This window comes from Brevundimonas sp., assembly GCF_035998205.1.
In the GTDB taxonomy this organism is placed as follows: Bacteria; Pseudomonadota; Alphaproteobacteria; order Caulobacterales; family Caulobacteraceae; genus Brevundimonas.
The window spans coordinates 1-177,323 of record NZ_DASYHT010000003.1 but is presented as its reverse complement, the minus strand read 5'-3'; the positions used below and the strand labels follow the sequence as shown (position 1 = coordinate 177,323).

Genomic DNA, 177,323 nt, shown 5'->3' with positions numbered 1-177,323 from the left:
AGCTGATCACCCCGATCGCCATGGAAGAGAAGCTCCGCTTCGCCATCCGTGAAGGCGGCCGCACGGTTGGCGCCGGCGTCGTGGCCAAGATCATCGCCTGATCGCGCTGATCTGACCGCAAACGATCAGGGCCTCCCGGGATACCCCGGGAGGCCCTTTTGCTGTTCAGGGACAAGCCCCGCCTCAGCGCAGCGCGGCGGCCAGCCCCTCGGCGGTGACGGCGGCCCAGCAGGCGTAGCCGGCGTCGTTCAGGTGCAGCTCGTCCGGGCCCACCCCGCCGCCGGGCAGGGCGCTCCAGCCCTGCATCGCGTCAAAGCGGCGGAAGGCGGCGTAGCCGACCCGGCCGGCTTCCAGCGCGATCAGGCGGGACACCTCGGCCAGGGCCGGATTGCGGCCGGCGAAGTTGGGATTGCGCGCGCCCTCCGGCAGCCGTTGGGGATCGATCACCATCACATCCACGCCGGCGGAGTCGAGGATCGCCTGCCCTCGCCGGTAGTCGTCGAAGAGCGCGTCGAGGCTGCGGTCGCGCAGGACGTCGTTGGTGCCGAGCTGCCAGAGGACGAGATCCGGTCGCGCCGCGGTGATCTCCTGCGCCAGCCGGTTCGCCGTGTCGGCCGCCGTCTCGCCGCCGATGCCGCGGTTGATCACGGTGACCTCGACGCCCGGGAGACGGGCGCGCAGGTCGGCCTCGAGGCGCGGCACGAACCCCAGCTCGGGCCGGCTGGCGCCGATGCCCTCGATCGAGGAGGAGCCGACGGCGAGAACGCGTACGGCGCCGCTGCGCACCGCGGCCCGCGAACGCTCGAGTCCGCCGTTGTTATCGAGCCATTCGGCGCTGACCGGGCAGGCGGCCGTCCGGGCGGAGGCCTGGCCGGCGGTCAGGGTCGGCAGCCCCAGCATGAGGGCGGCGGCGATGGCGACGGAGCGTCTGATCAAGGGTTGGGTTCTCCGGTGGCAGGGTCGGTCAGGGTCTCGCCGCTGTTGCTGCTGCCGTCGTCCGGCCGGGGTTGCTGGGCCGGATGGGGCGGTTCGCCGTCGCGGACGGGCTGTTCCTCTTCGTACTCGTTCTGACGGCCGGGGGCGCGGGGCGTGGACATGACATTTCCTTTCAGGGCGGCCGCGGTCGAACGCGGTCGGCGCGCTACCGCAACGCCGGCCGGACGGGCAGGTTTCGTTCACCATGCCGCTAAACCGCGTCGCAAGCGGCGGTGCGGCAGGATGGCTGCATGCCCGCCGCCCTGACCGTCGACATCCTGGCCCCCGATGCGCTTGATGCGGGCCTCGTCGCGCGCTGGCGGGCGTTGCTCGCCGTCAACCCCGCGCTGACCTCGCCCTACTTCCTGCCGGAATTCACCCTGAGGGGCGGGCCGGCGGTGCCGGGCGCCGCCGTGGCGGTGTTGCAGCGCGGCGGGGACGTGGTCGGGATCTTTCCGCACCAGCGCCGTGGCGGCGCGGTGCTGCCGCTCGGCGCGCCGATGAATGACTACCACGGCGTCATCGCCGCGCCGGGGCAGGCGCCGGACCTCGGCGAACTGGCGCGCCTGCTGCGCGCGCCGCGGCTGGCCGTAGGGGGCTGGGTCGGTCCGGTGGCGACCGGTCACACCCGCACGACCGTCCAGGCCGCGCTGCCGGACGGCTATGAGGTCTGGTACGCCGAGCGGCGCGCCGCCTTCGGCAAGTATTTCAAGGACAAGGAGCGGGCCCGCCGCAGCCTTGAGACCGAGCTTGGCCCGATCCGCACCGAGGCGGGTCTGCGCGACCGGGCGCAGCTGGATCACCTCATCGGCCTGAAGCGCGAGCAGTATCGCCGGACGGGCCGTCACGACGTCTTCGCCTGTGGCTGGACCCGGGACCTGCTGCATGCCCTCATGGCCCCCGCGCCGGCGGGTCAGGATCCCCGCTTCGGCGTGTCGCTGGGCGTGCTGTGGGCCGGCGACCGGCTGGCGGCCATCGAGGCGTCGCTGCATGGCGGCGACGAGTACCACTTCTGGTTTCCGGCCTACGACCCGCGCTGGGCGCGGTGTTCGCCGGGTATCCTGTTGAGCATGGACACCATGCGCCTGGCCTCCGCGGACGGCTGGCGCGTGTTCGACTACGGCTTCGCGGGCGAGGGCTACAAGAAGTACTTCTGCAATGCGGAACGCTCCGTGGTGGAGGCTGTCGTCGCCCGCCCCGGAGTCGCGTCCGCCATGACCGCGGCCGCGGCCGGCATGCTTGATCTGACCGGCCCGGGACGCGGGGCGCGCTTCCGCGACAGCCTGCGCCACCGCTGGGCCGCCATCGAGGCCTGCGAGACCACCCCGGCCGCCCGTCTGCGCGGCGTGGCGCTCGCCGCCCGCGCCGCCGCCGCCCGCCTTCTGCCGCCCTATGTCGCGAGCGCCTGAGCATGTCCCCCACGCCCCGCCACACCGGCCCGATCCCTGGCCCCGCCGTGCACAGCCACGACCTTGTCCGGCGTGGCTTCGCCGAGGACGCCTGGCTGGCCGGGTTGCTGGAGCGGTATCCGGCGGATCTGTTCGACATCAACCTCTATGACTTCGCCGAGGACGGCAGCCATTCGCTGCGCACCGGCGCGCGCGGCGACCTGTCCGGCGCGGACCTGCTGACGGCCATCAAGGCCGGCCATCTCTGGGTCAACCTGCGCGCGGTCGAGACGGCCTGCCCGGACCTGTGGGCGGCGGCCTCGGAAGACTTCGAGCGCGTATGCGCCGCCTATCCGGGCCTGCGTCCGGTCATGCGCGCCGGGCAGCTGATCCTGTCTTCGCCCCGCTCGGGCGCGCCCTACCATTTCGACGCCGCAGGCGTGGTCCTGTTCCACCTGCGCGGCCGCAAGCGCGTGTTCGTCTATCCCGGCGACGAGGCCCATCTGCCGGAGCGGTCGATGGAGCTGGTGGTGGCGCGCCAGACGACCGAGGAAATCCCCTACACGACCGACTTCGAGGCCGACGCGACGGTAATCGACCTCGAGCCGGGTCAGGCCCTGACATGGCCGCTGTATGCGCCGCACCGGGTGCGCAACCTCGACGCCTTCTGCGTCTCCCTGTCGATGGACTTCCAGACCTGGGACAGCCGCCTGCGCAACGGCGCGCTCTACACCAACGCCGTCCTGCGCGCGCAGGGGCGGGCCCCCCGCTCGACCGACCGGATGCGCCGGCCCGAGCTGGCGGCGCGCTGGGCGGCCTCGCTGGCGCTGAAGCGGGCGGGCGTCCTGCCGGACCGGCTGACCGCCTTCCAGCGCGACTTCACCCCGGCCCCGGACGGCGTCAACGGCGTGCGGGCGCTCGACGCCGGCGCCTGAACGCCCGGAAGCTTACATCGGCGTCATGACCTCGATTTAAAGTGACCTGAGGCGGGTCGCGCCGCACCTTCCTGGCGACAGGGAGGACGCCATGCGCCACGCCAGAACCGCCGCCGCCGTTACCGCCGCCACGGCCCTCGCCGGGCTCGTCCCGGGCCTGGCCGTCGCCCAGGAGGTGAAGATCGAGGATGCGGTGGCCCGCGTCGTCGTCATCGTCGAGGATCGCGCCGACATCGGCGTGGAGATCGAGACGCCGGCGGGGACGCCGGTCCCGGTGCGGCTGGAGCGCCGCGGCCGCGACGTCATCCTGCGCGGCGATGTCCGCGACCGCGATCTCAGAAGCTGCCAGCGCGAGGGTCCGGCCGGCGTGCAGCCGGGGGAGGGGGCCTTTGTCACCCTCCGGGACCGCGGCCGGGTGGCGTTGTCCGACGCGCCGCTGATCGTCGTGCGCACGCCGCGCGAGGTGCGCGTCTCCGCCGAGGGCGGCGTCCATGGCGCGATCGGCCGGGGCGCCCGCTCCGTCCATCTTGGCAACGCCGGCTGCGGCGACTGGACCGTGGCGGACGTGGCGGGCGAGCTGAAGGTGGCGCTGGCCGGCTCCGGCGATGTCCGGGCGGGACAGGCAGGCGACGTCGATCTCGCGCTCGCCGGCTCCGGCGACGCAGTCATCGGGACCAGCACCCGGGTCCGCGTGGCCACGCCCGGCTCGGGCGGGGCCCGGCTCGGCGCGGTCACGGGGGACGCGGTGATCGCCGTGCCGGGGTCGGGCGACGTCCGTCTCGCCGCCGTCGGCGGCGACCTCGAGGCGAACATCGTCGGCAGCGGCAGCATCCTCGTCGCCGGCGGCCGCTCGGGCCGCCTGGCCGCCAACATCGTTGGCAGCGGCGACGTCCGCCACGGCGGCGAGGTCGGCAGGGTCGAGGTCAATATCGTGGGATCCGGCGACGTCGCCGTCGGCCGGGCCAGCGGCGAGGTGCGCCGCCGGGTGCTCGGGTCGGGCGAGCTGCGCATCGGCCGCTGAACACGCGCGCGGGCCGCCAGTCCCGCGCGTGCGGAAGGCCCGGGACGGGACCCCCGGGCCTTCACCATCTCCGCGCTTGACGCCGCCGGAATCGAGCGGCATAAGCGCGCCTCTTGTTGGACCGGCTGTGCGCTTTCGGGCGCAGACGCGGTCCGCAGGAACGACCTGATTACCTGTTCTTTGCAGCGCTTCAGGGATTTGCGGCCTTCGCGGGCTACCGCGTGGGCCGATCGTTTTTGCGGATGTGCGTACCTGGGGGCGATGCCCCGAGGCTTCGGTCTTTGAAATGGTTCACAGGGACGCAGGTTCCGACCTGCTTGGGAATAGCTAGAGATATGGATCAGAGCATCCGCATCAGGCTGAAGGCCTTCGATCACCGCGTCCTGGACCATTCCACGCGCGAGATCGTCAACACGGCCAAGCGTACGGGCGCGCAGGTGCGCGGCCCGATTCCGCTGCCGACCCTGATCGAAAAGTTCACCGTGAACCGCTCGCCGCACGTCGACAAGAAGTCGCGTGAGCAGTTCGAAATCCGCACGCACAAGCGCGTGCTCGACATCGTCGACCCCACCCCGCAGACCGTGGACGCGCTCATGAAGCTCGACCTGTCCGCCGGCGTGGACGTCGAGATCAAGATTTAATCGAGGAGAGGCGGGATCCGATGCGCGACACAGCGCTACGAACGGGCGTGATCGCCAAGAAGCTGGGCATGACCCGCGTGTTCGCCGAAGACGGCGCCCACGTGCCGGTCACCGTGCTCCAGCTCGACAACTGTCAGGTGGTGGGCCAGCGGACCCTGGAGCGCGACGGCTACGTTGCGCTGCAGCTGGGCGCCGGCAGCCGCAAGGCCAAGAACACCCCCAAGCCCCTGCGCGAGTCCTTCGCCAGGGCCGAGGTGTCGCCGAAGGCCTATGTGACCGAGTTCCGGGTGTCGGACGACGCCCTGCTGGACGTCGGCGCGGAACTGACCGCTGACCACTTCGTGGCCGGCCAGAAGGTCGACATCCAGGGCGAGACCATCGGCAAGGGCTTTGCCGGCGCCATGAAGCGCTGGAACTTCGGCGGCCTGCGTGCGACCCACGGCGTGTCGGTGTCGCACCGCTCGCACGGTTCGACGGGTAACCGTCAGGACCCGGGCCGCACCTTCCCCGGCAAGAAGATGGCCGGTCACCTGGGTCAGGAAGTCGTGACCCAGCAGAACCTGACGATCGTGCGCATCGACGCCGAGCGCGGCCTGATCCTGGTCAAGGGCGCTGTCCCGGGCCACGACGGCAGCTACGTCAAGGTTCGCGACTCCATCAAGAAGGCCCGTCCGGCCGAGGCCCCGTACCCGGGCGCCGTGAAGTCGGCCAAGGCCGCTGCTGCTCAACCCGCGGAAACCCCGGCCGAAGAGGCTCCGGCGGCGGAAGCGACCGAAGGCGGTGAAGCCCAATGAAACTCTCGGTGATCAAGCTCGACGGCAAGGCCGCCGGCGACGTCGAGGTGTCGGACGCCGTCTTCGGCATCGACGCCATCCGCGGCGACCTGCTGGCCCGGACCGTCAACTGGCAGCTGGCCAAGCGCCGCGCCGGTACGCACAAGGTGCAGACCCGGAACGAGAACTCTCGTACCGGCAAGAAGATGTACAAGCAGAAGGGCACCGGCGGCGCCCGTCACGGTTCGCGCCGTGCGCCGCAGTTCGTCGGCGGCTCGCGCGCCTTCGGCCCGGTCGTCCGCGACCACGGCTTCTCGCTGCCGAAGAAGATCCGCGCCCTGGCCCTGAAGCACGCCCTGTCGTCCAAGGTGAAGTCGGGCGACCTCGTCGTCGTCGACAGCCTGGCCGTCAAGGGAGCCAAGACCGCCGCCCTGCGCGAGACCTTCGGCAAGCTGGGCTGGACCAAGGCCCTGATCATCGCCGGGCCCGAGGTCGAGACCAACTTCGGTCTCGCCGCGCGCAACATCCCGCATGTGGACGTGCTGCCGAACGCCGGCCTGAACGTCTATGACATCCTGCGGGCGGACAAGCTGGTGCTGACCAAGGCCGCCGTCGAGGCGATCGAGGCGCGCTTCTCTGAGAAGGAGGCCGCGTAATGGCCGGCGCCCAACCCACCGCCAAGCACTACGACACGATCCTGGCTCCGGTGATCACCGAGAAGTCGACGATCCTGTCCGAGCAGAACAAGGTCGTCTTCCGCGTCGCCGACACGGCGACCAAGGACGAGATCGCCGCGGCGGTCGAGAGCCTGTTCAAGGTCAATGTCCTGAAGGTCAACACCCTCGTCCAGAAGGGCAAGACCAAGCGCTTCCGGGGCATCCAGGGCCGCCGGACCGACATCAAGAAAGCGATCGTGACGCTGGCCGAGGGCCAGTCGATCGACGTCACCACGGGGCTCTGATCCGATGGCTCTGAAGACTTTCAACCCGACCTCCCCGGGCCGTCGCGCCCTGGTGCTGGTCGACCGCTCCGAGCTCCACAAGGGCCGTCCGGAAAAGTCGCTCGTCGAGGGCCTGACCAAGTCGGGCGGTCGCGGGCAGGGCGGTCGCGTGGCCGTTCGCTTCCGTGGCGGCGGGGCCAAGACCCTGTACCGCAAGATCGACTTCAAGCGTCGCAAGTTCGACGCGGTCGGCACGGTCGAGCGTCTGGAGTACGACCCGAACCGGTCGGCCTTCATCGCCCTCGTCACCTACGCCGACGGCGAGAAGACCTACATCATCGCCCCGCAGCGCCTGAAGGCCGGCGACCAGGTGGTGGCCGGCGAGAAGGTCGACGTGAAGCCGGGCAACGCCATGCCGCTGCGCTCGATGCCGGTCGGGACGATCATCCACAACATCGAGATGAAGCCGGGCAAGGGCGCCCAGCTGGCCCGCGCGGCCGGCGCCTACGCCCAGCTGGTCGGCCGCGATCAGGGCTACGCCCAGATCCGTCTCGGCTCGGGTGAGCTGCGCATGGTGCTCGACACCTGCATGGCCACGGTCGGTGCGGTGTCCAACCCGGACCACATGAACCAGAACCTCGGCAAGGCGGGCCGCAAGCGTCACATGGGCTGGCGTCCGCACGTCCGCGGCGTCGCCATGAACCCGATCGACCACCCGCACGGTGGTGGTGAGGGTCGCACCTCGGGCGGCCGGACCCCGGTCACGCCGTGGGGCAAGGACACCAAGGGCACCCGCACCCGCAAGAACAAGGCCACGGACAAGTTCATCATCCGTAGCCGTCACGTGAAGAAGGCTCGCTAAGACATGGCCCGCTCCTCCTGGAAAGGCCCGTTCGTTGACGGGTACCTGCTCAAGAAGGCCGACGTGGCGCAGGCCTCGGGCCGCAAGGACGTGATCAAGACCTGGTCGCGCCGGTCCACCATCCTGCCGCAGTTCGTCGGCCTGACGTTCGGCGTCCACAATGGCCAGAAGCACGTGCCGGTGCTGGTGTCGGAAGACATGGTCGGCATGAAGTTCGGCGAGTTCGCCCCGACCCGGAACTTCCCGGGCCACGCGGCGGACAAGAAGGCCAAGAGGAAGTAATCCATGGCCCAGACCAAGAATCCCCGTCGCGTCGGTGCGACCGAGGCCCGCGCCAAGCTGGTCAACGTCCGCATCAGCCCGCAGAAGCTGAACCTGGTGGCCCAGTCCATCCGCGGCCTGCCGGTGCAGAAGGCGCTCAACGAGCTCGAGTTCAGCCGCAAGCGCATCGCCGGCGACGTCCGCAAGGTGCTGTACTCGGCCATCTCGAACGCCGAGAACAACCACAACCTCGACATCGACAACCTGGTCGTCGCTGAGGCCTTCGTGGGCAAGAACCTGGTGATGAAGCGCTTCGCGAGCCGCGCTCGCGGTCGCTCCTCGCGCATCCTGAAACCGTTCAGCGAGATCACCATCGTGGTCCGCGAAGCCGGCGAGGCCGCCTGATGGGTCAGAAAGTCAATCCGGTCGGGCTGCGGCTCGGCGTCAACCGCACCTGGGACAGCCGCTGGTTCGCCGGCGGGGCCGACTACGCCCGTCTGCTGCACCAGGACCTGAAGCTGCGCACGTGGCTGAAGGAGCGCCTGTCGGGCGCCGGCGTGTCGCGCATCATCATCGAGCGTCCGCACAAGAAGTGCCGCGTGACGATCTACGCCGCCCGTCCGGGCGTCGTGATCGGCAAGAAGGGCGCGGACATCGAGAAGCTGCGCAAGGACATCTCCGCCCGCACGGACGGCGAGGTCCACCTCAACATCGTCGAGGTGCGCAAGCCCGAGACCGACGCCCAGCTGATCGCCGAGAACATCGCGCAGCAGCTGGAGCGCCGCGTGGCCTTCCGTCGCGCCATGAAGCGTTCGATCCAGTCGGCCATGCGTCTCGGCGCCAAGGGCATCCGGATGAACGTCTCGGGCCGTCTGGGCGGTGCGGAAATCGCCCGGATGGAGTGGTACCGCGAAGGTCGCGTGCCGCTGCACACCCTGCGCGCCGACATCGACTACGGCTTCTACGAAGCCAAGACGACCTACGGCATCATCGGCATCAAGGTCTGGGTCTTCAAGGGTGAGGTGCTCGAGCACGACCCGATGGCCCAGGACAAGCGCTGGGCCCAGGAAGCCTCGGGCCCGTCGTCGAACGAAGGCCGCGAGCGTGGCGGCCCCCGCGGCGACCGCGGTCCGCGTCGCGACCGCGGACGTGAGGGCTAAGTCATGCTGCAACCGAAGAAGACCAAGTACCGCAAGGCCTTCAAGGGCCGCATCCATGGCTCGGCCAAGGGGGGCTTCTCGCTGAACTTCGGCTCCTACGGCCTGAAGTCGCTGGAGCCGGAACGCATCACGGCGCGTCAGATCGAGGCGGCCCGCCGCGCGATCACCCGCCAGATGAAGCGTCAGGGCCGGGTTTGGATCCGCATCTTCCCGGACGTGCCGGTCTCCGGCAAGCCGGCCGAAGTGCGGATGGGCTCGGGCAAGGGCGCGGTGGACCACTGGGCCGCCCGCGTGGCCCCGGGTCGCATCATGTTCGAAATCGACGGCGTGCCGGACGACATCGCCCGCGAGGCGCTGCGCCTCGGCGCCGCCAAGCTGCCGGTGCGCACCAAGGTGGTGACGCGTATCGACGCCGGTATCGCCCATTCGGAGCAAGCGGCATGACCAAGATCGCCGACTTCCGGGTCATGACCCCGGACCAGCTGTCCGATGAGCTGCTGAAGCTCAAGAAGGAGCAGTTCAACCTGCGCTTCCAGGCGGCCACCGGCCAGCTCGAGAAGACCCACCGCGTCGGGGAAGTCCGCAAGGACATCGCCCGTCTCCAGACCCTGCTGCGCCAGAAGCAGCCGGCCGCGTAAGGAACGAACATGCCGAAGCGAATTCTCGAAGGCGTCGTCGTCTCCGACAAGGGCGACAAGACCGTCGTCGTCAAGGTCGAGCGCACCCTGCTGCACCCGGTTCTGAAGAAGACCGTGCGTCTGTCCAAGAAGTACCACGCCCACGACGAGGCCAACGCGCTGAAGGTCGGCGACGTGGCCCGCATCGTCGAGTGCGCCCCGAAGTCCAAGCTGAAGCGGTGGGAAGTCCTCGCCGCTCCGGCTTCGTAATCTGAGAAGGATCGGATCCCATGATCCAGATGCAAACTAACCTGGAGGTGGCCGACAATTCGGGCGCTCGCCGGGTCATGTGCATCAAGGTGCTGGGCGGCTCGAAGCGCCGCTACGCCTCGATCGGCGACACCATTGTCGCTTCGGTGAAGGAAGCTATCCCCCGCGGCCGCGTGAAGAAGGGCGACGTCGTGCGCGCCATCGTCGTGCGCACCGCCAAGGACATCCAGCGCAAGGACGGGTCGGTGATCCGTTTCGACAAGTCGGCCGCCGTGATCGTCAACAAGCAGAACGAGCCGGTCGGCACCCGTATCTTCGGCCCGGTGCCGCGCGAGCTGCGCGCCCGGAACCACATGAAGATCATCTCGCTGGCTCCGGAGGTGCTGTAACCATGGCCGCGAAGATCAAGAAGGGTGACCGCGTCGTCGTTCTGACGGGCAAGGACAAGGGCCGCGCCGGCAAGGTGCTCCGCGTCCTGCCGACCGAGCAGCGCGTCGTGGTCGAGGGCATCAACGTGGTCCAGCGCCACACCCGCCCGAGCCAGCTCGACCCCCAGGGCGGCATCAAGAACAAGGAAGCGTCGATCCACGTCTCGAACGTCGCGATCGCGGATGCGAACGGCAAGGCCGCCCGCGTCGGCTTCCGTACGGAAGACGGCAAGAAGGTCCGCTTCGCCAAGACGACCGGAGACGTCATCTGATGGCTACCGAGAAGTACACCCCCCGGCTGAAGTCGGAATACGAGTCCCGCATCCGCGCCGTGATGAAGGACAAGTTCGGCTACACCAACGAGATGCAGGTGCCCAAGCTGGACAAGATCGTCCTGAACATGGGCGTCGGCGAGGCTGTGGCGGACTCCAAGAAGGCCCAGGCGGCCCTCAAGGACCTGACCGCCATCGCCGGTCAGAAGGCTGTGCCGACCAAGGCCCGCAACTCCATCGCCGGCTTCAAGCTGCGCGAGGGCATGGTCATTGGCGGCAAGGTCACCCTGCGCGGCGACCGCATGTACGAGTTCCTGGACCGCTTCATCACCATCGCGCTGCCGCGGGTGAAGGACTTCCGGGGCCTCAAGGGCACGTCGTTCGACGGTCGTGGCAACTACGCCACCGGTCTGAAGGAGCACATCGTGTTCCCGGAGATCAACTACGACCAGATCGACCAGATGTGGGGCATGGACATCGTCGTCTGCACCACGGCCAAGACCGACGAGGAAGCCAAGGCGCTCCTCGCCGAGTTCAAGTTCCCGTTCGTGAACTGACGGGAAGGAAAGAGCACCATGGCTAAGAAGAGCGCCGTCAATCGCAACGAGCGGGTCAAGAAGCTGGTGGCCCAGTACGCCGCCAAGCGCGCCGACCTCAAGGCGAAGGCCAACGACGAGAGCCTGCCGCTGGAGGAGCGCTTCGAAGCGCGCCTGAAGCTGGCCGCCCTGCCGCGGAACTCCGCGCCGAACCGCATCCGTAACCGCTGTGAGGTGACGGGTCGTCCGCGTGGCTACTACCGCAAGCTGAAGATGAGCCGGATCGCCCTGCGTCAGCTGGGCAACCTGGGCCAGATCCCCGGCCTGACGAAGTCGAGCTGGTAAGGGGAGCGACACGACATGATGATCAATGATCCCCTGAGCGACATGATCGCTCGCATCAAGAACGCGGCCACCCGCAAGCGTTCGAAGGTGCTGACCCCGGCGTCCCGTCTGCGCCAGCGCGTCCTCGACGTGCTGCAGGACGAGGGCTACATCCGCGGCTACAGCCTGGTGCAGAACCCGGGCGAGTTCCCGCAGTTCGAGATCGAGCTGAAGTACTTCGACGGCCAGCCCGTCATCGCCGAGATCTCGCGCGTGTCCAAGCCGGGCCGTCGGGTCTACTCCGCGATCGGCGACCTGAAGCCCGTCAAGAACGGCCTCGGCATCTCGATCCTTTCGACGTCCAAGGGCGTGATGTCCGACACGGCGGCCCGCGAGGCCAACGTGGGCGGCGAAGTCCTCTGCAGGGTCTACTAAGATGTCCCGTATCGGTAAGAAGACCATCGCCATCCCGAAGGGCGTGACCGTCACGCTCAACGGCCAGACCGTCTCGGTGAAGGGCCCCAAGGGCGAACGCACCTGGACCGTCGCCGAGGAGATCGAGGTGACCCAGGCCGGCGACGAGCTGTCGCTGACCCCGCGGTCTGACACCCAGCGCGCCCGCGCCATGTGGGGCCTGTCGCGCACCCTGGTCGCCAACATGGTGACCGGCGTGACCGAGGGCTTCGAGCGCAGCCTCGAGCTGGTCGGCGTGGGTTACCGCGCCGCCCTGAAGGGCAAGGACCTGTCGCTGCAGCTCGGCTTCAGCCACGACGTCGACATCAAGGCCCCGGAAGGCATCACCTTCGCCGTGCCGAAGCAGACCGAGATCAAGATCTCGGGCTCTGACAAGCAGGCCGTGGGTCAGATCGCGGCGGTCATCCGCAAGCTCCGTCCGCCGGAACCCTACAAGGGCAAGGGCGTGCGCTATGCCGGCGAGACCGTGCGGCGCAAGGAAGGCAAGAAGAAGTAAGCCATGGCCACGACTCTCAAGCAAAACGCCAAGCGTCGCGCCGAGCGCACGCGCCGCCGCCTGAAGGCCGTCGCCAACGGCCGTCTGCGTCTGTCGGTCTACCGCTCGGACAAGAACATCTCGGCCCAGGTCATCGACGACGCCAATGGCGTGACCGTCGCCTCGGCCTCGTCGCTGGAAGGCGGCAAGGGTTCGAAGGGTTCGGACGTCGCTGCGGCCAGCCGCATCGGCAAGCTCATCGCCGAGCGTGCGATCGAGAAGGGCGTCAAGGACGTCGTCTTCGACCGCGGCGGCTACATCTATCATGGCCGGGTCAAGGCCCTGGCGGAGGCCGCGCGCGAAGCCGGCCTGAACTTCTAAGGGACGAGAAGCATGGCGCGTGAACCCCAACGCGGCGGCGGCGGCGAGCGTCGCGACCGTCGTGACAACCGCTCGGCTCCCGAAGCTGGCGCCGACTCCGAACTGGTCGAGAAGCTGGTCCACATCAACCGCGTCGCCGCCACCGTGAAGGGCGGCCGCCGGTTCTCGTTCGCGGCCCTGATGGTCGTCGGCGACGGCAAGGGCCGGGTGGGCTTCGGTCACGGCAAGGCCCGTGAAGTGCCGGAAGCCATCCGCAAGGCGACCGAAGAAGCCAAGAAGACCATGATCCGCGTTCCGCTCCGCGAGAACCGCACCCTGCACCACGACGGCAACGGCCGTTGGGGCGCCGGCAAGATCATGATGCGTGCGGCCCCTCCGGGCACCGGCGTCATCGCCGGCGGTCCGATGCGCGCGGTCCTCGAAACCCTCGGCGTCCAGGACGTCGTCGGCAAGTCGACCGGCTCGTCGAACCCGTACAACATGATCCGCGCGACCTTCGAGGCGCTGAAGGCCCAGTCCTCGCCGCGTCAGGTCGCTTCCAAGCGCGGCAAGAAGGTCTCCGACCTGCTCGGCCGGCGTAACGACGGCGCCTCGGCGCCCGAAGCGATCGAGGGCTGATAGATGGCCGAGAAGAAGACCGTCACCGTCCGCCAGACCGGCAGCCCGATCCGCCGCAAGTCGGATCAGCGCGCCACCCTGCAAGGCCTTGGCCTGAACCGCCTCGGCCGTGAGGCGACCCTTGAAGACACTCCCGCCGTTCGCGGGATGATCGCCAAGGTCGCCCACATGGTGGAAGTGGTCGAGAAGTAATCCCGGCGACCGCCGATGGCGGTCGTCCATGGTGAAGAGTGTCAGTGCTAGTGAGCCCGGGGGACGTGTCTCTTGCGCTCACTGGCACTTTTCACTAGCACCGCCCGCTCAACAGCCGAGTCCGGCCACCGCGCCGGGCGTTAGCACCCGAAAGGATCAGGCACATGAAGCTCAATGAAATCCGCGACAACGAAGGCGCCCACAAGAAGCGGCTGCGCGTCGGCCGTGGCCCGGGCTCGGGCAAGGGCAAGACCTCGGGGCGCGGCGTCAAGGGTCAGAAGTCGCGCTCGGGCGTCGCCATCGGCGGCTTCGAGGGCGGCCAGATGCCGCTCTACATGCGCATGCCGAAGCGCGGCTTCAACAATCCGGGCGCGCTGAAGCTGGCCGAGGTGAACCTGTGGCGTCTGCAGGACGCCGTGGACGCCGGCAAGCTGGACGCCAAGGCCGAGATCAACGGCGAGGCCCTGGTGGCCGCCGGCGTGATCCGCCGCGTCAAGGACGGCGTGCGCGTCCTCGGCTCGGGCGAACTGAAGGCCAAGCTGAACCTGGTCGTCTGGTCGGCGTCGTCGGGCGCCATCAAGGCGATCGAGGCCGCCGGCGGTTCGGTCGTCCAGCAGCGCATCGCCGCCGAGGCCGCTGCGGCCGCCCGCGTCGAGAAGCGCAACGCCGCCAAGGGCAAGGCTCCGGCCCCCAAGGCGCCGAAGGGCGACGCCAACAAGATCTCCGCCCGCGCCCGCCGCACGGCCGCCAAGGCCTGACGCTGGCCGCCTGCGGATGAAACGTGAGGGCGGCTCTCGCATGAGGGCCGCTTTTCACCTATCTGACGACCTCCAGAGTCGTGGGGACGCGTAATGGCTTCGGCCGCTGAACAACTCGCCGCCAATATGAACATCGGCTCGTTCGCGCGTGCGACCGAGCTGCACAAGCGCCTGCTGTTCACGCTGGGCGCGCTGCTGGTCTACCGCATCGGGACCTACGTCCCGATCCCGGGGATCAACTCCGAGGCCTTCCTGCAGTTCTTCCAGAACCCGGACGGCCAGCGCGGCATCCTCGACATGTTCAACATGTTCTCGGGCGGCGCCGTCGAACGGATGGCCGTGTTCGCCCTGAACGTGATGCCCTACATCTCGGCGTCGATCATCGTGCAGCTCATGGGCGCGGTGTATCCGCCGTGGGAAAAGCTGCGTAAGGAAGGCGGCGAGGCTGGCCGCAAGCAGCTGAACCAGTACACCCGCTACCTCACCGTCCTGCTGGCGGTGGCGCAGTCGTTCGGCATCGCCGTCGGCCTGAACGCCAGCCAGGGGCTGGTGGACTCGCCTGGCCTGTTCTTCATCGCCACGACCGTCGTGACCCTGACCGGGGGCACCATGTTCCTGATGTGGCTGGGTGAGCAGGTCACCAGCCGCGGCGTCGGCAACGGCATCAGCCTGATCATCTTCGCCGGCATCGTGGCCGTGTTGCCGGGCACGATCGCCCGTCTGCTGGGCCTGGCGCAGGAAGGCCAGATGTCGGCCTTCGCCCTGCTGTTCATCGCCATCCTGGCGGTGGCCACGATCGTCTTCATCGTCTTCATGGAGCGCGCCCAGCGCCGGCTGCTGATCCAGTATCCGAAGCGCCAGGAAGGCAACCGCATGGCCGGCGGAGAGCGCTCGTTCCTGCCGCTGAAGGTCAACACCGCGGGCGTCATCCCGCCGATCTTCGCCTCGTCGCTGCTGCTGCTGCCGGCCACGGTGGCGCAGATGACCGCCAACGCCGACCTGCCGGCCTGGATGGGCTGGCTGCCGGCCCTGACCGGTCAGCTGAACCACGGCCAGCCGCTGTTCATGGCGCTGTATGCGGCCCTGATCATCTTCTTCTGCTTCTTCTACACGTCGATCACCTTCAATCCGGAGGACACGGCGGAGAATCTGCGGAAGTACGGCGGCTTCCTGCCGGGTATCCGTCCGGGCAAGCGCACGGCCGAGTACCTCGACTATGTGCTGACCCGCCTGACGGTGATCGGCGCGGCCTACATCACCCTGGTCTGCCTGCTGCCCGAGTTCATGGTCGCCCAGATGGGCAACAGCCTCTACTTCGGCGGCACCTCGATCCTGATCGTGGTGTCGGTGACGATGGATACGGTGGCCCAGATCCAGTCTCACCTGCTGGCGCACCAGTACGAGGGGCTGATCAAGAAGGCCAAGCTGCGCGGTCGTGGCGGTCGCGGCGCACCGACGCCCGTGCGGCGCTGACGCCCTGAGCGACGGAGGGGGACGATGAACCTGATCCTGTTCGGGCCGCCGGCGGCCGGCAAGGGCACCCAGGCCAAGCGGCTGGTCGAGCAGCGCGGCATGGTCCAGCTGTCGACCGGTGACATGCTGCGCGCGGCCATCGCCTCCGGCTCCGAGCTGGGCGAGCGGGTCAAGGGCATCATGGCCCGCGGCGATCTGGTGTCGGACGAGATCGTCATCGCCCTGATCGAGGAGCGTCTGCCGGAGGCCGAGGCCGCCGGCGGGGCCATCTTCGACGGCTTCCCCCGCACCGTGGCCCAGGCCGAGGCGCTGGACCGGATGCTGGCCGGTCGCGGCCGCCAGATCGACAAGGTCGTGCGTCTCAAGGTCGATGACGCCGCCCTGACCGAGCGCATCGCCAAGCGCTTCGCCGAGCAGGGGCGGCCCGACGACAACCCCGACAGCTTCGGCGTCCGTCTCGACGCCTACAACCGCAACACCGCGCCGCTGCTGCCCTACTACGAGGCCCAGGGGAAGCTGGTGGAGCTCGACGGCATGGGCTCGATCGAGACCGTCGCCGCGGGCATCGACGCCGCCCTCGCGGACTGATCGCGAGCTCCGGCGGGCTGCGCTGGAGCCGGATCGGTTGGCCGACGTTCATCCGCTGCGTGCTGGAATGATGTCATGCGGCCATGGCCCGGAACCCTCCGTGACCCGCCCGGCGCCCGACGCCGGGCTCTGCTGGCGACGGTCGTCGTCGGCCTCCACGCGCTCGTGCTTGCCGCCGTTTCCATTCGCGAGCCCGCCGCGCCGCTGATCCCGCCGCCGGTCATCGACCTGATCCTGACGCCCCCCGTGCCGCCGCCGCCGGTGGAGGCTGCCCCGGCGCGCGAGAGCGGCGGTGGCGCGCCCGCGGCCCCGAGCCGCCTGCGCACGCCGGAGCCGCAGCCGACGCCGGTGACGCCCGAGATCCCGCCGCCCGTGGCCCAGGCCCCGGCGCCGGCCCTGACCGTCGGCGTCGCCCCGGCGGCGGCGGCCGAGCCCGGCTTCGGCCTCGGCGGAGAAGGTCAGGGGCGAGGGGAGGGGACCGGTCCCGGTGACGGACCGGGCGCCGGCGTCCGCACGCCGCCGCGCAACCTGCGCCAGCCCGCCCTGCGTGAACTGCGCGCCTTCCATCCGCCGGAGGCGCTGCGCCGCAACGTCTCCGGCCTCGCCGTCGTCAGCTGCCGGATCCGCGCCGATACCCGGCTCGACGACTGCCGCGTGCTGGAGGAGGCGCCCGCCGGTCAGGGCTTTGGCGCCGCCGGGGTGCGGGTGGCGACCGAGCTGTACCGTTTCCGGCCGGCGCTGGAGGACGGTCGGCCGGTCGATTCGGTGCGGGCGGTGATCGAGCTGGCCTTCGGCCGCAACGCGCCCCGCCCGCGCGGTGACTGATCAATGAGCCTGTCGGGCCGCGACCCGTTGACGCCCGGTGAATCCCCTGTATAACGCCCGCTTCCGCGAAGGGCGCGTCACGCTCCAGGTCTGTCGACCGGAGCGTTTTATGCGTCTGAACACGCGCATCTGGAGACATTCGTGGCCCGTATCGCTGGCGTCAACATCCCGACCAACAAGCGCGTTGAGATCGCGCTGCAGTACATCCACGGCATCGGCCCGGCGGCCGCCAAGTCGATCACCGAGAAGGTGGGCATCGAGGCGGCGCGTCGCGTGAACCAGCTGACCGACGCCGAGATCCTGCAGATCCGTGAGACCATCGACCGCGACCACACGGTCGAGGGCGACCTGCGTCGCGAGACCTCGATGAACATCAAGCGGCTGATGGACCTGGCCTGCTACCGCGGCCTGCGTCACCGCAAGGGCCTGCCGGTGCGCGGTCAGCGCACCCACACCAACGCCCGCACCCGCAAGGGTCCGGCCAAGCCGATCGCCGGCAAGAAGAAGTAAGAGAAAGACCTGACCGATGGCCAAGGAACCGGGTCGCGTTAAGCGCCGCGAACGCAAGAACATCACCTCGGGCGTGGCGCACGTGAACGCCAGCTTCAACAACACCATGGTGACCATCACCGACGCCCAGGGGAACGCCATCTCCTGGTCCTCGGCCGGACACATGGGCTTCAAGGGCTCGCGCAAGTCGACGCCGTACGCCGCCCAGATGGCGGCCGAGGACGCCGGCCGGAAGGCCGCCGAACACGGCGTGAAGACCCTGGAAGTGAACGTCTCGGGCCCCGGTTCGGGCCGCGAGTCGGCCCTGCGCGCGCTGCAGGCCGTCGGCATGACCATCACGACGATCCGCGACGTGACGCCGATGCCGCACAATGGCTGCCGTCCGCCGAAGCGCCGTCGCGTCTAAGCGTCTCGCGTCACCCCTATTCCCGCCGGTTCCGCGCGCCTGAGCCCAGGCCCGGAGCCGGCGAAACCCGTTTCGAGGGACATCCATGATCGAACGTAACTGGCAAGAGCTGATCCGTCCCGAGAAGCCGCAGATCGACGCCGGTTCCGACCCGCTGCGCAAGGCGCGCCTGGTCGCCGAGCCGCTCGAGCGCGGCTTCGGCGTGACGCTCGGCAACGCCCTGCGTCGGGTGCTGCTGTCGTCGCTCCAGGGCGCCGCTGTCACCGCCATCCAGATCGACGGCGTGGTTCACGAGTTCTCGTCGCTGGAAGGCGTGCGCGAGGACGTCGTCGACATCGTCCTGAACATCAAGCAGCTGGCCCTGCGCATGCACGCCGAAGGGCCGAAGCGCATGACCCTGCGCGCCACGGGCCCCGGCCCGGTGACCGCCGGCCAGATCGACGTCCCGGCCGACATCGAGGTGCTGAACCCCGATCACGTCATCTGCACCCTCGACGAGGGCGCTTCGGTGCGCATGGAACTGACGGTCCAGACCGGCAAGGGCTATGTCGCCGCCGAGTTCAACCGTCCGGAAGACGCCCCGATCGGCCTGATCGCGGTCGACGCCCTCTACTCGCCGGTCAAGCGCGTCGCCTATCGCGTCGAGCCGACCCGTCAGGGCCAGTCGCTCGACTACGACAAGCTGATCATGGAAGTTGAGACCAACGGCGCCGTGTCGCCGGTGGACGCCGTGGCCTACGCCTCGCGCATCCTCCAGGACCAGCTGCAGATCTTCATCACCTTCGAGGAGCCGAAGGCCGCGGTCGAGGCGCAGGACGGCAAGCCCGACCTGCCGTTCAACCCGGCGCTGCTGAAGAAGGTCGACGAGCTGGAGCTGTCGGTCCGTTCGGCCAACTGCCTGAAGAACGACAACATCGTCTACATCGGCGACCTGATTCAGAAGACCGAGGGCGAGATGCTTCGCACCCCGAACTTCGGCCGCAAGTCGCTGAACGAGATCAAGGAAGTGCTGGCGACCATGGGCCTCAGCCTCGGCATGGACGTGCCGAACTGGCCGCCGGAGAACATCGAAGACCTCGCCAAGAAGTTCGAAGACCAGATCTGAGTTCAACCCCTCCGCCCTGCGGACCTTCGGGTTCGCGGCAGGGGCGGTTAGAATGAGATAGGCCCCAGGTCCGGCATCGCCCGGAAACCAGGGTTGAGTAGGAGAGACCCCGATGCGCCACGGCGCCGCCCATCGCAAGCTCGGCCGTACGGTCAGCCATCGCCAGGCCATGTTCGCCAACATGGCGGCCAGCCTGATCAAGCATGAGCAGATCACCACGACCCTGCCCAAGGCGAAGGAGCTGCGGCCCTTCGTCGAGAAGCTGGTGACGCTGGCCAAGCGGGGCGACCTGCATGCCCGCCGTCAGGCCATCAGCGCCGTCCGCGACGTGCCGCAGGTCGGCAAGCTGTTCGAGACGCTCGGCCCGCGTTACGCCGAGCGCAACGGCGGCTACATCCGCATCATGAAGGCCGGCTTCCGTCGCGGCGACAACGCCCCGATGGCGGTGATCGAGTTCGTCGACCGCGACGTCTCGGCCAAGGGCCAGGACTCCGGTCCGGTGCAGGACAACGGCTTCGAGGATGACGCCGCCGCCTGATCGGGTGATCGGGTTGGGATTTCGGGCCGGCTGGAGTGCTCCAGCCGGCCCTTTTTCTTGGCGATCGTTCCGAGGTCAGTCCGTCGGGGCTTCCGTGCCCGCCTGCACCTTGCCCAGCATCCGGTCGGCGATCTCGCCGGCCTGGCTCGCCGGGTTCCGCTGCCGCAGGTCCGCGTCATAGAGGGCAGCCAGATAGCTCCGGTCCCAATCGGTGAGGCCGCCCGGCGGATCGGAGACGTCGAACAGGTCCAGAATGGTCGGCACGCCGAACGGCCCCGGTTCCGGCGTGATCTGGACCAGCGCCACGAGGGCAATGTAGTCGGCCAGCTGGGGCAGGGAGACGCCAGCCGCGCGCTCGATGTCGACGATGATGTGGGCCCGGCGCAGATCGTTGCGAACATTGGTCCGCAGCAGACCTTCGCCCCTGACGTACGGGGCCTGTTCCTCTCCCGGCAGACGCACGGCGACGGCGCCGGTCTCCGCATCCACGGGCATGGCCACATGCCACCACCGCACCGGACGGTTGCTCGAAACAAAGCGGTCAAGCGCCGCCCGCGAGCCCGCGCTGCCCGCATAGTCGGGCCGGAAGGCGTTCGGGCTTTGCGCGACCAGGGCGGCCGCCAGCGCCGGGGCGTCAGAAGCGCCGATGATGGTGATGTTCGACGCACATCCCGGCTCGCCCACCCTGAGCCCGACCTCGGTCGCCACGGCGGAGACGCGGTCGATCAGGGCCTGCGCGATGTCGGACCGGAAGTTGACCGCCCCGACGCAGACCCCTGAACGCGCTTCCCAGCGCGCCGGTCCCCGGCCCGGCGGGGGCGCCGTAATGCTGTCGACAAACGTCTCGACCTGGCTCTGCGTGCGCACCCCCGTAACCACAACTTCGTCGACCTGGGTCGGCGGGGCCTGCGGCGCGGCAGTCTGCGCCGCAGTTGCGCCCGGGAGCGTCAGGAGGAGGATGGCCCAAGCTGCGGCCCTGGCCATCGCCGCTTATTCCTTCGACAGGTCCTGACGCTGGAACAGGGCCAGCGCGCCCGCCAGTGGCAGTACAGTCCAGCCGATCAGGCTGAGCCAGGCCTTGAGCGGCAGCAGGCCGGGGTCGGCGAGGGCCACGGCGGTCGGGTCCAGCAGCCCTTGCAGCGCCGCGAGGGCCGCGCCCGGGCTGGCCAGCAGCACGATCCAGCTGTCCGGGGCCTGCCCCATAGCCCCCAGCAGGTTAGGGGCGAGGAACTGGGCCACCCCCACCGCCAGCGGCACGAACAGGGCGGCCATCAGCGAGCGGGTGGCGACGGCGGCCAGCAGCCCCAGCATCAGGAACTGGCTGACCCGCAGGGCGGCCAGACCCCACAGGGCAAACAGGGTCCCGACCTCGCTCCCGTCGAGGCTGAAGCCGAGGGTGCGGTTGAAGATGACGCCGCGGATCACTTCGGAGCTCATGGTGGCGGCGGTCAGCACGACCATGGCGATCAGGCTGAGGCCGGTCACCACCAGCACCTTGCCGATGACCAGCGGGATGCGGCCGTTACGGGGGCGCAGCAGCCGCCAGGTCTCCCAGCGATAGTCGCCGGCGTAGACGGTGGCGGCCCCGATCAGGGTGAACAGCAGCAGGCCCGGCCCGGCCAGGTTGCCGGCCGACTGCAGCAGGGACTCGCCGAGGTTCATCGGGCCCGAGACCAGCATGGCCTTGAGCTCCGGCGGCGCGTCCGTGTCGGCGGCGAGGCGCTCCATGTTGGACTTCATCACCCAGGCCGCCAGCACTCCGAACACGAGGGTCAGGATCGGCAGGAAGACCACGCTCCAGAACCAGGTGGTGCGGCTGTGAATCAGGCGAAACGCCTCGGCGCGGGTTGCGTCAGCCCACATGGGACACCCCCTGGATCGGTTCGGGCGCCCGTTCGACGCCGGTTTCGCTGAAGAACACACCCTCGAGGTCGGCGCCGACCCAGCGGGCCTCGCTGATCTCGACCCCGGCCTCGACCAGGGCCCGGATCAGGGCCGGGGCCTCGTCGCGGGGGATGTCGGCCAGCACCGCGTCGCCCTCACGCGCGCCCTTCGCCCCGAGGGTGTCGAGGATGCGCGCCAGCGGCGTGGCCTGCAGCCGCAGCCGTTCGCCCACGGCGGTCAGCTCCGACACCGCCCCTTCGCGCACCAGCCGGCCCTTGTTGAGGATCGCCACCCGGTCGCACACCCGCTGCACCTCCAGCAGCTGGTGGCTGGCGAGGATCACCGTCACCCCGTCGTCGGCGGCGAGCGAGCGGATCAGGGCGCGCATCTCCTGGATGCCCGGCGGGTCCATGCCGCTGGTCGGCTCGTCGAGGATCACGAGGTCGGGGCGGTGGAGCAGGGCGGCGGCGACGCCGAGGCGCTGCATCATGCCGACCGAGAAGCCCCGCACCCGCCGGTCGGCGGCGGCGGCGAGGCCGACCCGGTCCAGCCAGCGGGCGATCTCCGCCGCGTCCGGCGACAGGCCCTGGGCCCGGGCCATCCAGCCCAGCACCTGGCGGGCGGTGAGGAAGGGGGGAAAGCGCGGCGTCTCGATCATCGAGCCGGTGCGGCGCAGGGCCCCCGGGGCGGCGATCGGCCCGCCCAGCACCTCGGCCTCGCCCGCGGTCGGCCGGATCAGCCCCAGAAGGATGCGGAACAGGGTCGACTTGCCCGCGCCGTTGGGCCCGAGCACGCCGTAGATGCCGCCCTTCGGAATGGTCAGGTCCAGCCCGTCCAGCGCCTTCACATCGCCGAAGGTCTTGGTCAGTCCGCGTGTCGCGATCACCGCTGTCATGGGCGCCCCTCCCGTTTCGCGCGTATCGGGCCCCGCTTCGACCCCGCGGGTCAAGCCGTCGCGGGGGCGTCGCAGATTAAGAATAGGCAACCTCACCTGTTCCGGAGTCGCCCTGCATGTCCCGTATCCTGTTCGCCTCGCTCCTCCCCGTGCTCGCCGTCGCCCTCGCGTGGCTGCCCGTCACAGCCGCCTCCGCCGGTGAAGCGGAACCGCGGGGGCAGGCGGTTGCGGTGTCCGATCTCCGGCCGCTGGCGCCGCTGACGATCCTGGTCTCGATCGATGGCTTCCGGCCGGACTACCTGCAGCGGGGGGCCACCCCGACCCTGTCGGCCCTGGCGGAGGGCGGGGCCCGCGCCGCCATGCGGCCGTCGTTCCCGAGCGTCACCTTCCCCAACCACTACACCCTCGTCACCGGGCTCCACCCGGACCGCCACGGCATCGTCGGCAACGCCTTCATCGATGCGGAGCTCGGTCGCTTCAGCATGGCCCGCAAGGAGACGCCATGGTGGGACCAGGCTGAACCCCTCTGGGTCACCGCCGAGAAGGCCGGGCTGACCACTGGCACCATGTTCTGGCCAGGGTCCGAGACCGAGATCCGCGGCGTGCGCCCCACGCACTGGCGCGAGTTCGATCAGGATCTGTCGGGCGAAGCGCGCGTGGACCAGATCCTCGCCTGGCTGGACGGGCCGCAGCCCCCGGCCTTCGCCACCCTCTATTTCGACATCGTCGACTCCGCCGGTCACCGTCACGGCCCCGATGCGCCGGAGACCACCGCCGCGGCGGCCGAGGTCGATGCGGCGATGGCCCGGCTGCTGCAGGGGCTGGAGGCGCGTGGCCTGGACGCGCGGACGCATCTGGTCGTTGTCGCCGACCACGGCATGGCCGCGACCGACCCGTCACGCGTGGTCTGGCTGGACCACCTCGTCGATCCGGCGGCGCTGGAGATCATCTACGCCGGCGCTGCGGCTTTCCTTGAGCCGGTCGCGGGACGCGAGGCCGAGGTTGAGGCGGCGCTGGTCCGGCGTCATTCGCACGCCGAGTGCTGGACCCGCGCCACCATCCCCGCGCGGCTGGCGCTGGGCCGCAACCCGCGCGTCTCGTCCATCGTCTGCGCGGCGGAGCCGGGCTGGCTGCTCGCCACCCGCGCCCGCCCGGTGACACGCGCCGGCGGGGCCCACGGCTATGATCCCGCCGCCCCGGAGATGGCGGCCCTGTTCATCGTCCATGGGCCCGCCATCCGGCCCGGGACGGTGCTGGAAAACCTCGATAGCGTCGACGTGCACCCTTTGCTTGGTCGCCTGCTCGGGATCGCTGTGCCGGCCGGCGACGGTCGCCCCGAAGACACCCTGCCGGCCATGATTCCGTAAGGTGCGGGCCTTGAAGACGCCGGAAAGCGGCGCAGATAGTCTGGCATGATCGCCCACCCGAGGATGATGTCCGTCATGAAGACCAGCTCCGTCGCGCTCCTGCTCGCCCTGTCGGTGGCCGCCTGCGGCCAGGCCGGGGAGACCAGCGCCCAGGACGGGGTCTTCGCCGGGGCCGAGCGCGTCGTGCCGGGCGACGCCCTGTCGATGAAGGCCAGCTTCGCCCCCGTGGTTCGCGAGGCGGCCCCGGCCGTGGTCAACATCTCGGCGCGCGGGGTGCAGCGCGTGCGCGACCCCTTCTGGGGCCTGCCCGCCGGCCAGCGCCAGACCGGCTCGGTCGGCTCCGGCGTCATCGTCCGGCCCAACGGCGTGGTGGTGACCAACAACCACGTCATCCAGGGCATGAGCGAGATCCGCGTCATCCTCAACGACCGGCGCGAGTTCCCGGCCCGGGTGGTGCTGGCCGACGAGCGCTCGGACATCGCCGTGCTGCAGCTGCAGGGGGTGGACGAAGCCCTGCCGGTGCTGCGCATCGACGATCAGGAGGAGCAGCAGGTCGGCGATCTGGTGCTGGCCATCGGCAACCCGTTCGGGGTTGGCCAGACGGTGACCAACGGCATCATCTCGGCGCTCAACCGCACCGAGACCGGCATCTCGGACTCCGGCTCCTTCATCCAGACCGACGCCGCGATCAACCCGGGCAACTCGGGCGGGGCGCTGGTCGACATGGACGGCGACCTGATCGGCATCAACACCGCCATCTTCTCGCGCACCGGCACCTCGTCGGGCGTCGGCTTCGCCGTGCCGGCCACCATGGTCAAGCGGGTGGTTGACTCCGCCGTCGGCGGGGCCAGCGCCGTGATCCGGCCGTGGCTGGGGGTGCGGGGCGAGAGCCTGTCCGCCGACGCCGCCCGCAGCCTCGGTCTCGAGCGGCCGCAGGGGCTGGTGATCACCGACGTCTACAGCGGCGGGCCCGGCGACCGGGCCGGTCTCGAGACCGGCGACATCATCACCGCCGTCGACGGCGCCGAGGTCAATGACCAGGGCGGCCTGAACTTCCGCGTCGGCACCCGCGAGCCGGGCAGTGCGGTTGAGGTCACCGTCCTGCGCGACGGCCAGCCCCGCACCCTGCGCGCCCGCGTCGAGCGCCTGCCGGGCGAGGCCGATGTCGAACGCGCTGTCACCCTCAGCCGCGGCGTCTTCGCCGGGGCGCGGGTGCTGGCGCTCAACCCGGCCCTGGCCGACAGCCTCGGCGGCAACCCCTTCGCCTCCGGCGTGATCGTCGCCGGCGTCGAGCGCGGCGGCTACGCCCAGCGCACCGGCCTGCGCGGCGGCGACATCATCCTGCTGCTGAACGGCCGCCAGGTGACCGCCGTGGACCAGCTGGCCGCCGTGCCGCCGGGCGCCGAGGTCACCATTGAGCGCCGCGGCCAGCGCCTGACCGGCGTGGTGCGGTGACCGACATTGGGGGGGCAGGGAAGGGATGAAGCCGGACGACTCCTGAGCCGCCGCGGCGTGTTCGGGCTTGCTGCTTCGGTAGCCGTTCTCGGCCTGCAGGGCCCTGCGGCGATCGCTCTGGCTTCGGACCCGGCCCGGATCCTTTGGGACGGCGGTCTCCCTGTCGCCATCGCGGCCTTTGCCGACAAGGTCGCCATCGCCGACACCTACCGGAACGAAATCCTTCTGTTCATCGACGATCGCGAGGTGTTTCGCGTCCAGGGGCAGAGCAATGGCTTTGTCTCCCCTCCCGGGGCGGGAAGCTGCTTGATGCTGTTCTCTCCGGATGGTCGAGAGCTGGCCTGGGTTGAACGGACCAATGACCGGGGCGTGCTGCGGATTCTCGACATCGCCATGCGCCAGGTCCGGGAATACGATGTTGAGTTGCCGATGCCGCCGGGGGTCGATCTGTTGGTCTGGCAGAATGGCTACGCGCTCGTCTCCCTGTTTGGCGAGCGGCGGCATGTTGATCGTATCGGGCGTCTCACCCGACCGCCGGCGCTGCCGCGTCTCGCCGTCCTCGCCGTGGTCGATGGCGCAGAGTGGCGTCTCTTCGAAGCGTCAGGCCGGGTGGCATTGCTGGGCCCCGGGGCGGAGGCCCCCGTGCTGCTCCCGTTCGGCCGGCGGCCTTCGCAGGCGGTCGGGCAGGGGGGATTGATCGCGATCGAAACGCCGCCCGCGCCGGAGGATCATGCCCGTGGGCGAACCGGACTGGTGCATGTGATCCGGCTGGCCACCCCCTGGGAACCCACTGTGGCGACGCTTGAGTTCCACCCGTCGCGTGAACGGGTGGCGCAACTGGGATGGACATCGACCCATCTGCTGGTCCGGCTGGTAGGCGGAGAGCTGAGGGGCTATCGCATCTCTGACTGGAGCCTTGACTGGACGATCGATCCGGGCGCGCCGGGCGGCGCCAACTTCGCTGTCGGTGACGGGGTCGTGTATCTGACCACGACGCACAGCGTGCTCCGCTTTCCGCTTCCGCCCGGCTGACGGGCCTGGCGCGCGAAAGTGCGTTGCGCCGGGGCGTCGGGTTCGCTATCGACACCGCCTGCCGGAGACGTGGCCGAGTGGCTGAAGGCAACGGTTTGCTAAATCGTCGTACCCTGTAAGGGGTACCGAGGGTTCGAATCCCTCCGTCTCCGCCAGATTTACGCCCTATGGCGTTGATTTTCTTTGATAAATTTTGGGCTGGCGGGCTGCGTCCCTAACGTGCCCCCCGACTTAACGGCGGACAACGGTGAAGTCCGTGCCTTTAGATCGGCCCGTCTTCAGAAAAGTGGCTCGGTGGGAGCCTCGACCGGGCGGCATACGCCATCAAACGAGGTGGTACCCGTGAGGAGGCTTGTGCCTCGAATACGAAGCTCGCCGGTGAGTCGGTCAATCACGACATGGGGGCGGTTGCCCAAGCCAAGGACGAAGGAGCCCTCCATCTGTTCCCGCGTCAGCCTGAGGTCGTTCAGCGGACGCCAGCCTTCATCGCTGCGAGAGCGCATGTAGGGGACAAGCTCCTCAGGAAGGCGAATGCGCCCGGTATCCCCGAGGATTTCGACCATCACTCGAAGGTCCTTGGTGGTCGAAGAATGCACTGTAACGCGCCCGGTGCGAAACTCGCCGTTCTGGAAACCCGTCACGTTAGCCGTGTCAGTGGTTGGGACTTCACCGACCCCATCGCAAGCAAGGAGCAGTGCGGCAGCTTGGGCTAACAGCATCATGAGGCGTTCCCTTGGTACGTCGGTGGATGAGCTACGTTAGGGTCTGGTCTGATCTCCGACAACGCACGCCATGCACGCCCATACCGGCGTCCGGATTCTGCGATACCTAGCGCGTTGGCGAAACCTCGCGTCCATCTCCGTCAATGCCTCTCAGTGTCGGTCGCGGCCGGGCGCGTTGCACGGGCCATCGCCCTTCCCGTGATTTCAGCTATCGCTCTCGTCCGCCATCTGGTGCGAGGAGGCCGTATGGCGCGTTGCAAGTGTACGTTGATTGCCGATGCCTCGTATTCAGAAGAGCAATTTGATGACCCAGCCAGAACATTCGCATCGAGGAGGCGCAAATCATGTCCCCATCTTCTCTTCTCGGAGCGGCAGGCGAACACTATGCCATGTCACAGCTCCTCCGACGTGGTTTCATCGCTGCTCTCGCTCCCGTGGGTGTGCCGACGGCCGATATTGTTGTCACCGACGATATGGGCGAGCGGGCAAGCGCCATTCAGGTGAAGACCCGGCGCGAAATCGGGGCCGATGGTGGCTGGCACATGAAGGCGAAGCACGAGCTCATTCGCGGCGAGAGTCTGTTCTACGTCTTCCTTTCGTTTCCGAATGAGGCGGACCGACTGCCCGACGCCTTTGTCGTGCCGAGCGCCACGGTTGCTGATGTGTTGCGCCTGTCGCATCAGACCTGGCTCGCGAAGCCGGGCCGGAATGGACAGGCTCATAAGGATGGAGAGATGAGGCGGTTCTTGCCGAGCTACGCTCACCTGGGTTTGGGCGACGCCTTTGGCCCGGGTTGGCTCGAGCGATACCGAGATGCTTGGGACCAGCTTCAGGCGACGTAGCCTACTGGCGTTCGGCCATTGGACGGAGGCCCGCTCGCGCTGATCCAAGCCTTGAATTTGCTCGTCGAGCTCACTGCTCGAGGGCCAATAAGTTCGGCACACATGGCCTTGTTCCGTCTCCGCCAGACCTTCCCCGCCGCCGCCGCGCGCGTCAGGTGCGCCATTTCAGGGTCTGGGCTTCCACCGGATTGACGAAGGGGACGCCGTCGCGCTCGGCGCGGGCCAGGGCGGCCTTGGCGGCGAAGTAGAAGGCCGCGGGCTTGTCCGCGTCGCCGACGAACACCAGCGGCAGGTGCGGCGAGCGCCCCTCCAGCCGCTCGAGGATGCCCACGTCCTGGCGCAGGAACACCCGCCCCGTGGCCGACAGGAAGGGGTGCAGCAGGGTCAGCCGCCGGTCGCTGCACAGGATCAGGTTGCGCAGCACCACATGGCCCTCGCGCACCGGGGTGATGGTGGTCAGGTTGATCAGCTCGAAGCCCCTGGCCGTGACCCGCTCCAGCCGGATCGAGGGCAGGCGGAACTCGATCGTGACCCGCCGCTCCTGCTTCACCAGGTCGTAGACCGCGGTGGAGGCGAAGTCGTCCGCGGCCATGGCGGTGAAGCCGAAGGGGGAGGGGGCGTAGGCCTTGGTCTTCTCGCGGCGCCGGTCGGAGCGCCACCACCACGACCGGTGGATCATCGGCACATGGGCCGGGTCGACGAGGCCGAGCACCGCCTGGTCGTAGTCGGCCGTGGCGGGCACCTCGGAATAGGCGATGGGGAAGAGGGTGTCGCCGGGCGCGGGCGGCAGGGCTGGAAGCTCCGGATCGCTGTCTGCGGGCCGGGCCCAGACCAGACCGAAACGCGCCTGCAGGCGCCAGCGGCCGCTGTGGTCGACGGCCTCGGGATGGCCGGCCGCGTCAACGGTCCAGCCCAGGTGTTCCCCATGCAGTTGGGCCTTGCGGTGACGACCGCCGCTCCGGCGCAGCAGATCCACGGGATAGGCCGCCGCGCGTGGCGCGCCAAAGCGGCGATCACGCCCTCGCGACAGGCCGCCTGCCGGCGTGCCCCGGCCGGCCATGATCTCCCCGGTTCCCTCTGGCATTGGCCCCCGCCTCACGCCTGACGTCGTCTCGCGGTCTTCGCCACGATCATCCAGTCCTAGCCGAGGCGACCGCTGGTGCAAAAGGCGAAATCCCGCACGTGCGGCCATCGGGCTGGCGGCGAGACGGGAGCCGGGGCGCGCTTTGACCGGCCGAAAGGGGATCTGCGCCGCCCGTCGGGGCCGGCTCCATTTGCCATTGTGAACGCTCTCAAGACATGCTTGTCTGCGCTCAGGAGACGCAGATCTCGTGGAGGAAACCCCGGCCCGTAAGGGACCCGGCCCGCTATCGGCCCCGCAGGCCGCGGCGCTTCCTCGTGCGCGATCGCGTCATGGTGAACCCCCGGGGAGACCCTGCATGCGCGCTTCGACCTCGACCCTCGCCCTGAGCCTGGCGGCCGCCCTCGGCATGGCGTCCGCCGCCGTCGCCCCCGTCGCTGCCGCCCAGGCCGTGCCTGAGATGCCGGCGGCGGCCCGGGCCAACCCGGCCAACTGGCCGCAGGCCAGCTCGCCGGACGCCATGAGCGATGCGGCCACGGAAGCCTTCGTCACCGAACTGATGAGCCGGATGACGGTCGAGGAGAAGGTCGGCCAGACCATCCAGGCGGACATCGGCTCGATCACGCCGCAGGACCTGCTGACCTATCCGCTCGGCTCCATTCTGGCCGGGGGCAACTCCGGGCCCGGGGGCGAGGAGCGGGGCGATCCGATGGGCTGGGTCCATCTGGCGCGCGAGTTCCGCGCCGCCGTGGCGGCCCGGCCCGGGGCGCAGGTGCCGCTGATCTTCGGCATCGACGCGGTGCACGGCCACAATAACGTGGTCGGCGCGACCATCTTTCCGCACAACATCGGCCTGGGCGCGGCGCGCAATCCCGAGCTGATCCGCCGCATCGCCGAGGTGACGGCGCTGGAAGTCGCCGCCACGGGGGCCGACTGGACCTTCGGCCCGACCCTGGCGGTGCCGCGCGACGACCGCTGGGGTCGGACCTATGAGGGCTATTCCGAGGATCCGGAGATCCAGCGCCTGTACGCCGGGCCGATCACCCTGGGGCTGCAGGGCGAACTGCCGGCGGAGGGGGCCATCGCCCCGGGCCGCATCGCCGGTTCGGCGAAACACTATCTGGCCGACGGCGGCACCGAGGGCGGCCGCGACCAGGGCGACTATGTCGGCGACGAGCAGGGACTGATCGACATTCATCTGGGTGGCTACGTCCAGTCGATCGACGCCGGGGTGCTGTCGGTCATGGCCAGTTTCTCCAGCTGGAACGGAGTCAAGCACTCGGGCAACCCGACCCTGCTGCGCGACGTGCTGCATGGGCCGCTGGGCTTCGACGGCTTCGTGGTGTCGGACTGGAACGCCCACGGCCAGTTGCCGGGCTGCACCAACGAGAGCTGTGCCCTGGCCTTCAACGCCGGCATCGACATGTTCATGGCCCCCGACAGCTGGCGGCCCCTGTACGAGAACACCCTGGCCCAGGTGCGGTCGGGCGAGATCTCCATGGCCCGGCTCGACGAGGCGGTGCGCCGCATTCTCCGGGCCAAGGTCAAGGCCGGGGTGTTCCGCACCGAGCGGCCCTACGAGGGCCGGATGGACCTGCTCGGCGCGCCGGAGCACCGCGCCCTGGCCCGCCAGGCGGTGCGCGAGTCGCTGGTGCTGCTGAAGAATGACGGGGTGCTGCCGATCCGCAGCTCGGCCCGGGTGCTGGTGGCCGGCGCGGCCGCCGACGACATCGGCCAGGCCTCCGGCGGCTGGACGCTCAGCTGGCAGGGCACCGGAAACACCAACGCCGACTTCCCCAACGGCCAGTCGATCTGGGCCGGCGTCGCCGAGGCGGTCGCCGCCGGGGGCGGGGAGGCTGTTCTGAGCCCTGACGGGACCTTCGAGACCCGCCCGGACGTCGCCATCGTCGTCTTCGGCGAGCAGCCCTACGCCGAGTTCCTCGGCGACCTGCGCACGGTCGACTTCGTGCCGGAAGAGCCGCTGGAGACCCTGCGCCGGCTTCAGGCGGCGGGGATCCCGACGGTGTCGGTGTTCCTGTCCGGGCGGCCGATGTGGACCAACCCGGAGATCAACGCCTCCAACGCCTTCGTCGCCGCCTGGCTGCCGGGCACCGAGGGGGCAGGGGTGGCCGATGTGCTGGTGGGCGCCGCCGGCGGCGCGCCGCGCCATGACTTCCGCGGAACCCTGTCGTTCAGCTGGCCGAAGGACGCCAGCGGAGCTCCCCTGAACCGCGGCGACCCGGGCTATGACCCGCTGTTCGCCTATGGCTACGGGCTGAGCTACGCCGCGCCCGGCGCGGTCGGGACGCTGAGCGAGGACAGCGGCGTGACCTCGGCCGCCGGGGGCGCCGACGCCTACCTCGTGGGCGGCCGGATCCCGTCGCCGTGGTCGCTGATCCTCGCCGACGAGGGCGGCCAGCAGCGGCTCGGCGAGGATGTCTCGCGCGGCGTCAGCCCGCGCAACGGCGTGGCGGTGGCGCCGGTCGACGACCGCGCCCAGGAGAGCGCGCGCCAGTTCACCTTCCGCAGCCCGGCGACGGTCTCGATCTGGGGGCCGGCGGTGGACCTGCGGCGCGAGGTCAACGGCGATATGGCGCTCGGCTTCCGCTACCGGATCGATGCGGCGCCCGCGGGCCGGCTGACCCTCGGCTACGGCCAGGGGCGCGTGGATGTCACCGCCGACCTGACCGCGGACGAGGCCGGGGTGTGGCGCGAGTACCGGGTGCGTCTGAGCTGCTTTGCGGCAGAGCCGTCGCAGGCTGTCGAGACGCCGTTCAGCCTCGCCGTGGACGGGCCGGTCACCGTCTCCCTGTCCGAGGTGCGGCTGTATCCGGGCGCGGGGCCGCGGGACTGTCCGGGAAGTTGAAACACAGCGTGTTCGCCGGGCGCCGCCCGGCGGGCCAAATGGGGCCAAAACATGGTTGTGAACGCTCACAAATCGTGTTTTGCTCCATGTCAGGAGGCGCAAAGACCTTCAGGGTAGGAGTCCGGGAAGCGCCTTCTCTTCAGGGGAGTCGCTTGAGCCGACCGCGATCTTTCGCGGCGTCGCAGGTGCGTCTTCGCGCCGGCGCGACCTCTCCATCCTGATCGTTCCGCGTTCGGGATACCGCCGAGCCACGGCGGAGGGGAGGAGAGCAATATGAGACCCATGAAGATCACGCGGCTGGGCGCCTTGCTGGCGACCTCGGCCCTTGCCCCGGTCGTCCTCGCGGCGCCGGCCCTGGCTCAGGACCCGGTGTCCGAGGTCGAGGAAATCGTCATCACCGGCATCCGCGCCTCGCAGGAGCAGTCGATCGACATCAAGCGCGACACGGTCGCGATCGTCGACGCCATCTCCGCCGAGGATATCGGCAAGCTGCCGGACGTGACCGTCGCCGATGCGCTGCAGCGCATCGCCGGCATCCAGGTCCAGCGCAACGCCGGCGAGGGCGCGACCGTCAACATCCGCAGCCTGCCGCAGGTCGTGACCCTGCTGAACGGCGAGCAGTACCTGAGCCCCGGCAACCTCGGCTCGGCCCAGCCGAACCTGAACGACGTGCCGTCGCAGCTGATGAGCTCGCTGGTCGTGTTCAAGTCGATGGATCCGCGCAACGCCCTGTCGGGCATCTCGGGCACCATCGACCTGCGCACACGCCGGCCGTTCGACTTCAGCCCCGGGACGACCATCGCCACCACCGCGGAGTACGCCACCGGCGAGCGCACGCGGCAGGACGACTATCTGTTCAACGGCCTGGTCAACTGGCGTGGCGACCGCTTCGGCGTGATGGCCGCCGGGGTGATCAGCGAGTCCAACCTCGGAAACAACTATTCCGGCGTCGGCGGCGGGGTGTTCGGCAACAATGACTGGGGCGGGGCGGGCCCGAACTGGATCGCGCCGCACGGCTACGAGAGCTTCAGCCGCACGGTGGAGCGCCAGCGCATCGGCCTGAACGGCGCTTTCCAGTGGGACATCGAGGACGGCCTGACCCTGACGGCCGAGGTCTTCTACACGAAGCAGGAAGAGTACAACCGGGCCGCTGGTCTCAACATTTCGAACCGCTGGAGCGCGCTGAACTGGACCACGCCGACCGCCTTCACCCCGACCGGGGTGAACGGCAGCAACGGCCAGCCCTGGTATGACGTCACCGAGTACGACCTCGACGTCTGGTGGATGAACTCCTTCACCGTCAACCGGGCCACCGAGAACGAGTCGACCAACTTCAATCTGGAGCTGGACTACGACAAGGGCGGGCCGTTCAGCTTCAGCTTCCGCGCCATCCATGCCGACGCCTCGCTGCTCAGCATGAACGGCCAGGTTCAGGGCGACCTGTCCAACTGGCAGTACTCGCCGGACCGTCAGTTCACCCTGTTCCGCGACGCCAATGACCGCACCCGCGGGCCCTTCTATCCGGCCAGCATCGCGGCCCAGTATCCGGGCCAGTTCTCCAACAGCGTGGTCGGCTCGAACGGCGGGCGCTACATCAATCCGAACCCGCTGGGCTATGCCGGTGACCCGCTGGTCGGCCTGAACATCGGCGGCTCGAAGACGGTCTGGAGCCGCTTCGACCAGCAGATCGGCGGCGGACTCGGCGCCGGCCGCACCCTGACCGACTACATGTCGAACCTCGACAGCTATGCGGTCGCGGCCTTCTCGTCCGAAGGCAACCAGGCCAACGAGTCGACCCTCGACGTGGCCCGTCTCGACGGCGCCTATGAGTTCGACACGCCGCTGCTGGGCTTCATCAACCGCATCGACGTCGGCGGCCGCTACTCGAACCGTGAAGTGGAGATCGAGAACTTCCACCTGTTCTCGGACTTCTACGGCGGCAACGGGGCGTCCGACGCCAACGGCTGCTCGGTGCAGTGGAAGGCCATCGACGTGGTGATGAACCAGAACCAGTGCCGCGCCGGCGAGTTCGTCTCCAACCCGGCCTACAATCCGGCGCTGGCTCTCGGCACGACGCCCGGCAACTGCGGCGACGGCAACGCTCCGAACACCCCGACCTGCTTCCAGGGCTATACGGTCAACCGTCCGACCAAGCTGAACACCCACAACAACGTCTTCTTCCTCGACAACTACGGCTCCATCACCCAGGGGCTGCCGGGGGTCTGGGTCGTCGATCCGCGCGACTTCGACGATGTGGTGGCCTTCCACGAGCGCGTGTTCGGCAGCGCCTACCGGGTCATCATCCCGGGCAACACCTACGGCGTCGGCCTGCAGGAGAGCAGCTTCTACCTGAACTCCAACATCGGCTTCGGCGCGCTGAGCGGCGACGTCGGCGTCAAGGTTGTCCGCACCGAGCTGGACGTGCGCCAGAACCTGACCGGGGAGACCCGCAACTACGGCGACACCAACCAGGACGTGGGCGACACCTTCGCCACCCGCGCCTACTACGACTACCTGCCGTCGGTGAACCTGGCCTATGACTTCAGCGACCGGCTGCGGCTGCGCTTCGGTTACGCCAAGACCATGATCCCGCTGGATCTCGGCAACTATGGCGGCGGCGTCACCATCCAGACGGCGGACTCGGTCGGCCCGACGCCCGACAATCCGACGGCGCCGCCGGTCGGGGTGCGCCAGGTGACCGGGGCCTCGGCCAACGGCAACCCGGACCTCGATCCTTGGCGGTCGGACAACTACGACCTCAGCCTCGAGTACTATCTGGGTCGCGGGACGCTGTTCAACATCGCCCTGTTCCGGCTCAACATCGACAGCTTCGTCACGCGCGCCACGGTGCTGGACGGCCGCTTCCCCGACCAGGACGGCGTGATCCGCCGGACCGTGCCGGTGAACCGTCCGGTGCAGGGTGACGGCGGCGAGCTGCAGGGCGTCGAGATCGGGGCCAAGCTGGCGCTGAGCGACATCCTGCCCGACGCCGGCGTGTGGTCGAACTTCGGTTTCGACGGCAGTTTCACCTACTCGGACAGCTCGCAGAATGCCCAGAGCATCTCGGGCGAGGACCTGCCGTTCCCCGACAACTCGAAGTACTCGTACAATGCGGCCGTCTGGTACCAGGACGAGCGGCTGCAGGTGCGCGCCGCCTACAACTATCGCACGCCGCGCCTGTCCGGAACGTTCGGGGCGATCCCGATATATCAGGACACCGCGCAGTACCTCGACGTGAACGTCACCTACGACGTGAACGAGGACATCGCCGTCTACTTCAACGGCTCGAACGTCCTTGGCGAGATCGAGGAATACTATCTGGAGTTCGAGCCGGGGGCGGAGCAGTTCCACTCGCGCAACCAGTTCGAGCCCCGCTACTCGCTGGGCATCCGCGCCCGGTTCTGAGACCTCTTCCTGAGCAACTGGCCGGCGGGGCAAGTCTCCGCCGGCCGACTTTTTCAGAAGGACGGAACAGGGCAGAGTGGGGTGATGACGGAGCCGGAGCGGATCGGGCGCGTGGTGATTGCCGGCGGCGGCACCGCCGGCTGGATGACCGCGGCCGCCCTGACACGCCGTCTTGGCCCGACCGGGGTCAGCGTCACCCTGATCGAGTCCTCCGACATCGGCACGATCGGCGTCGGTGAAGCCACCATTCCGACGCTGCGCCGCTTCTACGCCCGCCTCGGCCTGACCGACGCCGAGGTGATGGGGGCCACCGAGGCCACCTGCAAGCTCGGCATCCGCTTCGAGGGCTGGTCCGGCGCCGGCAGCGCCTTCCTTCACCCCTTCGGCCTCTATGGGCAGGACCTCGACGGGGTGGGCTTCCATCACTACTGGCTGGCGGACCGTGCCCGGGGCGCCGAGGCGCCGCTGGCCGCCTACAGCCTCGGGGCCAGCCTGGCCGAGGCCGGCCGCTTCACCTTGCCGTCACCGAACCCGCCCTCCAGCCTGTCAGTGTTCGACTGGGCCCTGCATCTTGACGCCAGCCGCTTCGCCGCCTTCCTGCGCGCTCATGCGGAGCGGGGCGGGTGCCAGCGCATTGACGCCCGCATCGACGGCGTGCGCCGCGACCCGGCCGGCGACCTCGCTGCCGTGGTGCTCGACGATGGCCGAGAGATCGCGGGCGACCTGTTCATCGACTGCTCCGGCTTCCGCGCCCTGCTTCTCGGCGAGGCCTTGGCCGAACCCTATGAGGACTGGGGTCGCTGGCTCCTGTGCGACTCCGCCTTCGCCGTGCCGACGGAGAATGCGCCCGACGAGGCGCCGCCGCCCTTCACTCGCGTCACCGCCCGCAGCGCCGGCTGGCAGTGGGGCATTCCCCTGCGCCATCGCGCCGGCAATGGCCTGGTCTTCTCAAGCGCCCATCAGGACGACGCCGCCGCGCGCGACGAGCTGATGGCGGCCCTGCCGGGCGCGCCGCTTGCGGAGCCGCGCCGGATCGGCTTCCGGCCCGGTCGCCGGCGTCGCGCCTGGGTCGGCAACTGCGTGGCGGTGGGGCTCTCGGCGGGCTTCCTCGAGCCGCTGGAATCGACCTCCATCGCCCTGATCGAGACGGCTATCGAGCGGCTTCTCGGGCTGTTCCCGGGCCGCGTCATCGACCCGGCGCTGCGCGACGAGTTCAATGAGCAGACCGCCGAGGAGATGGAGCGGACCCGCGACTTCATCCTGCTGCACTATCTGCTCAGCGACCGCGACACGCCCTTCTGGCGCGACGCCCGCGCCGTCACGCCGCCGGACAGCCTGGTGCGCAAGCTGGCGGTCTGGGACGCCCGCGGCGAGTTCGTCCGCTACCGTTGGGAGATGTTCCATCCCGCCAGCTGGCTGGCCATCTACGACGGCTTCGGCCGCTATCCGCGGATGCTCGACCCCGCCGTGGCCGCCGTTGACCCGAGCCGCCTGTCGCAAAGCCTCACAGCGCTGCGCGCGACCGTCGCGCGCGCCGTCGCCGCCACGCCCCCGCACGCCGACTTCCTCCGCCGCCTCGACCGCGAGATCGCTGCCTGACCATGGAACGCCGCCCTCTCAAGAAAGTCTGCATCGTCGGCGGGGGCACTGCCGGCTGGGTCGCCGCGGCGGTCATGGCCGAGCATTTCCGCGGCAAGCTGTTCGAGATCGAGCTGGTCGAGTCCGACGACATCGGCACGATCGGCGTGGGCGAATCGACCGTGCCGCCCTTCCTGCAGCTGCTGGCCAAGCTGGGGATCAACGAGCAGGACTTCGTCCGCGAGACCCAGGCCAGCTTCAAGCTCGGCATCGAGTTCCAGAACTGGTCGGAGAAGGGCGAGCGCTACTTCCATCCGTTCGGCGAGGTCGGGGCCCCGGTCGGGCTGACGGACTTCTACCAGGCCTGGCTGAAGGCCCGCGCCCACGGCTATCCGCACCCGTTCCAGGACTTCGCCCCGGCCAGCGTGATGGCGCGGGAAGGGCGGTTCACCCTGCCGCACAAGATGCCGGGCACGCCGGTGGCCACGGCCAGCTACGCCCTGCATGTGGATGCGAAGCGCGTCGCCGCATTCCTGCGCGCCTTCGCCGAAACGCGTGGGGTGACCCGCACCGAGGGGATCGTCGACGAGGTGCAGACCCGGGCGGACGGCTTCGTCGATCGTTTGCGCCTGCGCGACGGCCGCGAGGTCAGCGCCGACTTCTTCATCGACTGCTCCGGCTTCCGGGCGCTGCTGATCGGCAAGACCCTGGGCGTCGGCTACGAGGACTGGTCGCACTGGCTGCCGTGCGACCGGGCCATCGCCGTGCAGACGCAGAATGTCGGCCCGCCGCCGCCCTACACCCTCGCCCAGGCCCAGGACTTCGGCTGGCGCTGGCGCATCCCGCTGCAGCACCGGGCCGGCAATGGCTATGTCTTCTCCAGCGCCCACCTCTCGGACGACGAGGCGACGGCGGTGCTGCTTCGGCAAGTCGAGGGGGCCCCCGTCGCGCCGCCCATGGTGGTGCCGTTCCGCACCGGCATGCGCGAGCAGATCTGGCATCGCAATGTGCTGGCGATCGGTCTGGCCTCGGGCTTCATCGAGCCGCTGGAGTCGACCGCGATTCATCTGATCTACCGCGGCATGGACTTCTTCTTCCGCTACCTGCCGGACGCCGACTGCGACCCGGCGCTGGCGGCAGAGTACAACCGGCGCATGCGGGCGGATTACGAGGAGATCCGCGACTTCATCATCCTGCACTACTGCACCACCCGGCGGGAGGACACCGCCTTCTGGCGCTATGTGCGGACCATGGAGCTGCCGCCCGAGCTGCAGCGCAAGATCGACCTGTTCAAGGTCAATGGCGCGCTGGTGGAGGGGCTCGACGCCCTGTTCCGGGATGTGAACTGGCAGTCCGTTCTGGACGGCATGGGGATTGTGCCGCGCTCCTGGAATCCGCTCGTGGACCGTCTGCCGTTCGAGCGGGTGGGACCGGAGTTCGACCGCGCCCGCCAGACGCTGGAGACCTTCATTGGCGGGCTGGGCGGGCATGGGGAGTTCATCGCCCGCCATTGCGCCGCGCCGCCGCCGGAACCGCCGGCCCGCGCCGCCTGATCCGGCGGATCGGCTTGCCTGGCGCGCCCCCGGCCTGACACAATGGTCGGCCGAAGAGGGGCCCATCTGCATTGCGTCGCGCCGTCACCATCAAGCATGTCGCCGCCGAGGCGGGCGTCTCGCTGCAGACCGTCTCCCGGGTCATCAACAACGGACCGAACGTCCGGCCGGCGGTCGCCGAGCGTGTGCGCGCCGCCGTGGCCAAGCTGGGCTATGTGCCCAGCGTGGCGGCGCGTGGCATGGGGGGCTCCCGGTCCTTCCTGCTGATGGCGCTGAACGATCGGGACCGGACGATCGAGGCCTGGACCTCGGGGCAGGGCAGCGACTGGGTCGATCAGATGCTGATGGGCGGCATGCTGCGGTGCGCCGAGTCCGGCTATCACATGATCTTCGAGCTGATCGACACCCACGCCGCCCAGGTCGAACGCGAGGTGCAGTCGGCCATTTCCGCCTTGCGTCCCGACGGCGTGATCCTGACGCCGCCCCACTCCGACAATCCGCAGATCACCGAGTTGCTGGTGCGGCTGGGCCTGCCGTTCGCCCGCATGTGTTCCGACGCGGTTGGCGACGGCTACGCTATCTCCATGGACGAGGCGCTGGCCGCGCAGGTGGCCACCGAACACCTGCTCGACCTCGGACACCGCCGGATCGGCTTCATCACAGGGAGTGACGAGTACGCCGTGTCCGCGAGCCGTCTGGAAGGCTGGCGCCGGGCGCATCGCGAGCGCGGTCTTCCTGTGGATCCGGCGCTTGAGGGGGACGGGGACTTCACCTTTGCGTCGGGCGAACGCGCCGTGACGCAGATGCTCGATCTGCCGGACCCGCCGACCGGCATCGTGGCCAGCAATGACCAGATGGCGCTGGCGGCGGTTGCGGTCGCAGCTCGCCGCGGCCTGCAGACGCCAAGGGACCTGTCGGTGGTCAGCTTTGACGACACACCGGTGGTGCGCTTCAGCCATCCCCCCCTGACCGCCGTGGTCCAGCCGATCGCGGACATGACCCGCGCCGCCGCCGATCTGCTGATCCGCGCCAAAAGCGGCGTCAAGGATCTGCCGACGTCGGTGGTCGTGCCGTTTGGACTGGCGGTGCGCGGGTCCTCGGCGCCGCCGCCCCGGTGAGCGCCGGAGGCGCGCAGACGGCGGGTCGTCGGTCAGGGCTATGGCTCGTCCTGTTCGCCCTCGCCTGGGGCGGCGGGGTGATCGCCTACACCCCTCTGCTGACCTTGCTCCTGCCCCTAAAACTGGGCCTGTCCCCGGGCGACAAGGTGGCCACACTCAGTCTCGTCACCATGGCGGGCGCGCTGACCGCCAGCATCGCCAATGTCGTCGCCGGCGATCTGAGCGACCGTTGGCGGTCGCGGCGATGGGGGCGGCGGCCGTGGATCGCCGCCGGTCTTGCCGCGACGGCCCTGGGCTATGCGGCGGTCGCGATGAGCGAGGGACTGGCCGGCGTGCTCATCGCCATCGTGGCTTTCCAGATCGGCCTGAACCTGTTGCTCGCTCCGCTCGCGGCCCTCGCCGCCGATGAGGTGCCCGACGCGCAGAAGGGTGCGCTCGGCGGGCTGATGGGCGCCGCCTATCCGCTCGGGGCCTTCTCCGGCGTGGCCGTCATGGCGGTTCCTGACAGTCTCGGCCGTCTCGCGGCGGCGTTCATTCTCGCCGCGGTCGCGATCCTGCCCTTTCTCGCCCTCCGGCCTGCCCCTCAGGGATCCGCCGCCACGGAGCCGGAGCCCCGGCCGCACGGGCGGCGCAATCTCGCCGCCGTCTGGTTCGCCCGACTGCTGGTCCAGCTGGCCGGCGGCGTGATGTTCGCCTTCGCCCTCTACTATTTCGAGACCGTCCGGGTGCAGGGGCAGGCGCTCACAGCGGATGGAGCGGCCGGTCGGCTGGCCCTTTTGATGGGCGTGGCGGCCCTGCTGACGGCGCCGGTCTCCATCCTCCTCGGGCAGCTGAGCGATCGACTCTCCGCCCGGCGCGCAATCCTGCAGGCGCTGACCCTCGCGGTGGCGACGGCCCTCGTGATGCTGGCCCTCTTGCCGGTCTGGCCGCTGGCGGCCGCGGCCTATGTGCTGTTCGCCATCGCCCAGGCCGTCTTCCTGGCGCTGCAGCAGACCTACGTGATGCAGCTTCTGCCGTCGCCGCAGCATCGCGGTCGGGACCTCGGCATCCTCAACCTGACCAACACCCTGCCGTCGATTGCGGGGCCGGCCCTCGCCTTCGTCCTGATTTCGGGCGGCGGCTACCGCGGGCTGATGCTGGTGCTGGCCGCCCTGGCGGTGGTCGCCGGCGTGCTGATGGGACGGGTGCGCGAGCCGGGGTAAACCCGCCTCAGGGGAGGGTGTCAGGCGCGGGCCGCGGCCGGCGCGCCGCCGGCAGAAGGCTGGCGGCCAGTCCCGCGAGGAAGGCAAAATAGACGACGTAGAGCGACCCTATGTAGCCGCGGGCGAACAGGGTCGGGTCCAGCGCCTTGGCGATGTGCAGCAACGTAGTCAGGGCCATGGCGCCCCAGGTTATCTGGAGCCATAGGTCGCGTTCTCGCATCAGGACCCAGGTGATGAAGGCGAGCAGGGTCACATCGACCGCCAGAATGGCCCACTGGGGGCTTTCGTAGTCGACCCTGTTCTGCACCAGCGGCGTCGCCAGATAGGCCACGATGTTGGCCACGGCGACCGCGCGGGCCCCCGGCGCCGGTCGCATGAAGATCAGGATCGTCACAATCACCGTCAGGATGTGCCCGACGTTCTGGATCAGCGAATTGAACATCCGGCCTCCACCTGCGGTTGCCGTAGGGTGATCGCTGTTCAGGCGACCAGCGTCAACAGATCCTGTCCGGTCGGCGCCGTCGGCCTCGTTTCCGGCGGCTTGTTCGTTCCGTTGCCCTGGAGGTGGGTTGGACTGACGCCGAGACTGGCGGCCTCCTGAGCCAGCGAGGCGTGCGCCGCCATGGCGTGACTGCGCGCCTGTCCGAGCGCCTCGACACTGCGGCTGATGGCGGCGACGGCGTCATGGCCCAGTACGGCCGAGTAGCCGTGCTCACGGCGCAGCTGGCTGATGCGGGCGATCATCAGGGCGGCTTCCTCAAGGGCCGCATCAAGCGCGGCCTCGGTGCGGAAGAGGTGAGAGGCGACGGTCTGGGCGATGTCCTTGCGGCGCATGGGGGCTCCTTTCCGCCCGCAGGCGGAGCTCTTGGGAACGCTACAGGTGAAGGGGTCAGCGGGCGCGCAGGCGCTCGTCGATCGTCTGCACGACCTGTCCGACCTGCAGCGCCGCGGCGAGGCCGCCGGCCAGCAGCAAGCCGATCAGACAGGCCAGCGCGAGTCCGCGGATCAGCTGATCAAGGCCGGAGCGCGGGGGCGTGTCCCCCGCAGCCAGGGCCAGTCGCTCGGCGGTCGATCGTTCTCGGGCAGCAGCACGAGCGCGATGCAGATGATTTCGCGCAGCAGATCGAGCCGCGAGAGATAGGGGCTCATCGCCCGGGTGACTTCCAGCAGATGGGCTACGGCCTGGCGCTGTTCGGACGTCTCCGCCAGGGCGTCGAAGATGGTCTCGAGGTCGTCCCAGGTCGCCGGGGGGAGGGGGTCGAAGGGGGTGGGCATGATCGTCTCCGTGTTGCGGGGACGATGACGCGGCGAGGACCGTCGCTGCGACGGGGAGCGGCTCCCCTTCGTAATCCCTACGAAGGTCTTCGCGGATCAGGCGCGCGGCCTCCAGCCGGGACGACAGGCCCAGCTTTCGCAGGGCGTTCTCGATATGCTTGTCGACCGCTCGCGGGCCGATGCCGAGGCGACGGGCGATCTCCTTGGACCGCTCGAGCCGGGCGACGGCGTCGAGGCACTCCCGCTCGCGCGGGGTCAGACGGGTGAGGTCAGGCCGGGTCGGCACGACGGCGCAGCGGCGCAGCGCCCAGGCCCTCGGCCACGTCGATCAGGGTCTGCCGGCGGCGGGGATCGGCGATCCGCCCGAAGGCGTTCAGGAGGCGAGCCTGTTCGTCATCCTCGCCTTCGGGGCCGTCGCTGACGCCATCACCGGACGGCGAGGGCAGGCCGGTCAGCAGGCTGGCAGGCGAAACGCCGAGCCTGTCAGCGATCAGCCAGAGCTTGGAGGCCGAAATCCGGTTCGAGCCGCGCTCGTACTTCTGCACCTGCTGGAAGGTGACGCCGATAGCGTCCGCGAGCTGGGTCTGGGTCAGGCCGAGTTGAAGCCTCAGCTCCCGCACCCGCCGGCCCACCAGCGCGTCGATGTCTTCTTCAGATGCCGCCATAAGTCCTCCGATCCCCGGCTTAAACCCGGGAACCATTGGAATGGCAAGGCGAAGTCGTCCTCCAACCGGAGCGCGAAATGCACGATAGCGGTCACATTACGGGCTCGTAACTTTTCCCGGGCGACGGGGCTCGCCAAGGTGCTCGCCTCAGTAATCCGGGGGAGTTCGGGATGGGACGCAAGGTTCTGGCGACGGCGGGTGTGGCGGCGCTGCTCTGGGCGGGGGGGCTGACTGCGCCTGCCGCCGGCCAGGAGATCACGCCGCCGCCGCTGCAGTTCAGCCACCGGGAGCTGGCCAATGGCCTGGACGTCTACGCCATGCCGGACCCGGCAGCGGGCACGGTGACGGTGCAGCTCTGGTACGACGTCGGCGGCAAGGATGACCCGGAGGGCCGTTCGGGCTTCGCCCACCTGTTCGAGCACATCCTCAGCCGCAAGACGGTCAACATCCCCTACGGCGGCATCTCGACCATGGTCGAGGACGCCGGCGGGACGCGCAACGCCTCCACAGGGCAGGACTTCACCAACTACTACGAGACGGTGCCGCCCCAGTACCTGGAGACGATGCTGTGGACCCACGCCGAGCGCATGGCCCGGCCGGTCGTCGACGAGGCGGTGTTCAACGCCGAGCGCGACATCGTCAAGGAAGAGCTGCGCCAGCGGGTCTATGCGCCGCCCTATGGTCGCCTGCAGCGCTTCGTCATCGGCGACAACGCCTTTGATGAGTCGGTCTACCGCCGCTCGGTGATCGGCTCGATCGAGGAGCTGGACTCGGCCCGGATTGAAGACGCCCGCGCGTTCCACGAGGCCTACTATCGGCCGGCCACCGCCACCCTGATCGTGTCGGGCGCCTTCGATCCGGCCCAGCTGGACCGCTGGGTCGACCACTACTTCGGCGATATCCGCAACCCGGGCCGGCCGGTGCCGCAGTTCGAACGGCCGGCGGCCACGCCGCGCACCGAGCCGCGCCGGGTCGTCGCCTATGCGCCGAACGTGCCGCTGCCGGCGGTGGCGGCGATCTGGCCAGGGGTAGCCGCCGGCCATCCTGACAACGCCGCGCTGGACGTCATGCAGGCGATCCTGTCGCGCGGCCAGAGCAGCCGGCTGTACCAGGCGCTGGTCTATGACCGGCAGCTCGCCGCCTCCGCCAGTCTTGGCGTCGGCTCCAACGAGGAAGCCGGGACCCTGACCGCCACGGTGATCGTGGCCCAGGGGCAGGATCCGGATGCGGCCGAGGCAGCCCTCGACGCGGAGCTGGCCCGGATTCGCGACACCCTCGTCACCGAGGCGGAGCTGGCCGAGGCGAAGATCGAGATCGTCTCCGCCAACCTGCGACAGCGGGAGACGGCGTCGGGACGCGCCTTCATGGTCGGGCAGGGGCTGGTATCCGAAGGCAACCCCCGGGCGGCTGATGACGCCCTGGCCGCGGTGCAGGCGGTCACGGCGGCCGACGTGCAGCGGGTGGCCCGCCAGTATCTCGACGATCGCGCGCGGGTGTCGATCCGCTATCTCGACGAGCGTCAGCGGCCGGAAGGCACGCCGGAGGACAGCTGGCGCAATCCGGCGCCGATGCCGACCTTCCTGACCCTGCCGGCCGCGATCCTTCAGCCCAACGACCTGCGTCCCGAGGGCGAGCGCGATCCGGCGCCTGCGCCCGGCGCGCCGCGGGTCATGGCGGCCCCGGCCATCGCCGAGCGCACCTTGCCGAACGGCCTGCGCGTCATCGCCGCCACCTCGACCGACCTGCCCATCGCCAGCGTCCAGCTGGTAATCGGCGGCGGCGCCTCGGCGGACCCGGCGGACCGCGCCGGTCTGGCCGAGTTCACCGCCAACCTCGCCACCCAGGGGGCCGGGGGCCGGAGCGCGCTCGATATCGCCCGCACCCTCGAAGCGGCCGGCGCCCAGATCGGCGGCGGCGCCGGGGCGGACGGGACCGTGCTGTCGGCGGCGATGCCGCTGGTCTCTGCGGATGTCGTCGCGGACGTGTTCGGCGACGTGGTCACGGCTCCCGCCTTCGCCGAGGCCGAACTGGCCCGCAGCCGCACCCGGACGGTCAACGCCCTGCGCGTCGATTACCGCCAGCCGGGGCCGGTGGCCTCGGCCGTCCTGAACCGCATCGCCTATGGCGACGCGCCCTACGGGCGTCCGGGCGGCGGCACGCCGGAGAGTGTGTCGGCCATCACTGCTGACGACGTGGTCGCGTATCACGCCCGCTGGTGGCGGCCGGACAACGCCACCCTGGTGGTCACCGGCGGCATGACGCCGGACCAGGCCTTCGCCTTCGCCGAACAGGCGCTGGGCGACTGGCGGACGCCGGCGGCCGCGCGCCCGGAGGTGACCGGCCGCGCCGGCGCGCCCCTGCCGCCCCGCATCCTCGTCGTCGACATGCCCGGGGCCGGCCAGTCGGCGGTGACGGCCGCCGTCGCCGCGCCGGCCCGGTCTGACCCGAGCTGGTATCCGCTGTCGGTGGCGACGGCCGTGCTGGGCGCGGGGCAGAACGGCTATCTGTTCCAGGAGGTGCGGGCCAAGCGCGGCCTCAGCTACGGCGCCTCCGCCAGCCTCGCCCAGCGGCGCGAGCGGGCCCTGCTGACCGCCAGCACCCAGACCAAGCACGAGAGCGCCGCCGAGGTGGTCGACATCGTGCTGGCCCAGTTCCGCCGGGTGATCGACGAGCCCGTCACCGAGGCGGCCGTCGAGGCGCGCGAGACCTTCCTGACCGGCGGCTTCTCGCGCAACCTGGAGACCACCGCCGGCCTCGGGGGCTTCCTCGCCAACACCGTCCAGCTGGGCCTGCCGCTGTCGGAGGTGGAAGCCTATCCGCAGCGCATCCGCGCCACGACGGCGGACGGTCTGCAGGGGGCGGCGGCGTCTGTCCTGCCGCCGGAACAGGCCTGGGTGGTGGTGGTCGGCGACGCGTCGCAGTTCATCGACGCCCTGCGCGCCGCCCACCCGCAGGTGGAGGTGATCCCCGCCGACCGGCTGGACCTGAACAGCCCGACGCTCGGGCTCTGACAAGAAGGGCCCGGCCGCGCGAGCGACCGGGCCTTTCCAATGTCAGGCGGGCGTCAGAACGGACGCGGGGGTTCAACCGCCCTCCGCCTCGCCTTCGGCCTCGCCGGCTTCACCGGCCTCACCGCCGGCGATGGCGGCGATCTGGCTTTCCAGCGCCGCGCGCGCCTCGGGCGAGCAGTCGCTGGCGGCGGCCGCGGCAGGGGCTGCCCCGGTGGCGGGCGCATTGGCCACCAGCAGGTCCTCGACGAGGCTGGAGGCGGCGGCGCGGACCGGCGCCTCCTCGATGCCGCTGACCGCGGCCTGGGCCAGGCGGGTGGCGTCCACGTCCTGCCAGCCGCAGGTCAGGGCCGCCTGCTTGAGGGTCTGGGCCGCGCGGATGCCCTGGACGATCTCGGGATTGCTCGCTTCGAGGGCGGCGAGGGCGGCGTTCTGGCCGGCCTTGGCCAGGTCGACCTCGCCGCAGGCGGCCAGGGTCGTCGCGGCGAGGGCGCAGGCGGCGAACAGGGGCAGGCGTCGCATCGGGGTCGCTCCTTGATCAGATTTCGCCCGAGCTTGGCCATTCAGGGCGGCGAAAGCACGGCGGACCGTCGCGCCTGTCCTGCGCCGTTTGTCGCAGGTCAGCGCCGCTTGCCCTTGCGAACGCCTTTCAGCCCGCCCAGCGGCTTGCCGCCCTTGCGCGAGGACGGCTTGGGGCCGCCGGGACGGCCGGCGCCGCGGCCGCGCATGCCGAGGCGCGGGCCCGGGGCGTTGGGGTCGCGCGGATCCGGCTCGGACAGCATCTCGAACAGCAGGCCGCCGGTGACCGGAGTGGCCTCCCGCAGCCGCACCTCCACCGCCTTGCCCAGCGGCCAGCGGCGACCGGTGCGCTCGCCGACCAGGGCGTGGGCGCGGTCGTCGTGGGTGAAGTACTCGTCGCCGAGACTCGACACAGGCACGAGGCCGTCGGCGCCGGTCTCGGTCAGGCGGATGAACAGGCCGAAGCGGGTCACGCCGGTGATCCGTCCCGGGAAGACCCCGCCGACGCGGTCGGACAGGAAGGCGGCCATGTAGCGGTCCATGGCGTCGCGCTCGGCGGCCATGGAGCGGCGCTCGGTCTCGGTCACCTTCTCGGCGATGGCCGGCAACTCGGCGATCTCGCGGTCGGTCAGGCCGTCCGAGCCGAGCTTCAGCGCCCGTATCAGGCCGCGGTGCACGATCAGGTCGGAGTAGCGCCGGATCGGCGAGGTGAAGTGGGCGTAGCGGTCGAGGTTCAGGCCGAAGTGGCCGACGTTCTCGGGGCTGTAGATGGCCTGCATCTGGCTGCGCAGCACCACCTCGTTGACCACCTCGGCGTGGGGCGTTTCGCGCATCTCCTCGAGCAGCCGGTTGAAGCGCTTCGTCGTCGCCGGCTCGCCCTTGGTCCAAGGCTTGCCAAGGGTCTGCAGGAAGTCCGCGAGGTTGAAGATCTTCTCCTGGCTGGGCGCCTCGTGGACCCGGTAGATCAGCGGCGTGCGCGTCTGCTCCAGCGTCTCGGCGGCGGCCACATTGGCCTGGATCATCATCTCCTCGATCAGCCGGTGGGCCTCGAGGCTGACGCGCGGCTCGATGGAGGCGATGCCGCCTTCCGGGTCCATGCGCACCCGCCGCTCCATGCTCTCGATGGCCAGAGGGGCGCGGCGCTCGCGGCCCTTGAGCATGGCGGCGTAGGCGTTCCACAGCGGGTACAGGATGCGGTCCATGATCGGACCGGTGACGTCGTCCGGCTGGCCGTCGATGGCGGCCTGGGCCTGCTCGTAGGCCAGCTTGGCGTGGCTGCGCATGAGGCCGCGCACGAAGCGGTGCGACAGCTTGCGGCCGTCCTTGCTGAACACCATCCGCACCGCCAGACAGGCGCGGCTCTCGCCAGCCTTGAGGCTGCACAGGCCGTTGGACAGCACCTCGGGCAGCATCGGCTCGACCCGGTCGGGGAAGTAGGTCGAGTTGCCCTTGGCCCGCGCCTCGCGGTCCAGCGCCGTGCCGGGGCGGACGTAGGCGGCGACGTCGGCGATGGCGACCCAGACGATCCAGCCCCCCGCGTTGTCGGCGCTCTCGTCGCGCTCGGCGTAGACCGCGTCGTCGTGGTCGCGCGCGTCGGCCGGGTCGATGGTGATGAAGGGCACCTGCCGCAGGTCCTCGCGTCCCTTCAGGGTCGGCAGGGCCTGGTCCTCGGCCTCCCGCTCGACGGTCTCCGAGAAGCCGGTCGGCACGCCGTGGGTGTGGATGGCGATGAGGGAGGCGGCGCGGGGGTCGTCCTCGCGCCCGATGGTCTCCAGCACCTTGCCGCGCTGCGGGCCATAGCGGTGCTCGCCCCGCTCCGGGGTCGCCAGCACCAGATCGCCGTCGCGCAAGGTCTCGGCGAAGGCCTGCGGAATGATCAGGACGTCCTTTGACCGGCGATCGACCGGTTCGATGCGGGTTTCGCGGGCGGCCTTACGCACCACGCCCAGCACGCGGCCGGGGCCGCCGCTGTCCAGACGCTTGATCAGCCGCGCCTCCCAGTCCTCGCCCGCCCGGGTGAACTTGACCAGCAGCCGGTCGCCGATGCCGGGAGCGGGGCCGCGGTCGGCCTTGCGGTCGGGCACGAGCACCGCCTTCGGCGCATCCTCGCCGCCCTTCGCCAGCTGGACGTAGAGCTCGCCGTCGGCGTCGCGATCGACCACGTCGGCCACGCCCACCGGCGGCAGGTCGCCGGCCTTGACGAAGCCGCGGCGGCCGCGCCGGCCCAGCTGGCCCTCGCTCTCGAGCTCGGCGAGCATCTCGCGCAGCATGCGGCGCTCGACGCCCTTCAGGCCGAAGGCGCGGGCGATGTCCGCCTTGCCCTGTTCCCCCGCCTCCGCGAGGTAGCGGATCAGGGTCTCCCGGTCGGGCAGACCGGCGGCGGGACGGCGGGGCGGGCGGGACATGCCCCCTGATACCGCGAGAATCGGGCGACGGGTTGAACTTTGCGTCCCGGCCGGATTGCGGGTCCCGTCGACGCCCGGCCCTCCGCCGATCCTCACGGCAGGCCGTCCCGACGGGGTCGAATGTTGCGTCGCTTGACCTGACGCAGGCGCACGGCGAGCTTGCCGCCCGAACCAGACCTCCGGAGTGCGTCATGTCGCTGGCCCCATCGCCCGTTCTCACCGGCCCCAGCGGCTCGCTGCTGGACCTGATCGGCAAGACGCCGATGGTGGAGGTGACGCGTATCGACACCGGTCCCTGCCGACTGTTCCTGAAGCTGGAAGCGCAGAACCCGGGCGGCTCCATCAAGGATCGCATCGCCCTGTCGATGATCGACGCGGCCGAGCGCGAGGGCTGGCTCAAGCCCGGCGGCACCATCGTCGAGGCCACGGCGGGCAACACCGGGCTGGCGCTGACGCTTGTGGGGCAGGCCAAGGGCTACAAGGTGCTGCTGGTCATCCCCGACAAGATGTCCCGCGAGAAGATCCAGCACCTGCGGGCCATGGGCGCCGATGTGCGCCTGACCCGCTCGGACGTGCCGCACGGGCACCCCGAGTATTACACCGACATGGCCGAACGTCTGGCGCAGCAGATTCCGGGGGGCTTCTACGTCAACCAGTTCGCCAACGCCGCCAACTCCGAGGCGCATGTGCGCACCACCGGCCCGGAGATCTGGGAGCAGATGGACGGACAGGTCGACGCCTTCGTCGCGGGCATCGGGTCAGGCGGGACCATCACCGGCGTGGGCCGGTTCCTGAAGGACAAGGGCTCGACCGCCGAGATCATCCTCGCCGACCCGGTCGGCTCGACCCTGGCCGGCATCGTCAACGACGGCGTACCGGGCCCCGAGGGCAGCTACACGGTCGAGGGCATCGGCCAGAACTTCGTGCCGGACACCGCCGACATGAGCCTGATCGAGAAGGCCTATTCGATCCCCGACGCCGAGGCGGTGGCGACCGTGCGCGAACTGCTGCTGAAGGAGGGCATCCTCGCCGGCTCCTCGTCGGGCACGCTGATCGCGGCCGCCCTGCGCTGGTGCCGCGAGCAGACCGAGCCGAAGCGCTGCGTCACCTTCGTCTGCGATACCGGGGCCAAGTACCTGTCCAAGGTGTACAATGACGCCTGGCTGGCGGATCAGGGCCTCGCCGAGCGCGAGCTGCACGGCGACCTGTCGGACCTCATCACCCGCCGGCCGGACCGGGGCGAGGTGGTCTCGGTGGGGCCCGGCGACACCCTCGATACCGCCTTCAAGCGGATGCGCGGCGCCGACGTCAGCCAGTTGCCGGTGCTGCAGGACGGCCGACTGGTCGGCATCCTCGACGAGAGCGACATCGTGCATGTCATGAACACCGACGAGATCACCCGGGAGGCGCGCTTCAGGAAGGCCGTCGGCGAGGTCATGACCCGTGATCTCGACACGGTGCAGGTCAGCGAACCGCTCGACGCCCTGATCCCCCTGTTCGACCGCGACCGGGTGGCGATTGTGCTGGACGGGGAGCGCTTCGTCGGCCTGATCACCCGCACCGACCTGATCAACCACCTGAGCCTGAACCGGTGAGCCGGGCGGGGCTGGCGATCGCGGCGACCCTGGCGGTGGCGGGCGGCGTCGCGGCCCCGGCCGTCGCCCAGACGCCTGACGCCCCCCGCTTCGTGGTCGGCATGCCCGGCTGCGCCGACGATGTGCCGCTGCGGGCGACGCGCGAGACCGTGACGTTTGACAGCGCCGGACGCGCGATCCGCGCCCACCTGTACAGTCCCCGCGGGGCATCCAACGGTCGGGCCATCGTGCTGCTCCATGGCGGTACGGGCTGGGAGATGAACGCCATCCTGTTCGACGCCCATGCCCTGCAGCTGGCCTCGCGCGGCTACCGGGTGATCCTGCCGGCCTATTTCGACGCCGCGCGGCCCGACTCGCGTCGTCGGGCGGTGGCGGCACGGGCCTGGAGCCGCGCAGCGCTGGATGCGGCGGCTGCGGTGGCTTCGGAGCCCGGCGTCGACCCCGATCGCGTGGCCCTTTGGGGCTACTCCCGGGGCGGCGGGGTCGCCGTGCGGGCCGGCTTCGGCGAGGGGTCCCGGATCTCGGCCGTGATCGGTGTCGCCACGGGCGGCGAGGTCGAGCACGTTGGCCGGCGCGATGTGCCGGTGCTGCTGCTGCATGCCCGGCGCGACGAGGCCGTGCCGGTCGCACGGACCCGCGACCTGGCCCGGTCCCTGACCGAGGCCGGCCAGCAGGTCGAGATCGCCATGCTCGAATTCGACGGGCACCGCTTCGATCTGCCGACCTGGTGCGACGCCTTCGCCCGCACGCGAACCTTTCTCGAGGCCGGGTCTGGCCCGGCCGCTCCCTGATCCCTCACTTCTGACCCCAGACCACGGCGACCCTCATGACCGTCCGCAAGAACCGCCCGGGCTTCTCCACCCGCGCCATCCACGCCGGCCAGCGACCGGACCCGACGACGGGGGCGGTGATGACGCCGATCTACGCCACCTCGACCTACGCCCAGGAGAGCCCGGGCGTGAACAAGGGCTATGAGTACGCCCGCGGCAAGAACCCGACCCGGGAGGCGTTCGAGGCCTGCCTCGCGGACCTCGAGGGCGGGGTGCAGGGCTTCGGCTTCGCCTCCGGCATGGCAGCGACCTCGACGGCGCTGGAGCTGCTGGACGCCGGCGATCACGTGGTCACGGGCGACGACCTGTACGGCGGCTCGTGGCGGCTGTTCGAGCGGGTGCGGCGACGCTCGATGGGGCTGGACTTCGCCTATGTGGACCTCAGCAACCTCGCGGCGGTCGAGGCGGCGATCACGCCGAAGACCCGGATGCTGTGGGTGGAGACCCCGACCAATCCGCTGATGAAGCTGGCCGACATCGCCGCCCTGTCGGGGCTGGCGAAGGCGCGCGGGCTGCTGCTGGTGGTCGACAACACCTTCGCCACGCCCTTCTGCCAGCAGCCGCTGGCGCTGGGCGCGGACATCGTCATGCACTCGGCCACCAAGTATCTGAACGGCCACTCGGACATCATCGGCGGGGCGCTGGTGACCGGTGACGCGGAGCTCGCGACCCGCATCAAGTTCCTGCAGAACTCGGTCGGCGGGGTGATGGGGCCGTTCGACGCCTTCCTCGCCAACCGTGGGCTGAAGACGCTGGGCCTGCGCATGAAGGCGCACTGCGAGAACGCCCTGGCGGTGGCGCGCTGGCTGGAGGACCGGGCGGGCGTGGCCGAGGTCATCTACCCGGGCCTGATCTCCCACCCGCAGCACGACCTGGCCGCGCGCCAGATGGCGGGCGGCTTCGGCGGCATGGTCAGCCTGCGGCTTGAAGGCGATCTGGAGCGCACCAAGCGCGTGCTGGAGCGGGTCGAGGTCTTCACCCTGGCGGAGTCGCTGGGCGGCGTGGAGAGCCTGGTCAATCACCCGGCCATCATGACCCACGCCTCGGTGCCGAAAGAGGTGCGCGAGGCCGGCGGGGTCACCGATACCCTGATCCGGCTGTCGGTCGGGGTCGAGGAGGTCGACGACCTGATCGCCGATCTGGATCAGGCGCTGGGCTGACCGAAGTCGGGGAGGGGGCGTTTGTCGCCCCCTCGGGCCCGCTGCGTCAGGCGCGCGCGGGCAGGGCGGTCTGGTGGCCGGTGACCGGCGGCAGCTTCTTCTTCGCCGGGGCGCGCTTGGGCGGGGCCTTGTCAGGCTTGGGCAGGGCGGCGCGGCGCGCCAGTTCCGTATCGATCACCGGCAGGATGTCGCTGGCGGCCATGACCTGGCTGGAGGCGCCGTGTTCGACGAGGCGACGCGCATTGACGCGCAGCGAGGCCAGGTCGGCGTCGGACATGGCGGGGATCATCTCGGCGAGCGGCGTCATGGCGTATCCTTCGGTCGGGGGAGGGCGTCAGGGCCGGCGCGCGAGGCGCCAGCCCTTCAGCTGGTTCAGGGCGATCTCGACCACCACCCGGTCGCCGATCAGCGGTGCGCCCGTGGGCGGCCCCGACATCGGCAGGGAGGTGACGAGATGGCCGTTGCCAAGGCGGATCTTGCGATTGCCGCCCGGCAGCAGTTCGACGACTTCGCCGTCAAAGGCGATGTCGCTGCAGGTCGCGAAAGCGTCCTACTCCGCCGCCTGGAGGCGGCCGGCGGATTCCTTGCCCGAGCGGGCGTCGCGTTCGACCTCGTAGGAGATCTTCTGGCCTTCGTTCAGCGAGCCGAGGCTCGAGACCTCGACGGCCGAGGCATGGACGAACACGTCCTTGCCCCCGTTAGCGGGCTCGATGAAGCCGTAGCCCTTGGTCGGATTGTACCATTTCACAGTGCCGGTAGCCATTTTCAGGACCTCCGTCTGGCGTTGACCGCAGGGAGGAATCCCTGGTCGGCCTGTCGGGTCTGAACGGATCGGCTGTTGGACCTCGGTGCGTGATGCAAAGGGAGCAGCGGCGTGACGCAAAGAGATCGACAGAGGGGCAAATGGGGGGAGCACCCCTCCGGCGCAAGGTGCGGCCGTGGCGAAAGGTCGCGAGGGGGCCGCGGACGACCCCCTCGCGGACCGCCTTACTGCGGGATGGAGACGGCGTTGGTGACGTGGATCACGCCGTTCGACATGAACAGGTCGGCCTGGACCACGGTGGCCTTGCCGCCGTTCTCGTCGGTGAGGATGACGTTGCCGCCCTCCAGCGAGGCCACCAGGGTGTCGCCCGAGACGGTGGTCACCTCGGCGCGCCCGTTGCCGGCCTGGATGGCGGCCAGCACGTCCGCGGCGGCCAGACGGCCCGGCACCACGTGATAGGTCAGCACCTTGGTCAGGGTGGCGCGGTTGGCCGGCTGCAGCAGGGTCTCGACCGTGCCGGCCGGCAGGGCGGCGAAGGCGTCGTTAGTCGGGGCGAAGACCGTGAACGGGCCGGGGCTGGCCAGGGTGTCGACCAGACCGGCGGCCTGGACGGCGGCGACCAGGGTGGTGTGGGCCGGCGAGGCCACGGCGCCCTCGACGATATTGGTGCGCGGGGCGCCATAGCTCTGGGCGGACGCGGCGCCCGCGGCGGCGAGGCCGGCGGCGAGGGCGAGGGCGGCGAGGCGGCGTTGCATCGGGAAGTCTCCTTCGACGACCGTCGGATCGCGGTCGGCGTAAGGACGCACAGACAGGCCGGCCGGATGCGCCGCGCGGCGAGCCGCCGCAGCCTCAGAAGCCGGCGATCAGCGACACCACCAGCGCCGGCTCGTCATCCTCGCCCGCCCGGTCGGTGTCGATCAGGCGCAGGTCGAATTCGAGGTTGTCCGTGACCGCATAGACCGCGCCGAGGCTGGCCCCGCTGTAGTCGTCGGCGTCGTCCTCGTAGTCCCGGGTCCCCACCTGGGCGTCCAGCGTCCAGCGCGGCGCGACATCCCAGCGCAGGCGCGCCTCGTAATAGACCCAGGCCCCGGTCGAGCCGGCGCCGTCCGGGGACTGCTGCAGGCGCAGGCGGCCCTCGAACGGGCCGATGGCGCGCTCGGCGTCGGCGGTGAACTCCCAGGCCTCGGTGTCGGCGCCCGGGCGCGCGCCCAGCCGCACCTTGCGGGCGGCGGCGAGATCCAGGTCGAACCCGATCACCTGCGGCCGCCAGCCGGCGGCGAAGGTGAGCTCTGCGTCCGACCCGCTGGAGTCGCGGATCGTCTCGGCCTCGCCCTCCACGTACCAGGCGCCGTCGGGCGTCAGGGCGTAGACGCCCGCGAAGGCCGCGGGGTCGCCCCCGCTCTTGCTGGCGAACTTGGAGCGGTTGTCGGTGGTGACCCCGACCTCGCCTCCGGTGTCGCCGATCCACGACTGGGCGACGGCGGGCGCGCCGGCGACGAGCAGCGACAGGGCGGCGAGCGCCGGAATCAGGACACGCATGACAACCTCGGGGCCGGGAAGGCCGCGAGGTTTAGGCGACCAGCGAGATCTTCGCAAATCTGTCCGTCGCCTGACGGTATTCAGAGACCAGGCGGCCGACCAGCTCGCCCGCCGGCACGACGTCATGGATGGCTCCCGCGCCCTGGCCGGCGGACCAGACGGTCTTCCACGCCTTGGCCTCGTCGCCCATGTCCAGCTTGTGCTCGGGCAGGTGCTTCGGATCGATGCCGTTGGCCTCCAGCGACTTGATCATGAAGTTGGCCGGAATGCCCGACACCGCCGGGGTGTGGACGATGTCGGTGGCGCCGGAGTCGATGATCATGGCCTTGTAGGCCTCCGGGGCCATGGCCTCGGTGGTGTTGATGAAGCGGGTGCCCATGTAGGCGAAGTCCGCGCCCATCATCAGGGCCGCGGCCACGTCCTGGCCGGTCGACAGGCAGCCCGACAGGATGATGGTGCCGCTGAAGAACTGGCGCACCTCGTTGATCAGGGCGAAGGGGTTGATGATGCCGGCGTGGCCGCCGGCGCCGTTGGCCACCAGGATCAGGCCGTCGACGCCGCTCTCGGCCGCCTTGCGGGCGTGGCGGACGTTGGCGATATCGTGGAACACCACCCCGCCATAGCCGTGCACCGCATCGACCACGTCGCGCACCGCCCCCAGAGAGGTGATGATCAGCGGCACCTTCTCCTCGACCGAGACCATCATGTCGGCCATCAGCCGCGGATTGGTCGGGTGGACGATGTGGTTGACGCCGAAGGCCGCCGCGTCCGGGTTCAGCCGGCCCTTGATCTCCTGCAGCCAGTCCCGATAGCCCTCGGTGGTGCGCTGGTTCAGCGACGGGAAGGTGCCGATGACCCCGGCGTTGCAGGTCTCGACCACCAGGTCAGGGCCCGACACCAGGAACATGGGGGCGGCGATCACGGGCAGCTTCAGGCCCTTTTGCAGCGAGGCGGGAATGGCCACGGGCGTCTCCTCCGTTGTCTTTGGCTACGCTTAGCGGGCTGACGGCGCGGAAGGCAACGGGGTCTCCAGTCCTCCCCCGAAGGGAAGGGGGACCGCGAAGCGGTGGAGGGCGGCTGTCCCCGACAGTCGTGTTTCGCCCCCCTCCGTCACGGCGCTCCGCGCCGCGCCACCTCCCCCTGTGGGGGAGGACCCGTGTCACTCCGGTGCGCGGGCGGCTGCGGCATGGCGGATGCGGTCCAGCGCCGCAGGCAGGTCGTCGAGCACGTCGCGGGCCGACAGGCGCAGCACGGCGATCCGCTGCTCTTCTAGCCAAGCGGTGCGACGTGCATCGTAACGCAGTGCGTCGGGATGATCGTGCCCCTGACCGTCGATCTCCACCGCCAGCCGGCGTGCGTCACAGTAGAAGTCGAGGATCCATGGGCAGACGGGATGGTGCCGCCGGAACCGCAACCCGCCCAGCCGCCGTCCGCGAAGGCTGGTCCAGACCAGCACTTCGGGCAGGGTCAGGCGGCGGCGCAGGGCGCGGGCCCGGCTTGTGGTGATGTCGGGCGTCTCGTCCATCTCCGCCCCCGCACATCCGGGAATATACGCCTTCCTCCCCCGCAGGGGGAGGGGGACCGCGGAGCGGTGGAGGGGGGCTGTCCCCGACGGTCGTGTTTCGACCCCCTCCGTCACGGCGCTCCGCGCCGCGCCACCTCCCCCTGCGGGGAGGACCTTTCGTCGGGTTCCCCCCCGCCGCCGAAGCGACTACATCGCCGCCATGACCCACTATACCGACGGCCTGTCCCAGCTGGGGACCCAGACGGCCCAGCCGGCCGATCCCGCCAGCGCCGTGCTGGAGCGCGTGCCCAATCCGCACCCGGACACCCTCTATCTGGCCCGCTTCACCGCGCCGGAGTTCACCAGCCTGTGCCCGGTCACCGGCCAGCCGGACTTCGCCCATCTGGTCATCGACTACGCCCCCGGCGAGTGGCTGGTGGAGTCCAAGAGCCTCAAGCTCTACCTGACCAGCTTCCGCAACCACGGCGCCTTCCACGAGGACTGCACCGTGGCCATCGGCAAGCGGCTGGCCGAGCTGCTGGACCCGAGGTGGCTGCGCATCGGCGGTTACTGGTACCCGCGTGGCGGTATCCCCATCGACGTGTTCTGGCAGACCGGCCCGGCCCCCGAAGGCCTCTGGCTCCCCGACCAGGGCGTGCCGACCTACCGCGGGCGGGGGTAGACTCCCTCCGAAGCTGCGGCGTCCGGACCCGCCCGGCCGGCTGGACAACAGCGGCCCCGGCGGGTCATGACGCGCCCGCAGTCGGGCCTGTGTCCGACCGGGGGCGTGAGGACCAATCCGTGTTTTTCGCGAGTCGCATCTTCCGCGTCTGGTACGTCGGCATGATGGCTCTCTGGGTCGTGCTGTTCAGCACCCTGGCCAGCGTGCCGTTCCTGCTGGAGCACTGGTACTACCCGGCGATCATGGTGGTCGGGGCCTTCGTCGCCGGTCTGACCCCCGAGGGCGGGGGGGCCGTCGCCTTTCCGGTTCTCAGCGTCTTCTTCGAGATCGATCGCGCCGCGGCACGCGATTTCAGCCTGATGATCCAGAGCGTCGGCATGACCAGCGCCAGTCTCTGGCTGCTGACGCGCCCCGGGGCGGACCTCGCCGCCTATCGTGCGGTGCTCTGGTACATTCCGGTGGCCTTCGCCGGCTTCGTGTTCGGCATGAACCTGCTGCAGGACATCCCGGTCTTCATCATCCAGGCCCTGTTCCTCAGCCTGATCATGACCTTCGCCGTCGCCTATGTGTTCAGCAAGCACCGCGGCAACCGGTTCCGCCTGCCGGCCCTGAACCTGCGCGACCGGGGCGCCCTCGCCGTCATCCTGTTCACCGGCGGGATGTGCGGCAGCCTGTTCGGCACCGGGGCCGACATCGTGCTCTACACGCTGCTGGTGACGCGCTTCCGCATGGACGAGAAGATCGCCACCCACCAGAGCATCATGCTGATGGCCTCGATCAGCGTGCTCGGCTACGCCTACCGCCTGTTCTGGGACCAGGGTCTGACGGAGGACCAGATCGGCACGTGGCTCTGCGCCTATCCGGTGGTTTTGCTGATGGCTCCCTTCGGGGCCTATGTGCTGGGCAAGCTGCGCGTCGACTGGATGTTGCGCGGGATCGTCGCCCTCAACATCTTCCAGCTGGCCTATTTCAACATCAAGTCGCCGAGCCTCGAGAAGCTGGCCTGGTCGGCCGGATTTTCGGTCATCCTGTTCGCCATCTTCTGGCTGACCCTGGCCCACCTGTCGCGCCAGGCCCTTTCAGCCCAGGCTGACGCCGGAAGGGCGCCGGGCTAGGCGCGCGGCCGGGCAGGGGGTCACTCCGGCGGGGCTGCGGTCGCCTCGGCCTCGGCCAGGTCGCGGGCGACGACGCGGCCGATCGTGGAGAGGTTGGTGGCCGGGTTCGCGGCGCTCTGATCGGTGCGGTAAAGGGCCGAGAGGTAGGCGCGGTCCCAGGCGCTCAGGCCCGGCTCGGCGGCCGGGGCGTCGCGGAACAGGTTGAGGATCGAGGGCACCTCGGGTGCCGCCTCGGGATCGATCTGGGCCAGGGCCACCATGGCGATGTAGTCGCTGATCTGGCCGAAGCTGGCCCGGTCCAGCGCCGAGCTCTCCAGCACGATGACGACCCGGCCCAGAATGTCGCGGCTTTCGTCGCGGATCAGCGACGGGCTCACGATGTTGCCATAGGGGCCGAAATCTGAAGGGCTTTCCATCCGCCGTGGGGGCACGAACGGCGGCTGTCCGGGCAGGCGCTGGAGCGGGCGGCCTGTGCCGGCGTTCACGGCGACGCTCACATGCCACCAGCGGATGGGGCGACCGGAGCTCTGAAAGACTTCAAGGGCCGCTGCGCCGAGATCAGTCCCCGACATCCCGAGGCGGAAGTCGTCCGGCCGGCTTTGAACAAGGTCCCGCGCCATGGCGTCGCCGTCGGCGGCCGCGACGATGAAGATGTCGGGGCGGCAGCCCGGGCGACTGGCCGGAAGGCCAAGGTCCAGCGCCACAGCCGTGATGCGGTCGACCATGAGTTGCGCCAGATCGGGCCGCATGCCGATGACCCCGACGCAAAGCGGCTCGTCCCAGACGGCCGCCTTGCGGCCCGGCGGCGGGGCGGCGAGGGCGCGTACAAAGGTCTGGGCGGTGGCCTGCAGGCGCTCCCCGACGACCACCACCTCCTCGACCTGCGTGGCGGGGGGCGGCGGGTCCTGCGGCGTGGCGAGGGCGCCGAGGAGACGAAGCGCGGTCATCCCCAATGTCGGCAGGACAGACATGATCGGGACCCGTGCTAAGTGGAACTGCAGCCTCAGCATCCATCCGACCGCTGATACGCGTGGAAGTCAATCAGGGATTGTGAGGGCGCTGTGAGCGCGGTGGGGGATGGCCGGCGGCTATCGGGGAGCCGCCGCCAAGGCCGTGCAGTCAGATCGAGCTCCCGACCAGCATGACCTGCACGCCGCGCTCGTCGAGGGCGGCGGCGTCAAGGCTACGGCTGATGCATGCAAACGCCGCGCCGTCGAGGGGGCGAGAGTCCGGTGGCCACGGCTGCGCGGGCCAGATCATCAGATACCTGTTGCTCTGCACGCGAAGCAGGGAGCGCGGCTGAAGCCCGCAGTCGGTCTCAATCCCGGCCGCCAACGCCGCGAGCTGCGCCTCGTCAAGGCCGGGCCGGGGGCCGGTCGCGCAGGCAGACAGCAGCAACAGGGCGGCGACGAGGATGCGCATCGGCGCACGTTGCGCTGCGGATGGCCGGGCGGCAACCATTCCCCTTTCCCCCGCGCCGCCCGCCGCCTACTGCCTCGCGGCATGTGTCTTCGTTCGATTCTGACCGGCGCCGCGGCGCTGGCCCTGCTCGCCGCTGCGGGCCCTGCCGTCGCCCAGAGCGGCCCCCGGTCTCCCGCCCAAGGCCCTGACGCCGACCCCGTCACCGTCGACGTCCTTGTTGTCACCGGCTCGCGGCTCGCCGGGGCGGGGCGGCTGACGCCGGTGGAGGTGATCGGGCGCGAGGCGCTCGGGACGCTGGGCGGCGACGCCTCCGTGCTGCTGACGCGGCTGACCGCCAACTCGGGGTCCGAGGCGCGGGTCGACCAGCTGAATGCGCCGCAGAGCTCGGGCGTGGCGCAGGTCAATCTCAGGAACCTCGGGCTGGGGGCGACCCTGGTGCTGGTCGACGGCCAGCGCTGGACGACCAGCGCCGCCATCGCCCCGGACGGCTCGGCCTTCGTCGACCTCAATTCGCTCGTCCCGACGATCGCGCTGGAACGGGTCGAGGTGCTGAAGGACGGGGCCTCGGCGGTCTATGGCTCGGATGCGGTGGCCGGGGTGATGAACCTGATCACCCGCCGCGAGGTGACGCGGCCGGAGCTGCAGGTCGGCCATGCCGCCGGGCGCGGCTTCGGCGAGACGACGGTGCAGGGCCTGGCCGGGCTGCGCTGGCGCGACGTCACGGCGACCGTGGCGGCGGCGCACTTCCACCGCTCGGCCCTGTCCACCGACGAGCGCGACTTCCCCCAGGCGGAACGCTACGGCCGCGCCGGCTGGACCGCGGTGACCAGCTATGGCCAGCCGGGCTCATACTTCCGGCCCTCGACCGGCGGCTTCGCCCCGGACCCGGCGTGCGGCGACCCGACGTTCACCAAGGCCTTCCGCAACAGCGCGACCGACGTCTTCTGCCGGCTCGACTATTCGGACTTCTTCGATCTGGCGCCCGAGGAGACCCGGACCCAGGTCTTCGCCGAGGTGCGCGCGCCGCTGGGCGGCCTGGAGGTCTGGGGCCAGGTCGCCGCGTCCGACACCTTCACCCGCATCCGCCAGTCGCCGTCGCTGCCGATCCTCGCCCGGGCCCTGACCGTGCCGGCGACGCATCCGGACAATCCCTTCGGCGAGACCGTGACCTTCCGCGGGCGGCTGCTGGGGGCCGAGGCGGGGGCCTCGACCGCCGACTTCGCCTATGAGACCTGGCGGCTGGCCGGGGGCGTCTCGGGCGAGGCGGCCGGCTGGCGCTGGTCGGCGGCGGCGACGGTCAGCCGTCAGCATGTCGCCTATGACAAGCCCGATGTGATCGGCTCGGCGGTGCAGGCGGCGCTGAACGGCCTCGGCGGGGCCGGTTGCGATCCCGCCGCCGGCACGCCCGGCGTCGGCCCGTGCCGCTGGTTCAACCCGTTCGGCAGCGCCACGCTGGGGACGGGCACGGCCAATGCGCCGGAGCTGATCGACAGCCTGATCGGCTCCACCGGCCTGCGCGGCGCGGCGGGATTGAGCACGATCGAGATCGAGGCCGACCGACGACTGGCCGAGGGGAACCGGGGGACGCTGGATCTGGCGCTGGGCGTCGAGGCGCGCGAGAGCCGCTTCCGTCACGACTGGAGTGATCTGGTCAACGCCGGGGAACTGCTGACCGCCGGCCAGTCGCCGGACTTCGAGGGGCGGCTGCGCGCCGCGGCGGTGTTCGCCGAAGCGCGGGCGCGGTTGGGCGACGCCTGGGAGCTGCAGCTGGCGGCGCGGCACGAGCGGCAGGGGGATCAGGACGCGCTCAGCCCCAAGGTCGCGGCGCGCTGGGATCTGGCGCCCGGGCTGGCCCTGCGCGGGGCCTGGGGCCGCGCCTTCCGCGCCCCCTCGGTGTTCGTCACCGACGGGGCCCAGGCGGCCCAGCCCTCGGTGTTCGACCGGGGCGCCTTCGTCTTCGTCAATACATTGACGACCGGCAATCCCGACCTGAAGCCTGAGCGGTCAGAGCACCTCAGCCTCGGCGCGGTCTGGGCCCCCGGCGGCGGGCTGACGGTGACCCTGGACGGCTGGCGCTTCGAGACCACCGATCTGGTGGTCAAGGAGTCGGCGCAGGCCGTGATCGACCAGGCGGCGCGCGATACGGCCGCGGGCCTGACCGGCACGGCGGCGCAGGGGCAGGTCAGCCGGGGACCCGGCGGGACCCTGACCGGGGTGCGCCTGGGCTTCCTCAACGCCTCGGCGGTGACGGCGCAGGGCTGGGACCTGGCCGCCGGCTGGGGGCGCGCGGCGTGGGGCGGGACGGTCTCGGCCGACCTGCGCTGGACCTACATCGACCGCCACGACATCCGCCTGAGCCCCGGGGCGCCGGCGGTGTCGGCGGTCGGCTCGACCAATCTCAACACCCTCGCCCGGTCGATGCCGCGCAACCAGGGGCGGCTGGCGCTGGGCTGGCGCGGGGCAGGGCAGACGGTCAGCCTGACCGCCCGCTACACCCACGGCTATCGCAACGACCGGGCCGGCATCACGCGCACGGACATCGCCAGCCAGACGACGTTCGACTTCGCTTACGGGGCGGCGCTGGGCGAGGGGCTGGACCTTAGGCTGGAGGCGATCAACCTGACCGACCGCGATCCGCCGCTCGTGCAGTTCGCTTTCGCCTATGATCCGGTCGTCGCCGACCCGCGCGGCCGGCTGGTCAGCCTGACCGTGACGCAACGCTTCTGAACAAGGGAGCCCGCCGTGACCTCCAACCGTCTGCCGCTGGAGGCCCTCGGGCGGGCGTCGCTGGCCCGGGTGCAGGTCTGGGCCGACCGACGGGCATGGACCCGCTACGGGTTCGAACTGCTGATGTTCGGCCTGAAGCAGGGCTGGGCGTGCCTGTTCGGCGCTCTGCTGCTGGCGCTGATCCTCGCCACCTTCCTGTGGTGGCCGGAGAACGCGCCGCTGGCCCGCTACGACTTTCTCGCGCTCGGTGCGCTGGCCATCCAGGTCGCCATGCTCGCCTTCCGGCTGGAGAGCTGGGAGGAGGCGCGGGTGATCTTCCTGTTCCACCTCGCCGGGACGGTGATGGAGCTGTTCAAGACCCACCACGGCTCGTGGATCTATCCCGAGGCCAGCGTGCTGCGGATCGGCGATGTGCCGCTGTTTTCCGGCTTCATGTATGCGGCGGTCGGCAGCTACATCGCGCGGGTGCAGCGCATCTTCGACATCCGCGTGCGCCACTATCCGCCGCTGTGGACGACCTGGCTACTGGCGTCGGCGATCTATGTGAACTTCTTCGCCCATCACTGGCTGCCGGACGTGCGGCTGGCGCTGTTCGCGGCGACGGCGCTGCTGTTCGGGCGGGGCTGGTTCTACTTCACGCCGGACCGGCGCCGGCGGTCGATGCCGCTGCTGCTCGGCTACGGCCTGGTCGCCCTGTTCATCTGGTTCGCCGAGAACATTGGCACCTTCGCCCGGGCCTGGACCTACCCGGACCAGGCCGATGGCTGGAGCCCGGTGTCGCTGGGCAAGCTCGGGGCCTGGTTCCTGCTGATGATCATCTCGATCGTGCTGGTGTCGCTGGTCCGCAAGCCGGAGCCGGAGCCGGCGGCCGGTTGAGGGTTGTCACCCGGGCTGCTGGCGTCTGCGCTCCGGGGGCCAGCGGGGTCACAGCGAGCACAAGGGGAAAGGCGCGCCCAAGAATGCCCTCCCCCTCAAGGGGGGAGGGTTGGGAGGGGGTGAACCCGCAACGCGTGTGAGATGGCGCAGGAGGCGGTATCGCCTCGAGCGCGCCTTCGTCGTCGGCAGCGCACCCACCCCCATCCCGACCCTTCCCCCATCGAGGGGGAAGGGAGAGGCGCGTCGCCCCGCCGCCTAAGGCCGCCGTTCCACCTTCCCGGCCAGGTCGGGGCGGGGGCGTTCGAGCAGGGGCTCGGCGGCCGCGCCCATGTGGATGAAACCGGCGATGCGCTCGCCGGCGCCGACGCCGAACAGGGCCACGGCGTCGGCGTCGTAGCTGTACCAGTCGGTGATCCAGCTGGCGGCGTGGCCAAAGGCGTTGGCCGCGTGCTCCAGGTTCATGCAGACCGCCCCGGCGGACAGCTCCTGCTCCCAGACGGGCACCTTGTGGCCCTCGTCCGGGGTCGAGACGACCAGCACTGTGACCGGCGGCGCGGTCAGCTTGGCGAGGACGGCGCGCGCCTTCCTCGGGTCGGGCTGGCGGTCGGCCAGCGGCTCCAGCTGCGCGGCGATGCCGGCGCGGCTGTCGCGGCCCAGCACCACGAAGCGCCAGGGGAACAGCTTGCCGTGGTCCGGCGTGCGGGCGCCCAGGGTCAGGATCGTCTCCAGCTCGGCCGCCGAGGGGCCAGGGTCGCCGAGCGCCTGGGCCGGGGCGGAGCGGCGGGTGGCGAGGCGGGCCTGCAGCTCGGGCGAGGCGACGGGCGATGGGAGGGTGGCGTCTGTCATGCGGCCTAGCTAGGCGTCGCGGGCCGCTTGCGCCATACCGACCGCATGAGTGCGCACGACGATGATCCGCAGCCCGGCTGGGCCGGGGGGCTGGGCCCCTGGCGGCGCTGGCGTGATGGCGGCGGCGAGACGGTGTTCGAGAACCCCTGGCTGCGGCTGACCCGGCACGCGGCGACCGCCCCCACCGGCGCGCCGGCCGACTATGTGGTGATGCGGCCGCGGAACCTGGCGGCCGGGGTGCTGCCGCTGCACGACGACGGCACGGTGACGCTGGTGGGCCAGCACCGCTTCGCCACCCTGCGCTACTCGTGGGAGATGCCCGAAGGCGGGGTGCCGCCGGGCGAGGATCCGCTGGCCGGGGTGCAGCGCGAGCTGGCCGAGGAGGCCGGTCTGACCGCGGCCCACTGGCGTCAGGTGCTGGAGCTGGAGCTGTCCAACTCCATCACCGACGAACGCGCCCTGTGCTGGCTGGCGTGGGGGCTGTCGCCGGCCCCGGTCGCCCCGGACCCGACCGAGGACCTGCGGATCGTGCGCGTGCCCTTCCTGTCGCTGATCGCCGAGATCGATCGCGGCACGGTGCGCGATGTCATGACGGTGGCGACGGCGCTGAAGGCTCACCACATGGCGCGCGAGGGGCTGCTGCCGGCGTGGCTTTCCCACGGCATGCTCAGCCGGGTAGACTGAGGCGGACTGCAAGGAGCCGTCATGGCCAAACTGGAAGTGATCAGCGCGCGCCGCGGCGTCTGGGCCGAGCTCTACGCCGCCGCCGAGGACGCCGCCCGGCGCGAGCCGCAGCTGGGCTCGCTGCTGCACGCCACGGTGCTGTCGCACCGCGACCTCGCCCATGCGCTGAGCTTCCAGATCGCGCGCAAGCTGGGCGATGCCGAGGTCGGGGCCATGAGCGTACGCGAGACCTGCGAGGCCGCGTTCGCCGCCGATGCCGGCATCGTCGCCGCCGCCGAAGCGGACCTGCAGGCCGTCGCCGAGCGCGATCCGGCCATCAAGTCGCTGATCCAGCCGTTCCTCTACTTCAAGGGCTTCCAGGCGCTGCAGGCGCACCGGGTGGCGCACTGGCTTTGGGGGCAGGGGCGCGAGACCCTGGCGTTCCACTTCCAGAGCCGCATGTCGGAGCTCTTCCAGGTCGACATCCATCCGGCGGCCCGGGTCGGGTCGGGCGTCTTCCTCGACCACGGGACCGGGATCGTTATCGGCGAGACGGCGGTGGTCGGCGACGAGGTGTCGATGCTGCACGGCGTGACCCTCGGCGGCACCGGGGCCGAGCGCGGCGACCGCCACCCCAAGATCGGTCGCGGCGTGCTGCTCGGCGCGGGGGCCAAGGTGCTGGGCAACATCAGCGTCGGGGACCACGCCAAGGTGGCGTCGGGCTCGGTGGTGCTGAAGCCGGTGCCGGCCGGCTGCACCGTCGCCGGGGTGCCCGCGCGGCTGGTCAACTGCCCGACGGACGCCGCCCCGGCCCGCACGATGGACCACACGCTGGCCGACGTGGTCTACGACTTCGTGATCTGAAAGTGCGTCACAGGGTTTATTCGGCGCGTCCGCTTCTCTAGGGTCCCGGCTCGCAAACAAGGAGCCCGAGGTCCCGTGACCGAGTCCGACATTCGCCGCATCGAGAGCCATCTCAAGCGCACCTTCAACACCGGCGGCATCCAGGTGAAGGCGCGCCCGAAGCAGGGCGACTCCGCCGAGGTCTATGTCGGCGACGAGTTCATCGGCGTCGTCTTCAAGGACGAGGACGAGGACGGCTCGTTCATGTTCGAGATGGCCATCCTCGCCGAGGACCTGCCGCCGGCGTAAGCGGTGCGACCCTGCGACGGGGCCCTGCCTTCGATCGCAAACGAAAACGCCGGCCGGGGAGCCTCCCCCGGCCGGCGTCGTCATTTCGGGCCTGTGGCTGACCCTCAGCGCTGGCCGAAGATCATGTCGCCGAGCTTTGCCAGGAAGCCCTTCTTCGGCGCCGGGGCGCGCGGCGCAGGCGCGGCGGCTGGAGCGGGCGCCGGAGCCGGAGCCGGCGTCGGGGCGGGGGCCGCAGCGGCCGGCGCGGGCGCGGGCTTCGGCGCGGGGGCCGGAGCCGCGGCCTTGGGCGCTGCTGCAGCCTTCGGCGCCGCCTTGGCGGCCGGCTTCGCCGCAGCCTTGGGCGCGCTGGCCTTGGCCGGGGTCGTCTTGGCGGCGGGCTTCGGGGCCGTCTTGGCCTTCGGCGCGGCCTTGGCGGCCGGGGCCTTGGCCGGAGCCGCCTTCGCGGCCGGCTTGGCGGCGGCCTTGGGCGCCGCCGCCTTGGCCGCGGGCTTCGCCGCGGTCTTCGTCGCCGGAGCCTTGGCCGGCTTGGCGGCAGCGGCGGCCTTCGCGGCCGGGGCCTTGGCGGCGGCCGGAGCCTTCGGCGCCGTCTTCGGCTTCGCGGCGGTGGATTTCGCAGCCGGCGCCTTGGACGCGGCAGGCTTGGACGTAGTAGGTGATTTGGCCATGTATTCCCCGACCCCTTGTTCGATCCCGGCCCGTCCGCAATCCCCTGCGCGGCTCAGGCCAATGGTTGCATCGATTCGTGATGATAGCGGCGTTTGAGAAATGTCCGAGTCCGCTGTTCAAATAATCGCCCGCGGCCCCCGCGCCGCCGCCGAGGCCGCCGCCGCCCGTCTGGACGCCGACCCGCTGCTGGAGGGCGCGACCTATTCCATCCTCGAGGAGGATGAGGACCGGGGCGTCTGGCGCATCGACGCCTTCCCGACCACCGCCGACGAGGTCGAGGGCGTGGCCGCCCGCCTGCGCGAGGAGCCCGGGCTCGTGGTCACGGTCGAGGATCTGGCCGACGCCGACTGGCTGGCCATGTCCCTGTCGGGCCTGCCGCCGGTCAAGGCCGGCCGCTTCTTCGTTTATGGCGCGCACGATCAGGGGCGCGCCCCGGTCAATGCGGTGCGGCTGAAGATCGACGCGGGCGCCGCCTTCGGCACCGGTCACCACGGCACCACGGTCGGCTGCCTGATCGCCTATGACGAACTGCTCAAGCGCGAGCGCTTCGAGCGGGTGCTCGATGTCGGCTGCGGCACCGGGGTGCTGGCCATCGCGGCGGCCCTGACCGGGGCGGCGGTCGCGGTCGGCACCGACATCGACGCGCCCTCGGTGCGCATCGCCAACGAGAACGCGAAGCTGAACCGGGCGCCGGCCCGGTTCGTCCACGCCTCGGGTCTGAACGACCAGAAGGTCCGCGCCGGGGCGCCCTATGACCTGGTGTTCGCCAACATCCTGGCTCCCCCGCTGGTCGCGCTGGCCCAGGACATCAAGCTGTCGCTGCGGCTCGGCGGCGTGGCCATCCTGAGCGGCCTGCTGCGCACCCAGGAGCGCCGCGTCAGCGCCGCCTATCTGTCGCGCGGCTTCCGGCTGGAGCGCCGCATCCACCGCGACGCCTGGAGTTGCCTGGTCCTGCGCCGGGTCGGTTGAGAGACGAGACGATGCGCCAATCCTTCGACGAGACCACCTCCCGCGACTTCGGGGCGAAGCATCTGCCGCGCGTCCGGGAGCAGATGGCGGCGCAGGGGCTCGACGGCTTCCTCGTGCCGCATGAGGACGAGCATCAGAACGAGTATCTGCCCGACGCCAACGAGCGGCTGGCGTGGCTGACCGGCTTCAGCGGGTCGGCGGGGGCCGCCGTCGTGCTGAAGGATCGCGCCGCCGTGTTCGCCGACGGGCGCTATACGGTCCAGGTCCGGGCCCAGGTTGATGCGGACCAGTTCGAGATCCTCGACCTCGTCGAGGGCGGGGTGCCGGCCTATCTGGAGCGCGCGCCGAAGGGAGCGGTGATCGGTTATGATCCGCGCCTGCACAGTCCGGACGCCCTGACCCGGCTGCAGGCGGCGGCGGCCAGGGCCGGGGCGACCCTCACGCCGGTCGAGACCAACCCGCTGGACGCCGCCTGGGCCGATCGCCCGGCCCAGCCGCAGGCCCCCGTCGTGCCGCACGAGGACCGCTACACCGGCGAGGCCGCGGCGGCGAAGCGCGCCCGCATCGGCGCCGCCGTGGCGGCGGCCGGCGCGGATGTCGCCCTGATCACCGCCCCGGCCTCGATCGCCTGGCTGTTCAACATCCGCGGGGGGGACGTGATCCGCACGCCCCTGCCGCTCGCCCAGGCGCTGCTGGCCGCCGACGGAACGGCGCGACTGTTCCTCGATCCGGCCAAGGCCACCCCGGGGCTGGCCGACTGGCTGGGGACGGCGGTGACGCTGGAGACGCCCGACGCGCTGGAACCGGCGCTGGCGGGCCTCAAGGGGCGCAAGATCCTAGTCGATCCGGGCGTGTCTTCTGCGTGGTATTTCGACCGGCTGGTGGCCGCGGGGGCGGAGGTCGTGCGCGGCATGGACCCCTGCACCCTGCCGCGCGCCACCAAGAACGCGGTGGAGATCGAGGGCGCACGTCAGGCCCACATCCGCGACGGCGCGGCGCTCGCGCGCTTCCTGCACTGGATCGACACCGAGGCGCAGCAGACCCTGCCGGACGAGCGGCAGGTGGCCGAGGCGCTGGAGCGCTTCCGCGAGGCGACCGGGGCGCTGAAGGACCTCAGCTTCGACACCATCGCCGGGGCCGGTCCGAACGGGGCCCTGCCGCACTACAAGCCGGTGACGCGGACCCTGCGGCGCATGGAGCCGGGCTCGTTGCTGCTGGTCGACGGCGGCGGTCAGTATCTCGACGGCACCACGGACGTGACCCGGACCGTCGCGGTCGGGACGCCCTCGGCCGACCAGCGCCGCATGTTCACCCTCGTGCTCAAGGGCCATATCGCCATGGCGGTGGTGCGCTTCCCGGCGGGCACGACCGGGCACCAGATCGACGCCCTGGCCCGCCTGCCGCTGTGGATGCAGGGCTTCGACTACGACCACGGCACCGGACATGGGGTGGGCAGCTATCTCGGCGTCCATGAGGGGCCGCAGCGCATCGCCAAGGCGGTCAACACCCAGCCCCTGCTGCCGGGCATGATCCTGTCGAACGAGCCGGGCTACTATCGCGAGGGCCACTGGGGCATCCGCATCGAGACCCTGCAGGTGGTGACCCCGGCCGAGCCGATCGCCGGCGGCGAGCGCCCGATGCACGGCTTCGAGCAGCTGACGATGGCCCCGCTGGATCGTCGTTTGATCGACGTGGCCCTGCTGACCGCCGACGAACGCGCCTATGTCGACGCCTACCACGCCGAGGTGCTGGCCAAGGTCGGCCCCCTGCTGGACGGCGAGGTGCTGGCCTGGCTGGAGGCCCAGTGCGCGCCGCTGTGAGCTGAACCGGCGGCGTGGTAGACTGCAGGTCGCCATGCTGAACATCAGGAACCCGGAAACAGATCGGCTGGCCAGGGAGCTGGCGCGGCGTCGCGGCGAAAGCCTGACCGAGGCGGTCACTGTCGCGCTGCGCGAGCAGCTGGCGCGCGAGCCCGAGGCGACGGTGCGGAAGACGGCGTCCTTCGAGGAGATCATGGCCACGGTCGAGGAGATCCGCCGGCTGATGCCGCCTGAATTTTTCGAGCAGGAGGATCCCAGCGCCTTCCTCTATGATCCAGACACCGGACTGCCGGCTTGATCGTCGATACGTCGGCGCTGGTTGCTTTGGTCACTGGTGAGCCGGAGGCCGAGCCGTTCCTGCGGCTCCTGCATCGGGCCCGGGTCAGGATGTCGGCCGTGACGCTTTTCGAGTTTGGCATCGTGATCGATCGTCAGAGGAAGCCGGAGGTCGCGGCGGTCGCGGAGCGCCTGCTCAAACAGATCGAGGTGGAGGTCGTGCCGGTCGACATGGCCATGGCTGACGCCGCCCGCGACGGCTATCGCCGTTTCGGCAAGGGCAACCATGCGGCGCGGCTCAACTTCGGCGACTGCTTCGCCTATGCGCTGGCCACGCGGACCGGCGAGCCGCTGCTGTTCAAGGGGCGGGACTTCGCCCTGACGGACGTCCGGCCGGCGGCGTGAGGCGCATCGTCATCACGCTGCTCGCGGCCCTCGCGGCCGCGCCGGCCGAGGCTCAGGGCAGCCCGGGCGCGCGTCTGCCGCGCGAGGTGTTCGATGTCATCCCTCCCGCGGCGCGGGTGCAGGGCGCGCCCGGCCGCATGCGGGTGCTGCAGACCCTCTGTCGTCCCGGCCGGGTGGACTGGGCGCGGCGGCGCATCGTCGACATCGCCGTGCAGGAGTGGGCGGTGTTCGGTTTCCAGACGATCGACGCGACGCAGGTGCGGACCCGCCTGCTGCCGGACGGGGTTGTCGCGGACGTGGCCAATCCGCCGCTGGCGCGGCCGCAGCAGGACCGGCCCCTGATGCGGATCGGTCGGTGGGAAGGCGACCGCCGGCTGGCGGCGACGATCGCCGGCTACTGGAGCGCCACTCCGGACGGGGGCCAGGTGCTGGCCCGCCAGAATCGCCAGTGGCGGGACGGGGAGGGCGAGATCAACTGGGTTCAGCCCTGGTCGGCGGCCTTCGTCAGCTGGGTCATGTGCGAGGCGGGACTGGATCAGCCCGCGGCCTTCGCCCGGGACATCTCGCACCGGGTCTATATCGACCAGGCGATCCGGGCGCGGGACGGCCAGGCGCCGGAGGCGGCCTATGTCGCCCACGACCCCGGCGAGGTGGAGATCGTCCCCGGCGACCTGCTGTGCAACGCCCGCGGCGAAGCGCGCTACGCCACCCTGGCCGACCGGCGGCGCGAGCTGGGCCGCTACGCCCCGACCCACTGCGACATCGTCGTCTCGGTGCAGGACGACCGGCTGGCGGTGATCGGCGGCAATGTCATCAACGGGGTCAGCCTGACCTTGCTGCCGCTGGTGCGGGAGCCCGAGCGTTTCCCGCGGCCGGTCGGGGCGCAGGACCTCGAAGGGGCGCGCACCCTGTTCGCCCATCTGCAGCTGCAGGCGCCGCCCATCGACGGCGACGCCCTGGCCATGTCGCCGACGCTGAGCGCCTTGACCGCCGGCGCGGCGACGCCCACGTCGGAGCCGGAGTCGTCCCCTGACGACGCGGAGGAGGGAGACGCGCCATGAAGACCCGCAAGCTGGGGGGCCACGGCCCCGAGGTGTCCGCCATCGGCCTCGGCTGCATGGGCATGAGCGCTTTCTACGGGCCGACCGACGAGGCGCAGAACGTGGCGGTGCTCGACCGGGCGCTGGAGCTTGGCGTGACCTTCCTCGACACGGCCGAGATCTACGGGCCGCACACCAATGAGGAGCTGCTGGGTCGGGCCCTGAAGGGGCGGCGCGATCAGGTCGTGCTGGCCACCAAGTTCGGCATCAACTGGAACGCTGAGCGCACCGCCCTGTCGATCGACGGCAGCCCCGCCAATGTGCAGCGCGCGGTCGAGGGCAGCCTGAAGCGGCTGGGGACCGAGGTGATCGACCTCTACTACCTGCACCGGGTCGATCCCAACACGCCGGTCGAGGAGACGGTGGGGGCCATGAGCCGGCTGGTCGAGGCCGGCAAGGTCCGCTTCCTCGGCCTGTCGGAGGCGGCGCCCGCCACCCTGCGCCGGGCCCATGCGGTGCATCCGATCACGGCGCTGCAGACCGAATACTCCCTGTGGAGCCGCGATCCCGAGGGCGAGCTGTTCGCCACCTGCCGCGAGCTGGGCGTCGGCTTCGTGCCCTACAGCCCGCTGGGCCGGGGCTTCCTGTCCGGCGAGATCCGCTCGGTCGAGGACCTCGCCGCCGACGACTTCCGGCGCGCCAACCCGCGCTTCCAGGGCGAGAACTTCGAGAAGAACCTCGATCTGGTCGAGGCGGTGAAGGCCATCGCGGCCGACCGCGGCGTCAGCGCCGCCCAGCTGGCCCTGGCCTGGGTGCTGGCCCAGGGCGAGGACCTTGTGCCGATTCCGGGCACCCGGCGGCTGCGGACGCTGGAGGAGAATGGGGCGGCGGCCGACCTCGTCCTGTCGCCGGACGACCTCGCCCGGCTGGAAGCTGTGTTCCCGCGCGACGCCGCCGCCGGTCACCGCTACCACCCCGCCGGCATGGCGGCGCTGGACGGCTGAACGCCGTCACCCTCCGATCAGCGCCAGCCAGTCGTCCTCGCTGAGGACCGTGACGCCGTGTTTCTGGGCCTCGGCCAGCTTGGAGCCGGCCCCGGGACCGGCGACCAGATAGTCGGTCTTCTTCGACACCGAGCCGGACACCTTGGCCCCCAGCGCTTCGGCCCGCGCCTTGGCCTCGTCGCGGGTGAAGCGTTCGAGGCTGCCGGTGAAGACGACCGTCTTGCCGGCGACGGGGGTGTCGGTCTGCGGGCGGGCGGCCGGCAGCACTTCGGACAGTTCGGCGACCAGCGCCGCGACCACCGCCTGATTGTGCGGCTCGTGGAAGAACTCGGCCACGGCGCGGGCGGCGACCGGACCGACGCCGGACACGCCGGCGATGCGGCCGAGCGTCTCCGACGGCCCTTCGTCGCGGGCGACGGCGAGCAGACCGCGCAGGCCCTTCCAGTCAGCGGCAAGCCCGGCGAGGGCGCGCCGGGCCGGAGCCGCGAGCGCGGGCAGGGCGAGGGCGATCTTCTGCTCCAGCGGCGCGTCGGGCCAGGGATCAGCCTCGTGCGGCGTCGCCTCGGCCATCAGGGCCAGCACCCGGGCCGACACGCCCGGCGCGGCGGCGAGCGACGTCCAGGCTGCGGACGGCAGGCCCGCTGCGGCCTCGCGCCCGGCGGCGGCGAAGCCCTCCCAGGTCTCGAACTCGCGGGCCAGCAGCAGCGAGGTCTGCTCGCCGATCTCGCGGATGCCGAGGGCGAAGATCAGCCGCTCGAGGGCGATGGTGCGGCGGGCCTCGATGCCCGCTACGAGGTTGGCGACGCTGGTCTCGCCATAGCCGTCCTCAGCCCGGAGCTCGGCCAGTCGCACCTCGTCCCGGGCCAGCCGGAAGATGTCGGCGGGCTCGCGGAACCAGCCGCGATCGTGGAAGGCGATCAGCTGTTTCTCGCCCAGCCCCTCGATGTCGAAGGCCTTGCGGCCGACGAAATGCTTCAGCCTTTCAACGATCTGGGCCGGACAGATGAGACCGCCGGTGCAGCGGCGGCGGGCCTCGCCCTCCTCGCGCACGGCCTCGGAGCCGCAGGCCGGGCAGTGGGTCGGGAAGGCGAAGGGCAGGGCGCCGGCGGGACGGCGCTCCGGCACGACCGCCACAATCTGCGGGATCACGTCCCCGGCGCGCTGCAGCACGACCGTGTCGCCGATACGCACGTCCTTGCGCGCGATCTCGTCCTCATTGTGCAGGGTGGCGTTGCGCACCACCACGCCGCCGACGGTCACCGGCGCGAGGCGGGCTACCGGGGTCAGGGAGCCGGTGCGGCCGACCTGGATGTCGATGCCCTCCAGCACGGTGGTCGCCTGCTGGGCCGGGAACTTGTGGGCGATGGCCCAGCGGGGACTTCTGGCGACGAAGCCGAGGCGCGCCTGCCAGTCCAGCCGGTCGACCTTGTAGACCACGCCGTCGATGTCATAGCCGAGCCCGGCGCGGTCGGTCTCCAGCGCGCGGTAGACCTGCAGCAGCCCTTCCGCCCCCTCGACCCGGACCGAGCGCGGGTTGGTGGGGAAGCCCCACTCGGCGAGCTTGTCCAGCGCCCCGGCCTGGGAGTCGCTGAAGCCCTCGGCCGGCTCGCCCCAGGCGTAGGCGAAGAAGTTCAGCGGCCGCGTGGCGGTGATCGCCGGGTTCTTCTGGCGCAGCGAGCCGGCGGCGAAGTTACGCGGATTGGCGTAGGTGCGCCGGCCCTCGGCCTCGGCGGCGGCGTTGAAGGCGGCGAAGGCGTCGGTGGGCGCATAGACCTCGCCGCGCACCTCGACCCGCGCCGGCCAGCCCGAGCCCTTCAGGCGCGACGGAATCTGCGCCTCGCCCAGGGTGCGCAGGTTGGCGGTGACGTCCTCGCCGGTGCGGCCGTCGCCGCGCGTAGCGCCCACCTGCAGCACGCCGTCGACATAGAGCAGCGAGGCCGACAGGCCGTCGATCTTGGGCTCGGCCACGAAGGCGATCGGTTCATCCGCCGGCAGCTTCAGGAACCGGGCGATGCGGGCGACGAAGTCGCGCACCTCGTCGTCACTGAAGGCGTTGTCGAGCGACAGCATGGGCACGCCGTGCCGCACCTCGGCGAAGGTCTCCGAGACGCCGGCCCCGATGCGCTGCGACGGTGAGTCCGGCGTCACAAGGTCGGGAAAGCGCGCCTCGATCTCCGCGTGGCGGCGGCGCAGGGCGTCGTAGTCAGCGTCGCTGATCTCCGGCGCATCGCCCTGATAGTAGAGAGCGTCATGGCGGGCGAGGGCCTCGGCCAGGCGGGCCAGTTCGGCCTCGGCCGCCTCGCGGCTCAGGTCGGCGACGGGAGACTCGGTCATCACGTCTGATTAGCCCGGCCGATGCGGGCTTTCGACTCCGATCCGCGCGGCCTAAACAGCGCCCATGACCGCACCTGCCCCCACCGACACCTGGACCGTCGCCGGCCGCACCTTCTCGTCGCGGCTGATCGTCGGCACCGGCAAGTATCGCGACTATGCCCAGAACGCCGCCGCCGCCGAGGCTTCCGGCGCCGAGATCGTCACCGTGGCGGTTCGCCGGGTGAACCTGACCGACCCGACCCAGCCGGTGCTGACCGACTTCCTCGACCCGAAGCGTTACACTTATCTGCCGAATACGGCGGGCTGCTTCACCGGCGAGGACGCGGTGCGCACCCTGCGGCTGGCGCGCGAGGCCGGCGGCTGGACCCTGGTCAAGCTGGAGGTGCTGAGCGACCCGCGCACCCTGTTCCCCGACATGGAGGAGACGCTGCGCGCGCTTAAGCTGCTCGTCGCCGAGGGCTTCGAGGTGATGGTCTACTGCACCGACGACGTGGTCTATGCCCGCAAGCTGGAGGAGGCCGGGGCCGTGGCGGTGATGCCGCTGGGTGCGCCGATCGGCTCGGGTCTGGGGGTGCAGAACCCGGTCAACCTCCGGCTGATTATCGAGCAGGCGAAGGTGCCGGTGCTGGTCGACGCCGGGGTCGGCACGGCGTCGGACGCGGCGGTCGCCATGGAGCTGGGCTGCGACGGGGTGCTGATGAACACCGCCATCGCCGAGGCGCAGAATCCGGTGCTGATGGCCTCGGCCATGAAGCATGCGGTCATCGCCGGGCGCGAGGCCTATCTGGCCGGCCGCATGAAGAAGCGCATGTACGCCGACCCGTCATCGCCGCTGGCCGGCCTGATCTGAGCTTGACACCGGCCGTTTGAGGGCGGACGATGTTCGCCTAATGTTCCGGAGGGGCTGATGCGGGCGTTGACGCCGAGAGGCCGGCTGGCCGTTCTGTTGCTGGCCCTTGCGCTGGCTGTGGTGGTCGGCTGGACGCTGCGGGCAGGGCCGGCGCGGGCGGCGCAGGAGGAAACGGCGATGAGTCACGCGATCGGAGTCTTTCGCCCGCAGCTTACGCCGCGCGGCGAGGGGCAGACGGCCAGTGATCTGACGCTGGACCGGATGGGCCTGACCAAAACCTTCACCGGTGATCTGGAAGCGACCGGCGAAGGTCAGATGCTGACCGGCGCCGCGCCGCAGACCGGGATGCATGTCTATGTGGCGCTGGAGCGGGTCGAGGGGGTGCTGCACGGCCGCCGCGGGGCTTTCCTGCTGGCCCACCGTGGCGTCATGGACCCCAACGGCCAGAACCTGTCGATCGAGATCGTGCCGGGCTCCGGCACAGGTGAGCTTGCCGGGATCGCCGGTGCGCTCGGCCTGCGCATCGTCGACGGCGTGCACCACTATGATCTCGCCTATACCCTGCCGGGCGCCTGACCCGCGTCAGCGCGCCTTCGCGGCGGTGATGGCGGCGTCGATCTCGGATGGCTGGATGCTGCGCGTGGCGCGGCCGTTGACGATGAAGCTGGGCGTGCCCTGCAGGGCCAAGGCGCGGGCGTTGGCGTCGATTTCCGCCACCTGGTCGCGCAGCGCCGCGCTGTCCATGTCCTGACGGGCGCGGACCAGATCAACGCCCGCCTCGGCGAGAATGGCGTCGACCGCATCAGGTGACAGGGCCGGCTCGGCCAGCAGGGCCTGATGGACCGCGAGGTAGCGCCCCTGGCGATGGGCCGCCAGCGCCGCCCGCGCGGCGTAGTCCGACGTCCCGCCGGGCTCGCGGTCGAGGATGGCCCAGTCGCGGAACACGAAGCGCACGTCCGGGTGCCGCTGCATCAGGGCGAGAAACTCCGGCGCCACCGCCTTGCAGCCCGGGCACTGGAAGTCGACGTATTCGATCACGGTGACGGCGGCGTCGGCCGGGCCGAAGGCGGGGTCGCGCGGGTCCACGGCGACCAGCGAGGGATCGGCGGCGATGCGCCGGTCGGTTTCAGCGGCGCCCAGCTCGGCCTGCTGAAGCTGCCGCGCCTGCATCATCTCGTCGAGCACGCCCGGATTGGCCAGCAGCCAGCCGCGCACCCGGTCCTCGAAGCCCAGCTGACCGCCTACGGCCACGACGAGGGCCACGGCGCCGAGCACCGGGCCTGCCCAGGTCAGCAGCCGCGCCCCAAGGGCTCCCCGGGCGCCGGAGTCAGGGGCGGCAGGCGGCGTCGGGGCGTCGGTCATGGGGGGCTTTCGAAGCGAGGAGATCAGTTGCGGGCGCGGCGACGGTCGAGGTCGGCCAGATCCTCGGGGGTGGCCCCCGACGCCAGCACGATATCGACGGCGCGGCGCCATTCGGGGGTGCCGGGCTCCAGCATGGCGCGGGCGCGCAGGGCGAACTGCACCGCCTGCTCCTCCTGTCCCAGCGAGAAGGCGTACTCGGCCGAAGCCAGACGCGCCTCGCCCTCGCGGCCCTGGGCGGCGTAGGCCTGTCCCAGCAGGCGCCAGGCCAGGGGATTGTCGTTCTCGCGCGCGGCCGCGAGCTTCAGCTGGTCGATGGCGTCGTCCAGCCGGGTCGGGTCGTTGGTCTCGATCAGGGCGTGGGCCAGGTTGATGCGCAGCAGCGGCGCCTCAGGCATCAGACGCACGGCCTCGCGGTGCGCCTCGACCGCCTCCAGCGGGCGGCTTTCCTCGAACAGGATCTGGCCGCGCAGCTCGTGGAAGAAGGGGTTGTCGGGGTCGCCGGCGATCAGCTCGTCGACCGCCGTCAGGGCCCGCTCGGTGCGGCCGTCGCGGTACCAGGCGATGGCCCGGGCGTAGCGCGCCGGCAGCGAGGTGTCCGACATCGGATAGGCCCGGTAGGTGTAGGTCGGCTGGTCGAGGAAGGCGCGGATCTTGGCCAGCATCAGGGCGTGCTGGGCCATGCGCTCGGGACTGTCCCGCCGCTCGTAGTTGGAGGCGGCCATGACCGGCCGGCGCAGGGCCTCGATGCGGTCCGAGGACAGGGGGTGGCTGCGGAAATAGGGGAAGCGGCGCGCGTCGGAGAAGACTTCCTGGGCGCGGAAGTTCTCGAAGAACTCAACGAGACCCCGCCCGGATTCGCCGGCGGCCTCCAGCGCCCGGGCGCCGGTCAGGTCGGCCTCGCCCTCCTGGCTCTGCAGATATCGCAGGGCGCCGAGGGTGCCGAAGTACTGGCTGGAGCCGATCAGGGCCACGCCGGCGTCGGGCGCTCCGGCGGCGATGGCCAGGGCCCCCAGCGCCATGCTGACGAGGAAGGGCTGGCGCGCCGCGTCGGCGGCGCCGTCACGCAGGGTGTGGCGGTTCTTGATGTGCCCGCCCTCGTGGGCGATCACCCCGAGCAGCTGGTTGGGGGTGTCGGTCTCGAGGATCAGGCCGGTGTGCAGCCCCATGATCCGCCCGCGCGTGGCGAAGGCGTTGAGGCTGGGGTCATTGATCAGCAGGATCTCGACGTCGGCCGGGATCAGGCCCATGGCCGAGAGCACCGGATCGGACCATTCGCGAATGATGGCCTCGACCTCGGTGTCGCGAATGATGCTCTGGGCGGCGGCCGGGGCGGGCGCAAGCAGGGCGGCGGCGACCGCGAGGGCGACGCCGAGCGGTGCGGCGGCCCGGCGCAGGGGCGTCGTCGTTCGGGACAGCCAGGTCATGGCGATCTCCTGTTCGCGTCGATCTCCCCGCCACCGGGCGTCAGACTAGACCGAAACCCGCGGGGTTGGACACTGCCCACCTCATCGCAGATTTCGGTCCGGTTTAAGGCGATCGTCGCGATCAGCGACGCCACCAACCGCGCTTCGGCTTGGGCGGCGGGGCGGTGATCTGGGCCGGATCGGCTGCGACCAGTTCGGCCACATCGACGACCGGCTGGGCTTCAGGCTCGGGCGCAGTCTCCGGCGCCGGCGCGGGTTCCGGAGCAGCCTCGACGACCGGGACGGGAACTTCCGCTTCCGGCTCCGGCTCCGGCGCGTCGATGACAGCCTCGACGGCGGCCTCGACGGCGACGTCCTCGATCACGGTCTCCTCGGCCACCACGGGTGTGGCGGCGGCCTTGCGGCGCACGCGACGGCGTTGCGGCTCCGGCGGCAGGGCCGGAGCCCCGGCCTCGACCGGCTCGGCTGCAGCCTCGGTCACCGCGTCCGTCGCCGGGGCCTGATCGTCCCCGGTCTCTACCGCGCCGTCGCCGGCGATGGCGACGCGATCGCCGCCGCGCCCACGACCGCGACGACGGCGACGACGGCCGCCGCGCTCCTCGCGTTCGCCCTCCACAGCGGTCGCGGCGACCGCCTCGGCCGGTTCGCGCGCCGGCTGGGCTGGGGGCAGGTCGTCGAGCGCCGCCTGCGGGTTCAGCGGGTCGAACCAGATGTAAGGCTGGTCGAGCGAGGGCGTGCGGCCCCGCACCCAGGTGTAGACATCGCGGTCGCCGTCCTCGCGAATGCGACGGCCGCCACGACGGCCCCGGCGACGGCGACGGCCGGCCTCGTCATCCTCGTCGGTGTCGACGGGCGCGGCCTCGACCTCTTCCTCGTCACGACGGCCGCCACGACGGCGGCGCCGGCGACGGCGGCCCGCGTCGTCGCCGGTGCGGGCCTCGCGCGCGGCCGGACGATCGTCGTTGTCGTCGTCCTCGTCGCCGTCCTCATCCGACAGCTCTTCGTCCTCGTCCTCGGCGTCATCGTCGAAGTCGAGGTCGGGCAGGTCGGACTCGGGCAGGGCGGCGATCTCGGCGTCGAGATCGATTTCCGGCGGCACGAATTCCTCGTCGGTTTCCAGCCGGTCGATGGCGTGTTCGCCCTGGCTCAGGGCGTCGTCGATCATGACCACGACCTCGAGGCCACGGCGCTCCAGCAGGCGCTGCAGATGGCTGCGCTTGTGGTTGAGGATGTAGAGGGCGACCGCGGTCGGCACCTTCAGGTTGACCAGCCCCGCTCCGTTCTTGCCGACCTCGATGTCGATGGCGCGCAGGGCGGTGAGGGCGGCGGATTCGGCCGAGCGCACGCGCCCGGCCCCGTTGCAGTGGGAACAGACCTCGGTGGCGCCCTCGATCACGCCGAGGCGGCGACGCTGGCGGCTGATCTCCATCAGACCGAAGGACGAGATCTTGCCCATCTGGATGCGGGCGCGATCCGCCGCGAGGGCGTCCTTGAGCGCCTTCTCGACAGCGCGGTTGTTCTTCGACTCCTCCATGTCGATGAAGTCGATGACGATCAGGCCGGCCAGGTCGCGCAGGCGCAGCTGGCGCGCCGCCTCGACGGCGGCCTCGAGGTTGGTCTTGGTCGCCGTGGCCTCGACGTTGCGCTCCTTGGTGGCGCGCCCGGAGTTGACGTCGATCGCGACCAGCGCCTCGGTCTGGTTGATGACCAGATAGCCGCCCGACTTCAGCGGCACGACCGGCTGGTGGATCTGGTGCAGGATCTCCTCGATGCCATTGGCCGCGAACAGCGGCTTGGCTCCGCGGTAGAGGTGCACCTTGGAGGCCTGGGACGGCATCAGCACGCGCATGAAGTCGCGCGCCTGCTTCCAGCCCTCGACGCCCTCGACCTGGATGCCGTCGAAGTCCTTGTCGAACATGTCGCGCACGGCGCGACGGACGAGGTTCTCTTCCTCGTAGATCAGCGACGGGGCGTGGGACTTGAGGGTCGTCTCGCGGATCGTCTCCCACAGGCGCAGCAGATACTCGTAATCCCGCTTGATCTCCGCCTTGGTGCGCTTGGCCCCGGCCGTGCGGATGATCAGGCCCATGCCGGCCGGGACTTCAAGGCTGGCTGCGGCGGCCTTCAGGCGCTTGCGGTCGGCGGCGTTGGTGATCTTGCGGCTGATGCCCCCGCCCTTGCCGGTGTTGGGCATGAGCACGCAGTACCGGCCGGCCAACGACAGCCAGGTGGTCAGGGCCGCGCCCTTGGCCCCGCGCTCATCCTTGACCACCTGCACCAGCAGGATCTGCCGGCGCTTGATGACGTCCTGGATCTTGTAGCGCCGCATCAGGCGGCGCTTGAGGCGCTCTTCGTCGGCAAGCCGGCCCTCGGTGTCGGCCTCGTCGTCGAGGCTTTCGCGGCCGAGGTCGTCCTCGTCCTCGTCATCGCCGGCCTCGGCCATGATGGCTTCGCGGTCGGCGACGGGGATCTGATAGTAGTCCGGGTGGATTTCGTTGAACGCCAGGAAGCCGTGGCGATTGCCGCCATACTCCACGAAAGCCGCCTGCAGGCTGGGCTCTACGCGAGTGACCTTGGCGAGATAGATATTGCCGCGCAGCTGCCGCCGCGCGCGGGACTCAAAGTCGAATTCCTCGACCTGGCGGCCGTCCACGATGGCGACGCGCGACTCTTCCGCGTGCGCCGCATCGATCAACATGATCTTTGACATCAGAAGTCTCTCTCTGGCGCGCCTGCCCGAACCCGGTCCAGGGCTCAACGGCGGCTCGCCGAATGGGGGTGAGAGGCCAGGCGCGCGCGAACCCGTCGCCGCGGGGGGCGAGGGCGGTCTCAGGGAACCGGAAGGAGGCGCAGCCGTGAAGGCCCATGGTCGTCTTCATTCCTGGGCCCGCGGCGCGCCCCCGACGGGGGCGACGGTCCGCTCGGCCCGGCGAAACGAGGGATCAGATCGATCCGTCGCCCCGCAGAATTGGTCGGATAGCGAATGTCCGGGGTCGGGGGCGGCCGCAGTCGGGCCGCTCGAACCTGAACGGCGCGAGCATAGTGCGGACCGCTGCAGATGAAAAGCGCGTGACGCTTAACCCATTTCTCACGCCGCTCTGGCACGGTGATCGCAACAAATAATGGTGGTCGTGCGGTCAAGGACATGAAGGGCCTTCTGCAGAGTCTGGGCGCGCTGGTGCGCCGTCGGCGCCTCGCGCTGGCGGCCGGACTGGCGTTCGCCGCCGCCGCGCTGACGGCCGGGCAGGGCCTGGCTTCCGGCGCCGCCGGGGATGTCCTCGGCCTGCGGCTGGGCGGAGACGCCCAGCGAACCCGCATCGTGCTGGATCTGGACCGTCGCGCCGAGGGGCGGGTGGTCGAGGACGGGCGCAGCGGCCGCCTGGTGCTGGACCTGTCCGGCGTGACGCCGCCGTCGCGCATCGATGGCCGCGGCCGCGGCCTTGTCCGGGACTATGCGGTCACAGGTCGCGGTGCGACCGCGCGGGTCGAGATCGCCCTGACCGGGGCCGTCGAGGTCGAGCGCCGCTTCCTGCTGCCGCCCGGCGACGGCGTGACCCACTACCGCTATGTCGTGGATGTCCGCGCCAATGGCCGGGCCGTGGCTGCGGAAGCGCCCGCCCGCGCCGCCCGTGCGCCGGCCCGGGCCGAACGCCCCCTGGTGGTGATCGACGCCGGTCACGGCGGTCGCGACCCCGGCGCGCTCGGGGCCCACGCCCGGGAGTCCGACATCACCCTCGCGGCGGCCCGTGAGCTGGCGCAGATTCTCGAGCGGACGGGCCGGTACCGTGTGCGCCTGACCCGCAGCGACAACACCTACGTCGACCTGTACCGCCGCGTGGCGATCGCCCGTCAGGCTGACGCCGACCTCTTCATCTCGCTGCACGCCGACGCCGGTTCGGACCCGGCCACCCGGGGGGCCAGCGTCTACACCCTGTCAGAACAGGGCGCCGGCCGCGCCGTGCGCGAGTTCACCGGCCGCGACGACTGGCACCGCGAACTGCATCTGCCGGGCCGGGATCCGTCCGTCGACCGCATCCTGCTCGACATCACCCAGCGTACGACGCAGAACCGCTCGGCGCGTTTCGCCCGGTCGCTGCTGGGCGAGATCGAGCGCGTTGATCATCCGCTGCTCCGTCGCAGCCATCGCGACGCCGGTCTGGCCGTGCTGCTCGCGCCTGACGTTCCGGCGGTGCTGCTGGAGATGGGCTTCATCACCAATCCCGAGGATGAGCGCGCCCTGACCGACGCCCGTCAGCGGCGGCGTCTGATGGAAGCGGTGAGTCGCGGCATCGATCGCTATTTCGCCGGCGGCGGGGACATCCAGCTGGCCGCCAACGCCCCCAGCGCGGGCAGCCCCTAGACCGACGACCGGCGTTCGCCCGACGGGCCTTTGCGCCGTCGCCGACGCGGGCTAAACCCGAACCGGGCGTCAATCGGAGCGCGCGGTGAAGCTGCCGGCCATCGAGATTCAGCAGAAGTGGTTTGTCGCGGCGGGCCTCGTCCTGCTCAGCGGCATCGCCCTGGCCGGCGTGCTGGTGACCATTTACGCCGCCTGGCTGTTCCATGACCTGCCCGACGCCTCGGAGCTGGCGGACTATCGTCCGGCCACCGCGACGCGCGTGTTCGCCGCCGACGGCACCCTGATCGGCGAATACTCCGAGGAGCGGCGGATCTACGTCTCCTATGACCAGATCCCGACCCCGGTGGTGCAGGCCTTCCTCGCCGCCGAGGACCGCAATTTCTTCCAGCACGGGGGCATCGACGTCTCGGGCATCGGCCGGGCCATGGCCAAGAACGTCTTCAACGTCCTGACCGGACGCCGGCTGGAGGGCGGGTCGACCATCACCCAGCAGGTGGCCAAGAACGTTCTGCTGACCAGCGAATCGAGCCTCAACCGCAAGCTCAAGGAAGCCATCCTCGCCAGCCGCCTCGAGGCGACGCTGACCAAGGAGCAGATCCTCGAGCTGTATCTGAACGAGATTTTCCTCGGCTACCGCTCCTATGGCGTGGCCTCGGCCGCCTTCAATTACTTCGGCAAGTCGCTGAGCCAGCTGACGGTCGAGGAGGCGGCCTTCCTCGCCGCCCTGCCCAAGGGACCGAACAACTATCACCCGATCCGCCGGGCCGAGGCCGCCAAGGTGCGGCGCGACTGGGTGCTGGGCGAGATGGCCGACAACCGCTTCATCACCCGCGAAGAGGCGACGGCGGCCCAGGCGCGGCCTCTGGTGACCCAGGAAGCCCCCCGTCGCGCCCAGTACCAGGACGCCGACTTCTTCGTGGAGGAGGCCCGGCGTCGGGCCATCGCCCTGTTCGGCGAGGCCCAGGTCAATCGCGGCGGCCTCTACATGCGCACGACGCTGGATCCGACCCTGCAGTCGGCGGCGCGCGAGGCGCTGATGCGCGGTCTCGAGATGTACGACCGTCGCCACGGCTGGCGAGGCCCGTGGGGCACGACCGACTTCGGTCCGAACTGGCGTGAGGAGGCCGAGGCGCGACAGGTCCCGCCGGAGCGTCGCACCTGGCTTGCGGCCGCGGTCGAGACCGTGTCCGGCAATACGGTGCGCGTCCGCATCGCCCGGGACGACAGCGCCGGTCTGCTGGTGACGGCGGACGCCGCCTGGGCCAACGCCAACCGTCGCCTGCAGCGCGGCGACCTGATCTTCGTCGAGCCGCGCGATGATCAGTACGCCCTGCGCCAGGTGCCGGCGGTGAACGGGGCGCTGGTGGCCATCGACCCCCAGACCGGCCGGGTGCTGGCCATGGTCGGCGGCTACTCCTACGCCCTCTCGAGCTTCAACCGTGCCACCCAGGCGCGGCGGCAGCCCGGCTCGGCCTTCAAGCCCTTCGTCTACGCCACGGCGCTGGAAGGCGATTTCACGCCGGCCTCGATCATCCTCGACGCGCCGATCAGTTTCCCCGGCGGGCCGAACGGCACGCGCTGGACGCCGCAGAACTACAGCCGTGAGTTCTACGGCGAGCAGACCCTGCGACGCGGGCTTGAGCTGTCGCGCAACGTCATGACGGTGCGTCTGGCCAACGAGGTGGGCATGGCCGAGATCGTGCGCGACGCGGCGCGCTTCGGCATCGCCGACGACCTGCCGCCCAACCTGTCGATCTCGCTCGGGGCGGGAGAGACCACGCCCTACCGCCTGACCGCCGCCTACGCCGCCTTTGTCAACGGCGGCCGCCGCATTGATCCCTACATGATCGAGGTCATGCAGAACCGGGACGGGGAGGCGATCTACCGCGCTGACCGTCGGGACTGCCGGACCTGCCGTCGGGGCTTCAGCGGCCAGGAGTCGCCGCGCCTGACGCCGCGCGGCGAGCAGGTGATCGATCCCATCACCGCCTATCAGATCAGCTCCATGCTCGAGGGTGTGGTCCAGCGCGGCACCGCGGCCTCGGCGCGCGGTCTCGGGCGCTGGGTCGGCGGCAAGACCGGCACGACCAACGAGTACCGCTCGGCCTGGTTCGTCGGCTTCACCACCGACATCGTCGTCGGGGTTTTCGTCGGCTTTGATGACAACCGGCCGATGGGCTCGGGCGAGGCGGGCGCCTCCTCGGCCCTGCCGATCTTCACCGAGTTCATGCGCACGGCCTTGCGCGAAACCCCGGCGCGCCCGTTCGTGCGGCCGCGCAACGCCATCTTCCGCACCGTCAACGGCATCGAGGAGGCCTTCCGGCCGGGCACCGAGCGCGCCCGTGAGGAGGTCATCGTCGAGGAGGAGGACGGGCCGGTGAGCTATTATGACGTGCTGAGGCGCGAGCAGGAGGCGGCGGGCCAGCCGGTCACCGTGCCGACGGCGCCGGAGCCGGCGACCCCGCCGCCGCCGGAGAAGCAGCCGGCCGAGGACCTCAGCGGCCTGTACTGACCCACGCGGGCTTTCCCTCGGGGCCGGAGCTCTCTATCTCGGTCCCTCGATCAGAACCGGAGTAATCCATGAGACTGGATGTCGAGGCCATGAAGGCCGACATCGAGCAGAGCCTCGCTCTGCTCAGGAGGCGTCTTTGACTGGGATGTCGCCCTCCGAAAGCTCGATGAGCTGAACGCCCGGGTCGAGGACCCGACCCTGTGGGACAATCCCGAACAGGCCCAGGCCGTGAGCCGCGAACGCTCGCGCCTCGAGGCCCAGATCACGGCTGTGCGCGAGATGGCGACCGCCCTCGAGGAGGGGGTGATGCTGTCCGAGATGGCGGATGAGGAAGGCGACGAGGCCACCCTCGAGGAAGCCCGCGCCAGCCTGCGGGCCATCAAGGACCGCGCCGCCCGCGCCGAGCTGGAGGCGCTGCTGTCCGGCGAGGCCGACGGCAACGACGCCTATCTGGAGGTCAACTCCGGGGCCGGCGGCACCGAGTCCAACGACTGGGCCGGCATGCTGCTGCGCATGTACACGCGCTGGGCCCGCGCCCATGGCTACGAGGTCGAGGTCGAGGCCGAGGAGTCCGGCGAACAGGCCGGCATCAAGTCGGCCACGGTGCAGATCAAGGGGCCCAACGCCTACGGCTGGCTCAAGTCGGAGTCCGGCGTGCACCGGCTGGTGCGCATCAGTCCGTATGACGCCGCCGCCAAGCGCCACACCTCGTTCGCCTCGGTCGGGGTCTCGCCGGTGGTCGATGACGCCATCGAGATCGAGATCAATCCGGCGGATGTGCGCACTGACACCTACCGGGCCTCGGGTGCGGGCGGCCAGCACGTCAACAAGACGGACTCGGCCGTGCGCCTGACGCACATCCCGACCAATACGGTGGTGGCCTGCCAGGCCGGCCGCTCACAGCACCAGAACCGCGACCAGGCGTGGAAGATGCTGCGGGCGCGCCTGTACGAGCTCGAACTGCAGAAGCGTGAGGCGGCGGCCCAGGCCCTGGCCGACGCCAAGACCGATATCGGCTGGGGTCACCAGATCCGGTCTTACGTGTTGCAGCCGTACCAGATGGTGAAGGACCTGCGCACGAACGTTGAGACGTCCGACACCCAGGGCGTGCTCGACGGCGACCTCGACGCCTTCATGGGCGCGGCGCTGGCGGCGCGTGTCGGCGCCACGCGCGGGTCGACGGCGGAGGAGTAGGGGGCGCTTTCCCTCCCCTTGAAGGGGAGGGAGATGGGTTTTCCTGACCTTAGCCCGCCGGCTTCATGTCGATGATGGTGGCGGCCGGAGCCTGCGGCGGCTCGGGCGCGGCGGCCGGCGGCGGGGTCGGCGCGGCGGCGGGCTTCGGCGCCTCGCGGCGGCCCTGCAGCACCCGGCCCTGGAAGTAGGCGCCGATGTCGATCGACAGCTGCTCGGCGGTGATGTCGCCGTCGACATAGGCGGTCGAGACGAGCTTGACCTGCTTGCCCGAGACGGCGCCGACGATGCGGCCGCGGACCTCGATGTAGTCGGCGCTGACGCCGCCCTCGATGGCCCCGGTCTCGCCGATGATCAGGCGGCCGACCTTCACGTCGCCCTTCACCTGGCCGTCGATCTGCAGATCGCCCTGGCCGCTGACATTGCCTTCGAAGGTCAGATCCGAGGACAGGGTGGACAGGCCGCGGGCGGGCGCGGGCACCGGCGCGGGGGCCGGGGCCACGCGGGCGGTCTGGCCGGGAGCCGGCAGGTCCGGCAGCGGCGGGATCGGCGTCGGCGAGGCCTGACGCTCCGGGGTCGGGGCTTTGGACTTATTGAACAAGTTCATCTCCTGCGCGGATGAAGCGGGCGGGGTTCTGGGGGCGGCCGTTCATCCACACCTCGTAGTGCAGGTGAACGCCGGTCGAGCGGCCGGTCGTGCCCATGCCGCCCAGACGCTGGCCAAGCGCGATCCGCTGGCCGGGCTGGACAGTGATGGAGTTCAGATGGGCGTAGCGCGTCTTGAAACCGTCCCCATGGTCTATCTCAACGGTCTTTCCATAGCCTGAACGCACGCCGGCGAAAGCGACGACGCCGGGGGCGGTGGCCAGGATCGGGGTGTTCAGCGGCGCCGCGAAGTCCTGACCCTGGTGCAGGGCCGGGCGGCGGCTGAACGGATCGAAGCGCAGGCCGAAGCCGGAGGTGGTGCGCGCCTCGGCCGGGCGGCCGAAGGGCAGCGCCGAGGCGGCGTCGGCGAGGCCGCGCATTTCTGTCAGGTCGTCCGCGGCGCGCTGGATCCGGGCGGCGAAGGCCTCGTCCACGTCCAGCACGGCGGCGAGGGCCTCGGGGTCATCCCCTTGCACCAGCGGCCCGCCCAGCGCCGCCGAGGCGTCGAAGTAGGCCGACGGATTCAGTCCGGCGAGGCGGAAGGCGAGGCGCAGGCGCTCGGCCCGGCTTTCGGCGAAGCCTTCGGCCCGGGCCAGCAGCCGCTCCTGGTCCAGCTTGACCGCCGCGATGCGCACGACCGGATTGGCGCTTTCGACCGGCGGGGAGGGGCGCAGCGCCGTTTCGGCGCCCTGCACGTCGCGGAACATGCCCATGACGTTGACCAGCGCCGCGTGGCGCCGCTCGACCATGTCGGCGGTCTCTTCCAGCGACCCCGTCGTGGAGGACATGCGCAGCACGGCGCTGTCGAGGCGGGCCTGGAGGTCAGCATTGACCCGCTCGGAGGCGGCGCGGGCGCGGGCCACGGCATCCTCGGCCTGGCTCTGGTAGGCGAGATTGAACAGGAAGCCGCCGCTGGCGATCAGGGCCCAGACACCGCCGATCACGGCGACCGCGGCCAGCGCCATCTGGCGGCCGGTGGTCAGGACGTAGCCGCGGATCTCTCCGTTCGAACGGATGTAGAGATGCCGCTCCGGAAACCAGATATCCGCGAGCAGACGACGACGAGGTTCAGACGAGTTACTCATGCACACCCCCCGGACGCCGGGAGTTATCCCGAATGGCGTCCCGGGGGGCAAGGGAGTTCACGAACAGTTAACCATCATTTCCGCGCTGCAACGACTGAAGCACGAGCCCGGTCGCCGCATTTTCGCCTGAGGGGCGAAGATTCGCGCTGTCGAACTTCGGTCTAGCCGCCGAGTGAGGCCAGAACAGCCTCGGCGTGACCCTTGACCGAGACCTTGCGCCAGACCTCGCGCACGGTTCCGTCGGGCCCGATCAGGAAGGTGGCGCGCTCGATCCCCATGTAGGTCTTGCCGTACATGCTCTTCTCGACCCAGACGCCGTAGCGCTCGCAGACATCGTCGGTCTCGTCGGAGGCGAGGGTGACCTGCAGGTCGTATTTGGCCTTGAACCTGTCGAGCTTCTTCACCGCGTCCTTCGACACCCCGACGATCACGGCGCCGGCGGCGCGGAAGGCGGCGATGTGCTCGCTGAAATCCTTGGCCTCGTTGGTGCAACCCGGCGTGTCGGCCTTGGGGTAGAAGTACAGCACCACCGACTGGCCGGCGTGGTCGGCGAGGCGGAAGCGACCTCCGCTGTCAGCGGGCAGATCGACGGCGGGCGCGGCGACGCCGGGGGTGATGTCGGGCATGAGGGCCTCCCTTGGATAAGATGTCGCCGCCGCCTTAGACCCTGGCGCAGGCGCTCGCAGCCGCGTTGTCGTCGCAGCTGGTCAGGGCGCGAGGGCGATCAGCTCGTCGGCGAGGGCGGCGGTCAGATACCCATCGGGCACACGCCCGGCGGCCGCCTGCCAGCGGCGCAGGGCGGCGCGGGTGTTGGCCCCCACGACCCCGTCGATGCCGCGGGTGTCGTAGCCGAGCGCCGTCAGGGCGCGCTGGGCGCCGATGCGCTGCTCCCGTGACAGGGGCGCATCGTCCGGCCAGGCCGTGACCAAACCCGGCCTGCCCTGCACGCCGTCGGCGGTCAGACCGATGGCCAGGGCGTAGCTGACCGAGTTGTTGTAGGCCCGGATCACATAGTGGTTGGGCAGGGCGAGGAAGGCCGGGCCGCGTGCGCCCTGAGGCAGCAGAATGGCGGCGCCCTCGGCGGCCTCGGCGTCGGTCGGGGCGCCGCCGTGCGCGAGGCGCACGCCGCGGGCGGCCCAGAAGCTCCACGGATGGCGCGGGCCTTCGGCCTCGGCGTAGTCAAAGCCTTCCGGCAGGAGCACCTCGTAGCCCCAGGTCTGGCCGCGCTTCCAGCCGGCGTTGGCCAGCAGATTGGCCGCAGAGGCAAGGGCGTCGGTCTGCGACCCCCAGATGTCGACCCGGCCGTCGCCGTCCTGGTCGATGCCGAGGCGCAGGTAGTTGTCGGGCATGAACTGGGTCTGGCCCATGGCCCCGGCCCAGCTGCCCTTCAGCCCGGCCCGGTCGCGGCGGCCGTCGATGACGATGTCCAGCGCATGCTTCAGCTGGCCCTCGGCCCAGTCGCGGCGGCGCCCTTCCCAGGCGAGGGTGGCGAGGGAGCGGATCACGTCCATGTCGCCCTGCACCCGGCCGAAGGAGCTCTCCTGGGCCCAGATGGCGACGAGAATCTCGGCCGGGACGCCAAAGCGCTGGGTCACTTCCCACGGCACGGCGTCGGTGCGGCGGCGCGCCTCGGCCACGCGGGCGGCGCTGACCGCGTTCTGGACGTAGGCGCCGGGCGGCCGCGAGAACTCCGGCTGGTTGCCGTCGAGGCGGACGACCGTCGGATCGGGCGTCAGGCCCTCCAGCTGGGCGGCGTAGGCGGCCTGGCGGTCGCCGCCGTGGCGGGCGAGGAAGCCCGCCTTCCACGTCTCGAAGTCGATCGCGTCGCGCGCCGCCGGCGCTGCAGGCTGGGCCGGCGCGGCGACGGGCGCGGCGGGTGCGGGCGCCGGGGCTTCAGGCGGTGGCGCGAACACCGGCAGCGGCGGCGGCTCTGGCAGCATGGGCGCGCAGGCGGCGACGGACACGATGAGGAGCAGGCGGAGACGGGGTCGCATGGGGCCAGTGTAGGCTGCTTCGGGCCCATTGCCGACCTCACAGATGCGCGAGCGGAAAGACGCCTCTCGGGGGAGCTGCGCGCGCCGTTCTCGCCAGACGATCGGGTTAACCCTCTTTCCGTTTGCGTCAGCCTGTCGCAGGCGTCTAAGCGCGGAGGTGCACTCAGCGGCCTGGTGGCGGAGTGGCGACGCGGCGGGGGTGCAACCCCGCAAACCCTCCGTTCGACTCGGAGGCCAGGCCTCCATCTCCCGACTATTCGCAACGCTTGCAGGGGCCGGCTTTTTCCGGGCGGGGCGGGCCTTTCGGGTGTTGACCTCGCTCTCCGGGCTATCTATACGCCCCCTCTCGCCGCGAGGTCCGACCGAGCGGCTTTTCTATTTTCGCTTTCGAGGCCCTGACGACCATGAAGGTCCGTAGCTCGCTGAAGTCGCTGAAGACCCGCCACCGCGACTGCAAGGTCGTGCGCCGCAAGGGCCGCGTCTACGTCATCAACAAGACCGACCCGCGCTTCAAGGCCAAGCAGGGCTGAGGCCCTCACGTCGGGTGACCGTGAGCGGCGCCGCGCGCGCCGCCCGGGCCTGATCGCCGGGTTATCCCAAGGCTGCGGAGATGATCCGCAGCCTTTTTCGCGTTCGCCGTTGAGCCTGCCCGACAGCGGGGTTAACCGGAGCGCCGACCTGCCCGCCGGCCGCGCCGCGGGCCGCACAGACGGGCCGCCGGCCCCGGAGGAATTCAGATGGCCGACGACGCCGCCTTCACCAATCCCGATGTCCTGACCGCCTCGGCCCAGGGCCGCCTGCGCACCATCGTCGAGCGCCTCGAGCGGCTCGAGGAGGACAAGCAGGCGATCATGGCCGACATGAAGGAGGTCTTCGCCGAGGCCAAGGGCGAGGGCTACGACGTCAAGACGCTGCGCAAGGTGCTGCGCATCCGCAAGCAGGACCGGGCCAAGCGGCAGGAGGAGGAAGCGATCCTCGACTTGTACCTGTCGGCCCTCGGCGAGGCCTGAACGGCCTGAACCTGCTAGACTGACGGCGTGAAGCGCAAGCCGCCGTCAAACAGTCCCTTCGAGGCCCAGCGCAAGGCGGCCCAGCGGGCCGCCCTGAACGCCCTGCGCCGCGCCCGGCGCGCGGCGGACAAGGCGGGGGTGGCCCTGTCCGAGTGGGAAGGCGAGTTCCTCGATTCGGTGTCCGATCGGGTGAAGAGCCACGGGCGCGCCTTCGGCGACCCCGAAAAGGGCGCGCCGGGCCAGGCCCTGTCGACCCTGCAGGGCCGCAAGCTCAAGGAAATCGCCGCCAAGGCCAAGGGGGAGCCGAAGGGCGACGCCGCCCGGCGGTGGGGTCGTCCGAAACGCCCGGACTGAGCCCGTCAGCGACGGCCGAACAGCCGCTCCAGATCCGCCAGCTTGAGCTCCACATAGGTCGGGCGGCCGTGGTTGCACTGGCCCGAGTGCGGCGTCGCCTCCATCTGGCGCAGCAGGGCGTTCATCTCCGGCCCCGACAGCACGCGCCCGGACCGTACCGAGCCGTGGCAGGCCATGGTGCCGCACACCTCGGCCAGCCGTTCCTTCAGCGACAGGGCCGCGCCGTGCTCCGACAGGTCGTCGGCGATGTCCCGCACCAGCCCCTGCACATCGACGGTCCCCAGCAGGGCCGGCGTCTCGCGCACCAGCACCGCGCCGCCGCCGAAGGCCTCGACCACGAGGCCCAGCTCGGCCAGCTCCCCGGCCCGGGCGGCGACCCGCTCGGCCTCGGCCGGGTCCAGCTCGACCACCTCGGGGGCCAGCAGGGCCTGCCGCGTCACCGCTCCTTCGGCCATCTGGGCCTTCATCCGCTCATAGACGAGCCGCTCGTGGGCGGCGTGCTGGTCGACGATGACCAGGCCGTCCCGCGTCTGGGCCACGATGTAGTTGGCGTGCAGCTGGGCTCGGGCGGCGCCCAGCGGCCGGTCGATGTCGGCGTCGCCCACCGGTCCGGCGAACGGGTCGGGTGAGAGCAGGGGGGGCGGCGTTTCCACTCGCGCCGAGGGCTCGTTGAGGCCGGGCAGGACCTGGGCGGCGGCGGCCGGGGCGGTCCAGCCGGTCCAGCCGGAGTAACCGGCCGCTGACGGCCGGGACGGGCTCCAGGCCGGAGCGCCGCCGCCGGGTTGGACGCCTGGCTGGAAGCCCGCCTGGAAGCCTGAGAGGGCGTCGCTCGCCACCGTGGTCGAGGCGCGGTGCCCGGCGCCGGCGAGGGCGTGGCGCAGGGCTCCGACGATCAGGCCGCGCACCAGCGCCGGATCGCGGAAGCGCACCTCCGCCTTGGCCGGGTGCACGTTCACATCGACCAGCAGCGGATCGAGGTCGAGATAGAGCGCCGCCGCCGGGTGGCGGTCGCGGGCGAGGAAGTCGGCGTAGGCCCCGCGAATCGCGCCCTGCAGCAGCCGGTCGCGCACCGGCCGGCCATTGACGAACAGATACTGGTGGCTGGCGTTGCCGCGCGAATAGGTCGGCAGGCCGGCGAAGCCGGACAGGCGCAGCCCGTCGCGGATCTGGTCGATCAGCAGGGCGTTGTCCTCGAACTCGCGGCCCAGCAGGGCGGCGAGCCGGCGCAGGCGGCCGCCGTCCCCGGCCGGCTCGGCGGGCAGCCTGAGCGTCGTGCGGCCGTCGAGGGTCAGGGTGAAGGCCACAGCCTCGTGCGCCATGGCCTGGCGCTTGATCTCCTCGGAGATGGCCATGGCCTCCGCCCGCTCCGACTTCATGAACTTGAGGCGGGCGGGGGTGGCGAAGAACAGGTCGCGCACCTCGACCCGGGCCCCGTTCGGGCCGGGAAAGGCGGCGGGGGCCGTGGGGCGCACCTGGCCGCCCTCGACCGCGACCACAAACGCCGCCTCGGCGCCGCGGGCGCGGCTGGCGATGCTCAGCCGGGCGACCGAGCCGATCGAGGGCAGGGCCTCGCCCCGGAAGCCGAGGGTGTGGATGCGCAGCAGATCGACGTCGCCGGCGTCATCCGCCTCCAGCTTGGAGGTGGCGTGGCGCTCGATGGCGAGTGGCAGCTCGGCCTCGGGAATGCCCTTGCCGTCATCGGCGACGAGGATGCGGCTGAGGCCGCCACCGTCGGCCTGGATCTCGATCCGGGTGGCGCCGGCGTCCAGCGCGTTCTCGACCAGCTCCTTGACCGCGCTGGCCGGCCGCTCGATCACCTCGCCGGCGGCGATGCGGTTGACGGTCTCGGGAGGGAGGCGGCGGATGGGCATGGGATCGCCGGTTATCCGCTGATTCTGGGCCGGCCCGGCGGGCTCAGCGCGCGTCCATGATGATGCAGGTCGAGGTGGCCGAGGCGTAGAGCTTCCCGTCGGGGCCGATCAGCTTGCCCTCGGCGAAGCCGGCGCGGCGGCCGACCGAAAGGACGACGCCCTCGGCGCGCACCGTGCCGATGTCAGGCGTCATGGCGCGATGGTAGGCGACCTTCAGCTCCAGTGTCGTGTAGGCCTGTCCCGGCTTCAGGGTCGAATGGACGGCGCAGGCGACGCAGGAATCCAGCACGGTCGCGGCCCAGCCCCCGTGCACCGTGCCCATCGGATTGAGGACGTGAGACCCGGGCTCGCCTTCGAACACCACGCGGCCTTCCTCGACCTCGATGAGGCGATAGCCGAGCGTCCGCGCCATGGGGATCTCGGGACGGCGGCCCTCGACCACGGCGCGCAGGGCGTCGAGGCCGGACTCGCGGAAATCGACGGCGGAATCGGTCATGCGGGGCTCCTGCAGGAGCCTCAGCCTAGACGCGGAAAGGGCTCAGGCAAACCGGGCTCAGAGGCCCGGCAGCTTGAAGCCCCGGTCGTTGCGCGGCTGGATGGTGATGGCCTGGTTGCCGCCGGTCAGGGCCTGCAGGCGGGCCGCCTCGCTGCTGGCGTCGACGGTGATCGCGCCGTCCGGGCCGGCTACGGTCGTGGCCGTCTGGGTTTCCGGCGCGTTGCGGCGCCAGAACAGGATGCGGTTGGCGAAGCCTTCTTCCTTGTGGGCCAGGTCGCCGAACTCGTCGTCGACGACATAGCGGGCCAGCGGGTCAGCGCGGTCGCCGCCGGCGGCCACGACGAGGGCCTGTTCGCCCGGGGTGCGCGTCACGGCCTGGCGCTGGCCCAGCAGGATCTGGCGGGCGGCGCTTTCCGGCGCGAGCTCCTGCGGGCGCGGTTCGCCGGGCGACGGCGGACGCAGGCCGTACTCCGGGGGGATGGTCAGGGGCGCCGTGGAGACGGTGACGAACTCATCCGGCACGACCTTGGTCAGGCCGATGCTCTGGCGCATGCCGCTACTGCATCCGGCGGCGGCGAGGGCCGCGGCGGCGGTGAGGGTCAGGGCGGCGAGACGTCGGGCGGTGATCACGATCGGGCGGCCTTTCCAGGCGCCCGTTAAGTGCGGGCGCAGGGTCATTCAGAAGCGGGTGATTACGACTTTTCGGGGGCCGCGCCAACCTTGGCCGGGGTCTCCGGACGCAGGCTGTCGAGGATCAGCAGCAGCACGCCGATGGTGATGGCGCTGTCGGCGACGTTGAATACCCAGGGAAACAGGCCCGTGTCGGAGAAGTCGACGAAATCCACCACATAGCCGAAGCGCACGCGGTCGATGACATTGCCGAGCGCCCCGCCCATGACCAGGCCGATGGCCGTGATCAGCGTGCGACGCTGGGTCCGCAGCGCCCAGACGGCGAGGGCCCCGGACACCACGATGGCGAACAGGGTCAGCGGCCAGCGCGCCTCGCCGCCGCCGAACAGCCCGAAGCTGACGCCGGTGTTGCGCACCATGGTCAGGTCGAGAATGCCGGGAATCACCTCGGCGAAGCGATAGCCGTCCGGGATCAGGCGCGGATCGGCGATGTCGGCCGAGCCCAGGATCAGGGCCTTGGTGATCTGGTCGACGATGATGATGGCGAGGGCGAAGCCGTAGGCGGCCCAGGCGATGCGCGGGAGTCTCATGTCCGGCGAGTAGCAGGAACGGCCGCGGTTGCGCTAGCGCCCGCGATCATCAGGGACGCGTCGCTACGGCCGGCGGCACAAGGTCGGTGAACAGCCCGTCCAGCCCTGCGCGCCAGCCGTCCGTCAGCCAGGCCTCGAAACCGCCGGGCTGTGCGGCGAAGTCCGGCGCGGCCGCATCTCCCCGACGCAGATCTGTCGGCAGGAACAGGTTTTCCGGCCGGAAGGTCCAGGCGATGACCTTCAGGCCTGCGGCATGGGCGCGGGCGACGAGGTCGGTGGCGGGGGCGCGGGCGCCGTCGGCGGTGCGCGGCAGGACGAGGCCGGTCTCGACGCCGATGGCGGTGGCGTAGGTCCGCACCCGGGTGAGGCCGGCGTCGGTCAGCAGGGCGGCGTAGGGCAGGTCCGCCCGGTCGGCCGGGGCCCCGGCCGGGGCGATCAGCTGCAACCGCGGGGTAGCGATGCGCTGCGCCAGCCGTTCCAGCGGCCCGACCTCGAAGCACTGGATCAGCACCGGGGCGTCGGCCCCGGTCAGGCCGCGCGCTGAGAGGACCGTGACGAGCGCCGCCTCCATGTCGAGCCCGAGGGCCGCGAAGTGGGTCGGGTGCTTGAGCTCCGGGGCCACGCCTATGGTCCGGCCGGTGCGGCGGCTGGCCTCGGCGGCGAGGTCCAGCACCTCCTCGAAGGTCAGGATCGGCTCGGCCCCGTCAAACGCGGCGCTGGCCGGGCGCAAGGCCGGCAGGCGCTCACGCGCCCGCAGGGTCTTCAGCTCCGCGAGGGTGAAGTCCTCGGTGAACCAGCCGCTGACCGGTCGGCCGTCGATCAGGCCCGTGCGCCGCCGGTCGGCGAATTCCGGGCGATCGGCGACGTCGGTGGTCTCGCCGATCTCGTTCTCGTGCCGCGCCACCAGCACGCCGTCGCGGGTCATGACCAGGTCCGGTTCGATCACATCGGCCCCCTGGGCGATGGCCAGCGCATAGGCGGCCCGGGTGTGCTCCGGGCGCTCGGCCGAGGCGCCGCGGTGGGCAATCACCAGCCGGTCGGGCAGGGGGACGGGCGTCTGGGCCACGGCGGGGCTTCCGGCGAGCACAAGCAGAAGCGGCAGGATGAAGCGGATCATGCCGCCGGGATAGGGGGGGCGTGTGACAGGCGTTCGGGCGGGTTTGCCCCTCCACCGCACCCCGGCCGCATCGCGGCCGGGCCGCTGCAACGCCGGCGGCGGCCCCCCCTCCCCACTGCGTGGGGAGGAAAGGCGTTTCTCCTCCCCATGCAATGGGGAGGTGGATCGACGGCGAAGCCGGCGAGACGGAGGGGCCTACTCCGCCTTCGCCTTCTTTTTCGCCGGCGCCTTTTTCGCGGCCGGCTTCTTCGCCGGGGCTTTCTTCGCCGCCGTCTTCTTCGCCCCGGCCTTGCCGCTGCTGCCCGCCTTGGCGGCGATCAGGGGCAGGGCGATCTCGAGGGTCACCGCTTCGGGCTCGGTGCCCTTGGGCAGGGTGGCGTTGACCTTGCCCATCTTCACATAGGGGCCGTAGCGGCCCGCCATGATCTGGATGGCCTCGCCGGTGTCCGGGTGCGGCCCCAGCTCCTTCAGCGGCGCGGCGGCCGAGCCCCGGCCGGGACGCCCGGCGCGCTTCTCGGCCAGCAGGGCCACGGCGCGGTTCAGGCCGACGTCGAACACCTCCTCGATGTCCGACAGGTTGGCGTAGGTCCCCGCGTGCGAGACGAAGGGCCCGAAACGGCCGAGGCCGGCGCTGATCGGCTTGCCGTCCTCCGGGTGCACGCCGACCTCGCGCGGCAGCGACAGCAGCCGCAGGGCTCGCTCCAGATCGATCGAGGCCGGGCTCCAGCCCTTGGGCAGGGACGAGCGGCGGGGCTTGTCCGCCCCCGGTACCGTCAGCTCCACATAGGGGCCGAAGCGGCCGATCTTCAGGTGCACCGGCGCGCCGCTGACCGGATCGGGGCCCAGCTCGCGGTCGCCGCCGCCGGCAGAGCCGCCCTCGGCGTCCGGGGCAGACACCGGGCGGGTGTAGCGACAGTCGGGATAGCGCGAACAGCCGATGAAGGCGCCGAAGCGGCTGGTCTTCAGGCTCAGCCGGCCCTCACTGCAGGACGGGCAGGTGCGCGGGTCGCTCCCGTCGCCCTTGTCCGGGAAGATGTGCGGGCCGAGCGCCTCGTTCAGATGATCGAGAATGGCGGTGGTGCGCAGCTCGCCGGCGGCCTGGGTGGCGGCGTGGAAATCGGTCCAGAACTCGCGCAGCAGCGCCTTCCAGTCGAGCTCGCCGGCCGAGACCTCGTCCAGCCGCGTCTCCAGCGCCGCGGTGAAGTCGTACTCCACCCACTTGCGGAAGAACTGCTCGAGGAAGGCCGTGACCAGCCGGCCCTTGTCCTCCGGAATGAAGCGGTTCTTGTCCATGCGGACATAGTCGCGGTCGCGCAGGGTGGTCAGGATCGAGGCGTAGGTCGAGGGGCGACCGATGCCCAGCTCTTCCAGCCTCTTGACCAGGGTGGCCTCGGAGTAGCGCGGCGGCGGCTCTGTGAAGTGCTGCTCGGTGCGGATCGCCTCGACCTTCGCCGTCGCGCCTTCCTTCAGCGCGGGCAGACGGCCGCCCTCATCCTCCTCGTCGTCCGCGCCGGCGCGCGGGCGGTCGTCACGGCCCTCCTCATAGACCGCCATGTAGCCGTCAAAGGCCACCACCTGACCGGTGGCGCGCAGGCCGGTGCGGCCGTCGGCGGTCTCGATCTCGACGCTGGTGCGGTCCAGCCGCGCCTGCTCCATCTGGCTGGCGACGGTGCGCTTCCAGATCAGCTCGTAAAGCCGCTGCAGGTCGCTCTCCAGCCGCACGCTGTCGGGGTGGCGCGTCAGGTTGGTCGGGCGGATGGCCTCGTGGGCCTCCTGGGCGTTCTTGGCCTTGGACTTGTAGTAGCGCGGCTCGGACGGGAGGTAGGCCGGGCCGAAGCGATCGCCGATCACCTCGCGGGTCTGGGCCAGGCCCTCCGGGCTGATCGCCACCCCGTCGGTCCGCATGTAGGTGATCAGGCCGCCGGTCTCGTCGACGCCCTCATACAGCCGCTGCGCCGCCTGCATGGTGCGCTGGGCGGTGAAGCCGAGCTTGCGCGCCGCCTCCTGCTGCAGGGTCGAGGTGGTGAAGGGCGGCGGCGGGCTCTTGCGCACCGGCTTCTTCTCGATGGCGCGGATGGTCAGGCCGCCGGCGGCGATCGCCGCACGGGCCGCCTGGGCCGTGGCCTCGTCGCGGATGTCGAGCCGCTGGACGCGCTTGCCCTCATGCTTGACCAGACGCGCCAGGAAGGGCGGGCTGTCGGCCACCAGATCGGCCTCGACCGACCAGTATTCCTGCGGCCGGAACCGCTCGATCTCCATCTCGCGATCGACGACGATGCGCAGGGCGACCGACTGCACCCGCCCGGCCGAGCGCGCGCCCGGCAGCTTGCGCCACAGCACCGGCGAGAGGGTGAAGCCCACCAGATAATCGAGCGCGCGGCGGGCCAGGTAGGCGTCGACCAGCTCCATGTCGATCTGGCGCGGCTGGGCCATGGCCTCCAGCACCGCGCCCTTGGTGATGGCGTTGAAGGTGACGCGCTGCACCTCGGTGTCCTTGAGGGCGCGCTTCTTCTGCAGCACCTCCAGCACATGCCAGCTGATCGCCTCCCCCTCGCGGTCGGGGTCGGTGGCGAGGATGACGCGGCTGGAGCCCTTGGCGGCCTCGGCGATCTCCGACAGGCGCTTGGCGGCCTTGGCGTCGACCTCCCAGTTCATGGCGAAGTCATCGTCGGGCAGGACCGAGCCATCCTTCGACGGCAGGTCGCGGACGTGGCCGTACGAGGCCAGGACCTTGTAGTCCGGACCGAGGTACTTGTTGATGGTCTTGGCCTTTGCGGGGCTCTCGACGATGACGAGATTCATGGGGGAGGGAGGCGTCCTGGACGGGCCGGAGAGGGGCGCGAACGTGGTTGTCGCCGCGTCCGGTGTCAATCACGCCCTTGCCGCGGTCCCGAATTCGCGGCCGGGGGAGCCGGCTACGGGAGGCTGACGAGCCCGCCGGGCAGCAGCTCGGCGCGGCCGGCGAGGGCCAGTTCGAGCAGGGCTGCGCTGACCGCGCCGACCGGGGCGCCGAGGGCGCGGGCCAGCTCGTCGCGAGGCGTCGGCGTCGGCGACAGCAGGGCCGCCACCCGCTCGACGAGGGCGTCGTCGACCGGGTCGGGCGCAGGCCCGTCGAACGGCTCGCCCGGTTCGTCGAGGGCGCTGTCCGGCCGCAGTTCGCGCAGGATGTCCTCGACTCCCTCGCAGACATGGGCGCCCTGCCGCAGCAGATCGTTGACGCCGCGCGATCGGGGATCGAGCGGCGAGCCCGGCACGGCGAACACCTCGCGGCCCTGCTCGGCGGCGAGCCGCGCGGTGATCAGGGAGCCGGAGCGCAGTTCCGCCTCGACCACCACTACCGCCTGCGACAGGCCGGCGATCAACCGGTTGCGGCGGGGAAAGTCGCGCGCCTGGGCCCGTGCCCCGACGGGGCTCTCGGACAGGACGCAGCCGGCCTCGGCGATGCGACGATAGAGGTCGGCGTGCTCGGGCGGATAGATGTCGTCGATCCCCCCGCCGAGCACGGCCACCGTCCCGGTCGGGAGGGCCCCTTCATGGGCGGCGGCGTCGATGCCGCGGGCCATGCCGGAGACCACGACGACGCCCACCTCTCCGAGTCCGAGGGCGAGGCCGCGGGCGATGCGCTGGCCGCCGGCCGAGGCGATCCGGGCCCCGACCAGAGCCACGGCGGCAGAGGTGGAGAGGAGTTCGGCCCGGCCGAGGGCCCACAGCACGGGCGGGGGCGGGTCGATGCGGGCCAGCTGCGGCGGGAAGTCGAGATCGCCCAGCACCAGAAGTCGGGCCCCCAGCCGACTTCCGGCTTCCAGCTCGCGCTCGGCCTCGGCCGCCGTGAAGGGGGTCAGGGGACGGCCGGCGCGGCGCGCGAGGTGGGGCAGGGCGTCGAGCGCCGCCTCGGCCGAGCCACAGCGCGCCAGCAGCTCCCGGAAGGTCACCGGCCCGACCCGATCCGTCCGCGCCAGCCGCAGCCGCGCCAGACGTTCGGCCGGGGCCGGCGCGGTCACGCCTTGCGCGCCCCGATGCGCGGCTCGCCCCCGGCCATCAGCCGGGCGATGTTCTCGCGGTGGCGGATATAGATGAGCACGCCGGTCAGGATGGACAGGACGAGGACCGACGGGCTGACAGGGACGCCGAGGGCAGGCAGGGCCCAGGCGGCGTAGACCGGCGTCAGGGCGGCGGCGGCCAGGGCTCCCGTCGAGGAGATGCGTGTCACGGCCACGGTCAGCAGCCAGGTCGCCCCGGCCACCAGGCCGAGGGGCCAGGCGGCGGCGAGCAGCAGGCCGAAGAAGGTGGCGACGCCCTTGCCCCCCTTGAACCCCAGCCAGACGGGGAACAGGTGGCCGAGGAAGGCGAATCCGCCGGCGACGGCGGCCACCGCCTCATTGTCGAACAGGGCGCGGGCGATGAGCAGGGCGGCGGCGCCCTTGCCGGCGTCGAGCAGCAGGGTGGCGAGCGCCAGATCCTTGCGCCCGGTGCGCAGGACGTTGGTGGCCCCGATGTTGCCGGAGCCGATCTGGCGCACGTCGCCGGCCCCGGCGAGGCGCGTCAGCACCACGCCGAAGGGGATGGAGCCCAGCAGATAGCCGCCAAGGGCGGCCAGCCCGAGGGTCACATAGGCGAGGGCGGCGAGATCCTGCACGCAGCGGGTCCTTCGAGAGTGAGTCCCGCGCTCTCTAGCACAGGGTCCGCCGCCCCGTCAGCGCGCCGTCACCAGCGCCAGACGTCCCAGACCACGTCGAGGATGTAGCCGTCGTACTCGTCGATCAGATAGGCGTGGTTGTCGACATAGACCCAGCGCGTTCCGACCGGCGGCCAGGGCAGGCCGTACCAGGACCAGTCATTCAGGCGGTAGCGCCAGAACACCGACGGCAGGTACTGCCCGGCAGACCAGCGCACGCCCCAATAGTTGCGCGGAACCTGATAGTAGCCGTAGCCCGGCGCGAAGTAGAAGCCGACACGGACGCCGGAGTAGTCCCGGAACCAGTTGTGCGACCGCCACCAGTTGTCGCGATGACGGCGCGACCAGTCCGAGCGCCAGCGATCGCGGTTCCAGCTGCGCTGGAACTCCCGGAAGTCCCGGCGGTCGCGGCGATACTCCCAGCGGTCGCTGCGCCGGTCCTGCCGGAACTCGCGCCGGTCGTCGCGGCGATCCCAGCGATCATCCCGCCGGTCGTCACGACGATCCCGGCGGTCGTCGCGGCGGTCTTCTCGACGATCCTGGCGGAACTCCTGACGGTCATCGCGCCGATCCTGACGGAAGTCGCGCCGGTCTTCCCGGCGATCCTGGCGAAATTCCTGGCGATCTTCCCGCCGCTCCTGGCGGAACTCCCGCCGGTCGGGCGTGGGGTCGTTTCGGAACTCGCGGCGATCCTCACGGCGATCCTGGCGGAACTCCTGGCGGTCTTCCCGCCGCTCCTGCCGGTTCTCGCGACGATCCTCCCGGCGTTCCTGGCGGAATTCCTGCCGGTTCTCCCGACGCTCCTGCCGGAAGTTGCGCGTCTCGGGGGCCGCCTCGTTGCGGAACTCGCGCCGTTCCTGACGCTCGGCGCGGCGTTCGGTGCGCATCTCCTGGCGCGCCTCCCGCTGCATCTGCAGCTCCGGTTCGCCCGCATCCTGGGCGTAAGCCGGTGAGGTCGCGAGGGCCGGCAGGGCCAGGGCCCCGGCCGCCGTCGCCATCATCAGCCACTGTTTCATGGTGTCCTTCGTCCTGCCGGGCCCCACCTGGCGATCGACCTTGACGGTGCCGCGGGCGGGATGAACCCAAACTGAACGCCGGACTCAGGCCTCCGGATCGCGCCGCTGGTCGCGACGCTCCTCGCGCCACTCGCGGTTTTCCGGCCGGGACTCGCGCCGGGGCTCGCGCCGCTCCTCGCGCCACTCGCGGTTTTCGGGTCGGGTTTCGCGCCGGGGCTCCCGTCGCTCCTCGCGCGGCGCGGGGCGGTCCTGCGCCAGATCGGCGGCGGCCGCCATCGCAGGCGCGACCCCGGCCGCGCCCGTCAGCAGGCCGGCGAGGATGGCGGCGGACAGGAAGGTCTTCATGGCGCACTCCATATCACGCGAACTGGCAGGCGTCCTAACGGGCCGGGCCTGAACATGGGCTGAACGCTTCGGGCGCGCAGAATCCGTCGCTCGCTTGCATCGGATGGGGTCGCCGCCCACCTCTTCCGCTGACGTTGCAAGGAGCTCGCATGCCCGCCCCCATCGACCTCTGGTACTGGCCGACCCCGAACGGCTGGAAGGTGACCATCGCGCTGGAGGAGATGGAGCTCCCCTATGTGCTGAAGCCGGTCAATATCGGGGCCGGAGAGCAGTTCACGCCGGAGTTCCAGGCGATCAGCCCGAATGGCCGCATGCCGGCGATCGTCGATCCTGACGGCGGAGACGGCCAGCCCCTGTCGATCTTCGAGTCCGGCGCGATCCTGCAGTATCTGGGGATCAAGTCCGGGCGCTTTTATCCGCAGGACGCCCGCGGGCGGGCAGAGGTCGACCAGTGGCTGTTCTGGCAGGTCGGCGGTCTCGGGCCTATGGCCGGTCAGACACACCACTTCCGCCAGTATGCCCCGGCCATGATCGCCGACCAGCGCCAGATCGCCTACGGCGTCCGCCGCTACACCGATGAGACGCACCGGCTCTATGGCGTCATGGACCGGCGCCTGGCCGACCGGGACTATCTTGCCGGAGACTATTCCATCGCCGACATGGCGGCCTGGCCGTGGATCCTGCCGACGCTGCAGGGCCAGTCGCTCGACGAGTTTCCGCACCTGAAGGCCTGGCACGAGCGGGTCGGGGCGCGACCGGCGGTCCAGCGGGGCCGCGCGGCGGGCGACGAGCTCCGTCGCAACCTCGCCGCCGCCGGCGCGGACGCCGCCGCGGCGCGCAAGCTGCTGTTCGGCCAGCGGGCAAGGTAAACGCCGCGTCAGGAAGGGTTTCGCACAGGTGAATCAGCTGAAGAGTATTCACCTGTGCTTTACTCAAAATATTCGTCGTGAACGCCGCTGTTAACCTCAACGCAAGAGCGGCGGTATTTGATCGTGTGCAACAGGCGTCAGAACGGCGCCGAAGGAGGGCACATGATGGTGGCTCACGACACGACCGAAGCGGCGACCCTGCCGCTGCCGACCCCCGAGATGACCGGGGACGACCTGTTCAAGCTGGGTCTGATGTATTCCACCGGCCAGGGCGGCTGCCCGATGGACCGGGTCTCGGCCCACATGATCTTCAACCTGGCGGCCCTGAAGGGGTCGGTCGAGGCGCGGGTCTACCGCCGCGAACTCAGCCAGGAGATGGATCGCGACGATATCGCCGAGGCCCAGCGCGCCGCGCGCCGCTGGATCGACAACGGCGTGGTCACGCTGGCGGCCTGAGCGCCTTCGGCGAGGCCGTAGTCGTTAGCTGGTAGGGGTAGGGCAGGGACGCCCCGCCCTACCGACTACCCCTAAGGCCTACCCCTAGAACTGCTGGTACTGCCCGTTGATCGAGTAGCTGAAACCGATCGGCAGGGCGTTGCGCACCTGGGTGAAGAAGGTCGCCAGCTCGGCCAGGGTCGTTCGCGGCACGAACAGGATGTCGGCCCGGCGCAGGGCGACGATCTCGCCGCGGCGCGGCCGCAGATCGACGGCGCGCATCATCCGGCGGCCGCCGGGACCGCGCCGGATCAGCGCCACTTCCTGCGACCGCGCGCCCGGCAGGAAGCCGCCGGCCAGCACGATGGCCTGGTAGGCGTCGATGTCGCCGGGCATGTCATAGACGCCCGGCGTCCGCACCTCGCCGTCCACCCACACCTTGAGCGGTCCGGCCTGGCGCAGGGTCACCTCCACTTCCGGCCGGCGCAGCTGGCTGGCGTAGGCCTGTGACAGGGCCGCCTCAAGCTCCGCGAGCGTCCGGTCGGCCGCCATCACCTGACCGATCAGCGGCAGGCCGATGCGGCCGTCGGGCCCCAGCGTCACCTGCCGGTTCAGTTCCGGCGCGGTCGGCATGGCCACATCCAGCTGGTCGCCCGGGTAGAGCAGGTACTCCGGCTCCGCGTCGGTCCAGTCGGCGAAGTCGATGTCCGGGAATCCGCCCTGGCCGGTGCGGGCCCGGGGCGGTCCGGCGGGACGCCGGGTCGCGGGCCCCGCCGCACAGCCCGCGAGGCTGGCTCCGGCGAGGCCGGCCAGTCCCAGCAGCGTCAGACGACGGTCGATCATGGGTGTTCCGGGCGCTTTGTGCGGACGTGCGACGACCCTGGCGCAACATGGGTAACCGGCGGTTAACGCCGCGCGCGGACTGTGGCGTCATCACACTCGTCGCTTTCCGGAATCATCCTCCGCCCATGCGCACACCGGCCTACGCCACGGCTCGCCCGCGCTACGGGTTCTGGGACCTCGTCGGCCTGCTGCTGCGCGAGACCCTGCTGATGGTGATCGTGTTCCTCGTGGTGTTCGCCCTCGCCGCGGCGGCGGTGCTGATGCTCAAGAAGACCTACACAGCCCAGGCCAGCCTGTTCGTGGGTATCGGGCAGGAGTACGTTTACCAGCCCCGCGTCGGCGAAACGCCGCCCTTCAACCTGCCCCAGCCGGGCGAGGTGGCGCAGTCGGAGATGACCATCCTCAACAGCCAGGCGCTGGCGCGGCGGGTGGTGCGCGCGGTCGGGGTGGAGGGCATCCTTGGCGAGGCCGGCACCGAACTGCAGGCGCTGCGCGCCTACACCGCCAGCCTCGGGGTGGGGATGACCCCCACCAGCGGGATCCTCGACCTGACCTATGAGGCGCGCGATCCGGAGCAGGCGGCGCGGATCCTCAACGCCACGATCGACCAGTACCTGCTGTACCGGCGCGAGGTGTTCCAGAACCCGGCGGCCCCCTTGCTGCGCGGCCAGCGCCAGCGCTTCGAGCGAGACCTCGACGCCGCGGACGCCGCCTATGAATCCTTCCTTCGGACCAATGATCTCGGGGACTTCACGGCAGCGAAGACGGCGCTGGCGGCCACCTATCAGACGGTCTTCTCCGAGCGCATGTCGGTCGAGGCCCAGCTCAACTGGGCCCGCCAGCGCGTGGCCACGCTGGAGGCGCAGCAGGCCGGCACGCCGGCGGAGGTCGCCCTGCAGCAGGACCTGAACATCTCGGCACAGGATCAGATCCTGCAGCTGCGCACCGAGCGCGAGCAGCTGCTGGCGCGGTACCAGCCGGACTCCCAGCCGGTGCGCGAGATCGAGACGCGCATCGCCCAGCTGCAGGCCTATGTCGGCACCGGAACGGCGGTCGGCGCGCGCGAAGTCCGGCTCGGCCCGAACCCGGTCTGGGTCGAGCTCGAGAGCAACCGCATCAACGCCGTGGCCGATCGCGACTCGTTGGCGGCGCGGCTCGGCGCCATCGATCGGCAGCTGGTCCTGATCCGCCAGCGGCAGGCCGAGCTGACCGAGCTGGAGTCCGAGAACGCCACCCTTGCCTCCAGCCGCGAGGTCCTGACCGCCTCGATCCGCGAGTTCCAGCAGCGGGAGGCCCGCAGCCAGGCCGAAACCAATCTCTCGGCCGAGGGCGCGGACTCCATCACCGTCCTGGCGCGCGCCGCCCCGCCCACGCGCGGCAAGAGCCTGAAGGCGCCGCTGCTGGCGCTGGCCTTCCTGTTCGCCGGCTTCACCGCCCTTTGCGTCGGCCTGATCCGGGTTTTCTCGCGCCCGGGGCTGTCCACCGCGAGTTCGGCCGAGCGCACCCTCGGCCTGCCGGTGCTGGCGGTCGCTCCGGTCAAGGGCTGACGTGTTACGCTCGGCCGTGGCGCGCGCTTCCGACGGCGATTCGATGGTCGATCTGACGTCCGAAATGGCGGCCCTTTGGGCTGCGCTCGGGCCGGGCTCGCCGCGGCGCGGCCGGGTCATCCAGTTCGTGGCGGCGACCGGCGGCGAGGGCGCCTCCACGGTGGCCCGGGAGTTCGCCCGGCTGGCCTCGGTACGGGCGCGCAAGCCCGTCTGGCTGATCGACGGCGACCTGCTGCAGCCGTCCCAGATGGAGGCGGCGGCGGCCGAGCCGCAACGCTTCGGCCGCCTCGGCGAGCCGGCGGCGGCCAGCCCGGACGGATCCGCCTTCTTCTCGGTCTACCCGCCGGTGAAGAGCCGGGAGGGCCGCGACGTCGCGCCGGCGCGCCTGCTCAGCGCCCGGCCGGCGCTCGGCGGGCGGCTGTGGATCACCCGCTTCCGCGCTGAAGCCCTGCGCACCGGCCAGAAGGTCGAGCCGTCGCCTGATCCGGCTTACTGGGAGGCCATGCGCCGCCATGCCGAGACGGTGGTGGTCGACTCCCCGGCCGCGGATCGCAACGACCTGGCGGTGATCCTGGCTCCGCTGGTCGATCTCACGGTGCTGGTGGTGGCGGCCGAAGTCACGCCCGCCGGACAGGCGGCCGCCCTGCGCGACCTGATCGAAAGCGCAGGGGGCCAGATCGCCGGGGTGGTGCTGAACCGCAGCACCTACCGGGCGCCGGGACCCCTCAGCCGCTTTTCGCGCTGACGCCCTTCGCGCCCTCATTGGCGCGCTGCAGCCGCGCCAGTTCGGCGGCGCCGTAGAAGCGCGGCTCCAGCCCCGGCATCCACAGCACCTTGCCGAGGCCGCGGGCGGCGCGGTCCAGCCACCAGGCGCGCTGCGGGTGCCAGGCGAGGAATCCGATCGCCGCGAGGGCGCCGAACACGACAGTCTGGGCGGCGCCGACAACCATCCAGCGCAGCAGGCCGAAAATCCGGCCGTGGCGGCGCGCGGTCTGGCTGGGCCCCTGACCATAGGCGAAGGCGCGGGCCAGGGCGTAGTTCAGGGTGGCGCGGTGGGCCGGAGCGAACTCCTCGACCCAGGCGTCGGGGGCCCAGCCGAAGCCGCCGCCCCGCGCCGCCAGCGCCGAGAACAGTTCGTCGTCCTCGCCGCCGGCGTGATCGGCGGCGGGGTTGAAGGGAGTCTCGCCGGGCAGGGCGGCGGCCCGCACCATCAGGCTGTTGCCACAGCCGAAGGGTTCGGCGAGACGCCCGACCGTGGCGGGCCCCTCGCGGCCGAAAAAGGCCTCCAGATAGGGCTGCAGCCAGGCTGGAGCGTCCGGGGCGCGCCCCTGGATGGGGCCGAACACGACCTCCGCCCCGGTTTCCGCCTGGGCCGCCAGCAGGGCCGCGAGCCAGCCCGGCGAGGCCGCCTCGTCGTCGTCCAGAAAGGCGATCAGTGGGGCCCCTGTGGCGGCGAGACCCGCATTGCGCGCCGTCGCCACGCCGGGGCGGGGGGCGTGCACATAGCGCAGCGGCGCCGGACCCGCGCAGGCATCAACGGTTGATCGTGCGCTACCCTCCGGGTCGTTGTCGATGACGACGATCTCCGCCAGCCGAGCGCTGACGCCCGTCTGGGCCTGAACGGACGCGAGGGCGCGGGCGAGGCTCTCCGGCCGCCGCAGCGTCGGGATGAGCACCGCGACGTCGCCGCTCATGGCAGCGCCTCGGCATAGACGGCCGCCCGGTAGAGACGCAGGGCGAAGGCGCGGGCGCGCACCGGCACGCCGGGCTGCAACGCCACGCGGCGGGCGACGCGGGCGGTCAGCGCGGGCGGCCAGGGCAGGGTTCGCAGTCGCGCCGCAGCCCGGTAGCCGGGCCATGCCCGCGCCTCCGGGTGCCGCTCGACCACCCGGACGAAGTTGGGTCCGGCCGAGGCGTACTTGGCCGCCAGCGCCTCGACCGTATCTAGGCCCATGTGGGTGGCCGGATTGTCGGGATGCAGGACGCGGTGGCGACGGGCCACGCGCAGGCCCCACTCCACGTCCTCCCAGCCCCAGCCCGAGAAGCCGGCGTCGAACGGCTCGGCGGCGAACACATCCCGGCGCACCAGCAGGTTGGAGGTGTAGACGTACTTCTCCGGCGTACGGGCGCGGACGGCGGCGGGGATGCACTCGGAGGCTGCGGCGAGGGCGCGGTGCACCGCGAACTCGGGGGTGTCAGGGGCTTGCAGCAGGGAGAAGCCGCCGAAGGCCACGGCAGGCTGCTGGGCGGCGTCCAGATCGGCCCAAGCCTGCAGAAAGTCCGGCGCGTCCGGCAGCATGTCACTGTCGAGGAACAGCAGGCTGCGCCCGCGCGCCGCCGCAGCCAGGCGATTGCGCCCGCGCGCGCGGCCGACATTCTGCGCCAGCACCACCAGCCGCGCCGGCAGGGACAGGGTGGCGAGCCTCCGCGTCACCCTGGCGATCAGTGCGGGGTCGCCGCCGCCGTCGTCCAGCAGCACCAGCTCCACGGCCCCGGCGAGGGCGGGGGCCTCGGCATCGAGCCGGGTCAGCAGATTGACCGGGTCGTCGCGAAAGAAGGGGATGAGCACGGACAGACGGGGGCGCGCGTCCGGCCAGGCGGGGTTGTCGATCTCGCGCGGGGTCATGCCGAGGCCTCGCGGGCCACCCGCGCTCGCCACTGGCGCTTCAGCACGCCACGCACGCCGGCGGCGTCGAGCGCGAGCGCGATCAGCCCGTAGACCAACGCGCCGACTGCGGCCTTGAGGATCAGCTCCGGCAAGCCGCCGGGCGAGGGGAGGGCCAGCACCACCGCCGCCATCACCGCCGTGGCGACGCCGCAGCGGGCCAGGGCGTTCCAGGGCACGGGCAGCGGCAGGACCCGGCTCCCGATCAGGATCGCCGCCATCAGGCCGAGGCCATAGCTCAAGGCCGTGGCCAGCGCCGCGCCCGTGAGCCCCAGCATCGGGATCAACAGCAGGTTCAGCAGCACATTGGCCCCCGCTGGAATGGCCATGGTCAGGAACAGGGCGCCGGTGTTGCGGCCGAGGGTGAAGGCCTGGCCGAAGTAGTAGGTGGTCAGGCCGCCCATCAGGGCTGACAGGGCGATCAGCGGAGTCACCGAGGCCGTGGCCGTGCGCAGCTCCTCGCCGATCATCAGCTCGGCCAGCGGCAGCGCCGTGAGGGCGAGACCGACCGCCGCCGGCAGGGCCAGCAGCAGGAACAGGGCCGCCTGTTCGCGCGCAGCTTCGGCGAGACGGGGACGGCCGCCGCGCTCCAGCGCCATCACCAGAGCGGGGGCTCCAGCCGACCCCAGCCAGATGAACATGACGTCGAGGGTGCGGTTCGAGAGGCTGTAGGCGGCGTGATAGGCGCCCACCGCCGCCGTATCGAGGAAGGCCGCCAGCAGGAACCGGTCGGTCGAGGTCAGGACGAGCGTCAGGGTGAGCGAGGCGGCGATGGGAAAGCCGTAGGCGGCGTAGCGGCCGAGGCGATCCCGCCGATAGACGCCACCGCGGCCCTGACGCCACTCGCCCGGCAGCACGAACGGCAGGATCAGCGCCGGTGCGAGGGACAGGCCCAGCAGGGGAGCCGCGCCTCCGGCGCCGAGCAGGGCGAAGCCGATTCCGAGCGACAGGCCCCCGACGGCGGTGGCGATGTCGACCGTCGCCGCGCGGCCGACCTCGCCGGCAGCGCGGAAGCGCTCCTGGGCCAGCTTGCTGAGGCACCGCAGGGGCGCGCCGAGGACGCCGGCGGCCAGTGCGCCCTTCAGTCCGGCATCGACCGGGAGCAGCAGGATGATCACACCGGCGACCGGCACGAACACCGCCGACAGGGTCAGGGTCGCTCGGTACAGGCTGTGGAAGTGGTCGATCAGTCCGTCGCCGTGCTCCGCCGCCCAGAAGCGCGCCATAGCGGCTTCCAGCCAGGTGAAGACCAGCACGTGGCTGAGCGTCATCACGGCGAAGGCGAGCGCGTACTGGCCGTAGTCGGCGGCGTCGAGCAGCCGTGTGAACAGGAACAGGCCGAGGAAGCCGGTCAGGCCGCTGAAGATGTTGGCCGGGAGGTAGCCCCAGACGCCGCGCCAGAACATCAGCGCACCGCCAGACGGTCGCCGAGCAGCACCGGCAGGGTCAGGGCCATGATCCGGAGGTCCAGCCAGAAGGACTGGCGCTCGATGTACTCGATGTCGAGCTTGACGCGGCGCTGCACTTCCTCGGCGGTGTGCAGGGGCCCGCGCGAGCCCTGGATGGCGGCCCAGCCGGTCAGGCCCGGCTTGAGCCGGTGGCGACGGGCGTAATCCGCGACCAGTCGGGCCGACTCCGTATCGCCGGTCTTCATGCCGACAGCGTGGGGGCGGGGGCCGACCAGCGACATCTCGCCGGACAGGACGTTGAGCAGCTGCGGCAGCTCGTCGAGGCTGGTGGCGCGGATGAAGCGGCCCACCCGCGTGACCCGGTCGTCATCGGCCGTCACCTGCCGCGCCGCGGTGGCGTCGGCAGCCTCCTGGCGCATCGAGCGGAACTTCCAGACCCGGAATTCCTCCTGGTTGAAGCCGTGGCGGCGCTGACGGAAGAAGATCGGGCCGGGGCTGTCGAGGCGCACGGCGAGGGCGACGGCGGCCAGCAGCGGGCTGAGCAGCACCAGCGCCGTCGACGCGATAACGAGATCCTGCAGCCGCTTGACGAACGCCCGACGCGCCGGGTCTGGCGGCGTCAGGGGCGCGAAGGCGGGGACGGCCAGCCGGGCGTAGGCGCTGTCGAGGTCGCGGGAGACGCGCGGGTCGAGCAGCAGGGTCACCTCGGTCGGCAGGCCGGACAGCTTGCCGACCAGCTCGCGCAGGCGCCCTTGGGCGCTGGCGGGCACGGCGATGACGATGCGGTCCACATGGGCTGCCAGGCGGTGGCTGAGCAGGGCGTCGGAGCCGCCCAGCACCGGGACGCCCGCCACCGCCTCGGGGGCCCGGTCGGCGCGGTCGTCGAACACGCCCAGCACTGCGAGATCGCGGGTCTGGACTGCGCGCTGGATAAGGGCCTCTGCGTCGCGGGTGGCCCCGACGATGACCACGGACGGGGTGAGCAGGCCGCCCTGGCGCCAGCGCTCGGCGAGGCCGGCGTACAGCAGGTGTGTGGCGCCGAGGGCCAGACCGGCGCTGACCGTCCAGGCGGCTGCAAGACCGGAGGGCGCCGTATCCGGCGCGCCGGTCCCGAGCAGGGCGGCGAGGGCCCAGGTCGCCGCGCCGCCGGCGAGGGCGGCCGCGGCGGCCAGGCCGAGGTGCAGATGCACCGCCCGCGGACGGTGGTAGGCATAGGCGTCGAGGGCCTTGAGCAGGGCGAGGCTGGTCACGGTCGCGGCTGCGAGCGGAGCCGCGAGGCCGAAAGGGGCGGCGGCGAGCGACGGGGCGCGATCGGCCAGGAGGGCGAGGCTGACGCCCCACAGCACCAGCACATCCACGAGGCGGAAAGCGTGCGGGGCCAGCCGCACCCCCTCGCGCTCACGCGCGTTGCGCCACAGCTCCGGGCGGAACGGACCGCGCCGGCGCGCCCCGCCCGGCTGTCGGCGAGGGCGGGCGGAAGCCTTCGCCGCAGGGGCGGCGGAGGCGGCGCGGGAAGAGCTGGCGGGCATGGCGATCCGGAACGACTGAGGCCCCAGACTGCCGGAAGCGCCGTGGAAATCGCGTTAACGGCGGGGTTTCAGCCCCGCGCGAACGGATAGGGGCTGACCGACTTGGCCCAGTCGTCGACGGCCAGCGGCAGGTCGAGGGGCGGGGCCGCCCGCTCGGCGCAGGGGTGGCGCTCGCAGAGGCGGCAGGCGGGGCCGATCGGGGTCACCTCGGGGACGGCGAGGTCGAGGCCGCGCGCATAGGCCAGCCGGTCGGCGTGCCGCAGCTCGCAGCCGAGGCCGATCGCCAGATCCTGGCCGTCTCCCGCGGTCCCGCGGCCCTGCCGGTCGACCGTGCGGCACAGCGTGAACCAGCGCCCGCCGTCCGGGGTCTCGACGATCTGGGTCACCACCCGGCCGGGGGTGCGGAAGGCGGCGTGCAGGTTCCAGCGCGGGCAGGCGCCGCCAAAGCGGGCGAAGGGAAAGCCGTCGGCGGCGAAGCGCTTGGAGACGTTGCCGGCTTGATCCACCCGGATCAGGAAGAAGGGCACGCCCCGCGCGCCCGGGCGGGACAGGGTCGTCAGCCGGTGCGCCGCCTGCTCGAAGGAGACGCCGAAACGGGCCTGCAGGCGGGCGAGATCGTAGCCGCTGTCCTCTGCCAGCCGGTGGAAGGCGGCGTAGGGCATGAGGATGGCGGCGGCGAGGGTGTTGGTCAGGGACACCTTGAGCAGCCGTCCGGCCGCTTCATCCGGCGGAGCGGCGGCCGCGACCATGGCGTTGAGCGCCGCCGAGTGCTCGGTCAGGGCCAGCTGGTAGGCCACGGCGAAGGCGCGCGAGGCGGGGCCGAGCGTCTCGGCCAGCAGCAGTCGACGGCGGTGCGGATCGAAGCGGCGGGTCCACTCGACCATGACCTCGGGCGGCAGGGTGCGGACGGCGAGGTCGTGGCGTGTCCGCAGCCGGATCCGGGCCGCCGTCTCGAAGTGTTCGGGGGCGAGCGGATCGGCGAACAGCTCGGCGTGCAGGGTCTCGCCCAGCTGGTCCAGCTCGGGGAAGTGGTTGCGCCGGCCCTGCACATGGTCGCGCACCCAGTCGGCCGGCGTCTCCCCGCCATGGTCGCCGCCGGCGCGGTCGCGGGCGCGCCGCTCGGCATGGGCCCGGTACAGCCGCAGGAAGGCGTCGGCGAGGGCGGGAGCCTCCTCAACCAGCTGCAGCACCTCGTGGCGGGGCACGGCGAGGCCGCGAAAGGCCGGGTCGGCGAGCGCCTCCAGCACCTCGGCCTCGCCCACGCCGGTCGTCTGGCTCAGCGTCCGCAGGTCGACGTCATAGACCTCGGCCAGACGCAGCAGCAGCTGGGCCGAGACCGGCCGCTGGTTGCGTTCGATGTGGTTGAGGTAGCTGGGCGAGACGCCAAGGTCCGCCGCCATGGCGGTCTGGGTCAGGGCGAGGTCGCGCCGCAGCCGCTTGAGGCGGGCGCCAAGGAACAGCTTGCGATCCGGATGGGCCATTCCGCCTCCTCAGGTCAGTCTATGACTTATCATGGCGGTCACATCATGACAAACTGACATCGCGAAGGGAGTGTCGGCTGTATCAATTGCGACTGTCGGGATGTTGGGTGAGGTCAGAGGCGCAACCGGGCGCCTGACGATGAGGCTTCGCCATGACCACCTTCGCCGATCTGGTCCCGTCCCCCGCCGGCCGCTTCGACGGCATCGAGCGCCCCTACACCCCTGCCGACGTGCAGCGTCTGCGCGGTTCGGTGCCGGTCACCCACACCCTCGCCGCGCGCGGGGCCAATCGTCTGTGGGAGCTGCTGCACAGCGAGCCCTACATCAACGCCCTCGGCGCCGTGACCGGCAACCAAGCCATGCAGATGGTCCGTGCCGGGCTGAAGGCCATTTATCTGTCGGGCTGGCAGGTGGCGGCGGACGCCAACACCGCCTCGGCCATGTATCCGGACCAGTCGCTGTATCCGGCCAACGCCGCGCCGGAACTGTGCCGCCGCATCAACCGTACTCTGCAGCGCGCTGACCAGATCGAGCACGCCGAGGGCGGCGCGAAGCGGGACTGGTTCGCCCCGATCGTGGCCGATGCCGAGGCCGGCTTCGGCGGCGCGCTGAACAGCTTCGAGATCATGAAGGCCTTCATCGAGGCGGGCGCCGCCGGCGTCCACTTCGAGGACCAGCTGGCCTCGGAGAAGAAGTGCGGCCACCTCGGCGGCAAGGTGCTGATCCCGACCCAGGCGCATGAGCGCAACCTGATCGCGGCGCGGCTGGCGGCTGACGTCTGCGGCACCCCGACCCTGACGGTGGCGCGCACCGACGCCGAGAGCGCCCAGCTGATCACCTCGGACATCGACGAGCGGGACCATCCTTTCATCGATCGCGAGAGCCGCACGCCGGAGGGCTTCTTCCGCCTCAAGCCGGGCACGGGGCTGGACCATTGCATCGCCCGCGGACTGGCCTATGCCAAGTACGCCGACCTGCTGTGGTGGGAGACCAGCCACCCGGATCTGGACGACGCCCGCAAGTTCGCCGAGGCGGTGCACAAGGTGCATCCGGGCAAGCTGCTGGCCTACAACTGCTCGCCGTCGTTCAACTGGAAGTCCAAGCTGGACGAGGCGACCATCGCGAAGTTCCAGCGCGAGCTGGGGGCGATGGGCTACAAGTTCCAGTTCGTCACCCTGGCGGGCTTCCACGCCCTGAACAATTCGATGTTCGAGCTGGCCAGCGGCTACCGCGATCGCGGCATGGCGGCCTATTCCGAGCTGCAGCAGCGCGAATTCGCCAACGAGGCGACCGGCTACACCGCCACCCGTCACCAGCGCGAGGTCGGCACCGGCTACTTCGACGACGTGGCCACGGTCATCTCGTCGGGCCAGTCCTCGACCACCGCCCTGAAGGACTCCACCGAGACCGCGCAATTCGTCGCGGCCGAATGACCGGAGAGATGACCATGGAAACGAGCAACGCCGACGCCATCATCGACTTCTGCCTGGCTCCGCTGAGCCTCAGCGATCGGACCGAGGCCGAACGGGAGGTGCGCCGCCGCCTGCAGCACGTGATCCGCACCTTCCAGGGACGGATTCCCCAGCCGGTCAGCGTCGACTTCAGCGCCATGCCGCCGCTGGTGATCAACGAGGCCGCCCACGGCTATGAGTGAGCTGGTCTGTTTCCTCCCCATCGCGAGATGGGGAGGTGGCAGGCCGAAGGCCTGACGGAGGGGCCAGCGCCCCATCAACGCCCCTCCACCACTTCGTGGTCCCCCTCCCCATCGCGGGCGATGGGGAGGAGAATGAATTCATGCCCCTGGACACCGTGAACGACGCCGCCATCCGTATTCTGGGCCCCGTGGAGGGCCGGGCGTGGGAGATCCTCACGCCGGCCGCCCTGGCCTTTGTCGCGGACCTGCACCGGCGCTTTGACGCGCGGCGGCGCGAGCTGCTTGCGGCCCGCGAGGCGCGGCAGGCGGGGTTCGATGCGGGCGAGACGCCGGACTTCCGGCAGGACACCGCCCACATCCGCGAGGGCGACTGGCGCATCGGCAGCATCCCCGACGAGTTGCTGGACCGTCGGGTGGAGATCACTGGCCCGGTCGACCGCAAGATGGTCATCAACGCCCTGAATTCGGGGGCGCGGGTCTTCATGGCCGACTTCGAGGACGCCACCAGCCCGACCTGGGCCAACCAGATCGACGGCCAGATCAATCTCAAGGACCTCTGGGCCGGGACCCTGTCCTACGACGATCCGGCCAGCGGCAAGGCCTATCGGCTGAAGCCGCAGCGCGCGGTCCTGAAGGTGCGCCCGCGTGGCTGGCACCTGCCGGAAGCGCACCTGACGGTGGACGGCGAGGTCGTCGCGGGGGCGCTGTTCGACTTCGGCCTGTACGCCTTCCACAACGCCGCTGCTGCCAGGAAGGCAGGCTCGGGGCTATGGTTCTACCTGCCCAAGCTGGAGAGTATGGAGGAGGCGGCGCTGTGGGACGCGGTGTTCCGTCACGCCCAGGATCGCCTCGGTTTGCCGGTCGGCAGCTTCAAGGCCACGGTGCTGATCGAGACCCTGCCGGCCGCCTTCCAGATGGACGAGATCCTGTATGCCCTGCGCGAGCACATCGTCGGGCTGAACTGCGGGCGCTGGGACTATATCTTCAGCACGATCAAGTGCCTGGGCTCAAATCCGGACTATCTGACTCCGGATCGGGCGCGCATGACCATGGGCGAGGCCTTCCTCGACGCCTATTCGCGCAAGCTGATCGACACCTGCCACCGCCGCGGCGCCTTCGCCATGGGCGGGATGGCGGCGCAGATCCCGGTGAAGGGCGATCCCGAGGCCAACGCCGCCGCCTTCGCGCGGGTGCGGGCGGACAAGGAGCGCGAGGCCGGCAACGGGCATGACGGCACCTGGGTGGCGCACCCTGACCTCGTGCCGGTGGCCATGGAGGTGTTCGACCGGCTGATGCCCGGCCCGAACCAGCTGGACCGCCCGCTGTCGGGGCAGGCGATCGGACGGGACCGCCTGCTGGAGATTCATCGGGGACCACGCACCGAGGCGGGGCTGCGGGAGAACATCCGCGTCGGGGTGCAGTATGTCGAGGCCTGGCTGCGCGGCCGCGGGGCGGTGCCGCTGTACAATCTGATGGAGGACGCGGCGACCGCAGAGATCAGCCGCACCCAGGTGTGGCAGTGGCTGCGTCACGCCGCGCCGCTGGACGATGGGCGTCCGGTGGACGAGGCGCTGGTGCGCGCGCTGATCGACGACGAGGTCACGCGCATGCCGGCCGATCTGCCGCGGCTGGCCGAGGCGGTGGCCCTGTTCACGGAGCTGTGCTTCGCCGAGCGCTGCGAGAGCTTCCTGACCCTGCCGGCCTACAGACAGCTCTGATCGGGCTCAGGCGGCGGCGCGATCTGCGGCGGAACTCGTCACCAGATCGGTGACCAGCCCGATCAGGTCGGGCGCGCTGAAGGGTTTGGCGAGGTGACGGTCGGCGCCCGCCGCCTCCGCCGCCTCGACGTGCTCGGGCAGGGCGTTGGCGGTGAGCATGACGATCGGGGTGCGGGCGCGCCCCTCGCGGCGTTCCAGCGCGCGGATGGCGGTGGTGGCGGCGAGGCCGTCCATCTCCGGCATCTGCATGTCCATCAGGACCAGGTCGAACGTCTTCGTGCCGAAGGCCGCCAGGGCCTGCAGACCGTCCTCGGCGGTGGTGATGTCGACGTCGAGGCTCTCGAGGATCAGCTCGACCACGCGGCGGTTCACCGGATGGTCGTCAGCGACGAGGATCGACAGGTGCTGCAGGGACGCAGCCTCGGCGACCTCTGCTTCGGGCGCCACCTCGGCCGGCGGCTCAGCGGGCTTGAGCGGGACCGTCAGGAAGAAGGCCGAGCCGCCGCCCGGTTCGCTCTCGCAGTCCAGCGAGCCGCCCATCATGTCCGCCAGCTGGCGGCAGATGGCCAGGCCCAGGCCGGTGCCGCCATAGCGCCGCGTGATGCTGCCGTCCGCCTGCTCGAAACGGGCGAACAGGCGGCTGCGGGTGGCGGCGTCGAAGCCGAGCCCGGTGTCCTCGACCGAGAACCTGAGGGTGGGCGAGGGATCGCCCTCGGGGCTGCGACTGACGCGGAGGCTGACAAAACCGGCCTCGGTGAACTTCACCGCGTTCGAGACAAGGTTGGTCAGGATCTGCTTGAGCCGGACGACGTCGGCATGGACCCAGATGTCCGCATCGGGCGCGATCTCGACATAGAACTGAAGGCCCTTGTCGCGGGCGGTCGCTTCATAAAGGTCCGCCGCCTCGCGTACGGCGCGGGCGAGGTCCATCGGCTCCTCGCGCAGGGACAGGCGGCCGGACTCGACCCGCGCGAGATCAAGGATGTCGGACAGCAGGGTGCGCAGCGTGGTCCCGGAAGACTGGATGAGGTCCAGCATCTCGGTCTGCCGCGGATTCAGCGGCGTCTCGGCGAGCGCCTGGGCCACGCCGATCACGCCGTTCAGCGGCGTTCGGATTTCATGGCTCATGTTGGCCAGAAACTGGCTCTTGGCCCGGTTGGCGGCCTCGGCGGCGTCGCGGGCGGCGGCGAGAGTCTCCGAAACCTGCTTCAGGTCGGTGATGTCCGCCACCATGGTCACGGTTCCGCCGTCCGCGGTGCGGCGGTCCTGAATCCTCAGCCAGCGACCGTCGGGCAGGCGTTGCTCCATGGTGGCGCCAAGCTGGCGCCGGGCCTCAAGGCGTTTCTGGCGCCAGGCCTCCCCGAGGTTATGCCAGTCGCCGCCTTCTTCGGACGCCATTTCGATCAGTCGGGCGTAGGTGATCCCGGGCGTCAGCTTTAATGGCAGGTTCGCCATGATCTCCGCATAGCGGACGTTCCACAGCTGCAGCCGGTCCTCGGCGTCATAGAAGGCGAGGCCATCGGGCATGGCGTCGATGGCGTGCCGCAGCTGGCGCACCGCGCCGTGGCGGCTCCACAGATCGACGCTGGCGACGGCGACGATCACGACCGTCAGCACCGAAATGCCGAGGCCGGTCAGGGCGAGCAGTGCGCCATCGTGACCCGAGGCCGCTGCTGCTGCGCCGACGCCGGTCCCGAGAATGGGCAGGGTGATGTAGTGCAACCCGGTTATGGCCACGGCGAGGATCGTGGCGCCTGCCGCGCGCCGGGCGAGGCGCGCCGACCCCTGCATGGCAAAGGCGGTGAGGCAAAGGCCGAGACTCCAGACGGTGGCCGCCCCGGTCTCCAGAAGTCCGATGCTCTTGCCCGGCGGATGGCCGAGCAGATGCATGGCCAAAAGCGTGATGCCGGCCAGGCCGCCGGCGAGAAGTCGCGTCAGCAGCGACTGCCCGTGGCTGACGATCTGGACCGCTGCGCCAAAGCCCGCGACCGCGATGGCGAGAGTGACGACCAGATTGTGGGCGGCGTGGGACTCGTAAAGGCCGCCGCCGCTGCCCATCACCGAAACGTAATGCGCCGTCCAGGCGCCCAGCGCCGCCAGCAACCCGGCCAGCCCGCCCAGCAGGAGTCGTGACGGGCCGCTCTCGAAGATGGCGCTGCGCAGCAGACGGAATCCGCCGAGCGCCCCCAGCACGGCGAGCGCCGCCCCGGCGGCGGCGAAGCCGGGGTGGTGGGCGAGCGCGAGACTGGCGAGGGCAGGGGTCACGGGGCGCAAGGCAGCTTCAGATGCGGCATGATGACCTGCGATCGATGAAGATTCCGTGCGTTTCGTGCAGGCGCCTTCAAGCCGTCATGCGCGGCGGGCATTGACAGGCGGCAGAAATCGCCGCTCGCATCTTCGCGTCCTGACGCGGCCAGGTCCCCGGCGCGCGATGCCGGAACGCCATGCCCTACGAGAGTTCGCCCTCGCCCGTCGCGCCCGACTTCAGCTCCCGTCTCTGGACGGCGGGCGCCAGCGCTGGCGTGTCCTGCGCCGCCCTGCTGATCATGGCTGTGCTGAATCCGTTTGCGGCGCGCGAGCTGCTGCTGGCGGCGGCCGTGGTGGCTGCCCTCACTTGGGCGATCAATGCCCGCGGTCCGCGGCGCCCGCCCGCTGCGGAAGCCGTCGCTCTGCCGGTCGAGGCGGCGCGAGATGTGCGGCGCGACGAGCCGCTGCTGAACGCCGCGGTCGACTCGCTGGCCGATCCCCTGCTGGTCATCTCGGGCGGGGAGGCCGACGACATCGCCGGCCGGCGCGTGCGCCTCGCCAACCTCGCCGCCCGCGACTTGCTGAAGATTCAGCGCGAGGGGGCGCTGCTTGTCTCGGTGCTGCGCGATCCGCGGGTGCTCGAGGCGGTCGATGAGGCGCTGTTCGGCGGCGTCAATGTCGAGACGACCTTTGAGTCCGGCGGGGCCCAGCCGCGTCACTGGCGGGTGCAGGTGCGGCCGCTTCCCGCCGATGGCATGGAGCGTCTGGCGCTGCTGACCCTGCACGATGAAACCGATCAGCGGCGCATGGAGCTGATGCGGGTCGACTTTCTCGCCAACGCCAGCCACGAGCTGAAGACGCCGCTGGCGTCGCTGGCCGGCTTCATCGAGACCCTCAAGGGGCACGCCAGGGATGACGAGGCGGCGCGCGACCGCTTCCTCGACATCATGGCGGTACAGGCGGCGCGCATGGCGCGCCTCGTCAGCGATCTGCTGTCGCTCAGCCGGATCGAGCTGAACGAGCACATTCCGCCGGCGGGGCGCGTCGATCTCGATCTGGCCCTGACCGACGTCCTGGATGCGGTCGCCCTGCTGGCGCGGCAGCGGGACGTGACGATCGAGATTGAGCCCCATGCCGCCCCGGCGCGGGTCGTCGGCGATCGCGAGGAGATCGTTCAGGTGCTGCAGAACCTGATCGACAACGCCCTGAAATACTCGCCCCAGGGGGGGCGCGTGGTGGTGCGGCTGGCGTCGGATCAGGGGCCGGAAGCGGTCGCTGCGCCGCGTTTCCCCGGCGCGGTGCGCCTGTCGCTGCTGACGCCGGATCGTCAGGACGACGCCCGCTATGTCGCCATGACCGTGCGCGACCACGGGCCCGGGATGGCGCGCGAACACCTGCCGCGCCTGACCGAGCGCTTCTATCGCGTCGAGGGCCAGAAGAGCGGCGAGCGTCCCGGGACCGGCCTCGGTCTGGCCATCGTCAAGCACATCATCAACCGGCACCGCGGGGGCCTGACGGTCGAGAGCCTGCCGGGGGAGGGGGCCGCCTTCACCGCCTACTTCCCGATGGCCGCGGGTCGTGAGGCGGCCCCGTCCAACGATATGACGCCCCGGGCGGCGTAACAGAACTGTCATCGGCCCGTCTTAATGCGACAGTCAATCGCGGGCAGTTTCCCGCCCGCCGGCGGGGCCCCCGGCGCGCTCTGTGATTCTTGGACGCCCAGGCTAAGCCCTCGCTGTCATGGCATTGATCCTTTTTGCTGTTCTCGCCGCCGTCGCGCTGGGAGCCTTCGTGGCGGCCCGGGCGAGAGCGCGCGTGCGCGGCGGCGCCTCCTGGCATTCCGGTCCGGTCTATCATGCCGCCCAGGCCCTGCTCTGGAGCCTCGCGCCCGCCTTGCTGGTCGTGGTGCTCGCTACGGCCTTCGCCGACACCCTCTGGCTGCAGATCATGACGGCCGGCCTGCCCGAGCCGGTGCAGGCGCTGGAGCCGTTCCGCCGCCAGGCCTTCCTGTCTGACGTCCGGCTGGTCGGCGCCGGCGGCCTGCCGATGCAAATCTGGGGCGGCGAGCTGTCCGGCCTGCTGCAGGCCGAGGCGGCCCGCTCCGCCCGGATCCAGGGATTGCTCGACGCTTCGGTTGCAGTCGCGGCCGTGACGCTGGCCCTGCTGGGCGCGGTGCTCGGCGTGCTGCAGGTGCGGCCGGGCCTGCGGGCGCGGAACCGGGTCGAGGCGTGGATTGGCGTCGGCCTGTTCTTCTGTTCGGCCGTCGCCGTGCTGACGACCGTCGGCATCGTCGCCTCGCTGCTGTTCGAAAGCCTGCGCTTTTTCCAGACGGTGCCGGTGTTCGATTTCCTGTTCGGGACCCAGTGGAGCCCGCAGATCGCCATCCGCGCCGACCAGATCGGCTCTTCGGGCGCTTTCGGCGCCGTGCCCCTGTTCGTCGGCACCTTCCTGATCATGGCCATCGCCATGCTGGTGGCCGCGCCCATCGGCCTGTTCTCGGCCATCTATCTGTCGGAGTACGCCAGCGGCGCGAGCCGGGCGGTGATCAAGCCGGTGCTGGAGGTCCTCGCCGGGGTGCCGACCGTGGTCTACGGCTTCTTCGCCGCCCTGACCGTCGGCCCGGCGCTGCGGGGCTTCTTCAACGGCATCGGCGCGATGCTGATGGGCGGGCCGCTGGACGGCGTTGGTCAGTATCTGCTGCTGGTGCAGAACCAGATGGCCCTCGTGGCCGGGGCCGTGATGGGCATCATGTTGATCCCGTTCGTCTCCTCCCTGTCGGACGACATCATCAACGCCGTGCCGCAGAGCCTGCGCGACGGCTCGTACGCCATGGGCGCGACCAGGTCGGAGACCGTGGTGCGGGTGCTGCTGCCGGCGGCCTTGCCCGGCATCGCCGGCGCCCTGCTGCTGGCCGTGTCGCGCGCCATCGGCGAGACCATGATCGTGACCATGGCCGCCGGCCTGGCCGCCAACCTGACCCTCAACCCGCTGGATACGGTGACCACGGTGACGGTGCAGATCGTCACCCTGCTGACCGGGGACCAGGAGTTCGACAGCCCCAAGACCCTCGCCGCTTTCGGCCTCGGTCTGACCCTGTTCGTCCTGACCCTGTGCCTGAACATCGTCGCCCAGCGGATCGTGCAAGCGTACCGGGAACAATATGACTGACGCCGTCGACCGGACCGGCCAGCAGACGCGTCAGCGCGCCGCGGCGGCGCAGCTGAAGCGTCGCTATGGCCGCGAACGCCGCTTCAAGTTCTACGGGCAGCTGGCCATTGGCATCGCCGTGGCCTTCCTGCTGCTGCTCGTCGGGCGCATCGTCGAGCAAGGGCATACGGCCTTCTACAGCCATGCCCTGACGACGCCGGTCTATCTGGACCCGGCGCGCGTTGATCGCGCCTATCCGGCCGGCGCCAACTATCTTCAGTTGGCCGCCGATCAGCAGGCCGAGCGCCTTGGAGTTGCCGCTGACCCGGTCGCGGTGCGGGAAGTGCGGGACCTGTTTTCATCGGAGCTCAACTTCGTCGCCGCCGCCGCGGTGGAGGCGGACCCGGCGCGCATCGGCCAGACGATCCAGCTCCAGGCGCCGCTGGACGACAGCGCGGACCTTTACCTGAAGGGCGAGATCAGCCGCGACACCCCTGAGGACCAGCGGGTGCTCAGCGATCGCCAGCTCGACTGGCTCGACGAATTCAAGGCCAACGGTCAGGTCGAGGCGCGTTTCAATAGCGGCCTGTTCACCCGCTCGGACTCGACCCAGCCGGAGCTGGCCGGGGTGCTCGGCGCGGTCGTGGGCTCGGCGCTGATGTTGTTTGTGACCGCCGCCCTGGCCCTGCCGATCGGCGTCGGCGCGGCCGTCTACCTCGAGGAATTCGCGCCCAAAAACCGCTTCACCGACCTGATCGAGGTCAACATCAACAACCTCGCTGCGGTGCCGTCGATCGTCTACGGCCTGCTGGGTCTGGCCCTGTTCATCAACTGGATGCACCTGCCGCGCTCCTCGCCGCTGGTCGGCGGTCTGGTGCTGGCGCTGATGTCCCTGCCGACCATCATCATCGCCACCCGCTCGGCGCTGAAGTCGGTGCCGCCGTCGATCCGCGAGGCGGCGCTGGCGGTCGGGGCCAGCCGCACCCAGGCGGTGTTCCACCATGTCCTGCCGCTGGCGGCTCCCGGAGTCATGACCGGCGCCATCATCGCCATGGCCCACGCCCTCGGCGAGACCGCCCCGCTGCTGCTGATCGGCATGGTCAGCTTCGTGCCAGGCGTGCCCGACGGGCTGACCGACCCCTCCAGCGCCCTGTCGGTGCTGGTCTACATCTGGGAGAACGCGTCCGAGCGCGCCTTCCACGAGCGGACGGCCGCCGCGATCATGGTCCTGCTGACCTTCATGATCGCCATGAACGCCGTCGCCATCATCCTGAGGCGCCGCTTCGAGCGGCGGTGGTAAGACCATGAAGTTCAACATCTTCCGCGCTGCGGATATGGACGGCTCCGGCGGCGGTTCGCCTTCGGCGGATGCCGGCGTGGCCGAGGCTCCCGCCCGCGCCCCTGTCGGCGGCGATATCGCGCCGCTCGGCCCGATCAAGGTCGCCGCGCGCGACGTCTCGGTGTTCTACGGCGACAAGCAGGCCCTGTTCGATATCTCGCTCGACATCCCCGACAAGAGCGTCACCGCCTTCATCGGGCCGTCGGGCTGTGGCAAGTCGACGTTCCTGCGCTGCATCAACCGGATGAACGACACCATCCCGGCGGCGAAGGTCACCGGCGGCATCCTGATCGACGGCGAGGACGTCAACACCCGGGCGGTGGACCCGGTGCTGCTGCGCGCCCGCGTCGGCATGGTGTTCCAGAAGCCCAACCCCTTCCCGAAATCGATCTACGAGAACGTCGCCTACGGTCCGCGCATCCACGGCCTGACCACTTCGAAGAGCGAGATGGACGGCATCGTCGAGAGCTCGCTGCGCCGCGCCGGCCTTTGGGACGAGGTGGCCGATCGACTGCATTCGCCCGGCACCGGCCTGTCCGGCGGTCAGCAGCAGCGTCTGGTGATCGCCCGCGCCATCGCGGTGCAGCCCGAAGTGATCCTGATGGACGAGCCCTGCTCGGCCCTCGACCCCATCGCCACGGCGAGGATCGAGGAGCTGATCGACGAGCTGCGGGCCCAGTACTGCATCGTCATCGTCACGCACTCGATGGCCCAGGCGGCCCGGGTCAGCCAGCGCACGGCCTTCTTCCACATGGGCCAGCTGATCGAGCACGGGCCGACCGAGGACATCTTCACGAATCCGCGGGAACGGCGCACGCTGGACTACATCACCGGCCGGTTCGGCTAGGGCGGCGAATGAACCAGCACACGGTCAAGGCGTATGGCGACGAGCTGAACCAGCTGACGGCGGAGGTCGCGCGCATGGGCGGGCTCGCCGAGGCCCAGGTGGCGGATGCGGTGGAGTCCGTGGCGCGGCGCGATATTGCGCTGGGGCGCGCGGTGGTCGAGCGCGACGCCAAGCTCGACGCCCTGCAGCACGAGATCGAGAAGAAGGCGATCCGCCTGATCGCCCTGCGCCACCCGGTGGCTTCGGACCTGCGCAAGACCCTGTCGGCGATGAAGCTGGCCACGGATCTGGAGCGCACCGGCGACCTGGCCAAGAACATCGCCAAGCGGGGTCTGACCCTGGCGGAGGGCGAGCCGCTGCAGCCCCTGACGCGCTCGATCGAGCGGATGGGACGGCTGGTCAGCCTGCGCCTGCGCGACGTGCTGGACGCCTACGCCGCCTCCGAGCTGGACGGGGCGGTGGGCGTCTGGAACTCGGACGACGAGGTCGACGAGCACTACAACGCCCTGTTCCGCGAGCTGCTGACCTACATGATGGGCGATCCGCGCACGATCAGCGGCTGCGCCCACCTGCTGTTCATCGCCAAGAACCTCGAGCGCATCGGCGACCACGCCACCAACATCGCCGAGACGATCTACTACGAGATCACCGGCGGCGAGATGGCCGGCGAGCGCCCGCGCGCCGGGCCGGCCCATAACGACGACCTGACCCCGACCGACGACCGGAGCGCCTGACGTGCAGCCCTATGTGCTCGTGATGGAGGATGAGGACGCGCTCGCCACGCTCCTCCAGTACAACCTCGAGAAGGAAGGCTATCAGGTGGTCATCGCCGGGGACGGCGAGGAGGGCCTGGTCCAGGTCGACGAGCGCCTGCCCGACCTGATCCTGCTGGACTGGATGCTGCCCAAGGTGTCGGGCATCGAAGTCTGCCGCCGCATCCGCGGTCGGCCGGAAACCCGCAACGTCCCGATCATCATGCTGACGGCGCGCGGCGAGGAGACCGACCGGGTGCGCGGCCTCGACACCGGCGCCGACGACTATCTGACCAAGCCCTTCTCGATGACCGAGCTGATCGCCCGCATCCGGGCGGTCCTGCGGCGCATCCGGCCGGGTCTGGCCGATGACCGCGTCGGTCACGGCGACATCGTCATCGACCGGGTGGCGCACCGGGTGAAGCGCGCCGGCAAGGAGGTCCACCTTGGGCCCACCGAGTTCCGCCTGCTGGACTACTTCATGCAGCACCCGGGCCGGGTTTTCAGCCGCGAACAGCTGCTCGACGCGGTCTGGGGCTCGGACGTTTATGTCGAGGCCCGCACCGTCGACGTGCACGTCGGTCGCCTGCGCAAGGCCCTGAACCTGCCCGACACCGTCGACCCGATCCGCACCGTCCGCTCCGCCGGCTACGCGCTGGATCTGGAGGGCTGATGCCCCGACTTGTGGGCCCTGCGACCTTCGCGGCGCCCTGACAGGCTGGTGTCCGCCCTGACACGCGGTCTAGGCTCCGCGCCCTGTTCGGGAGGAGTTCGCCATGCGTCGTCGTACGTTCCTGTCCACCCTGCCGGCGGGGGCGCTGGCCGCCGGCGCCGTGGCCGCCCAGGCCTCGCCGCAGAGCCCGGCGGCGGCTGCAGGACCCGGTCCGCAAGGCGTGCGGGCCTATCCCTATCCCGGCGTCGGCATGGGCGACCGCATCATGGGCGCGCCCTTCGCCGGTCGCTCGACGGTCTGGGGCGCGCGCGGGGCGGTGGCCACGGCGCATCCGACCGCCAGCGTGATCGGGCTGGACATCCTGCGCCGGGGCGGCTCGGCCATCGACGCGGCCATCGCCGTCAACGCCGCCCTCGGCTTCCTCGAGCCGACCGGCAACGGCATCGGCGGCGACGCCTTCTGCCTGATGTGGGATCCGGCGCAGGGCAAGGTGGTCGGGCTCAATGGTTCGGGGCGTAGTCCGCGCGGACTGTCGCTGGAGGCGGCGCGCGGCAAGGCCGGGGCGAACGGGCTGCTGCCCCGCTACGGCGCGGTCACCGCCAATGTGCCCGGCGCGGTCGAGGCCTGGTGGGCCGCCCACCAGCGCTACGGCAAGCTGCCCTGGGCCGAGGTGCTGGCTCCGGTGATCGAGCTGTGCGAGCGCGGGGAGGCGGTGCCGCAGCTGATCGCCTGGTATCTCGAGCGCAACATGGCGGTGTTCGACCGCGCGACCGGGATCATCGAGGAAAACGACAACCGTCGCCGGGTGTTCGCGCCCGACGGCCGGACCCCGCGCGTGGGGGAGGTGTTCGCCAATCCGGACCTGGCCCGCACCTATCGCCTGATCGCCGAGGGCGGCCGCGACGCCTTCTATGACGGGCCGATCGCCAGCGCCATCGAGGGCTACTTCCGGCGTATCGGCGGCTGGATGACCCGGGCCGATCTGGCGGCGCACCGCACCGAGTGGGTCGAGCCGCTGATGTCGACCTATCGCGGGGTCGAGGTGTACCAGCTGGGGCCGAACACCCAGGGCCTGTCCACCCTGCAGCTCCTCAACGTCTGCGAGCAGTTCGACCTGCGCGCCCTGGGCTTCCAGAGCGCCGCCTCGATCCACGTCCAGGCCGAGGCCAAGCGGCTGGCCTTCGAGGACCGCGCCCGCTGGTTCGCCGATCCCGAGTTCAGCCGCACGCCTGTCGAGCGGCTGATCTCCAAGGCCTATGCCGCCGAGCGCGCCGCCCTGATCCGCATGGACCGGCCCATGGACCGTGTCCTGCCCGGCGACGCGCCGAGCCAGGGCGACACCACCTATTTCAGCGTCGCCGACGCCGACGGCATGATGGTGAGCTGGATCCAGTCCAACTACCGCGGCATGGGCGGCGGTCTGGTGCCGGACGACGGCGCGGGCGGCACCCTCGGCTTCATGCTGCAGAACCGGGCCGAGATGTTCGCCCTGACCGACGGCCACCCGAACGTCTACGCCCCGGGCAAGCGGCCCTTCCACACCATCATCCCGGGCTTCGCCGTGCGCGACGGCCAGCCGTGGATGGCCTTCGGCGTCATGGGCGGCGGTATGCAGCCGCAAGGCCAGGCCCAGATCGTCATCAACATGGTCGACTACGACCTCGACCCGCAGGAGGCCGGCGACGCGCCGCGCTGGCAGCACGAGGGCTCGTCCGAGCCGACTGGCGAGCCGGCGGAAGGGACGGGGGTGCTGCATCTGGAAACGGGCGTGCCGGAGGCGACCCGCGAGCAGCTGCGCGCCATGGGCTGGACCCTCGGCCCGCCCAACGGCGGCTTCGGCGGCTACCAGAATGTGGTGCGGCAGGTGAACGCCCGGGGGCCGGCCACCTACGGGGCGGCCTCCGAGACGCGCAAGGACGGTCTGGCGCTGGCCTGGTAGGTCAGCTCACGCTGTCCGGCGTGATCTCGTAGACGGTCGAGCAGTATTCGCAGGTGACGCGGATCTTGCCGTCGGCCTCGACCATCTCCGCCCGCTCCTCCGGGCCGAAGCTGTCCAGCACGGTGGCGATGCGGTCCATTGAGCAGCGGCACTGCGCCTGCAGCGGGGCCGGGCCCTCCAGCCGCACGCCGTCCTCGTGGAACAGGCGGAACAGCAGGCGGTCGGCGGTCAGCATCGGGTCGATCAGCTCGTCGTCGCCCAGCGTCTCGAACAGGGCCTGGGTGCGTTCCCAGACGTCGTCCGTGGCGCCCCGGGCCTCGTCGCCGGCGATGATCTGGATCATGGCCCCGCCCGCGCGCCAGGACTCGCCCTCGGCGGTCTGGACCGAGCCGACCGCCAGCCGCACCCGGGTCGGCACCTGTTCGGACTGGACGAAGAAGTGCTCGGCGCACAGGCTCAGGCTCTCGCCCTCGATCGGGGTGATGCCCTGGGTGCGCTCGAAGTCGGGGCCGCGGTCCAGCGTCATGATGAACACGCCCTCGCCCAGCAGGCTGCGCGCCCCGGGCCGGGCGAAGCCCTGGCTAGCGGCGGTCACCTCGTCGGCGTCATACCGGCAATAGCCGCGCATCGACCCGTCGGTGCCGTAGTCGGCGATGACATAGCGCACCGGGCCGTCGCCCTGGGCCTGGACCAGCAGACGCCCCTCGAACTTCAGGCTCGAGCCGATCAGGGCCGCCAGGGCGCAGGCCTCGCCCAGCAGCGCCGCGACGGGCTCCGGATAGGCATGGGCGTTCAGGATGCGGTCGATCGCGGGCCCCATGCGCACGAGGCGGCCACGCACCGGCCAGCCCTCGATCTGGAAGGCGGCGGCGAAGTCGTCGGCGGGCGGGGACGCACGGTCGGTCACGGGCGGGCTTTCGTCGATGTTCGGGAGAGGCTCTACATAGGCGGCGGAAGTCGCCATGATAAGGGCGCCCGCCGGGCCCACGGGTCCGCGCCGTCACGAGTCTCCAGGTCTGGATCGCCGATGTCCCGTCGCCTTCGTCTCAAGCCCCTGTCGCAGCAGGTCGTGGTCATCACCGGAGCCACCTCCGGGATCGGCCTGGCCACCGCCCGGCGCGCGGCGGCGGCCGGGGCCTGCGTGTTCCTGATCGCCCGGCACGAGGAAGACCTGAGGCTGCTGTGCGAGACGCTGCAGCGTGACGGCGGCCGCTGCGCCTGGGCGGTGGCCGACGTCGGCGACGCGACGGCGCTCGAGGCGGCGGCGGAGAAGTGCGAGCGGCTGTTCGGCGGCATCGACACCTGGGTCAATAACGCCGGGGCCGCGGCGCCGGGGTCGCTGCGCGAAATGCCTCTGGCCGAGCAGCGGGCGCTGTTCGAGACCAACTACTGGGGCGTGGTCAACGGCAGTCTGGCGGCGGCGGCTCGGCTGGCCGGACGCGGAGGCGCGATCATCAATGTCGGCTCCAGCCTCGCGGACGCGCCGGCGCCGGGGCAGGGGGTCTATGCGGCTTCCAAACATGCGGTGAAGGGGTTCACCCAGGGCCTGCGGCTGGAGCTGGCCCGCGCCGGCGCGCCGGTGGCGGTGACCCTGGTCAAGCCGGCGGCCGTCGATACGGCCTGGGACCGGCGCGCCCGGCGTCTCGGGGGTTATGCGGCGCGCCACCCGCAACCCGTCTACGCCGCCCATGTCGTGGCGGACGCCATCCTGCATTGCGCCGCCCACCCGGTGCGCGAGATCACCGTCGGCGGCGGCGGCCGTCTGATCGCCGCCGCCTATGCGGCCCTGCCCGGCGTGGCGGAACCGCTTTTCGCGGCGTTCGCTCCTGTGGTGCAGCCGGTGCGTGGGGATGACCCCTGGGCGGATGACGGGCTGGACGACCCGACCGCCGATCCGGCGGCAGATGAGGTGCGATATCCCATGGTGCGACAGTTCAGTGTTCTGGCCGAGGCCCGCAAGCATCCCGGCGTCACCGCCGGCGGTCTGGGGGCTCTCGTGCTGCTCGGGCTCATCGCCGTGCTGCTGGGCCAGCGGAAGGGGCCGACACGCTATGAGCGCTGGCGTGCGCGACTGGATCCGCGTGGCTGGACCGCAGGCTGGCGTCGCGGTTTCGAGGCGGCCCTCGACGGACTGGGCGACGGGGCCCAGGAGGTCGGCCACCGCGCGGACCGGGCGCGGCGCGAGGCCGGTCGCAATCTCGATCGCCTGACCCGCGAGGCGCGTCGCCGTCTGCCGCGGGAGGAGCTGCAGGCTGGCCTGCGCTCGGCCCGCCGCGGCGCTGACCGGGCAGGCCGCTTCGCCCGCGATCACGCCCGCGAAGGCGGGGTGCTGGCCGCCCTGCTGACGGTCGGGGCCGCCGTGGCGGTGGCCGCCCTCGACGGTCGTCCGGCAAAGGGTCGCCGCCGTCCGCCGCTGCGTCTGTAGACCAGAGGCAGAATCTTGCGCCAAACCGCCTCTGCAGCGTTGCTGCATCTGCGAAGGACGCTATAGCTGGGGCATGGCCGGCCCCACCTTCATCTTCGACTTCGACTCCACCCTGGTGCGCTTCGAGACGCTTGAGGCGCTCGGCGAGATCGCCCTGGACGGACGACCGGACCGCGACCAGCGACTGGCCGAGGTGGCGCGTCTGACCGACCAGGCGATGGCCGGCGAGGTGAGCTTTGGCGAGGCCCTGCGGCGGCGTCTGGAGATCCTCGCGCCGAAGCGGGAGCATGTCGTCGCGCTCGCCGGGCGGGCGGCCGACGCCCTGACCACCTCGGTGCGCCGCAACGCCGACTTCTTCCAGCGCCATGCCGACCAGGTGGTGATCCTGTCCGGCGGCTTCGACGAGGTCATCCTGCCGGTGGCCGAGCGTCTCGGTCTGTCGCCGGACCGGGTGTTCTGCAACACCCTGCGCTACGCCGAGGACGGCCAGGTCATCGGCGTCGACGACGCCAATCCCCTGTCCCATGACGATGGCAAGCCGACGGTGATCCGCAGTCTCGGCCTGCCGGGGCCGGTGGTCATGGTCGGCGATGGCTGGAATGACGCCGAGGTCAAGCTGCGCGGGGCCGCCGACCGCTTCTACGCCTTCACCGAGGTGGTGCGGCGGGAGCCGGTGGTGGCGGCGGCCGACGCCGAGGCGGCGTCGCTGGACGAGGTGCTGCATGCCGAGGGCGTGCGCGGCCGCTGGTCCTATCCGCGCAGCCGCATCCGCTTCCTGCTGCTGGAGAACATCCACCCGGCGGCGGTCGATCGCCTGCGCGACGAGGGCTACGCGGTCGAGACCGAGACCGGGGCGCTCGACGAGGACGTGCTGATCGAGCGTCTGCGCGGGGTGCATGTGCTCGGCCTGCGCTCCAAGACCAATGTCAGCCGGCGGGTGCTGGAGGCGACCGACCGGCTGATGGCCGTCGGGGCCTTCTGCATCGGCACCAACCAGATCGATCTGGAGGCGGCCTCCGACCACGGCGTGGCCGTGTTCAACGCCCCCTATTCCAACACCCGCTCGGTGGTCGAGCTGGCCGTCGGGCTGATGATCGCCCTGATGCGCGACGTGGCCGACAAGTCTGCGGGCATGCACGAGGGGCGCTGGAACAAGTCGGCCACGGGCTCGCGCGAGCTGCGCGGCAAGACGTTGGGCATCGTCGGCTATGGCGCCATCGGCAGCCAGCTGTCGGTCCTCGCCGAGGCCCTGGGCATGCGCGTGGTGTTCCACGATCTCGCCGAGCGGCTGGCGCTCGGCAACGCCCGCCGTGTGCGCGCGCTCGACCAGCTGCTGGCCGAAGCCGATGTGGTCAGCCTGCACGTCGACGGGCGGGGCGAGAACCTGAACCTGATGGGGGCGGCCCAGTTTGCACGGATGAAGCCGGGCGCGCTGCTGCTCAACCTCTCGCGCGGCCATGTGGTGGACGTCGGGGCCCTGGCCCAGGCGCTGGGCTCGGGCCGGATCGGCGGGGCTGCGGTGGATGTCTTCCCCGAGGAGCCGCGCACCAACGCCGACCCGTTCGACAGCCCCCTGCGGGGCCTGCCCAATGTGATCCTGACGCCGCACATCGGCGGCTCGACCGAGGAGGCCCAGGAGGCCATCGCCGAGTTCGCCGCAGAGCGCCTGCTGGGGTTCCTGAACCGTGGCGACACCACCTTCAGTGTCAATTTGCCGAACGTGCAGCTGGCCGAGGTCACGGGCGCGCACCGGCTGCTGCACATCCACCGCAACCAGCCCGGCGTTCTGGCCGAGCTGAACCGCGCCATCGCCGGGGCGGGTCTGAATATCCTCGGCCAGCACCTGAAGACGGACGAGCGCACCGGCTACGTCATCATCGACGTCGATCGGGACTACGACCCGGAGGCCCTGCGCCCGCTGCGCGAGGTGTCGGGCACCCTGCGCTTCCGCATGCTTCACTAGGCCTCGCCCAGGTTTCCCTAGCGGCATCTTGCGTCCCTCGCAGAGTGGCGCAGAGTGCTGGACAAGGACCGCGTTCTGACGGTCCAGGGAGGAAACATCATGCAACGTCTGCTCAGGGGAGCTGCCCTGGGGGCTCTCACGCTCGCCGCCATCGCCGCCGCCGCGCCCGCATCGGCCCAGTCCTACAACCGCCTCGTCGTGTTCGGCGACAGCCTCAGCGACAACGGCAACCTGTTCGCCATCACCGGTCAGCCGCCGGCGCCCTATTTCCAGGGACGCTTCAGCAACGGCCCCGTGTGGACCGAGCTGCTCGGATTCAATGCGCTCCGGGCCGGCGGGGCTGTCAGCGGCAGCATCAACTACGCCTATGGCGGGGCGCAGACCGGGACCCAGGCCCTGCCGCCCGGCATGCGCCTGCAGCTGGCCAACTACACGTCGGCCGGCGGCCGCTTCGGCCCGTCCGACCTCGTGACCGTCTGGGGCGGGGCCAACAACATCTTCCAGAACCTGGCTGCCGCCGGGGCCTCGCCCAGCCCGACGACGGTGATGGCCGGGGTGGCGGCGACCGCCGCCGCCGACATCGCCGCGATCACTGACACGATCGCCGCCGGCGGGGCCGGGACCATCCTCGTGGCCAATATCCCGGTGCTCAGCCCGACGCCCCAGTTCCGCGGCACTCCCGCGGCGCCGCTGGCGGACTTCGCCGCCAGCCAGCTGAACACGGCGCTGCAGACCAATCTCGCGGCCGTGGCCGGGGCCCGTGCCGGGACGAACATCATCCTGATGGACGTAGCCAAGGTCGGGCCGACCATCGCCAATAACCCCGGCCTGTTCGGGCTGACGGATGTCACCTCGCCCTGCTTCAACGGGGTGAGCGTCTGCAGCACGCCGGGCGCCTTCTTCTACTATGACGGCGTCCACCCGACGGCTCGAGGCCACCAGCTGCTCGCGGCCCTGGCCAATGACTACCTGTACTACGGCGACGCGGGCGCGGCGACGACGCTCCTGACCGAAACGGGCTTCCGGCACCGCGAGCGGCGCGCCGGCGAGGCCCTGTCCGGGTTGACGGGCCGCGAGGCGGCGCCGGCCGGGGCGGTCATCTCGGGCGGCTACAGCTACGAGACCGCGGACATCGACGCCCGCGGCGTGGTCGGGGCGGCCGACAGCGAAGGGCACGGCGTGCGCATGGCGCTGGCGGCCGGGCTGAACGGCGGCTGGTCGTTCGGGCTGAGCGGCGCCTTCGACAAGGCCGAGGTCGAGGCGACGCGCCTGACCTTCGACGTCGAGAGCTACAGCCTCGACGCCGCCGCCGCCTGGCGCTCGGACAGCGGCATGTTCATCGCCGCCGGCTTCGGCGCGGCGCGCGACGCCTATGACGAGATCCGCCGGGTGACCGCGCTGGCGCCGATCATCCACGAGTCCGAGGTCAGCGGCCTGAGCTACTCGGCCCGTGTCGTGGCCGGGACCTGGTTCGAGCGCAACGGCATGGCCATCTCGCCGCGCGTCGGCCTCGACTGGGTGTCCAGCCGCACCGACGCCTTCGCCGAGGACGGTCCGGCGGCGGCCTATCGCTGGGACGAGCGGACCTTCGAGACGATCTCGGCCGAGGTCGCCCTGCGCATCGAGGGCGAGCTGGCGCCGGGCTTCGGCGCCTTCGTCGAGGGCGGCTGGCGCGAGGCGCTGGATGACGGCGGCGACGCGGTGCGCACCGGCATCGTCGCCAACCCCGCCCGTGTGCTCGCCCGCGAGGTCGAGGATCCCTATGGCAGCCAGGCCATGCTTGAGGCCGGCGTCACAGGGCGCCTGACCGATCGTCTGGCGGTCGAGGTCGGCTACCGCGGCCGCTTCGGCGACGGCAGCGACAGCCAGATGGGCGGCGTGACGCTGAAGCTGGCCCTGTAAGACCGGACCGGGGCGCGGCCCATAGCCGCCGCGCCCCGGTCCCATTCTCGCCCCATCGACGGGCAATACGGCGGACGGCCGCTGACCTCCTGTCCTGATCCCAACCGGATGCGGCCCCCTCCGACCCCTGTGTCGTCGAACGGAGCCGCTGCCCCATGCCTGTCGCCCACCCGGTCACCCGCGGGGTGCTTCCGCACGCCGGCCAGATCCTGACCCTCCTCGCGGTCGGGATCATGGCGGCCGGGGCAGCGCCGGCGCGGCGTGAGGGCGCGAGCGCTCCCATTGCGCCGGCGCCCGCGCCGGTGGTGGCGGTGGCCGAGCCCGCCGGTCCCGTGACGGCCAGCCTGCTATTCGCAGCCCCGATCGCCGGTTATCCGGTGAACTCCCGCTTCGGCCTGCGGCGGCTGCCTGGCGAGTCGGCGGCGCGCCCCCACCAGGGCCTCGACTATGCAGCGCCTGCAGGCGCGCCGGTGCTCGCCACCGCGCCGGGCAAGGTGGTCCGGACGGGGTATGAGCCCACGGGCTACGGGCGATTCGTGGAGGTTCTGCACGGCGAGGGCCTCACCAGCTTCTACGCCCATCTGAGCCGGATCGAGGTCCGGCCGGGCGATCGCCTGGAGGCGGGTCAGCTTCTCGGGCGGGTCGGCTCCACGGGCTTTTCCACCGGGCCCCATCTGCATTTCGAAGTGCGGCGCGGCGAGCGCCGCCTCAACCCCGCGCGGGTGCTGGGGCGGGTCATTCGCGTCGAAGCTGCGGCCTGACGCTGGCCAAGGCGCGTCGTGTCCGTTACCCCTTCGGATGACACAGGGGGGGTGGCATGGACGCGGCGCTCAGGCTCGACACCGTCAACAAGCGATATGGCGACTTCCATGCGGTGAAGGACCTGTCCTTCGTCGCCGAGACCGGTCGGATCTGCGGCTTTCTCGGTCCCAACGGGGCCGGCAAGACCTCGACCCTGCGCATGATCCTCGGGCTGCAGCCGGCGACCTCGGGCCGCATCGAGGTGCTGGGCGCGGCGGACGGCCGCAAGGTGCGCGACCGCATCGGCTTCCTCCCCGAGGAGCGGGGTCTCTACAAGAAGATGACCCCGGTCGACGCCATCGCCTTCTTCGCCTCGCTGAAGGGCGTGCCGGACGGGGAGGGGCGCAAGCGCGCCCGCGAGATGCTCGAGGCCCAGGGGCTCGGGGCGGCCCGCAACAAGAAGATGAAGGAGCTGTCCAAGGGCATGGCCCAGAAGGTGCAGCTGATCGCGGCGGTGGCGCACCGGCCCGACTTCGTCATCCTCGACGAGCCCTTCTCGGGCCTCGACCCGATGAACCAGCAGGGTCTGGAGGAGATGATCCGTGGCCTGGCGGAACGCGGGGCCACGGTGCTGTTCTCGACCCATGTGATGCAGCATGCCGAGCGGCTGTGCGACAAGGTCGTGCTGCTGGCGCGCGGCAAGAAGGCCTTCGAGGGCACGGTCGCCGAGGCCAAGGCCACGACGCGGCAGTTCCTTGAGCTGGAAGGCGACATCGCCGCCGGCGCCGTGACGGCCCTGCCGGGCGTCAGCCACGTCGAGACCGTCCACGTGCATGGTCCGGTCAAGGTCCTGCGGGCCACCCTCGCGTCCGGCGCAGCCGGGCAGGAGGCGCTGCGCGCCGCCTTCGTCCAGGGGCTGGACGTGCGGCGTTTCGAGCTCAAGGCGCCGACCCTGCACGACGCCTTCATCCATCTGACGGGCGACGATCCCGACGCGGTCGCCCCGCGCGCGGAGGCCTCGGCATGAACCGCACCCTGATCATCGCCCGCCGCGAATACATGGCCTACGTCCGCACCTTCGGATTCTGGCTGTCGCTGCTGTCCCTGCCGCTGTTCGCGGGCCTGGGCGGCGTCATTCCCATGCTGGCCATGAACAGCGAGCCGACCCGGTCCGTCGCCGTGGTGGAGGTCGCCTCCGGCGCGCCGCTCAAGGCCGAGGTCGAGACCCGGCTGACCGCACGCGACCGCGAGCGACAGGTCGACATGATCGCTGCCCTGGTGATTCCCGAGGCGGGAATCGAGGCGTCCCGTCAGGTGCAGGCGCTGGGCGAACGCGAGGGGCCCGAGGCGGCGCTGGCTGAGGCCCGCCGTATCGCGCCAACGGCCGCGTCCGGCTATCGCGCGCCCAAGGCTGACCTCAAGCTGGCGGAAACGCCGGCGGCCGTGCTGACGGCTGCGCCCGGCGACGCCCGCGAGGCTGTGGTGCGCGACCTCCTTCAGGCCGAGGAGCGCACGCTCGACGCCGTGGTGCTGTTGTCCCGTGACGCCGATGGCCCCTCAGCCCGCGTCTGGTCGGCCAAGGCCGCGGACGACACGGTGCAGAATGCGGTCTCGTCGGCCCTGCGCGAGATCGCCCGGGCCGAGCGCTATGCGGCGCTGGGCGTCGGCGTGGACTCCGTGCGCGAAATCGACGCCTTCCGCCCCGACGTGGCCCTGCTCAGCCCGCGTTCGGAGAGCGGCGGCGAGGTGTCGTTCCGCGACCGCCTGCCGGCGCTGATCGGTTTTGCCTTCGGCTTCCTGCTGTGGGCCCTGGTGCTGACCGGCGCCTCGATCCTGCTCAACAGCGTGATGGAGGAGAAGTCGAACAAGATCCTGGAGGTGCTGCTGTCCTCGGCTTCGCCGGGCGAGATCCTGACCGGCAAGGTGCTGGGCGTCGCCCTGCTGACCCTGACCGTCATGGTCGTCTGGGGCGGGCTTGGCGGGGCGGGTCTGGCGGCCGGCGTGCCGGACGTGGCGCGCGACATCTGGAGCATCCTCAGCCGCGACGGCCTCATCTTCTACTTCCTCGTCTACATCGCCGGCGGCTATCTGATGTACGCGGTGCTGTTCGCGGCGATCGGGGCCTTCTGCGAGACGCCGCGGGACGCCCAGACCCTGATGGGGCCCATCATGATGCTGCTGGTGGTGCCGGTCTTCACCATGCAGTTCGCCCTGCGCACGCCGGACGCCCTGTATGTACAGATCCTGTCGTGGATCCCGCTGTTCACGCCGTTCCTCATGAGCGCGCGGATTCCGTCGGGCGGTGTGGGCCCGGTCGAGATCGCCGCGACCACGGCCGGCATGTTCGCCATGGCCGTGTTCATGGTGTGGATCGCCGGGCGCGCCTTCCGGGCGGGCGCCCTGTCCGACGTCAAGCTCAGCTGGAAGACCTTTGGCATGGCGGTGCGCGGGGGGCGGTGACGCCCTCCGCCGCCCGTCGGCAGGACGTCTGTCGGCGAGCGGGCCCGCGTCTGCATCCCGGACAAGCAAAAGGGCCGCCCGGTCGCCCGGACGGCCCTTGATTGTTCAGCCTGTCGGCCGCCTTAGCGGGCGCGCGGCTTCGGCGCGGGCAGCAGGCCCTCGCGCTGGGCGCGCTTGCGGGCCAGCTTGCGGGCGCGGCGCACAGCTTCGGCCTTCTGGCGGGCGCGCTTCTCCGAGGGCTTCTCGTAGTGAACGTGGCGCTTCATTTCCCGGAAGCTGCCTTCGCGCTGCATCTTCTTCTTCAGCGCCTTGAGGGCTTGGTCGACATTGTTGTCGCGGACAAAAATCTGAACCAGGGGTCTCTCTCCTTTGGCCGCCCGCCGCGTCCGATCAGGGAAGACGGGCAGACAAAACGAAATCTCTTCCCGACAGACGTCGCCTCTCGGGTGAGTGCGGGCGGATACACCATGCCGGGGGGGCTGTCCAGATCGTCGCGCGCGGGGCGGCGACGCTCGAAAGCGCCGCGCGACGGGCGTATGCTGCAGCCATGACCGATGCGCCGCACCTGCCCAATGCCCCGGCCGGAGAGGAACCCGACTGGGCCGAGACCATGGAACAGGCCGTCCTCGACGCCGCCGTGCGTCTGGCCCCCGAGCTGGGCTGGAACGCCCGGCTGGTGCGGGCCGCTTGCGCCGCCGAGGGCCTGTCGCTCGGGGACCAGGAGCTGCTTTTACCCAATGGCGCGCGTGACCTAGCGGCCCTGCTGTCGCGGCGGCACGACGCCCGGGCGCTCGCGGCGCTGGGCGAGATCGACGCCGGCAGCCTGAAGATTCGCGAGCGCATCGCCCGGGCGGTGACCGCCCGGCTGGAGGCCGGGGCGGCGGACCTGGCCGCCACGCGCCGCTGCGCCGGCTTCCTCGCCCTGCCGGGCAATGCCGACCTCGGGCTGAAGCTGGCATGGGAGAGCGCCGACCACCTGTGGCGCTGGGCCGGCGACACCGCCACCGACTGGAACCACTATTCCAAGCGCACCCTCCTGTCGGGGATCCTGATCCCGGCCATGACCTTGCGCTGGTTCGACGGGCCAGAGGCGGCCGAGGCTTTCGTCGCGGCCCGCATCGACAACGTCATGGCCTTCGAGAAATGGAAGGCCGGCAAGGACTTCGATGCCCCGGGCCGTCGCTTCCTCGACGCCCTGAGCCGGCTCCGCTACGGCGACGCCGCCTGATGTGCGCCTCGTTCGAGGCGCGCTTCACCGTTCGCGAGCTGGTCGACCTGTTCGAACGCGTCGGCGTGGCGATCGACCTGTCGGCCGGCCTGCCGAACCTCGCGCCTGTCGAGGAGGTGCGGCCGACGGACCTGACGCCCGCGATACGGGTGGCTGCGGAAGGTCGCGTTGGGCTGATGCCGATGCGCTTCGGCTTTCCGCCGCCGAAGCCGAAGGCTGGCCCGATCGTCAACTTTCGCAGCGAGGGCCGTCAGTTCGGCAATGGCGCGCGGCAGGGGCGGTGCCTCGTGCCGGTCAGCGGGTTCTACGAGTTCACGGGCGACCGCTATCCCAAGACCCGCTGGATCTTCCGCGATCCGGACGCGCCGTTCCTCGCCCTCGCAGCCGTGTGGCGGGCGGGGGAGGGCGGCGACGCCTTCTCGCTGCTGACGGCGGCGCCGGGGCCTGACGTGGCCCCCTACCATGACCGCGGCGTGCTGCCCGTGTCGGCAGCGCTCTGGGCCGACTGGCTGTTCGACCGCGCCCCGGCCGACGTGCTGCTCGCGCCGCCGCCGGCGGGGAGCCTCGTGGTCAGTCCCGCGCCACGCCCGCCGAAAGCGGCTTCAGCCGGTTGACGTGGCCCATCTTGCGGCCGGCGCGGGCCTCGGCCTTGCCGTAGAGGTGCAGGCGGGCGCCGGGCGCGGCCGCCAGTCCCGGCCAGGCCTCGACCTCCGCGCCCAGCAGATTGGTCATCTCCACGGCGACGTGGGGCGTCGTCGGCCCCAGCGGCCAGCCGACGATGGCGCGGATATGCTGCTCGAACTGGTCGCAGGCGCAGCCGTCCTGGGTCCAGTGGCCGGTATTGTGGACCCGCGGGGCGATCTCGTTGACCAACAGCCGGTCGCCGAGGTCGAACAGCTCGATGCCGATGACGCCGACGTAGTCGAGGCCGTTCAGCACACGGGCGGCGATGTCCTGCGCCGCCGCCGCCGTCGTGGCGTCCGCCGCGGCCGGGGCGACCGTGGTGCGGAGGATGCCATCGGCGTGCTTGTTCTCGCCCAGCGGATAGATGGCGACCGCTCCGTCCCAGCCGCGGGCGGCGATGATCGACAGCTCGCGCCGGAAATCGGCTCGGGCCTCGAGGATGGAGGGACGGCCGCCGACCGTCGCCCAGGCCGCCTCGACCTCGTCGACGCTGCGCACCCAGGCCTGGCCCTTGCCGTCATAGCCCTCGCGCCGGGTCTTGAGCAGGGCGGGCGCGCCCAGCTCGACCAGGGCGCGGCGCAGGTCTTCCGGGCTGTCCACGGGCCGGAAGTCGACCGTTGCGGCCCCGACCGCGTTCAGGAAGGTCTTCTCCTCGACCCGGTCCTGGGCCGTGGCGAGGGCGCGGGGGCCGGGGGCCACCAGCGCCCCGCCGGCGGCCAGCCGCGCCACGGACGCAGCGGGCACATTCTCGAACTCGAAGGTGACGACGTCGCTGATGCGCCCGAGTTCATCCAGGGCGTCGGCGTCGCCATAGGCGGCCGTGATCTGACGCGCCGCGACGCGGGCGGCCGGGCTGGCCGGCTCCGGATCGAGCACCACCAGGTCGAAGCCCAGCCGGCTGGCGGCCTCGCCCAGCATGCGGCCCAGCTGGCCGCCGCCGAGAACGCCGATCACGGCGCCGGGCTGGAGGGGCGGCTGGCGGCGCGGCGGGACGGTCACTCAGTCCTCGACCGTCTCGGCCACGGACTCGGTCTGGGCCTGCCGCAGGGCGGCGACCCGCCCGGCCAGCGCCGGATCCGACAGGGCGAGGATCTGCGCCGCCAGCAGGCCGGCGTTGGTCGCCCCGGCCTCGCCGATGGCGAGGGTGCCGACCGGCACGCCGCCGGGCATCTGGGCGATCGAGAGCAGCGAATCGAGCCCCTTCAGCGCCTTGGACTTCACCGGCACGCCGAGCACCGGCAGGGTTGTCAGGGAGGCCACCATGCCCGGCAGGTGGGCGGCGCCGCCGGCCCCGGCGATAATGACCTTGAACCCGGCGTCCGCGGCCTCGCGGGCGAAGCTGTACATGCGTTCCGGCGTGCGGTGGGCCGAGACGACGCGGGCCTCATAGGCCACGCCCAGTCGCTCCAGCATGTCGGCCGCGAGCTTCATCGTCGGCCAGTCCGACCGGCTGCCCATGATGATCGCCACGGGCGGGCGGGATGCGGGGGTCGAAGACGCCATGCGCCGGGCTCCTCGCCAGGGAAAGCGCGCGCTTACAGCACCCGCGTTGCGCCCGCAACAGAGGCCGCTAACCTTGGCGCTGCGCCAGGCCGGAGTGAGTCGGCGCGAGGAGTGGGCCCGTGCTCGACGCGCCGGAACAGGACCTGATGGCGGAGATCGCCCGGCTGCGCGCCGAGGTGGCGGCCCTGACCGCGCGGGCCGAGGCGGCCGAGGCGGCGGCGGACCACGATGTGCTGACGCCGGCCCTGAACCGTCGCGGCTTCGTCGAGGCGATGCGGCGGACCATGGCCTACTGCGCCCGCTACGATGTCCCCGCGGTGCTGCTCTACATGGATCTCGACGGCTTCAAGGGCATCAACGACACCTTTGGCCACATGGCCGGGGACGCGGCCCTGGTGCAGGTCGCCCAGCTGCTGCTGGCCAATGTGCGTGAGTCCGACGCCGTCGGCCGGCTCGGAGGCGACGAATTCGCCCTGTTGATGCTCAACGCCGGCGTTGAGGAGGGACGGGACAAGGCCCGGCGGCTGGTCGAGGCGATGCAGCAGCGCCCGTTCGTGTGGGAAGGGCGCAAGGCCCAGCTGGGCGGATCGATCGGCGTGCGTGTGCTTGCCGGCCACACCGACCCGGAGGTCTGGCTCGCCGAGGCCGACGCCGCCATGTGGGTTCGCAAGAGGGGTAGGGCTTAGGGCTTAGTGAGTAGGGCTTAGGCAGCAGTTGACGTTCCGCCGTCCTCCAACACCCTAAGCCCTAAGCCCTAAGCCCTAAGCCCTAAGCCCTAAGCCCTAAGCCCTAAGCCCCAAGCCCCAAGCCCTCTCAGGCGATGATATCCGGCAGAATGCGGGCCTCGATCTTCACGATCTCGTCGCGCAGCGACAGCTTGCGGCGCTTCATGCGGGCGATCAGCAGCTGGTCAGGGATCGGCATGCGTCCGAGCGCCTCGATCGAGGCGTCGATGTCGGCGTGCTCCTGCCGCAACGCCTTCACACGGGCGCTGAGGAGGACGGTTTCCTCGTCGATCGGCGTGGCGTCGTCGTTCATGGCGGGTCCCGGGAAGCGCGGCTTATACCCCAGCCGGGATCAGGCCGGAAGGCGCTCGGCGAGGGTCTGCAGCAGGGTCCGGGGCACGCGGGGCGACCAGGCGCGGGAAGTGGCGGCAAGGGCCGTCAGCACGTCGTGAGCTGCGGCTGCCGGCGGCGGCGACTGGTCTGCCAGACCTTGCAGGAGCGCCTTCTCCGCCGCCAGCTCCGCGGCCTTCACCTGGCTGCGCACGGCCTCGCGCGCGCCGTCGTCGAGGTCCGGGTGACGGATCTTGAGACGCTGGCGCACGGCGCGCAGGGGGGCGATCGCCTGGTCGCGCCACGCCCGGGTCAGGTCGACGGCGGCTTCCAGCGTCTCGGCGTCCAGCGGACGGCCCGTGCGGGCGCACCAGGCGGCCCAGAGCAGCAGCGGCACGTCCTGGTCGGCCGAATCCTGCAGGTCGAGACAGGCGGCCTGGACGCCCTCGGCGGCATAGGCTTGGACGGCCCAGTCCCACAGGTCGGTCATGCGTTCAGACTCCGGCGTCCAGCCCCTGCCAGCGCCGGGTGGCGGTCCAGTCGAGGCCGAACAGGTCGAGCGCCCGGCCGACCGACTGGTCGATGATCTCGGCCACGCTGGCGGGGCGGGCGTAGAGGGCGGGCAGGGGCGGGGCGATGATTGCGCCCATCTCGGTCAGCTGGGTCATGGTGCGCAGGTGGCCGAGGTGGAACGGCGTCTCGCGGACCATCAGCACCAGCGGCCGCCGCTCCTTGAGGGTCACGTCCGCGGCCCGCGTCAGCAGGGTCGAGGTCACGCCGGTGGCGATCTCGCTCATGGTGCGGACCGAGCAGGGCGCCACCAGCATGCCGAGGGTGCGGAACGAGCCGGAGGCGATGGTGGCGCCGACGTCGGCGAGCCGGTGCGTCACGTCGGCGCGGGCGGACAGATCCTCCGGGGACAGATCGGTTTCCTGCGCCAGGGTCAGCATCGCCGCCCGGGTGGCCACCAGATGCGTCTCCACGCCCAGATCGCGCAACGCCTCGAGCGCCCGGACCCCGTAGGACACGCCGGACGCACCGGAGATTCCCACCACCAGCCGGGGCCGGCTCACGGCTCCGTTCATATCTTCGGCCATTTTCGGGGTCAGGCTCCTGTTGTCCGGTCGGTCTGTGACGTCACGCGGATGTGATTCCACAGCTCGGCATTACGGGCGCTCACTCTTCTTGTCCCTTAGACATGGAGGCGCAAGCCATGACCATTGAAGCTCGGATCCGCGAACTGGGGAATCGTCACCGCAATCTGGAGGATGCGATCCACCAGGCGCTGCAGAGCCCCTCCGTGGACTCGCTCAAGCTTCGGGACATGAAGCGTCGAAAGCTCCGGCTGAAGGAAGAGATCAAGGAGCTTGAGACCCGGGCCCCCTGAGGCGGCGGCGCGCGGCCTCCGCACAGGCCGCGAGCTGTAATGGAAACGGCCCCGGGAGGCGTCTCCCGGGGCCGTCCTGTTTCTGGCGATCCGTCAGGCTCAGTCGTCGCTGCGCCCGAACACCGACTCCGCGGTCGGCTCGGGGCCGCTGCGGACGTCGTAGTCGTCTTCCTCGATCTCCGGCTCGGGCGCGGGTTCGGGCTCGACCTCGCCAACGGGGCGCAGGCTCGGGCCACCCTCGCGGGCCTCGTCGCGAGCGCGCTTCTCGGCCGCCTTGCGCACGGTCTCGTCCAGCTGCAGTTGGCCGACGAGGCCGAGGGTCACCGGATCGACCGGCTTGATGTTGGCGGCGTTCCAGTGGGTCCGGTTGCGCACCGTCTCGATGGTGGCCTTGGTGGTGCCGAGCAGCTTGGCGATCTGCGCATCCGTGACTTCCGGGTGGTTCTTCACAAACCACATGATGGCGTCCGGGCGGTCCTGACGGCGTGACACCGGGGTGTAGCGCGGGGCCGGCTTGACCGGCTTCAGCATCTCGGCGTGGCGGCTGACCACCGCCTTCATGCGATAGTTCGAGTCCGCCTGGGCGCGGTCCAGCTCGTCGCGGGTCAGCTGGCCGTTGACCAGCGGGTCGGCGCCGCGGATGTCGCGGGCCACGTCGCCGTCGGCGATGCCGCGCACTTCCAGCGGGTGCAGGCCGCAGAAGTCGGCGATCTGCTCGAAGGTCAGCGAGGTGTTGTCGACCAGCCAGACCGCGGTGGCCTTGGGCATCAGGATGTCGGTCATGATCGTCGGTTCCGAAGTGGGCGGCGTCAGCGGACGCCGGAAACGGCGGCGCCCGACCTTTCGGCCGGGCGCGGAGGTTTCTGTATAGGCGAACTCGGGCGCAAAGAAAACGTCATCTGAGGACGTCTGACAGCCAAGGTTCATCCGTGGCATGTTCAATGGCGTCGATCCCGGATCACCGGGGCATGGAGGGACCAGTACCGTGAAACTCACCCTGACGATGACCATCGCCGCCCTCGGGGCCCTGACCGCCGGCCTCGCCGCGGCGCCCGCCGCTGAAGCCCAGAACCGGGGTGCGCCGCGGGGCAGCTACCAGGCCAGCTGCAGCGGGGCCTATGTGAACCAGGGCCGGCTGTACGCCGACTGCCGCGACACGCGAGGCCGCATGCGCGAGACCTCGATCGAGCTGGCGCGCTGCTCCAGCAGCGACATCGGCAATGACAATGGCCTTCTGGTCTGCGCCGGCCATCGCGGCAGCTACGAGGACCGTCCGGGTGGTGGCGGCGGTGGCGGTGGCGGTGGAGGCGGCGGCGGCAGCCCGTCGATCACCTTCTTCGCCGACTCCGACTTCCGCGGCGCCTCGATCACCGTGACCGGCGAAACGGCCTTCCTGTCGAGCTTCAACGACCGCGCCTCTTCGGCCCGGGTCAATGGCAGCTGGGAAGTCTGCGAGGACGCCCGCTTCGGCGGCCGCTGCGAGCGGATCGACCGGGACGTGCGCAACCTCTCCGACTTCGGCCTCAACGACCGCGTCAGCTCGGTGCGCGCCGCGCGCGGCGGCGGTGGTGGCGGCGGCGGCTGGACCGGCGGCAATGGCGGTGGAAACTGGGGCGGCGGGCGCAACAGCATCACCGTCTACCGCGACGCCAACTTCACCGGCGACTCCGAGACGCTGCGGGGCGAGATTCCCAACCTGTCGCGTCTCGGCCTGAACGACGCCATCAGCTCCATGCGGCTGAACGGCCCCTGGGAAGTCTGCACGGACGCCAACTTCTCGGGCCAGTGCGAGGTCTTCGACGGCGACGTCCGCAACCTCGGCTCATCGGGCTTCAACGACCGCATTTCGTCGCTGCGCCCGCTGCGGGGCCGCAGATAGGTCACAGGGTCAGGACGACCTTGCCGACATGGGCGCCCGCCTCCAGCCGGAGGTGGGCGTCCTGCGCCTTGGCCAGCGGGAAGGTCGCCTCGATCGGCGGCCGGACCTGTCCGGAGACGACCCACGGCCAGGCCTGCGCCCTGATCGCCGCCGTCAGCCGGGCCTTCTCATCCGCCGGTCGGGACCGCAGGGTCGAGCCGGTCAGGGTCTGGCGCCTCAGCATCAGCAGCATCAGGTCGATGTTGGCGGCCCGGCCGCCCTGGGTGGCGATCACCACCCAGCGCCCCCCGGGGGCAAGGCCCCGCTGGTTTCGCTCGGCATAGGCCCCGCCGACCATGTCGAGGATGACGTGGGCCGGCCCGGCGGCGTCGAGCTCGGCGTCGAAACCGGGCGCCGTGGCGTCGAGACTGACATCGGCCCCGAGGGCCAGGGCCGCCGTCGTCTTCGCGGCGCCGCGGGAGGTCGCGATCACCCGCGCGCCGGCGGCCTTGGCCATCTGGATGGCCGTGACGCCGATGCCGCTCGTCGCCCCGTGCACCAGAAGCGTTTCCCCCGGTGCGAGCGCCCCGGCCTCGAAGACATTGGCCCAGACGGTGAGCAGGGTCTCCGGCAGGGCCGCAGCGGCGACGAAATCCAGATCGTCCGGGACCGGCAGCAGGCAGCGGGCGTCGACCACGGCGTATTCGGCATAGCCGCCGCCGCCGAGCAGGGCGCAGACCCGGTCGCCCGCCTGCCAGCCGCTAACGCCCTCGCCGAGCGCATCGACCTCGCCCGCCGCCTCAAGACCCAGAATGTCCGGGGCGCCCGGCGGGGGCGGGTAGAGGCCCTCGCGCTGCAGCAGATCGGGACGGTTGACCCCGGCGGCCCGCACACGCAGCCGCACTTCGCCGGGGCCCGGCGCAGGGGTAGGGCGCTCGGCCAGACGAAGGGCGGCGGCGGGACCACGTCCGCCCTCGATCTCGATCACGCGCATCTGTCCGTCCCCGGATGCCTTGGCGGTTGTCAACGACCGCCTCCCGGCGTTGAAATAGGCCGTGGCCCGCGACGGCGCCACGGCGTGATGAGGAGGTCGCCATGTCGTTCGAGGACCTGGAGCCGCGCCCGGCGCGCGACGTCGTGACGGCGCTGATCCGCGAGGACCTGGATCCCTATGCGGTGGCGGATCTCAAGGCGCGCATCGCCACGCTTGAGGCGGAGATCGCCCGGACCCGCGCCGCGATCGAGACCAAGTCCGCCAAACGGTCGGCCGCCGACGCCTTTTTCAATTTCGGCGGCTGACCACGACGGCACAAACCGGGTGGCACGGGCGTTGCAGCCCTGACCTTACCTCGCGGGCGTCTGTCCCGCCTCTGGAGTTCGGCCCCGGCCATGCCTATGATCCCCTCGATGACCCACGACGTCGCGTCCCCGACCTCGCCGCGCATCGCTCTGGTGGCCGATTTCGCCGCCTCGGAGCTGTTCGAGCGCACCTTCCGCGAGGGGATGGAGCTGGTCGAGGAGACCGCCGACTATCTGGACGGGGAAGGGCGCCGCGAGGCCAAGCTGCTGTCCCGCGCCGGGGCGCTGGCCTATGCCGCCCAGAGCATGAAGCTGACGACGCGCCTGATGCGCATCGCCTCCTGGCTGCTGGTGCAGCGCGCCGTGCGCGAGGGCGACATGTCGCCGGACGCCGCCTGCGATCCCCGTTACCGGCTGGAAGAACGCGCCCCGGAATCCGAGCCGGGGTCGTTGGAGCTGCCGATCGCCCTGGTCGAGTACTGCGTCCGGGCCGAGCGCCTGCACGACCGTATCGCCCACCTCGACCGCCGCATGTACCTCGAAGCGCCGGAGGCGGACACGCCCAACCCGGTGCTGGCCCAGCTTGGCCGGCTCGAGGCCGCGTTTCGCGGCTGACCCTGGCTCGCGGCCGGACGGCCGTGGCCGACCCTCACCGATGAGGCAGGCTCAGGGTCCGACGTCGTTGACGTCGGCCCGGCCGTCATCCACCGGACGCGGCAGGTTGACGGCGATGCCGAGCGCCTGGGCCAGTCGGTTGTCCCGATCATAGACGTCTTCGCGGAACGCGACCCGGCCCTGGCCGTCCACGAACGCGGTCCAGTAGAGCAGGCGGACGCTGATTTCGCGGCCCGTGGTGACGCGGCGCGTCTCGCGCGTGACCTGGGCCCGGTCGAACGTCGCCAGCCGCTCGGGATCGGGCGACAGCAGCAGGCGGGCGAACTCCACCGCGTCCTGGACCCGCACGCAGCCATGGCTCCGGTGGCGATAGGCATTGGCGAAGGCCGCCTTGGCCGGGGTGTCGTGCAGGAAGATGGCGTAGCTGTCGCGCAGCTCGAACTTGACGAAGCCGAGCGCGGCGGTCGGGCCGGCGCGCTGGATCACCGTGCCGTTCGAGATGAACATGTTGTTGGCGGCCAGATAGGCCGGGCCCCGCGGAAGGATCTCGGCCCGCGCGATCGAGGCCGGCACATACCAGGGCGGGTTGGCGACCACCGAGGCGAACGGCTTTTCGAGACTGGGCGTCTGGTTGGCCGGGGTGCCGACGACGACGCGGTTCGAGTGTACCGGCCGGCCGTCCTTCCAGTAGACCATGATGGCGGCGGCGGTGTTCACCTCGATGCGCTCCGGCGCCACGTCGCGGGCGAGCCAGCGGCGGCGCTCGAGGTTCAGGGCGATCTGACGGGCCCGGTCCTCGGCCGAGGCGGACAGGGAGCGCTGGGTGCCCTGGCCGATGCGGCCGTCGGCGGCGAGGCCATGGCGCACCTGGAAGCCGCGAACGGCTTCCACGAGCTCAGCCGTGTAGGTGGTCGTCCCGGCCAGGCCGGCGGCGCGGTCGCGGGCCAGATCGCCTTCTGCCGCCAGCCGGGCGATGAGCGCCGGCACGCGGGCGTCGTCGGCGAACGGCTCCAGGGTCGGGCCTGACGGGAAGGCCGGCCAGCCGCCGCCGGCGGCGATCATCCGGCGGTAGCGGACGTAGCCGGCCGACAGGTTGCTGTAGCCGATGTCGGTTGGCGCAAGGCTCTCGAACCAGTCCAGCAGCCGGTCGCGGGCCAGGGCGTCGGTCAGGCCGCCGGTCAGGTCGACGCGGTTCTTGCGCATCTCCCACAGCTCTTCGACCGTCTCGGGCCGGACGCGGCCTTCGGCCAGCACCCTCGCGTAGGTCAGGGCGGCGGCGGTGGTGCGGACATCGGTGGTCGCCGGGTCCGCCGCCAGGCCGACGAAGTCGAAGAAGTCATTTCCGGACAGGCCGTGGCGCTCGGCCCGGGTCGAGACATCGCCGAGGGCGCGCACACGCGCCGGCGTCCACAGGGGCCGCCAGCCCCCCATCTCGTAGACAGCGCGCACGTCGTCCCGGATCTCCGCCGGCAGACGGGCCACCTGCGCGAGATAGGCCGCCGCCTCGGGCGAGGCGGGCGCAGTCGTATACGGCTGGGCCGACTGGGCGAAGGCGCGGCCGGACAGGACGCTCGCCAGAGCCGCTGCGGCGGCGCCGAGCCCGAGGTCGCGTCGATTCATGTCCGGCCTGCCTGTGTCGCTCGTGAACGCGTGCGGCCTGGGCCGCTCCGCCTAACGTATCGAAGATTAACGGCGTTCCGGACAAACAAAAAGCGCCGGTCGCGGGGACCGGCGCCTGTCTGTTGCGGCGAAGTCGCGCTTTCGCGCTTACTTCTTGATGAAGCCGCCGAACTTGTTGTTGAAGCGCGACACGCGGCCGCCGCGGTCCATCAGCTGCTGGTTGCCGCCGGTCCAGGCCGGGTGCGTCGACGGGTCGATGTCGAGGCTCAGGTTGTCGCCTTCCTTCCCGTAGGTCGAGCGGGTCTGGTAGCTCGAGCCGTCCGGCAGGGTGACGGTGATGAAGTGGTAGTTCGGGTGGATATCCGGCTTCATGTCGATCGGGCCCTTGGCGCGCGGCGACGATTCCGACCGTCAATGCGCTGAATGAGAAAACCCGCCGATGGGACGACGGGAGGAGCGCGGGCGTTTACACCGCAGGTCCGGATCAGGCAAGAGGCCCGGCCATGAGCGCTGAACCGTCCGCCACCGAAGCCGCCCGCACCGGGCCCCTGCGGGCTCCGGACCTGCGCGACCGTCCGGGAGAGGGCGAGACCCTCACGGAACGCATGACCGAGGCCGGCGAGAAGCGCGCCCGGCGGCGGGACATCCGGCCGCTGGCCCGGCTTCTGCCCTTCGCCCTCAAACACAAGGCCGATCTGGCCATCGCCCTGTTCTGGCTGCTGGCCTCCAGCGCCGCCTCGCTGGGGCTGACGGCCACGGCGCGCGGGGCCATTGACCAGGGCTTCGACGACGGCGGGGCCCGGCTGAACCTGTGGTTCGCCCTGCTGGGCGCAAACGCCCTGTTCCTCGCCCTGGCCACGGCGATCCGCTACTTCTACGTCACCAAGACGGGCGAGCGGGTCATCGCCGACGTCCGGCGGGCCCTGTTCGGGCGCGTCATGACGCTGGACCCCAGCTTCTACGCGCGGATCCGCACCGGCGAGGTGCTGTCGCGCCTGACCACCGACATCCAGCTGGTCGAGACCCTGCTGACCACCTCGGTCTCCTTCGCCCTGCGCAACCTGATCACCATGATCGGGGCGGTGATCCTGCTGTTCTTCGTCAATCCGAAGCTGACCCTGTTCATCTCGGTGCTGGCCCCCGCGACCATCCTGCCGCTGTTCCTGTTCGGCCGGGTCGTGCGCCGCCTGACCGTGGCCAGCCAGGACCGCTTCGCCGGCGCGGTCGGCCTCGCGGGCGAGAGCGTCGACGCCATCGAGACGGTGCAGGCCTTCGGTCGCGAGCCCAGCGTCATCGCCCGCTTCGGCGCCTCGGTGGAGCAGGCCTTCGCCGCCAGCCTTGACCGCATGAAGGCCCGCTCCGTCATGACCGGGCTGATCATCATGGTCATGTTCGGCGGCGTCTCCTTTGTTCTGTGGCTGGGCGCGCGCGACGTGGTCGCCGGGGTGCTGACGCCCGGGGCCCTGCTGCAGTTCGTGCTGCTGTCGGTGTTCGCCGCCGGCGCCGTGGGCGCGCTCGGTGAGAGCTGGGGCGAGGTGCAGAAGGCCGCCGGGGCGATGGAGCGTATCGACGAACTAATGCGCAGCGTCCCGACCATCGCCGCCCCGGAGACGCCCATCGCCCTGCCGTCGCCACCGCGGGGCGAGATCGCTCTCGCCGGCGTGCGCTTCGCCTATCCGGGCCGGCCGGACCTGCCGGCGCTCAAGGGCCTCGACCTGACGGTCCGGCCCGGTGAGACCGTGGCGCTGGTCGGGCCGTCCGGCGCCGGCAAGTCGACGGTCTTCCGGCTGCTGCTGCGCTTCTATGACCCGGACGGCGGGGCCGTTGCGGTGGATGGCGTCGATGTGCGTCAGGCCGATCCGGCCGAGGTGCGCGGCCGCTTCGCCTGGGTCAGCCAGGAGACGCCGCTGTTCTCCGGTTCGGCGGCGGAGAACATCCGCTTCGGCCGCGAGGACGCGACGCTGGAGGAGGTGCGCGAGGTCGCCGGCAAGGCCCAGGCCACGGCCTTCCTCGACGCCCTGCCGGAAGGTTTCGACACGCCGCTGGGCGAGCGGGCCAAGAGCCTGTCCGGCGGCCAGCGCCAGCGTCTGGCCATCGCCCGGGCCCTGATCCGCCATGCGCCGATCCTGCTGCTCGACGAGGCCACCAGCGCGCTCGACGCCGAGAACGAACAGCTGGTGCAGGCGGCGCTGGACCAGGCCATGGGCGAACGCACCACCCTCGTGATCGCCCACCGCCTTGCCACCGTGCTGCGCGCCGACCGCATCGTCGTCATGGACGAGGGGCGGGTGGTGGAGGAGGGCACCCACGCCGAGCTGGTGGCGAAGGGCGGTCTCTACGCCCGCCTCGCCGAGCTGCAGTTCCGCGCGGCGTAAGGGGAAGCTGGCCGCGTCCGCGCCCCCAGCCGGCGGGTGGTCTCATCAAGGGATCACAGCGACCACAGCGAGGTCACAGCGGGCACAACGGGACCTGTGCAGCGGTGCGCGAAGCGCCGTGGTGTCGATCGCGAGAGACGGAAAAGGCGCGTGCGGCGCAGCGCCGCCACGCCGCTGTGTCCTCTGTGCCTTTCGCTGTGTTCGTTGTGATGAAACTTCGACGGTCGCCACACCAGCAAGGCGCGGGCGCGGCCCGCTTCAACCGAGCCGTTCAGCGGCCGCGCCCATTGACCGCAGGCGTTCCCCGCCGCAAAGCCTGAGCCATGCTGACCGATCTCGTCGACCGCGCCTTCGCTGCGCGCGCCTGGCCCTTTGAACAGGCGCGCAACCTGCTGACCCATGTGCTGGCCAAGCGGCTGCCTAAGGACGATGCGATCGGCGCGAGAATCCTGATCGAGCAGGGCAAGGCCGACGAGGCGCTGCGTTTGTATGAGCCGCTTCGGCGGCCGGTGGTGCTGGAGACCGGCTACGGGCCCTCGGGCCTGCCGCACATGGGCACCTTCGGCGAGGTGGCCCGCACGACCATGGTGCGGACGGCCTTCCGCGCCCTGACCGGCGACCACTGGCCGACCCGGCTGGTGGCCTTCTCGGACGACATGGACGGGCTGCGCAAGGTGCCCGACGGCATCCCCAATCCGGAGATGCTGACCGAGGATCTGGGCAAGCCGCTGACGGTCGTGCGCGATCCGTTCGGCACCCACGACAGCTTCGGCCGGCACAACAATGCCCGGCTGCGCGCCTTCCTCGACAGCTTCGGATTCGACTACGAGTTCCTGTCGTCCACCGACTGCTACCGCTCGGGCATGTTCGACGCGACCCTGCTGACCCTGCTGGAGCGGTTCGATGCCGTCCAGGCGATCATGCTGCCGACGCTGGGGCCGGACCGGCGCGCCACCTATTCGCCCTTCCTGCCGGTCAGCCCCTCGACCGGCCGGGTGCTGCAGGTCCCGACGCTGGAGCGAAACGTCGCGAAGGGCACGATCGTGTTCGAGGACGAGGACGGGTCGCGCGCCGAGGTCCCGGTCACCGGCGGCCACGTGAAGCTGCAGTGGAAGCCCGACTGGGCCATGCGCTGGACCGCGCTGGACGTCGACTACGAGATGTCGGGCAAGGACCTGATCGACTCGGTCAAGGTGTCCTCGAAGGTCTGCCGCGCCCTGGGCGGCACGCCGCCGGAGGGCTTCAACTACGAGCTCTTCCTCGACGAACACGGCCAGAAGATCTCCAAGTCCAAGGGCAACGGCCTGACCATGGAGCAGTGGCTGCGCTACGGCGCGCCGGAGAGCCTGAGCTGGTACATGTTCCAGTCGCCGAAGTCGGCCAAGAAGCTGCACTTCGACGTCATCCCGCGCGCCACCGACGACTATCTGCAGCACATCGAGATGTACCCGGCGCAGCCGCCGGAGAAGCAGATCGACAATCCGGTCTGGTCGATCCACGCCGGCGCCCCGCCGGCCCAGGCCTCGCCGGTGTCCTTCGCCCTGCTGCTCAATCTGGTCGGGGTGGCCAACGCCTCGGACAAGGCGGCGCTGTGGGCCTATTTCGCCCGCTATCTGCCCGGGGCGACGCCGGAAACCGAGCCGCTGCTCGACCGGCTGATGGGCTATGCGCTGAACTACTACGAGGACTTCGTGAAGCCGGCGAAGGCCTATCGGGCCCCGACGGACATGGAGAAGGCGGCGCTGATGGATCTGGCGGCGCGGCTCAAGGCCCTGCCGGCCGATACCTCCGACGGCGAGACGATCCAGAACGAGGTCTATGCGGTGGGCAAGGACCATGGCTTCGACCCGCTTCGGGCCTGGTTCGCGGCCCTGTACGAGGTGCTGCTGGGCCAGACCCAGGGCCCGCGCTTCGGCTCCTTCGCCGCCATCTACGGCCTGCCCCAGACCATCGCCCTGATCGAGACGGGGGCGGAGGGCCAGCTGGCCTGAGGCAGCCTGTTCGGAAGAAGGGATCACAACGGGCACAGCGAAGACAAGCCACAGAGGACACAACGAGGTCGCGCCCTTCGCGCCGGCGGCGCCTTCGTCCCCCGGCCAGCAGGAAAGGCGCTTCGCGCGCCGCCCCCCAGGTCCCGTCGTGTTCTCTGTGCCTCGCTGTGCTCGCTGTGAGGAACCAGCGACGGTCAGCTCAGGCGTCACGCTCCAGCGCTCGCGCAACATGAACGGCGGCTGACGGTCGCGCTGGCGGAGCCTTCAGGTCGGGCCGGGCATTCTCCCCTCATCGACAACGAGAGGACAGGAGACCCGCCATGTCGAAGACCATTTCCGCCGCCGTCGCCGCCGCCGCCCTGGCGCTGCCGCTGGTGATCGCCGCCCCCGCGCCCGTGTTGGCCCAGCAGGCCAATGGCGTGACCAACTGCGAGGCCCCTGGCGGCCGCCAGCGCGCCGGCGCCCTGATCGGGGCCGTCGTCGGCGGTCTGGCCGGCAGCCAGATTTCGGACAATGAGCGCACGCTCGGGGCCGTGGTCGGCGCCGGCGCCGGCGCTGCGGCCGGCTCCTACATCGGCTGCCAGCAGCAACGGGCGCGGGCGGCCGCCCAGGCCCCGGCGGACATGTACCGCGCCGCCTCGAACCTGCGGATCCGCTCGGGGCCGGGCACGGGCTACCGCCAGGTCGGCAGCCTGCGCGCCGGCCAGGGCTTCACGGCCGTGGGCTCGCAGGGGGAATGGGTTCAGATCGCCGGCGGGGGCTGGGTCAGCGCCCGCCACGTGACGCGCTACTGATCCGTCGGCATGAGGCTACTGGCTGGCCCAGACGATACGGGCCAGCCAGTCGATCTCCCCCAGCGGCAGGGTGCGGGGCGCATGGGCCGGATTGATCGACTCCAGCGTGACGCTGCGCGCCGTCCGTCGGCCCAGCACCTTGGCCATCACTTCCCCGCTTCGGGTCCGCGCCACCACCCGGTCGCCGGCCCGAAGCCGCGTCTCGCCGCGATCGACAATCACCGTGTCGCCCTCGCGGTAGAGGGGCAGCATCGAGTCGCCGACGATGCGCAGGGCGAAGCGCTCCGGCGCCGGGGCGGGCAGGGGCATGGCCTCCCACTCGCCCGCCGGGAAGCCGGCCTCGTCGAAGAAGCCGTCCCGGCCGGCCTGGGCCATGCCCAGCAGGGGCGTGGTCGGGGCGGGCCCCCCATCCCGGGCGAGGGCGGCGAACGCCCCCAGGCTGAGGCCGGTGACGTCCAGCACGGCGGCGAGGCTCTCGGTCGACGGCCAGCGCGGCCGCGCCGCAGGCCCGGGCCCGAGGCGCTTCGAAGGATTGAAGGCGGTCGGGTCCAGCCCGGCCCGGCGCGCCAGGCCGGACGGCGTCAGCCCCTCGCGCCGGGCGAGGGCGTCGAGGCCGGACCAGATCTGGCTGTGGCTGAGCGGCATGGCGACTCCGGAGGTCGCCGGGCAGGCTATAGGAATTCGCGCCTATTCAAAGCCCGCCGCGCGCCGCTCCTGCCAGACCCAGAAGGTCCCGGCCGCAATGGCCACGAGGATGCCGATGCTGGCCAGATTCTGGATGGCGTAGAACGACCACGCGGGGGGGCGGATGTCTATCCGAGCAAGTAGATGGCTCAAAACAGGCAGGAGTTGAAGGCAGGCAGCCCAGACCGGCCATGTGTTCTGGGCTTTCCATGACAACGCGATGAAGGTGATCAGCACTCCCGCGTCAATAAGGAACAGGAATATGCCAGACTGGTACAGGCTCAACTCGTCCTGAAGCAGCAGGGTCGCAAACCAGGCGAAGAGATATGTTCCAGCGCCAATCCGCTCGGCGTCGTCGCCCTTGAGGAACGCAAACGCGCTTACCGCGACCATCAGCACGGCGCCAACCTGCGCGTATAGCGTATCGAACAAAAAAGCCCCCTGGTCAGCAACCAGGGGGCCATATTGCACTCAATCGGGCCGCCGATAAACGGCGATGATCTACATTACGCCGATTTAAGCGGCGCGGATCCGATTGACGATCTCGATCGGGCGGCCGTCTTCCGGCGGCTTGTTGACGGGACCGGCGGCGTAGACGCCCCAGCCCATGCGGCGGTGGTCCTTGGCCATTTCGGTGTGGGCGGCGGTGACGGCCTCGCGGGCCTGGCCGAGGGCGGCCAGCGACTCCATCGCCTTGGCCTGGGCGCCGGCGCCGACGGTCGCGGCCACGGACAGCTCGGTGCGGGCGGCGATCATCGCCTGCACCAGCGTCGTCGCCTTGACGATCGCCTCGTCGACGGCCGCTTCGGCCGCGTAAAGATCACCGGCCAGGCCGGCGACGACTTCATTCTTGTCCATGGGTAAGCCCTCCTTCACAAGTAAAGGAAGTCTTAACACGCACGGATGCACGTCAGAAGCGATGTTTACGTTTCATTAACCGCTAGCCGCCGCCGTAACCTGGCCCGGGCCGATCATCCTTCGGCTTGTCCATCGGTCCGGCCGCAACAGGCTCCACGCCGAGGCGGCGGGCAAGGGCGGCCAGGGTGCGGTGGGTCTCCACCAGATCGCCACGGGCGCGGGCGAGGGCGGCGACACTGTCCGCCGCGGCGGCAAAGGCAGGCTGGGCCACGGTCGCCGCCAGCGCGGCCTCGCGCCGGGCCCGGGGCAGCAGGGCGATCAGGGCCGCGGCCTCCCCGAGGGCGGCGTCGACCGCCTGTTCGGCAGACCAGAGCCGCTCGGCCAGCGCCTGCCCCAGCCGTCGCCGTGTCGGCTCATGCGGCGCTTCCGCGAGATCCGGGACCCTCGCGGCCGCGCTCGCGGTCGGAAAGGTGATCTCGGTCCGGAGGCGTGGCCGTCCGGGACGCCGCGTCGGACGGCGCAGCGGGGTGGTGACGAAGGTCGCGGTACGCGTCATCTCGCCTCTCCCTGTATCGGGTGAGGGGCATACAATCATGCCGCGCGGCTATGCGCAACTATAAATCCTGTCCGGCCACGAGGAAGTGTGCGGTCAGGGTGGCGATCGGGTTGTGCGGGTCGTCCTGCCACGCTTCGCAGGTGACGTGCGCCACCCGTCGGCCGGCCTTGCGGATGACGGCGCGGGCGTGGGTGTCCAGCGGCCGGCCGCTGCGCAGATAGGCCACGGTGACGTTGATCGGCCGCGGCAGCTGCTCGCGCGGAAACAGCACCGCAACCTGGCCGATGGCGGTCATCTCCATCAGGGCTGCCGTGGAGCCGCCATGCAGCGCCGGCAGCAGGGGATTGCCGATCAGCCGGTCGTGAAACGGCATGGTCACGGTCAGCTCCTGGCCGGCGAGATGTTCGCGCAGGTCGAGGAAACGGGCGTAGGGGGACGTCAGCAGGGGTTCGCTCATGCCTTGCGCCCCTTCAGGTTGGCGCCGAGGCGGTCGCCGCCGTCGCCCGTCAGGATGTAGGTGGCCTGGGCGGCCGCCACCGGATCCTCGATGCTGTCCTCGAAGGCCCAGGCGCGGACAAAGGCGATGGAGGCGGTGCGGCGATAACAGCGGGCCTCGGCGATCAGGTCGCGCTGCGGCGCGGCGGCCCGCATGTAGTCGACGCGCAGATCGAGGGTGGCGATGGGATGAAAGGCGTCCAGCGCCGTCCACACGGCCAGCCCGCCGACGTGGTCGAGCAGGGTCGTCATCAGGCCGCCGGACACGACCCCGGTCCGCGGATCGCCGACCAGGTCCTCGCGCCAGGGCACCCGCAGGCGCACCCGGTCGCCGTCGCGCCCGTCAAAGGTGAAACCAAGGGCGTGGGTGTGGGCGGAGGCGGCCGCCAGCTGGGGCAGGAGCGGGTCTATGGCTGTGGTCATGTCGTGTCCCGGAGAGCGGCGGCTTCCGCTGCGTCGCACGGGCGACCATATGCACCCTATGGCCCGCCCGGAAGACCTGCTGCGCCCGACCCCCGAGGGGCTCTACTGCCCGCCGGGCGACTTCCATGTCGATCCCGTGCGCCCCGTGGCCCGGGCGGTGATCACCCACGGCCATGCCGACCATGCGCGCCCCGGTCACGGCGTCGTGGTGGCGACGCCTGAAACGCTGCAGATCATGCAGGCGCGCTATGGCCCGGACTGCGCGGGGCGGCTGGAACCGCTGGCGTATGGCGAGACGGTGCGGCGCGACGGGGTCGAGGTCAGCTTCGCCCCGGCCGGCCATGTACTGGGTTCGGCCCAGGCGGTGGTCCGGGGTCTGGGCCAGAACATCGTCGTGTCCGGTGATTACAAGCGTCGCGCCGACGCCACCTGCGCGCCGTTCGAGCCCGTGCCCTGCGACGTGTTCATCACAGAGGCCACCTTCGGCCTGCCGGTGTTCCGCCATCCGGACGACGGGGCGGAGATCGCCCGACTACTGATGTCCGTGGCGCAGTTTCCGGAACGCACCCATCTCGTCGGGGCCTATGCCCTGGGCAAGGCGCAGCGGGTCATCGCCCTGCTGCGGGCCGCCGGGTGGGATCGGACCATCCATGTCCACGGCGCGCTGGAGCGTCTGAACAGCCTGTACGAGGCGGCCGGCGTCAGCCTCGGCCCGCTGGCCCCGGCGACCCATCTGGCCGGCCGGACCCTCGCCGGCGAGATCGTGCTCGCGCCGCCCTCGGCCACCCAGGATCGCTGGTCGCGGCGCTTCGCCGAGCCGGTAGTGGCCTTCGCATCGGGCTGGATGGGGGTGCGGGCGCGGGCCCGTCAGCGCGGCGCCGAGCTGCCGCTGGTGATCTCGGATCACGCCGACTGGGACGAGCTCACGCACACGCTGGAGGAGGTCAACGCCGGCGAGGTGTGGATCACCCACGGCCGCGAGGAAGGGTTGCTGCGCTGGTGCGAGCTGAACGGACGTACGGGCCGGGCCCTGCGGCTGGTCGGCTATGACGAGGAGGATGCCGAGCCGGCGGCGGCCTGACGGCGGGCGTCAGGCGGCTGAGCGGCGCTTGCGACGGGCGGCCTCGAGCGGCGTGGCCGGGGCGGCGGCCGGCGCCGCGCCCTCGATGGCGGCATTCATGGCCATGCGCAGGCGCTCGGGCTTGATCGGCTTCTCGACCACGGCGGCCATGCCGATCGACAGATAGTGGCGGGCGTCGTCGGGGTCGGCGTTCGCCGTCAGGGCGATGATCGGCGTCTGACCGGCCGGGCCGTCCAGTTCGCGGATGGCGATGGTCGCGGCGACCCCGTCCATGCGCGGCATCTTGATGTCCATCAGCACCAGGTCGAAGGCCCGGGCCTGGACGGCCTCGAGCGCTTCAAGGCCATCCTCGGCGGTTTCCGAAGTGCACCCGAACATCTCGCACAGCGCCTGGGCCACCACGCGGTTGGTGGCGTTGTCATCGACGATCAGCACATGCGGCTGCGACTTGAGATTCAGGTCGGACAGCTCGGCGACGTTGGTTTCAGGCGCGTCGGCGATGTAGGCGCGCGGCGCCTGCAGGCTGAAATGGAAGGTGGCGCCCCGGCCCGGATTGTTCTCGGCCCAGATGCGGCCGCCCAGGGCGGTGATGATCTGGCGGCAGATCGACAGGCCAAGCCCGGCGCCCCCGGCCTCGGGGTTATCACTGAACGGTTCGAACAGGGTGTCGAGGCGCGCCGGGTCGAGGCCGGGGCCGTCGTCGCGCACGCGGCCCTCGATCGCCACGGAGTCGCCGTCGACACGCGCCTTGAGGCCCGCCTCGACCACGCCGTTCTGGGCGAACTTCAGGGCGTTGCCGATCAGGTTGTTGAACACCTGCTTCAGGCGGACGTCGTCGACCTGCGCCGCCAGTTCCGTGTCGCCCTCATAGGCGGTCAGCAGCGAGATGCGGTCCTGGGCGGCGCGCGGCTCCCACAGCCCGTGCATCTCGTCGACCAGTCCGCGCAGGCGCGTCGGGCGGCGGGTGATTTCCAGCTCGCCGGCCTCGGCGCGGGACAGGTCGACCGCGTCCTCGAGGATGCGCAGCAGCGTTTCCGAGGAGTCGACGATGGTGCGGACGTGGGCCTGGGCGGTGTCGTTGAGGGGCTGGCGGCGCAGCAGCTCGGCGACGGCCAGCACGCCGTTCATCGGCGTACGCAGCTCGTGGCTCATGACCGCGAGGAACTGGCTGCGGGCGCGGGCGGAGGCCAGCGCCTGGGTGCGGGTGTCCTGAAGGATGCGGGTCTGTTCGGTCAGCTCGGCGTTGTGCAGGCGTTGACGCTCGTGCGCGGCCCGCAGCAGGGACAGGGCGGTGCCGACGCCCCAGTAGCGACCCTCGCGGGTGACGATGAAGCCGCGGTTGAGGGCGGACGGACCGCCCCTCAGCATGATGTCGCAGAACAGGTCGATGGCGACCCCGGCCTCGACCACGGCGGGCTCGGGGTCCATCACCTCGGTGACGGGCCGGTGTGCGTAGAGGGCATGGCCGAAGGGGCCCGCGATCTTCAGCAGGAAGGTGTCGCGCTCGACAAGGCCGATCGGTCGGCCATCCTCCACCACAGGGATGACCAGCGTGTCCGGAGCCTTCTGAAAGCGCGCGAAGATGGCCGAACCCGGGGTTTCCGGGGTCACGGCATCGGCGCGTTCTGTCAGCACTTCAATCGTCGGCATACTGCCGGTACTCCGTGTTACCGGTGGACAATGGCCTGAAACCATTTTCAGAAATGTAAATGTCGGACATGGCCGGATTCCGGGGTCGGGCGGGCGTTTTGCGCCGCGTGCCGAGCCGGTGTATGGAGCGCCGTCCGTTTCATCTTCCGTCCTCTTTCGCATGCGCGCGGCCCCCGGCCGACCGCAGGGTCAGCATGAGCGAAATCCTCCCCGACAGCCGCGGCGCCCTGGTTCTCTTCTCGGGCGGTCAGGACAGCGCCACCTGCCTGGCCTGGGCCCTGTCGCGCCATGCCCGGGTCGAGACGGTCGGCTTCGACTATGGCCAGCGCCACGCGGTCGAGCTGGAGGCGCGGCTGAAGGTGCGGGCCGGGATGGCCGCGGCGCTTCCGGCCTTCGCTGACCGGCTTGGTCCGGACCACATGGTCGACCTGACCGGCTACGGCCGGCTCGCCGAGAGCGCCCTGACCGCCGCGCGCGAGATCGAGATGGGCGCGCGGGGTCTGCCCAGCACCTTCGTGCCCGGCCGCAACCTGATCTTCCTCGTGGCGGCGGCGGCCCTCGCGGATCGCCGGGGGTTGGACGTGCTGGTCGGCGGCATGTGCGAGACCGACTTCTCCGGCTACCCCGACTGTCGCCGCGACACGCTGGACGCCATGGAGCAGGCGCTGGCGTTGGGGCTGGACCGGCCGACGCCCATACTCACTCCGCTGATGCATCTGACCAAGGCGGAGACCTGGGCGCTCGCGCATGAGCTTGGCGGCGAGGCGCTGGTGCGGCTGATCGTCGAGGACAGCCACACCTGTTACCGCGGCGACCGGTCGGTGCTGCACCCCTGGGGCTACGGCTGCGGGACCTGCCCGGCCTGCGAGCTGCGCGCCGCCGGCTGGACCGCGTGGACCGCCCGATGAGCTACGCGGTCAAGGAGGCCTTCCTGACGGTGCAGGGGGAGGGCGGTCAGGCCGGCCGGGCCGCCGTATTCCTGCGCTTCGCCGGCTGCAACCTGTGGAGCGGGCGAGAAGCGGATCGGGCCACGGCCGTCTGCAGCTTCTGCGATACGGACTTCGTTGGCGTCGACGGCGACGGCGGTGGCCGTTTCGCCGATGCGGACGCCCTGGCGGACCACGTGGCGGCGCTGTGGACGGCCGGGGCGGATCACCGGCTCGTGGTCTGCACCGGCGGCGAGCCGCTGCTGCAGCTGGACGCCCCGCTGATCGCCGCCCTGAAGGCCCGGGGCTTCGCCATCGCCGTCGAGACCAACGGCACCCTCGCGGCGCCGGAGGGCATCGACTGGATCTGCGTCAGCCCCAAGGCCGATGCGCCGCTGGTGCAGACGACCGGCCAGGAGCTCAAGCTGGTCTATCCCCAGACCCTGGCGCCGCCGGAGCGGTTCACCGATCTGCCGTTCGAGCGCTTCTGGCTGCAGCCGATGGACGGTCCCGACCGGGACGCGGCCACAGCCGCCGCCGTCGCCTATTGCCTGTCCCACCCGCAGTGGCGCGTCAGCGTCCAGACCCACAAGTACATCGGCGTACGATGATGCCCGTCTTCGAGATCACCAAACAGGCGACGTTCGACGCCGCCCACCATTTCCCCAACGAGCCGGAGGGCAGCATCTATCGCCGCCTGCACGGCCATTCCTTCACCGTGGCCGCCACGGTGCGCGCCGAGGTGCTGGATGACGCCCATGGCTGGGTGGCGGACCTCGGGGCGCTGGAGCGCGATCTCAAGGCGGCAGCGGAGACGCTGGACCACGGCCTGCTCAACGACCACCCGGGGCTGGAGCTGCCCAGCCTCGAGCGCCTCTGCCTGTGGTTCGCCAACCGGTTGCGTGGCGACTGGCCGGGGCTTTGCCGCATCGAGGTGGCGCGCCCGACCATCCACGAGCGCTGTGTCCTCAGCCTCTAGCAGTCGCGCCCGCGGCGCTGGCGCTGTTCGCAGCGGCGCTGCTCCCGCTCCCATTCGCGCTGCTCGCGCTCGCGCCGGGCGCGGGTCTCCTCGTCCGAGGTGGTGACGGCGTCGACCCCGGCGCCGATGACGGCGCCGGTGGCCTTGGCGGCCCCGCCCACGACCGCGCCGGTGGCGCCTACGGCGGCTCCGACCACGCAACCCGACAGCAGGGGCGCGGCGCCGAGGGCGATGAGCAGGGCGAGGGCACGGGGACGAATCATGGGGCTCTCCAACGGTGCGGCAGCCTCGCGCCGGAGAGGTGAACAAGCTCTTGCCGGCCCCGTGTCGGGAGACGGATCGACAGCCGCCGCCGCAGTGCTAGGGTCCGCGCCTCACTGTCGTCGCCGGAGTCCGTGCATGCGTCCCGCTGTCCGCCGCCTGTCCCTGATCGCCGCCCTGATGCTGGGCGTGGCCGCGCCCGCCCTGGCCCAGTCGCCGTTCGACGGCGGGCGTCTGAACGCCAACATCCGCGAGCTGTCGGATGACTCCTTCGAGGGGCGAGGCATTGGCGGCGCGGCCGAGGACAAGGTCATCGCCTTCATGAGCGAGCGCTTCGCCGCGGCCGGCTTCGAACCCGGCGGCGTCGACGGCGGCTGGACCCAGCCGGTCGAGTTGGCCCGTTTCGCCGTGGTCGATCCCGTGGCCACCCTGTCGGTCGGCGACTGGAGCCTGCCGCTGCGCCAGGGCCAGGAGGCTGTCATCTCGACCCGTCGGCCCGCCGGGGCGGTGAACCTCGAGGACGCCGAGCTGGTGTTTGTCGGCTATGGCGTGCGGGCCCCGGAGCGGGACTGGGACGACTTCAAGGGCCAGGACCTGAGCGGCAAGATCCTCGTGGTGCTGGTCAATGACGCCGACTTCGAGCAGCCGGAGCTCAATACCTTCGGCGGCCGGGCCATGACCTACTACGGCCGCTGGACCTACAAGTACGAGGAGGCGGCCCGTCAGGGCGCCGCCGGGGTGCTGATCGTGCACGAGACGGGGCCGGCTTCCTACGGTTGGACCACCGTGGCGAACTCGTGGAGCGGCCCGCAGTTCGACATCGTGCGCGCCAATGCCGAGGGCGAGCGCGTGCCGCTGGAGTCCTGGATCCAGCGCGACGTCGCGGTCGAGCTGTTCCGCCGCGCCGGCCTCGACTTCGAGGCGCTGAAGACCGCCGCCCGCTCGCGCGACTTCCAGCCGGTGGCGCTGGAAGGGGCCCGGCTCAACGCCCGTTATGGCGTCGAGACCTCGCGTATCCGCACCCACAACATCCTCGCCCGCCTGCCGGGCACGACGCACCCGGACGAGACGATCCTCTACACCGCCCACTGGGACCACATCGGCATCGGCGCGCCGGACGCCAGCGGCGACGCCATCTTCAACGGGGCCGTCGACAACGCCTCGGGGACGGCCGCGCTGATCGAGATCGCCCACGCCTTCGCCGCCGGCCCGCGGCCCGAGCGGTCGATCGTGCTGATCGGCTTCACCGCCGAGGAGAGCGGCCTGCTGGGCTCGGAGTACTACGCCGCCAATCCGATCTATCCGCTCGAGACCACGGTGGCGGGCTTCAACATGGACGCCGCCAACGTCTATGGCCGCGTCGACGGCATGAGCGTGACCGGCTACGGCCAGTCCGACCTCGACGAGCGCGTGCGGCCGCTGGTCGAGGCCCAGGGGCGCCGGCTGCTGCCGGACGGCAATCCGGCGGCCGGGACCTACTTCCGCTCCGACCACTTCCCGCTGGCCAAGCGCGGCGTGCCGATGGCCTACATGCGCGGCGGCGGGGCCTTCCGGGACGCGCCCGTGGAAGAGCGCAACGCCCGCCGCGACAGCTACACGGCCGAGCGCTACCACCAGGCGGGCGATGAGTGGTCGCCGGACTGGGATCTGTCGGGACAGCTGGAAGACCTCGACGTCTATTACACGGCGGGTCGTGCCCTTTCGGACAGCCGCGACTGGCCGGCGTGGAGCGCGACCTCGGAGTTCCGCGTGGCGCGCGAGGCCTCGGCGGCGGCCCGCGACTGAGCAACATGACGAAAACTTAACGTGCGGGGCAGGGGGTGCCCCTCCAGGCTCCGGCGCCTGATCCCCGAGAGGCCTGTCCCGCATGTTTCGTCGCCTTCCTTCCGTCTGCGCCGCGGCGCTGCTCGCCGTCGCCATCGCCGCGCCGGCCCACGCCCAGGACTTCTCCGCCGCGCGCCTGTCCGAAGGCGTGCGGGTCATCGCCGACGACAGCTTTGAGGGCCGCTATCCGGGCACGCCGGGCGAGCGTCTGACGCTCGAGTGGCTGCAGGCGCAATACGAGAGCCTCGGTCTCGAGCCCGGCGGGCCGGACGGTCAGTGGCTGCAGCCGGTCGACCTGCGCCGCTACACCCCGGTGCGTGAGTTCACCGCGACCTGGGCAGGGCCCGGTGGAGTCGGCGGGACGCTCGTCAAGGGCGAGGGGCTGAACCTGCGTTCGGCCGCCAACGACGGCCGCGCCGAGATCGCCGGCGCCGAATTGGTCTTCGCCGGCTATGGCATCGTCGCGCCGGAACGCGGCTGGGACGACTACAAGGACGTCGACGTCCGCGGGAAGATCGTTGTGCTGCTGCCAGGCGAGCCCGAAGGCGCCCTGTTCAACGGCGAATATCCGACCGTCTATAACGCCGGCTGGTGGAAGGCGCGGGACGCCGCCGCCCGCGGCGCGATCGGGGTCATCACCCTGCAGCCGCGGCTGGCTCCGGCGCGCTTCGCCGACGCCCAGCGCACCTTCCAGCCCGGTGGCGCCGACCTCGAAGTGACCGGCGACATGACCCGCGACAGTGCTGGCGACCTGTTCGCGGCGGCCGGGCTCGACCTTGAGGCCCTGACGGCGGCGGCGGCGGCCGGCGGCGACTTCCGCGCCACGCCCCTGTCGGGCGTGACCCTCACGGCCTCGGCCGAGGAGACGGTCAATGTCCTGCGGACCTACAATCTGCTGGCCCGCATCCCGGGCACGCAGCGCCCGGACGAGACCATCATCTTCTCGGCCCACTGGGACCACGTCGGCATCGACAACCATGGCCGTCAGACCGTGCCCGAGGGTGAGGACCGCATCTGGAACGGGGCCTGGGACAACGCCTCGGGCACCGTGGCCCTCGTCGAGATGGCGCGCGAGCTGAAGGCCGCCGGGCCGGCGCAGCGCAGCTTCGTCTTCGCCCACATGGCCGCCGAGGAGATGGGGCTGCTGGGCGCCTGGGCCTACGCCGCCGACCCGGTCTATCCGGTCGAGACCACGGTGGCCGACCTGAACATCGACATGCTGCCCTTGTCGCCGCCGACCCGCGACCTGCAGATCTTCGGCTTCGGCCAGAACGAGCTGGAGGACGATCTGGCGCGCCTCGCCGAGGCCGAGGGCCGCTATGTCACCGACGACGGCCAGCCGGAGCAGGGCTTCTACTACCGCTCCGACCACCTGCCGTTCGCCGTCGCCGGCGTGCCGGCGCTGATGCCCTGGCACGGGACGGACTGGGACGAGGGCGGCAAGGCCGTCGGCGAGCCCGCCTATCGCGCCATGTGGGAGGAGCGCTACCACAAGGCCGCCGATGAATGGTCCGAGGACCTCGACTTCTCGGCGGCGGTGGAAAACCTGACGCTGATCTATCGCCTCGCCGTGGACCTGGCCAACAGCGAGCGCTGGCCGGGCTGGAAGCCGACCAGCGAGTTCGGCGCCATCCGCGCCCGGTCCGCCGCCGCCCGCCAGTGATGCGCTGGCGGCCGGTCACCGCCGTCGACGGCCCGGCCGTGCAGGGGAGCTATCCCGGCGCGGTCGAGGTCGCCGGGGCGAGCCGGTGGCTGTTCCTGTCGGGCCAGATTCCGGCAGACCCTGCCGGGGCCGTCGCGCCGGACTTCGAGGGCCAGTGCCGGCAGGTCTGGGCCAACGTCGAGGCCCAGTTGCGGGCCGCGGACATGACCCTCGACAACCTCGTCAAGGTCACGACCTACCTCGCCGACCGCAACGACGCGGCCGTCAACCGCGCCGTCCGGCTGGAGGTGTTGGGCGACCGTCAGCCGGCCCTGACGGTGATCGTCACCGGCCTGTTCGAGCCCGGCTGGCGGGTCGAGATCGAGGCGATCGCGGCGGCGTGAACCCTCCGGGCGCGGGACGCGTTGCAAGCCTCATGCGCATCTCTCTGGTTCTCATCGCCATCCTTGGCCTCGCCGCCTGCGAGGCTCCCGCTGATCGGCCGGCCGAGCCGCCCGCTGATGAGTCACTCCCCGTCGAAGCGGAGAGGCCCGGGCCCGCCTATGTCGGTCGCTGGGCCGTCGATCCGCGCACCTGCACCGCGCCCGTCGGCGACCAGCAGCCGATCGACATCGCCGTCGATAGGTTTGAGGGCTACGAAAACAGCTGCGCCATCACGGCCGTGCGCGAGGTCGAGGGGGCGCAGGTGCTCAGCCTTACCTGCGAGGCCGAGGGCATGCGCACAGACGAGCAGGTTCGGCTCGCCGTGAGGGGCGATCTGCTGACGCTGACCTACCTCGAGCGAGACGACGCGGAGGTGCAGCTGGAGCGGTGCCCGGAGGGCGCGCGCTAGCTTCCGTCAGTTGTTGAACAGGAAGTGCATCACGTCGCCGTCCTTGACGACGTAGGCCTTGCCCTCGGCGCGCAGCTTGCCGGCCTCGCGGGCGCCGGCTTCGCCCTTCAGCGCGACGTAGTCGTCGTAGGCCACGGTCTCGGCGCGGATGAAGCCCTTCTCGAAGTCCGAGTGGATCACGCCCGCCGCCTGGGGCGCGGTGGCCCCGACCGGGATGGTCCAGGCGCGCGCCTCCTTCGGACCCACCGTGAAGTAGGTCTGCAGGCCCAGCAGCTTGTAGGCCTCGTGGATCAGGCGGTTCAGGCCCGGCTCGGTCAGGTCGAGGGTCTCTAGGAACTCCGCCCGCTCCTCGGGATCCAGCAGGGCGATCTCGGACTCGATGCGGGCCGAGATGACCACGGAGTTGGCGTTGTCGGCGCGGGCGCGTTCGGCGACGGTCTGCGAAAGGCCGTTGCCGGTGGCGGCCGAGCCCTCGTCGACGTTGCAGACATAGAGGGCAGGCAGGGCGGTCAGCAGCTGCAGCATGCGCCAGCCCTTCTCATCCTCCTTCGACACCTCGGCCACGCGGGCGGGGCGGCCGGCGCGCAGCTGCTCCAGCGCGAGGTTGATCAGGCGCAGGGTCGCCGCCGCCTCCTTGTCGCCGCCCTTGGCCTTCTTCTCGACGTTCGAGACCCGGCGTTCGAGGCTCTCGAGGTCCGCCAGCATCAGCTCGGTCTCGATGATCTCGAGGTCGGAGATGGGGTCGATGCGGCCCTCGACGTGGGTGATGTCGTCGTCCTCGAAGCAGCGGGCGACGAAGGCCACCGCGTCACAGTCGCGGATGTTGGCGAGGAACTGGTTGCCGAGGCCTTCGCCCTTCGACGCGCCGCGCACCAGACCGGCGACGTCGACGAAGTTGATGCGCGCCGGGATGATCTCCTTCGAGCCGGCGATGGCCGCCAGCGCGTCCAGCCGCGGCTCGGGCACGGCCACGTCGCCGACGTTCGGCTCGATGGTGCAGAACGGATAGTTGGCCGCCTGGGCCGCCGCCGTCTGGGTCAGGGCGTTGAACAGGGTGGACTTGCCGACGTTCGGCAGGCCGACGATCGCGACTTTCAGGGCCATGGCGCTGGGGGATTCCTTGTGAGCCGGTGCCTTTAGCGGCTCCCGTCCGGCTTGTCAGCGGGCTGGCCGATCCCGCTCCAGGGCTGGACCGTGCAAACGGCGTCGCCCTGGCCGTAGCCGGCGGCCGCGCCGGCCTCCGGCCGGATCACCTGGTCGAGCCAGCCGGTCCTTCGATCATAGAGGCGGAACATCTCCCATTCCTCGCCGTCGCCGGCCCGGAAGCGGTAGGAGAGCTCCAGCCAGCGGCCGTGATCGACCACCGGGCCGCAGCCCGTGATCCGCGCGTGGCAGGCGGTTCCGGCGTCGAGATCGATCGAGAAACGGTGTACGAACAGATCGCCGGGCACGCCGGGCTGGACGAACTCGCGACATTCCAGATCGAAGCGGCGGGGGGACGCCGCCTCCGGGGGCGTCTGGAGCCCCAGGGCCAGGATCAGGCTTGCCGTGAGCATGGTCGTCTCCCTCGCCGGACGCGGTCCCCAGCATGGGCCGGATGACCGCGCCTGGCGAGAGGGTCAGTGGCCCCCGTGGCTGGCAGGCGCCGCCGGCTGGGCGACCACCACATTGACCTCGTAGGGGGCCGCCTGCTCGAAGGTCAGGGTCATGGACAGCCGCTCGCCCTCCGCCAGCGGCTGGCTCAGCCCCAGCAGCATGATGTGGTTGCCGCCCGGCTTGAGCGGCACGGCCTCGCCGGCCGGCAGGGGCAGGCCGTCCGGCAGTTCGGCCATGCGCATCATGCCGTCGGTGGTGGTCATCTCGTGGATCTCCACCTTGTCGGCGCCCGTGAAGGCGGCCGAGACCAGCCGGTCATTCCGGCTCGCGGTCAGGGTCATGTAGCAGCCGGTCACGTCGCGCCCGACCTGGGTCGGGCGGCAGAAGGCGTCCGTGACCTCGACGACGGCGGGGGCCTCGACGGGGGGCTGGCCGCAGGCCGAGACGGCCAGGGCGAGGCCCACGGGGGCGAGGAGGGCGGCGGGACGGAACAGTCGGATCATGATGATCTCCAGGGTCAGACGGCGGCGGGACGGCGGACCAGACGCCACAGGCGGTCCACCGCGACCGCCGCCAGCAGGCTCAGGCCGGTGAGAGGGTAGAGGATGGCCAGCGGCAGGACGATGCCCAGCACCGCGGCGCGTGCGCGCGGTCCGGGCGGGGACACGGGGGCGGCGAGCCGGCCCTTCGGGCGGCGCTTCCACCACATCACCATGGCGCTGACGCCCATCACCCAGACGGCGATACAGGCCAGCAGCATGACGATGCGGTTGATCGTCCCGTACTGGGTGCCCTGGTGGGTGAAGATGGACCATTCGAACATCCGCGCCGCCCAGCCGTACTGCTCATACCGGATGTCGCCGAGCAGCTGCCCGGTCCCGTCGGTGTAGAGGGTGCGGCTGTCCTGAACGCGGGTGTTGCGCACCGCCACCGACACGGCCTGCTCCGGGCGCGACGGCAGGTTGACGGTGAAGGGGGCGGCGACGTGGTTGGCCGCCGCTGTCGCCAGCACGGCGTCGAGGTCGAGCCGTGACTCCGGCGCTGACAGCACCGAACCCTGCAGGGTCCAGCCGAGGCCCTCGGGAGCCGGGGCGTGGTGGGCATGCTCCCAGTTCTGGGCGGCCGGGGCGGGCGGACGGCCGAGGCCGGCGGCGCGCAGGGTTCCCATCACCTGGTCGCCCCAGACCGCCGACCACAGCATGCCGGTGGCGGCGAGGAAGACGATCACCCCGCCGGCGAAGATGCCGGTGACGGCATGCAGGTCGCGCCAGAACGGCCGGCGCGCCGGATCGCGGGTGCTGAGGGAGACGACGCCGCCCTTGCGCCCGCGCGGCCACCACAGGAACACGCCGGTGGCGACCAGAATGATGGCCCAGCCGGCGACGATCTCGATCACGACGTTCAGGCCGCCGCCGAAGATCTCCAGACTGTGGATGCGCTTGAAGGTGTCCGACAGCGGGGCGCCGGCGACGCCGGTGACCTGGCCATCGTAGGGATTGACGAAGACCGTGCGGCGGGGGCCGCTCTCGGGCTGAACGACTACCTGGATGGCCCGGTCGGCCCGCTCGGGCACGCGGACGGCGACCGGCTGACCGCCGCCGGCCACCCGCGCCGCGGCGGTCCAGCGCTCCGCCGGGACCCTTTCGGGCCCCGGCGTCACGACATTGAGCGGCCGCGCGGCGAGATCGTCGATCTCGCTGGCGAACAGATAGAGCCCGCCCGTCAGGGCCAGCATCATCAGGAACGGCAGCACCAGCAGGCCGGCATAGAAGTGCCAGCGCCAGACCGCCCGGTAGGCCCCGGACAGGGGCGAGCTCGCCGCGCCCGACATCAGTACGCCAGCCGCACGCCGATGAAGGCGGAGGCGCCTTCGCCCGGCCAGAACACGGCAGTGGAGGCGACGCGGGCGTCGGTCACCGCGTTGAAGTTCGACACGTAGCGCTCATCGAGGATGTTGCGCGCGTCGACGAACACGCTGGTGTTGTTGTCGAAGCGCCAGCCGAGGTTGAGGTTCAGGATCGTGTACCCCGGGGCCTTGAGGGTGTTGGCGTAGTCGACCCAGGTGTCGGACGGGGTCCACTCCACCTGCGGGGCGATGAACCAGCCCGCGGGATCGGTGTAGCGCAGCTCGGCCCGGTACAGGTGCGGCGGCACCAGCGGCAGGTCGTTGTCGCCATAGACCCGGTCGCCCTCGAAGAAGAAGTCCGAGTAGGTGTAGGTCTGGCCCAGACGCCAGGCGGGGGCGAAGCGCCAGTCGAGGGCCGCCTCGACGCCCTGGTGCACGGTCGGGCCGGCGTTGAACGTCGCGGCCGGAATGCCGAGCGCCGGATTGACCACGAAGGTCAGCAGCTCGTTGTCCAGCTCGGCGCGATAGACGGTGGCGTCCCACGAGAAGGCGGCGTTGCGGCCGCGCAGGCCGGCCTCCCAGGTCCAGGCCTCCTGGGCCTCCACGGGCGCGAACCCGCCAACCGTCGGCGACATGGAGCTGAAGTTCGGCGGCTCCACCGAACGGGTCACATTGGCGTAGACTTGGTTGCCGCCGTCGCCTTCCCACAGCAGGCCGAGACGTGGCGCGAACCAGTCGTAGTCCTTGTCCAGGGTCTGGGCGAAGCTGCCGGCCACGCCCGGCAGGGCGAAGCGCTCGAAGTCGCGCTCGGCCCGGCCCCAGGCCCCGCCGGCGACCAGCGCCAGCCGGTCGGTGACGAACAGGCGGCCTTCGGCGAAGACGTCGAGCGCCTGGGCGTTCTGGCGCGCGCTGGCGGTGCGGGCGCCACTCGAGCCGCGCACATTGACGAACTGCTGGGCGTCGAGATCGCCGGAGCGGTACCACAGGCCGCCGAAGGCGTCGGCGCGCTTGCCGAACAGCTGGCCTTCCCAGTCCAGTCGGCCGAAGGCGCCGTAGTTGCGGCTCTGCTGGTCGATGACCTGGAAGATCGGGTGGTGAAGGTCCTTCCAGGTGCCGTAGACGGCGCCTTCGAACAGCAGGCCGGGGGTCAGCCGCCAGCGCGTCGAGACCGTGGTGCGCACCGAGGCGTAGTCCCGCTGGTACTGGTTGGCCAGATTGACCGCCGTGGCCATTACAGGCGTGTTCAGCGCCTGGGTCAGGGTCAGGGAGCCGGGGATGTCCTGGTGGATGTAGGCGCCCTGGACGATCAGCCGGACCTCCCGGTCCTCGCCGAGGCTGCGGCCGAGGTTCAGGGTGATGTACTGCTGCTGACCTTCCGAGGACTGGCGCCAGCCGTCCGAGGTGACGCCGGTGACGCCGATAAAGCCGTCCCACTCGCCGCGGACGCCGGACAGTTCGGCGTGGGCGCGGGCGGTGCGCCAGGAGCCATAGTCGACCCGCAGGCTGGCGGTCTCGCCGCTGGTGCGGCCGTTCGGCGTGACGAGGTTCACGGCGCCGCCGAGCAGGGCTCCGCCGAAACGCAGGGCGTTGCCGCCCTTGTAGACCTCGGTGTAGCGGGCCAGCAGCGGGTCGACCATTTGCACATCGCCGAAGCCGTCGGCCTCGTTGAACGGGATGCCGTCCTGCGACACGAACAGGCCGCGCAGGTGGTTGGCGTTGCCGAGGCCCGAGCCGCGGATGGCGATGCGCACGTCGCCGCCCCACTTCTTCTGGGCGAACACGCCCGGCACATCACGCAGCACGTCGGCGATGTTCGGGGCGTAGCGGCTCTCGAGGCTCTCGGCCGAGACCACGGCCACGGCGCCGGGCGTGCGCGACAGGCGCGCGCGGGCTTCGGCCACCACGGCCGGATCCTCGGGATCCGGGCGACCGGTGACGATGATGCTGTCGACGGTGGTGACGCGGGTGTCGGCGTCGGGGGCGGCGTCCTGGGCCTGGGCGAAGGTCGGCGCAGACAGGGCGGCGAGCAGCGCCAGCGGCGCCGCGGAGAGACGGAGGCTCATGGAATGATGTCCTGAATTCAGAGTCGTTCAGGCGCGCACGGAGGGCTCCGGCGCGCGGTAAGGAGGTCTGGCTTCAGGCGTGGGGTGGCGCGGTCGACGGCGGCCGCGGCGGGGCGCGGGCCGGAGGCAGGCGGTCGGCCAGTGTCGGCCGGACGAAGCTGGTCGGGCGGACGATCGGAACAAACGCGGGCGCCGGCGGCGGGGGCGGCGGCAGGGCGGTCTGGGCCGCCAGCACGCAGGCGGCGCACTGGAAGGCCTCGAGGTCTTCCGGGCTGCGTTCGCCATTGGGGCCGACCTGGATCAGGCGCGGACCTTCCGGCGAGCAGAGCAGGATGGGCCGGTCCGGCTGAACCGCCGCCGCCACGGCCGACGGCAGCAGGGCTCCGAACACGACCGCGAAGGTCGCGGCGAGATACGCCAGCGCGCGCAACATCGGCAGGGGACGGAGAGCAGCCTTCACGCTGGCGCTCCTAGGCGGGTTTGCCGCCTGACACAATGGCGCCGCCGTCGCAGCCGCAGCGCCCCGGCTCAGTCCTCGCCGCGCGCGGCCTGCCGGGGGCTGAACTTCGGGGCCGGGGCGAGGCGCAGCACCTCCGCCTGGTAGCGGTCGTCGTCGCCGGCGAGGGCGAAGGGCAGGGCGTCGGCGCAGGCGTTCAGCAACGCCTCCAGCCACGGCAGTTCGGCCTTGTGGAAGTCGGACAGCACATGGCCGTGCACCAGATGCTTCTCGCCCGGATGGCCGACGCCCATACGGGCGCGGCGGAAGTCGGGGCCGAGCTGGCTGATGAGGGAACGTACGCCGTTCTGGCCGGCCGCCCCGCCGCCCGTCTTCATGCGAAAGCGGCCGGGCGCGAGGTCGATCTCGTCGTGGAAAATGATGACCTGACCCGGGGGCGTCTTGTAGAAGCGCGCCGCCTCGCCCACGGCCCGGCCGCTCTCGTTCATGAAGGTCTGGGGCTTCATCAGCAGCACCCGCACGGGACCGGCGGGGGTCTGGACCTCGCCCTCGCGCACGACCGACTGGAACTTGGCCCGCTCCGGCCCGAACCGCCAGCGGTCGGCGATGCGATCGGCGGCCATGAAGCCGATGTTATGGCGCGTCTTTTCGTACTTCGCGCCCGGATTGCCGAGGCCGGCGAGGATGATCATGCGACTGCTCCGTCAGGAACCTGGAAGCCGGACAGGAAAAACCCCGCCGCGGCGGACCGGGCGGGGCTGAAATCCTTGGTCGGAAGGGGATCAGTCCTCCGCGCCGGCCTCGGCCTGGGCTTCGTCCGCCGCCGCCGACTGGGCCGCCGACGACACCTTGATGGTGGCGATGACGAAGTCGCGGTCGGTGATGGTCGGGGTGGCCCCTTCCGGCAGCGCCACGTCCGAGATGCGCAGGGTGTCGCCGAGCTGGCGGTCGGCCAGATCGATCACCAGTTCTTCCGGGATGCGGTCGGCCTGGACGAGGATCTCCACGTCGTGACGGACGATCTCCAGCGAACCGCCCTGGCGGTTGAACGGGGCGTCCTCGAGGTTCCGGAAGTGCACCGGGATCGAGATCTTGACCGGCGCGTGCTCGTCGACGCGCATCAGGTCGAAGTGCATCGGGCGGTCGGTGACCGGATCGAACTGCACGTCCTTGGCGATGACCGGCTGGGTCTCCTCGCCATACTTCAGGGTCACGAGGTGGCCCAGCAGCTTGCCGGTGTAGAGGGACTTGCGGAAGTCCTTCTCATTGACCGAGATCGCCACCGGGGCCTTGTCGCCACCGTACAGGATGCCCGGCACGGCGCCGGCGCGACGGGCGGCGCGGGCGCCGCCGGTGCCCACGCCCGAGCGGACGTCGACGTTCAGGATGATCTCGGCCATCTGGCTGCCTCAACAACGAAACCGCCGCGCCTGGCTGTCGCCGCGCGGCGGGGGGTCACGCCCCGGAAATCAAGAGCGCGCGCTATTACACGCTTCGCCCCACCCACGCAACACTGGCCCGCAACTCGGGCGTCGGGTCAGTCCACGGTCGCGGAGGCGACAGCGTCGCTGGAGGCGGCGGCGGCCTCGGCGGCGACGGCCGGCGCTTCGGCGGCCAGGACCGGGCTCTGGGTCAGGCCAGGACCGGCGTTCTGGGCGGCGCAGGCCGCGAGGTCGCCGACGATGTGGCGCCCGAGGCAGAACATGTCCTCGTAGCTGGGGCGCGAGGCGGCCAGGCACTGGAACAGCATCAGCTTCGACATGCTGAGGCAGAATTCGCTGTTGGTCTCCACCGCCAGCGCCTCGGTGTAGGTGCGGTAGTCGTCGCCGCCCGCGCCGAGGGCGGCCAGGGCGGCGATCGCCAGCGAATTGACGATCGCCGGCGTGTAGGGCGGCGGCAGGGCGGCGCCGTCGAGCGTCAGGCCCTCGCCGCTGTGGGCGGCGGCGAACAGCAGGGCGGCTTCCTCGGCCGAAGGCAGCATCGGCTGCAGGGACAGGGCCTTGGCGGCTTCCAGCCGTTCCTCGCGGTTGGTCAGGTGCTGCACCGCCCAGCGCCGGCGCGGATCCCGGCGTTCCTGGATGGTGTAGGCGTCCTCCTGCACCCCGGTGGCGATGACCCCGAGGGCGGCGGCGTCCTGGCCGATCCGCGCCGCGATCAGGCCCGCAGCGGCGTCCGCCCCCGGCAAGGTGGCGGCGTAGGCCGGATTGCGGATGATGCTGTCGACGATCTCGCGGCGCTGGTCGGGGTCGACGGCGTATTCGCGCACGCCCGCGACGAAGCCGTCGGACTGAAGGGCGAGGATGGCCCCATAGGCGATCATGCCGCGCGACAGCTGGGCCGGATCATAGGCCGAGCCCTTGCGGATGGCGGCCTGGATGGACTCGGCGTCCTGGAAACCGCCGGCCTGGATGGTGCCGATCTCGCGCACGAAGGCGACATAGATGGCGGCGGCGTCGGCCACGCCCTGGTTCAGGGCCACGGGCGGCGGCGGCGGCGGGGGCGGGGCCGGCTCGGGGGCCGGCGGCTCGGGCGTCGAACAGGCGGCCAGCACGGCCGCGACGGAGATCGCGATCAGGGTCGGACGCGACCCCTTGGAAAAGACCAGGGCCATCGGATGTCCCGCAAAGCTAAACGCCGGACCGGCCCGCCCGGTCCTCGGCACGGCTTATATCGACATACGTCGGCTTTTCCGACCGTTAATCGAACAGCTTGGAGACAGACTCCTCGTTGGCGATGCGGCGGATAGCCTCGCCGATCAGGGGCGCCACCGAGACCGACCGGATCTTCGGGCAGGTGGTCACTTCATGGGGCTGTTCGATGGAGTCGGTGATCACCAGCTCGCGCAGGGGCCCGTCGGTGATGCGCTTGACCGCCGGGCCGGAGAGAACGCCGTGGCTGATATAGGCGGACACCTCGGTCGCGCCCTGTTCGATCAGCGCCTTGGCCGCATTGACCAGGGTGCCGCCCGAATCGACGATGTCGTCGAACAGGATGCAGCGACGGCCCTGCACGTCGCCGATGATGTTCATGACCTCGCTCTCGCCGGCCTTGGGGCGGCGCTTGTCAACGATGGCGAGGTCCACATCGAGGCGGCTGGCGAGCGACCGGGCCCGAACCACCCCGCCGACGTCCGGCGAGACGATCATCAGGTCATCGCCGCCAGCGTAACGGTCGCGCACGTCCTGGGCCAGCACCGGGATGGCCACCAGATTGTCGGTCGGGATGTCGAAGAAACCCTGGATCTGGCCGGCGTGCAGATCCATCGTCAGCACCCGGTCGGCGCCGGCCCGCGTGATCAGATTGGCCACGAGCTTGGCCGAGATCGGCGTCCGCCCGCCGGTCTTCCGGTCCTGCCGGGCGTAGCCGAAATAGGGCATGACCGCCGTGATGCGCCGCGCCGAGGCCCGCACCAGGGCGTCGGTCAGAATCAGCAGCTCCATCAGGTTGTCGTTGGCCGGATAGCTCGTCGACTGGATGACGAAGACGTCCTCGCCGCGGACATTTTCCTCGATGACGGCGAACACCTCATTGTCGGCGAAGCGCTTCACCTGGGTCCGCGTCAGCGGCAGGTCGAGGTGCTCTGCGATGGCGGCGGCCAGCGAGCGGTTGGCGTTGCCCGAGATCAGCTTCATCGCCACGTCATCCTTTCGCCCTCATCGGGCCGTCACTGGCAGGCGCGCCTTACAGCAGCGCGGAGGCGCGCATCAAGGGTGCGGAGGCGTCGCCGGCGTTGGCGCAGCCGCCGGGCCGGTGCTAGACAGTGACGCAGCTCCCCTCGAAGAGGTCGCCTTGTCCGTGCAGTCGTACTCCTCCGCCCTGAAGGCGCTCGCCGGTCCCGCCCGGATCGCCACGGTCTGTGCGGTCGCCGCCGTGGCCCTGTCCGCCTGCGCCGGCCGCGCGGAACGGCCCCGTCTGGCCTATGAGGAGCGCCCGGTCGAGGCGCTCTACAACACCGGCTATCAGCGGCTGGAACAGCGCCGCTGGCGCGACGCGGTCGACTATTTCCAGGAAGTCGAGCGGCAGCACCCCTATTCGGAGTGGGCGCGCCGGGCGATCCTGATGCAGGTCCACGCCTACTATGAGGCCGGCGACTACACGGACGCGATCGCCGCCGCGAACCGCTTCATCCAGCTGTTCCCCGGCAATCCGTCGGCCGCCTACGCCTTCTACATGCGCGCCGTCTGCAACTTCGAGCAGATCGTCGACGTCGGTCGGGACCAGGCCTTCGCCGAGAACGCCCTCGCCGGATTGCGTGACGTCGCCCGACGGTATCCGGGGTCGCCCTACGCCCGCGACGCCCTCGTCAAGATCGACATGGTCAACGACCAGCTGGCCGGCAAGGAAATGGAGATCGGCCGCTACTACCAGCGCGCCAGCCAGCCGCTGGCGGCGATCAACCGCTACAAGGCGGTGATCGACAATCCCGACTTCCAGCGCACCTCGCATACCCCGGAAGCCCTCTACCGACTGGTCGAGGTCTATCTGCAGCTGGGCCTGCGCGACGAGGCGATTCGCAATGGCTCGGTGCTCGGCTACAACTATCCGGGCAGCCGCTGGTACCAGGACGCCTATGTCCTGCTGACCAACGAGGGCGCCCGGCCTGACGTCGAGCCCGAGGGCGACCGCGAAGGCTGGCTGCGGCGTCTGATTCCCGGCTGACCTTCCCCGCCGGAGCGCGAATCCGGCTAGAGCCCGACCATGCTGACGAGCCTGTCCATCCGCGACGTTGTGCTGGTCGACGCCCTCGACCTCGAGGTGGGGGAGGGGCTGACCGTGCTCACCGGCGAGACCGGGGCCGGCAAGTCCATCATCCTTGATGCGCTGGGGCTGGCGCTCGGCGGCCGCGCTGACGCCGGGCTGGTGCGACACGGGGCCCGCCAGGCCGTGGCCGCCGCCGAGTTCGCCCCGCCGGCCGATGACGCCGATCTGCTGGCCCTGCTGGCCGAGCGAGGCCTCGAGGTCGAGCGCGGCGAGCCGTTGATCCTGCGCCGGGTTCTGGGCGTGGACGGCCGCAGCCGCGCCTTCGTCAACGATCAGCCGACCGGCGTCGGGGTGCTGCGCGAGATCGGTGCGCGCCTCGTCGAGGTCCACGGCCAGCACGAGACCGTGGGCCTGCTCGACTGGCGCACCCATCGCGCCCTGCTTGACGCCTATGGCGGTCATGGGCCGCATCTCGCGGCGGTCGCGGCGCACGCCGAAGGACTCAAGGCGGCCGAGGCGCGGCTGGAGGCCCTTCAGGCCGAGGCGCGCGATGCGGCGGCGCGGGCCGAGGAGATCGGCGAGGCGCTGGCGGAGCTGGACGCCCTCGATCCCCGGCCGGAGGAGGAGACGGCGCTGGCCGGCGAGCGGGCCATGCTGGGTGCGGCGGAGAAGGCGCTGGGGGATCTCGCCTCGGCGCGGGAGAGCCTCGGCGGCGACAAGCTGAGCCAGCGGCTGGCCGCGGCCCTCCGCGCCGTCGAGCATGCGCGCCAGCGCGCCGCCCAGGCGGGGGTAGAGGCCGGCCATCCGGTGTTTTCGCGCCTCGACGCCGCGGCGGAGGCGATTGACCGCACCCTGGTCGAGGCGATCGAGGCGGTGGCGGCGGTAGATGTCGCCGCCGAGGCGTTTGATTTCGAGTCGGGGCGACTGGAGAAGGCCGAGGAGCGGCTGTTCGCCCTGCGCGCCGCGGCCCGCAAGCTGCAGACGACGGTGGATCACCTGCCGGTGCTGCGCATCCGTCTGCGTGACCAGCTGCGCCTGATCGAGGACGGGGCGGACGCCCTTGTCGCCGCCGAGCGCGAGGTGGTGCAGGCGCGCGAGAGCTATGACGCCGTGGCCCTGTTGCTCACCGGGGCCCGGGAGGCGGCCGCCAGCCGCCTGACCGAGGCGGTGCTGACCGAGCTGGGGCCGCTGCGCCTGGAGAAGGCCCGTTTCCGGGTGCGTCTGGAGGGGGTGGCCGAGGACCGTCGCGGGCCGCTGGGCCGCGAGACGGTGCGGTTCGAGGTGGCGACCAACGCCGGGGCGGTGTTCGGCCCGCTCGACGCGATCGCGTCGGGCGGTGAGCTGGCCCGCTTCGCCCTGGCGATGAAGGCGGCCCTGGCCAGCCGCGAGCACCAGCGCCAGCCGGTGATGATTTTTGACGAGGTCGACCAGGGCGTCGGCGGGGCTGTGGCCGAGGCCGTCGGTCTGCGCCTGCGCCGGCTCGCCTCGGGGGCCCAGGTGCTGGTCGTGACGCACAGCCCGCAGGTGGCGGCGCGCGGGCATGTGCACTGGAAGGTGCGCAAGGGCGACCGCGACGGCCTGACCATCACCACCGTCGATGCGCTGGACGAGCGCCGGCGGCTGGAGGAGGTCGCCCGCATGCTGGCCGGGGCCGAGATCACCGACGCGGCGCGGGCGGCGGCCCGGGAACTGCTGAGTTAGGTCGATCACGTCCCCCGGCCTTATTGGACGGCGGACAAGCAAAAGGGCCTCCCGGGGTGTCCCGGGAGGCCCTGATCGTTTGCGGTCAGATCAGCGCGATCAGGCGATGATCTTGGCCACGACGCCGGCGCCAACCGTGCGGCCGCCTTCACGGATGGCGAAGCGGAGCTTCTCTTCCATGGCGATCGGGGTGATCAGCT

At 70.9% G+C, this 177,323-nt stretch carries 184 protein-coding genes, 1 tRNA gene and 3 pseudogenes; 109 read left to right on the top strand and 79 right to left on the bottom strand.

Going from position 1 to position 177,323, the window contains the following annotated elements:
- Positions 1-101 (top strand): hypothetical protein (locus tag VGN74_RS02740; protein WP_327445818.1); only part of this gene is annotated, 101 nt, incomplete at its 5' end.
- An 82-nt stretch (positions 102-183) separates the two neighbouring features.
- Here VGN74_RS02740 and VGN74_RS02735 read toward each other — a convergent pair.
- Entirely contained in the window at positions 184-936 is a 753-nt protein-coding gene (locus tag VGN74_RS02735; RefSeq protein ID WP_327445817.1) for an SGNH/GDSL hydrolase family protein, read from the bottom strand.
- Entirely contained in the window at positions 933-1,097 is a 165-nt protein-coding gene (locus tag VGN74_RS02730) for a hypothetical protein (RefSeq protein ID WP_327445816.1), read from the bottom strand. Before VGN74_RS02730 ends, VGN74_RS02735 begins: the two co-directional genes overlap by 4 nt.
- Before the next feature lie 129 nt (positions 1,098-1,226).
- Between VGN74_RS02730 and VGN74_RS02725 the strand changes: the two genes are divergently transcribed.
- From VGN74_RS02725 to rplQ, 31 genes and pseudogenes are all read left to right on the top strand, one after another.
- The gene (locus tag VGN74_RS02725; protein WP_327445815.1) at positions 1,227-2,384 is read left to right on the top strand and encodes a GNAT family N-acetyltransferase; all 1,158 of its coding nucleotides are present in this window, start codon (positions 1,227-1,229) and stop codon (positions 2,382-2,384) included.
- A 2-nt stretch (positions 2,385-2,386) separates the two neighbouring features.
- The gene (locus VGN74_RS02720; protein WP_327445814.1) at positions 2,387-3,298 is read left to right on the top strand and encodes a transcriptional regulator; all 912 of its coding nucleotides are present in this window, start codon (positions 2,387-2,389) and stop codon (positions 3,296-3,298) included.
- Positions 3,299-3,389: 91 nt separating this feature from the next.
- Positions 3,390-4,319 carry a GIN domain-containing protein gene (locus tag VGN74_RS02715; RefSeq protein WP_327445813.1) on the top strand — a complete coding sequence of 310 codons (930 nt, stop codon included), beginning with the start codon at positions 3,390-3,392 and terminating at the stop codon, positions 4,317-4,319.
- Positions 4,320-4,654: 335 nt separating this feature from the next.
- Positions 4,655-4,960, top strand: coding sequence for a 30S ribosomal protein S10 (rpsJ, locus tag VGN74_RS02710; RefSeq protein WP_298278699.1), 306 nt, complete (start codon positions 4,655-4,657; stop codon positions 4,958-4,960).
- 20 nt (positions 4,961-4,980) lie between these two features.
- Positions 4,981-5,754, top strand: a complete 774-nt coding sequence (rplC, locus tag VGN74_RS02705; protein ID WP_327445812.1) for a 50S ribosomal protein L3 — start codon at positions 4,981-4,983, stop codon at positions 5,752-5,754.
- Positions 5,751-6,389 (top strand): 50S ribosomal protein L4, encoded by a 639-nt coding sequence (gene rplD, locus VGN74_RS02700; protein ID WP_327445811.1) that lies wholly within the window; start codon positions 5,751-5,753, stop codon positions 6,387-6,389. Before rplC ends, rplD begins: the two co-directional genes overlap by 4 nt.
- A complete protein-coding gene (locus VGN74_RS02695; protein WP_327445810.1) occupies positions 6,389-6,694 on the top strand; it encodes a 50S ribosomal protein L23 in 306 nt (101 codons plus the stop codon). Before rplD ends, VGN74_RS02695 begins: the two co-directional genes overlap by 1 nt.
- Positions 6,695-6,698: 4 nt before the next feature.
- Positions 6,699-7,535 (top strand): 50S ribosomal protein L2, encoded by an 837-nt coding sequence (gene rplB / locus VGN74_RS02690; RefSeq protein ID WP_327445809.1) that lies wholly within the window; start codon positions 6,699-6,701, stop codon positions 7,533-7,535.
- Positions 7,536-7,538: 3 nt separating this feature from the next.
- The gene (rpsS, locus tag VGN74_RS02685; RefSeq protein WP_298278685.1) at positions 7,539-7,817 is read left to right on the top strand and encodes a 30S ribosomal protein S19; all 279 of its coding nucleotides are present in this window, start codon (positions 7,539-7,541) and stop codon (positions 7,815-7,817) included.
- Positions 7,818-7,820: 3 nt separating this feature from the next.
- Positions 7,821-8,201 carry a 50S ribosomal protein L22 gene (gene rplV, locus VGN74_RS02680; protein WP_327445808.1) on the top strand — a complete coding sequence of 127 codons (381 nt, stop codon included), beginning with the start codon at positions 7,821-7,823 and terminating at the stop codon, positions 8,199-8,201.
- Positions 8,201-8,956: a 30S ribosomal protein S3 gene (gene rpsC / locus VGN74_RS02675; RefSeq protein WP_327445807.1), complete on the top strand. Its 756-nt coding sequence runs from the start codon at positions 8,201-8,203 to the stop codon at positions 8,954-8,956. Before rplV ends, rpsC begins: the two co-directional genes overlap by 1 nt.
- A gap of 3 nt (positions 8,957-8,959) precedes the next feature.
- Positions 8,960-9,400: a 50S ribosomal protein L16 gene (gene rplP / locus VGN74_RS02670; protein WP_327445806.1), complete on the top strand. Its 441-nt coding sequence runs from the start codon at positions 8,960-8,962 to the stop codon at positions 9,398-9,400.
- Complete coding sequence (rpmC, locus tag VGN74_RS02665) at positions 9,397-9,594, top strand: 50S ribosomal protein L29 (RefSeq protein ID WP_327445805.1); 198 nt, start codon at positions 9,397-9,399, stop codon at positions 9,592-9,594. The genes rplP and rpmC overlap by 4 nt, the downstream gene beginning before the upstream one ends.
- Before the next feature lie 9 nt (positions 9,595-9,603).
- A complete protein-coding gene (rpsQ, locus tag VGN74_RS02660; RefSeq protein WP_298278677.1) occupies positions 9,604-9,843 on the top strand; it encodes a 30S ribosomal protein S17 in 240 nt (79 codons plus the stop codon).
- A gap of 20 nt (positions 9,844-9,863) precedes the next feature.
- Positions 9,864-10,232 carry a 50S ribosomal protein L14 gene (gene rplN / locus VGN74_RS02655; RefSeq protein WP_298278674.1) on the top strand — a complete coding sequence of 123 codons (369 nt, stop codon included), beginning with the start codon at positions 9,864-9,866 and terminating at the stop codon, positions 10,230-10,232.
- A 2-nt stretch (positions 10,233-10,234) separates the two neighbouring features.
- Positions 10,235-10,543, top strand: coding sequence for a 50S ribosomal protein L24 (gene rplX / locus VGN74_RS02650; RefSeq protein WP_327445804.1), 309 nt, complete (start codon positions 10,235-10,237; stop codon positions 10,541-10,543).
- Entirely contained in the window at positions 10,543-11,100 is a 558-nt protein-coding gene (rplE, locus tag VGN74_RS02645; protein WP_327445803.1) for a 50S ribosomal protein L5, read from the top strand. The genes rplX and rplE overlap by 1 nt, the downstream gene beginning before the upstream one ends.
- Positions 11,101-11,118: 18 nt before the next feature.
- Positions 11,119-11,424, top strand: coding sequence for a 30S ribosomal protein S14 (rpsN, locus tag VGN74_RS02640; protein WP_327445802.1), 306 nt, complete (start codon positions 11,119-11,121; stop codon positions 11,422-11,424).
- Positions 11,425-11,439: 15 nt separating this feature from the next.
- Complete coding sequence (rpsH, locus tag VGN74_RS02635; protein WP_327445801.1) at positions 11,440-11,838, top strand: 30S ribosomal protein S8; 399 nt, start codon at positions 11,440-11,442, stop codon at positions 11,836-11,838.
- A gap of 1 nt (position 11,839) precedes the next feature.
- Complete coding sequence (rplF, locus tag VGN74_RS02630; protein WP_327445800.1) at positions 11,840-12,373, top strand: 50S ribosomal protein L6; 534 nt, start codon at positions 11,840-11,842, stop codon at positions 12,371-12,373.
- A gap of 3 nt (positions 12,374-12,376) precedes the next feature.
- Positions 12,377-12,733 carry a 50S ribosomal protein L18 gene (rplR, locus tag VGN74_RS02625; protein ID WP_327445799.1) on the top strand — a complete coding sequence of 119 codons (357 nt, stop codon included), beginning with the start codon at positions 12,377-12,379 and terminating at the stop codon, positions 12,731-12,733.
- Positions 12,734-12,745: 12 nt separating this feature from the next.
- On the top strand, positions 12,746-13,351 hold the full coding sequence (rpsE, locus tag VGN74_RS02620; RefSeq protein WP_327445798.1) for a 30S ribosomal protein S5: 606 nt from the start codon (positions 12,746-12,748) through the stop codon (positions 13,349-13,351).
- A 3-nt stretch (positions 13,352-13,354) separates the two neighbouring features.
- The gene (rpmD, locus tag VGN74_RS02615; protein ID WP_327445797.1) at positions 13,355-13,543 is read left to right on the top strand and encodes a 50S ribosomal protein L30; all 189 of its coding nucleotides are present in this window, start codon (positions 13,355-13,357) and stop codon (positions 13,541-13,543) included.
- Positions 13,544-13,707: 164 nt separating this feature from the next.
- Positions 13,708-14,178, top strand: a pseudogene (gene rplO, locus VGN74_RS02610) (50S ribosomal protein L15); the annotation flags it as partial.
- Between the two features lie 216 nt (positions 14,179-14,394).
- Positions 14,395-15,774, top strand: coding sequence for a preprotein translocase subunit SecY (gene secY / locus VGN74_RS02605; RefSeq protein WP_327445796.1), 1,380 nt, complete (start codon positions 14,395-14,397; stop codon positions 15,772-15,774).
- A gap of 24 nt (positions 15,775-15,798) precedes the next feature.
- On the top strand, positions 15,799-16,362 hold the full coding sequence (locus VGN74_RS02600) for an adenylate kinase (RefSeq protein ID WP_327445795.1): 564 nt from the start codon (positions 15,799-15,801) through the stop codon (positions 16,360-16,362).
- 165 nt (positions 16,363-16,527) lie between these two features.
- Positions 16,528-17,187 carry an energy transducer TonB gene (locus VGN74_RS02595; protein WP_327445794.1) on the top strand — a complete coding sequence of 220 codons (660 nt, stop codon included), beginning with the start codon at positions 16,528-16,530 and terminating at the stop codon, positions 17,185-17,187.
- A 141-nt stretch (positions 17,188-17,328) separates the two neighbouring features.
- A complete protein-coding gene (rpsM, locus tag VGN74_RS02590; RefSeq protein WP_327445793.1) occupies positions 17,329-17,697 on the top strand; it encodes a 30S ribosomal protein S13 in 369 nt (122 codons plus the stop codon).
- Positions 17,698-17,713: 16 nt separating this feature from the next.
- Entirely contained in the window at positions 17,714-18,103 is a 390-nt protein-coding gene (rpsK, locus tag VGN74_RS02585) for a 30S ribosomal protein S11 (RefSeq protein ID WP_292113815.1), read from the top strand.
- An 85-nt stretch (positions 18,104-18,188) separates the two neighbouring features.
- Positions 18,189-19,208 (top strand): DNA-directed RNA polymerase subunit alpha, encoded by a 1,020-nt coding sequence (locus VGN74_RS02580; RefSeq protein ID WP_327445792.1) that lies wholly within the window; start codon positions 18,189-18,191, stop codon positions 19,206-19,208.
- 112 nt (positions 19,209-19,320) lie between these two features.
- Entirely contained in the window at positions 19,321-19,746 is a 426-nt protein-coding gene (rplQ, locus tag VGN74_RS02575; RefSeq protein ID WP_327445791.1) for a 50S ribosomal protein L17, read from the top strand.
- 75 nt (positions 19,747-19,821) lie between these two features.
- Here rplQ and VGN74_RS02570 read toward each other — a convergent pair whose 3' ends face one another.
- From VGN74_RS02570 to VGN74_RS02560, 3 genes are all read right to left on the bottom strand, one after another.
- Positions 19,822-20,613: a hypothetical protein gene (locus VGN74_RS02570; protein WP_327445790.1), complete on the bottom strand. Its 792-nt coding sequence runs from the start codon at positions 20,611-20,613 to the stop codon at positions 19,822-19,824.
- A gap of 123 nt (positions 20,614-20,736) precedes the next feature.
- Positions 20,737-21,609, bottom strand: coding sequence for a hypothetical protein (locus tag VGN74_RS02565; protein ID WP_327445789.1), 873 nt, complete (start codon positions 21,607-21,609; stop codon positions 20,737-20,739).
- Positions 21,599-22,525 carry an ABC transporter ATP-binding protein gene (locus VGN74_RS02560; protein WP_327445788.1) on the bottom strand — a complete coding sequence of 309 codons (927 nt, stop codon included), beginning with the start codon at positions 22,523-22,525 and terminating at the stop codon, positions 21,599-21,601. Before VGN74_RS02560 ends, VGN74_RS02565 begins: the two co-directional genes overlap by 11 nt.
- A gap of 116 nt (positions 22,526-22,641) precedes the next feature.
- Between VGN74_RS02560 and VGN74_RS02555 the strand changes: the two genes are divergently transcribed.
- The 4 genes from VGN74_RS02555 to VGN74_RS02540 all read left to right on the top strand — a co-directional run bounded on the left by VGN74_RS02555 (position 22,642) and on the right by VGN74_RS02540 (position 26,534).
- Positions 22,642-23,892 carry an ectonucleotide pyrophosphatase/phosphodiesterase gene (locus tag VGN74_RS02555; protein ID WP_327445787.1) on the top strand — a complete coding sequence of 417 codons (1,251 nt, stop codon included), beginning with the start codon at positions 22,642-22,644 and terminating at the stop codon, positions 23,890-23,892.
- A gap of 75 nt (positions 23,893-23,967) precedes the next feature.
- A complete protein-coding gene (locus VGN74_RS02550; RefSeq protein WP_327445786.1) occupies positions 23,968-25,347 on the top strand; it encodes a trypsin-like peptidase domain-containing protein in 1,380 nt (459 codons plus the stop codon).
- Between the two features lie 57 nt (positions 25,348-25,404).
- Complete coding sequence (locus VGN74_RS02545; RefSeq protein WP_327445785.1) at positions 25,405-26,379, top strand: hypothetical protein; 975 nt, start codon at positions 25,405-25,407, stop codon at positions 26,377-26,379.
- A gap of 63 nt (positions 26,380-26,442) precedes the next feature.
- Positions 26,443-26,534: transfer RNA gene (locus VGN74_RS02540), tRNA-Ser, on the top strand.
- 123 nt (positions 26,535-26,657) lie between these two features.
- Here VGN74_RS02540 and VGN74_RS02535 read toward each other — a convergent pair.
- Complete coding sequence (locus VGN74_RS02535; protein ID WP_327445784.1) at positions 26,658-27,101, bottom strand: hypothetical protein; 444 nt, start codon at positions 27,099-27,101, stop codon at positions 26,658-26,660.
- Positions 27,102-27,490: 389 nt separating this feature from the next.
- On the opposite strand from VGN74_RS02535, the gene VGN74_RS02530 reads away from it, so the two are divergent.
- On the top strand, positions 27,491-27,943 hold the full coding sequence (locus tag VGN74_RS02530) for a hypothetical protein (RefSeq protein WP_327445783.1): 453 nt from the start codon (positions 27,491-27,493) through the stop codon (positions 27,941-27,943).
- A 151-nt stretch (positions 27,944-28,094) separates the two neighbouring features.
- Here the strand turns inward: VGN74_RS02530 and VGN74_RS02525 are convergent, their stop codons facing one another.
- Positions 28,095-29,027, bottom strand: a complete 933-nt coding sequence (locus tag VGN74_RS02525) for a hypothetical protein (RefSeq protein WP_327445782.1) — start codon at positions 29,025-29,027, stop codon at positions 28,095-28,097.
- A 355-nt stretch (positions 29,028-29,382) separates the two neighbouring features.
- Here VGN74_RS02525 and VGN74_RS02520 point away from each other — a divergent pair, with 355 nt between their 5' ends.
- The 6 genes from VGN74_RS02520 (at position 29,383) to VGN74_RS02495 (ending at position 40,746) form a co-directional block, all read left to right on the top strand.
- Positions 29,383-31,890: an exo 1,3/1,4-beta-D-glucan glucohydrolase gene (locus VGN74_RS02520; protein WP_327445781.1), complete on the top strand. Its 2,508-nt coding sequence runs from the start codon at positions 29,383-29,385 to the stop codon at positions 31,888-31,890.
- A 273-nt stretch (positions 31,891-32,163) separates the two neighbouring features.
- Positions 32,164-35,295 (top strand): TonB-dependent receptor, encoded by a 3,132-nt coding sequence (locus tag VGN74_RS02515; protein ID WP_327445780.1) that lies wholly within the window; start codon positions 32,164-32,166, stop codon positions 35,293-35,295.
- 84 nt (positions 35,296-35,379) lie between these two features.
- Positions 35,380-36,894, top strand: a complete 1,515-nt coding sequence (locus VGN74_RS02510) for a tryptophan halogenase family protein (RefSeq protein WP_327445779.1) — start codon at positions 35,380-35,382, stop codon at positions 36,892-36,894.
- A 2-nt stretch (positions 36,895-36,896) separates the two neighbouring features.
- Positions 36,897-38,426: a tryptophan halogenase family protein gene (locus tag VGN74_RS02505; RefSeq protein WP_327445778.1), complete on the top strand. Its 1,530-nt coding sequence runs from the start codon at positions 36,897-36,899 to the stop codon at positions 38,424-38,426.
- Positions 38,427-38,497: 71 nt separating this feature from the next.
- The gene (locus VGN74_RS02500; RefSeq protein ID WP_327445777.1) at positions 38,498-39,544 is read left to right on the top strand and encodes a LacI family DNA-binding transcriptional regulator; all 1,047 of its coding nucleotides are present in this window, start codon (positions 38,498-38,500) and stop codon (positions 39,542-39,544) included.
- Complete coding sequence (locus VGN74_RS02495; RefSeq protein ID WP_327445776.1) at positions 39,541-40,746, top strand: MFS transporter; 1,206 nt, start codon at positions 39,541-39,543, stop codon at positions 40,744-40,746. The genes VGN74_RS02500 and VGN74_RS02495 overlap by 4 nt, the downstream gene beginning before the upstream one ends.
- Before the next feature lie 7 nt (positions 40,747-40,753).
- Here VGN74_RS02495 and VGN74_RS02490 read toward each other — a convergent pair whose 3' ends face one another.
- The 5 genes and pseudogenes from VGN74_RS02490 to VGN74_RS02475 form a co-directional block, all read right to left on the bottom strand.
- Positions 40,754-41,188, bottom strand: coding sequence for a hypothetical protein (locus tag VGN74_RS02490; RefSeq protein WP_327445775.1), 435 nt, complete (start codon positions 41,186-41,188; stop codon positions 40,754-40,756).
- Between the two features lie 38 nt (positions 41,189-41,226).
- Positions 41,227-41,580 (bottom strand): hypothetical protein, encoded by a 354-nt coding sequence (locus tag VGN74_RS02485; RefSeq protein WP_327445774.1) that lies wholly within the window; start codon positions 41,578-41,580, stop codon positions 41,227-41,229.
- A gap of 171 nt (positions 41,581-41,751) precedes the next feature.
- Positions 41,752-42,021, bottom strand: a complete 270-nt coding sequence (locus VGN74_RS02480; protein WP_327445773.1) for a hypothetical protein — start codon at positions 42,019-42,021, stop codon at positions 41,752-41,754.
- Between the two features lie 109 nt (positions 42,022-42,130).
- A pseudogene (locus VGN74_RS14585) lies at positions 42,131-42,307 on the bottom strand (response regulator transcription factor); the annotation flags it as partial.
- Complete coding sequence (locus VGN74_RS02475; RefSeq protein WP_327445772.1) at positions 42,291-42,686, bottom strand: helix-turn-helix transcriptional regulator; 396 nt, start codon at positions 42,684-42,686, stop codon at positions 42,291-42,293. The gene VGN74_RS02475 and the pseudogene VGN74_RS14585, both read right to left, overlap by 17 nt.
- Before the next feature lie 170 nt (positions 42,687-42,856).
- Between VGN74_RS02475 and VGN74_RS02470 the strand changes: the two genes are divergently transcribed.
- The gene (locus VGN74_RS02470; RefSeq protein ID WP_327445771.1) at positions 42,857-45,697 is read left to right on the top strand and encodes a pitrilysin family protein; all 2,841 of its coding nucleotides are present in this window, start codon (positions 42,857-42,859) and stop codon (positions 45,695-45,697) included.
- Positions 45,698-45,769: 72 nt separating this feature from the next.
- On the opposite strand, the gene VGN74_RS02465 is transcribed toward VGN74_RS02470, so the two are convergent.
- Positions 45,770-46,216 (bottom strand): hypothetical protein, encoded by a 447-nt coding sequence (locus VGN74_RS02465; protein WP_327445770.1) that lies wholly within the window; start codon positions 46,214-46,216, stop codon positions 45,770-45,772.
- 98 nt (positions 46,217-46,314) lie between these two features.
- Positions 46,315-48,618, bottom strand: a complete 2,304-nt coding sequence (rnr, locus tag VGN74_RS02460) for a ribonuclease R (protein ID WP_327445769.1) — start codon at positions 48,616-48,618, stop codon at positions 46,315-46,317.
- A 191-nt stretch (positions 48,619-48,809) separates the two neighbouring features.
- Here rnr and VGN74_RS02455 point away from each other — a divergent pair, with 191 nt between their 5' ends.
- The 3 genes from VGN74_RS02455 to VGN74_RS02445 are packed head-to-tail and all read left to right on the top strand — an operon-like array spanning position 48,810 to position 52,203.
- On the top strand, positions 48,810-50,213 hold the full coding sequence (locus VGN74_RS02455) for a cystathionine beta-synthase (RefSeq protein WP_327445768.1): 1,404 nt from the start codon (positions 48,810-48,812) through the stop codon (positions 50,211-50,213).
- The gene (locus VGN74_RS02450; RefSeq protein ID WP_327445767.1) at positions 50,210-51,004 is read left to right on the top strand and encodes an alpha/beta hydrolase family protein; all 795 of its coding nucleotides are present in this window, start codon (positions 50,210-50,212) and stop codon (positions 51,002-51,004) included. The genes VGN74_RS02455 and VGN74_RS02450 overlap by 4 nt, the downstream gene beginning before the upstream one ends.
- Positions 51,005-51,039: 35 nt before the next feature.
- Positions 51,040-52,203, top strand: coding sequence for a cystathionine gamma-synthase (locus VGN74_RS02445; protein WP_327445766.1), 1,164 nt, complete (start codon positions 51,040-51,042; stop codon positions 52,201-52,203).
- Positions 52,204-52,249: 46 nt separating this feature from the next.
- Here the strand turns inward: VGN74_RS02445 and VGN74_RS02440 are convergent, their stop codons facing one another.
- From VGN74_RS02440 to VGN74_RS02415, 6 genes are all read right to left on the bottom strand, one after another.
- Complete coding sequence (locus tag VGN74_RS02440) at positions 52,250-52,510, bottom strand: hypothetical protein (RefSeq protein WP_327445765.1); 261 nt, start codon at positions 52,508-52,510, stop codon at positions 52,250-52,252.
- A gap of 243 nt (positions 52,511-52,753) precedes the next feature.
- Positions 52,754-52,966, bottom strand: coding sequence for a cold-shock protein (locus VGN74_RS02435; RefSeq protein WP_327445764.1), 213 nt, complete (start codon positions 52,964-52,966; stop codon positions 52,754-52,756).
- Positions 52,967-53,190: 224 nt separating this feature from the next.
- Positions 53,191-53,721 carry a fasciclin domain-containing protein gene (locus VGN74_RS02430; RefSeq protein WP_327445763.1) on the bottom strand — a complete coding sequence of 177 codons (531 nt, stop codon included), beginning with the start codon at positions 53,719-53,721 and terminating at the stop codon, positions 53,191-53,193.
- Positions 53,722-53,815: 94 nt separating this feature from the next.
- Positions 53,816-54,505: a hypothetical protein gene (locus VGN74_RS02425; protein ID WP_327445762.1), complete on the bottom strand. Its 690-nt coding sequence runs from the start codon at positions 54,503-54,505 to the stop codon at positions 53,816-53,818.
- A 31-nt stretch (positions 54,506-54,536) separates the two neighbouring features.
- Positions 54,537-55,469, bottom strand: a complete 933-nt coding sequence (locus VGN74_RS02420) for a nitronate monooxygenase (protein WP_327445761.1) — start codon at positions 55,467-55,469, stop codon at positions 54,537-54,539.
- A 195-nt stretch (positions 55,470-55,664) separates the two neighbouring features.
- Positions 55,665-56,030 carry an endonuclease domain-containing protein gene (locus VGN74_RS02415; RefSeq protein WP_327445760.1) on the bottom strand — a complete coding sequence of 122 codons (366 nt, stop codon included), beginning with the start codon at positions 56,028-56,030 and terminating at the stop codon, positions 55,665-55,667.
- A gap of 199 nt (positions 56,031-56,229) precedes the next feature.
- Between VGN74_RS02415 and queF the strand changes: the two genes are divergently transcribed.
- A complete protein-coding gene (queF, locus tag VGN74_RS02410) occupies positions 56,230-56,691 on the top strand; it encodes a preQ(1) synthase (RefSeq protein WP_327445759.1) in 462 nt (153 codons plus the stop codon).
- Positions 56,692-56,810: 119 nt separating this feature from the next.
- A complete protein-coding gene (locus VGN74_RS02405) occupies positions 56,811-57,806 on the top strand; it encodes a sulfite exporter TauE/SafE family protein (protein ID WP_327445758.1) in 996 nt (331 codons plus the stop codon).
- Between the two features lie 20 nt (positions 57,807-57,826).
- Here VGN74_RS02405 and VGN74_RS02400 read toward each other — a convergent pair whose 3' ends face one another.
- Both VGN74_RS02400 and VGN74_RS02395 read right to left on the bottom strand, forming a co-directional pair.
- Positions 57,827-58,753, bottom strand: a complete 927-nt coding sequence (locus tag VGN74_RS02400; protein WP_327445757.1) for a hypothetical protein — start codon at positions 58,751-58,753, stop codon at positions 57,827-57,829.
- A 172-nt stretch (positions 58,754-58,925) separates the two neighbouring features.
- Positions 58,926-59,228, bottom strand: a complete 303-nt coding sequence (locus VGN74_RS02395; protein ID WP_327445756.1) for a hypothetical protein — start codon at positions 59,226-59,228, stop codon at positions 58,926-58,928.
- An 81-nt stretch (positions 59,229-59,309) separates the two neighbouring features.
- On the opposite strand from VGN74_RS02395, the gene VGN74_RS02390 reads away from it, so the two are divergent.
- Together VGN74_RS02390 and VGN74_RS02385 are read left to right on the top strand one after the other, a co-directional pair.
- Positions 59,310-61,955, top strand: coding sequence for a TonB-dependent receptor domain-containing protein (locus tag VGN74_RS02390; protein ID WP_327445755.1), 2,646 nt, complete (start codon positions 59,310-59,312; stop codon positions 61,953-61,955).
- 15 nt (positions 61,956-61,970) lie between these two features.
- Positions 61,971-62,831: a DUF817 domain-containing protein gene (locus tag VGN74_RS02385; protein ID WP_414643516.1), complete on the top strand. Its 861-nt coding sequence runs from the start codon at positions 61,971-61,973 to the stop codon at positions 62,829-62,831.
- Positions 62,832-63,086: 255 nt separating this feature from the next.
- Here the strand turns inward: VGN74_RS02385 and VGN74_RS02380 are convergent, their stop codons facing one another.
- Complete coding sequence (locus tag VGN74_RS02380) at positions 63,087-63,677, bottom strand: nitroreductase (RefSeq protein WP_327445754.1); 591 nt, start codon at positions 63,675-63,677, stop codon at positions 63,087-63,089.
- 45 nt (positions 63,678-63,722) lie between these two features.
- On the opposite strand from VGN74_RS02380, the gene VGN74_RS02375 reads away from it, so the two are divergent.
- The 3 genes from VGN74_RS02375 (at position 63,723) to VGN74_RS02365 (ending at position 65,492) form a co-directional block, all read left to right on the top strand.
- Entirely contained in the window at positions 63,723-64,361 is a 639-nt protein-coding gene (locus VGN74_RS02375; RefSeq protein WP_327445753.1) for an NUDIX hydrolase, read from the top strand.
- Positions 64,362-64,382: 21 nt separating this feature from the next.
- On the top strand, positions 64,383-65,204 hold the full coding sequence (cysE, locus tag VGN74_RS02370; RefSeq protein ID WP_327445752.1) for a serine O-acetyltransferase: 822 nt from the start codon (positions 64,383-64,385) through the stop codon (positions 65,202-65,204).
- Between the two features lie 75 nt (positions 65,205-65,279).
- A complete protein-coding gene (locus tag VGN74_RS02365; RefSeq protein WP_298278739.1) occupies positions 65,280-65,492 on the top strand; it encodes a DUF3126 family protein in 213 nt (70 codons plus the stop codon).
- Positions 65,493-65,596: 104 nt separating this feature from the next.
- Here VGN74_RS02365 and VGN74_RS02360 read toward each other — a convergent pair whose 3' ends face one another.
- Entirely contained in the window at positions 65,597-66,157 is a 561-nt protein-coding gene (locus tag VGN74_RS02360) for a hypothetical protein (protein ID WP_327445751.1), read from the bottom strand.
- A 100-nt stretch (positions 66,158-66,257) separates the two neighbouring features.
- Between VGN74_RS02360 and VGN74_RS02355 the strand changes: the two genes are divergently transcribed.
- From VGN74_RS02355 to VGN74_RS02330, 6 genes are read left to right on the top strand one after another with little or no spacing between them, the layout of a single operon-like run.
- A complete protein-coding gene (locus tag VGN74_RS02355; protein ID WP_327445750.1) occupies positions 66,258-67,127 on the top strand; it encodes a 50S ribosomal protein L11 methyltransferase in 870 nt (289 codons plus the stop codon).
- 11 nt (positions 67,128-67,138) lie between these two features.
- Positions 67,139-68,947 carry an aminopeptidase P family protein gene (locus VGN74_RS02350; protein ID WP_327445749.1) on the top strand — a complete coding sequence of 603 codons (1,809 nt, stop codon included), beginning with the start codon at positions 67,139-67,141 and terminating at the stop codon, positions 68,945-68,947.
- A gap of 34 nt (positions 68,948-68,981) precedes the next feature.
- Entirely contained in the window at positions 68,982-69,245 is a 264-nt protein-coding gene (locus tag VGN74_RS02345) for a type II toxin-antitoxin system VapB family antitoxin (RefSeq protein WP_327445748.1), read from the top strand.
- Positions 69,242-69,628 (top strand): type II toxin-antitoxin system VapC family toxin, encoded by a 387-nt coding sequence (locus tag VGN74_RS02340; RefSeq protein WP_327445747.1) that lies wholly within the window; start codon positions 69,242-69,244, stop codon positions 69,626-69,628. Before VGN74_RS02345 ends, VGN74_RS02340 begins: the two co-directional genes overlap by 4 nt.
- Complete coding sequence (locus VGN74_RS02335; protein WP_327445746.1) at positions 69,625-70,689, top strand: DUF2272 domain-containing protein; 1,065 nt, start codon at positions 69,625-69,627, stop codon at positions 70,687-70,689. Before VGN74_RS02340 ends, VGN74_RS02335 begins: the two co-directional genes overlap by 4 nt.
- Positions 70,686-71,672 carry an aldo/keto reductase gene (locus tag VGN74_RS02330; RefSeq protein ID WP_327445745.1) on the top strand — a complete coding sequence of 329 codons (987 nt, stop codon included), beginning with the start codon at positions 70,686-70,688 and terminating at the stop codon, positions 71,670-71,672. The genes VGN74_RS02335 and VGN74_RS02330 overlap by 4 nt, the downstream gene beginning before the upstream one ends.
- Positions 71,673-71,678: 6 nt before the next feature.
- On the opposite strand, the gene ligA is transcribed toward VGN74_RS02330, so the two are convergent.
- Positions 71,679-74,006, bottom strand: a complete 2,328-nt coding sequence (ligA, locus tag VGN74_RS02325) for an NAD-dependent DNA ligase LigA (protein ID WP_327445744.1) — start codon at positions 74,004-74,006, stop codon at positions 71,679-71,681.
- A gap of 64 nt (positions 74,007-74,070) precedes the next feature.
- Here ligA and VGN74_RS02320 point away from each other — a divergent pair, with 64 nt between their 5' ends.
- Positions 74,071-74,856, top strand: a complete 786-nt coding sequence (locus VGN74_RS02320; protein ID WP_327445743.1) for a thiazole synthase — start codon at positions 74,071-74,073, stop codon at positions 74,854-74,856.
- Positions 74,857-74,913: 57 nt separating this feature from the next.
- Positions 74,914-75,432: a DUF3224 domain-containing protein gene (locus VGN74_RS02315; RefSeq protein WP_327445742.1), complete on the top strand. Its 519-nt coding sequence runs from the start codon at positions 74,914-74,916 to the stop codon at positions 75,430-75,432.
- A 6-nt stretch (positions 75,433-75,438) separates the two neighbouring features.
- Here VGN74_RS02315 and VGN74_RS02310 read toward each other — a convergent pair whose 3' ends face one another.
- The 3 genes from VGN74_RS02310 to VGN74_RS02300 form a co-directional block, all read right to left on the bottom strand.
- Positions 75,439-76,218, bottom strand: a complete 780-nt coding sequence (locus tag VGN74_RS02310) for a thioredoxin domain-containing protein (RefSeq protein ID WP_327445741.1) — start codon at positions 76,216-76,218, stop codon at positions 75,439-75,441.
- Between the two features lie 23 nt (positions 76,219-76,241).
- Positions 76,242-77,642 (bottom strand): M48 family metalloprotease, encoded by a 1,401-nt coding sequence (locus VGN74_RS02305; RefSeq protein ID WP_327445740.1) that lies wholly within the window; start codon positions 77,640-77,642, stop codon positions 76,242-76,244.
- 121 nt (positions 77,643-77,763) lie between these two features.
- A complete protein-coding gene (locus VGN74_RS02300; protein WP_327445739.1) occupies positions 77,764-80,352 on the bottom strand; it encodes a ribonuclease E/G in 2,589 nt (862 codons plus the stop codon).
- A 435-nt stretch (positions 80,353-80,787) separates the two neighbouring features.
- On the opposite strand from VGN74_RS02300, the gene VGN74_RS02295 reads away from it, so the two are divergent.
- From VGN74_RS02295 to prfB, 3 genes are all read left to right on the top strand, one after another.
- The gene (locus VGN74_RS02295) at positions 80,788-82,002 is read left to right on the top strand and encodes an N-acetylmuramoyl-L-alanine amidase (RefSeq protein WP_327445738.1); all 1,215 of its coding nucleotides are present in this window, start codon (positions 80,788-80,790) and stop codon (positions 82,000-82,002) included.
- A gap of 85 nt (positions 82,003-82,087) precedes the next feature.
- Positions 82,088-84,514: a penicillin-binding protein 1A gene (locus VGN74_RS02290; RefSeq protein WP_327445737.1), complete on the top strand. Its 2,427-nt coding sequence runs from the start codon at positions 82,088-82,090 to the stop codon at positions 84,512-84,514.
- Positions 84,515-84,582: 68 nt separating this feature from the next.
- A protein-coding gene (gene prfB, locus VGN74_RS02285) for a peptide chain release factor 2 (RefSeq protein WP_327445736.1) occupies positions 84,583-85,708 on the top strand; the annotation gives its coding sequence in 2 pieces (ribosomal slippage) (positions 84,583-84,651 and positions 84,653-85,708; 1,125 coding nt in all).
- A 49-nt stretch (positions 85,709-85,757) separates the two neighbouring features.
- Here the strand turns inward: prfB and VGN74_RS02280 are convergent.
- From VGN74_RS02280 to VGN74_RS02265, 4 genes are all read right to left on the bottom strand, one after another.
- Positions 85,758-86,306 carry a polymer-forming cytoskeletal protein gene (locus VGN74_RS02280; RefSeq protein WP_327445735.1) on the bottom strand — a complete coding sequence of 183 codons (549 nt, stop codon included), beginning with the start codon at positions 86,304-86,306 and terminating at the stop codon, positions 85,758-85,760.
- The gene (locus VGN74_RS02275; protein WP_327445734.1) at positions 86,296-87,435 is read right to left on the bottom strand and encodes a M23 family metallopeptidase; all 1,140 of its coding nucleotides are present in this window, start codon (positions 87,433-87,435) and stop codon (positions 86,296-86,298) included. The genes VGN74_RS02280 and VGN74_RS02275 overlap by 11 nt, the downstream gene beginning before the upstream one ends.
- A 161-nt stretch (positions 87,436-87,596) precedes the next feature.
- Positions 87,597-88,061: a thioredoxin-dependent thiol peroxidase gene (gene bcp / locus VGN74_RS02270; RefSeq protein WP_327445733.1), complete on the bottom strand. Its 465-nt coding sequence runs from the start codon at positions 88,059-88,061 to the stop codon at positions 87,597-87,599.
- 81 nt (positions 88,062-88,142) lie between these two features.
- On the bottom strand, positions 88,143-89,429 hold the full coding sequence (locus VGN74_RS02265; protein WP_327445732.1) for a lytic murein transglycosylase: 1,287 nt from the start codon (positions 89,427-89,429) through the stop codon (positions 88,143-88,145).
- Between the two features lie 404 nt (positions 89,430-89,833).
- On the opposite strand from VGN74_RS02265, the gene ykgO reads away from it, so the two are divergent.
- The 3 genes from ykgO to VGN74_RS02250 all read left to right on the top strand — a co-directional run bounded on the left by ykgO (position 89,834) and on the right by VGN74_RS02250 (position 90,793).
- Positions 89,834-89,959: a type B 50S ribosomal protein L36 gene (gene ykgO, locus VGN74_RS02260; protein WP_031448545.1), complete on the top strand. Its 126-nt coding sequence runs from the start codon at positions 89,834-89,836 to the stop codon at positions 89,957-89,959.
- Between the two features lie 207 nt (positions 89,960-90,166).
- Entirely contained in the window at positions 90,167-90,439 is a 273-nt protein-coding gene (locus tag VGN74_RS02255) for a DUF2312 domain-containing protein (protein WP_327445731.1), read from the top strand.
- A 27-nt stretch (positions 90,440-90,466) separates the two neighbouring features.
- The gene (locus tag VGN74_RS02250; RefSeq protein WP_327445730.1) at positions 90,467-90,793 is read left to right on the top strand and encodes a hypothetical protein; all 327 of its coding nucleotides are present in this window, start codon (positions 90,467-90,469) and stop codon (positions 90,791-90,793) included.
- Positions 90,794-90,798: 5 nt separating this feature from the next.
- On the opposite strand, the gene mutL is transcribed toward VGN74_RS02250, so the two are convergent.
- The 10 genes from mutL to VGN74_RS02200 form a co-directional block, all read right to left on the bottom strand.
- Positions 90,799-92,664, bottom strand: coding sequence for a DNA mismatch repair endonuclease MutL (gene mutL, locus VGN74_RS02245; RefSeq protein WP_327445729.1), 1,866 nt, complete (start codon positions 92,662-92,664; stop codon positions 90,799-90,801).
- 43 nt (positions 92,665-92,707) lie between these two features.
- Positions 92,708-93,160, bottom strand: coding sequence for a PaaI family thioesterase (locus VGN74_RS02240; RefSeq protein WP_327445728.1), 453 nt, complete (start codon positions 93,158-93,160; stop codon positions 92,708-92,710).
- 57 nt (positions 93,161-93,217) lie between these two features.
- Entirely contained in the window at positions 93,218-93,787 is a 570-nt protein-coding gene (locus VGN74_RS02235; protein WP_327445825.1) for a DUF3035 domain-containing protein, read from the bottom strand.
- A gap of 65 nt (positions 93,788-93,852) precedes the next feature.
- Positions 93,853-94,380, bottom strand: coding sequence for a signal peptidase II (lspA, locus tag VGN74_RS02230; protein ID WP_327445727.1), 528 nt, complete (start codon positions 94,378-94,380; stop codon positions 93,853-93,855).
- Positions 94,381-94,429: 49 nt separating this feature from the next.
- A complete protein-coding gene (locus VGN74_RS02225) occupies positions 94,430-95,497 on the bottom strand; it encodes a glycerophosphodiester phosphodiesterase family protein (RefSeq protein WP_327445726.1) in 1,068 nt (355 codons plus the stop codon).
- A gap of 195 nt (positions 95,498-95,692) precedes the next feature.
- Positions 95,693-98,299: a type I DNA topoisomerase gene (gene topA, locus VGN74_RS02220; RefSeq protein ID WP_327445725.1), complete on the bottom strand. Its 2,607-nt coding sequence runs from the start codon at positions 98,297-98,299 to the stop codon at positions 95,693-95,695.
- Between the two features lie 113 nt (positions 98,300-98,412).
- Positions 98,413-99,498: a DNA-processing protein DprA gene (gene dprA / locus VGN74_RS02215; RefSeq protein ID WP_327445724.1), complete on the bottom strand. Its 1,086-nt coding sequence runs from the start codon at positions 99,496-99,498 to the stop codon at positions 98,413-98,415.
- Complete coding sequence (gene plsY / locus VGN74_RS02210) at positions 99,495-100,133, bottom strand: glycerol-3-phosphate 1-O-acyltransferase PlsY (protein WP_327445723.1); 639 nt, start codon at positions 100,131-100,133, stop codon at positions 99,495-99,497. Before plsY ends, dprA begins: the two co-directional genes overlap by 4 nt.
- A 68-nt stretch (positions 100,134-100,201) precedes the next feature.
- Positions 100,202-101,188 (bottom strand): RcnB family protein, encoded by a 987-nt coding sequence (locus VGN74_RS02205; protein WP_327445722.1) that lies wholly within the window; start codon positions 101,186-101,188, stop codon positions 100,202-100,204.
- A gap of 84 nt (positions 101,189-101,272) precedes the next feature.
- Complete coding sequence (locus VGN74_RS02200; RefSeq protein WP_327445721.1) at positions 101,273-101,533, bottom strand: hypothetical protein; 261 nt, start codon at positions 101,531-101,533, stop codon at positions 101,273-101,275.
- Between the two features lie 149 nt (positions 101,534-101,682).
- On the opposite strand from VGN74_RS02200, the gene VGN74_RS02195 reads away from it, so the two are divergent.
- Both VGN74_RS02195 and VGN74_RS02190 read left to right on the top strand, forming a co-directional pair.
- Positions 101,683-102,402, top strand: coding sequence for a glutathione S-transferase N-terminal domain-containing protein (locus tag VGN74_RS02195; RefSeq protein ID WP_327445720.1), 720 nt, complete (start codon positions 101,683-101,685; stop codon positions 102,400-102,402).
- Positions 102,403-102,567: 165 nt separating this feature from the next.
- Entirely contained in the window at positions 102,568-102,858 is a 291-nt protein-coding gene (locus VGN74_RS02190; protein WP_327445824.1) for a sel1 repeat family protein, read from the top strand.
- Positions 102,859-102,942: 84 nt separating this feature from the next.
- On the opposite strand, the gene VGN74_RS02185 is transcribed toward VGN74_RS02190, so the two are convergent.
- Positions 102,943-103,680: a polysaccharide biosynthesis/export family protein gene (locus VGN74_RS02185; RefSeq protein WP_327445719.1), complete on the bottom strand. Its 738-nt coding sequence runs from the start codon at positions 103,678-103,680 to the stop codon at positions 102,943-102,945.
- Positions 103,681-103,805: 125 nt separating this feature from the next.
- Here VGN74_RS02185 and VGN74_RS02180 point away from each other — a divergent pair, with 125 nt between their 5' ends.
- Positions 103,806-105,227 carry a GumC family protein gene (locus VGN74_RS02180; RefSeq protein WP_327445718.1) on the top strand — a complete coding sequence of 474 codons (1,422 nt, stop codon included), beginning with the start codon at positions 103,806-103,808 and terminating at the stop codon, positions 105,225-105,227.
- Positions 105,228-105,270: 43 nt separating this feature from the next.
- Complete coding sequence (locus VGN74_RS02175) at positions 105,271-105,972, top strand: hfsB (protein WP_327445717.1); 702 nt, start codon at positions 105,271-105,273, stop codon at positions 105,970-105,972.
- On the opposite strand, the gene VGN74_RS02170 is transcribed toward VGN74_RS02175, so the two are convergent.
- The 5 genes from VGN74_RS02170 to VGN74_RS02150 all read right to left on the bottom strand — a co-directional run bounded on the left by VGN74_RS02170 (position 105,953) and on the right by VGN74_RS02150 (position 112,311).
- On the bottom strand, positions 105,953-106,921 hold the full coding sequence (locus VGN74_RS02170) for a glycosyltransferase (protein WP_327445716.1): 969 nt from the start codon (positions 106,919-106,921) through the stop codon (positions 105,953-105,955). The genes VGN74_RS02175 and VGN74_RS02170 overlap by 20 nt on opposite strands.
- On the bottom strand, positions 106,918-107,853 hold the full coding sequence (locus VGN74_RS02165) for a glycosyltransferase family A protein (protein ID WP_327445715.1): 936 nt from the start codon (positions 107,851-107,853) through the stop codon (positions 106,918-106,920). Before VGN74_RS02165 ends, VGN74_RS02170 begins: the two co-directional genes overlap by 4 nt.
- Positions 107,850-109,298 (bottom strand): lipopolysaccharide biosynthesis protein, encoded by a 1,449-nt coding sequence (locus VGN74_RS02160; RefSeq protein WP_327445714.1) that lies wholly within the window; start codon positions 109,296-109,298, stop codon positions 107,850-107,852. The genes VGN74_RS02165 and VGN74_RS02160 overlap by 4 nt, the downstream gene beginning before the upstream one ends.
- The gene (locus VGN74_RS02155) at positions 109,298-110,830 is read right to left on the bottom strand and encodes an exopolysaccharide biosynthesis polyprenyl glycosylphosphotransferase (protein ID WP_327445713.1); all 1,533 of its coding nucleotides are present in this window, start codon (positions 110,828-110,830) and stop codon (positions 109,298-109,300) included. Before VGN74_RS02155 ends, VGN74_RS02160 begins: the two co-directional genes overlap by 1 nt.
- Before the next feature lie 68 nt (positions 110,831-110,898).
- Positions 110,899-112,311: a helix-turn-helix domain-containing protein gene (locus VGN74_RS02150; RefSeq protein WP_327445712.1), complete on the bottom strand. Its 1,413-nt coding sequence runs from the start codon at positions 112,309-112,311 to the stop codon at positions 110,899-110,901.
- Positions 112,312-112,463: 152 nt separating this feature from the next.
- Between VGN74_RS02150 and aceA the strand changes: the two genes are divergently transcribed.
- The 3 genes from aceA (at position 112,464) to aceB (ending at position 115,683) form a co-directional block, all read left to right on the top strand.
- Positions 112,464-113,744, top strand: coding sequence for an isocitrate lyase (gene aceA, locus VGN74_RS02145; protein ID WP_327445711.1), 1,281 nt, complete (start codon positions 112,464-112,466; stop codon positions 113,742-113,744).
- Between the two features lie 14 nt (positions 113,745-113,758).
- Positions 113,759-113,965, top strand: a complete 207-nt coding sequence (locus VGN74_RS02140; RefSeq protein ID WP_327445710.1) for a hypothetical protein — start codon at positions 113,759-113,761, stop codon at positions 113,963-113,965.
- Positions 113,966-114,105: 140 nt separating this feature from the next.
- Positions 114,106-115,683: a malate synthase A gene (aceB, locus tag VGN74_RS02135; RefSeq protein ID WP_327445709.1), complete on the top strand. Its 1,578-nt coding sequence runs from the start codon at positions 114,106-114,108 to the stop codon at positions 115,681-115,683.
- 6 nt (positions 115,684-115,689) lie between these two features.
- Here the strand turns inward: aceB and VGN74_RS02130 are convergent, their stop codons facing one another.
- Positions 115,690-117,948: a hybrid sensor histidine kinase/response regulator gene (locus VGN74_RS02130; protein ID WP_327445708.1), complete on the bottom strand. Its 2,259-nt coding sequence runs from the start codon at positions 117,946-117,948 to the stop codon at positions 115,690-115,692.
- Between the two features lie 179 nt (positions 117,949-118,127).
- On the opposite strand from VGN74_RS02130, the gene VGN74_RS02125 reads away from it, so the two are divergent.
- From VGN74_RS02125 to VGN74_RS02095, 7 genes are all read left to right on the top strand, one after another.
- Positions 118,128-119,552 carry a sensor histidine kinase gene (locus VGN74_RS02125; RefSeq protein WP_327445707.1) on the top strand — a complete coding sequence of 475 codons (1,425 nt, stop codon included), beginning with the start codon at positions 118,128-118,130 and terminating at the stop codon, positions 119,550-119,552.
- A 118-nt stretch (positions 119,553-119,670) separates the two neighbouring features.
- The gene (gene pstC / locus VGN74_RS02120; protein ID WP_327445706.1) at positions 119,671-121,098 is read left to right on the top strand and encodes a phosphate ABC transporter permease subunit PstC; all 1,428 of its coding nucleotides are present in this window, start codon (positions 119,671-119,673) and stop codon (positions 121,096-121,098) included.
- The gene (gene pstA / locus VGN74_RS02115; protein WP_327445705.1) at positions 121,091-122,377 is read left to right on the top strand and encodes a phosphate ABC transporter permease PstA; all 1,287 of its coding nucleotides are present in this window, start codon (positions 121,091-121,093) and stop codon (positions 122,375-122,377) included. The genes pstC and pstA overlap by 8 nt, the downstream gene beginning before the upstream one ends.
- Before the next feature lie 4 nt (positions 122,378-122,381).
- Positions 122,382-123,263 (top strand): phosphate ABC transporter ATP-binding protein PstB, encoded by an 882-nt coding sequence (pstB, locus tag VGN74_RS02110; protein ID WP_327445704.1) that lies wholly within the window; start codon positions 122,382-122,384, stop codon positions 123,261-123,263.
- Positions 123,264-123,271: 8 nt separating this feature from the next.
- Entirely contained in the window at positions 123,272-123,997 is a 726-nt protein-coding gene (phoU, locus tag VGN74_RS02105; RefSeq protein ID WP_327445703.1) for a phosphate signaling complex protein PhoU, read from the top strand.
- 1 nt (position 123,998) lies between these two features.
- Complete coding sequence (gene phoB / locus VGN74_RS02100; RefSeq protein WP_327445702.1) at positions 123,999-124,688, top strand: phosphate regulon transcriptional regulator PhoB; 690 nt, start codon at positions 123,999-124,001, stop codon at positions 124,686-124,688.
- Positions 124,689-124,791: 103 nt separating this feature from the next.
- Complete coding sequence (locus tag VGN74_RS02095) at positions 124,792-126,627, top strand: gamma-glutamyltransferase family protein (protein WP_327445701.1); 1,836 nt, start codon at positions 124,792-124,794, stop codon at positions 126,625-126,627.
- A gap of 1 nt (position 126,628) precedes the next feature.
- Here VGN74_RS02095 and VGN74_RS02090 read toward each other — a convergent pair whose 3' ends face one another.
- The gene (locus tag VGN74_RS02090) at positions 126,629-127,534 is read right to left on the bottom strand and encodes an Hsp33 family molecular chaperone (protein WP_414643518.1); all 906 of its coding nucleotides are present in this window, start codon (positions 127,532-127,534) and stop codon (positions 126,629-126,631) included.
- A gap of 120 nt (positions 127,535-127,654) precedes the next feature.
- Here VGN74_RS02090 and VGN74_RS02085 point away from each other — a divergent pair, with 120 nt between their 5' ends.
- From VGN74_RS02085 to VGN74_RS02055, 7 genes and pseudogenes are all read left to right on the top strand, one after another.
- A complete protein-coding gene (locus tag VGN74_RS02085; protein ID WP_327445699.1) occupies positions 127,655-129,052 on the top strand; it encodes an SDR family oxidoreductase in 1,398 nt (465 codons plus the stop codon).
- 73 nt (positions 129,053-129,125) lie between these two features.
- Positions 129,126-129,650, top strand: a pseudogene (locus VGN74_RS02080) (HAD-IB family phosphatase); the annotation flags it as partial.
- A 135-nt stretch (positions 129,651-129,785) separates the two neighbouring features.
- Complete coding sequence (gene serA / locus VGN74_RS02075; protein ID WP_327445823.1) at positions 129,786-131,015, top strand: phosphoglycerate dehydrogenase; 1,230 nt, start codon at positions 129,786-129,788, stop codon at positions 131,013-131,015.
- A 99-nt stretch (positions 131,016-131,114) separates the two neighbouring features.
- On the top strand, positions 131,115-132,917 hold the full coding sequence (locus VGN74_RS02070) for an autotransporter domain-containing protein (RefSeq protein WP_327445698.1): 1,803 nt from the start codon (positions 131,115-131,117) through the stop codon (positions 132,915-132,917).
- 155 nt (positions 132,918-133,072) lie between these two features.
- Positions 133,073-133,678, top strand: a complete 606-nt coding sequence (locus VGN74_RS02065; protein ID WP_327445697.1) for a M23 family metallopeptidase — start codon at positions 133,073-133,075, stop codon at positions 133,676-133,678.
- A 56-nt stretch (positions 133,679-133,734) separates the two neighbouring features.
- Complete coding sequence (locus VGN74_RS02060) at positions 133,735-134,685, top strand: ABC transporter ATP-binding protein (RefSeq protein ID WP_327445696.1); 951 nt, start codon at positions 133,735-133,737, stop codon at positions 134,683-134,685.
- Complete coding sequence (locus VGN74_RS02055) at positions 134,682-136,118, top strand: ABC transporter permease (RefSeq protein ID WP_327445695.1); 1,437 nt, start codon at positions 134,682-134,684, stop codon at positions 136,116-136,118. Before VGN74_RS02060 ends, VGN74_RS02055 begins: the two co-directional genes overlap by 4 nt.
- A 122-nt stretch (positions 136,119-136,240) precedes the next feature.
- On the opposite strand, the gene rpsU is transcribed toward VGN74_RS02055, so the two are convergent.
- On the bottom strand, positions 136,241-136,474 hold the full coding sequence (gene rpsU, locus VGN74_RS02050) for a 30S ribosomal protein S21 (RefSeq protein ID WP_292258513.1): 234 nt from the start codon (positions 136,472-136,474) through the stop codon (positions 136,241-136,243).
- Positions 136,475-136,665: 191 nt separating this feature from the next.
- Here rpsU and VGN74_RS02045 point away from each other — a divergent pair, with 191 nt between their 5' ends.
- Both VGN74_RS02045 and VGN74_RS02040 read left to right on the top strand, forming a co-directional pair.
- Entirely contained in the window at positions 136,666-137,346 is a 681-nt protein-coding gene (locus VGN74_RS02045) for a COQ9 family protein (RefSeq protein WP_327445694.1), read from the top strand.
- Positions 137,346-137,960 (top strand): SOS response-associated peptidase family protein, encoded by a 615-nt coding sequence (locus VGN74_RS02040; RefSeq protein ID WP_327445693.1) that lies wholly within the window; start codon positions 137,346-137,348, stop codon positions 137,958-137,960. The genes VGN74_RS02045 and VGN74_RS02040 overlap by 1 nt, the downstream gene beginning before the upstream one ends.
- Here the strand turns inward: VGN74_RS02040 and VGN74_RS02035 are convergent.
- Positions 137,917-139,029: a 5-(carboxyamino)imidazole ribonucleotide synthase gene (locus VGN74_RS02035; RefSeq protein WP_414643515.1), complete on the bottom strand. Its 1,113-nt coding sequence runs from the start codon at positions 139,027-139,029 to the stop codon at positions 137,917-137,919. The genes VGN74_RS02040 and VGN74_RS02035 overlap by 44 nt on opposite strands.
- Positions 139,030-139,533 (bottom strand): 5-(carboxyamino)imidazole ribonucleotide mutase, encoded by a 504-nt coding sequence (gene purE, locus VGN74_RS02030; protein ID WP_327445692.1) that lies wholly within the window; start codon positions 139,531-139,533, stop codon positions 139,030-139,032.
- Between the two features lie 119 nt (positions 139,534-139,652).
- On the opposite strand from purE, the gene VGN74_RS02025 reads away from it, so the two are divergent.
- Positions 139,653-140,219 carry a GGDEF domain-containing protein gene (locus tag VGN74_RS02025; protein WP_327445691.1) on the top strand — a complete coding sequence of 189 codons (567 nt, stop codon included), beginning with the start codon at positions 139,653-139,655 and terminating at the stop codon, positions 140,217-140,219.
- A 127-nt stretch (positions 140,220-140,346) separates the two neighbouring features.
- Here the strand turns inward: VGN74_RS02025 and VGN74_RS02020 are convergent, their stop codons facing one another.
- The 3 genes from VGN74_RS02020 to VGN74_RS02010 are packed head-to-tail and all read right to left on the bottom strand — an operon-like array spanning position 140,347 to position 141,673.
- Positions 140,347-140,571: a YdcH family protein gene (locus tag VGN74_RS02020; protein ID WP_175359405.1), complete on the bottom strand. Its 225-nt coding sequence runs from the start codon at positions 140,569-140,571 to the stop codon at positions 140,347-140,349.
- A gap of 39 nt (positions 140,572-140,610) precedes the next feature.
- Positions 140,611-141,078 (bottom strand): TIGR02444 family protein, encoded by a 468-nt coding sequence (locus VGN74_RS02015; RefSeq protein ID WP_327445690.1) that lies wholly within the window; start codon positions 141,076-141,078, stop codon positions 140,611-140,613.
- Positions 141,079-141,082: 4 nt separating this feature from the next.
- Positions 141,083-141,673 (bottom strand): UbiX family flavin prenyltransferase, encoded by a 591-nt coding sequence (locus VGN74_RS02010; protein WP_327445821.1) that lies wholly within the window; start codon positions 141,671-141,673, stop codon positions 141,083-141,085.
- Positions 141,674-141,801: 128 nt separating this feature from the next.
- Here VGN74_RS02010 and VGN74_RS02005 point away from each other — a divergent pair, with 128 nt between their 5' ends.
- The gene (locus VGN74_RS02005; protein ID WP_175359402.1) at positions 141,802-141,975 is read left to right on the top strand and encodes a YdcH family protein; all 174 of its coding nucleotides are present in this window, start codon (positions 141,802-141,804) and stop codon (positions 141,973-141,975) included.
- A 99-nt stretch (positions 141,976-142,074) separates the two neighbouring features.
- Here the strand turns inward: VGN74_RS02005 and VGN74_RS02000 are convergent, their stop codons facing one another.
- Complete coding sequence (locus VGN74_RS02000; RefSeq protein ID WP_327445689.1) at positions 142,075-142,758, bottom strand: DUF1013 domain-containing protein; 684 nt, start codon at positions 142,756-142,758, stop codon at positions 142,075-142,077.
- A gap of 202 nt (positions 142,759-142,960) precedes the next feature.
- Between VGN74_RS02000 and VGN74_RS01995 the strand changes: the two genes are divergently transcribed.
- Entirely contained in the window at positions 142,961-143,854 is an 894-nt protein-coding gene (locus tag VGN74_RS01995; protein ID WP_327445688.1) for a beta/gamma crystallin-related protein, read from the top strand.
- A 1-nt stretch (position 143,855) separates the two neighbouring features.
- Here the strand turns inward: VGN74_RS01995 and VGN74_RS01990 are convergent, their stop codons facing one another.
- Positions 143,856-144,827 (bottom strand): NAD(P)H-quinone oxidoreductase, encoded by a 972-nt coding sequence (locus VGN74_RS01990; protein WP_327445687.1) that lies wholly within the window; start codon positions 144,825-144,827, stop codon positions 143,856-143,858.
- A 101-nt stretch (positions 144,828-144,928) separates the two neighbouring features.
- Between VGN74_RS01990 and VGN74_RS01985 the strand changes: the two genes are divergently transcribed.
- Both VGN74_RS01985 and VGN74_RS01980 read left to right on the top strand, forming a co-directional pair.
- Complete coding sequence (locus VGN74_RS01985; protein ID WP_327445686.1) at positions 144,929-145,132, top strand: DUF1192 domain-containing protein; 204 nt, start codon at positions 144,929-144,931, stop codon at positions 145,130-145,132.
- 108 nt (positions 145,133-145,240) lie between these two features.
- Positions 145,241-145,747: a DUF1465 family protein gene (locus VGN74_RS01980; RefSeq protein ID WP_327445685.1), complete on the top strand. Its 507-nt coding sequence runs from the start codon at positions 145,241-145,243 to the stop codon at positions 145,745-145,747.
- A 51-nt stretch (positions 145,748-145,798) separates the two neighbouring features.
- On the opposite strand, the gene VGN74_RS01975 is transcribed toward VGN74_RS01980, so the two are convergent.
- Both VGN74_RS01975 and rpmE read right to left on the bottom strand, forming a co-directional pair.
- The gene (locus VGN74_RS01975; RefSeq protein WP_327445684.1) at positions 145,799-147,367 is read right to left on the bottom strand and encodes a L,D-transpeptidase family protein; all 1,569 of its coding nucleotides are present in this window, start codon (positions 147,365-147,367) and stop codon (positions 145,799-145,801) included.
- Positions 147,368-147,514: 147 nt separating this feature from the next.
- A complete protein-coding gene (rpmE, locus tag VGN74_RS01970) occupies positions 147,515-147,739 on the bottom strand; it encodes a 50S ribosomal protein L31 (protein WP_175359410.1) in 225 nt (74 codons plus the stop codon).
- A 233-nt stretch (positions 147,740-147,972) separates the two neighbouring features.
- Here rpmE and VGN74_RS01965 point away from each other — a divergent pair, with 233 nt between their 5' ends.
- The 3 genes from VGN74_RS01965 to VGN74_RS01955 all read left to right on the top strand — a co-directional run bounded on the left by VGN74_RS01965 (position 147,973) and on the right by VGN74_RS01955 (position 152,527).
- Complete coding sequence (locus tag VGN74_RS01965; protein ID WP_327445820.1) at positions 147,973-149,742, top strand: ABC transporter transmembrane domain-containing protein; 1,770 nt, start codon at positions 147,973-147,975, stop codon at positions 149,740-149,742.
- Between the two features lie 323 nt (positions 149,743-150,065).
- A complete protein-coding gene (locus VGN74_RS01960) occupies positions 150,066-151,733 on the top strand; it encodes a lysine--tRNA ligase (RefSeq protein WP_327445683.1) in 1,668 nt (555 codons plus the stop codon).
- A gap of 320 nt (positions 151,734-152,053) precedes the next feature.
- A complete protein-coding gene (locus tag VGN74_RS01955) occupies positions 152,054-152,527 on the top strand; it encodes an SH3 domain-containing protein (protein ID WP_327445682.1) in 474 nt (157 codons plus the stop codon).
- A gap of 15 nt (positions 152,528-152,542) precedes the next feature.
- Here VGN74_RS01955 and VGN74_RS01950 read toward each other — a convergent pair whose 3' ends face one another.
- The 6 genes from VGN74_RS01950 to VGN74_RS01925 all read right to left on the bottom strand — a co-directional run bounded on the left by VGN74_RS01950 (position 152,543) and on the right by VGN74_RS01925 (position 155,543).
- Positions 152,543-153,172, bottom strand: a complete 630-nt coding sequence (locus tag VGN74_RS01950) for a helix-turn-helix transcriptional regulator (protein ID WP_327445681.1) — start codon at positions 153,170-153,172, stop codon at positions 152,543-152,545.
- A gap of 42 nt (positions 153,173-153,214) precedes the next feature.
- Positions 153,215-153,610: a hypothetical protein gene (locus tag VGN74_RS01945; RefSeq protein ID WP_327445680.1), complete on the bottom strand. Its 396-nt coding sequence runs from the start codon at positions 153,608-153,610 to the stop codon at positions 153,215-153,217.
- Between the two features lie 117 nt (positions 153,611-153,727).
- Positions 153,728-154,069, bottom strand: coding sequence for a hypothetical protein (locus tag VGN74_RS01940; RefSeq protein ID WP_175359416.1), 342 nt, complete (start codon positions 154,067-154,069; stop codon positions 153,728-153,730).
- Positions 154,070-154,151: 82 nt separating this feature from the next.
- Complete coding sequence (locus VGN74_RS01935; protein WP_327445679.1) at positions 154,152-154,625, bottom strand: hypothetical protein; 474 nt, start codon at positions 154,623-154,625, stop codon at positions 154,152-154,154.
- A 58-nt stretch (positions 154,626-154,683) separates the two neighbouring features.
- Positions 154,684-155,082, bottom strand: a complete 399-nt coding sequence (locus VGN74_RS01930) for a PaaI family thioesterase (protein ID WP_327445678.1) — start codon at positions 155,080-155,082, stop codon at positions 154,684-154,686.
- Positions 155,079-155,543, bottom strand: coding sequence for a PaaI family thioesterase (locus VGN74_RS01925; protein WP_327445677.1), 465 nt, complete (start codon positions 155,541-155,543; stop codon positions 155,079-155,081). The genes VGN74_RS01930 and VGN74_RS01925 overlap by 4 nt, the downstream gene beginning before the upstream one ends.
- A gap of 58 nt (positions 155,544-155,601) precedes the next feature.
- On the opposite strand from VGN74_RS01925, the gene VGN74_RS01920 reads away from it, so the two are divergent.
- Positions 155,602-156,624, top strand: a complete 1,023-nt coding sequence (locus tag VGN74_RS01920; RefSeq protein ID WP_327445676.1) for a ligase-associated DNA damage response exonuclease — start codon at positions 155,602-155,604, stop codon at positions 156,622-156,624.
- 9 nt (positions 156,625-156,633) lie between these two features.
- On the opposite strand, the gene VGN74_RS01915 is transcribed toward VGN74_RS01920, so the two are convergent.
- Entirely contained in the window at positions 156,634-158,274 is a 1,641-nt protein-coding gene (locus VGN74_RS01915; RefSeq protein WP_327445675.1) for a response regulator, read from the bottom strand.
- A 194-nt stretch (positions 158,275-158,468) separates the two neighbouring features.
- Between VGN74_RS01915 and queC the strand changes: the two genes are divergently transcribed.
- From queC to VGN74_RS01900, 3 genes are read left to right on the top strand one after another with little or no spacing between them, the layout of a single operon-like run.
- The gene (gene queC / locus VGN74_RS01910) at positions 158,469-159,182 is read left to right on the top strand and encodes a 7-cyano-7-deazaguanine synthase QueC (RefSeq protein WP_327445674.1); all 714 of its coding nucleotides are present in this window, start codon (positions 158,469-158,471) and stop codon (positions 159,180-159,182) included.
- Positions 159,179-159,811, top strand: coding sequence for a 7-carboxy-7-deazaguanine synthase (gene queE, locus VGN74_RS01905; protein ID WP_327445673.1), 633 nt, complete (start codon positions 159,179-159,181; stop codon positions 159,809-159,811). Before queC ends, queE begins: the two co-directional genes overlap by 4 nt.
- Positions 159,808-160,179, top strand: a complete 372-nt coding sequence (locus tag VGN74_RS01900) for a 6-carboxytetrahydropterin synthase (RefSeq protein ID WP_327445672.1) — start codon at positions 159,808-159,810, stop codon at positions 160,177-160,179. The genes queE and VGN74_RS01900 overlap by 4 nt, the downstream gene beginning before the upstream one ends.
- Here VGN74_RS01900 and VGN74_RS01895 read toward each other — a convergent pair.
- Positions 160,176-160,442, bottom strand: coding sequence for a hypothetical protein (locus VGN74_RS01895; protein WP_327445671.1), 267 nt, complete (start codon positions 160,440-160,442; stop codon positions 160,176-160,178). The two genes, VGN74_RS01900 and VGN74_RS01895, sit on opposite strands and share 4 nt — an antisense overlap.
- 136 nt (positions 160,443-160,578) lie before the next feature.
- On the opposite strand from VGN74_RS01895, the gene VGN74_RS01890 reads away from it, so the two are divergent.
- The 4 genes from VGN74_RS01890 to VGN74_RS01875 all read left to right on the top strand — a co-directional run bounded on the left by VGN74_RS01890 (position 160,579) and on the right by VGN74_RS01875 (position 164,759).
- A complete protein-coding gene (locus VGN74_RS01890) occupies positions 160,579-162,225 on the top strand; it encodes a M28 family metallopeptidase (RefSeq protein WP_327445670.1) in 1,647 nt (548 codons plus the stop codon).
- Positions 162,226-162,307: 82 nt separating this feature from the next.
- Positions 162,308-163,927: a M28 family peptidase gene (locus VGN74_RS01885; RefSeq protein WP_327445669.1), complete on the top strand. Its 1,620-nt coding sequence runs from the start codon at positions 162,308-162,310 to the stop codon at positions 163,925-163,927.
- Positions 163,927-164,310, top strand: coding sequence for a RidA family protein (locus VGN74_RS01880; RefSeq protein ID WP_327445668.1), 384 nt, complete (start codon positions 163,927-163,929; stop codon positions 164,308-164,310). The genes VGN74_RS01885 and VGN74_RS01880 overlap by 1 nt, the downstream gene beginning before the upstream one ends.
- A 32-nt stretch (positions 164,311-164,342) precedes the next feature.
- Entirely contained in the window at positions 164,343-164,759 is a 417-nt protein-coding gene (locus VGN74_RS01875; RefSeq protein WP_327445667.1) for a hypothetical protein, read from the top strand.
- A 6-nt stretch (positions 164,760-164,765) separates the two neighbouring features.
- Here the strand turns inward: VGN74_RS01875 and ychF are convergent, their stop codons facing one another.
- The 10 genes from ychF to VGN74_RS01825 form a co-directional block, all read right to left on the bottom strand.
- Entirely contained in the window at positions 164,766-165,863 is a 1,098-nt protein-coding gene (gene ychF / locus VGN74_RS01870) for a redox-regulated ATPase YchF (protein WP_327445665.1), read from the bottom strand.
- Between the two features lie 32 nt (positions 165,864-165,895).
- Positions 165,896-166,315, bottom strand: a complete 420-nt coding sequence (locus VGN74_RS01865) for a hypothetical protein (protein WP_327445664.1) — start codon at positions 166,313-166,315, stop codon at positions 165,896-165,898.
- 63 nt (positions 166,316-166,378) lie between these two features.
- Positions 166,379-166,858: a copper chaperone PCu(A)C gene (locus VGN74_RS01860; protein WP_327445663.1), complete on the bottom strand. Its 480-nt coding sequence runs from the start codon at positions 166,856-166,858 to the stop codon at positions 166,379-166,381.
- A gap of 14 nt (positions 166,859-166,872) precedes the next feature.
- Positions 166,873-168,186 carry a PepSY domain-containing protein gene (locus VGN74_RS01855; protein WP_327445662.1) on the bottom strand — a complete coding sequence of 438 codons (1,314 nt, stop codon included), beginning with the start codon at positions 168,184-168,186 and terminating at the stop codon, positions 166,873-166,875.
- Positions 168,186-170,264: a TonB-dependent receptor gene (locus tag VGN74_RS01850; protein ID WP_327445661.1), complete on the bottom strand. Its 2,079-nt coding sequence runs from the start codon at positions 170,262-170,264 to the stop codon at positions 168,186-168,188. The genes VGN74_RS01855 and VGN74_RS01850 overlap by 1 nt, the downstream gene beginning before the upstream one ends.
- 73 nt (positions 170,265-170,337) lie before the next feature.
- Positions 170,338-170,724 carry a DUF2946 family protein gene (locus VGN74_RS01845; RefSeq protein WP_327445660.1) on the bottom strand — a complete coding sequence of 129 codons (387 nt, stop codon included), beginning with the start codon at positions 170,722-170,724 and terminating at the stop codon, positions 170,338-170,340.
- 68 nt (positions 170,725-170,792) lie between these two features.
- A complete protein-coding gene (pth, locus tag VGN74_RS01840; protein ID WP_327445659.1) occupies positions 170,793-171,413 on the bottom strand; it encodes an aminoacyl-tRNA hydrolase in 621 nt (206 codons plus the stop codon).
- A gap of 90 nt (positions 171,414-171,503) precedes the next feature.
- On the bottom strand, positions 171,504-172,121 hold the full coding sequence (locus VGN74_RS01835) for a 50S ribosomal protein L25/general stress protein Ctc (RefSeq protein WP_327445658.1): 618 nt from the start codon (positions 172,119-172,121) through the stop codon (positions 171,504-171,506).
- Between the two features lie 137 nt (positions 172,122-172,258).
- Complete coding sequence (locus tag VGN74_RS01830; RefSeq protein WP_327445657.1) at positions 172,259-173,332, bottom strand: hypothetical protein; 1,074 nt, start codon at positions 173,330-173,332, stop codon at positions 172,259-172,261.
- A gap of 85 nt (positions 173,333-173,417) precedes the next feature.
- A complete protein-coding gene (locus tag VGN74_RS01825; RefSeq protein WP_327445656.1) occupies positions 173,418-174,353 on the bottom strand; it encodes a ribose-phosphate pyrophosphokinase in 936 nt (311 codons plus the stop codon).
- A gap of 211 nt (positions 174,354-174,564) precedes the next feature.
- Between VGN74_RS01825 and VGN74_RS01820 the strand changes: the two genes are divergently transcribed.
- Together VGN74_RS01820 and recN are read left to right on the top strand one after the other, a co-directional pair.
- Positions 174,565-175,380, top strand: coding sequence for an outer membrane protein assembly factor BamD (locus VGN74_RS01820; RefSeq protein ID WP_414643517.1), 816 nt, complete (start codon positions 174,565-174,567; stop codon positions 175,378-175,380).
- Between the two features lie 39 nt (positions 175,381-175,419).
- Positions 175,420-177,123, top strand: a complete 1,704-nt coding sequence (gene recN / locus VGN74_RS01815) for a DNA repair protein RecN (RefSeq protein WP_327445655.1) — start codon at positions 175,420-175,422, stop codon at positions 177,121-177,123.
- A gap of 99 nt (positions 177,124-177,222) precedes the next feature.
- On the opposite strand, the gene VGN74_RS01810 is transcribed toward recN, so the two are convergent.
- Positions 177,223-177,323, bottom strand: a 101-nt coding sequence (locus tag VGN74_RS01810) for a hypothetical protein (protein ID WP_327445818.1), incomplete at its 5' end; no start/stop codon positions are given.

Coding starts and splice junctions, on each gene's coding strand:
- VGN74_RS02565 (WP_327445789.1), bottom strand. CDS start 21,609: ATGTGGGCTGACGCAACCCGCGCCGAGGCGTTTCGCCTGATTCACAGC.
- VGN74_RS02480 (WP_327445773.1), bottom strand. CDS start 42,021: ATGCCCACCCCCTTCGACCCCCTCCCCCCGGCGACCTGGGACGACCTC.
- secY (WP_327445796.1), top strand. CDS start 14,395: ATGGCTTCGGCCGCTGAACAACTCGCCGCCAATATGAACATCGGCTCG.
- VGN74_RS02445 (WP_327445766.1), top strand. CDS start 51,040: ATGACCGTCCGCAAGAACCGCCCGGGCTTCTCCACCCGCGCCATCCAC.
- VGN74_RS02345 (WP_327445748.1), top strand. CDS start 68,982: ATGCTGAACATCAGGAACCCGGAAACAGATCGGCTGGCCAGGGAGCTG.
- pstA (WP_327445705.1), top strand. CDS start 121,091: ATGACTGACGCCGTCGACCGGACCGGCCAGCAGACGCGTCAGCGCGCC.
- rplE (WP_327445803.1), top strand. CDS start 10,543: ATGGCTACCGAGAAGTACACCCCCCGGCTGAAGTCGGAATACGAGTCC.
- VGN74_RS02255 (WP_327445731.1), top strand. CDS start 90,167: ATGGCCGACGACGCCGCCTTCACCAATCCCGATGTCCTGACCGCCTCG.
- VGN74_RS02085 (WP_327445699.1), top strand. CDS start 127,655: ATGTCCCGTCGCCTTCGTCTCAAGCCCCTGTCGCAGCAGGTCGTGGTC.
- VGN74_RS02040 (WP_327445693.1), top strand. CDS start 137,346: ATGTGCGCCTCGTTCGAGGCGCGCTTCACCGTTCGCGAGCTGGTCGAC.
- phoU (WP_327445703.1), top strand. CDS start 123,272: ATGAACCAGCACACGGTCAAGGCGTATGGCGACGAGCTGAACCAGCTG.
- VGN74_RS02300 (WP_327445739.1), bottom strand. CDS start 80,352: ATGTCAAAGATCATGTTGATCGATGCGGCGCACGCGGAAGAGTCGCGC.
- purE (WP_327445692.1), bottom strand. CDS start 139,533: ATGGCGTCTTCGACCCCCGCATCCCGCCCGCCCGTGGCGATCATCATG.
- VGN74_RS02200 (WP_327445721.1), bottom strand. CDS start 101,533: ATGAAGACCTTCCTGTCCGCCGCCATCCTCGCCGGCCTGCTGACGGGC.
- VGN74_RS01960 (WP_327445683.1), top strand. CDS start 150,066: ATGCTGACCGATCTCGTCGACCGCGCCTTCGCTGCGCGCGCCTGGCCC.
- VGN74_RS02520 (WP_327445781.1), top strand. CDS start 29,383: ATGCGCGCTTCGACCTCGACCCTCGCCCTGAGCCTGGCGGCCGCCCTC.
- rplR (WP_327445799.1), top strand. CDS start 12,377: ATGGCCACGACTCTCAAGCAAAACGCCAAGCGTCGCGCCGAGCGCACG.
- rpsC (WP_327445807.1), top strand. CDS start 8,201: ATGGGTCAGAAAGTCAATCCGGTCGGGCTGCGGCTCGGCGTCAACCGC.
- VGN74_RS02510 (WP_327445779.1), top strand. CDS start 35,380: ATGACGGAGCCGGAGCGGATCGGGCGCGTGGTGATTGCCGGCGGCGGC.
- VGN74_RS01825 (WP_327445656.1), bottom strand. CDS start 174,353: ATGAAGCTGATCTCGGGCAACGCCAACCGCTCGCTGGCCGCCGCCATC.
- VGN74_RS02580 (WP_327445792.1), top strand. CDS start 18,189: ATGATCGAACGTAACTGGCAAGAGCTGATCCGTCCCGAGAAGCCGCAG.
- VGN74_RS01895 (WP_327445671.1), bottom strand. CDS start 160,442: ATGATTCGTCCCCGTGCCCTCGCCCTGCTCATCGCCCTCGGCGCCGCG.
- VGN74_RS02390 (WP_327445755.1), top strand. CDS start 59,310: ATGTGTCTTCGTTCGATTCTGACCGGCGCCGCGGCGCTGGCCCTGCTC.
- VGN74_RS02205 (WP_327445722.1), bottom strand. CDS start 101,188: ATGAAACAGTGGCTGATGATGGCGACGGCGGCCGGGGCCCTGGCCCTG.
- VGN74_RS02155 (WP_327445713.1), bottom strand. CDS start 110,830: ATGCCCGCCAGCTCTTCCCGCGCCGCCTCCGCCGCCCCTGCGGCGAAG.
- rpsN (WP_327445802.1), top strand. CDS start 11,119: ATGGCTAAGAAGAGCGCCGTCAATCGCAACGAGCGGGTCAAGAAGCTG.
- VGN74_RS01920 (WP_327445676.1), top strand. CDS start 155,602: ATGGCCCGCCCGGAAGACCTGCTGCGCCCGACCCCCGAGGGGCTCTAC.
- rpsK (WP_292113815.1), top strand. CDS start 17,714: ATGGCCAAGGAACCGGGTCGCGTTAAGCGCCGCGAACGCAAGAACATC.
- mutL (WP_327445729.1), bottom strand. CDS start 92,664: ATGCCCATCCGCCGCCTCCCTCCCGAGACCGTCAACCGCATCGCCGCC.
- VGN74_RS02265 (WP_327445732.1), bottom strand. CDS start 89,429: ATGCGACCCCGTCTCCGCCTGCTCCTCATCGTGTCCGTCGCCGCCTGC.
- pth (WP_327445659.1), bottom strand. CDS start 171,413: ATGATCATCCTCGCCGGCCTCGGCAATCCGGGCGCGAAGTACGAAAAG.
- VGN74_RS02725 (WP_327445815.1), top strand. CDS start 1,227: ATGCCCGCCGCCCTGACCGTCGACATCCTGGCCCCCGATGCGCTTGAT.
- VGN74_RS02475 (WP_327445772.1), bottom strand. CDS start 42,686: ATGGCGGCATCTGAAGAAGACATCGACGCGCTGGTGGGCCGGCGGGTG.
- rplP (WP_327445806.1), top strand. CDS start 8,960: ATGCTGCAACCGAAGAAGACCAAGTACCGCAAGGCCTTCAAGGGCCGC.
- VGN74_RS02045 (WP_327445694.1), top strand. CDS start 136,666: ATGACCGATGCGCCGCACCTGCCCAATGCCCCGGCCGGAGAGGAACCC.
- VGN74_RS01850 (WP_327445661.1), bottom strand. CDS start 170,264: ATGAGCCTCCGTCTCTCCGCGGCGCCGCTGGCGCTGCTCGCCGCCCTG.
- VGN74_RS01835 (WP_327445658.1), bottom strand. CDS start 172,121: ATGGCCGAGATCATCCTGAACGTCGACGTCCGCTCGGGCGTGGGCACC.
- VGN74_RS02240 (WP_327445728.1), bottom strand. CDS start 93,160: ATGACCGATTCCGCCGTCGATTTCCGCGAGTCCGGCCTCGACGCCCTG.
- VGN74_RS02505 (WP_327445778.1), top strand. CDS start 36,897: ATGGAACGCCGCCCTCTCAAGAAAGTCTGCATCGTCGGCGGGGGCACT.
- rplD (WP_327445811.1), top strand. CDS start 5,751: ATGAAACTCTCGGTGATCAAGCTCGACGGCAAGGCCGCCGGCGACGTC.
- pstB (WP_327445704.1), top strand. CDS start 122,382: ATGAAGTTCAACATCTTCCGCGCTGCGGATATGGACGGCTCCGGCGGC.
- rpsE (WP_327445798.1), top strand. CDS start 12,746: ATGGCGCGTGAACCCCAACGCGGCGGCGGCGGCGAGCGTCGCGACCGT.
- VGN74_RS01860 (WP_327445663.1), bottom strand. CDS start 166,858: ATGATCCGACTGTTCCGTCCCGCCGCCCTCCTCGCCCCCGTGGGCCTC.
- VGN74_RS01880 (WP_327445668.1), top strand. CDS start 163,927: ATGCGCTGGCGGCCGGTCACCGCCGTCGACGGCCCGGCCGTGCAGGGG.
- VGN74_RS02160 (WP_327445714.1), bottom strand. CDS start 109,298: ATGTTCTGGCGCGGCGTCTGGGGCTACCTCCCGGCCAACATCTTCAGC.
- VGN74_RS02395 (WP_327445756.1), bottom strand. CDS start 59,228: ATGCGCATCCTCGTCGCCGCCCTGTTGCTGCTGTCTGCCTGCGCGACC.
- VGN74_RS02555 (WP_327445787.1), top strand. CDS start 22,642: ATGTCCCGTATCCTGTTCGCCTCGCTCCTCCCCGTGCTCGCCGTCGCC.
- rpmC (WP_327445805.1), top strand. CDS start 9,397: ATGACCAAGATCGCCGACTTCCGGGTCATGACCCCGGACCAGCTGTCC.
- VGN74_RS01955 (WP_327445682.1), top strand. CDS start 152,054: ATGTCGAAGACCATTTCCGCCGCCGTCGCCGCCGCCGCCCTGGCGCTG.
- VGN74_RS01980 (WP_327445685.1), top strand. CDS start 145,241: ATGACCCACGACGTCGCGTCCCCGACCTCGCCGCGCATCGCTCTGGTG.
- VGN74_RS02350 (WP_327445749.1), top strand. CDS start 67,139: ATGCGCCAATCCTTCGACGAGACCACCTCCCGCGACTTCGGGGCGAAG.
- VGN74_RS01865 (WP_327445664.1), bottom strand. CDS start 166,315: ATGCTCACGGCAAGCCTGATCCTGGCCCTGGGGCTCCAGACGCCCCCG.
- rpmD (WP_327445797.1), top strand. CDS start 13,355: ATGGCCGAGAAGAAGACCGTCACCGTCCGCCAGACCGGCAGCCCGATC.
- VGN74_RS01930 (WP_327445678.1), bottom strand. CDS start 155,082: ATGAGCGAACCCCTGCTGACGTCCCCCTACGCCCGTTTCCTCGACCTG.
- VGN74_RS02190 (WP_327445824.1), top strand. CDS start 102,568: ATGGTGGCTCACGACACGACCGAAGCGGCGACCCTGCCGCTGCCGACC.
- VGN74_RS02060 (WP_327445696.1), top strand. CDS start 133,735: ATGGACGCGGCGCTCAGGCTCGACACCGTCAACAAGCGATATGGCGAC.
- VGN74_RS02360 (WP_327445751.1), bottom strand. CDS start 66,157: ATGGCCAAATCACCTACTACGTCCAAGCCTGCCGCGTCCAAGGCGCCG.
- VGN74_RS02435 (WP_327445764.1), bottom strand. CDS start 52,966: ATGGCTACCGGCACTGTGAAATGGTACAATCCGACCAAGGGCTACGGC.
- ychF (WP_327445665.1), bottom strand. CDS start 165,863: ATGGCCCTGAAAGTCGCGATCGTCGGCCTGCCGAACGTCGGCAAGTCC.
- VGN74_RS02010 (WP_327445821.1), bottom strand. CDS start 141,673: ATGAACGGAGCCGTGAGCCGGCCCCGGCTGGTGGTGGGAATCTCCGGT.
- VGN74_RS02275 (WP_327445734.1), bottom strand. CDS start 87,435: ATGAGTAACTCGTCTGAACCTCGTCGTCGTCTGCTCGCGGATATCTGG.
- VGN74_RS02720 (WP_327445814.1), top strand. CDS start 2,387: ATGTCCCCCACGCCCCGCCACACCGGCCCGATCCCTGGCCCCGCCGTG.
- rpmE (WP_175359410.1), bottom strand. CDS start 147,739: ATGAAGCCGGATATCCACCCGAACTACCACTTCATCACCGTCACCCTG.
- recN (WP_327445655.1), top strand. CDS start 175,420: ATGCTGACGAGCCTGTCCATCCGCGACGTTGTGCTGGTCGACGCCCTC.
- rplC (WP_327445812.1), top strand. CDS start 4,981: ATGCGCGACACAGCGCTACGAACGGGCGTGATCGCCAAGAAGCTGGGC.
- VGN74_RS02730 (WP_327445816.1), bottom strand. CDS start 1,097: ATGTCCACGCCCCGCGCCCCCGGCCGTCAGAACGAGTACGAAGAGGAA.
- VGN74_RS01900 (WP_327445672.1), top strand. CDS start 159,808: ATGATGCCCGTCTTCGAGATCACCAAACAGGCGACGTTCGACGCCGCC.
- VGN74_RS02330 (WP_327445745.1), top strand. CDS start 70,686: ATGAAGACCCGCAAGCTGGGGGGCCACGGCCCCGAGGTGTCCGCCATC.
- VGN74_RS02320 (WP_327445743.1), top strand. CDS start 74,071: ATGACCGCACCTGCCCCCACCGACACCTGGACCGTCGCCGGCCGCACC.
- VGN74_RS01885 (WP_327445669.1), top strand. CDS start 162,308: ATGTTTCGTCGCCTTCCTTCCGTCTGCGCCGCGGCGCTGCTCGCCGTC.
- VGN74_RS02440 (WP_327445765.1), bottom strand. CDS start 52,510: ATGACGCCGCTCGCCGAGATGATCCCCGCCATGTCCGACGCCGACCTG.
- VGN74_RS02315 (WP_327445742.1), top strand. CDS start 74,914: ATGCGGGCGTTGACGCCGAGAGGCCGGCTGGCCGTTCTGTTGCTGGCC.
- VGN74_RS02020 (WP_175359405.1), bottom strand. CDS start 140,571: ATGAACGACGACGCCACGCCGATCGACGAGGAAACCGTCCTCCTCAGC.
- rnr (WP_327445769.1), bottom strand. CDS start 48,618: ATGTCCCGCCCGCCCCGCCGTCCCGCCGCCGGTCTGCCCGACCGGGAG.
- VGN74_RS01830 (WP_327445657.1), bottom strand. CDS start 173,332: ATGGCCCTGGTCTTTTCCAAGGGGTCGCGTCCGACCCTGATCGCGATC.
- VGN74_RS01890 (WP_327445670.1), top strand. CDS start 160,579: ATGCGTCCCGCTGTCCGCCGCCTGTCCCTGATCGCCGCCCTGATGCTG.
- VGN74_RS02400 (WP_327445757.1), bottom strand. CDS start 58,753: ATGACCGCGCTTCGTCTCCTCGGCGCCCTCGCCACGCCGCAGGACCCG.
- VGN74_RS02525 (WP_327445782.1), bottom strand. CDS start 29,027: ATGCCAGAGGGAACCGGGGAGATCATGGCCGGCCGGGGCACGCCGGCA.
- VGN74_RS02000 (WP_327445689.1), bottom strand. CDS start 142,758: ATGACCGACATCCTGATGCCCAAGGCCACCGCGGTCTGGCTGGTCGAC.
- VGN74_RS02225 (WP_327445726.1), bottom strand. CDS start 95,497: ATGATCCGCTTCATCCTGCCGCTTCTGCTTGTGCTCGCCGGAAGCCCC.
- queE (WP_327445673.1), top strand. CDS start 159,179: ATGAGCTACGCGGTCAAGGAGGCCTTCCTGACGGTGCAGGGGGAGGGC.
- VGN74_RS02455 (WP_327445768.1), top strand. CDS start 48,810: ATGTCGCTGGCCCCATCGCCCGTTCTCACCGGCCCCAGCGGCTCGCTG.
- ligA (WP_327445744.1), bottom strand. CDS start 74,006: ATGACCGAGTCTCCCGTCGCCGACCTGAGCCGCGAGGCGGCCGAGGCC.
- bcp (WP_327445733.1), bottom strand. CDS start 88,061: ATGCCCGACATCACCCCCGGCGTCGCCGCGCCCGCCGTCGATCTGCCC.
- topA (WP_327445725.1), bottom strand. CDS start 98,299: ATGAATCTCGTCATCGTCGAGAGCCCCGCAAAGGCCAAGACCATCAAC.
- VGN74_RS02095 (WP_327445701.1), top strand. CDS start 124,792: ATGCGTCGTCGTACGTTCCTGTCCACCCTGCCGGCGGGGGCGCTGGCC.
- VGN74_RS02305 (WP_327445740.1), bottom strand. CDS start 77,642: ATGACCTGGCTGTCCCGAACGACGACGCCCCTGCGCCGGGCCGCCGCA.
- VGN74_RS02125 (WP_327445707.1), top strand. CDS start 118,128: ATGCCCTACGAGAGTTCGCCCTCGCCCGTCGCGCCCGACTTCAGCTCC.
- ykgO (WP_031448545.1), top strand. CDS start 89,834: ATGAAGGTCCGTAGCTCGCTGAAGTCGCTGAAGACCCGCCACCGCGAC.
- VGN74_RS01985 (WP_327445686.1), top strand. CDS start 144,929: ATGTCGTTCGAGGACCTGGAGCCGCGCCCGGCGCGCGACGTCGTGACG.
- VGN74_RS02070 (WP_327445698.1), top strand. CDS start 131,115: ATGCAACGTCTGCTCAGGGGAGCTGCCCTGGGGGCTCTCACGCTCGCC.
- VGN74_RS01855 (WP_327445662.1), bottom strand. CDS start 168,186: ATGTCGGGCGCGGCGAGCTCGCCCCTGTCCGGGGCCTACCGGGCGGTC.
- rplN (WP_298278674.1), top strand. CDS start 9,864: ATGATCCAGATGCAAACTAACCTGGAGGTGGCCGACAATTCGGGCGCT.
- VGN74_RS02485 (WP_327445774.1), bottom strand. CDS start 41,580: ATGCGCCGCAAGGACATCGCCCAGACCGTCGCCTCTCACCTCTTCCGC.
- rpsH (WP_327445801.1), top strand. CDS start 11,440: ATGATGATCAATGATCCCCTGAGCGACATGATCGCTCGCATCAAGAAC.
- VGN74_RS02185 (WP_327445719.1), bottom strand. CDS start 103,680: ATGATCGACCGTCGTCTGACGCTGCTGGGACTGGCCGGCCTCGCCGGA.
- queF (WP_327445759.1), top strand. CDS start 56,230: ATGACCCACTATACCGACGGCCTGTCCCAGCTGGGGACCCAGACGGCC.
- rpsQ (WP_298278677.1), top strand. CDS start 9,604: ATGCCGAAGCGAATTCTCGAAGGCGTCGTCGTCTCCGACAAGGGCGAC.
- VGN74_RS02170 (WP_327445716.1), bottom strand. CDS start 106,921: ATGAGCGGCGACGTCGCGGTGCTCATCCCGACGCTGCGGCGGCCGGAG.
- VGN74_RS02180 (WP_327445718.1), top strand. CDS start 103,806: ATGCGCACACCGGCCTACGCCACGGCTCGCCCGCGCTACGGGTTCTGG.
- VGN74_RS02065 (WP_327445697.1), top strand. CDS start 133,073: ATGCCTGTCGCCCACCCGGTCACCCGCGGGGTGCTTCCGCACGCCGGC.
- VGN74_RS02550 (WP_327445786.1), top strand. CDS start 23,968: ATGAAGACCAGCTCCGTCGCGCTCCTGCTCGCCCTGTCGGTGGCCGCC.
- VGN74_RS01875 (WP_327445667.1), top strand. CDS start 164,343: ATGCGCATCTCTCTGGTTCTCATCGCCATCCTTGGCCTCGCCGCCTGC.
- VGN74_RS02490 (WP_327445775.1), bottom strand. CDS start 41,188: ATGTTCAATTCGCTGATCCAGAACGTCGGGCACATCCTGACGGTGATT.
- rplB (WP_327445809.1), top strand. CDS start 6,699: ATGGCTCTGAAGACTTTCAACCCGACCTCCCCGGGCCGTCGCGCCCTG.
- VGN74_RS01965 (WP_327445820.1), top strand. CDS start 147,973: ATGACCGAGGCCGGCGAGAAGCGCGCCCGGCGGCGGGACATCCGGCCG.
- VGN74_RS02310 (WP_327445741.1), bottom strand. CDS start 76,218: ATGACCGACGCCCCGACGCCGCCTGCCGCCCCTGACTCCGGCGCCCGG.
- aceA (WP_327445711.1), top strand. CDS start 112,464: ATGACCACCTTCGCCGATCTGGTCCCGTCCCCCGCCGGCCGCTTCGAC.
- VGN74_RS01975 (WP_327445684.1), bottom strand. CDS start 147,367: ATGAATCGACGCGACCTCGGGCTCGGCGCCGCCGCAGCGGCTCTGGCG.
- rpsJ (WP_298278699.1), top strand. CDS start 4,655: ATGGATCAGAGCATCCGCATCAGGCTGAAGGCCTTCGATCACCGCGTC.
- VGN74_RS02515 (WP_327445780.1), top strand. CDS start 32,164: ATGAGACCCATGAAGATCACGCGGCTGGGCGCCTTGCTGGCGACCTCG.
- rplV (WP_327445808.1), top strand. CDS start 7,821: ATGGCCCAGACCAAGAATCCCCGTCGCGTCGGTGCGACCGAGGCCCGC.
- VGN74_RS02355 (WP_327445750.1), top strand. CDS start 66,258: ATGTCCGAGTCCGCTGTTCAAATAATCGCCCGCGGCCCCCGCGCCGCC.
- VGN74_RS02055 (WP_327445695.1), top strand. CDS start 134,682: ATGAACCGCACCCTGATCATCGCCCGCCGCGAATACATGGCCTACGTC.
- rpsS (WP_298278685.1), top strand. CDS start 7,539: ATGGCCCGCTCCTCCTGGAAAGGCCCGTTCGTTGACGGGTACCTGCTC.
- VGN74_RS02600 (WP_327445795.1), top strand. CDS start 15,799: ATGAACCTGATCCTGTTCGGGCCGCCGGCGGCCGGCAAGGGCACCCAG.
- lspA (WP_327445727.1), bottom strand. CDS start 94,380: ATGAGACTCCCGCGCATCGCCTGGGCCGCCTACGGCTTCGCCCTCGCC.
- VGN74_RS02005 (WP_175359402.1), top strand. CDS start 141,802: ATGACCATTGAAGCTCGGATCCGCGAACTGGGGAATCGTCACCGCAAT.
- cysE (WP_327445752.1), top strand. CDS start 64,383: ATGGCCAAACTGGAAGTGATCAGCGCGCGCCGCGGCGTCTGGGCCGAG.
- VGN74_RS02430 (WP_327445763.1), bottom strand. CDS start 53,721: ATGCAACGCCGCCTCGCCGCCCTCGCCCTCGCCGCCGGCCTCGCCGCC.
- VGN74_RS02295 (WP_327445738.1), top strand. CDS start 80,788: ATGAAGGGCCTTCTGCAGAGTCTGGGCGCGCTGGTGCGCCGTCGGCGC.
- VGN74_RS01925 (WP_327445677.1), bottom strand. CDS start 155,543: ATGACCACAGCCATAGACCCGCTCCTGCCCCAGCTGGCGGCCGCCTCC.
- pstC (WP_327445706.1), top strand. CDS start 119,671: ATGGCATTGATCCTTTTTGCTGTTCTCGCCGCCGTCGCGCTGGGAGCC.
- aceB (WP_327445709.1), top strand. CDS start 114,106: ATGCCCCTGGACACCGTGAACGACGCCGCCATCCGTATTCTGGGCCCC.
- VGN74_RS02470 (WP_327445771.1), top strand. CDS start 42,857: ATGGGACGCAAGGTTCTGGCGACGGCGGGTGTGGCGGCGCTGCTCTGG.
- VGN74_RS01940 (WP_175359416.1), bottom strand. CDS start 154,069: ATGGACAAGAATGAAGTCGTCGCCGGCCTGGCCGGTGATCTTTACGCG.
- VGN74_RS02175 (WP_327445717.1), top strand. CDS start 105,271: ATGGTCGATCTGACGTCCGAAATGGCGGCCCTTTGGGCTGCGCTCGGG.
- VGN74_RS02715 (WP_327445813.1), top strand. CDS start 3,390: ATGCGCCACGCCAGAACCGCCGCCGCCGTTACCGCCGCCACGGCCCTC.
- VGN74_RS02695 (WP_327445810.1), top strand. CDS start 6,389: ATGGCCGGCGCCCAACCCACCGCCAAGCACTACGACACGATCCTGGCT.
- rplQ (WP_327445791.1), top strand. CDS start 19,321: ATGCGCCACGGCGCCGCCCATCGCAAGCTCGGCCGTACGGTCAGCCAT.
- VGN74_RS01935 (WP_327445679.1), bottom strand. CDS start 154,625: ATGACGCGTACCGCGACCTTCGTCACCACCCCGCTGCGCCGTCCGACG.
- VGN74_RS01990 (WP_327445687.1), bottom strand. CDS start 144,827: ATGCGCGTGATCGAGATCGAGGGCGGACGTGGTCCCGCCGCCGCCCTT.
- VGN74_RS02415 (WP_327445760.1), bottom strand. CDS start 56,030: ATGGACGAGACGCCCGACATCACCACAAGCCGGGCCCGCGCCCTGCGC.
- VGN74_RS02375 (WP_327445753.1), top strand. CDS start 63,723: ATGAGTGCGCACGACGATGATCCGCAGCCCGGCTGGGCCGGGGGGCTG.
- VGN74_RS01950 (WP_327445681.1), bottom strand. CDS start 153,172: ATGCCGCTCAGCCACAGCCAGATCTGGTCCGGCCTCGACGCCCTCGCC.
- queC (WP_327445674.1), top strand. CDS start 158,469: ATGAGCGAAATCCTCCCCGACAGCCGCGGCGCCCTGGTTCTCTTCTCG.
- VGN74_RS02560 (WP_327445788.1), bottom strand. CDS start 22,525: ATGACAGCGGTGATCGCGACACGCGGACTGACCAAGACCTTCGGCGAT.
- rplX (WP_327445804.1), top strand. CDS start 10,235: ATGGCCGCGAAGATCAAGAAGGGTGACCGCGTCGTCGTTCTGACGGGC.
- rplF (WP_327445800.1), top strand. CDS start 11,840: ATGTCCCGTATCGGTAAGAAGACCATCGCCATCCCGAAGGGCGTGACC.
- VGN74_RS01915 (WP_327445675.1), bottom strand. CDS start 158,274: ATGCCGACGATTGAAGTGCTGACAGAACGCGCCGATGCCGTGACCCCG.
- VGN74_RS02535 (WP_327445784.1), bottom strand. CDS start 27,101: ATGATGCTGTTAGCCCAAGCTGCCGCACTGCTCCTTGCTTGCGATGGG.
- VGN74_RS02150 (WP_327445712.1), bottom strand. CDS start 112,311: ATGGCCCATCCGGATCGCAAGCTGTTCCTTGGCGCCCGCCTCAAGCGG.
- VGN74_RS02165 (WP_327445715.1), bottom strand. CDS start 107,853: ATGACCCCGCGCGAGATCGACAACCCCGCCTGGCCGGACGCGCGCCCC.
- VGN74_RS02425 (WP_327445762.1), bottom strand. CDS start 54,505: ATGCGTGTCCTGATTCCGGCGCTCGCCGCCCTGTCGCTGCTCGTCGCC.
- VGN74_RS02195 (WP_327445720.1), top strand. CDS start 101,683: ATGCCCGCCCCCATCGACCTCTGGTACTGGCCGACCCCGAACGGCTGG.
- VGN74_RS02015 (WP_327445690.1), bottom strand. CDS start 141,078: ATGACCGACCTGTGGGACTGGGCCGTCCAAGCCTATGCCGCCGAGGGC.
- VGN74_RS02530 (WP_327445783.1), top strand. CDS start 27,491: ATGTCACAGCTCCTCCGACGTGGTTTCATCGCTGCTCTCGCTCCCGTG.
- VGN74_RS02380 (WP_327445754.1), bottom strand. CDS start 63,677: ATGACAGACGCCACCCTCCCATCGCCCGTCGCCTCGCCCGAGCTGCAG.
- VGN74_RS02140 (WP_327445710.1), top strand. CDS start 113,759: ATGGAAACGAGCAACGCCGACGCCATCATCGACTTCTGCCTGGCTCCG.
- VGN74_RS02465 (WP_327445770.1), bottom strand. CDS start 46,216: ATGCGACGCCTGCCCCTGTTCGCCGCCTGCGCCCTCGCCGCGACGACC.